This window comes from Rhodopseudomonas sp. RCAM05734, from assembly GCF_052658035.1.
On sequence record NZ_CP199742.1, the window covers coordinates 4757287 to 4987972 of the forward strand.

Consider the following 230686-nt stretch of genomic DNA (forward strand, 5'->3'; position numbering starts at 1 on the left):
CCGCGGGGGCTAACCGCGCGGACCGCGCGGTGGCAACAAGCCGGCGAAAATCGGCAGCAACGCGCGAAGGTTCCAGCCCCAGAGCCGCTGGTCTCCAATTGGCATATTAAATGCTTGGTAAGGACCGGCCGCTGGTGGTCGGTCCTGTTCCGGTCGCCAGCAAGCTCTCAGGGTTTCCACCCTTCGCATCGTCAACTCTCATGAGAGATCCGCATGACAAAGTATAAGCTCGAGTATATTTGGCTCGACGGTTACACGCCGGTTCCGAACCTGCGTGGCAAGACGCAGATCAAGGAATTCGAATCCTTCCCGACGCTGGAACAGCTGCCGCTCTGGGGCTTCGACGGATCGTCGACCATGCAGGCCGAAGGCCACAGCTCCGACTGCGTTCTGAAGCCGGTTGCGGTCTATCCGGACGGCGCCCGCGAGAACGGCGCTCTGGTCATGTGCGAAGTCATGATGCCCGATGGCGTCACCCCGCATTCCACCAACACCCGCGCCACCATTCTTGACGATGCCGGCGCCTGGTTCGGTTTCGAGCAGGAATACTTCTTCTACGAGAACGGCCGCCCGCTCGGCTTCCCCGCCGATGGCTATCCGGCGCCCCAGGGCCCCTACTACACCGGCGTCGGCTACAAGAACGTCGGTTCGGTTGCCCGCGAGATCGTCGAAGAGCACCTCGACCTCTGCCTCGAAGCCGGCATCAACCACGAAGGCATCAACGCCGAAGTGGCCAAGGGCCAGTGGGAATTCCAGATCTTCGGCAAGGGCTCCAAGAGGGCCGCTGACGAAATGTGGATCGCCCGCTACCTGATGCTGCGCCTCACCGAGAAATACGGCATCGACATCGAATTCCACTGCAAGCCGCTCGGCGACACCGACTGGAACGGTTCGGGCATGCACGCCAACTTCTCGACCGAATACATGCGTACGGTCGGCGGCAAGGAGTACTTCGAAGCTCTGATGGCGGCGTTCGGCAAGAACTGGGAAGCCCACATCGCCGTCTACGGTCCGGACAACCATCTGCGCCTGACCGGCAAGCACGAAACGGCACCGTGGAACAAGTTCAGCTACGGCATCGCCGATCGCGGCGCGTCGATCCGCGTCCCGCATTCCTTCATCAACAACGACTACAAGGGCTATCTGGAAGATCGCCGCCCGAACTCCCAGGGTGACCCCTACGCCATCGCTTCGCAGATCCTGAAGACGATTGCGGAAGTGCCCACCGTCAAGAAGTCGGCCGCGGCGTAAGCCAAAGCAACTGCTCAATGCGAAACGGCCCGGACGCAAGTCCGGGCCGTTTTGCTTTCTTAACCTCTCCCCGCTCTTTTGCGGGGAGAGGTCGACTGGCGAAGCGCAGCGAAGCCAGTCGGGTGAGGGGCGAGACAGACGGCATAAACACCCGCGCTCTCTCGAAGCCGGAGTTCGCAAAGCGAATGACGCTGAAGGCGGAGCGATCAGACTGCTCATACAGAGACTTGGCAGTGTGCCCTGCCCCTCACCCGGCGCTACGCGCCGACCTCTCCCCGCGCAAGATGCGGGGAGAGGTTAAGGCAGGCCCTCAGTCCAGCCCGAGCATCAGCCGCATGTTCTGCACGGCCGCGCCGGATGCGCCCTTGCCGAGATTGTCGAGCCGCGCCACCAGCACCGCCTGGCGGTGCTGGTCGCTGGCGAACACGTAGAGTTCGAGCCTGTTGGTCTCGTTCAGCGCCTCCGGCTCGATTTTTCCGGCTTTGAAAGCCACGTCATCCAAAGGCATCACCGAGACGTAGCTGCTCCCCACATATCGTTGAGCCAATGCCGCGTGCAGATCGGCAGCGGCGGGTTTGCCCGGCAGCGTGTCGAGGTGTAGCGGGATCGAGACCAGCATGCCTTGCCGATAGTTGCCGACCGACGGCACGAAAATCGGCCGCCGCGTCAGATGCGAATACGGCTGCGTCTCCGGCACGTGCTTGTGCTCGAATCCAAGACCGTAAAGCTGGAAGGCCGGCGCGGTGCCATCTTCGAAGTCCTTGATCATCGCATTGCCGCCGCCGGAATAGCCGCTGACAGCATTGATGGTGACGGGATAATCTGCGGGCAGCAGCCCGGCATCGACCAGCGGCCGCAGCAGCGCGATCGCCCCGGTCGGATAGCAGCCGGGATTCGAGACTTTCCGCGCGGCGCGGATCTTGTCGGCCTGGTCCGGCGCCAGTTCGGGGAAGCCATAGGCCCAGTCCGGCGCCACGCGATACGCTGTGGATGCATCGAGCACCTTCGGTCCCGCTGCGCCCATGCTGTCGATCAGTGCCACGGTCTCTTTGGCGGCGTCGTCGGGCAGGCAGAGGATCACGAGATCGACCTCCTCCATCAGCGCCCGCTTGGCAGCCGGATCCTTTCGCTTGTCGTCGGCGATGGTCTTCACCGCCACGTCGCTCTGTCCCGCCAGCCGCTCGCGAATGCCGAGCCCGGTGGTGCCCGACCCGCCGTCGACGAAGACCGATGGCGTCGTCGCGGCGCTGGCGCCGGAGGTTGCGTCCTTCAACATGGTGCTGCTCATCACATGATCCCTTCGGGCGTCGTCATATCATTCATCTGTGTCAGTTCATTCGCGAACAGTTGCGGCCGCAGCGAACGCATCTTGGCCGCCAGCCCCCTTGCTGCAGAATCCGGCTGCGCTGCCAGCGCGCCGGCCACCGCCGCGTAATCGACGTCGGTCTTGTGCTGGTTGAGCTTGAAGCTGCCTTCGACCTCGTCCACCGCCATCACCACGCCGACAATCGCCTTCTTCATGGCCTCGAACCGCCCGGCCGTCATCTTCGCCGACGTCCACGGTGGCTTCGGCAACAGCCAGTTCTCGAATTTGCCGCTGAGCGCGTCAAGGTGCGGGCCAAGTTCGTCGTCTGACATGACCCGCACCGGCCCCGTCAGATGCGCCGCCTGATACAGCCAGGTCGGCACCTGGTCCGGCGACGCATACCAGTCGGCGGAGACATAGGCATCGGCGCCGGTCACTGCCATCACCCAGGGCGACGCGCCGTCCGCCAGCTTCAGCAGCGGATTGTTCCGCGCCATGTGAAACGCCAGAAGCGGCGTGCCGTCCGCGGCGTAGTCGACGCAGAACGGCAGCGCTGAAGCCACCGGCTTGCGGCCGTCCCACGCACAGACGGTACCGAAGCCGCGCGCTTCCGCGAACGCCAGAGCGGCGGCGCGGTCGGGCTTGAATGGCGGTGGCGTGTACATTGCGAGCTCCTGCTGGGTAAGGGGCCGTCGGATCAGGTCGCGTTGTTTGGAAGCAAGCTGCCGCGGACCGGATCCGGCGGCAGTGGGACGATCTAAACGCGAACGCCTGCACCTGCCGCGGGAATGCGGCGGCGACGGGCGATGTTGCTGGTAGCAGCGTTGATCATGGGCGCGGTCATAAGGCCGCGCCCATATTTCGTCAAGGCGATCAGATCGCGGGGCTCCACGGCGCCGGCACCAGCCGGTAGCCGTTGCCGTCTTTCTCGACAAAGCCGTTGGCCGGGAACGGGTAATGGAAGCCCTGCACCCGCATGCGGTCGGCCACCAGCATGTCGTAGACCTTGCGCCGCGTGGTTTCCGCCTGCGCCGGATCCTGGTCGAACATCAGGTGCCAGCCCGGATTGGTGACAAACAGCGACGGATGGTTGGTGACGTCGGACTGGATGAACAGCTTGTCCGAGCCCGACGACAGCACATAGGAGGTGTGGCCCGGAGTGTGGCCGACCGACTCGACCGCCAGCAGGCCCGGCACGACGTCCTTGCCCCACTCATAGGGCGTGACCTTCTTCTTCAGCCCGTCGACGAACACCTTGCGGTTGCTGACGAACAGCCCCTTCATGCGCTCGCTGGCAGCCTTGCTCATCTCGCCGTCGTCCATCCAGTATTTCCATTCGGCTGCCGGCACGAGCACTTCCGCATTGGGGAAGGCCAGCGAGCCGTCGGCCGCGAGCAGGCCGTTCACATGGTCGCCGTGGAAATGCGAGATCACCACCATGTCGACGGCCTTGGGATCGATCCCCGCGGCGGCCATGTTGGTGGCGAACTGCCCGACCTTGCCCTTGCTGGCGGCGAAGGCGCCCGGCCCGTTGCCGGTGTCGATCACCACCAGCTTGCCGCCGGTATTGATCACCAGCGGGGCAAAATGGATGGTCATCTTGTCCTTGGGCATGAAGGCCTTCTCGAGCGCGGCGTTGACCTCGTCCTTCTTGGCGTTCAGCACCAGCGTGTCGGGCAGCGGAAACGTGTTGGCGCCGTCGGAGATGGCATTCACCTGGGCGTCGCCGACATTGTAGCGGTAGAAGCTGGGCGCCTGCTTGTCGGCGAGCGGTGCGGCGGCGCGTGCGGTCTTGGCGGCGAACAGCGGCGCTGCAGCGAAAGCGGCGGCTCCGGCGAGGGCCTGGCGGCGTGACAGATTCATCGTGCAGTCTCCATCTGGTCTTGGATATCGCCCCGCGCATTGCGGGTCGTCTTGGTGACGTTCGGTATCTCGCGGGCACACGAGCAGTTGCTCCGTCCGCCGGTCAACCCCCGCCTCCCCAGTTTATTCCGGATCAAAAGGTCGCAGGCCTCAGACCGTTCGCCAGATCCATTGCGCGATCAGCGAAATCACGTCGCCGAACAGCAACAGCACGGCCGACCACACAAGCGCCGAGACGAAATTCGCGATCTGGAACCGCCAGTACGGCATCTCGAAAATGCCGGCGGCCAGCGGCACCGAGGCACGCAGCGGGCCGAAGAACCGGCCGATGAAAATGCTCGGCACGCCCCAGTTCTGCACGAAGGCTTCGCCGCGCAACAGGATGTCGGGATAGCGCGACAGCGGCCATATCCGGGCGACCTGATGCTTGTATTTGAAGCCGAACCAATACGACAGCCAGTCGCCCAACGCCGCGCCAACGCCGCCGGCAATCCACACCGGCCAGAAGCTGATACCGCTGACCCCGATCAGTGCGCCGATTGCTACCAGCGCCCCCCAGGCCGGGATCAGCAGCGAAATGAACGCCAGCGACTCGCCGAACGCCAGCACCAGCACCAGCGGCGCAGCCCAGGCTTGATGCAGGCGCACGAATTCGATCAGACCGTGCACCATGCCGTCCATGCCGTGATGTTCCTTCCGCGGCGCCGAAATTTCGGCGGTACCGCTGAACCTATTTGCCCCGCCTGCGTCTCAGGACAGGTAGACCGGCTGCCCCGATCACAGCAAGTCACAACACGAATAGCGATCGGGCGCTGACCTTCATCTCTCCAGAAGCGAACAAGAGGAAAGTGATGATCGGATCGCTGATGATGCGCGTGAGCGCGGTGCTGTTGCTGGTCGGCATGCTGGCCGGCATCGTGATGGGAATCCAGCAGAATTTCCTGCTCGGCCCGGCCCATGCGCATCTCAACCTGGTCGGCGGCGTGCTGCTGTTCCTGGTCGGCCTGTATTACCGGCTATTCCCGGCGGTCGGTCAGACCACCCTCGCCCGGGTCCAGGGCTGGCTGCACATCATCGGCGGCATCCTGTTCCCCGCCGGCATTGCCCTGGCCATCGGCGCCAGCCACGCCTGGGAGCCGGTGGCGATCGTCGGCGCCCTGATCGTACTCACCGCCATGGCGCTGTTTGCCGTGGTGGTGTTCCGGGCCGAACGTAAGCGGGTCATGGAAGTCACCGGCCGGACCGCCAGGGTCAGCGCGGCATAACCCAAATCGACCCGGCAAAACTCACGGGACGACAGCCTCTTGGATCGCTCGGCTGAAGCGGAGGGAAGAGTTTATGAAACCCAGCTTTCGGTAGAAGACATGCGCCTCTGTTCTGGTCACGGCGGTGGTCAGTTCCAGAACGCTGCAACCCGCCTGCCGTGCGAGGAAATCGCCGGCATCGATCAATGCCCGACCGATTCCGCCTCCCCGTCCCCCATCACGCACCACCAGCGCGGTTATCCGTGCCACGGGTTCGCGGAGGTGGAGCATGGCGGAGAATTGCAAAGCGATCAGTCCGACAACCTCGTCGTGCCGGGTCGCGACAAGAACCGGATCCGTGCCTGAGGCGGCAAGCAGATTCAGGCGGGCCTGCACATCCTCGGCGCTGAAGTCGTAGCCGAGTTGACCGAGCAGTTCCTGCACCGCCAGCCGGTCTTCTGACGTTACGAGACGGGTGCGGATCATGAGGGCCATGCCGGTCTGAGGTATTATGGGGAAGCGATAACCAGGCCGCCATCGATTGTCCATGCGATCGCTGCAGGCCGGCGCGGCGGCGGGCGGTGGCGTTGACCGCCCTGGTCATGCTACGGGCACGACACCCGCCATCTCTCGAGGGCCCCGATCACATTGCCAACGTAACCGTGGCATAGTCAGGGAAACCGATTCGCCGCCGCTGCGCGCAACACATAAAGACCCATGACGAAGCCATTGAAATCAAACGCTAAAGACGATCTGTTTCAGGGCGCCGCGCCGAAGGCAGCCACCGCTTCGAAGGCGCCCTCCCGCGCTGCAACCGCCGAGGATGGCTACACCGCTGCCGACATCGAGGTGCTGGAAGGCCTGGAACCGGTGCGGCGCCGGCCTGGCATGTATATCGGCGGCACCGACGAGAAGGCGCTGCACCATCTGTTCGCCGAGGTGATCGACAACTCCATGGACGAGGCGCTGGCCGGGCACGCCTCCTTCATCGAGGTCTCGCTGAGCGCGGACGGCTTTCTTACGGTGATGGACAACGGCCGCGGCATCCCGGTCGACCCGCATCCCAAGTTCCCGAAGAAGTCGGCGCTCGAAGTCATCATGTGCACGCTGCATGCCGGCGGCAAGTTCGACTCCAAGGTCTACGAGACCTCCGGCGGCCTGCACGGCGTCGGCGTGTCCGTGGTCAACGCGCTGTCCTCCCTGCTCGAGGTCGAGGTCGCCCGTAACCAGCAGCTCTACAAGATGACCTTTGCCCGCGGCATTCCGCAGGGCAAGCTCGAGGACCTCGGCAAGGTCCACAACCGCCGCGGCACCACCATCCGTTTCAAGCCGGATACCGACATCTTCGGCGCCAAGGCGGCATTCAAGCCGCAGCGTCTGTTCAAGATGGCGCGCTCGAAAGCCTACCTGTTCGGCGGCGTGAAGATCCGGTGGAAATGTGATCCCGAACTGCTGAAGGGCATCGAGGGCGTGCCGTCCGAGGACGAGTTCCACTTCCCCGGCGGCCTCAAGGACTATCTGGCAGCCGCTATCCATGCCGACACCCTGGTGCATCCGGAGATATTCTCCGGCAAGTCCGGCCGCAACGGTGCCCACGGCGCCTGCGAATGGGCGGTGGCCTGGACCGCCGACGCCGACGGCTTCATGTCGTCCTACACCAACACCGTGCCGACCCCCGACGGCGGCACCCATGAGGCCGGCATGCGCAGCGCCATGCTGCGCGGCCTCAAGGACCACGCCGAACGTGCCGGCCAGAGCAAGCGCGCCGCCACCATCACCTCGGAAGACGTCATGGTCGGCGCCGCCGTGATGCTGTCGGTGTTCGTGCGCGAGCCGGAATTCCAGGGCCAGACCAAGGACCGCCTCGCAACCGCCGAGGCCCAGAAAATCGTCGAACAAGCCATCAAAGACCCGTTCGATCACTGGCTGTCCGGCAATCCCGTCCAGGCCAACAAGCTGCTGGAATTCGTGCTCGAGCGCGCCGACGAGCGGCTGCGCCGCCGCGCCGAAAAGGAAACCTCGCGCAAGACTGCGGTGAAGAAGCTGCGGCTGCCGGGCAAGCTGTCCGACTGCACCAACACCGCCACTGAAGGCTCGGAACTGTTCCTGGTCGAGGGCGACTCGGCCGGCGGCAGCGCCAAGCAGGCGCGCGACCGCAAGACCCAGGCCATCCTGCCGTTGCGTGGAAAAATCCTCAACGTGGCCTCGGCCACCAAGGACAAGATCACCGCCAACGCGCAGATCTCCGACCTCCTGCAGGCGATCGGCTGCGGCACAGGCGTCAATTATCGTGAAGAGGATCTGCGCTATTCCCGCGTGATCATCATGACCGACGCCGACGTCGACGGCGCACATATCGCCTCATTGCTGATCACCTTCTTCTATCGGCAGACGCCGAAGCTGATCGACGAGGGCCATCTGTACCTCGCTGTGCCCCCGCTCTACCGCATGACTCACGGCAGCAAGACCGTGTACGCCCGCGACGAGGCGCATCGCGACGCGCTGCTGAAGAGCGAGTTCAACGCCAACGCCAAGGTCGATATCGGCCGCTTCAAAGGCCTTGGCGAGATGATGCCGGCGCAGCTCAAGGAGACCACCATGGATCCCGCGAAGCGCACCCTGCTCCGCGTCAACCTGGCGGACATCGACCGCGAAGACACCGCCGACTCCGTGGAGCGCCTGATGGGCACCAAGGCCGACGCCCGCTTCGCCTTCATCTCCGACAAGGCGGAATTCGCGGACGAGGATCTGCTGGACGTTTAGCGGAGCGCAGCCTCTCAGTGGGTAGGTAAAGCGCCTTGCGCCGCACCCACCTTCACGCGTTCACGCTGCCGTGCCTGTCTTTCCGACCTTTCGCGCCCGCTCCTGACCAGCCCTTTGCGCGACTGGCCGCCTGGCGGGCGAACCGGCGACCAACACCTGTTGGCGCCTTTGCGGCGCAAGGCGCCTCAAGCGTCCCTATTTCCAACATCCGGAAGCCCCCCGCAGATCCCTGGTCGCACCGCAAAATTTGAGGTGCGCGCCTCATTACGATGGACAGCAGATGCAAACCCGATAAGCTGCACGTCGAAGTGGCCGCAAGCAGCTACTCAATCGTCAAAAAACGGCAAGGGAGAGCGAGACATGAACCGGATCTTACTGGCTGGTACGGCTGCGATTTTCGCCCTGGCAAGTGTCAGCGGAGCACAGGCCGCGGACAAGAAGACGCTGGCCTTCGTGGTCAACGGCGCCTCTGATTTCTGGAAAGCCGCGGAAGCTGGCGTCAAGAAGGCCCAGGGCGAACTGCCGAATTACACCCTGACATTCAAATATCCCGAACAGGCCTCGGCGGCGATCCAGATCAGGCTGATGGACGATCTGGTCGCGGCCGGTGTGGCCGGCATCATGGTCAGTTCGGCCGACCCCAAGACCTCGAGCGAAGCCCTCAACCGCATTGGCGGCCAGGTTGCCCTCTTCACCACCGACAGCGACGCGCCGGAGACCAAGCGTGTCGCCTATATCGGCTCCAGCAACACCGACGCCGGCAAGCAGGCCGGTCGGCTGGTGCTGAAGGCGCTGCCGAACGGCGGCAAGTGCATGGGCTTTGTCGGCCTGCTCGGCGCCGACAACGCCAAGGAGCGCATCCAGGGCGTCAAGGACACCATCAAGGGATCCAAGGTGACGCTGGTCGACGTGCGCGGCGATGACATCGACCAGACCCGCGCCAAACGCAACGTCGAAGACACCCTGACCGCCAATCCCGACATCAACTGCATGATCGGCTTCTATTCGTACAACACGCCGCGGATCTACGAGGCGCTCAAGGATGCCGGCAAGCTCAAGCAGGTCACCATCATTGGCTTCGACGAAGATCCGATCACCCTGGGCGGCGTCAAGGAAGGCACCATCGCCGGCACCGTGGTGCAGCAGCCCTATGAGTGGGGCTATCAGGGCATGAAGGACATGGCCAAATATCTCGAAGGCGACAAATCCTTCATCCCGGCCAACAAGCTGATCATCATCCCAACCAAGATCATCGAAGCGTCGAACGTCGATGCCTTCTGGGCCGAGCTCAAGCAGCGTCAGGGCAAATAGCGCGATGCGGCGGCCGCGGGTCTGCCGGCGGTCGCCGTTCGCCATCCCTTCTTCGCAACTTCCTATCCACGATGCGGATACGGCGCGGCCACGCGCAGGCAATGAGGCATGCAGCAACCCATCCTCGAACTGATCGGCATCAGCAAATCCTATCCCGGCGTGAAGGCGCTCGCCGAGGTCAGCCTGTCTGTGGCGGCGGGCGAGGTGGTCGGGCTAATCGGGGAGAACGGCGCCGGCAAGAGCACGCTGATGCGGATCCTGGGGGGCGTCACCGAGCCCAGCGCGGGACAGATCAAGCTGCGCGGCCAGCCCTACGACCGGCTCACCGTGCGCGAGGCGATCGACAATGGCATCGCCTTCGTCCACCAGGAACTCAACCTGTTCGATAATCTCGATGTCGCTGCCAACGTGTTCTTCGGCCGCGAGCCGCTGTCGTTCGGGCCGCTACAGCTGGTCGATACCAAGACGATGGTGGCGCGCACAAAACCCCTGCTCGACCGGCTCGGCGCGGATTTCAGGCCCGACACGCCGGTTTCGGAGCTTTCGCTCGCACAGCGCCGGCTGGTCGAAATCGCCAAGGCGCTCTCGCTGGGTGCGCAGGTCGTCATCATGGACGAACCGACGTCCAGCCTGACCCTGACCGAAACAAACCGCCTGCTGGCGATCGTCGGCGAACTGAAGACCGCAGGCGTCAGCGTCATTTTCATCACCCATCGCCTGCACGAGATCGAGCAATGCGCCGACCGCGTCGTCGCGCTGCGCGACGGCAAAGTGGTGGGGACGCTGCAGAAGACGGAGATCGACCACGACCGCATGATCCGTCTGATGATCGGCCGCGACCTCAGGGCGCTATACACGCCGCCGAAATCCGCCCGCGGCGACGAGATCCTTGTGGTCCAGAACATGCGCACCACCACCTGGCCCGGCTGCGCCGTCAATTTTTCGCTGCGCCGTGGCGAGATCGTCGGCTTGGCGGGACTGGTCGGCTCCGGCCGCACCGAACTTGCGCGCACCATCTTCGGCATCGACCGGCCGCTCGGCGGGACGATCGAAATCTCCGGCCGGCCATTGAACGTCGCATCGCCGCGCGATGCCATCGCGCATGGCATCTACCTCGTCCCCGAGGATCGCAAGCAGGCCGGCCTGATCCTGGAGGACGATATCACCGGCAATATCTCGTTGCCGAACCTGAACCATTTCGCGAAGGCCTGTCTGCTCAATCGCCATCGCGAGCAGGACACCGCGAAGCAACAGGCGAAGGCGCTCAACATCAGGGCGCCCTCGGTCGCCAGCGTGGTCGGCACCCTCTCAGGCGGCAACCAGCAGAAGGTGGTGCTCGCAAAATGGCTGGCCATGTCGCCGAGCGTGGTGCTGTTCGACGAACCGACGCGGGGGATCGACGTCGGCGCCAAGAGCGAGATCTACACCTTGATCCGCGCGCTCGCCGATGCCGGCATCGCGGTGCTGATGATTTCCAGCGACATGGAGGAAGTGATCGGCGTCAGCGACCGCATCCTGGTCATGCATGAGGGCGCCATCAGCGGCGAACTCGATCGCCCTCAATTCTGTGAACACAATTTGATGCAGCTTGCCGTGGGCAAGTCCATGAGTTCGGAAGCGACATGCTGAAAAAAGATCTAGGGCTCCTGGTCCTCATTCTGGTGGTCGGCACCATCGTCGCGATCATCAACCCGCGTTTTCTGTCGCCGATCAACCTGGCCAATACCGCCAACCTGATCGGCCTGTTCGGACTGTTCTCGCTCGGCGAGGGCCTGGTGATCATCACCGCCGGCATCGACCTCTCCATCGGATCCGTGTTCGCCCTGCTCGGCGTGATCTTCGTCGACCTGCTGGTGACCTACGACCTGCCCTGGCCGGTGGCGGTCCTGGTCATGCTGGTGGCCGGGACATTGATCGGGCTGATCAACGGCTTTCTGATCACGCGGATGCGCCTGCAGCCCTTCGTGGTGACATTGTGCGGGTTGTTGCTGTATCGCGGCATCGCCCGCTACTACACCAATGACGGCACCGCCGGATTTGCCTTCGGGCAGAGCTTTCCGACATTGGAGTGGCTCACCACCGGGCGCAGCTACGGCGTGCCGCACACCTTCATCGCCTTCGTCGTCATCGCGCTGGCGATGGCCGTGCTGCTGCATCGCTCGGTGTTCGGCCGCTATCTGTTCGCGGTGGGCCGCAACGAGGAGGCGGCGCGCTATTCCGGTATCCGCACCGGCCGCGTGGTGCTCGCGGCCTACGTCATCTGCGGCCTGCTCGCCGGCCTCGCCTCGATTTTTCTCACGATGTACACCCGCTCGATCTCGCCGGCGTCGCACGGCAATTTCTACGAGCTGTACGGCATCGCTGCGGCGGTGCTCGGCGGCTGCTCGCTGCGCGGCGGCGAAGGCTCGATCATGGGCATCGTGCTCGGCGCCATCCTGCTGCAGATCCTGCAGAACCTCGTCAACCTGCTGGGCATCCCCAGTTCGCTGAATTTCGCTGTGATGGGCGCGGTGATCCTGATCGGCGTGCTGGCCGACCAGCAGTTCAAGGATTATCGCCAGCGACGGAGCGTTGGCCGCGAGAAATCGTAGGGTGGGCAAAGGCGCCCTTGCGCCGCCGATCATGCGGCTCGCACGATGTTTAACGCTTGAAACCATTCCCGCCCTCCTCTCGTATCTCCCTCATGCGCATCCCCTTCCTGACCCTCGGACTACTCGCTTTGCTCATTGGCCTCCTATGGATCGGCCAGGGCACCGGTTACGTGAACTGGCCGCAGTCCAGCTTCATGATCCAGCAGACCCAGTGGGCCTGGTACGGCGCCGCGCTGGCCGCGGTCGGGCTCGGCCTGATGGCGCTCAGCCGTCGGTAGGCGGCCTCTTCCTTCCGGTCGCCGAGACCGTCATGATCGCACCAACCGGATTCGCAGGACGAAATCCGGACGATCAATCGGCCGGGGGCGACACGCATGACCAATCCACTGTTCGATCTCACCGGTCGCGTGGCCATCGTCACCGGCGGCAATGCGGGCATCGGCCTCGCCATGGCGCGCGGACTGGCCGAAGCCGGCGCATCGGTGGTTATCGCCGACCTCAACAGTGCGAATTCGGAACAGGCGAAGGCCGCGCTGGAAATCTCCGGTCGGCCGGTGCTGGCGCTCACGACTGACGTCACGGTGCCCACATCGGTCGCGAACATGGTCGCGGCGACCGTGAAGGAATTCGGCCGTGTCGACATCCTCGTCAACAATGCCGGCATCAGCATCGCCGCCCCGGCGGAGACCATGACGCTGGCGGAATGGCAGAAGGTCATCGACGTCAACATGACCGCGCCGTTCCTGTGCGCGCAGGCGGTGTATCCGGCGATGAAGGACGCGGGCGGCGGCAAGATCATCAACATCGCCTCGGTGCTGGCGATGCTTGGCGCCGGCGGCGCCGCGAATTACGCCGCCAGCAAGGGCGGCATCCTGCAGCCGACGCGCTCGCTGGCCGCTGCCTGGGCCATCGACAACATCCAGGTCAATGCCATCCTGCCCGGCTGGATCGACACCGAACTCACGCTACGCGCCCGCGAGCGGCGGCCCGAGCTGCACGACCGGATCCTGGCGCGCACCCCGGCGAGCCGCTGGGGCCGACCGCAGGACCTTGCCGGCGCCGCGGTTTTCCTGGCTAGTGCAGCCGCGGATTTCGTCAACGGCGCAGCGCTGACCGTCGATGGCGGCTATTCGATCATGGGCTGACGGCAACGGAGACAACGCGATGACTCAAGGACCCTTCGACCTCACCGGCCGCGTCGCCATTGTCACCGGCGGAAATGGTGGCATCGGTCTCGGCATGGCCCGCGGCCTTTCCGACGCCGGCGCGACGCTGGTTATCGTCGGGCGCAATCAGGCGAAGTCGGATGAGGCCGTCGCCACGCTTACTACCCACGGCGGCAAGGCGATCGCCGTCGCCGCCGATGTGACCGATGCCGCCGCAGTGGCCGCCATGATCGCGCGCGTCCAGGATGCCTATGGCCGCATCGACATCCTCATCAACAATGCCGGCATGAGCATCCGCAAACCGCCGGATGTCCTCAACCTCGCGGAGTGGGAAACGGTGATGAAGACCAATCTCACCAGCGCCTTCCTGTGTTCGCAGGCGGTGCACCCGGCGATGAAGGCCAACGGTGGCGGCAAGATCATCAATATCGGTTCGATGATGTCGATTTTCGGCGCGGCCTATGCGCCGGTCTATGCCGCCAGCAAGGGCGGCATCGTGCAGTTCACGCGCTCCTGCGCCTGCGCCTGGGCGGCCGACAACATCCAGGCCAATGCGGTGCTGCCCGGCTGGATCGACACCGAACTGACGCAGAACGCCCGCAAACAGGTCGATGGCCTCAACGACCGCGTGCTGGCGCGAACGCCGGCGGGGCGCTGGGGCGCCGCCGGGGACATGGCGGGGATCGCGGTGTTCCTGAGCTCCGCGGCATCGGACTTCGTCACCGGTGCGGCGATCCCGGTGGACGGCGGCTACTCGGTGATGGGCTGACGCGGCTGGCCACCATCCGCTATCGAATTGAGACATGTCAAATCGGCGATGGCTCGACCAGGCTAGGCATGGACGATCGAATGTCGTGAGAGCGTGGTCCCCGGAGTGAGCTACTCAACTCTCGCTTGGTTGTTCGTGGCGGCAGTTGCAGTTCACAACGCCGAAGAGGCGATCTGGCTACCGGCATGGTCGCAAACGGCCGGGAAATGGCACCCCGCAGTAGGAAGTAGCGAGCTTCGGTTTGCGTTGGCAGTGTTGACGGTCCTTGCTGCGGTCGCGGCCGTTCTCGCTCATTTGCAGGGCAAGCAGAGTGTTGGAGCCTACTTGTTGTGTGGCTACGCATTGGCAATGCTGCTGAATGTTGCTTTCCCGCACGTCCTGGCGACAATGGTTATGCGCCGTTATGCTCCGGGGACTGCAACTGCTGTGCTCATCAATTTGCCAGTCACCACAATGCTGCTGCGAGCGGCATTGGCGGAGGGCTACATTGACAGCAGCACGTTCGTTTGGGCCGGGCCGCTGGTCGCGATCGCCATCGTTGCCCTCATCCCCGTTCTTTTCAGCGTTGGGCGAGCGATGAACCTGCCGCGATAACTCTAGTTGCGCACCAGCACGGCCGGCGGCAGCCAGTTGAAGTGATAGTTGACGCCGCCTTTCACCAGGTCGAGAGAACGGCCGCTCAGCTCGATATTCTCCAAGAACACGCCGCCCGGACTGCGCGCCGCCACGGTCGTGCTGTCGAACCTGATATGATTGTATTCGAGCTTGGCGGCCCAGTTCGGCGCGAACATGTATTCGATGCCGGCGCCCAGCACGTAGCCGACACGGTCGACCTTTGCGGTGCGTTCGACAACGGCGCCGGTTGCCGACGTTGCCCAGGCGCGATCCCCGCCCCAGGCAAAGCCGCCTTTGCCATAGACCAGAAAGTTGCTCCAGGCATAGCCGATCTGGCCGGTGCCGGTCGCAAGTCCTTCAAGCTTGGTGCTGCAGCTGAAGATCGCGAGCGGGCAAGGCGTGGTGCCCTTGATGTCGGTCCAGTCCAGGCTGCCCTCGATGCCGAACACCCAATTGCTGACCGGCAGCTGGAAGTGATAGCCGATCACCGCGCCGGCCAACCCGCCCGATGTGTCAAAGCGGCTGGTTCTGCTGAGCGGCCCCGGGAAGAACAGTTGATCGGTGCCCCAGCCTTGGCCACCCTCGGCGCCGATGAACAGGCCGCTCCAGTTGGTGTTGACGGGGAGCGATGCCGCCTTCAGCGCCGGCACCGGAAACGACAGGTCCGCGGCGCAGACGCCGCCGGCGGCGCCGAGGCCGATTGATAGTGCGGACATGAAGACGAGACTGACACGTCGGGGCATACGCAACTCCTGCCATCGAACGGCTGACCAGCTTCGCCCAAAATGACTCCGTCGCTGAAGTTGCGATAAAAAATACTTGCAACCTAAGCGAATTTGTCGGTGACGGTTGCAGGATTGCCACAGGAGCCCAGGCGCTGACGATTTTCAGCGGCGAAAACTCTTGATCTCCGACACGCTGCCGTCGCGGAAGGTCAGCTCGACCGACACCGATTTGGTCGTGCCCGGCAGCTTCATGTAGGTCTGCGCCTGGGAGGGGATCGACATGGGATCCTTCATGTCGCAGGGCGGCAGCTTCAGCAGCTTGTCCGGCACCGCGCTGTCGATGCCGATCCGTGCCTCGCGGATCGCGCAGCGGAATGACAGCAACTGACTATAGTACACCAGCAGGCCGTTATAGTCGCGGAACGACAGCCAGCTTGAGGCGGTCATGTCCAGGATCTTGCGCTGGTCGCGGATCAACGCGGCTTCCGGATCGAAGCGGATCGGAAACGGGCCCTGCAACTCGCCGGACGCGTCCACATAGCGCAGCCGAATGGTGGCGGCCGGCGCGTCGGCATCGAGCTGGATCGACGGATTGGGCATCCGTTTTCGCGTCCGCGGATCCAGCGTGTCGAGAAAGCCGGTCTCCTTGAACTCGGCCGTATCGTTCATCCGCCAGGAAATCCCCAGCGTCGGATCGGCGATGGAGAAGGTGACGCTCCAGCCGCCATTGTGGCGCGAGAAGTTGGCGATCGGCGCGTTGACGGCCTCGTTGGTCGGCGCGGTGCGCGGCGCCACGGGCGGCAGTGCTGCCAGCTTCTGCACGGGTTCCGGTTTTGCATCGGCTTGCGCGGCGGCGCCATTGAGGAACACGTCGTCGACCATCTGGTCGAAATACACCGGCACCTGCTTGTGGCGCACGGTCTCGGCCATCTCGCTGACCAGGCGGCGGGTGCGCTGCGCCACCTGCACCAGGTTGGCGCCGGGCGTCTCGAGCTGCTTGACGAAGGTGCGGGTGAATACCGAATTTGGATTGGCGTCCTGGTCGGACAGCCGGTCGAGGGCGGTCTGCCGCGGTCCGGCCGAGAAGATCGAGAACACGCCCTCGGGCAGCGTGGTCATCGGCGCCAGCCCGCCGCCTCCGGCCACGGCGCGGGTGCCGGCGCGCTCGAACGGATTGTTGCGGCAGGCGTCGAACACCAGGATGGATGTCCGCGCGCCCTTGTTCTGCAGCCGTTCGACGATGCGGTCCGCCAGCATGGAGGCGTCGCGTACCAGTTCTTCCTGACCCTCGCTGGCCGCCGGCACGTCGGTGGGCAGCAGATAGTTCTGTCCGCGGATCTCGAAGCCATGACCGGCGAAGAAGAAGAACGCGGTGTCGCCCTTCTCCACCGATGCGTCGAATGCCTGCAGGGTCTGGCTGAAACCCTGCCGTGTCTGGTTCTCCGCCACCATCACCTGGAAGCCGAGCCCCCGCAGCGCATCGCCCATGGTGCGGGCGTCGTTGACGGCTTTCTGCAGCTTCGGGACGTTGCGGTAGTCGTTGTTGCCGATCACCAGCGCGACGCGCTTGTCGGCGAATGCCGGTGCGGCGAAGATCGTGAGCGCGAAGGCCAGGCCGGCCGATGCCAGGAACCTGATCGACAAATTGGGCATCGTGATATCCTCGTCCGCAGCGGATATCCTCATCCGCAGCCTGTCCCGCAGTCCTGCCTTCGTCGGCCCCCAAATGCAAACGGTTCACAGCGCATAGGCCTGCCGCGCGGCCGGCTGAACTTCGTTTTGACGATACGACCATCACAAAATGCGCGTAAATGCCGCATCATATGACGCTCACTCGATCTGCGGAGATTCGCCTTGAAATTCATGCTGTTTGCAGCGGCGCTGCTGCTTTCCACCGTGGCTCTGGCCCAGGCTCCGGCGCAGGACGCCGCTCAGGCCCAGGACGCCGCGCCCGCTCCCGCCGCCCGGAAGCCTGCTGCGCGGGCCGCAAAGCCGGTGCCCCGCCCCGCAGCGACCGCCGCGCAACCCGCCGAAGATCTCTCGAAGCTCAATGTCATGCAGATCGATGCGCTCAGGCAGATCGATCCGGCGACCTACGAGATCGACCTGCGGTTGGCCGACGGCAAGGCCGTCAATCTGCGGATGAATGCGTTCGTGATGCAGGATCTGTCGCGGCGGCTTGGCAATTACGGCCGATAGCCGGCCGACCGACCACGCGAACGGCGTGCCGGGTGGCGACGACATGCTGAAGCCGGCATAGGGTCAGTGCTCCGGCAGGCCGGCCGCAACGAACGCCCGCCCCAGCGCATCGCCCGCCGCAAGAAAGGCCGCGCTGGCGTTCTTGCTCGGCAGCGTGACATTGGCGAGGTTCGAACCGGGACGCAGTTCGATCGCCTTGTCCATCGCTGTCTTTGCTTCGGCAGCACGTCCCAATTGCAGGTAGGCCGCGGCCAGCACCATGTAAGGGCGCCCCGACGCGGGGGTGATGGCGATCGAGCTTTGCAGCCACGGCAAGGCGTCTTCGCCGCGCTGCGTGAGCACATAGATCATCCCGATCCCCAGCCGCCAGGTCCACCGCGACACCTGCGGCGTATCGAAACGATCGGCCTGCTGGAACGACGCCAGCGCATCGTCGAAGCGCCCGAGTTGCATCTGGGCCAGACCGATATGGTAGAGTCCCACACCGTTCCACGGATCGAAGTTCAGCGTCCTGGCGCAGGCTACCAGGCTCTCGACAAACTCGTTGGTGGCGTTGAGAAAGCGGCAATAGGCTTCGAGCACCGGAATGGAGTTCGGCTTGTTGCGCAAGGCGCGCTCCAGGACTTCCCGCGCTCTGTGCTCTGCAGCGGCGCGCTCCTCCGGATTGTACCAAACCATCTGGACGCCGCGCATCTGCAGCGCGGCCAGCGCAACGGCAAGGTCGGAATTGTCGGGATCGCCGGCGAGCGCCTTTTCCAGCATGGTCTGCGCTGTCTCGAAGCGCTCGCGCGAGGTCTGCACGATCGACGCCGTGGCCTGCTCGATCACCACCCTGGCACTCCCGGGTGGCGAACCGCCATCGCTTGTGGCGACCGGCGGAGCGGGATCGAGCAACACACCGAGACGCAACGCCAGCGGATGTCCGATGCCGGCGGCGAGTCGCGATTGCTGTTGCGACAATTCGGTCTCGTCGGCGGACACCGACACCGGGGCGGTCCACACGACTTCGCGGGTCGCGGCCCGGGTCATGCGCGCCCGCACCTCCCACGAACGTTCGGTCTTGCGCAATTCGGCATTGACGATGAAGTCCGCCCCTTGGCCGGAGCCGGCCTGCGACCCACTTTGCGGCACGGCCACCCGGATGTTCTCGATCTTGGCCAGGCCATCGGCAAGACGCGTCGTGACGTTGGCGGCCATCGCGCCGCTGTCGTCATCGGCCGCGGCGATCGGCATCACCGCGATGACCGGTGCTCCGCGGGCGGGGACGAGGTCCGGCGTCAGCCTTATCGCCAATATGGCGAGCGCCGCAATGGCGCCGAGACCCGCGACCGCGAAGGCCGCATGGCGCCAGTTGGATTTTCGCGCAACGCGCGGGATGGCAGACGGCTCCGCCGGCCGGCCTTGATCGGCCGGCGGGACCTCCGGCAGGATCGTTGGCAAGACCGCTGCGGGTTCGGCGGCGGCCGGCTCTGGCGTTGCCGGCTCGCCCGCAAGCACATCGGCCTCGAACACATAGCCACGGCCGGACACCAGCCGGATCATCTGACGCCGGTCGTCGCCGATCGCCGTCCGGATCTCCTTGATGCATTGGAACAGGCTGTCGTCGCCGACATGAACGTTCGGCCACACCGCCTCGATCAGATCCTGCTTGCTCAGCACCTGCCCGGCATTGGCTGCGAACAGCGACAGCATCGCACAGGTCTTCGGACGAAGCTTGATGGCAACGCCATCGGGCCCCCGCAATTCGGCGCGTTCACGATCCAGTTCAAAACCCGAAAAACACAAAACCATCGATGGTGAGTCCCGACATTCGAGGTTCGGGCAGTAGCAGAAATGTGCCTTTGAAGCCTGAATATCGCGAAATATCAGAAAAATTTCAGAATGTAGCCGCCTCCCCATCAGGACCGCCCCTGCGGGTGACGATACCGTTCGGGCATCAATTGCCGCAACCAACGGCTCTCGATTCCACGGCGGATGGCGGGCAATGCCCCCTCCCCGCAACGGCAGGTCAGGCGGTTTCGGTGCAGATCATTTCAGTTCGGGCAGTTTCGGATCGCGGCTCACGACGTCGTCTGACTGCGACTCTACTGACCGGCACGGCGCTGGTCGGTGTCGCGACCGCCCTGCTCGCCGGCACCCCGGCTCTGGCTTCGGGCCAGGGCGGCCAGGGCGGCGCCGGCGACCAGTCGGTCGTTGCCGCGGGGAGCGGGGGCAGCGGCGGCACCAATGGCAACGGCCAGGACGGCGCCCCCGGCAGCGGCGTCTCGACGGGCGGCGCCGGCGGCACCTCGCCCGGCGCAGACGGCCTCGGGGGTACCCCGGACGCCGGCGGAGGCGGCGGCGGAGGCGGTGGCGCCAGCGGTGCCGACCTCTCCTTCGGCATACTGAACAATACCGGCACGCTGACCGCCGGCACCGGCGGCGCGGGCGGCAGCGGCGCGAGTCTCGGAGCCGGCGGTGGCGGCGGTGGCGGCGGCGGTGACATCGTCGTCACCGGGACCGGAGCGATGAGCAACAGCGGCTCCCTGACCGGCGGCCAGGGCGGTGATGGCGGCTCCAGCGATACCAGCGGCGGCACCGCGGGACAGAAAGGCTATGGCGGCAATGGCGGCGCCGGCCTGCTCTTCACCATGGGCGGCGTCACCTTCACCAACACGGCCGCGGGCACCATTGCCGGCGGCGTGCAGGGCGATGGCAACTTTGGCGCCGGAAATCACGGCGGCGCCGGCGTGGTCAGCAATGCCACCATGACGATCGTCAATGCGGGCGCGATCAACGGCGGCGCCGGGCCGGCAAGCAATGGCTACGGCATCGATTCGGTGTCCGGCACCCTCACCCTGACCAATTCCGGCACCATCACCGGCTTGGCGGGCGTCCGTGGCGCGGGAGATGCCCTGACGCTGACCAATTCCGGCGCCATCACCGGCATCGGCAACGGATCCAACGGTGTTTTCAGTACCGGCGTGGTCGACATCACCAATGCCGGATTGATCTCCAGCGACATGTCCACCGGCAACGCCGGCATCCAGGCCGCCGGCGGCAAGGTCACCAACCTTGCCAGCAGCAGCCCGACGACCGGCACCATCCAGGGCTTTCAGTTCGGCATCTATTCCAATGGACCGATCACTGTCAGCAACGCCGGCACCATCACCGGCGTCGGTGTTGGTGCTCTCACAACCGGTGACAGCACCATCGTCAATGCGGCCACCGGCTTGATCAGGGGCAACGGCTTCGCCGCGATCTCCAACGCTTCCGGGCTCCAGACCATCGTCAACTCCGGCGCGCTTCTGTCGTCCTCAGGCGTCGCGGTCGCGGGCGGCTTCGTGTCCAGCCTGGTCCTCACCAACAATGCCGGCGACGGCGTCAACACCGGCATCATTCAGGGCACCAGCGGCGTCAATTATGACGGCGCGGTCACCATCACCAATTCCGGCGCCATCGTCGGCACCAGCGATAGCGGCATCGCGGCCGGCGGCGGATCCATCACCAACGCTGCCACCGGATTGATCGAGGGCAGCGTGTCTGCGATCGCCAACCTGAGCGGGCTGCTGACCATCACCAATTCCGGCGCAATCAAGTCGGGCGACACGGCGATCGATGGCAGGTTCGGCAGCGGCAGCCTCCTGGTCACCAACAATGCCGGCGACGGCGTCACCAGCGGCCTCATCAGCGGCGGCCAGTACGGCATCAAGACTTTGGTTCCGACGACCGTCATCAATTCGGGCGCCATCATCGGCAGCGGCCCCTCCGGCATTGGCATTTTGGCCGACACCACCCTCTCGGTCGTCAACTATGCGGGCAACGGCAGCACCACCGGCCTCATCAGCGGCGCTACGGGCATCTCCATCACAAGCAACGGCGTCGCGACCATCACCAATGCCGGCACCATCCAGGGCAGCCACCAGTACGGCATTTTCAGTAACGGCCTCACTTCGGTGTTCAACGACGGCACCATCACCGGCAACGTCGCCGCCATCCGGTTCGGTGCAGCGGGCAGTACGCTAACGCTGGGGGCGAACTCGGTGATATCAGGCGCTGTCGTCGGCACCGGCGGCGACACCTTCCAGCTCGGCGGCACCGGCAGCGCCACATTCGATGCTGGCAGCATCGGCAGCACCGCGCAGTATCAGGGCTTCAGCACCTTCAACAAGGTCGGCGACTCCATCTGGACGCTGACCGGCACGCCGGGCCAGGCGACAAGCTGGAACATCAACAGCGGTACGCTGTCGGTGTCGTCTGACGGCAATCTCGGCAGCGCCAACGAGGCCCTGTCCATCAACGGCGGCATCCTGCAGGTCACCGGCACGGCGTTCACCGCGACGACCCGCAATATCAACCTGGGCGTCAATGGCGGCGGCTTCGATATCGCCGACGCCGGCAACACCTTCGACGTGTCGTCGGCGCTGTCCGGCCCCGGCGGCCTGACCAAGCTGGGCGCGGGCACGCTGCGGCTCTCCGGCATCACCGACTATTCCGGTGCCACCAATGTCATGGCCGGCACGTTGCAGGCGTCGTCGGCATCCGGCATGCTGAGCCAGAACAGCGATTTCACCATCGCCGCCGGCGCGACCCTCGACCTCAACAACTCGTTCCAGTTCATCGGCTCGCTGAGCGGCGCCGGCACCGTGACCAACTCCGCGGCCGGTGCGGCGACGCTGAGCGTCGGCGGCAACAGCGTCAGCACCACCTTCTCCGGCACCATCGCCGACGGACCGGGCGGCCCCGTCGCGTTGTGGGTCGGCGGCTTCGGCAGCAGCGGCACCTTCACGCTGACCGGCAACAATGCGTATAGCGGCGGCACCTTGATCTGTTCGTGCTGGGCGCTGCAACTCGGCAACGGCGGCACCACCGGTTCGATCACCGGTGACGTCACCAATGGCGGCACGCTGATCTTCAATCGCTCCAATGCGTATACGTTCGGCGGCGTGATCTCCGACGACAACAGCGATCCCGGCAAGGTCGTGCAGGCCGGCTCCGGCATCACCACGCTCACAGGCCTGAACACCTATTCCGGCGGCACCTTCGTCAATGCCGGCACGCTGCGGATCGGCGGCGCCGGCACCCTCGGCGACAGCGGCGCTGCAACGACCGTGGCCGGCGGCACCCTCGATCTCGGCAGCACGACCCAGACACAGAACGGCGGCGTGACATTGACGTCGGGCGCCATCATCAACGGCACGCTGGTGTCATCGGCGCTGTTCGAGTTGCGGGACGGGACCATCGGGGCCACTCTGGCCGGCACTGGCGGCGTGACCAAGGTCGGCACCGGGCGCGCCAACATCACCGGCACCGAGGCCTATACGGGTGCCACGACCGTCAACGGCGGCACGCTGTCGGTGAATGGCGACATCACCTCGTCCTCCAGCGTCACGGTGAATGCCGGAGGTACGCTCGGCGGCAACGGCTTCGTCGGCAACACCACCATCAACGGCGGCACGCTGGCGCCGGGCAATTCGATCGGCCTGCTCACGGTGGCCGGCAATCTCGTGCTCACCTCCGCCGCAAGCTACGTGGTCGAGGTGTCGCCGACATCCGCCGACCGCGTCAACGTCACGGGTACGGCGACACTCGGTGGCGCGACGGTGAACACCAGCTTCACCGGCAGCTATCTGCCGAAGCAATACGCCATTCTCAATGCCACCGGCGGCATCAGCGGCACGTTCAGTTCGCTGGTGAATTCGAACCTGCCGTCGACGGTGTCGTCGAGCCTCAGCTACGACGCCAACAACGTCTATCTCGATCTCAAGCTGAATTTCGGCATCCCGTCCGGACTCAACATCAACCAGCAGAACGTCGGCAGCGCGCTCACGGGCTATTTCAACCGCAACGGCGGCATTCCGCTTGCCTTCGCGGCACTGTCCCCCGCCGGCCTCACCCAGGTCTCCGGCGAACTGGCCACCGGCACCCAGCAAGCCACCTTCGACGCCATGAACCTGTTTCTTGGCCTGCTGACGGATCCCACCGTAGCCGGCAGAGGTTTTGGTGCGGCCACGCCCGGCGTGGCGTCGTTCGCCGATCAGGCACTAGCCTATGCGGGCCAGAAGCGCGCCGTCGCCGAGCGCGATGCCTTTGCCATGATCACCAAGGCGGTGCCGCGCGCGCCGACCTTCGAGGCGCGCTGGAACGTGTGGGCGGCCGGCTTCGGCGGATCGCGCAACACCGGCGGCAACGCCGCGCTCGGCTCCAATGATGCCACCGCCAGCGTCGGCGGCGTCGCGGTTGGTGCTGACTATCTGTTGTCGCCGAACACCGTCGCCGGCTTTGCACTATCTGGCGGCGCGACGAACTTCAGCGTTGCCAATGCCGGCTCCGGGCGCTCCGACCTGTTCCAGGCCGGCGCCTACGTCCGCCACACCGCGGCATCGGCCTATATCACCGCCGCCCTGGCCTATGGCTGGCAGGACGTCACCACGGACCGCAGCGTCACGGTCGCCGGCATCGACCGGCTGCATGCCAACTTCAAGGCCAACAGCTATTCGGCCCGCATCGAAGGCGGCAACCGCTATGTGTTGCCGTGGATGAACGGCGGTATCGGGATCACCCCCTACGCCGTAGCGCAGATCACCGCGCTCGACCTGCCCGCTTATGCCGAAACCATCAACGGCGGCGCCAACACCTTCGCGCTGAACTACAGTTCGAAGACCGTGACCTCGCCGCGCACCGAACTCGGCCTGCGCAGCGACAAGTCCTTCGCGGTCGCCGATGCGGTCCTCACCCTGCGCGGCCGTGCCGCATGGGCGCATGATTTCCACACCGACCGCAGCGTCGCCGCTGTCTTCCAGACGCTGCCCGGCGCGGCTTTCGTGGTCAACGGCGCCGCCGCCTCCCCCGACTCCGCGCTGACCACGGCCGCGGCGGAAATGCGATTCGCCTGCGGCATCTCACTGGCCGCAACCTTCGAGGGAGAATTCTCCGGCGGCTCCCGCAGCTACGCCGGCAAGAGCGTGGCGCGCTACGGCTGGTAAGGTGCCCGGTTAACGGGCATTCGGGTGTCATTTCCTCAAAACCTTCGGCTTTTCAGCCCATTTGGCCGCTGGCGGATTGACTTCCGCCAATTCCGCCCTATGTTCCGGCCTGACGCGGCCCGGCATCGAAACGCGATGCCTCGACTAAGCCGCCTGTCTGCGCACTGAGATCCCCGTGCAATTTAGCGTGCCGCTCCGGGGTTGAGCGCGACAGTGTTTCCCGTGAATCCAAGCGGCGGTTTCTTCCAGAGGCATGGTCCCGAAAAGTGGTCTTCCGGTTTTCGGCAGAGATCATGCCCCCATAACAGAGGCTCAATGTCCTTTAACAATCTCGGCCTGTCCGACAAGGTGCTCGCCGCCGTCGCGGCCACCGGTTACACCACCCCGACCCCCATTCAGGAACAGGCGATTCCTCATGTGCTGGCGCGCCGCGACGTGCTCGGCATCGCCCAGACCGGCACCGGCAAGACCGCTGCCTTCGTTCTCCCGATGATGACCATGCTGGAAAAGGGCCGCGCCCGCGCCCGCATGCCACGCACCCTCATTCTCGAACCGACCCGTGAACTCGCCGCCCAGGTGAAAGAGCAGTTCGACAAATACGGCGTCGGCCAGAAGCTCAACGTGGCACTGCTGATCGGCGGCGTCTCGTTCGGCGACCAGGATACCAAGCTGACCCGTGGCGTTGACGTGCTGATCGCCACGCCGGGCCGCCTGCTCGACCACACCGAACGCGGCGGCCTGCTGCTCACCGGTGTGGAATTGCTGGTCATCGACGAAGCCGACCGCATGCTCGACATGGGCTTCATTCCCGACATCGAACGGATCTGCAAGCTGGTGCCGTTCACGCGCCAGACCCTGTTCTTCACGGCGACGATGCCGACCGAAATCCGCCGCATCACCGAGACCTTCCTGCACAACCCGGTGAAGATCGAAGTTTCCAAGCCGGCCTCCACCGCGGTCACCGTGACCCAGTCCCAGGTCAGCGTCGGCCGCGAGCCGCATGAGAAGCGCGAAGCCTTGCGCGCCCTGATGCGCGGCGCCACCGACCTCAACAACGCGATCATCTTCTGCAACCGCAAGCGCGAAGTGGCGCTGCTGGCCAAGTCGCTCGAAAAGCATGGCTTCAGCGTCGGCGCCCTGCACGGCGACATGGAGCAGTCGGCCCGCACCGCGGCGCTCGACCAGTTCCGCAAGGGTGAGCTGCCGATCCTGGTGGCCTCCGACGTTGCCGCCCGCGGCCTCGACATTCCCGCCGTCAGCCACGTCTTCAATTTCGACGTCCCGCACCATCCCGACGATTACGTGCATCGGATCGGCCGCACCGGCCGCGCCGGCCGCACCGGCACCGCGATTTCGCTGGTGGCGCCGTCCGACGTCAAATCCATGGCCGCCATCGAGAAGCTGATCGGCCAAGCCATTCCCCACGCCGAGAGCGGCGTCACCGCCAGCGAACCCGGCGAGGCCTCGGCTGCCCCCGCCGACGGCGAGCGCGCCCCCGAGGGCCGCCGCAGGCGCAACGGCAATCGCGAAGCCAATTTCGGCGGCGGCGAAGGCGGTCGTGGCCGTGACGGCGGCGGCGAGTCCCGCAAGCCGCGCCGCGAGCGCGAACCGCGCGCAGACCGCGCGCCACGAGTTGAGCGCGAACCTCGCGCCGAACGTGAACCGCGTGCCGACCAGGCCCCCCGCGCCGCGGCCGACCGCGAGCCCCGTCGGTCCGGCAGCGGCGGTCGCGGCCGCAACCCGCAGCCCGCATCGCAGGATCCGGTCGCAGCCTTCACCCCGCCGACCGCTCCGCCGCCGTCGCGCACGCCCTCCATCGGCCGCGCCGAAGCGCCGCAGTCCCGCGAGCAGGCATCCGAGCCCGCCGATCACTCGCATTTGCCGGCATTCCTGCTGCGCCCGGTGCGCGCCCGCGTCGGTTCAACCTGAGGTCGTTTACCCGGGATTCATGATCTGGGCCTAACTTGAAGGTAGATATTTTCAGCGGTTTATTTCTGGTTTAACGACGGTGCATCCTGGCCCGTCGGCGGGGGCACAGTAAGTGACCGGTATCTTTGACGAACAGCAGCGTACCCTGGCGTTTGCCGAGGTCGCTCTAGGACAGATCAAGTCGCTGCGTCAGACCGCGATTCCGCGGAACTACGAGATTTGGTACGTTTACGCGACCGGCTATAATTCATCGCTCAACCGGGTGATCAACGAGACGCTGGCGCTCAACGGCAAGCTGACCGAAGCCGATCTCGACCTGATCTACGAGACCTACCTGTCGCAAATCCGCGTCACCGACCGCATCGACAAGGTCGGTGCCCGCGTCATCGGCGAGATCGACGACGTGATGTCGCTGATCTCAGACGCGATGGGCATGACCGAGAGCTTCGGCCAGATTTTGGGCGGCGCCAGCAAGCGGCTGACGCTTGCCAAGGACCGCGACCAGGTCAAGGCGGTGATCGAGTCGCTGGTCGCGACCACTCGCGAGGCCCATGAAACCAATCTGGCGCTGGAAGCCCGTCTCAACGCGTCGAAGAGCGAGATCAGCAACCTGCAGCAGAGTCTCGAGGCGATCCGCGCCGAGAGCCTGACCGATCCCCTTACCGGCCTCGGCAACCGCAAGTTCTTCGACTGCGCGCTGGTCGCAGCCATGGAGCAGGCACTCAATCTCGGAGAGCCGCTGTCGCTGCTGATGCTCGACATCGATCACTTCAAGTCGTTCAACGACAATTACGGCCACCTCACCGGCGACCAGGTGCTGCGCCTTGTCGGCATCTCCATGAGGCAGACCATCAAGGGCCAGGACATCACCGCTCGCTACGGCGGCGAGGAGTTCGCCGTGGTGCTGCCCAATACGCCGCTGCGCCAGGCGCTCACCGTGGCCGATCACATCCGCCGCGCGGTCATGGCCAAGGAACTGAAGAAGAAATCCACCGGCGAGATCCTCGGCCGCGTCACCCTGTCGGTGGGCGTTTCCACGCTGCAGCCCGGCGACGACATGGACGCGCTGATCGGCCGTGCCGACGCCTGCCTCTACGCCGCCAAGCGCAACGGCCGCAACCGCGTCGTCTGCGAGGTCGATGCGGAATATTCCGCCGAAGTTCATATCCAGGTGGCGTAACTTACCGACACCTCCTGGTGAGGAGCCCGGTCTTCGCGCATCTCGAACCATGAGGCTGCAGGCGCACCGCCTCCTCCCCATCCTTCGAGACGCCGCGCAAGTGCGCGGCTCCTCAAGATGAGGTCTTCGTTTTCTTTGCAGTTTTCTTTGCAGTCTTCTTTCCTGGCGCCTTCGCTTTCGCGGCCTTCTTCACCACCTTCTTCTTCACACGCGTCTTGCTCCGCTTCGCCAGCGCGGAGCGCTCGGCCGCGGCATGCGCCGCGCGCGCCCACTCCGTCACCTCGTCCGGCTCGTCGTACAGCCGTTCCGGCGGCTGCCAGTACGAGCCGATGGTGCGCGTCTTGCCCTTGGCCTCGTAGGAAAACGGCTTCGAGCCTTCGCTCTCATAGCGCGGAATGGTGGTCGCATCGGCGCGCAGATAGATCGCGCCGCGCAGCACCAGCGCGAAGTTGGTGCCGTCAGCCGAAATGCCGTAGCCGCTGAACATGCGGCGGATGGTCACCGGCCCGAAGCCGGCAAACAGCTCGGTGAGAAAATCGCGATCCATGGGGGAAGTGTAGGATGGGATTGGCTTCCGTCAAAGCGCCAAGCTCTCGGCCGTCATCCTGAGGTGCGAGCCTCTTGGCGAGCCTCGAAGGATGCGGCGACAGGAGCCGGCGCTCGCGGCCCATCCTTCGAGGCCGTCGCTGCGCGACGGCACCTCAGGATGACGGGAGCGTCTGTGGAGGTTGAAGAAGCCTCAATCCAGCTTCGCCGCCGTCAGCTGCACCGACTCGCCGCAGCCGCAGGCGCCGGTCTGGTTGGGATTGTTGAAGATGAACTGGGCCTGCATCTTGTCGGCCTTGTAGTCCATCTCGGTGCCGAGCAGGAACAGCACGGCCTTCGGCTCGACCAGGATCTTGACGCCCTTGTCCTCGACCACTTCGTCGGTCGGGCGGACATCGTGGGCGTATTCGACGGTGTAGGACTGGCCGGCGCAGCCGCCGTTCTTGATGCCGACCCGCAGGCCGACGATCTCGGAATCGGCGCGGGAGGTCAGCTCGCGCACGCGTGCCGCGGCGGCGTCGGTGAGCCGCATCACCTGGGGACGCGGGCGGGCCTTGGGCTTGGCGGCGAGAAGGCTGGATGCTGGGGTCATATCGGTCATTTGTTCAGTCCTCGCGGCCATTCAAGGCCGCTGTCGTCGTCTCAACAAATCGAACGCACGCCGTCACCACATGTTCAGGACGAGGCGCGCCTCATCGGTCATCCGGTCCGGCGTCCATGCCGGCTCCCAGACGATCGCCACATTGACCACGCCGACACCCGGCACGCTGGCCACGGCGTTCTCCACCATCTGCGGCATCTCGGCCGCGGCCGGGCAGTTCGGCGTCGTCAGCGTCATCTCGACGTCGACGGTGCGGTCGTCCTTGATGTCGACCTTGTAGATCAGGCCGAGCTCGTAGATATCCGCCGGAATCTCCGGATCGAACACCGTCTTCAGCGCGGCGACGATTTCGGTGCCGAGCCGTTCGGTCTCCTCGGGCGCCAGCGCCGAAACGGTCTGCATCTGGCTCGCCTTGACGTCCGCATTGGCAACGGCCGCGGTGTTGTTCGCTTCGATGGTGTCGGTCATGAAAACATATCCCGTGCCTTGATCAGCGCCTGCGCCAAATGGTCAACTTCCTCGCGGGTATTATACATCCCGAACGACGCCCGGCACGTTGCCGTGACATTGAATCGTTCCAGAAGCGGCATGGCGCAATGGGTCCCTGCCCGCACCGCGATGCCCTGGCGGTCAATCACCGTGGCCACATCATGCGGATGCGCGCCGGTCATCTCGAATGAGATCACCGGTCCCTTGCCGCGGGCATTGCCGATCAGCCGCACCGCGTTGATCTCGCGCAATTTGCCTTCGGCATAGGTCAGCAGATCGTGCTCATGGGCGGCGATGCGCTCCCGGCCGATCGAATTGACGTAATCGATGGCGGCGCCGAGGCCGATCGCCTCGACGATCATCGGCGTGCCCGCCTCGAAACGGTGCGGCGGGTCGCCATAGGTGACCCAGTCCTGCGCCACTTCGCGGATCATCTCGCCGCCGCCGGAATACGGACGCATGGTCGCCAGCGTGTCGTACTTGCCGTACAGCACGCCGATGCCGGTGGGCCCATACAGCTTGTGCCCGGTGAAGACGTAGAAGTCGCAGTCCAGATCCTGCACGTCGATCACCGAATGCACCGCGGCCTGGCTGCCGTCGACCAGCACCGCAATGCCGCGCGCGTGCGCAATCCTGACCACGTCCTTTACCGGCACGACCGTGCCGAGCACGTTCGACATCTGGGTGATCGCCACAATCTTTGTGCGGTCGGTCAGCAGCTTCTCGAATTCGTCGAGCAGAAAATTGCCCTCGTCATCGACCGGCGCCCACTTGATGACGGCGCCATGGCGCTCCCGCAAAAAGTGCCAGGGCACGATGTTCGAGTGATGTTCCATGATGGAGAGCACGATCTCGTCGCCCTCCTTGATGTTGACGCCGCCCCACGACGCCGCCACCAGGTTCAGCGCCTCGGTGGCGTTGCGGGTGAAGATGATCTCTTCGGGGCGCTTCGCGTTGAGGAAGTGCTGCACCTTGGTGCGACCGCCCTCATAGGCTTCGGTCGCCGCATTGGCGAGGTAATGCAGCCCGCGATGCACGTTGGCGTATTCGGTCTTGTAGGCCAGCATCATGCGGTCGAGCACCGCATTCGGCTTCTGCGCCGAGGCGGCGTTGTCGAGATAGACCAGCGGCTTGCCATAGATCTGCATGGCCAGCGCCGGGAAATCCTTGCGGACCTCGTCGACGTCGTAGGTGCCGTTGGAGACCGCCGGATGCACCGTCATGCCCGCGCCTCCAGCCAGCGCGCGGCTGCGCCGATCGCCAGCTCGCGCAGGTCGTCATTGACGATGGATTCGATGGCCTCGCCGACGAAAGCCTGGATCAGCAGCGCCTGCGCCGCCTTCTCCGACAGGCCGCGGGCGCGCAGGTAGAACAGCAGGCTCTCGTCCAGCGCACCGGTGGTGGCGCCATGGCCGCAGGCGACGTCGTCGGCGAAGATTTCCAGCTCCGGCTTGTTCGAGGCTTCCGCCTCGTCGGACAGCAGCAGCGCGCGCGTCATCATCTTGGCGTCGGTCTTCTGGGCGATCTGCCGCACATTGATGCGGCCCTGGAACACCGAATGGCTGCGATCGTCAAGCACCGCGCGAAACACTTCGCGGCTGACGCAGTCCGGTGCCGAGTGGTTCATCACCAGCGTTGTGTCGCCATGCTGGCGGCCGTTGAGCAGGTTGACGCCGTTGGTTTCCACATGGGAATGCGTGCCGGCGATCTCGATCACCGCCTGGTAACGGCTCACGAGCGAACCGGTGTTCATGCCGAAGGTGTTGACGTGGGCCTTGTGGCCGACCGTGATCAGCGACGAGGCAATGTTGAAGGCTTCGCGACTGTCCTCGATCAGGCGGACATGATCGAGCCGCGCGCCGTCGCCGACATTGATGACGGTCGCGTCGTGGGCCTGATAGACCTCGATACCATCGGCGGCGATGAAGCTTTCCACCAGCGTAGCGCGAGCGTCCTTGCCGAGATCCAGCAGCGAACGCGTGAACATCGCCGTTGAGGCTGCCGTGGCGACATGGACAATGTGCAACGGCTGCGCCGGCGCCGCGCCGTCAGCAACCGTGACCACCAGACCGTCGGTCATCATCGCGCCGTTTAGCGCCTGCATGGGATTGGCGTTGTCGAGCGCGAACAGCCGTGCATGCAAGGCTGGCTCGTTGGCGTCCAGCACCTCGCGCAAAGTGCGGATGGCGAGGCTCTTGTCGAGCTTGCCGAGGTCGGAGAGTTTCGGCGCAAACACGCCATCGACCAGCACCAGCCTGCGCACGCCATCGATCGTATGCGGCTGCAGCGCTTCGGCCGCACGCGACAGCGCGGCGGCATCGGGCGCCGCGGCCAGCGGCAGCACCGCGCGCATCAGTACGCGCAGGTCGGTGTATTTCCAGTCCTCGATCCGCCGATGCGGCAGGCCGGTCGATTCGTAGGCGGCATAGGCCTGCTCGCGCAGGGCGACGACCTTGCCGGTGCCGGGCAGCCGCGCGCGTGCGCCGACGAAGGCGTCGCTGAGCGCGTGTCCGGTTTCTACTTTTGCCAATGCAACATTCATCACAACATCCGTTTCGGCGCCGTCAGGCTGCCAGGTCGTTAAGCCGCCACATCTTCGTACTGAGCGTAACCGGTCGCCTCGAGCTCGAGCGCCAGTTCCTTGCCGCCCGATTTCACCACGCGGCCCTTCGACATCACGTGGACGACGTCCGGCACGATGTAGTTGAGCAGACGCTGATAGTGCGTGATGACGACCATCGCACGGTCGGGCGAGCGCAGCGCATTGACGCCGTCGGCGGCAACCCTGAGCGCGTCGATGTCGAGACCGGAGTCCATTTCGTCGAGGATGCACAGGCTGGGCTGGAACAGCGCCATCTGCAGCACCTCGTTGCGCTTCTTCTCGCCGCCGGAGAACCCGACGTTGACGCCGCGCTTCAGCATTTCCATCGGAATATTCAGCGAGGCCGCGACATCGCGCACCTTCTTGAGAAACTCCGGCACCAGGAATTCGCTCTCGCCCCGCGCCTTGCGCTGCGCGTTCAGCGCGGTGCGCAGGAAGTTCATGGTGGTGACGCCGGGAATTTCCACCGGATACTGGAACGCCAGGAAGACGCCTGCGGCGGCGCGGGAATCGGGGCTCATCTCCAGCAGGTCCTCGCCCTTGAACAGGATCTGACCACCGGTCACCTCATAGCCCGGCTTGCCGGCGATGACATGGCTCAGCGTCGACTTGCCGGAGCCGTTCGGCCCCATGATGGCATGGACCTCGCCGGCATTCACCGTCAGGTTCAGGCCATGGAGGATCTCGCGTTCCTCGACACGCACCTGCAGGTTTTTGACTTCGATCAATGCCATTGGTCTTCTATCCTCTTATCCATATCATCCCGAGTTGCGCGTCCGGTTTGGCGCGCCTCGAAGGATGAACCTTCATTTCTGTCGCCGATGCTTAGAGAGAACTGCTGCGCAGCCCTCACCAGCGAGATCGCTATCCAACCGAGCCTTCGAGCGAGATCGAAATCAGCTTCTGCGCTTCCACAGCGAATTCCATCGGCAGCTGCTGCAGCACGTCCTTCACGAAGCCGTTGACCACCAGGCCGACCGCTTCTTCTTGGCTAAGCCCGCGCTGGACGCAGTAGAACAGCACGTCCTCGGAAATCTTCGACGTGGTGGCCTCGTGTTCGAACAGCGCCGAGGAGTTCTTGGCCTCGATATAGGGCACGGTGTGCGCGCCGCATTTGTCGCCGATCAGCAACGAGTCGCACGCCGTGAAGTTGCGGGCGTTGGTTGCCTTGCGATGCGCAGTGACGAGGCCGCGATAGGTGTTCTGCGAGACGCCGGCGGCGATGCCCTTGGAGATGATCCGGCTGGTCGTGTTCTTGCCTAGATGGATCATCTTGGTGCCGGAATCGACCTGCTGGTGACCGTTCGAGATCGCGATCGAGTAGAACTCGCCGCGCGAATTGTCGCCGCGCAGGATGCAGCTCGGATATTTCCAGGTGATGGCCGAACCGGTCTCGACCTGGGTCCAGGAAATCTTCGAGTTGTTGCCGCGGCAGTCGCCACGCTTGGTGACGAAGTTGTAGATGCCGCCCTTGCCCTCGGAGTTGCCGGGGTACCAGTTCTGCACCGTCGAATACTTGATTTCGGCATCGTCGAGCGTGACCAGTTCGACGACAGCGGCATGCGGCTGGTTCTCGTCGCGCTGCGGCGCGGTGCAGCCTTCGAGATAGCTGACATAGGCGCCCTTGTCGGCGATGATCAGAGTGCGCTCGAACTGGCCGGTGTTGCGCTCATTGATGCGGAAATAGGTCGACAGCTCCATCGGGCAGCGCACGCCTGGCGGCACATAGACGAACGAGCCGTCCGAGAACACCGCGGAATTCAGCGTCGCATAGAAGTTGTCGGAGGTCGGCACCACCGTGCCGAGATATTTCTGCACCAGTTCGGGATGTTCGCGGATGGCTTCCGAGATCGGCATGAAGATCACGCCGGCCTTTTTCAACTCAGCTTGGAAGGTGGTCGCCACCGACACCGAATCGAACACCGCATCCACCGCGATTCGCCGCTCGCCCTCGGGACGCACGACGCCTTCCAGCGCCTCGACCTCGCGCAGGGGAATGCCGAGCTTCTTGTAGGTCTCGAGAATTTCCGGATCGATCTCGTCGAGCGAGCCGATCGCCTTCTTCGGCTTCGGCGCCGAATAGTAATAGAGATCCTGGAAGTCGATCTTCGGATAGTGAACCCGCGCCCAGGTGGGCTCCTCCATGGTCAGCCAGCGCCGATAGGCTTCCAGGCGCCATTCCAGCATCCAGGCCGGTTCGTTCTTCTTGGCGGAGATGAAGCGGACGGTGTCTTCCGACAGCCCCTTGGGCGCCTTGTCGGACTCGATGTCCGTGACGAATCCATAGCGATATTGATCGACGTCGATCTGGCGAACCCGATCGACGGTCTCTTGTACGGCAGCCATTCTATCCTCCGCTCGCGGTTTCAAGGACCGCGGTGGATCAAATTCAATCTTGAAAGGGTTCTTTACGATGTTCCGCGGATGAAATCACCTGCCTTAGAACCGTTCAAGCTGTGTTTCGTCGCTCAGCTTAAGTAATGTACCCGAGAGCTTTCGCCAAGCCTCCAGGCAACGATCAACCTCCGCAACGCTGGTTGACCAGCCAAGACTGAGACGCAGGCCAGACTTGGCGAGTTCCGGACCGAATCCCATCGCTTCCAGCACATGGGAGGGCTGCACCTTGCCGGAGGAACAGGCGGATCCCGACGATACCGCGATTCCTTCGAGGTCGAACCCGATCACCGCGGTCTCCGCCTTCAGGCCAGGGACCGCAAAAAGTGTGGTATTGGGCAAACGCGGCACATTCTGGGAGAACACAAAAACGCCCCTGGTTTGCCGCAAGCCCTCCTCAAGGCGATCGCGCAGCTGTTCCATCCGGGCAGCATCCTCGTCGAGCCCGGCCATCACCGCCCGCACCGCCGCGCCGAAGCCGGCAATGCCCGGCACATTCTCGGTCCCTGCGCGCCGCCCCAGCTCCTGCCCGCCCCCGCGCAGCAGCGCATCGAGCCCGGCCACGCCCTCGGCCAACACCAACGCGCCGACTCCCTTGGGACCGCCGATTTTATGCGCAGAAATCGATAGAAGATCAGCTTTCAGAGCACTGATATCAATCAGTATTTTGCCAAACGCCTGCACCGCATCGACGTGCAGCAAGCCCCCGGCCTGATGAACCAGTTCCGCGATCTCGGTGACCGGCTGCAGGGCCCCGGTCTCGTTGTTGGCCAGCATTACCGAGACCAACGCCGGGGGACCATCGAGCAGCACGCGCAGGTGGTCGAGATCGACGAGCCCGGAATCGGTGACACGCACCATCGCCGTGTCCCCGGCGGCAAACCGGCCACCGGACAGCACGGACGCATGCTCAATGGAGGAAATCACCAATTTTTCAATAGCTTGCCCACCTCCACGGCGCAGCCCGGGACCCAGCGCCAGCGCATTGGCCTCGGTACCGCCCGAGGTGAACACGACGTTGCGTGGATCGGCACCCACGGCCGCGGCGATGGCCGCCCGGGCGTCTTCGACCAACCGTCGCGCCTGGCGGCCCTCGGCATGCACCGACGACGGATTACCGGCGAGATCCCAGGCCGCAGTCATCGCCGCTCGGGCCTCGGGGCGCAGCGGCGTGGTGGCGTTCCAGTCGAGATAGACGCGGTCACGGGCCAATGAATTCAATGCCTTCGCGTGGATTGATGAAATGGCGGGCGGATGTTCGCAAGCTTCACCAACTTGTAGGTCCGGTTATGGGCGAACAGATGTCGATCCACTTTAGCGCGGCGGAATAAGAAACCGGACACTAAACCGCTGCCGCCCTGCTTTCCGCGTTGACGCAGTGCAGCATCGCCCCTAACAGTCCGCCCTCTCATAAAGCTAAGCCCGACCAGGCGCAGCCTTGCTCAGCGCTGGAGGCGCCGCGTGACCATGACCATGACTTTCGCCGATCTCGCTCTGGCGCCATTGTTGCTGCAGGCACTGGCCGAGGAAGACTATTCCCGCCCGACCCCGATCCAGGCCCAATCCATTCCGATGCTGCTGCTGGGCCGTGACGTGCTTGGCATGGCGCAGACAGGCACCGGCAAGACCGCCGCCTTCGCGCTGCCGCTGCTGCATCGCCTGGCCCAAAATCCCCGCCCGGCGCCCAAAGGCGGTGCCCGCGTCCTGGTCCTCGCGCCGACGCGCGAACTGGTGTCCCAGATTGCGGCCGGTTTCGAGACGTTCGGCCGCCATCTGCAGCCTCGCGTCACAACCATCTTCGGTGGCGTCAGTCAGTTCCATCAGGTCAATGCGCTCAAGGAAGGCGTCGACATCATCGTGGCCGCGCCCGGCCGCCTGCTGGATCTGATCGACCAGGGCCTGTGCGACCTGTCCGGGCTTGAAGCGCTGGTGCTGGACGAGGCCGACCAGATGCTCGACATGGGCTTCGCCAAGCCGATCGAGCGCATTGTCGCAACGCTGCCGAAGGATCGGCAGACCCTGCTGTTTTCGGCAACGATGCCCAAATCCATTGCCGCGCTGGCCGAGAGCCTGCTGCGCGATCCCGCGAAGGTCGAGATCGCCCCGCCATCGACCACCGTCGACCGGATCGAACAGTCCGTGATGTTCATGGACGCAGCCCACAAGAAGGCGGCGCTGCTGGCGCTGCTGCAGACGCCGGAGATCGGACAGGCCGTCGTCTTCACCCTGCAGAAGAACATTGCCAACGAAGTCTGCGCCTTCATCACCGAGGCCGGGATCACCGCCGAGGCGCTGCACGGCAACAAGTCGCAGGGTCAGCGCGAGCGTGCGCTGGACGCTTTTCGCGCCGGGACGGTGCAGGTTCTGGTGGCGACCGATATCGCGGCGCGCGGCATCGATGTCGACACCGTGACGCATGTGTTCAATCACGACCTGCCGAGCCTGCCGGAAAGCTATGTTCACCGCATCGGCCGCACCGGTCGCGCCGGCCGCAGCGGCTTCGCCATCACCCTGTGCGACGCCGAGCAGCGCGCCTGGCTGCATGATGTGGAGCGGGAAATCGGTCGGACCTTGACCGTTCACGACGACCACCAGTGGCATTGCGAAGTGGCGCGCCACTCGACCGCGCGCGCGCCGGTGCTGGGCGGCGGGCCGGCCAAGCAGGTCAAGCCGGCGAAACCGCCGCGCGAACGCAAAATCTGGACCGAGGAAGAGAAACTTGCCGCGCGCATGGCGGCCAAGGTCGCTTAATCGTACTGCAGCGAAGCTGGGTCGTTGAACGTACCTTCGCCTGGCTCCGGCAAGCCCGGAGCGTCTTAGAGCCTGTCTCGCCAAGGCTGCGACCCGCGGCGGCAGGATATCGATCAACATGGCGCGCCCCGACGAAAGCGAGGCGCTCAGGATGATGCGCAGCGACGGTAACGTGCGCAAAATAGCGGGCTGCCCGCCGTCGCTCCCGTTCACTTTATGATCGGACCTCCGTTGATATCTCCACCGCTTCCATCCCGTTCATCCAAGATATGGCGCTGGATCAAGCACATCGTCCTGGGTCTGCTTCTGCTCATGGCGCTGCTTGTTGCCACCGGCGCCGCATATGAGGCGCTTTCGCGGTATCACGCCGTGGCGAAATATCCCCCACCGGGCAAGCTGGTAGATATTGGCGGGCGCAAGACGCATCTGGACTGCCGCGGGAACGGATTCCCGACAGTGATTTTCGAGGCTGGGCTGGATCTTTCCGGTTCGCTGTCCTGGACGAAGGTGCATGACGCCGTTGCTGGCGTTACGCGCGCTTGTGCCTATGACCGCGCCGGGATCATGTGGAGCGATCCAAAGGCCACACCACAACATGCCGATTCCGTCGCGGACGATCTCAATGCGACCCTGATGGCGGCTGGAGAGAAGGGGCCGTTTGTTCTGGTCGCGCATTCCATCGGCGGGCCCTACGCCTTGTCCTATACCAGAAAATTTGGTGATCAGGTCGTCGGGCTAGTGTTCGTCGATACCTCCCATCCCGATCAGGATGCCAGGCTGGCCGAGGAGGTGAAGCCGAAAGCGGATCATAGCGCTGAAGCCATGAAGAGTGTGATGAACTTGTCATGGACGGGGATCATCCGCCTGACAATGCCGTCAGAAGGGCCGCCAAATGTCCCTGCAAGCGTCACCCAGATGACAAACGCCTATTCCAGTACATCATTTGCAGGAGCGCTCTCGGAGATGGAGGGCCTTGATCGGACCAAAGCCGAAGGGCGTATTTCACGCGCACTGGGCGACCGCCCTCTAATTGTCCTTACGGCGATGGCACCGCTCACTGCGGCGACGCTGAAGAGTCAAAACATGACGAAGCAGGAAGATGTCCTGCAACGAGGCGTTTGGCAAAAACTGCAGCAGGACGAAGCCTCGTGGTCGACACGCGGTCGACAAGTGCTGGTGCCCGACGCCAGCCATTATATCCAGTTCGACCGGCCCGATATCGTGATCGATGCGATCCGTGATGTCGTGGACACCGTGCGCTCGGACGCAAAAAGTCGATGATCGCAGCGCAAGACTATTGGGGCTACCCCAACGCGCAGCTTGGTGATGATGTTCGCCTTGATGGCTTTGCCAGCAACAATCGCTTCTTCGGCACCAGGCAAAGGCCAAACGGTTTCGGGAAGCCGGCGTTACCGGGCGCTGATGGCATCGATCGAAGCTGTCCGTTGCACCGGTCCCGCATCGTTTTTATTTGAATTTCAGGCGGTTACGTCCGGCGACCCGGGGCTGCGCCGGGCCTAGACAGCGACAAAAGCCTTGCTTTTTGCCCCTGCGCTCATGGTAGAACGCGGCCTCAGCTTCACCCGGCGCCGTCCAACGTTGCGCCCGATCCGCCACTTGAGACGCAGAGCTCCCCGAGCCCGGGCTTTTCAAGCCCACCCGCCGAACACTGCGCGAAGTCGGTTGATTGCCCAAGAGATCATCTAAGGATCATTCATGCCCGAAGTCATTTTCACCGGCCCTGCCGGCCGCATCGAAGGCCGCTATCATCCTGCCAAGCAGAAGAACGCGCCGATCGCCATGGTGCTGCACCCGCATCCGCAGTTCGCCGGCACCATGAACCACCAGATCATCTACCAGTGCTATTACGCCTTCGTGCATCGCGGCTTCTCGGTGCTGCGCTTCAATTTCCGCGGCGTCGGCCGCAGCCAGGGTTCGTTCGACCACGGCACCGGCGAATTGTCGGATGCGGCGGCGGCGCTCGACTGGGCACAGACAATCAATCCCGAAGCCCGCGCCTGCTGGGTCGCCGGTTTCTCGTTCGGCGCCTGGATCGGCATGCAGCTTCTGATGCGCCGCCCCGAGGTCGAAGGCTTCATCTCGATCGCGCCGCCGGCCAACCTCTATGACTTCTCGTTCCTGGCGCCCTGCCCGTCCTCGGGCCTGATCGTCCATGGCGAGAAGGACGCGGTGGTGCCGCCCAAGGACGTCAACACCCTGGTCGAGAAGTTGAAGACCCAAAAGGGCATCGTCATCGACCAGCACATCATCCCCGGCGCCAACCACTTCTTCGACGGCAAACTGCAGCCGCTGATGGAATCGGTCACCGGCTATCTCGACATGCGGCTCGCCAACGTCCGCTGATCGTTGGACGTCGGCCGGTCCGGTGCGCTCTACGCCGCCAGCTTCAGCAGATGGGCGTCGTAGCGTAGCAGGAAGGCGTACAGCAATTCGGGATACTCCGCCGGCACCGCAGCCTTGACACTCGGACGCAGCGCAAGCTGCGTTCGCCAGGCGCGCAATTTCGGAGTGTCGGAAAAGATCCGCAGATCGCTGAGACGATCAAACACCTCGAAATAACGAAAGATTGGCGCGAACACTGCATCGACGAGGCTGAAGGCAGCGCCGGCAAAATAAGGCCCCGTTCCAAGCGCGGCCTCGACGCGCGCGAATTTTGCGGCAACCGCCAGCCGCTTGGTTTCGAACACCGCCGCGTCGGCCGTGGTTTCCAGACCCCAGACATCGCCCAGGATCGACGATCCGAACTCCATCCAAGCGCGATGCTGCGCGCGTTCCAGTGCATCCTGCGGATGCAGCTTCGGCCCGCTGAACGCCTCATCGATATATTCGCAGATCACGTTGCTCTCAAATAGCACAGCGTCGCCCGTCCCGCTCGATACCTGAAGCACGGGCACCTTGCCGAGCGGCGACATTGCCAGAAACCAGTCCGGCTTGGCGGCGAGATCGATATCGATCCGCTCGAAAGCCACGCCTTTTTCGCCAAGCGCGATCGCGGCGCGCTGCACGTAGGGACACAGTTTGTGGCTGATCAGTTTGAGCTGCTGCGTCATGACTTTTCCCCGGGGTGATCCAGAGCGCCCATGTACATGCAGTTGCATTAATCCGTCAAGATAAATGCACTTGCATGAATTATCTGTGGTCGGGGATCCGGGTCAGGCAGCCGACACCAACACCCCGCCCCTCATCGGGATCGGCACCCCGGTGGTGGCGGGATAGCTGAGCGGCAGGCCTTTCAGGCCGCGCGCCGCGAGGAAGCCGAACGCCTGCGCCTCCATGGCATCGGCGGACCACCCCAGCGCCCCGGCGGCCTCGACGGTTGCTGGCGCCAGTTTCTCGCGCAACATGCGGAGCATCGTCAGGTTCCGCGCCCCGCCGCCGGTGACGATCCAGCTTGCCGGCGGCCGAGGCAGCAGCGGCACAATGCTGGCGATGGCTGCGGCGGTGAAGGCCGTCAGCGTGGCAGCCCCGTCAGCCGGTATCATGTTGCTCAGCGCAAGCGCGGCAAAATCGTTGCGATCGAGCGATTTTGGCGGCGGCGCGGAAAAGAACGGCAGTTGTAGCCCGCGTGCCACCCATGCGTCGTCGACCTGGCCTTGCGCGGCCAGCTTGCCTTCGCCATCAAACGGCTGACCGCTGGTGCGCAGCATGAAGTCGTCGATCAGCGCATTTCCCGGACCGGTATCACAGGCGATCAGCAGGTCGTCGCCGTCGATATAAGTGATGTTGGAGACGCCACCGATATTGACCACCACGATGGGTCCTTCGCGTCCCAGGGCCTGCGCCAGCGCCCGGTGATACACCGGCACGAACGGGGCGCCCTGCCCGCCGGCGGCGACATCGGCGGCGCGAAAATCATGCATCACGGGAATATGGATCGCCCGCGCCAAGGCCGCGCCGTCGCCGATCTGCACCGTCAGCCGCTCGGCCGGGCGGTGCAGCACGGTCTGGCCGTGAAATCCGACGATATCGACATTTTCACGGGCGATGCCGTTGTCCGCCAGAAACCCGGCCATGGCCTCGGCATGCGCCGCCGTCACCACCTGTTCGGCCTCGGCCAGAATGCCCGGCCGCGCGTGGCGGTCCGACAGTTGCACCGCTTCCGCCAGCGCCTGGCGCAGCACGGCCCGTTCGGCATCGGAATATGCCCGGTAGCCGGAGGGGCCGAACGCGCCAACGCGATGACCATCGGTCTCGATCAAGGCAATATCGACCCCGTCCAGCGAGGTCCCGCTCATCAGCCCGATGGTGGTCAGCATGGTCGGCACGGCCAAGGTCCTCTGCGGTCAAACTTGTATCGTATGGCCCGATCTTATAATGCCACACGGCGCCTCCCGGTCGGGCGGACGCCGATCCCGGCGCACCGCCAATCTGTCGAGTCAGCGTAAAAATATCATGATCAGAGTCTTCAGCCGATGACCGCATTTAAATCAGACTTCCTGAACGTGCTGCAGAGCCGCGGCTTCATCCACCAGATCTCCGATCCGCAGGCGCTCGACGCCGCCTGCGCCAAGGGTCCGGTCACGGCCTATGTCGGCTATGACGCCACGGCGACCTCGCTGCACATCGGCAATCTGATTTCGGTGACCATGCTGCATTGGTTCCAGGAGACCGGAAACCGACCGATCACCCTGATGGGCGGTGGCACCTCAATGGTTGGCGACCCCTCGTTCCGCGACGACCAGCGGTCGCTGCTCACGGTCGAAAAGATCGCGGAGAACATCGAAGGCATCAAAAAAATATTCGGCAAGATGCTGCGCTACGGCGACGGCCCGACCGACGCATTGATGGTCAACAATGCCGACTGGCTGCTGAAGCTGAACTACGTCGAATTCCTGCGCGACGTCGGTCGGCACTTCTCGGTCAACCGCATGCTCGCCTTCGACAGCGTCAAGCTGCGGCTCGACCGCGACCAGTCGCTGTCCTTCCTCGAATTCAACTACATGATCATGCAGGGCTACGACTTCACCGAGCTCAACCGGCGCTACGGCTGCACGCTGCAGATGGGCGGCTCCGACCAGTGGGGCAACATCATCAACGGCGTCGATCTCAGCCATCGCATGGGCGGCCCGCAGCTCTACGCGCTGACTACGCCGCTGCTCACCAAATCCTCCGGCGAGAAGATGGGCAAGTCGGCCACCGGTGCGGTATGGCTCAATGGCGACCTCTTCAGCCCCTATGATTTCTGGCAGTACTTCCGCAACACCGAAGACGACGACGTGGGCCGGTTCCTGAAGATCTTCACCCGCCTGCCGCTCGACGAGATTGCCCGGCTGGAAAAGCTCGGCGGCGCCGAGATCAACGAAGCCAAGAAGATCCTGGCGACCGAGGCCACGGCCATCGTGCACGGCCGCGAGGCGGCCGACGCGGCCAACGAGACGGCGCGGAAAACCTTCGAGGAAGGTTCGATTTCCGCGAGCCTGCCGACCATTGATATTCCGCAGGACGAACTTGCCGCCGGCATCGGCGTCCTCGCCGTTTTCGTCACTGCGGGGTTCGTCGCTTCCAACGGCGAGGCGCGGCGCCAGATCAAGGGCGGCGGGCTGCGCGTCAACGACGTGCCGGTCACCGACGAGAAGATGCTGCTGACACCGGCGCTGCTGACGCCGGAAGGCGTGATCAAGCTTTCGCTCGGCAAGAAAAAACACATCCTGCTCAAGCCTGCATAGGCCCATTCGCCTGGCGCACTGTTCACGGCTGTCGAAACGCGCTCCACCTGTGGGGCCATTCGCAAACGCCGTGAAGAGTCGCCCGATGGACCCGAAAGCCTCCCAGCGCACTGCGCTTGCCGTCCTCGGCGTCTGCTTCACGCTGTCGGTGCTCGGCCGCGGGCTGCAGGAGAGCTTCACGGTCTTCCTGCTGCCGATCTCGCAGGCTTTCAGCTGGGACCGCGGCGACGTGGTCTCGATCTATTCGCTGACCGCGCTTTGCGCCGGCCTTGCCTCGCCCCTGGTGGGACGGCTGTTCGATCGCTCCGGCCCGCGCGCAGTGTTCGCCACCGGCCTGGTGCTGATCGCCGGCGCCTTTCTGTCGGCCGCCTTTGCGCAACAGCTCTGGCAATTCCAGCTCAGCATCGGCGTGGCGCTCGGGTTCGGCGTGGCCTGCATCAGCAACGTGCCGAACTCGATCCTGCTCGGCCGCTGGTTCGGCAAACGGCTGCCGACCGCGATGGCAGTCGTGTACTCGGCAACCGGCGCCGGGGTTCTGATCATGCTACCGTTCGCCCAGATCCTGATCGACCGGTTCGGCTGGCGCGGCGCCTATCAGAGCTTCGGCTGGCTGGTGCTCGCGTTGCTGGTGCCGCTGCTGCTTCTGCCGTGGCGAACTTACGCGGGCGGCTCCGCACACCTGGAAAGGCCGGAGAGCCACGACCTGCCGGACGAAGGCTGGACGCTGCCGCGTGCGTTGCGCCATCACGCCTTCTGGGCGCTGTTTGCCACTTTCTTCTTTACCGCCATCGGGATGTACGCCATCTCGCCGCAGGTCGTCGCCTATCTGATCGATGCGGGCTTTCCGCCGCTGATATCGGCGACGGCCTGGGGCTTCAGCGGCGTGGTGCTGCTGTTCGGCATGCTCGGCATCGGCTGGCTCGACGGCATCATCGGCCGACGGCCCTCGGTGCTGTGCAGCTATGCCCTGTCGATCGTCGGCATCGTCATGCTGTGGCTGTTGCAGCGGTACCCGAATTACTGGCTGCTGACCGGCTTCGTCGTCTGCTTCGGCAGCATGATCGGCTCGCGCGGCCCGCTGCTTACCGCGACCGCCATGAAGATCTTTCGCGGCGAGCGGGTCGGCACGATCTACGGTGCCATCACCATCGGCAGCGGCCTCGGCTCGGCTTTCGGCTCCTGGAGCGGGGGCCTCATTCACGACTGGACTCAGAGCTACGATCTGCTCATCGCCTTCGCGCTGGTCAGCGTTGTGCTGGGCATGATTCCCTTCCTCGTCGTGCCGGCGCTGCGGCGCTGAGGCTGCATGGCTCCCGCGCGCCTTGCCCTGCCTCGCTCATCCTCTGGTCGCGAAGCTCCACCTTCACCATTAGTAAGGAGATTGCCGGTACTATCGGTTAGCAACTCTCTCGATCCGAGGTCTCTATGAATCTGCTCAGCCGTTTCAAGATCCGCACAAAGCTTGCTGGCATGGTCGCCGTTTCCGCGGTCGCGGTATGCGCCGTCATCGCTGTGGCCGCTTCGCTCAGCCAGAAGCGCATGATCGAAGATCGCATGGCGCAGCTTCATACGGCCGTCGACATGCTGGTCGGCATGGCCGAGACGCTTCAGGACGAGGTGACCGCCGGCAAAATGACGTTGGCCGATGCGCAGATGCAGTACCGCGCCCGCGGCAAGGGCATGTTCTTTGGCAACAAGCAGGGCTATCCCGTCGTCTATCGCGCGGATCAAACGATCCTGGTGAACTCCGCCAACCAAAAGTTGCAGGACAAGATCACGGGCGCCACGGACTCAAACGGCGTCCTTATCGCCAAGGCGATCATGGATGCGGGGCGGCAGAGCGCGGAGGGCGGCACCGCCTACTATCTCTATCCCCGTCCGGGCCAGACGGAGCCGACCCGGAAGATGGTATTCGCGCGCTACTACGCGCCGTGGGATGTCACGGTCAGTGTCGGCCTCTATGTCGACGACCTCGATGCCGATGTTAACGCCCTGCTGATCAAGCTTGGCGCAATCGGTGCGGGCGTCATGGCCTTGATGGCGCTGATGTCATGGCTGATCGCCCGCGATGTTCTGGGCGCGCTGATGCGGCTGCAGCGACGCATGCAGAGCATCGCCACCGGCTCGCTCGAAACTGCCGTAGAGGAGACCGATCGCGGCGACGAGATCGGGCGGATGGCCGAGACGCTGGAGATGCTGCGCCAGACGGCGATGACCGCGCGCACGCTGGAGGCCGAGCAGAGCAAGCTGAAGCAACTGAGCGAGACCGAGAAGCGCGACGCGCTAATTGCGCTGGCCAACCGCTTCGACGCCTCGGTCGGTCAGTTGGTCGGGCTGATGGCTTCCGGCTCCACCGAACTGGAAGCCACCGCACAATCCATGACCAGCACCGCCGACCGCACCAATCAGCAGGCCAATGTCGTCAGCACCGCAGCGAACGAGGCCAGCAGCCGCGTCCAGACCGTCGCGTCCGCAGCGGAGGAACTATCGTCGTCGATCACCGAGATCAGCCGTCAGGTCGCGCAGTCCGCCAAGATCACCAGCCACGCCGTCGACAGTGCGCGTCGCACCGACACCATCGTGCGCGCTCTTGCCGACGGCGCGCAACAGATCGAACACGTGGTCGAACTGATCTCCAGCATCGCCGGCCAGACCAACCTGCTGGCGCTGAATGCCACCATCGAGGCGGCGCGCGCCGGCGAGGCTGGTCGCGGCTTTGCCGTCGTTGCATCCGAGGTGAAAAGCCTCGCCAGCCAGACTGCGGAAGCGACGAAGGAAATCAGCACCCGCATCGCCCAGATCCAGAGCGCCACCAAGGAAGCCGTCGATGCCATCCAGGGCATTACCGCGACCATCGAGGAGGTCAGCGCCATCGCCACGTCGATCGGCTCGGCGATCGAGGAACAAGGCTCCGCGACGGCAGAGATCGCCCGCAACGTGACACAGACCGCGCAGGCCACCCAGGAGGTCACCACCAACATCGGCGGCGTCAGCACCGCCGCCCACGAGACCGGGAGTGCCGCCGGCATGGTGTTGAGTGCCGCGACCGGCCTGTCGCGCCAGGCCGAGCAACTGTCCGGTGAGGTGAACACGTTCCTGGCCGGCGTGCGCGCCGCCTGACGCAACCCGCAGCAGCAGATCCGATAGCCGGCGCGGCCCTCAAGAACCGCGCCGGCTATCGTTACGTTCAATGGTCAGTTGTTGCCGGGTGAATTCGGGAATTCTACCGGATTGTTCTGCTTGCCGGTGCCGAACTCAAATATCTTGCGCAGCACGCCGGGCGCCATGGCAGAGATCGGATTGACGCGCAGCACCGGCTGGCCGGGCGTCCCGACCACTTCATAGGTCACGCCGATCAGCCCTTCATTGCTGCCGCCGCCGAGGAACAGGCCGACGATCGGGATCTGGCCGAACATGTTGTTCAGCCCGTACATCGGCACAAAGGTCCCGCTCATGCGAACCTGGTTGGCGGGATAGTCGATGCTGCCTTCGATGGTGGCGCCGATCGACGGGCCCTTGACGACGCCTTCCCGGATCGTGAGCTGTCCGTTCTGGCGGGTGAACTCGGCGCGCAGACGCGAGAAGCTGATGCCACCCTGCGAGGCCCCGGGCCCGCCGGCCGCGACGCGATCAAGCGACGCCTCGCCCTTGATGCTGAAGTCACGGACGTTGATCAGGCCCTCCTTGGGCCGGGAATCCGCAGCGGGCGGATCCATCGCCAGCGCCAGCTGTCCGCCGGTCATCTTGGCGTAGATGTCGTTAAAGCGGAAGAATGCGCCGGCGTCGTTGGTCTCGATATAGATGACGTCGCGGCCCTGCCCCTGGCCCCTGCCGCGCATGTCGCCGTTGAGCGGCGTATCGCGTCCCAGCTTGCCCGACAGTGTGAAACTCCGGATCGTTCCATTGCGGCGCGAGACCTTGGTATCGAGGCTGCGCACCGCCTCGCCGAAGAAGCCGGCAACGGCGCCGAGCTTCACATCGATGTCGAAATCGATGCTTTTGGTCTTGCTCTTGGGATCAGTCTCCTTGCCGGAAATTGCCGACTTCAGAAAGCCGCGGCCGTCGAACACGTCGCCGCGCATGGTCACCCGCAGCACGCCGTCGGGGCCGCGCTCGGCCTTCAGCGAAGTCTTGTCGCCTTCCGACGGCGCGTAGGTTGGAAAGTTCGCGCTGACCAGATCGCCGTTCTGGTCGATTTCGACCGCGCCCTTGATCTGCGCGCCACTGCCGTCGATCACGATATCCTCGAGCCGGGTCGACTGCTGTTTCTGCACGACGTTGAACACGGCGCGGCCGGCCTTGCCGGGCTGCTTGGCCCAGCCCGGCAGCATGTTGTCGAGCTTGAGGCCGGTGAGGTCGGCTTCGATGCCGAACTTGCTCTCGCGGTCGCCGCTGCCGATCTTGCCAATCAACTTGATCGGAATCGCGCCGCTGACGGCGGGGCCGAGATCGTAGCCGAGCCGAGCACGGCCGGCATCGTCCAGCGTCGCCAGCAGGCGGACGTCGGCATCGCCATCGTTCGATTTGCGATAGTCGAGCGACGCGGCCTGGCCATTGATCTTGACGTCACCCTTGACCTGATAGCCCTGATTGTTGGCCATGACCTTCAGCGTCGCGGCCTCGAGCTTTTGGTTCATCACCATTTTTTCGCCGGAAAACGCCGTGAGGTCGGCATTGATGCCGTAGGTGGTGTCGGTCTTGGTCAGCTCGCGCTTGATCGGCATGCCCAGCGTCACCTGCGCGGACACGTTCCCCTTGGTGGTGTTGGGATCGAGCAGGTTGCCCGTGAATTCATTGAGCCGGTCGGAGGCGAGGATTTCGGCCACCGCGGGGACAGGCCCGTCGATCTTGAACCGCACCTTGGCGGGCGAAGGCTTGGGGGCCATGTCAGGCACTTCGAAAACGATATCGCTCAGATTGAGCTTGCGGCCGGCGGGTGTGTCGATCCCCGCCTGCCCGATCGTCACGGTCGCGGTGCGGCCGGTGACGCGCGCCCTCAGGTCGGCGTCGCGAATCAACGGGAGGTCGTCGACCGGGCGCAGCGTCACGCCATTGGCCGTGATGGTCACCGAAAGACCGTCGTCCGGAATCGGCGGCCCCCTACGCGACAGATTGCGCACCGGCGAATTCACTCCGACCTCGATGCGCTGAAGCGCCCCCCGCTCGACACGTTCGATCACCCATTCGCGCACCTCAGGCACGATCAGGATCGGCCACATGCGCTTAAGCGCCGACGCCGACATGGGTGTGCCGGCAAAGCCGAGCGTCAGCCGCGGCTCGCCGGCATAGTCGATACTGCCGGTGCCGGCGACGCCGATCTCGCCATTGCTGATGTCCGCCTGGGTCAGCAACACCCGCTTGTTATCAGTGTCGAAACGCAGGCCGATGGAGATGCGGTTGAAAATCAGGGGCTGTTCGCCCTCGGCGCCCGCGAGCACGATGGTGCCGCCGCTGAAGCCGAGCTGCCAGTTGGGAATGCTGTCGTTCGGCGGCTCCACATGCGCGAGCAGCGTGACGCGATTGGCGCCGGAAATGATCTTGAACGGCGCCAGCAGAACGCGACGGTTGGAATCCCATTCGACGTTGAACTCCCCCTGATCGATCTGCATCGGATAGTCGGGAGTATCGTTGTCAATGATTGTACCGGCGCCCGCGGTGATCTTGCCCCGGAAATAGGTCGGCATGCCGTCGCGAGCGAGTTCGCCCTTGAGGTCTCCGGTCAATGGAAGGTCAGCACTGTAGGTCAGGTCCTTCAGCCGCAACGCCAGCAGGATGTTCCTGGCCGGCACGTTGTCAGCGTGAATGGCGACCGACCGCACGCCGTTCGATGGCGAGCCGACCACGACGCCGAGCTTCCACGGATGAGCGCCGGCCTCTCCCACGCTCATGGCGACACCGCCATCGTGCGGCCGTCGCAGGCTGAGCGAGATGTTATCGAAGTTCCATTTATTGCCGCGCTGCTGGTCGTCGACCACCAGGTTGCCGTTCTTCAAACCGATTTCATTGAGGTTCTGACCGTCGAGGCCGGTCAGGCTGAGGCTGTCGAGCCAGTCGAGGCCCGCGAGCAAACCGCTCACCGATTCCTTGCGGTCAGCGGGCGCGGTGCCGGGTGCGGATTTGATATCGGGCGCGCCTGCCGTCGGTGCGACCTCCTCCGGCGCTTGCCCCGGAGCAGCGGTGGGCGTATCGAGCCGGCGCGCCGAAGCCACGCCGGTCGCGATCGGACGCGCGTTGTCGCCGGTGGATACCGTGACCTGCCCATCCGGTGTGATTCGGACCGCCAGAACCGCATCGACCAGACTGAGGCTCTCGGCACGCAACTGCCCGACCAGCATGGCGCTCAGGGAAAGACGAACTTCCGCCTTCGGCGCGCTGGCGACAATGGCGTGGTCGCGATCCCTGACGACAATGTCGCGGATCCGCACGGCGACTCGGACGCGTCCTGCGCGCTCGATCTGGGTGCCGCCGACCTCGACGGTGTTGCCCTGACCGATATTGTCCTGGATGGCGTCGGCGAGCCAGGGCGTCGCCATGTCGAAATTGATGGGGCCAGCTCCGAGCCGCCACCACAGGGCGCCGAAACAGATCGCGATCAGCAAGATCAGGATGCCAACGACGCCCGCGAGCCGCTTCATCCACCGCGTTCCGGAGAACCAGCGATGAGATGCAGACAAGCCATCGCTTACACCGTGAATACGTGTGTTCGGTCCGGACAGCAGCCGACGCGCACGATGTCCGGCGGCCTCGTCATGGTCATGATCCCAGGAGGCATCATCCCATTGCGAGTGCGGATCATCGGCGCGCGGACTGAACGCTTGGGGCGGCTTATTCCTGGCCATTGCCTCTCGGTGCTGGCGCTGACGGTGAGATCGGTTGCCTCCGGATTCGCGCTGATCGAACACCGACAGACACGCACCGGCATCGCTGCCAATCGGTTTGAGTTATCACTTGTCGTCGGATCGCTGCCGCATGTTCAGCACACGGAACGGGTGTTGCGTCGAATCCTTTGTAACCATACTCCGGGAGCAACAGATTTGCACCGCAGCGTCGGCTTGCTCCGAACGCTTGGCGCGTCTCTCAATATCATTCAACAATGACCCGCTGAAAGCGACGAAAGGAAGGCGTATGTCCACGAAATCGCGCAAGAATTCCTCCAAAGCCCCGACTGGCAAGGCGCCCCGCGCCGGAGCGAAAGCCGTCACCCGGAAGGCTGCGCCCGCTGCCAGCAAGGCTGCGGCAAAAAAGACCATGAAGAAAGCAGCCAAGCCTGCAGCAAAGGCCGCGCCGAAAGGTGCCGCGAAAAAATCAAAGGCGCCGGCGGCGAAATCCGCTCCAACCCCTGCGCGTTCCAAGACTGCGGCAACCAAGGCTACGGCAGCCAAGGTTGCGCCCAAACGCGCACCCGCGCCCAAGCCCGCCCAAGCTCCCGGTCGGGCGCCGGCCGCCACAGCTCCGGCTGTCGCCATCGAAGGCGCGCTTGCTCCGGCCTTCACCCTGCCGCGCGACGGTGGGGCGAGCGTGGCGCTGAGCGACTATACCGGCAGGAAGCTGGTGATCTTCTTTTACCCGCGCGCGAGTACGCCGGGATGTACGCGGGAGGCCATCGACTTCACCCGGCTGACCCCTGAGTTCAGTGCCGTCCAGACCGCCATCCTTGGCGTATCGGCCGACCCGTTGAAGGCTCAGGAATCCTTCCGCGACAAGCACGACCTGACAGTTCCGCTGTTGTCCGACGAAACCCACGCGATGCTCGAATCCTATGGCGCATGGGGCGAAAAATCCATGTACGGCAAGAGCTTCCAGGGCGTATTTCGCACCACGGTGCTGATCGGCAAGGACGGCAAGGTGGCGCGGATCTGGCGCAATGTGAAGGTCGACGGCCATGCCGAGGAGGTGCTCGAGGCGGCCCGCCAGATCTGAGCTTTTGAACGTTCTCATTCTCCAAAAATTAACCATGAGCGGTTCAAATCGCCCCCGTAATTGAGCCACCGGACTGTCTGTCCGGCTGGCGCGGGAGTGCTGATGTCGAACCGTTCCAGTCAATATGCCGAGTATCCGCAGCACCGCGCCCATGACCACGGACGACAGCCCGCCCGTCGGCCGGCGCCTGCCAAGGCGGCCACCATGCCGGCTCCGCAGGACGGATATACCATCGCCCATGCGGGCAAGCAGGTCCGGATCGGACCGGTGCTGTTCTGGATTGTCGTCGGCACGGTGATCGTGCTGGGTGCCTGGTCGGCAGCGACGGCGACCTATTTTGCATTTCGCGACGACGTCCTGACCCGGCTGATCGCCCGTCAGGCCGAGATGCAATACGCCTACGAAGACCGCATCGCTGAACTGCGCGCGAAGGTCGATCGCACCACCAGCCGACAGTTGCTGGACCAGGAGCAGTTCGACCAGAAGCTCGATCAGGTGATGAAGCGCCAGACCACGCTGGAATCCCGCGCTACGGCGCTGGGCGCTATTCCCGATGTACTGGTCACCGGCTCGATCAAGCCGCAGGCGCGCGGCATCAGCGAGAGCAGTCCATCCGGCGTGCCAAAACCCTCCCCGATCAGTGACACCGTGACCTTCGTGGCGCCTCCGGATCGCGAGGCCCGGCTGGAATCCCGCACCCCGGCGATCGCCAGCCCGCAGCCCAACAAGTTCGCCAAGATCCAGGGCATCGACAATGTCATCGTACGGATGCAGGCCTCGCTCGATCAGGTGGAGGCGCGTCAGCCTGGCTGCGCTCAGCGCCGTCGAAGAGACCATGGATTCCAAGGTCCGCCGCATGCGCGGCGCCATCTCGGATCTCGGCCTCAACATGGCGCAACTGGAAGCCGCCGTGCCCCGAGTCGCCATGGGCGGCCCGTATGTGCCGGTGAAGCTGGCAGCCGATGCCGGTCCGTTCGAGCGCCAGATCTACCGGGTCGCCACGACCCGCGCCCAGGTCGAGAAGCTGAACCGCACGCTGGCCCTGGTGCCCTATCGCAAGCCGGTGGTCGGCGAAGTCGAATTCACCTCCGGATTCGGCATCCGCAGCGATCCTTTCCTCGGCCGCCCGGCGATGCATACCGGCCTCGATTTTCGCGCCGCCACGGGCGACCCGATCCGGGCTACGGCCAACGGCCGCGTAACCTCCGCCGCCTATGCCGGCGGTTACGGCAAGATGGTCGAGATCGACCACGGCAACGGCCTCGCGACCCGCTACGGCCACATGTCTGAAATCCATGTCAAGGTTGGCGACACCATCAAGATTGGCCAGGTGATAGGCCTCGTCGGATCGACCGGCCGTTCCACCGGCTCGCATCTGCATTACGAGACCCGCATCGACGGCGAGGCAGTCGATCCGCAGAAATTCCTGCGCGCCGGCGTGCGGCTCGGCACCGGCTAGCCGCCGGCGCATGGCCATTGTTGCCCCGCCCCGATTGTGATTGAAGCGGCCCCAGCATTCCGAGAGGCCGCCTTGAAACTTCCACGACGCATCGGTCCCCGTTTTCCCCGCCTCGGTCGGTTTTGCTTCCGCGCGTCCAGGCGCGTGACCACATGGCTGATGACGCTGGCCGGGTTTCACGCCAACGATTCCAGTTTTACCGCGCGCCGCATCTCGGCAATCCGCGCCAAGCTGGCGCGCGGCGAAACGGTCTATCTAGCCGGTCTCGGGCTCCCAGGCACGCATAATTCAGGCGTGGCCCTCGTCGAAGTGACGCAGGCCCACGGCCCGCGTCTAATCGTCAACAACGAGGAAGAGCGGTTCTCCGGCGACAAGCACACGACCCAATATCCGCGCGCCGCACTGGACGCGTTGCGTGGCACCCTGCAGGAGATGGGCCGCGACATCGCGGACATCGATGCGTGGTTGACGAGCTGGGATTATCCCGACCTGCTCGGCACCCTGGTGCGCAGCGTTGTCGAGGAATTTCCGGAAAGCCTCAAACTGCTGCGCACCAGAAATTCCGTCAGCTTCGATGCGCGACGCCTTGAGCAGATGACACGGTCGCCCAAGCTGCTGCGCAAGCAATTCGGCCTCGCATCGCGCGTGCCGCTGCTGATGATGCCCCATCACGACAATCATGCGTGGTTTTCATTTGCGGCATCGCCCTTCCCCGACGACGAGCCGGTGGCGATTGCCGTCCTCGACGGCACCGGAGACCTCGGCTCCGTCTCGACCTACGTCGCGCAGCGCGGCACGATGCAAAAGCTGTTCTGCAATGACAGCGTGTTCGATTCACTCGGCGCCTTCTACAGCGTGATCTCTTCCACCCAGGGCGGCTGGACCTGGCTGTCCAGCGAAGGCCGCTACATGGGCGCCGCCGCCTGGGGCGACATGGATCGCGCGACCAATCCGTACTATGCCCGCCTGAAGGCGGTGCTCGACTTCGGCGCCGACGGCGCGATCCGGCTCAACCGCGCCATGGGCAACTGGTACTGCGACCCGTTCGACCATCCCTACAAGCAGCCGCTGATCGACATCCTCGGCGAGCCGCTGCGACCGGATCAGTTGTGGAATCCCGACGCCGTGCTGCGAGTCGAGGACATCCAGCACCGCCCGGATACCCAGGACCGGCTCGACAAGGCAGCGGCAACGCAACTGGTGTTCGAGGACGCCATGATCCATGTCGTCGATCACCTGCTGCGCGCGACCGGCGCGCGTCGTCTGGTGCTGACCGGCGGCGGCGCCTTGAACGCACTTGGCAACATGCGCCTGCTCGAACATTTCAACGCAGCCTGGTTCGCAAAAGCGCAGAAACGCGACGCCACGTTGCATCTGTGGGTGCCGCCGACACCGGGCGATCCCGGCGTCACGGTCGGCGCGGCCTGGATGTTCGCCCATCTGCTTGGCGCGCCGCGCGGCGCCCCCATGAGCCACGCCTTCTATTGCGGCGCGGCACCGGCACACAACGACGTCACGGCCGCCCTGGAAGCCGACGACATCGCTTCAATGCCGGTGGGCGACATCTCCACGCCGGACGGACTTCGCGATGTCGCCGACCTGATGGCTTTCATGGTGGCGCAGAGCGGCATCATTGCATTGTATCAGGGCGCGGCGGAAACCGGTCCGCGCGCGCTCGGCCATCGCTCGATCCTCGCCAATCCCTGCGATCCGCTGACCCGCGAACGCCTGAACGAACGCGTCAAATACCGCGAGGCGATCCGCCCGCTGGCGCCGATGGCGACGCTGGAAGCAGCGCTGGAATATTTCGAACTGCAGGACGGCGCGTCTGACGCCAACTACAACGCATATAACTACATGGTGCTGACGGCCCATGCGAAGGCCCACGCTCGGAAAACGATCCCCGCAGTAATCCATGCCGACGGAACCGGCCGCATCCAGATCGTTTGCGAAGAAGACGATCCCCTCACCCACGCTTATCTGAAAGCGCTGGGCCGCCACATCGGCGTGGAGCTCTCGGTCAACACCTCGTTCAATGTCGCCGGTCCGATCGCGCAGACGCCGGCACAAGCGGTGGACACATTACGCCGCTCTAAGGGACTGGACGTGGTGATATTAGTCGCCGACGACGGAACGGCGTTCGCCGCCTGGCATGGCGGCGAACGCGACAGTGGACGGTTTACGTCCTGGCTCGAAGAGTGGAAGCGCGCGCGCCCCTAGCGCGCCCTTGGCTCACTTCTTCAGGCAAAGTCCGACGGTGGGCGATGTCGCACACTTCATGCCATCAGGCGCGCCGCCGGCCGGGCAATAGACGGATGCCAGCGTCTCGTTGCTTTCGCATCCGACAGCCCCATCGGCCTGAACGACGCGAAGCGCAGTGTCGCCCTTCTCGCCTTTGTCACCCTTCTCGCCCTTCTCGCCCTTCTCACCGGGAGCGCCGGGCATGCCTTGGGCACCTTGCGGGCCCTGCGCGCCGGCCTGGCCCTGCACGCCCGGAATGCCCTGCAGACCTTGCGCGCCCTGCGGACCGGCTGGGCCCTGCGCACCCGCGTCGCCCTTGGGACCGGCAGGTCCGGGATCGCGCCCGCAGCCAACCAGCAACAGCGAAAGACCGATGGCGAGTATTGGAAAAACTCTCATGACGCCCCCGTGATGATTGAATCTTGTCGTCGCACCATGCGACGCCAGTACAAGCCAGCGGCCCGCTGCGGGTTCCGGCCTGTCCATCATACCGGCGATGAGGTGGAAGAAAAGGCGGCGAAACAAGGTATTGCTGTCGCAACGCCGTCACACTGTCGCTGCGCTATTTCGACGTCTCGCTTTTGCGGCGCGATACGAGCTCAATCATCTTGCCTTCGTCTTCATCCGGCGCAAAAGCCTTGGCCTTGTCATAGGCTTGCACCGCAGCACGCCCCATCGGCGCATCCGGCAGCAGCGCCTCGGCCAGCGCAACCGCGTAGGCCGCATCCTTGTGGCGAAGCGCCGCGGTAAAGGTCGCGTCGGAAAAATTGCGCGCCACCATACGCGGCGCGTGACGCAAGACCTGCGGGCTCGCCGTGACGCCCTGGGCAATGCAGTCCAGCACCAGTGTCATGTCGAGCCCGGCCTGCTCGGCAATGGCGAGGCCTTCGGCCAGGCCAGCGATCTGGATGGCACCCATCAGGTTATTGATCAGCTTGTAGACGGTCCCCGCGCCGACTGGACCGAAATGCCGGATCGTCGAGCCGATCGGCGTCAGATATGGCCGCGCCAATGCCAGATCGGAGAGGTCCGCACCGACCAGCAAGGTCAGCGCTCCGCTGGCGGCGGCATCCGGCAGGCCGGTGACCGGGCTGTCGACGTAGACCAACCCGCGGGTGCGCAAATCGCGGCTGAGATCGAGCGCATGCTGATAGGACACGGTGGAGCACTCGATCGCCAGCGCACCCGGTCTTGCAGTGCGCGCTGCGCCATCGCTGCCGAGCCAAACCGTCTGTGACGCCTGATCGTCGGCCACCATGGTGACGATGGCGTCGGCCCCCTCGGCCGCATCCGCAGGCGAAGAGGCCCAGCGCGCACCGCGGGCAATCAGATCGCCTGCCTTGGCTTCGCTGCGATTCCAGATGGCAACATGGAAGCCGGCGTCGAGATAGCGGCCGGCCATGCCATGGCCCATGCGACCGAGACCAACGAACGCAACGCGCGCCACGACTAGTCCACGTCGTCGATGGCGCCGGCCCCCGGCGACGTGCCGAAGGCGCGCTGGGCCAGTGTCGCGGCCATGAACTCATCGAGATCGCCGTCCAGCACGCCGGACGTGTCCGAAGTCTGCACGCCGGTACGCAGGTCCTTCACCATCTGATAGGGCTGCAGCACGTACGAGCGGATCTGGTGGCCCCAGCCGATCTCGGTCTTGGCGGCCTGATCGGCGGCGGCCTGCGCCTCGCGCTTCTTCAGCTCGATCTCGTAGAGCCGCGCGCGCAGCATGTCCCAGGCCTGAGCCTTGTTCTTGTGCTGGGAGCGGCCGGCCTGACAGACCACGGCAACGCCCGACGGAATATGGGTGAGGCGCACCGCGGATTCGGTCTTGTTGACGTGCTGGCCGCCGGCCCCGCCCGACCGCATCGTATCGACGCGGACATCGGATTCGTTGATGTCGATCTTGATGGTGTTGTCGACCACCGGGAAGATCGCCACCGACGAGAACGAAGTGTGCCGCCGCGCATTGGAATCGAACGGCGAGATGCGCACCAGCCGATGAACGCCGGCCTCGGTCTTCAGCCAGCCATAGGCATTGTGGCCGGAGATCTGGATGGTCGCGGATTTGATACCGGCTTCTTCGCCCGCTGTCTCTTCGAGATATTCGACCTTGAAGCCGTGCTTCTCGGCCCAGCGCGTGTACATGCGCAGCAGGATATTGGCCCAGTCCTGGCTCTCGGTGCCGCCGGCTCCGGCGTGGACTTCGAGATAGGAGTCGAAGCGATCAGCCTCGCCGCCGAGCAGCGCTTCCAGCTCGCGTCGCGCGACTTCCTTCTTCAGGGCCCTCAGCGCGTTCTCGGCCTCGGTCACGACGCCTTCATCGCCCTCGGCCTCGCCGAGTTCGATCATCTCGACGTTGTCATCGAGCTCGCGCATGACGCGGCCGATGCCGGTGAGCGAGATCCTCCAACGAGGTCCGCTCCTGCATCAGCTTCTGGGCTTTCTGGGGATCGTTCCAGAGGTTGGGATCTTCAGCGAGCTTGTTCAGCTCTTCGAGGCGTGCCGTGGATGCATCGACGTCAAAGATGCCTCCTCAGCAGCCCGACTGACTGCTTGATCTCTTCAACGAGGCGTTCGAATTCTGGGCGCATCTTGTCTCACGTCTGCGGCAAACGCCGCGCTTCGTACGATGTCCGGGGGTGTAGCGGCGGGCGCTCGAAAGCGCAATCGCCTTCGGATCAATACAGCCCGCCCGTGCCCGAGCGCAGGATGGTACGGTCGGCATCGGGCGAAACCTGCAACGAGCGGCCGTCGGCATCGGCAACGCCGATCACCGAGTAATTGTCAGGCGGCGCGGTACCCGGCTTGAAGGCCTCGAGGATCGTGCGCCCCGTATCGCCCGGACCGGCGCGCATACCGGTCTTGGCATCGACGCGGATCAGCTTGATTCCGGCCGGCACGCGGAACGGCACCGCCGGCTTGTCGGCCAGCGCCAGCTTCATGAAGTCGCGCGCGATCGGCGCTGCAAGGCCGCCGCCGGTCGCCTTGGCGCCGAGGCTGCGCGGCTTGTCGTAACCGACATAAAGACCGATCACGACATCCGGAGAAAAGCCGATGAACCAAGCATCCTTGGCGTCGTTGGTGGTTCCGGTCTTGCCGGCGATCGGCTTGCCGACATCCCGCATCACAGTCGCGGTTCCGCCCTGCACAACACCTTCCATCATCGACGTGATCTGGTAGGCAGTCATGGCATCCAGCACCTGCTCGCGCCGGTCGACCAGTTGCGGCTCAGGCTGGTTCTTCCAGCCGTCAGGGGCGTCACAGCCGCGGCATTCGCGAGCGTCGTGCTTGAAGATGGTGTGGCCGTAACGATCCTGGATGCGGTCGATCAGCGTCGACTTCACCCGCTTGCCGCCATTGGCGAACATCGAATAGGCCGTCACCATCCGCATCACGGTGGTTTCACCGGCACCCAGCGCATAGGACAGGTAGTTCGGCAATTCGTCATAAACGCCAAACCGCTTGGCGTATTCGCCGATCAGCGGCATGCCGATGTCCTGCGCCAGCCGCACGGTCACCGTGTTGAGCGAGCGCATCAGCGCGTTGCGCAATGTGGTCGGGCCGAGATACTTGCCGCTCGAATAGTTGTCCGGACGCCAGACGCCGGCGCCCTGCCCCTGATCGATCTCGAGCGGCGCATCGACCACCACGGTCGACGGCGTGTAGCCATTATCCATAGCCGCTGAATAGACCAGCGGCTTGAACGAGGAGCCGGGCTGCCGATAGGCCTGCGTGGCACGGTTGAACTGGCTCTGGTCGAACGAGAAGCCGCCGACCATGGCCAGCACGCGACCGGTCCACGGATCCATCGCCACCATGGCGCCGGACACTTCCGGATACTGCCGCAAGCGATACTGGCCTTCTACGGGCGTGCCTTCCTTGGTCAGCAACGGATCGACGTAGATGATGTCGCCGGGGTTCAGCACCTGCGACACCGCGGTGGGCGTCTTGCCCCTCATCGGTCCCGCCGCCGGCCTGGCCCACCGGACACCTTCCAGCGTCAGGTTGCCGGTCTGGCGGTCCTTGAGCACGGCGCCGCCGAGCTCGCGCCCGGGCTGAAACCCGATCCGCGCCGACTGATCGCTGACGTCCAGCACGACCGCCAGCTTCCATGGCGCAATATCGTTCAGCGACTTGACCTCGGCGAGCTTCACGCCCCAGTCGCCGCTGATATCGAGCTTGTTGGAAGCGCCGCGCCAGCCATGGGCCTCGTCGTAAGCGATGAGACCGTTGGTCATGGTCTTGCGCGCCATCACCTGAAGCTTCGGGTCCAGCGTCGTCCGGACCGAGAGGCCACCTTCATAGAGTTTCTTTTCGCCGTAACGCTCGAAGATGTCGCGGCGGACTTCCTCGGCGAAATACTCGCCGGCGAAGATGTGCGCGGCATTGGTGCGGCTGGTGACGGTCAGCACATCCTTGCGCGCCTTCTCGGCATCGGCCTGCTTGATCCAGCCGTTCTCCAGCAGCCGGTCGATCACGTAGTTGCGGCGTTCGATGGCACGGTCGCGGTTCTTGATAGGATGCAGGGACGACGGCGCCTTGGGCAGCGCCGCCAGATAGGCCGCTTCCGAAACCGTCAGCTCGTTGACCGACTTGTCGAAGTAGACCAGCGACGCCGCAGCGATGCCGTAAGCGCCGAGGCCGAGATAGATCTCGTTGAGGTACAGTTCGAGGATCTTGTCCTTGGAATAGGTGCGCTCGATGCGCATCGCCAGCAGGGCTTCCTTGATCTTGCGGGTGAAGGAGACCTCGTTGGTCAGCAGGAAGTTTTTCGCGACCTGCTGGGTGATGGTGGAGGCGCCCTGCGGGCGGCGGTTGGAGCCGAAGTTCTGCGCATACAGCACCGCCGCGCGGGCCATGCCGGTGTAATCGATGCCGCCGTGCTCATAGAAATTCTTGTCCTCGGCGGCAAGGAAGGCGTTGATGACCAGCTTCGGCACCGCCTGGATCGGCAGATAGAGCCGCCGCTCCTTGGAGTACTCGCCCAGCAGCGCGCCGTCGGCGGCGTGCACCCGGGTCATCACCGGTGGCTCGTAATCCTGAAGCTGGGAATAATCCGGCAGGTCCTTCGAGTAATGCCAGATCATGCCGGCGGCGGCGGCCACGCCCACCAGGAACAAGACCGTTCCGGCGGCGAACAAGAAACCCAAAAACCGCACCAGCAGACGCATTATCGAAGATCCGTTTTAATCTCTGGGCCGCATTGTATCATACGGCGACTGTCTTAGGCGTGAGGTCGGCAGCCATATTCCGCCAGACCGCGCAACAGGCACGGCGCCCGCCGCGCTGGACCGATTCTGACGGCCGACATCGTTTTCTATAAAGCTGCCGCTGTGGCCAAACTAGGGCTTTCACCCTTGAAAGGCTTCCCTATTTCAGTTTGCCGGCACGGCCGAGACGACCCGGCGGGCAAAGAAGGCGTCGATCGCCTGCGCTACCGCCCCCACCGTCTTGGAACGCCAGCTTTCCGACACCGGCTGCTGCAGGTCGGCCTTGTTCGAGACATAGCCCAGCTCGATCAGCACCGACGGCACATCGGGCGCCTTGAGGACGCGGAAACCGGCCGACTTCAGCGGGTGCTTGTGCATCCGCGCGGTATTCTTCATCTCGCCAACCAGAAGGCGGGCAAAATGGTTGGAGAAGGTTCGCGTCTCACGCTGGGCCAGATCGATCAGGATGTCAGCGACGTCGGTCGGCTCTTCGGTCAGGTTGACGCCGCCGATGGCGTCGGCCTTGTTCTCGGAGTCCGCGAGCCGTTCAGCCTCGGCGTCGGATGCTCGATCGGACAGGGTATAGATCGTGGCGCCCTGGGCATCGCCCTCCCCGCGCGGCAATGCGTCGGCATGGATCGAGACGAACAGCGCCGCAGACTGGTTGCGTCCGATCTTCACCCGGTCGTTGAGCGGGATGAAGGTGTCGTCGGTGCGGGTCATCACGACCCGATACTTGCCGGCCTTTTCGATGCGATCGCGCAGCGCAAGCCCGAAGCTGAGCACCAGGCTCTTCTCGGTTTCCGTTCCGGCCTGGGTGCCGTTGTCGATGCCGCCATGACCGGGATCGATCACCACCACCGGCCGCGTATCCGGCGCTGAGTTGGGCGCCGCAGCGCGCGTGACTACCGCGGTCGTCTCGATCGCCGGCCGCAATTCCGAGCGGCCGTCTGCCGCCAACGCCTGATCGAATGTCGCGCGGTCCACCGATTCGAGTTCGACCACCAGCCGGGCCGGCTGGCCGTTGGCCGGATCGAGCGCATAGGCGCTCTTGATCTTCGCGGGACCGTTGAGGTCGAACACAATGCGTGATCCGCCAGGCATCACGAGGCCGTAGCGGAACGCCTTGATGAGCCCACGGGCGGCAGTTCCGGCGCCTGAATCGAGGCGGAAGGTCACTTGCGGCAGGTCGACCACCACGCGATAGGGATCGGCCAGCGCAAACGCCCGAATCGGGATTTTCTTGTCGAGATCGAGGATAAAACGGGTCTGCTTGTCGTCGCCGGCAATCCGGACGTCAGAGGCAACCGGAAACACCGGGCCGATGGCGGCCGTGGTTTCCTCCGCTGCGCGGGCGGTATTTGAATACCAACCAAAGAGTACAGCGGCGCTCACCAGCACCGCGCTGAACAATTGGGTGTGGTTTGTTAGGCTCGCCAACGAATCCCTGCCTCCGAGCAGCCCTCCTTACCGCAATAGGACGGCACGGTTAATTGAAGCTTAAGCCCAGCCCGCCGAATAAGCCTGACTGTTGCAGGCTTGTGACGCTTCTCTTGCATGCGGCAGGCGATCCTCGTATGTATGAGTGGCTGACGACTTAGACTCCCGGTTATGTCGCGTCCAGCCTCCCGGTGCAGCGTTTGGTCCTCGATTGAGGTCCATGCGTCCTCCCGATCCGCTCCACGGCCAGCGCAGCGCGCGGCTGATCAGGAGTGGCGGTTCTAGCCCGAGCGGCGTCCGTTCCCAGGTCACTTATTGCTCAGGGGCGGCTTTAGACACTTCATAACCGGTTATTCCGGCCTTTCGGGCGGAATATGCGATAGCCGGCGAGCGCCTTGGCGCCGCGCCGGTACCGTCAGCGCCAAAAGGCGGCGCCTTTGCCGCCCCCCTGTTCAGACGGGCCGACGCTTGATGCGCCAGACTGTGTTGCCGACCGAGACCCAAGTGAGGAATGCGCCGATGCGAGCCAATCGCCTCGCGCGTCGCCCTGCACTGGGTTCGCGTTCGGTACGGCGCCCCGGGTTGCGTTTCGGCCTTCCTTTCACCCCCGAATCAGGTGGACCGTTGCGTCACCCGGCTGCGCGCTCCGCGCTTGCCGCCACGCGCGCCCTCCGCCGTCAAGAGTCCCCAAATGCCAAACAAAATGTTGATCGATGCTACCCACCCGGAAGAGACCCGGGTTGTCGTGGTTCGCGGCAATCGCGTCGAAGAGTTTGATTTCGAAACCGCCCAGCGCAAGCAGCTTCGCGGCAACATCTATCTCGCCAAGGTCACCCGGGTCGAACCGTCCCTGCAGGCCGCCTTCATCGAATACGGCGGCAATCGCCATGGCTTCCTGGCCTTCAGCGAAATCCACCCCGACTATTACCAGATCCCGGTCGCCGACCGTCAGGCGCTGATCGAGGCCGACGAACGCGCCCATCGCGAAGCCGAGGAAGAGACTGAGAACCGCTCCAACCGCAAGCGCCCGCGGCACCGCAATTCGCGCCGTCGCGGCAGCAGCGATCGTGTGCAGAGCGACGTCGTCGCCGGTGCCAGCCTGGATCCGTCGCAGGCCGAACAGCCGCGCGATCCCGCATTCGTGTCGCATGACGGCGAACATGACCATGCCCACGACGCCGGCCATCACGTCGCCGACGGCGAGCATCATGATCATGACGACCATGAGCACAGCCACGCGCACGACCATGTCGAAGGCGAGCAGGCCCCGGGCCACGCCGTTGGCGACCATGACCATGAGGCTCACGCGCAGGTCGCGCCGGAGGCTGCTGTCTCCGAGGCGTCGGCCGTCGAGACGCCCTCCTCCGAGATTCATCCGGACCAGCCGGTATCGGCCGGCATCGCGCCGGACGCCGTTGCCGAACCGCAGCCGGTGGCTGCTGTCGCTCACGACGATCACGCGCACGGCCATGCGCATGACGATCACGGCCATGACGAGCATCACAGCGACGCGCATGCGGCCGAGAACGCTGCTTATGCCGAAGACGTCCCCCATCACGACGATCACGCCGGAGAGCACGCGGCTGCTTCGGAAGCCGACGATCACGATGACGACGAAGAGGACGGCGAGGAAGCCGAAGAGGATATCGTCGAATCCGTCGGCGGCGACGACGTTATGGAAGAAGTGCCGGAACGCGCATTCCGTCCGCGCCGCCAGTACAAGATCCAGGAAGTCATCAAGCGTCGCCAGGTGATGCTGGTCCAGGTTGTCAAGGAAGAACGCGGCAACAAGGGCGCGGCGCTGACCACCTATCTGTCGCTGGCCGGCCGTTACGCCGTGCTGATGCCCAACACCGCACGCGGCGGCGGCATCAGCCGCAAGATCACCTCGGCGCAGGATCGCTCCCGCCTCAAGGAAGTGGTCTCAGATCTCGACGTGCCGGAAGGCATGGGGATCATCCTGCGCACCGCAGGCGCTTCGCGCACCAAGCCGGAAATCAAGCGCGACTTCGAATACCTGATCCGCATGTGGGAAACCGTGCGCGACATGACGCTGAAGTCGCAGGCCCCCACCCTCGTCTACGAGGAAGGCTCGCTGATCAAGCGCTCGCTGCGCGACCTCTACAACAAGGAAATCGACGAGATCCAGGTCGCCGGCGAAGCCGGCTATCAGGAGGCCCGCGACTTCATGCACATGCTGATGCCGAGCAACGTCCGCGCGGTGAAGCAGTATCGCGACGGTCAGCCGCTGTTTTCGCGGATGGGTGTCGAGAGCCAGCTCGACGCGATGTTCTCACCTACCGTGCAGTTGAAGTCCGGCGGCTACATCGTTCTCAACCAGACCGAAGCGCTGGTCTCCATCGACGTCAACTCGGGACGCTCCACCAAGGAGCACCACATCGAGGATACCGCGCTCAAGACCAACCTTGAAGCCGCCGAGGAAGTTGCCCGTCAGCTCCGCCTGCGCGATCTCGCCGGGCTGATCGTCATCGACTTCATCGACATGGACGAGAAGCGCAACAACCGCGCGGTCGAGCGCAAGCTCAGCGACTGCCTGCGGCAGGATCGCGCCCGCATCCAGGTCGGACGCATCTCGCATTTCGGCCTGCTCGAAATGTCGCGCCAGCGCATCCGCGCCAGCGTGCTGGAGAGTTCCACAGAGGTCTGCCCGCATTGCGGCGGCTCCGGCCACGTTCGCTCGGTGTCCTCGGTCGCGCTGCAATTGCTGCGCGGTCTCGAAGAGATCCTGATGAAGGGCGCGACGCATAACCTGATCGTGCGCACCCGCACAGACGTCGCGCTGTATGTGCTCAACCACAAGCGCGCCCATCTGCGGGATCTGGAAAGCAGCTTCAAGGTCACCCTCGCTGTCATCGCCGACCCGACCGTCGCCGGTCAGCAGTCCTTCGTGATCGATCGCGGCGAACAGGTGCACACGCTGGAGGCCGCGAAGGCGGTGCTGGCGGCGCAGGTCGCCGCATTCCCGGTGCAGGTCGAAGAACCCTATGAGGATGATGAATCCTTCGAGACCGAAGCCGAGATCGAGACCGAGGAAACCGAAGGCCTGACGGACGACGAAGGCTCCTCGGAGAGCGTTGCTGGCGAAACCGATGCCGACGGGCGCAAGCGCAAGCGGCGCCGGCGCCGGCGCGGTCGCTCGGGCGAGGCCCGCGAAGGCGGACCGGCACCGCGCGAAGGCGGCGAATTTCCCGCCGCCGCATCAACCAACGCTGACGGCCTCGAAGCCGTGGGCGACGACAGCGAAGGCGACGAAGACGAGTCGGATGATCAGTCCGGCGAAGCCCGTGCCGATGCACCCGTTGACGGCGAACGGCGCCCGCGCCGCCGCGGTCGCCGCGGTGGACGGCGTCGGCGTGGCGGACCGGAAGAGGGTCTGGTCGGCTCGATTTCCGATGAACTCGGCCCGATCCCGGCGTCGGAAGCAATCGAGGCTGTCGCCGATTTCGACGGCGTCACACCGCCCCCGCGGCCATTGGAAGCCCCGGCGGATAGCGTGACGTCACCTGTCGAGCAGCAACAGAGCCGTCACGACGCCGTTCCGATGTTCGCTCCGTCTGCTCCCGAGCCGGCGCCAGTTGCGCCTGTCGCGGAGCCGGCGCCCGCTGCGCCTGTCGTGACTGCGCCGGAACCGGTCTCGCAGGACGATGAGAAGGCCGCCGCACGTCGCCGTTCCACGGTGCGCGAGAAGGTCAGCTTCGCTTCGGCCGAACCGCAGTCTGCCCCGACCCCGGTCGCGGCTGCGCCGCAGTTCGCCCCGGCGCCGGCTGCTGCTTCCGCGCCCGCCGCCCCCGAAGCGGCGCCCAGCCCACAGCCGCGCAAGGCAGGCTGGTGGTCACGCGCCTTCGGCAACGGCGAGTAAGCTCACTCCCTGAACAGTAAAAAGCCGCCCGGCAAACCGGGCGGCTTTTTTGTGGCCCATAGTGTCGTTTCGGGATGCGGCAGACGCGAAGCCGGCTAACGCAGACCCGGAACCTCGGGATTTTCTGAACATCTCCAGATCCCCCGTTACTCCAATTGGAGTGGCTAAGGTTCGCTCGCGGCCAACGCCGCTCACGCCCCGGGATGACGGGTTCCGCACTGCCTGCGACACCGACAGCAAAAAGCCGCCCGGTGATCCGGGCGGCTTTTGTCCGAAGCAATCTGAGATCAGCCGGTGGTGACGGCAACCTCGACATCCGACGGATCGATCGTCTTGTTGAGGTTGGCGTGCATCACCTCGTGGTCGAGCTCGCCTTCCCACCACGATACAAACACCGCGGCGACGCCGTTGCCGGTGATGTTGGTGAGGGCGCGGACCTCGCTCATGAACTTGTCGATCGAGAACACGATCGCCATGCCCGGTACCAGCCGCGGATCCACCACGCTCAGGGTCGCGGCCAGCGTTATGAAACCGGCGCCGGTGACGCCGCTGGCGCCCTTCGAGGTCAGCATCGCCACCAACAAAATAGTGATCTGCTGGCCGAACGTCAGGTCCACGCCCAGAGCCTGGGCGATGAACAATGTCGCCAGCGTCATGTAGATGTTGGTGCCGTCGAGGTTGAACGAATAGCCGGTAGGAACCACAAGGCCGACCACCGACTTCGAACAGCCGAGCCGCTCCAGCTTGGCCATCGGCTGCGGCAAGGCGCTTTCCGACGAGCTGGTCCCGAGCACGATCAGCAGCTCATCCTTGATGTAAGCGATGAACTTGAAGATGCTGAAGCCGACCACCCGCGCGATCAGCCCGAGCACAACGATAACGAACAGCGCCGCGGTGCCGTAGAACAGCGCGATCAGGCTGATCAGATTGGTCAGCGCCGCCGGGCCGAATTTTCCGATCGTGTAGGCCATCGCGCCGAACGCGCCGATCGGTGCCGCTTTCATGACGATGGCGATGACTCCGAAGATCGCATGCGAGACGTCATCGATCGTGTCACGCAGGGTGTGGCCGCGCTCGCCCAGCGCCATTAGCGCGAAGCCGAACAGGATCGCGAACAGCAGCACCTGCAGTATGTCGCCCTTGGCGAAGGCGCCGACCACGCTGTCCGGAATGATGTTGAGCACGAAGTCGACCGACTTCTGCGCTTCCGCCTGCTTGACGTAGCCGGCGACGGCCGCGTTGTTGGCATCGACCTTGGTGACCAGGCCGTGGCCGACCTGGAACACGTTGCCCATGATCATGCCGAGGATCAGCGCAAAGGACGACACGATCTCGAAGTAGACAAGCGCCTTGACGCCGACGCGGCCGACCTTGCGGGCATCCTGGATGTGCGCGATGCCCGACACCACGGTGCAGAAGATGATCGGCGCGATCACCATTTTGATCAGCTTGATGAAGCCGTCGCCGAGTGCCTTGATCCAGTCGTTGGTGGCGAAGGCCGGAAAGAACGAGCCGACGATCACGCCGAGCACGATGGCGATCAGCACCTGGAGATAGAGCACCTTGTACCAAGGTTTGGCCGCGGAGGCTGGGCCCCCCGTCGTCGCGATCGCCGCCATGACATTTACTCCCGTCAATCTTTAGAACTGCGGGTCAATAGCACACAATGCCGCACCTCCGGCAATCCGCCGGAGGTGCATTAGATGGATATCACCGGAAATCCGCGTGTGGTCGGCAGTTACCTACGGCGGTCCACCAGGCGGCGAACCGCGGGCACCAACGCCGCGCCGAGCGCGTTCTTGACCAGCGCCGCCGCCACGAACGGCAGCAGACCGACCAGCCATGCCTTCTCGACGCCGAGATGCATGCCGAACGCCAGCCAGCCGAACCCCATCGCCAGAATCGCGATATGGCCGATCCCCATGGCCACGAACAGCCGCGGCACCGAACGATCCCAGCCGCGCTCGCTGAGCCAGCCAGTCACGAAGGCTGCGACGATGAAGCCGAACAGATAGCCCGCGGTCGGCCCGAGCAGCGGCGCGAGGCCGCCGACCGGCCCCGCGAACACCGGCAGGCCCATGGCTCCCTCGGCGAGATAGGCGATCACGGTGGCCGTGCCGAGCCGCCAGCCATAGGCGGCGCCGATCATCAGCACCACCAGCGTCTGCAGCGTCATCGGCACGAACGGCAGCGGCAGGTTGATCTTTGCCGAAATCGCCAGCAGCGCCGTGCCGAGCGCCGCCAGAACGACGGCGCGAAAAATGCCCGCGGCGCCATCGGCGCGGCTCGGCCACAGCACGGCGGCAATCGGTTGATGCGGTGCGGGACGGGACGGGACGATCGACAAAGGCTTTCCTCCTGCCAGGCGAGCGTGATGGCGCCCGCTATCGTGTCTAACTCGGCCGCGCGGCAACCCGGCCTCGCGCGGGTCAGCCGCGCGGACCGCCCTGCCTGAGCCACTTGCTGATCCGCGCCACCGCCTCGTGCATGTCGTCGCTCGACTGCGCATAGGAGAAGCGCACGTAGGAGCGGCCATGGATCGGATCGAAGTCGCTGCCGGGAGTCGCGGCGACATGGGCCTGCTCCAGCATCTGCCTGGCGAAATCGAAACTGTCGGCCGTGAATTTCGACACATCGGCATAGAGATAAAAGGCGCCGTCGGCGGGCAGGAAATCGTTGAGACCGGCTTGCGGCAAACCTGCGATCAAAATGCGGCGGTTCTCCTGGTAGCCGTGCTTGACCAGTTCCATCTCGGCGCGGCCCTCGAACGCCGCCTCGGCGGCGATCTGCGACAGGGTTGGCACCGAAATCGACAGGTTCTGCTGCAGCCGTTCCATCGGCCGCACCAGCGGCTCGGGCACCACCATCCAGCCGACCCGCCAGCCGGTCATGCAGAAATATTTCGAGAACGAGTTGATCACCAGGGCATCTGGCGACAGTTCGGCGGCCGTCACCGCCGGGAAGGCGTAATCGAGACCGTGATAGATTTCGTCGGAGATGAAGCGGATGCCGGCGCTGTCGGCGGCGGCCATCAGGCCGGTGAGCGCCTCGCGGGACATCATGGTGCCCGTTGGATTGGCCGGACTGGCCACCAGCACGCCCTTGAGCGGCGTCTTGCGGTGCGCCGCGAGCAGTGCCTCCCCGGTCAGCGCGTGGCGGGTGTCGGCATGGGTCTCGATCAGCACCGGCTCGCAGCCCAGCGCCTTCAGGATGTGGCGGTACGGCGGATAGCCGGGCACGGTCACCGCGACGCGGTCGCCGGGCTCGAACATCGCCAGGAAGGCCAGGATGAAGCCGCCTGACGACCCGGTGGTGACCATGATGCGCGCCGGGTCGACATCGCAGCCATAGGCATCGCGGTAATGCCGGGCAATTCGCGCGCGCAGCGAGGGCATGCCGAGCGCCGAGGTGTAATCAATCCGGCCGCCCTGCAGCGCCGCCTGCGCGGCGGCGATCGCCACTTTTGGCGCGGCAGCGGCGGGCTGGCCGACTTCCATGTGAATCACGTGACCGCCGGCAGCCTCGATGCGCGCGGCTGCGGCCATCACGTCCATCACCATGAAGGGGGGAACGTCGCTGCGTGCGGACGGCGTCAGCAGGGCCTGGATTCGCTGGCGGTGAGTGGTTTCAAGCATGGGGCATTCTTTGCGGAATTGGCGGCAGCGGCTTCAGAAGATGTGGCGGATTTCGAAGCCGCGGTCCAGCCCGCGCGCCGCACCGGCATCACGCGTGCCGCGGAGAACTCGAATCCAACTAGGCGATTTCCTGTTCCAGCGCCCGCAGCCTGATCAGGTTGGATGCGGCGTCTGCAATCGTGGTAAGCGCTTCGCGCTCATTCTCGCTTAGCGTCCTGGGCACCACGTCGATGACGCATGTCGAACCCAGAGCAAACCCGAGCGGGTCGCGAACGGGAGCGCCGGCGTAAAAGCGAAAGCCATAAGGCTGAGCTATCGTCGGACTCTGTGAAAAGCTCGCAGACTTCGAAAGATCTTCAATCACAGTAAGCTCATTGGCGATCAGCGTCTCGTTGCAGAATGCCCAATCCCGAGGTGTGGTGGCGCCCTCGAAACCGGTCCGCGACTTGAACCACTGTTCGTCCTCGGTGATGAGCGTAAACATCGCAATAGGCGCCCGAAGGGCGTATGCGGCCAGCCGGACGAGCCTGTCGAAGCCCGGATCGGGAGCCGATCCGACCAGCCCGGATTGCCTCACTGCGGCCAACCGCGCGCGTTCGTTCCAGGGCTTGGGGAATGTGGAGGGCTCAACCTCGTCGCGCCCGGTCTGCATCAGGTGCTCGACGACGGCTGCGCTCGTTGCGGAGACATCGGGCGACATTCCAATCTGGACACGCTGCGGTCCCAGCAGGACAGGTTGATCGGACTGCGTGGCGGTCAGACTGACGATCGTCGTCTGGCTGAGACGAACGTCGTTGTACAGCGCGGCCACAAGCCTTTTACGCTCAGCTACGTCGGCGCCTTCAATCACGATCAGCATCGGCGGGGTCAGCGCCAGCCACTCGCGAACAGTCTGCACGTCTTCCGAGATATGAAGGAGCAGGCCCAATCCGCGAAGCCCGGCATGACGCCACCCGGCCCCGCGCCCTTCCGCCGCAAATATGATCGCGTGGGCGCGTACGCCAAAATGCTGCTGGACCGGACGGTCCTTCACATTGAGCACCGCCTGGCGCGGTATTCGCCTGTGTCCGCCCGGCGTTTTCCAAGACGACAGACTGCCCGGTTTCCACCCATAGCTGAGCCGTACGGGTCGAAATGCCCAGCATCTGGGCGGCCTCGGCGGTCGTCAGGACATCTTTCACGTCATCATCCACTGCTGTGGATCGAACATAGTTAGAAAACGAAAATTCGCAAGAAATGTGAATTCTGCCAACCGCTTCTGACACTCAGTCGCAACCTTCCGTTGAGAGCAAGCCCGCCCGGGCCGGCGTCGAGTGGCAAATCGGACGGGGGCTGGCGATCGACGGAATATCGTGGCCGTCCGCACTCCCTCCCCCGTCCCGTGGACCAATGATCAGATCGGACCCTTCAGGAGACCATATGACCGCTGGTAAAGTTTTGCTCCACCGAAGCGCAAGAGCGCATTCCGTAGTCGACGGGGAAACCGGCGCATCGTGTCACGCGAAGAACATTGACGGTGGACCCAGTCGACACGTCTTTTCCGACGCGCTTCATAGCGCATGAGCGCAGTATCGACGCATAGAGTGTCCGCGAGTTCATTGGCGAGAACGATCGCGTCTTCCACCGCCATGCTGGCACCCTGAGCCATGCTGGGCGGCGATGCATGCGCTGCGTCGCCGACAAGCGCTACGCGATTTCGGCACCAGCTATCCAGCCGCAGGCGAACCAACTCCCCGAAGTGGACCTTCGTTTGCGTTGACAACTCCAGGCTGGAATAGAGCGGACCCGCGATATCCTGGAACAATGGCTTCAGCGGCGTCGATGACGAGTAGACCGTGCGATGCGCGCCGTCGGCAGATAGATCGGCGTAAACGTACAACTCCGAAGATGATACCGGTTTGCCGAGCAGGCTCATCCTGGTCCCCAGCATTACGGTCCAGTCCCTGATCCCGCTGACGTTCGGTACAATGAAGCGCCAACAGACATTTCCTGCATATTCAGGAGACGGCGCCTCGGGGAACACCGACTCTCGCACAGTCGAATTGACCCCGTCAGCGCCGATAATCAAATCGTATTCCTCCATGCCACCATCCTGAAAAGTGACGCGACTGGTGTACTTGTTTTGCGCAATGTCGAGGATGCGGCGATACTGGATGACACCGTCGCCCACTCCCTCGCTCAGCAACTCCCAAAGCGCGGAGCGCTTCATGGTTCGGCATGGTGCGACCTGCGCCCAGAATTCATCCGCGTTGATCTCATTCAAGAGACGGCCGGTCTCGTCGAAGAACCGCTGATACGCGATCGGATGCGAGATCTTCAGGAGCGGCTCAAGCAACCCCAACTCCCCGATTGCTCTCACCCCGTTGCCGGGAAGAAAGAGCGCTGTCCCGCCGACGCCGGCAAAGCTATTCCGCTCGACGATGCTGGATTGGAAGCCACGTTGCGACAAGGCTCGGTGCATCGCCAACCCAGCTATTCCGGCTCCCACAATAAGTATTCGCATTTGATGTGTCCGATTTTCCGATGAATCAAGCCCCGCGCCGCGACGCCTTCGATGGGCTTCGCGCGCGTCGCTTCACTGGCATTTTCTTTGCGTGGATGCTGACCGAGTTAGGTCTTCCGCCTGCCCGTCAGCTCTTTCAGAAAATCCGAAAGCAGAAGATTGACAACATGCGGAACCTCCCAAAAAGCGGAATGTGTCGCTTTCGAAATGCGAAAACACTTCCCTCGCCAAAGGTTCGCGTAAGGAACGCTGTCGACGTAATCGAGGTTGATGATCTGATCATTCTCGCCGTTCACGATCGCCGTCGACGTGTTTGTCAAACTCAGCATTTCGCGTTGATTGACGCCCGCCCCTTGTTTTGCAGCAGCAAAGAGCTTGCTTCTAAACTGCCGGTCGGTTCGTTCGATCGCAATTTGCATGAACGGCTCAAAGTCGTTTCCAAAGACAGCCCTGGCGAATTGCTGCGCCTCCTCCGAAGTGAGCTCGCCTCTCGAAGCCAGGCCGTTCAACGGCTTTCCGCGGAACCCTTCCGCAAAATTTTCTCCTACGGCTGGCGTCCCTATCAGGAACTGTCCTTGAGAAATGCCGGAGCGGGCGAGCATCTCGATCGCTATATGCCCACCCAGCGAAGCGCCGACGATCGCGGCGCGCTTGATGTCCATTTTTCCGAGCAGCTCCACCACCAGATCAGCCAAACCAGGACGAGAGTAAGTCCGATCGCTATCCGGCGCGTCGTCCGATGCGCCATGGCCCGGAAGGTCAAAGCTGATCAAATGGTATCCATCAAGCAGTGGTGACGAGATCTGCTTCCGGAAAACTTCCCGGCACGCCGAATTTCCGTGGATGAACACGACGGGGAAGCCTTCGCCTCTCGTCTCCACCGCAATCCGGCCATGAGACGTCTGAATTTTGTGTTGTGTTGTGACTTGCATATCGATTCCCGATGGCTCCCTGATCCTCACGAGAGGTGGAACGAGAGCTGCGTGTTGATAAGGAAGGTCGTGGCGTATGCGGGATGCGCGCCACGACCCGCGCCGCTTCGAGAGCGGCCTGGTTGAATCAAACTTGCTGAAGGCGGCCGACGCCTTGCGGCTGGGACAGTCCGTGCCGCGCGCCAATCATGTCCGCAGCCCGTTCTCCGATCACCACGCACGGCGCCATCGTGTTTCCGGTGGTGATGCGCGGCATGATCGAGGCGTCAGCGATACGGAGCCCCTCTATGCCGTACACCCTGAGTTGGTGATCAACGACCGACATGCGATCGCGTCCCATCTTCGCCGTGCAGGACTGGTGCCAATAGGTGACTGCGGACCTGCGCAAAAAGTCGACCATTCTCGATCGGTAGCCTTTTCCCGGAGCAGTTTCGCAGCGAACCAGCGGAGTGAACGCCGCGCTGTTTCCGATCTCGCGGCACAATTTCACGGCCGCAAGCCCGGCAGCCATATCCTCGGGCTCGCTCAAGGAGTTTGGCTCGATGAGGACGGGATCGAGAGGATTTGGTCCGGACAGGCGCAGGCGACCGCGGCTTTTTGGTTGCGCAAGCCCGGCGAACATCGTCCAGCCATGTTCGGGCGTCGCGACGCCCGCCTCCGCCGGCGACGGCACCGGGAACTCGAGCTGGCACTGAAGGATATCCGGTTGGCGAAGGCGGGAATCGCTCTTCCAATACAGCTTCGCTTCGCAGCCGCTTCCGCCGACGTCTTCGGGTTTGCGGTAAGCCCAGGTGCAGCCGAACGCGAGGTGATCCTGATGGTTGCGGCCGACACCGGGAAGATCCTGGACGACGGGGATGCCGTGGGCATGCAATTCATCCTGCGGACCGATACCCGACTGCATGAGAACCTTAGGCGTATGGACGGCTCCCAGCGACAGCACCGTTTCGCATCGTGCACGAAACTGACGACGCTCGCCGTGGACCGAGGCTTCGACGCCGACGACCTTCTTGCCCTCGAACAGCAGCCGCGTGACGAGAGCGTCGGTCAAAACGGTGAGGTTCGGTCTCGTCATCATCGGGTAAACATAGGAGCGGAACACCGATTCCCGCTTGCCACCGCGAATCCGCAGTTCCGCAATCGATGCGCCGCCGGCGCTTTCCATCATCTCGCCGTTGGGATTGTCGAAGACCGGAATGCCGATGAGGCCCGCCGCATCGACCAAGGCCTGCGCGATCGGCTGAGGCGCATCTGGCTGAGCCACATAGACCGGGCCGCCGACGCCCCTGCGCAAGCTGTCCGGGGATCCGCGCCAGTCTTCGATGCGCCGGTAGTAACCAAGCACGGAGGCGTAGCCCCACGCGTCATCGCCGGCTTCGGCAGCGAAGTGGTCCCAGTCTTCCTTATGGCCGCGCGCCCACACCATCACGTTGATGCTCGAGCCTCCGCCAAGTCCTTTGCCCATGCTGAGGGGAAGCCGTCGGCCATCGAGCCCGGGTGCAGGCTCACCGACAAAACCCCAATCCCGCTCACTGCCGAGATTGCTAGGCCACTGCGACGGCTCCGAAACCGACTCGGAGTTGTCGTCTCCTCCGGCCTCGAGAAGCAGGACGCGCGCATTGCCGTCCTCGGCAAGTCTCGCCGCCACGACCGAGCCGCTGGAACCTGCCCCGCACACGATGAAGTCGAAGTGGGTGCGGTTATCCTTGGCCGGGATATTCGCATTAGGTTCGTCGGCCTTGCCGTCTGCCAAGGCCTGCATTGTGGAATTCATCAGATTGACCTCCGTCATGAATGCGAATGAAGGAGGCGCTGAATAATCTAAGAATATTTCATATTCAACAGTTTTATCATTTCTATCATTTCTAAAAATTGGGGCGTTTTAAACCCTCGCCTTCCGCAACTGCGATCAAAGCCTTGATCCGAAAAAGCATTTTGTAACCGCGCACGCATCGGTGCGGATGATCGATGGGCAACTCCGATTCCTAACTTTGTCGTGATCAGCGCGTCATCGACGCGCAGCACATGGCATCAACCCGGCGCGGCGGCCATCATATGATCTGCATCGTGGCGATGGTTCTCAGTGGCCCCACGTCGCAGGAGCCAGGCGCCGGACAACTTTCAATGATCAAAGCTCTTGCTGAAGCAGCACTGAAGGGCGAGCCGGAATCCGGATTGCCCAATCACGTTACTTCGACAGTGTTTTCGCGGCTTTTTCGATCACGTCGGCCACGGCTTTGTGCTGGCTCATGAAAAGCGCGTGACTGGCTGAAACCTTCGTGATCTGTGCACCGATGCGCTCGGCCATGTGAATCAGCATTTTCTGATCAAAAGCCTTGTCTTCAGTCGCGATCACCGCCCAGCTGGGCTTGGACCGCCACGCTGCATTCTTAAGCTTCACGCCGAACGCCGACATGTTGATCGGGACCTGCGCATCCCGCAAAAACGCAGCGTCTGAATCGTTCAAGTCATGGGCAAAGCCAGCCTTGAATTTTTCCAGGCTAACGAAGCCAAAACCATCGTCTGTCGTGTCGATGACAAACTGGGACGCGGGCGCAAAGCCTGCATACTGCTGAGCAGTGGTTTCTCCGGCGTCTGGCGAAAGAGCGGAGACATAGACAAGCCCTGCCACCTTCGCATCAACGCCTGCTTCGGTGATGACCGTGCCGCCCCAGGAGTGTTCGACAAGGATGGTCGGGCCATTCTGTCGATCCAGCGCACGCTTGGTGGCAGCGACATCGTCTTCGAGGGAGGTGAGAGGATTTTGAACGATAGTCACGCGAAAGCCGCGATGTTTCAACTCTTCGTAGACCCCGCGCCATCCCGAACCATCGGCGAATGCACCGTGCACAAGCACGACATTTCGAACGGCCTTGCTGTTCGGAGTGGCATCTGCTGCACGTGCCGGCGTCATGGCAAACAGATTTGCCGCGGCAACCGTTGCAACCAGGATTCGTCCGATCTCAAAGCTCATTGGCATATCTCCAGGGTATCTGTCATTGCTATGGGATAGTTATGTTCAAGGGTGAGCAGGCGGATGACTGCCGTCATCCTTCGGGGTGAGAAACCAGCCATCAGCCAATTTCCAGGTTGATGATCTTTCCCTGCTTCACCGTGAATGCGTAATTGAGCGTTGCGGGACTGTTGGGAAATCGCCCTGTCACAGTCGCCCTGACAAGGATCTCCTCGCCCGCAATCACCGTCTCCGTTGGTATGGCGACGTGATGATACTTTGCCTTTGCCGCTGTCCACCATCCACGGATTGCGGCGGCGCCCTCGTGGCGCGTGCCTTCGTCCATCACTGAGGCATTGTCGGAAAAAACCGCCAGCATGGCGTTGAGGTCATTGTGCCTGTCTGCCTCAAAGTACGCCTCCGCCACGGTTGGCAGATCCATTATCTCTTCTCCTCTCGAACATTCGGAGCGACCTTTAACAATTGGCCATTCGATAAAATAGTTGGACAAACTGGGACAAGAGGTCGCACGAATCTCGACACGCTCGCGGCTCCGGATTGCCGTGTCACGAAGCGTATCAGCGGTCGACGAAGCCGGCCCGATGGCTCCAAGCGCGGTGAGCAACGCTCGGGCGCGGGACGTTAACTTGAGACCATGCATCAAACTGGCCGTTCGCATGGCGCGCGAAAAGGCAGCGAAGCGCCACGCCTGCTTCGCTGCGATAGGTCGCACAGGACGACGGTGCGAGATCAACTCACCGCCACTCCCTTAACGGATCATTAAGAGTCGCAGAGGCACGTTATTACCGTAGAGATAGTAGAACTTTCGCACACACCTTAGGCGACCAAGTCCGCCAGCGAGGATGTTCGGTGCTCACTGCGTCCAACAGCGCATATCAGAAGTCCGCCGACGATGCCGCGGTCGCGCTGCTGCGCGGTGCGGCGGCGAAATCCAGTGCGGCTTCGGCCAAGACCAACGCCGACGCGGGCGACGTCAATTCCGCCAACCGCGGCCCTGCGGTCCAGAAGAATTTGTCGGCTTCCGCGCAGGCCATGTCGCTGCTGCAGAATTCGCTGAACGCCCTGCGGCCGGCGCTGGACGGCGATGTCGCGACCGCGCTCTCCGATCAGTTGGAGAAGACCCGCGATGCGCTGACCAAGCTCGACGACGCCAGGCAGGGCATGATCGGCGATCGCAAGGCGGCGGCCGAACAGAAGCTGGAACTGGCGCGCCAGAAACTGGCATTGCTGCGCATGATGGGCGGCGATCCCAAGGCAATCATGCGTCAGGCCAAGGCCATCGCCCAGGAGATCAAGGGCGCCGCCAACGAATATAGCGAGGCGCTGAAAGCCCAGGGCGGCGAAGGTGCGTCGAACGCCGCGGTGCCAAGCGATGCCGTCACCGGCTCCGCCGACCCGGCCGCAACAGCGAGCGATGCGACGTCAACGACAGGCGAGGCTCCGGCGGTGGCCTCCCCAGCCGATGCGACCGCAAAGACGGCCGCGCCTGAAGTCGCCGCGCAGCCGCAGAGCCCGGCCGACAAGGCCACGGCGGAAGCGAAAGACAACCAGCATGAGCACGACGTGCTGGAAGCCTTCAAGGACGCTGCCCGCGCGGTCAAGCACTTGATGGAAGAAGCCGCGCGAAAGCTCAAGGCTCAGCATCCGGCCGACCCCGAAGCCGACGGCGCGGCGCAGACCGGCGCAGCCGTGGACAAGGCCGTCGGCGAACTGGCGGAAAACATCCAGATCAGCCAGTCCGGCGGCGCCGATGCCGCACTCGCGACGGTGATGGTCGCGGCGACGCCGACCATCGACGTGCAGGCCTGACGCTCCGGCCTCGGCTTTCGGGATATCGCCGACGCATCGCCAGTGTCATTGCTGCAGGAGGCGGCGCCGGACGCCGGTGCTGATCCCCATTCGTATTTTCCAGTATAACCTGCTATCTGCACGGCCCCGACGCGTTGCGGTCCGTTGCTGTGCCGCGCTCCTGCCGCAATATCGGGCTTGTTAGGCCCATCCCTGTCCGACCCCGGCCGAAGATGAAAGACCTGCGACCGCAGCCCCGGGCCACGCCCCGGGCCCCCTCCAGATGGATCGCGCTGCTGACCGCGGCGGCGCTGCTGATCGCGCAGCTGCCGGCGCGCGCCCAGGAAAACCGCGGCCCCAGGCTGCTGCGCGATGCCGAGATCGAGCAGCCGCTGCGCGACTACACGCGGCCGATCCTGCGCGCCGCCGGGCTCGAGAAACAGAATATCCAGGTCGTCATCATCAACGATCCCACCTTCAACGCCTTCGTCGCCGACGGCCGCCGCATCTTCGTCAATTACGGCGCGCTGATGCAGTCGCAGACCCCGAACCAGCTGATCGGCGTGCTGGCCCACGAAACCGGCCATCTCGCCGGCGGCCATCTGTCGAAGCTCCGCTCGCGGCTGGCGGAAGCGCAGACCCAGATGATCGTTGCCATGCTGCTCGGCGTCGGCGCCATGGTGGCCGGCGCGCGCAGCGGCAATTCCAACAACGGCGCCGGCAATATCGGCGCTGCCGCGGTGAGCGCGCCGAGCGCGATCCTGCAGAGCACCATGCTGTCCTACCAGCGCCAGCAGGAGGAAAACGCCGACCGCGCCGGGGTCAAGTTCCTCACCGCCACCGGCCAGTCGCCGAAGGGCATGTACGAGACCTTCAAGCGGTTCTCCGGCGACAGCCTGTTCGCGGCGCGTGGCGCCGACCCCTACCAGCAGTCGCATCCGATGCCGCGCGAGCGCGTTGCCGCGCTCGAAGAGCTGGCGAAATCGAGCCCGTACTGGGACAAGAAGGACGACCCTGCTTTGCAGCTGCGCCACGACCTGATGCGCGCCAAGACCTCCGGCTTCATGGAGCAGCGCGATACGGTCTATCGGCGCTATCCGCCGTCCGACGTCTCGCTGCCGGCGCGCTATGCGCGCGCCATCGCCACCTATCGCCATGGCGACCTGCGCGACGCCGCGGCGCAGATCGACGCGCTGATCGCGGTGCAGCCCAACAACCCCTATTTCCATGAATTGAAGGGCCAGGCGCTGCTCGAAGGCGGCCGGCCGGCAGAGGCCGTGGCGCCGCTGCGCAAGGCGGTGCAACTGTCGAACAACGCAGCCCTGATCGAGATGCTGCTGGGGCAGGCGCTGGTGGCCTCCGACAACAAGGCGACCACCGACGAAGCGATCCGGATCCTGCGCGCCGCCGTCGCCCGCGAAAGCGAAGCGCCGATCGGCTACTCCCAGCTGGCCATGGCCTATGGCCGCAAGGGCGACTATGCGGAGGCCGATCTCGCCTCGGCACAGGCTGCATTCTTGCGCGGCGACAACAAGACCGCGCGCGAACTGGCCTCGCGCGCCAAGGCCCGCTTCGCCATCGGCACCCCCGGCTGGGTCAAGGCCGACGACATCATCGCGGCCAAGGGGCCGGGATCGAAGGATTGAGCGTTACCGGTCGTTCGCATCCGCGAAGCCGACCAGCACGACTTCCTCGCGCTTGCGGCGGAGATGCGCAGAAACAACGGCAGCGCTGAGACCTATCGCACTCCGGTGAGCGAGTGTACTTCGCTCACCGGAGGCTTGTCATGTCGCCCTGCCCGCTGCGGTCAGGACGGCTGCTTCAGCGCCGAGGGCGCCAGATCCTCGCTCTTCAGCTCTTCAAGCCGGCGATGGCGGGTTTCGATGCCCAGCGCCGCGACGGTGATGATCTGGATCACCAGCAGCCCGATCATCAGCGACATCACGCCGGCAACGCCGCGGGCCTCGAACAGCATCACCACCAGGAACGGCGTCACGATGGTGGCGCCGCGGCCCAGGGTGTTGACGATGCCCGACGCCCGCAGCCGCACCTCGGTGGGGAACAGTTCGGGGATGTAGATGCCGAACAGCAGCGCCACCAGCACGTAGATCGGGATGGTCAGCAGGAAGCCCACCGCCGGCAGCAGGATCGGGTCGGAGATCATCGGATAGATGATGCCCAGCGCCACCGTGATCAGCGACGAACCGATGATGGTCGGCTTGCGGCCCCAGCGATCCGCTGTCAGCGCGCCGATGGCCGAGCCGATCGGGGCGCCCAGTGCCATCAGCAGTGCGTAGCCGAACGAGGTGGCGATGCTCAGCCCCTGCTTGATGAAGAAGACCGGCAGCCAGGTGACGAAGCCGTACAGCAGCGTGTTGATGGTGATCAGGCAAACCGAACCCACGATCATGCGGCTCAGCAGCGGCTGCGTGAACAGCGTCGCCAGATCGCCGGACGGCGCCACCGCGGGCGCCAGCGCCGGAGCCGGCAGCGGTTGGCCCTGGGCGGCTTCGCGCTCGATGCTCTGCATCAGCGCTTCCGCCTCCTCCTTGCGGCCGACGGCTTCGAGCCAGCGCGGCGATTCCGGCAGGTTCTTGCGCAGATACCAGACCACCAGCGCACCGATGCCGCCGAGGATGAACATGGCGCGCCAGCCGAATGCCGGTACGATGATCGACGCGACCAGCAACGCGGCCGGCAGGCCGGTGACCACGCACACCGCCATCAGCCCGAGCCACTTGCCGCGCGACTTGGCGGGCACGAACTCGGTCATGGTGGAATAGCCAACCACGTTCTCGGCGCCCAGCCCGACGCCCATGAAGAAGCGGCAGACGATCAGGATGGTCATGTTGGGCGCGAAAGCGGCGGCGAGCGAAGCAAGGCCGAACAGAAGCAGGTTGAACTGGTAGCTGAAGCGGCGGCCGAAACGATCGCCGAGGAAGCCGGTGCCGAACGATCCCACCATCATGCCGACGAAGGTCGCCGAAATGAAGATTGCATTCTGGCCGAGTGTTGAGAATCCGGTCTTCAACGTCACGCCGAGCACGGTGCCGGCAAGATAGATGTCGAAACCGTCGAAGAACATGCCAATGCCGATCAGTGTCATGATGCGGTAGTGGAATGGTCCGATCGGAAGCCGATCGAGGCGGCCTCCGGCGTTGACTGAAGCTGACATTGGCGTTTCTCCCGTTGTGTTGATGGTGCGGACGGCTGCGTCTCTTTGGACTTTTGGCAGCCGCCCGATTCGATCTGTTAGTTGAGGCGCTTCTGGCCCGCCGTGTCGCGGTACCAGTCAAAATCCTTCTCAGCGGTGGCCACCATGACGCTCTTGGTGTTGAAGTGCGTCTCGAAGCTCTCGGTGCCGAATTCGCTGCCGATGCCGCTGTCGTCGACGCCGCCCCACGGCGACGCCGGATCGAGCCGGTGATGGTCGTTGACCCAGACGATGCCGGCGCGAACGCCGGCGGCGACGCGGTGGGCGCGGCCGACATTGCTGGTACGGATCGCGGCAGCCAGGCCGAACGGCGAGTCGTTGGCAAGCCGCAGGGCGTCGGCCTCGTCCTTGAACGGCGTCACCGAGGTGAACGGTCCGAAGACTTCTTCCTGGAAGATGCGCATGTCGGCGCGGACGTCGGCGAACACCGTCGGCTTGACGAAGTAGCCGCCCTGATGACCGGGCACATCGGCGGCGACGCCGCCGGTGACCAGCCGCGCGCCGTCCTCGTTGCCGAAACGCGAATACATCAGCACGCGATCGCGCTGTTTGGCGGAAATCACCGGTCCGAGCTGGGTCGCCGGATCAAACGGGTCGCCGATGCGGATCGACTCCGTCTTGCGCTGCAGCTTCTCGACGAATTCGTCATATATCGTGTCCTGCACGATATGCCGGGAGGCGCAGACACAGGTCTGGCCGGCGCCGATGAAGGCGCCGAACGCGGCGTAGTTGACGGCCTGATCAATATTGAAATCGTCGAACACCATGACCGGCGTCTTGCCGCCGAGTTCCATGGTCTGGTGCGCGAACACTTTTGCGGCAGCGCTGCCAGCGATGCGGCCGGCTTCGGTGCCGCCGGTCAGCACCAGCTTGTTGATGTCGGGATGCTCGGCCAGCATCTTTCCGGCGCTCTGGCCGAGGCCGAGCACGACGTTGAATACGCCTTTCGGCAGGCCCGCGTCGGTGAAGATCTGCGCCAGCTTCAGCGTTGTCAGCGGGGTGTATTCCGACGGCTTCACCACGGTGGTACAGCCCGACGCAAGCACCGCGGCCAGCGACTTGCACATGATCATCAAGGGATGGTTGAACGGCGTGCAGTTGGCGACCACGCCGATCGGCGTGCGCAAGGTGTAGTTCAGGTAATCGCCCTCGACCGGAATGACCGAGTCGCGCCGCGACAGCGCTAGTCCGGCGAAGTACCGGAAAAAGTCAGGCAGGCGTCCGAGCTGGGCGCGGGTCTCGTTGAGCGGGCGACCGTTGTTCAGGGTCTCCAGGCGATACAGCGTGTCGAGATTGGCCTCGAAGGCATCAGCCAGCCGGTTCACCAGGCGGGCGCGGCTGCGGATATCCATCCCGCCCCATTCGCGGCCTTCGAACGCCGCACGAGCGCTCTTCATGGCGCGGTCGATGTCGGCGGAAGTCGAGTTGGGAATCCGCGCGATGATCTCGCCAGTCGCCGGGTTGCGCACATCGAGCAAAACGCCGTCGCCAGCCTCGATCTGCTTGCCGTCGACAAAATTGCCGTGGGTTTCGACGTCTGAGACTGTCGGTGTTGCGGGGCTGTTCATGGCTAATCTCCGTCAGATGATCACCGCGTTGCGGGCAAGCGCCGGCAGCACGCGTTTTTCGGTTTTCTGAATGTGGGCCCGGATGATGCGGGCGGCGGCGCGGCCATCGCGGCGCTGCATCGCGTCGATCAGGTCAGCGTGTTCGGCGACGAGCTGCGCGGGGTCGTGCCCCTTGACGTTGGCCAGGCTGACGCGAACGAGGCGGTCCGCCTGCCCGATCAGGTCGCAGGCGGCGACCGCCATGCGGCGGTTGCCGGAGGCGTAGGCCAGCGCGGTATGGAACGCGCGGTTGTAGGTGATGAACTCCTCGCGGTTGCCGACGAAGGTCCGGAACTCGTCCAACGCCGTCAGCACTTCGGCGGGCGCATGTTCGATCGCCTCGGCGACGCAAGCCGGCTCCAGCGCCAGCCGGAAACGCAGCAGGTCGCGCGCATCGCCCAGCGAGATCGGGTTGACCCGGTAGCCCTGGCGCGGCTGCACCGTCACCAGATGCTCGCGCTCGAGCCGCAGCAAGGCCTCGCGGACCGGCTGGCGGCTGACCGCATAACGCTCCGCGAGATCCTGCTCGCGCATATCATCACCCGGCGCAAACCGACAGGTCAGGATATCATCACGCAGCAAATCGTAGATATTGTCGCGCAAAAGCATCGTTAGAATCCAATTCTCAGCCAATTTATCTCACGCGTGAAATATCACGTCAACCGGGAAATGGCTTGAACTTGCCGCAAATCCCCGTATCACTGGATCGTGCGATCGAACCACCGAGGACTTCCGATGAACCAGTTATTCGCCGACGGCACTGTCAACGCTGAGGTTTTGGGCGAAGGCCCGCCGCTGGTGCTGTTCCATTCGCTGCTCTCGGACCGCGCCAGCTTCGACCGCATCGCGCCGTCCCTCGCCCGGCGCTTTCGCGTCATCGTTCCGGAGCTGCCGGGCTTCGGCGCGTCACACTCCGTCGAAGGCGGGCTGCCCGCGGTGGCTGATCGCATGGCCGCGTTCGTGCGCGAGGCCACGGCTGGCGAGGACGCCATCGTGCTCGGCAACGGCTATGGCGGCTTCGTCGCGCTGCAGATGGCCATTCGCCATCCGGGGATCGCCAGCCGCCTGGTGCTGGCGGATTGCGGCGCGGCGTTCTCCGAGCCCGGCCGCGAGGCGTTCCGCAACATGGCGGCCGCGGCGCGGGCCAAGGGATTGGCCGCGATCACGCCGGTCGCGATGCGGCGGCTGTTCGCCCCCGACTATCAGGAGGCACATCCCGAGCTGATGCGCGAGCGCGAGGCGGCGTTTCTGCGCACCGACATCGAGGTGTTTCACGCCGCCTGCACGTCGCTGGCCGGGCTCGACCTGCGGCCGGAGCTAGCGAAGGTGACGGTGCCCGTGCTGGTGATGGTCGGCGATCAGGACGAAGCCACGCCGCCGCCGATGTCGGAGGAGTTGAGCGTGCTGTTGCCCGATGCCCGCCTGCATGTGCTGCAAGGCTGCGCCCACGTACCGCCCTTGCAGGCTCCCGAGGCGTTCCTCGAAGCCATCGCGCCATTCCTGACTCACGGCGCAGAGATCCGCGCCGCCTGACGGTGCGCGACCGTTGAAGCGCGCCGTCCGCCTGATGCGATCTCAACCGAAGTTGCCACCACCCAGCGCCACGCCATCGAGGCCGTCTTGCGGCAGGCCGAGATGGTGCAAGGCGGTGGGCGCGAGGTCGATGATGCGGCTTTCCGTCGTCACCACCTGCCCCGCGGCAAAGCCGTTGCCGACGATCATCAGCGTGGGATTGGTCTCGTAGCGGCCGAGCCCGCCATGCATGCCGCAGTCGCGGCGCACGGCGTCCTCGTCCTCGGAGAAGCGCACCGCCATGACGGTGAGGCCGGGAATGCCGTTGCAATTGCTGCCCGGCGATTTTGCCATGTCGACGGCGAGCACGTCGGCGGCCGGGATCTGGCCGAGCGCGGCAAGGTCTTCGCCGCGGATGATGCGCCCTGCCCAGGATTGCTGGCCGAGCCAGTCGGCGACCTCGTCCCGCCGGTTGAGGGCGTCGTCGCCGAAGTGAATGAAGGCCGAGGATCCCTGGCAGGCCACGACGAGGTCCGGACTCTCCAGTTCGGTCTTGAAACCCGCCTCGAACAGGCGCCGTTCCACCGGCACGACCTCGGTGACGGATTCATGGCCATGGTCGGAGCCGACCATCAGCAGCACGTCATGGCCGCGATCCCTGAGCCGCGCGACGGCTTCGGCGACAGCACCGACGTGGTTGTCGACCGCGCGCAACGCCGCGAGGTGCTGCGGCGAGCCGAGCGGAAAGGCGTGCATGGTCTTGTCGGGTTCGGACAGCCACAGCGTCGCCACCGAGGGCGGACGCTCCAGCAGAATCGAGATGAATTTTTCTGTGAGAACGGCGTCGCCGACAGCACCTGCGGGTGCGTCGATCGGCGGCAGCAGCGGCACCCTGCCCGGGCGATAGCTCAGCTCGCGGTGATACAATTCGGCGTGGGCATCGGCGTCGTGAAACCAGGCCGCGCCCGGCGAGACGTTGGAGCACAGCAACGCGCCGTGCAGCTCCGCCACCCGCGCCGACAGCGACGGGCGCAGCAGCAGCCGGCCAAAATGATTGCGATAGGTGTCGAAGAATTCTGGTCTGCCGGCGTCGTGCAGCTCATGACCGCCGGCGACGGGCAATCCCACCATGTTGCCCCGCAGCCCATGCGAGACCGGCCAGCAGCCGGTGGCAATGGAGGCTGACGACGCCCGCGTCGCCGACGGAAAGATGCCGCGATGGTCAGCGAACCAGGTACCGGCCTTGCGCAGCCGCGCCATGTGCGGCGTCGTTTCTTCCGACACGAAGTCCGGCCGGTTTCCGTCACAGATGACGGTGACGACGATGGGGTGTGACATGGCTGCTTCCGTTCCGAGCTTAGTCGTCGAGGGTGGGATCGAGGCGGTCGCGCAGCCAGTCGCCGATCAGCGACACCGCCAGCGTGGTCAGCGTGATCGTCACCGCCGGCGCCAGCATGATCCACGGCGCGCTGCCGACATAGTCGCGGCCGTAGCCGACCATGTTGCCGAGGCTGGTCATCGGCGGCTGCACGCCGAGGCCGAGGAACGACAGGCCGGATTCCAGCAGGATGACTTCAGGAAACACCAGGGTCATGGAGACGATCAGCGTCGAGACGATGTTGGGCAGGATATGGCGCAGATAGATCCGCGACGGCGTGGCGCCGAGCTGCCGGACCGCGGCGGCATAGCCCTGCTTGTTCGCCGAGATCGCCAGCCCGCGGGCGATGCGCGCGTAACGTTCCCAGCCGTAGCAGCCCATCAGCCCGATCAGCAGCGGCAGCGAGGTGCCGAAGAACGCCAGCACCGCCAGCGCCAGAATCAGAAACGGCATGCTGGCCTGAAAGTCGGCCAGCATCAGCACCGCCTGCTCCACGAACCCGCGAAAATGCGCGGCGAGGAATCCCAGCAGCGTGCCGACCACCGCGGAGATGGCCGTCGCACCGAAGGCGATCAGCAGGGAGATGCGGATCGAAAACATCAGGCGCGACAGCACATCGCGGCCAAGTTCGTCGGTGCCCAGCCAATGCAGCGCATGGCCGGGCGGCGCCAGACGGTTGCGCAGGTCCATCTTGGTCATGCCATAGGGCGCCAGCGTATCGGCCAGCAGCCCGATGGTCAGCATGGCGACCAGCCAGACAATGGCGATCACGACGGCAGCCGGGATTTTCGGCCATGTCAACGTTGGCTTTGCGGTGCGTTCCTCGGGAAGTGACAGATCCGCCATCTCAATGCGCTCCGGCCGCCTGCGGGCTGCGCAGGCGTGGATCGAGGAAGCCGTAGAGGAAATCCACGATCATGTTGGACGTCACCATGGTGGCGGCGACCAGCAGCAGGATGCATTGCACGACCGCGAGATCGCGGTTGGCCACCGCGACGACGAGCAGCCGCCCTACCCCGGGCCATGAAAACACGCTCTCGACGACGACGGCGCCGGCGATCAGGCTGCCGACCATGAAGCCGACAATTGTCACCGTCGGAATCGCGGCGTTGGGCAGCGCATGCGACAACACGACGGTCCGCCACGACAGGCCCTTGGCCGACGCGGTGCGGATATAGGAATGGCCGAGCACTTCGAGCATGGCGCTGCGGGTGAAGCGCGCCAGCACCGCCGCGCCGCCGATGCCGAGCGTCGCGATCGGCAGAATGGCGTGGCGCCAGCTCTCCTGCCCGCCCGACGGCAGCCAGCCGAGCTGGACGGCAAAGATCAGCACCAGCACCAGGCCGAGCACGAAGCTCGGCACGGTAAAGCCGACTACGGCACCGATCATCACCACGCGATCGATCCAGCTGCCGCGATTGAGCGCCGCGAAAATTCCCGCGGGAATGCCGATCGCGAGCTTGATCAGCAATGCCGGGATCGTCAGCGCCAGCGTGGCCGGAATCCGTTCCAGCACCAGTTCGATCGCCGAACGGCCGTCGCGCATCGAGCGGCCCAACTCGCCCTTGGCGATGGCGCCGAAGTAGTTGACGTATTGAATCCAGATCGGATCGTCCAATCCCCACGCCTTGCGGAACGCGGCGATCACTTCGGGCGGCGCCTCCGGGCCGAGGATGATCAGCGCCGGGTCACCGGACATCCGCAGCACGACGAACACGAAGGTGACGACGAGCACGATGGTGATCAGGGCCCGCAACAAGCGGATCGCGAAATAGCGTGCCATCAGTGCAACGCTCCGGCGCGCGCGGAAGAACCCGATCCGACCTGATGGCAGGCCACGCTGCGGCCAGGCGCGACTTCGGCGAGGTCAGGCGCCTCGACGCGACAGCGCGCGAACGCGATGGGGCATCGCGGATGGAAGCCACAGCCCGCAGGTTTCGCCGCGGGATTCGGCGGCTCGCCGGTCAGCACGATGCGCTCGGCCTTGCGCCGGCCTGGTGTCGGCGAGGCCGACACCAGCGCGCGCGTGTACGGGTGCTGCGGCGAGGCGAACAGATCGTCGGCGTCGCCGAGTTCGACCACGCGCCCGAGATACATCACCGCGACGCGTTCGCTGATCTGACGCACCACCCGCAAATCGTGGCTGATGAACAGCATGGTCAAATTCAACTCGGCCTGCAGATCGGTCAGCAGATTGACCACCTGGGCCTGAATCGAGACGTCGAGCGCGCTGACCGGCTCATCGCAGACCAGGAAATCCGGCTTGGTCGTCAGCGCCCGCGCCAGCACCGCACGCTGGCGCTGACCACCCGACAGTTCATGCGGATAGCGCTGTCCGATGTCTCGCGACAGCCCCACCCTGCGCATCAGATCCGCCACCCGCGCGGCGCGCGATGCCGCGTCGCCGATGCGGTGGATGTCCAGCGGCTCGCGCAATTGGGTGGCAATCGGCAGCAATCGGTCGAGGGCACCGAGCGGATTCTGGAAGATCATCTGCATGCGCGCACGCGACGCCCGCCAGGCCGTGCTGTCCAAGGCCGCCAGCGGCGCGCCGTCAAAACCGACCGCTCCCGCATCGGGGTTTTCCAGACCGAGCACCAGCCGGCCGGTGGTCGATTTGCCCGAACCGGATTCACCGACCAGGCCGAGGGTCTTGCCGCGGGGAATCGCAAAGCTCACCCCGTCGACCGCACGAACCTCACGCGCATGTCCGAACATGCCGGCTTTCATCCGATAGCTGCGCACCAGCCCGTCAACGCTCAGCAGCGGCGTGGTCATTCCGCCGCCTGGACGTAACGATGCGCCGGGGCCGCACGGTCGATGACGCAGGCGATCCGCCGGTTGTCGGCGATGGCGCGCAGTCGCGGCGGGATCTGGCATGGCCCGCCCGCGAAGTCGCAACGCGGCGCAAAGGCGCAGCCGGTCGGCATGGCTTTCGGGTCCGGCACGGTGCCGGCGATGGCCGTCAGCCGGCGCCGCGGGCCGTCCATGGTCGGTAGCGATCCGACCAGTCCGGCGGCATATGGATGGCGGGGATCGTCGAACAGCTCCGCCGCCGGCGCTTCCTCGACAATGCGGCCGGCATACATCACCGCGACGCGGTCGCAGTTTTCCGCGACCACGCCGAGATCGTGGCTGATCAGCACGATGGCCATGCCGGTCTCGCGGCGCACGCGCCAGATCAGTTCGAGAATCTGCGCCTGGATCGTCGCGTCGAGCGCTGTGGTCGGCTCGTCGGCGATCAGCAGGTCGGGATTCCCTGCCAGCGCCATGGCGATCATGATGCGCTGGCTCTGGCCGCCGGAGAATTCGTGCGGATAGGCCGACAGCCGGCGCTCGGCGTCGGGGATGCCCACCAGATCGAGCAGGCGTTTCGCTTCGGCGTGGATCGCAGTTCCCGACAACCCGCCATGCAAAGCGAGGCTTTCGCTGATCTGCCGGCGGATGTTGAGCACCGGGTTCAGCGCGCTGGCTGGATCCTGAAAGATCATGGCGACCTTGCCGCCGCGGATCTTGTCCAGGGCGCCCGGCGATGCGCCGAGCAGTTCGGCGCCTTCCAGTTTGACGCTGCCGCTCACGGTGGCAGTGTTCGGCAGCAGGCCGAGCGCCGCCAGCCAGGTCACCGACTTGCCGGAGCCGGACTCGCCGACGAGGCCAATGGCCTCGCCGCGACGCACTTCAAGGCTGACGCCGTCCAGCACCTTCACGCCCTTGAAGGCGACGGTCAGCGCGTCGATCGCGATCAGCGGCTGCATTGCTCAGCTCCCGAAATTGCCGGGACGGAAATCCATCGCAAAGGCCGGAGAGGCTTTCCATTTGATGGATTTCGGCTTTGCGGTGAACGTCGCGTTCTGGTGCAGCACCGTATAGGCGGGGTCCTCGCGTTCGAGGATTTCGAGCATGCGGCGGAAGGCAAGGCGGCGCTTCGGACGATCCGTCGAGGTCTCCAGCACTTCGCACAGCGCATTGGCTTCGACGTTGGCGTATTCGCCGATCTGCTGCTGCTGTCCGTTCGGACCATGCTGGGCCACGATCGACGACACCGGATCGTTGAACGGCGCCGAATTCGACCAGTCGCGCACGGCGCGGGTCGGCGTCCGCTCCATGATCTGGGTCCAGTTTTCCTTGGTCTCGATCTGGACGTTGAGGCCGACCGCCTTCCACATCTCCACCAGCACCTGCGAGGTCGGCACCTGGTTGGTGTAGTAGTTGTTGAGCAGCCGGTACGGGATCGGATCGCCCTTGTAGTTGGCCTGCTTCAGCAGATCCTGCGCCAGCTTCGGGTTGTATTCCGGCACGGTCCAGTCGGCATGGAACATGTCGCCGTAGAATTCCCACTGCAGCCCGTGCGGCACCCTGGTGCGGCCGGCCCACAGGCTGTCGACGATGGCCTGGCGGTCGATGGCATGGGTGAAGGCGCGGCGTATCAGCGGGTTGGCCAGCTGCGCATGGTTCTTGTCGAACACCGTGAGGCGGTGATTGGCGATGGTGCCGCCCTGCACTTCGAAGCCGGCGTTCTTTTCGATGCCGGCAATCTGGTCCGGCGGGATATCGCAGGCGAACTGGTACTGGCCGGACACCAGGCCGTTGACCCGGCTCGACACTTCCGGCACCTCGACGAAGCGGATCTGCTTGATCGGCGGGCGACCGCCCCAATATTCGTCATGCGCCACCAGCGTCAGCGATACGTCGGGTCTGTACTCCGCCACCATGTACGGCCCGGTGGTGATCGGCTTGCGCGCCCAGTCGAGATAGCTCGCGGCCTCTTCCCAGCCACGACGGCTCATGATGTCGGATCCGGACCGCGACAGCCGGCCTTCCAGCGTGACGTCGGGCGTGGCGTTGACGAAGCGCACGGTGTATTTGTCCACCGCCTCGACGCGCACCAGGTCGGGCCAGATGCGGCGCGCCACTGCCGGAAGATCGCCCGGCAGTTCCTTGCCCGGGCGCGGCGTCGGGATCTGCTCGGTGGCGCGGATGGTGCTGCGGTTCTTGGCTTCGGTGTTGGCGAACATGCGCTCGCGGCTGAACGAGAACACCACGTCCTCGGCGGTCATCTCGTCGCCGTTGTGGAACTTGACGCCCTGGCGCAGTTTCAACTCGACGGTCTGATCGTCGACCCGGCGCCATTCGGTGGCAAGGCCCGGCGTCATGCGCAGATCGCTTCGCCAATCCTTGCCGATCAGGGCTTCCCACAGCGAGGAGTAGAACACCCGCTCGCCGACATTGGACTGCTCGCGCAACACGTCGAGTGTGTTGGAGTTTGCCACCTTCTGCACCGCGATGGTGATCGACGGGCGGTTATCGGCCTGCGCAATCGAAATCCGCGGCAGAATGAACGCACCGGCGGCGCCGGCGCCAAGGCTGAGAATCGAACGGCGATTGGGACGAAGCATGACGCGTTCCTTTGGCATCGGATAACAACAGGCAGCAGACGCGGACGACGACGGGATCGCGCTAGCCGGCGATACCGAGCGCCTCGAGATGCGCGGCGCCGCGGCGAATATTGAGCTGGTCCTTGACCTCGATCAGCAGCCGCGGCCGCTGCGACAGGCGGCCCAGCGCCCGGAACACTGCCATCCAGTTCACGGTGCCGTCGCCGGGCAACCAGTGACGATCCGAGTAGCCGTCGGCATCCTGGATGTGCACATGGGCGAGATCCGCACCGGCGGCATCAACATAGTAATCGACCGGCGGCGCGCCGGTGGACACATGCGCGTAGTGCGCGTGCCCGGTGTCGATCGACACGCGAACCGCGACACTGTTGAAACTCCGGGCGAGGAGCACGCGCGCCATCGGGTCGATGTCTTCGATGTTCTCGATGACGAGCTCGCAGCCGATGCCCTCGGCGCGTTGCACCACGTCCCTGAGCGTCTGATGCACGCGTTCGGCCAGCGCCTCGCGGGAACCGGGATTGATATCCAGGTTATTGTAATCCCAGGTGGTGAACGGCGAATGGATCACCATCTGCGTCGCCCCGATCGCCTCGCAGGCATCGAGCCCCTGCAACAGCCGCTTGGTGACGACGGCGCGAATGAGCGGATCCTGGCTGTCGATCTTGAAGCCCCAGAACGGACCGTGCATGCCGAGCCGGCCGGTGTAGCCGTCGAGCAGGCGGCGAACGTCATCGGCCACCGCGCGCCAATCGCCGTCGAGCGTCTCGCTGCTGAAAAAATCCTGAATTTCCAGATCGCGCTGCTTCTCGAGAATCCAGTCGCGATGAATGGCAAGCGTCTTTGTCGTCAATGCTGCGCCGACGACGGGCAGTTCCATTGTGGCTATCATGAATGTCCTCGGAGCCGAACTGCGTTCTATCGACGCAGTAGCTAGTCGAACGACGTGACGGCCTCATGAAAGCGCAGTGTCTATCCCAAGCATCCGGATTGCCGCGGCATGTCCCGCCGGGAACCGCAGCCGATCAAGACGTTGTGGACGTGGCCCCGATCGCTTTTCGCGATCTTGCGCCGGTGCTGGCTCGCACCGACACATATGCAATTGCGCATCCCGGGCTTGCACGTCAGGCGACCGGGCCGTCTGACGTGCATGCCGGAACAGCAATGGCCGGGGTTGCCTCAGGCATCCCCGCATGCGCTACAGCGCGATTTCCATCAGATCCTTCGCCACCACGATCGGGCCGCTATAGTGCTTGCGCGCACCTTCCATCCACATCTCGTCCGTGATCGAGTCGATATCGCCGGGCACCAGATGCGTCATCACCAGCTTCTTGACACCCGCGGCCTGGGCGATGCGGCCGACATCCTCGGTGGAGGTGTGCGATGCCAGCAGGTGCTCTTTCAGGGTCGCGGCATTCTTGATCCGCCCCGCCAGGGCATCGACGCCCGGCAGGTATAGCGCTTCATGGATCAACAAGTCGGCACCCTTGGCAAAATCCGCCAGCGCCGGATTGTAGGCGGTGTCGCAGGCATAGACGATCGCGCCGTCCGGGGTGTCGAAGCGAAAGGCGTAGTTGTTCTCCAGAATCGGCGGATGCGGGGTGCGGAGCGCGGTCACCTTGACCTTGTCGTTGCTCATGATCGGGCCCGACTGGGTGATCTCCTTGACCACCAGAAGCTTGCGCGGATCGGGCTTGCCCTCGTCAGGCATGCGGATTTCAATGTCGGCGCGGTTGCTTTCCCAATAGGCCTTGGTCAACGCGTCCAGTCCGACCGGACCGAACGCCTCGATCGGGTGATTGAGCCCCACCGACCAGGCGCCGTCGACCATGTTGCCGAATTCCAGCACGTGATCTGAATGCATGTGCGTGACAAACACATAGCGGATGTCCGGCAGCGCGACCTTTGCCTCGGCGAGCCGTTTGGCGACGCCATAGCCGCAATCCACCACATAGGGGACATTGTCCACGAGCAGTACGTTGGCCGGATTGGAACGCCCGGTGGTGATACGCGGGCCGCCCTTGGTGCCGAGAAACACCCAGCGGGTTCGCTTGGCCTCGGGGGCAGCCTGCGCAGTCGCGACTGGCAGTGCAAAATGGCTGGCCGCCGCGCCCATCATGGAGAGTTTCAGAAGTGTACGTCTGTCGATAGTCATCAAGTCGTCCTCGGGATTGAAATTGTCGAACGGGGCGATGGCGCTTTCGGTGTCAGCGTCATCGGGGGGGGTCTTGGTCGCCTGCTGCCCACAAATTATGATGGGAGCAGCGAGGCGCTTCGTTGACGCACGTAGCCTGCATGCAAGCCTGGCTCGGCGCCCCGGCGCGCCTGCTGCGGCCTCACGCCGCCCGCACGCCGCTCAGGAAGCTGGAGATCCGTGCCGTCAGATCGCTGCTGCGCACCGACAGATCGTCGGCCTTGGCGATCATGCGTAAAGCCGCCGCTTCGGCTTCGGACATCGCCGAACTGACCTCCCCCACATTGGCGGAAACGTCGCGCGTGCCGCTCGCGGCCTGCTGGGCATTGGCGGCGATTTCGCCGGTGGCCTGCCGCTGCTGGATGACCGATGCGGAAATGTCGGCGGTGACAGCATCAACGCGCCCGATGGTCAAGGCAATGCTCTTGATAGCCTGAACCACTGCAGCCGTCTCGCTCTCGATGCTGGCGATCTGTGAGGTGATCTCATCGGTGGCCTTGGCGGTCTGGGTCGCCAGCGCCTTGACCTCGCCCGCCACCACCGCAAAGCCGCGACCGGCGTCACCGGCCCGCGCGGCCTCGATGGTCGCATTCAACGCCAGCAGGTTAGTCTGGCTGGCGATATCCCTGATGAACTTGATGATGTTGCCAATTTGCTCCACAGCTTGGTCGAGACCAACGATACGTCGGTCAGCATCGCTAACCTCGCGTACCGCGTCGGCGGCAATCCCTGCGCAGGTTTCGAGTCGCTCCGCTATCCCGGCCACAGCGACGCTCATTTCCTCAGCAGCGCTGGCGATGGTGCTGACGTTGACAGAAGCCTGCTCCGCCCCAGCAGCGACATTAATCGCGCGCGACGAGGTATGGGTGGCCAGCCGCGAGCTAACTTCTGCATCGGCCCGCATGGCGTCGCCGGCGGCATCGACGCCCTGAATGGCCTCGGCGCTGGCGCTGTCGAAGGCCAGTGTCAGCTCCGCGATGCGCGCCGCACGCGCTTCACGGCCCTGCTGCTCGCTGCGATGCTCGGCCTCCAGGCGCGCCGCCTCGATGGCATTGAGGCGCAGGGTTTCCAGAGCGCCGGCCATCTCGCCGATCTCGTCGCGGCGCCCGCGTGCCGGCACGTCGACATCGCGATCGCCCTGCGCCAGCCGGGTGATCGCCGCGGTGATCCCCACCACCGACTTGACCACGCGGCGGTCAAACAACACGGTGACCCCGACCACCAGCACGACCACCAGCAACAAGCCGCCACCGAGCAGCATCAGGCTGGTGAGCGCCTCGCTGCGCGCGGCTTCGGCTACGGCAATCGCCTGCTCCATGGCCGCATCGCGAACAGCGGTCGTGGGCTGGGCGGGACCGACCAGCCGCTTCAGCACCTCCTGAAACGAGACGCCGTAATCGGTACCGGCCGTCCCCTTGGCCGTCAGTTCGGCAATGAAGCGGTCGGCGTCACCGAAGAATTTGGTTTCGATGTCCTTGACCGCAGCGGTCAGCCGCGGACTGTCAGAAAACGCCGAGGCCGCAGCCTGCAGACGCATCCAGGCGTGGCTGATTTCGCCGGTCGGCCCACTGGCGCCCTGGATATCCGCAAGCGTCAGCATCTTGCTGTTGCCGGCCGCCCTGGTGAAAACGCTGGCGCGGCGTCCGGCGGCATCGCGCATGTCCCAGGACAATCGCGCCACTTCGATCAGGCTGCCAACGCTCTCATGGGCCTTGGCGGCATAGCGTTCGATTCCATCCGCGATACCGTTCAGCCGGGCATTCAGCTCAAGCATCTGCGGCACATAGCCCTTGACCAGCGCCGGGTCGCGCTGCGCCCGCGGCAGCCGATAGGCCGCATCGAGCCTGCCGTAGATTCCAGCGAGATCGCGACCGAGCGCGTCGAGATCGGCGGCCGCACGATCGCGTCCCGGATACACCGCTGCAAGGGCGGCGCTCCGCGCTTTGGCCAGTTCGCCGGCCAACTGGCTGCGCGCGGTCGATACGGCCGCCAGGGCCGCGGGCGCCGCCGCGTCATCGGCGATCAGGGCGGCATTCTGCGGCCCGCGGCCAACCGCAAGCTGTTCGGTGGCGCGCAGCACCGCGCCCATGGCCGCAGCCAACTGCGCCGCCTCGTTGGCCTTGCGGTAACCGTGCCATTGCTCCGCAACGAACAATGCCGCTGCCACAGCAATGATGGCTGCCATGGCGGACACGCACAGCAAGAACAGAATTCGGACGCGCATCGATCTTCCCCAGTTACGGGGCACCTATGCCAAGGTGGTATTAAGTTATGGCTAAGGAGGTCATTGCAATCTGCAAGATACCACCCTGAATCGTCACGACGGGCTGCGATCTCCTCGCCAGAACCAACGCGGGGCTTCAACGACGTCCCGCGCGACACTCGACATCGGCGCGCGAACGCGCCGCCTTCGCGAAGCCGCTCGACGTGTCGTTGCGTCGCCTACCACCAGCCGCGCTGCATCGGGCGATAGGGTTGACCGCCGCGCCGCGGATCCACGGGCTGGACCGGCTGACCGCCCCAGTTGCGGGGCGAGAAGAAACCGAAGCCGTCGTCGTCCTCCTGGACATCGCGGGTCGCAATCGCCGTCGGCTGGCGGGTGATGAAGCCGCCTTGTGGCTGGTTGGCCAGCACCGCCACGAACTCGGTGCGATAGTTGGTCTCCTTGCTCAGCGGTTCGTCGGAGATGACGATCGAAGAGCGCGGCATGGCCGTGGGCGCGATGCGGTCGATCACCTCCTGCGGAATGGTGATGCGATCCAGCGCGTTCCTGGCGTCGTCACCGTTGTCGATGCTGACCGCGGTCCAGCGCAGGCCCGCCCCCTCACGCGCCACCGCCGTGAACACATGGGTGCCGATCGGCTGGTCGGGATTGCGGATGGTGACGGGCGCCTCGATGCTCGAATCGAACACTTCGCCACCGCCGTCCGGCGCCTGCTTGTGGGTGTTGCGTCGGACGTAAAGTTTCTGCGTCTCGCGGCTGATGTAGATCGAGACCGGCTCCAGCGCGAGCTTCGCGTCGCTGGCCGCCTTGGCGGCGTCAGCCTTGCGCGCCTGGGCTGCCTTGGCGGCCTCCTTCGTAGCGGCAACGGTGGGTTTCGACGCCGCGGCGGACGTGGCGGTTTCCAGCTGGCTGGCCAGTTCGGCGGCGCTGACGGCGGCCTTCTGTTTCACTTCCTCGGCTCGCGCTCTGGCGTCGTCCGTCTTTGCAGCGGCCAGCTTCTTGTCGGCCGACGCCAGTACAGCGTCGGCGCGAGCCTTGAGCTTTTGCAGCTTGCGCAGCGACGCGGTGAGCGCAGCCGTTTCGCGCGCTACTGTGGCGGCGGCCTGCTTGGCCTCGTCGGCGGCCTTCGCGGCGTCGGCGGCCTCGCGGGCGAGAGTCTCGGCCCGCGCCGGCGCCGCCGCGATGGCGTCCGGGTTCGGGACCAGCAGCGACGGGTGGGAGAATGCGACCGGGGCCGTGTCGTTCGGCGAGATGATCACCCGCATGCCGATCCGTGTCTTGTCGAACAGCTTTTCCGCGAAGCCGAACGGCATCCGCACGCAACCGTGGGACGCGGCGTAGCCCGGCAGCGGCCCGCCATGCAGCGCGACGCCATTCCATGTGATGCGCTGCATGTGCGGCATCCAGGCATCGTCGTACATGGTCGAACGGTGGTCCTTGTCCTTTTCGAGCAATGCGAACACGCCGGCCGGCGTCTCGCGGCCCGTGGTGCCGGTTGACACCGGCGCGCGAAAGATCCAGCCATCGGCGTCGTAGAGTGTGACCTGCTGGGACTTGATCGAGACGATCGCCATGATCGGCTCGCCGGCCTCGCGCGGCGCCGTCGCCTCGACAGCCGCCGCGGGGCGTTTCGGTTTTGCCGCGGCCGGGGCGGAGAGCGCCGTCACGGCGGCCATCACCGCGAGTGCCATCGTCACGCTGGATTGCGCCGTCGAGAATCGAAGAACCATGCCCTGCCCCGGTTGAAAGACCTGCCCGCGCCTGCGGCTACCGAATGGCGTTTCCCGCACGAAGGGAAACGCCGTCACCGTCCGCACCGGTTCGCTGCTGGGACGATCCGGTACGTTCCGGCGACATCGCTCTCTTATACGACAGCCTGGGCAGGAGGAAGGCGGCGCGCGACCGATGCGTGCACTTATCCAGCCTCCGAGCCGGATCGACTATCGTATGGCGCAGTCGCCACCATCGGGACCCTGCACGCACGATCGAAACCGTGGTTCCGCATATCGGACAGATCGGCGCAGCGGTCGCCTTCGCCGCTGCGCCCCGTTGCGGGATCAGTTCATCTTGATGTTGGCCGTTTCGATCACGGTCTTCCAGCGCTTTGTCTCGCTCGCTATGGTGCGGGAGAATTCCTCCGGCTCGACCGCAACCGCGACCGCGCCGAGCTCGGCCATCTTCTTGGCGGTCGCCGGCAACTGCATGAATGCCCGGATCTCGGCCGACAGCTTGTCGATGATCGGCTTGGGCGTGTTGGCCGGCGCAATGAAACCGTGCCAGGCCACCGCCTCGAAACCGGGCAGATATTCGGCAACCGCCGGCAGCTTCGGATCGAAATCGGCGCGCTTCGGCGTCGCCACCGCCAGCAGGGCTAGCGTGCCGCTCGCGGCGTGGGGCAGCAACAGGGGGATGTTATCGAACGCCAGGTCGATCTGGCCGCTCAGCAGGTCGGTGACCATCTGGCTCGAGCCCTTGTAGGGCACGTGAACCATGGTGGTGCCGGTCATCTGCTGGAACAGTTCACCGGCCAGATGCTGGGAGGTGCCGGCACCGGCCGAGCCGAATGTGACCTTGCCCGGATTGGCCTTCATATAGGCGATCAGATCGGGCACCGTGCGCGCGGCGATGCGCGAGGGATTGACCACCAGTGCGTTGGGCACCACGCTGATCTGGGCGATCGGGACCAGATCCTTGTCAGGCTGATAGGTCAACTTGTCACCGTACAGCGTTGGATTGATCGACAGTGCCGACGTGCTCGCCAGCCCGATGGTGTAGCCGTCCGGCGCCGCACGGGCGACGCGGGTGACGCCGATGATGCTGCCGGCGCCGCCGACATTCTCGATCAGGAACGGCTGTCCCAGTTTCTTCTGCAGATGCTCGCCGACCATGCGGGCGAAAATATCGGCGGTGCCGCCGGCGGAGAACGGCACGACGATGGTGACCGCCCGTGTCGGGTAGGCGTCCTGGGCCTGGGCCCCGGCGAACGGCGCAAGCAGCACACAAGCGGCCGCGAGCAGTGTCGATGTCAGTTTCATAGCATTTCCTCGTTTTGTTTTTTTCGATTGTCGCGGTTGGTGTCGCAAGCGCTAGCCGGCCGGCAACGCCAGGACCTTTCCCGGATTCATGATGTCGTGCGGGTCGAGCAGCTGCTTGACGTTGCGCAGCAACGCCATCTCGACCGGCGAGGTGACGCGCGCCAGCCGGTCGCGGTTGGCGATGCCGATGCCGTGTTCGGCGCTGATGCTGCCGCCGAGCGCGCTGGTTTCCTCATCGACGATGGCGTTGACGGCGCGCACCGTGTCCTGCAGCGCGTCTCGCTGGTCAGGTGCGACGCCGGGGATGATCGCCAGAATGTGGATGTTGCCGTCGCCGACATGGCCGTGCATCACCACCCGCGCGTCGGGCCGCAACGCGGCGATGCGCTGCTCCACCCGGGTGACGAACGTAGCCTGATGCTCGAGCGGCACCGCGCTGTCGTGGGAGATGACGTAGCCGGCGCGCTTGCTGCCCTCGGAGACGCTGTGCCGGATCTTCCAGAACGTGGCGGCCTGGGTCTCGCTGGCCGCGATCAGCGCGTCGCTGAGCAGGTCGTCGTCGAAGGCCGCCGCGAGCAGTTGCTCCAGCGCGGCATTGAGGTCGTTGCTGGCCAGCGTGTCGACGATCTCGACCAGGACATACCACGGCGCGTCGAGCGCAAACGGGATGGCCACGTCGGGCAGGTTCTCGGCGATCACCTCGATCTGGCCGCGCGACATCAGTTCGAATGCGTTGATGCGGTCGCCGAGCGCGGCGCGCGCCCTGGCCAGCAGATCCAGCACGCTCTCGATCGAGCCGGCCTTGGCAAATGCCACCGCGCGCTGGCGCGGCCTTGGAAACAGCTTCAGTACGGCGCCGGTGATGATGCCCAAGGTCCCCTCGGCGCCAATGAACAGCTGCTTGGTATCGAAGCTGGTGGAGTCCTTGCGCAGGCTGGTCATCACATCGAGGATGTCGCCGTTCGGCAGCACCACTTCCAGACCCAAGGTCAGTTCGCGCGTGGTGCCGTAACGCAGCACCGCGGTGCCGCCGGCGTTGGTCGAGAGGTTGCCGCCGATCTGGCACGAGCCTTCGGCCCCGAGGCTGAGGGGAAACAACCGGTCGACACCTTCTGCCGCCGCCTGCACCTGCGCCAGGATGCAGCCGGCATCCACCGCGATGGCGTCGCCGAGCCGGCTGACGGCGCGAATGCGGTTGAGGCGGTCGAGCCGCAGCACGATCATCGGACCGTCGCCGACGGGCGTCGCAGCGCCGCACATGCCGGTGTTGCCGCCCTGCGGCACGATCGCCACGCGGCGCGCCACGCAGGCCTTGACCACCGCCGCGACCTCGGCGGTGTTGCCGGGCTTGACCACGGCGAGCGCCGTACCGCGATAGCGGCCGCGCCAGTCGACCACATAGGGATCGAGATCGCCGTCCGCGCCGATGACATGTTTGGCGCCGACGATTGCCGCCAGCTCACGCAACAATTCGGGCGCGTCGATGCTGCGCGGCAGACTGTTCGACATGGCCTCGCCTGCCGCCGTCATCGGAACGACAGATCCAGCAGGCGGCCTTCGAACAGACGATCGCGCGAGCTTTCCAGATGATGGCGCATGGCCGCGCGCGCCGCGTCGGCGTCGCGGTCGCGGATCGCCTGATAGATGCTGCGGTGCTCGTCGTAGACCTGTTCCAGTCCGGACGGCGCGCCGACCAGCGACAGCCCGTGCAGCTTCATGCCGACCGCCACGTGCTCCTTGAGAGCATTCAGGGAGGTCGAGAAATAGTGGTTGTTCGCTGCTTCGGCGACGGCAAGATGAAAGGAAAAATCCGCGTCCTCGCGGTGGCGCAGCTTGCGCGTCGCCTCGTTCAGCAAAGCCAGCGCCGCCACCATCTTCTCCAGACCGGCCTCGTTGCGGCGCATGGCGGCAAAATGCGCCGCGTCGGATTCCATGGTGATGCGGAATTCGAAGCAGCGCTGGATGTCGGCGATGGTCTCGACCCGCGCAAACCCCAGCGGCCGGTGTTCGGCGCGGGCATGCACGAAGCTTCCCGAGCCCTGGCGGGAATAGATCAGCCCCTCTTCGCGCAGCCGGCTGAGCGCATCGCGGACCACGGGACGCGACACGTTGAGCAGGCTGGCAAGATCGTGCTCGCCCGGCAGCTTCTGGTCGGGCGGATACTCGCCGCTGGCGATGCGCTGGACCAGACTGGCCATAGACCTTGTCGACGAGCGACCCTGCAGCGCGCGCTGCGGGCGGTGTCGGGACGCCGGACGGATCTGCTGATTTGTCGATCATGACCGAAGGATTGTGAGGCGCGGCTGAACTTGTCAACATGTTATTTTGGCTAGTGCGCGGACTGACACACTCAAGTATTTGATAAAACACCAATTATGCATAGGATTTTTCATCACCGGCAGTTTTCGGCAGCAATGTTGACAACTTGTCACGCGGTGTAGATCGTAGCGCCAGGTGCAAGCTGGTTTGCGCCACGGGGAGGCGCGACGGGTGAGCGGACTGAACGGCAAGGCGATCGTCATTATTGGTGCAAGTTCGGGAATCGGCGCGGCGGTGGCGCGGCGTTTCGGGGCGTTGGGTGCCCGCCTCATCGTGCACTACAACGGCAATGCCGACGGCGCCGAGGAAGTCGCAGCCGACGTGCGCGCCGCCGGCGGCAGCGCCGACCTGCTGCGCGGCGATGTGTCCGACCGCCGCGAGTGCGAGCGCGTGATCGACGAGGCGCACGCCAGGCTGGGACGGATCGACGTCCTCATCAACAATGCCGGCGCCATGTTCGGCCGCACGGCCATCGCCGACGCGACCGACGCGCAGTATGACGACGTCGTCAATCTGAATATCGGATCGGTGTTCTTTGCCTCGCGCAAAGCCGCCAGGATCCTCACCGAACAGGGCTCCGGCTGCATCATCAACACCACCTCGGTGGCCGCCCGCAACGGCGGCGGCGGCGGCGCCGGACTGTACGGATCGGCGAAGGGCTTCGTCAGCACCATGACGCGCGTCCTGGCCAAGGAACTGGCGCCATTCGGCGCGCGCGCCAATGCAGTGGCGCCCGGCGTGATCATGACGCCGTTCCATCAGCGCTATTCGACCGCCGAACAGCTCGAAGGCGCGCGCCAGGGCATTCCGCTCGGCCGCATCGGCACGCCCGAGGATTGCGTCGGCGCCTATGAGTTCCTCGCCGACGAAACCATGAGCAGCTACATCACCGGACAGGTCATCGAGGTCAACGGCGGACAGATCATGCCGTGACGACTGCCTTGCCCTGACTGCCCGCAGCCACACCGCTGCATCCTGAAACATTCCTGCCAAGGTTCGAGCATCATGACAGCCCCCTTTCCGACCGGCGTGTTCTGCGCCGCGCTGACGCCCTTCAACGCCGACCTATCGCCGGACCACGCATTGTTCGCGGCGCACTGCAAGCGCCTGCTGGACGATGGCTGCACCGGGATTGCCATGCTCGGCACCACCGGTGAGGCGAACTCGCTGTCGTCGCGCGAACGCATGGACCTGCTCGAGGCGGTGCTGAAATCCGGCGTCGCCCCGTCGCAACTGCTGCCGGGCACCGGCGTGGCCTCCTTCATGGAAACCGTGGAGTTGACCAAGCACGCGCTGGCGCAGGGCGTGCAGACCGTGGTGATGCTGCCGCCGTTCTACTACAAGGGCGTGTCCGATGACGGCATCGTGGCGGCCTACTCGGAAATCATCGAGCGTATCGACGATCCCCGCCTGCGCGTGGTGCTGTATCACATCCCGCAAATGTCGAGCGTGCCGCTATCGCTCGACGTCATCGCCCGACTGCGCGAAAAATTTCCGCAGACCGTGGTCGGCATCAAGGATTCGTCCGGCGACTTCGCCAACATGAGCGCCATCGTCGAACGTTTCCCCGGCTTCTCGGTGCTGGTGGGCGCCGATCCGCTGATGCTGTCGCTGCTGCCGAAGGGCGGCGCCGGCTGCATCACGGCCACCTCCAACCTAGTGGCGTCGGATCTTGCCACCGTGTTCGCCGGCTACGCCGACGAAGCCCGCCAGCCGCAGGTCGCCGCCGCGCAGGAACGGATCGTCGCGGCGCGCAACACCGTGTCGCGCTTCGCTCAGATGGCGTCGCTGAAAACCCTGCTGGCCAAACGATACGGCCACGACAGCTGGACGCGGCAGCGACCGCCGCTGACCCCGCTGACGGCAGAGGAAGCGGCAACGGTCAACGCGTCATTCGACGCATCCTGACGTCGAACGCCGCTACCTGACGCGATTTGCAATCGCGTCAGGATGGCGCGTGCAGCCGCTGTTCCATCCGAGTCGTCGACGGAGCACATCGTGTTCCGCGCGATGGAACCGTGTCGTCGCGGAACGACGCATCGCGCCGTATGCTCTCAACGACGCAGCCACACATCTCGATTCACATTTGCTTATCGATCCAGTGTTAGTTCGGTCCGAGGACCGCAGCGCGCGAAGCCGTCGCTGCGGCGCATCGCCGCTGTTGGCGAGCGATCCAGCACTGGAGTTACTGACCGATGAAGCGTCGCGATTTCCTGCTCTCCGCCACCGCATTCGGATTTGCCGCGCCGACCCTTTTCAAGGCAGCCGTATTGCCGCTGCAGGCGCAGGAGCCGGCGCCCGCCGGAGCGCGCATCGTGCGTGCCGCAGTGTTTCCGGCGATCGGATTTTCGCGCGTCGGCAACGGCGACCAGTGGTTTCTCGCTCCCGAAGTTCCGGGGTTGATGACCGAGCCCGAGGGCGGATTCAAGCAGGGACCGAACCGGGTCAAGAAACAAGTACAGCGCTTCCGCGTCTACGGTTACGACGATCAGGGCCGCGTGGTGCGCGAACTCGGCGCAGCCGACGGCCTGCGCTGGAGCGTTCACGTCGCCAACAGCAAGGCGGCCTGGTACGGCTACTCCAACGCGATGGACGGCGGCACGGATGCGCCCGGCATTCCCAACGCGCTACGCAATGCCGATATCGAGCCCGCTCTGCGCGAAGAGATGCTGGTCATCAATCCGGGCGAGGTCCGGATCGATGGCGCCTCGAAGAACGCCGACGGTCGCGACCAAGCCTATCGCATTGCCGGCCGGTTCTGGAAGACGATTCCCGTCACGCTCGGTCATCTGCGCACCGACGATGCCGGTCGCCTGCTGGTGTTTCCCGGCGACGGCGTATCCAACACCGCTCTGCCGCAAAATCCGGTCCGCGATTTCACCAACAATGACGGATGGCACGACGACTGGTGCGACGGCTGGGTCAAGGCCAGCGTCAATATCGGCGGCGCCGACATCGACTGCGAGTCGGCGTGGGTGGTCTGCTGCGGTCCGAAATTCGCACCCCAGATCGAGCCGATCGTCAGCCTGTACGACGCCGCACGCGAAGCGATGATCGCATCGGGGCACATCAAGCCGGCAAGCGGTCCGGTGTCGTTCCGCCAGGACGTGCTTCCAGTGCTGCGCCGCGCCGGCCTGATGCAGTGGATCGCGCAGGCGTCCTATCTCAGCAAGGCCTGGAGCGATCTCGACGACCTCACCGATCCTTCGGTGGTGAAGACGCTCGCCGATCCCTCCGAACAGATGCGCCCGACCCGCGAGAAGGTCCTGGCGGCATTCCGCAAGCCCGGCGGCAGCGACCAGCGCGCCAACGCATTGCCGCCCATGCTCGGCGACGGCGTCAACTTCCCGGGAAGTCCGGTCGGCTGGCTCACGCTCACCGCAACCCAATATGCGATGCTGGCGCGCTGGGCGAAGGGCGAGTTCACCAACGACTTCAACGATGCCGCGGCCGATGCCATCGGCAAGCTCGACGACCTGCCGCTGTCGCAGCGGCCGGAAGCTCTTACCCGCGCGGCGCTGGACGCCTGTTCGGGCGGCGCATTCCATCCGGGCGTCGAGATCACATGGCCAATCCGCCATGCCGGGCTCTATCGTTCCACCACTGAAACGCCGTTGCCGTTCCGCATCGCGCTGTCGAAGCGCAAGACCCTGGTCCAGGATGTCGGCTTCCAGCTCAACCCGCATAACGTCTTCGCCGGGCACCCAACCAAACGCGACGACGGCGCGCCGGTGGGACCGCAGGCGCCGGGCGACCTTACGCGCTGGATGGGCGTGCCGTGGCAGGGCGACGCCTTCAGCTGTCAGTCGGTGCAGACGGCGGAAGGCTTTCCGACCCCCGTGTGGTGGCCTGCCTTGCTGCCGGTGGACGTGCTGCCGGAGGGCTTCTACGCGCAGATGCTGCGCAAGGACCTGTCGCCGGAAGACCGGATGCGCTTCTACCACGCCCGCGTGGCGTGGTCGCGCGGCGCTGCCGGCACCGGCCTGCATGTGGAGGCCGGCTACACCGACGGCCTGCGACGCATGATCGAATTGTGGACACAGATGGGCGTCGTGGTGCGCCGCTCCGGACCGGGCGATCTGCCGGGCGTGCCGAAGGACATCTATGTCGAGGTGCAGCGCGGCAAGATGTCGCTCGCAACCGACAGGAAGCCGACCTAACGGAATGCCGGACGTCGTTATCCTCGGCGCGGGCATGGCGGGCATGGCCTGTGCCCGCACGCTGCTCCAGCGCGGACTTCGTCCGCTGCTGGTCGCGCCGGAGCCGGATGTCGCCAGCCGCGGCGAGACGCTGTCGTTTCGCGCCTCGCCATATCTCGAACGCCTCGGCTGGCTGGATCTGCTCGACGCAGAGACGGCCACGCAGTGTCAAGGACGCTACTCCCTATGGGGCAGCGCGGCGCTGCGGCGCGACACCTCGCATCAGGACGAGCAACCGGGCTGGCACATCGACCGCCGGCGCCTGGAAGCCCGCATGGCCGATACGCTCGACACCGCCGGCATCGCGCGCCGCCGCACCGAAGCGCGGCAACTGTCGCAAGGACCTTCCCAGGTGACGATCGCGCTGGCCGACGGCGCGTCGATCGACGCCGCCCATGTCATCGATTGCACCGGCCGGGCGGCTGTGACCGCCGGACCCGACACCCCGCTCCGCCGTCTCGACAGGCTGGTTGGCTGCTACTGCGTGCTCACGCTCGATGACGACGTGGATGCCGTGGCGGCGACGCTGGTCGAGGCCGTCGCCGACGGCTGGTGGTACATGACCGTGATGCCTGGCGGCCGCAGCCTGCTGTGCTACTTCACCGACTCCGATCTGCTGCCGCCGGGACTGCGCAAGGATCCCGCATTGCTCCGTCAGTTGCTGTCGCAGACCCAAGCGATCGCGGCACGGCTCGACAGTCTCGGCCTCGATCCGACGGCATCAGGCGCATTGAGTTTCGCGCCCGCCAGCACCGCAACCCAGGTGAGGCTGATCGAACACCGCATCATCCGTGCCGGCGATGCCGCCAGCGCACTCGATCCGCTGGGCGCCAACGGCCTCGCCACGGCGCTGTGGAGCGGCATCCAGGCCGCGGAAAGCGCGATCGGCCTTCTTGCCGGCAACGACAGCCAAGCCAAGGATTATGAGCGACGCTTTCTCGAAGGCATCGCGTCCTTCCTGACCACGCAGCGCGCGATGTATGCGTCGGAACGACGCTTCAGCGACGCATCGTTCTGGCGGCGGCGAAGCCACGCCGCGCCCGCGATGGCCTGACCCCCATGGCCATCGCCCTCACCCGTCGATCCACGTCCACCGGGCTCGACCCAACATCGAGCGTCATTCCCGCCAAAGAGGTTGTCATGCTGTCCTGCCTGCGTATCGCTGCCGTTCTCTCCTCCACGCTGCTGGTCTCCGTCGCCGGACCGGCGCAGGCCGAGGCCGTCAAGATCATTCCGCCGGTCAAGGGCGGCATCACGCCGAGCGGATCGTGGAGCGTCGGCGCCCGGGCCGGCGACTTCATTTTCGTCGGCGGCATGCGCGGCGTCGATCCCGCGACCAGCAAGCTGGTCGAGGGCGACGAAGCGCGCATCCGCCAGATGTTCATCAACATGAAGCAGGTCGCCGAAGCCGAGGGCGCCACCCTGCAGGACGCGGTGCGCCTGACCATCTACGTGTCCGACGTCGTGCGCTATCGGCCGCTCGTCAACAAGGTGCAGGAAGACCTGTGGGGCAAGGGTCCCTATCCGCCGCGCACCGTGCTGGAAGTCCGCAAGCTCGATCAGGACGACATCGCCGAAGTCGACGCCACCTTCTACGCGCCGGCCAAAAAGAACTGACGGCACGAATCGACCTTTTCATCGGCGCGTGCGGATGACGCCGGTCCGCACGCCGCAAAGGCCGGGAACTGGAGTGCGCCTGCCGCCAGGCCGGCCAAGCCGGCGGTATAGGGGATCGTCGCGGGGGCCATTTCGCCGATCACGGCGAGTTGCGGCCGCTGGCCGGCTGCGGCCTCCACAAATAACGCGTAATTCACCGTGAAAATGCTATGCAGCTTCCCGGATCTACCTGTTTTCCGCCCAGCCTTTCCTAAAGGATCATTTGCCCATGCCGTCGTTTCGTTTTCTTCGCTCCGCTACGGTGGCCCTCGCGCTTTGCGGCCTCCCCGCGGTCGCCTCGGCGCAGAGCTTCAACGACGCCCAGCGCGGCGAGATCCAGAAGATCATCAAGGATTACCTGATCAGCCACCCCGAAGTGCTCGAGGAAGTCTCGGCCGAACTGACCAAGCGCCAGGCCACCGCCGAGGCCGAGAAGCATCAGGCGGCGATCGCCTCCAATGCCAATATCATCTTCAACTCGCCGCGCGGCGTCACCGTCGGCAACAAGGACGGCGACGTCACCTTCGTCGAGTTCTTCGACTATAATTGCGGCTACTGCAAACGCGCGATGACCGACATGATCGACCTCATGAAGGCCGATCCGAAGCTCAAGGTGGTCCTGAAGGAATTCCCGGTGCTCGGGCCCGGTTCGGTGGAAGCCGCACAGGTCGCCGTCGCCGTGCGCATGCAGGATCCCACCGGCAAGAAGTACCTCGACTTCCACCAGAAGCTGCTCGGCGGTCGCGGCCAGGCCGACAAGGCCCGCGCCATGGCGGCGGCCAAGGAGGCCGGCCTCGACATGACGAAACTGGAGAAGGATCTCACCAGCCCCGAGGTGCGCGCCACCATCGAGGAAAACTTCAAGCTCGCCGAAGCCATGGGCATGAACGGCACGCCGAGCTACGTGATCGGCAAGCAGGTCGTCATCGGCGCGGTCGGCGCCGAGGCCCTGAAGGAAAAGATCGGCATCGCCCGCTGCGGCAAGGCGACCTGCTGACCAGCACCACCATCGCTGTGAATGACGGAAGCCGGCTGCACTGCAGCCGGCTTTTTGTTGCGGGAACATTGCGTGAAGGGGTTAGTCAGGGCGCATCCCATTCCGTTCGCGGCAGGTGCCGCCGAACCTCGCTCACCCGTTTATAGGGATTCTAAGCTGCGACTGATTTGCAGCAAGTTTTCAGGCCGGATTTGGCCTATGTATGGGGTGCATACTGCCCGTCGACGACGCTGACTGAATCGATACGTAACCGATGACCGAGCCAACCTGCCTGGGACACGCCAAACGCGGATTCGTCGGGCGAATCCATGCAATCAGTGCTGCGGACTGCAACTCCATCCTGGCCCCGGCCGAGCTGGAAAGCCGGCTGATCGAGATGGGTTTTGTCGAAGGCGCCAGCGTCGAGATTCTGCACGAAGGCATGATCGGCAAGGACCCGATCGCCGTCCGTGTCGACAACGCGACCGTCGCCATTCGTCGCCGCGAGGCGATGGCCATCATGGTCGCCTGAGCGATGCATGCGCCGTTGGCTTCCACTCTGAACTCGCCGTTGAACCTCGCTTTGGTCGGCACGCCGAACAGCGGCAAGACCTCGCTGTTCAATGCGCTGACCGGCAGCCGCCAGCGCGCGGCCAATTACCCCGGCGTCACCGTCGAGCGGAAATCCGGCGTCTTCCAGACCCCTGCCGGCCGTGCCGTCACCGTGCTCGACCTGCCCGGCACCTATTCGCTGCGCGGACGCAGCCCCGACGAGCAGATCACCCGCGACGTGGTACTCGGCGGCATGCGTGGCGAGGCTCTGCCCGACTGCATCGTCTGCGTCGCCGACGCCACCAACCTGCGGCTCAGCTTTCGCCTGGTGCTGGAGCTGAAGCAGGTCGGACGGCCGATGCTGCTCGTGCTCAACATGATCGACCTGGCGCGCCACCGGGGCATCGTCATCGATCTCGAGCGGCTGTCGTCAGAGCTGGGTATTCCGGTGGTCACCGCCACCGCCGTGCGCAAGGGCGGCATCGCCGAGTTGCTGAGCCGCATCGATGCCCTGCCGGCGAGCCGCGCCGCCGATCCCGCCGCCAACAGCCGGCAGGCGATGCCGCCCGGCGCGTTGCGCGCCATGCAGCGCGAGGCCGACCGCATCATCGCCGCCGCGGTGACACCGCCGACCCGGCCGGAGACCATGACGACGCGGATCGACGCCTTGGTGCTGCATCCCGTGTTCGGAATGCTGATCCTGCTGACGGTGCTGTTCATCATGTTTCAGGCCGTGTTCGGCTGGGCGCAGCCGACCATGGAGCTGCTGTCCGACAGTTTTGCGGCGCTCGGGGCGTTCGTCCACGCCCACCTGCCCCAGGGACTGCTGCAGAGCTTCCTGGAGAACGGCGTGATCTCGGGCGTCGGCAGCGTGCTGGTGTTCCTGCCGCAGATCCTGATCCTGTTCCTGTTCATCCTGCTGCTGGAAGATTTCGGCTACATGGCGCGCGCCGCGTTCCTGATGGACCGCATCATGGGCGGCGCCGGGCTGCACGGCCGCGCCTTCATCCCGCTGCTGTCGAGCTTCGCCTGCGCGATCCCCGGCATCATGGCGACCCGGGTGATCGACAACAAACGCGACCGCCTGACCACCATCCTGATCGCGCCGCTGATGACCTGTTCAGCGCGGATCCCGGTCTACACGCTGATCATCTCGGCGTTCATTCCGCAGCGCGACGTGCTCGGGATCTTCAACCTGCAGGGGCTGGTGATGTTCGGCCTCTACGGCGTCGGCATCGGCAGCGCGCTTGGCGTGTCCTATGTGGCGAAACTGATGATGGGGCGCGACTACGAGCCGTCGCCGTTCATGATGGAGCTGCCGGACTACAAGGCACCGCGGCTGAAGAGCATCGCACTCGGCCTCTACATGCGCGCCAAGATGTTCCTGCACCGCGCCGGCACCACGATCTTCTCGATGATGGTGCTGATCTGGTTCCTGGCCTCGTTCCCGCAGCCGCCGGCCGGCGCCGAGGGCCCCGCCATCAACTACAGCCTGGCGGCGATGATCGGCCGCTTCATCGAGCCGGCGCTGGCGCCGCTCGGCTTCAACTGGCAGATCGCGGTGGCGCTGATCCCCGGCATGGCCGCGCGCGAAGTCGCGGTGGCAGCACTCGGTACCGTCTACGCCATCGAGGGTGGCAAGGAAGCCGCCGACCAGATCGGCCAGGTGCTGGCGCAAAACTGGAGCCTAGCTACCGCGCTGTCACTGCTGGTGTGGTACATCTTCGCGCCGCAATGCGCGTCGACGCTGGCTGTGATCCGCCGCGAAACCGGCAGCTGGAAGTGGATGGCGTTCACCTTCGGCTACATGCTGGCGCTCGCCTACATTGCCTCGCTGATCACCTACAACGTCGCCGCGGCACTCGGCGCCGGCTGAGTCGGCCGCGCCTGCCAGGGCTTGCCACGGACCGCGCCCAAAACCGCTGGCACCCGTACCATTTTCCCGATTTTCGACACTGGTCCGCAAAACTACGGACTCGCGAGTTAACGATCCAGAATGTCATGGAACCTACACTGCAGGCCGCTAGACAGCGCCGACAGAGGATCGGCTTACCAGCGGTAACGTAGACCATGGACGAGAAGAGAAGCGCGACTCGCCATCGTGTGTTGAAGGCCGCGATCATGACGTTCGGCGGCGGCGGCATCAGTTGTGTGGTGCGCAATGTGTCCGATGCCGGCGCCGCGCTCGATGTGGCAAGTCCGCTGGGCATCCCCGACGAATTCGACCTGCTGGTCGAAGCGGATGGCTCCAGGCGTCACTGCCGCGTGGTGTGGCGAACCGAGCGGCGCATTGGCGTGTCATTTTCCCCCGTCGCATAGTGCGATCAATACCGTCCCGGTGACCGAGCGAATCCGGCAGAAGCGGATTTATCTCGGAACCTCCCTCCTCGCCTCCCGTTGTCGGACGGGCAATGTAAAAGCGGAGGAGAACAAGATGAACAACCGTTTATTGATGAGCGTCGCAGCAGCCGCGCTGATCGCCGGAACCGGTCTGGCAACCGCACAAAACCCTGGCGCGAGTCGCGAAGCGCCCGCCGCGGGCGCGACCAAGTCCGCACCGTCGGCACCATCGGCTGATCGCGCGGCACCGATTGAACGCGCCGCGCCCACCAACAAGGACGAGGCCACCGATACCATGAAGCGATCGGACACCGGATCCGACATCAAGGCCGCGCCTTCCGACGACAAGATGAAACGCGACAACGGCGCTCAGCGGGCGACCGATTCCAGCCGCGATGGTGCAGTGCCTAAGTCCGTCACGACCGCTACCGACAAGAGCGATCCGTCGAAAGCCGGCAAGGACATGAAGGCCGAGGGTCAAAGCGCGACCGGCTCCAAGGCCGCGGACACCAAGTCCACGTCGACCGAGACCAAGTCCACAACGACAACGGGCCAGGCCGGCGCCGCCGGCAAGCTGTCTACCGAGCAGCGCACCAAGATCACCACCGTGATCAAGGAGCAGAAGGTGCAGCCGGTGACCAACGTCAACTTCTCGATTTCGGTCGGCACGCGCGTGCCGCGTGAAGTGCACTTCCATCCGCTCCCGACGGAAATCGTCACGGTCTATCCGGACTGGCGCGGCTACGAGTTTTTCCTGGTCCGCGACGAAATCATCGTGGTGAATCCCCGGACGCTTGAGATCGTTGCGGTTCTCGAAGCGTAATCGGCGCCTTCGCACGCGCGGCGATGGGCGGGCCGAAAGGCTCGCCCCCTTGCCGTCTGCAGGACCGACGCAGTCCGATGGAACCCGGACCGACACCTCCGCGCGGTCGCCACCGTCTCTGCCCCAAGGTTTAACCGTGGTTAACGAGCGGTTTACGCCTGTTCCGGGTGGCTTTTTGCGAATGGGATGAGGTATTTGGCTGGGGGAACCCGGGCCCAGGAGGCTTCCCCTCGGCGTTGAGGCTGCCTATAACCCCCGGGCACCCGCGCCCCGCGCCCAAATGCGGACATTGCCAGGATCTCCCGATGGCCACGGCGGCTGCCAAGACCGTCTACGTGCTCAACGGCCCCAACCTCAACCTGCTGGGGATCCGCGAGCCCGAGACCTATGGCCACGCCACGCTGGCTGACGTCGAGAAGCTGTGCGTGGAGGCCGCCGCGCGTTTCGGCCTGACGGCCGATTGCCGGCAGTCCAACCACGAGGGTGAGCTGATCGATTTCATTCACGAGGCGCGCGAAAAGGGCGTGGTCGGGATCGTCATCAATGCCGGCGGCTATTCGCACACCTCGATCGCCCTCCATGACGCGCTTGTCGGCGTCAAGATTCCGACGGTGGAAGTCCACGTCAGCAACGTCTATCAGCGCGAGAGTTTTCGCCACCATTCCTTTACCGCCAAGGCCGCGTTCGCATCGTTGTGCGGCTTCGGTATCGAAGGATACCGTCTTGCTATCAGCGGCCTTGCCGCGAAAATCGGCGCGACCGCAGTCTGACGGTTCGCCTTCACTCCTGAAACAGCCGGATTGCACCCATGGCCGCCAAGCCTGAAACCAAGAAGCCTGAAGCACCCCAGACCGCGACAGCGAAGTCCAACGAGGACGGCGCGCTGATCCGCGAACTGGCGTTGCTGCTCGACGAAACCAACCTCACCGAGATCGAGGTCGAGCGCGCCGGTCTGCGCGTCCGCGTCGCTCGCAACATATCCATTGCCGCCGCGATGCCATCCGCCGGCTACATGCAGGCGCCGGCCGCTGCGGCGCCGGTCGCGGTCGCAGCCCCGGCGGTGGACGCGGCGAAACATCCGGGCGCCGTACCCTCGCCCATGGTCGGCACCGTGTATTGGGCCTCGGAGCCCGGCGCGCGCCCCTTCGTGGAGGTCGGCACCAAAGTGGCCGTCGGACAGACCCTGGTGATCATCGAAGCCATGAAGACCATGAACCAGATCCCGGCGCCGCGTGCCGGCACCGTGACGCAGATCCTCGTTGAAGACGGCGCGCCGGTGGAATACGGCGAGCCGCTGGTTATCATTGAGTAACAAAACGCGACCGTCATCCTGAGGCGCTCGCCCGCCAGGGCGAGCCTCGAAGGATGAGGGCCCAGTGCTCAGAGCGTGCGGCCATCCTTCGAGGCGCGCGCAAGAGCGCACGCTCCTCCAGCCGAAACGCAATTGCGTTTCGGCGTGGATGACGAGGTGCGCGCGGATGCTACGGAAAGCAGACAACGATGTTCGAGAAAATCCTGATAGCCAACCGCGGCGAGATCGCGCTGCGCATCCTGCGGGCCTGCAAGGAGCTGGGCATCGCCACGGTGGCGGTGCACTCCACGGCCGACGCCGACGCCATGCATGTGCGCCTTGCCGACGAGAGCGTGTGCATCGGGCCGCCGTCCTCGAAGGACAGCTATCTCAACATTCCCTCATTGCTGGCGGCCTGCGAGATCACCGGCGCCGACGCGGTGCACCCCGGCTACGGATTCCTGTCGGAGAATGCGCGCTTCGCCGAGATTCTCGCCGACCACAACCTGCATTTCATCGGCCCGAAGGCCGAGCATATCCGCCTGATGGGCGACAAGATCGAAGCCAAGAAGACCGCCAAGCGGCTCGGCATCCCCGTGGTGCCCGGCTCCGACGGCGGCGTCGGCCCCGAGGACGACGCCATGGCCATCGCCAAGGCGATCGGCTTCCCGGTGCTGGTGAAAGCCGCCTCCGGCGGCGGCGGTCGCGGCATGAAGGTGGCGGAGACCGAAGCCGACCTGATGATGGCGCTGTCGACCGCCGGTAACGAGGCCAAGGCAGCGTTCGGCGACGCCTCGGTCTATCTGGAAAAATACCTGCAGAAACCGCGCCATATCGAAATCCAGGTGCTCGGCGACGGTCGCGGCGGCGCCATCCATCTCGGCGAGCGCGATTGCTCGCTGCAGCGCCGCCACCAGAAGATCTGGGAAGAAGGCCCCTCGCCCATCCTGACCGCCGCTGCCCGCGCCAAGATCGGCGCAACCTGCGCCAAGGCAATGCAGGAAATGCAGTATCTCGGCGTCGGCACTATCGAATTCCTCTATGAGGACGGCGAGTTCTACTTCATCGAAATGAACACCCGAATCCAGGTCGAGCATCCCGTCACCGAGATGATCACGGACATCGATCTGGTGCTGGAGCAGATCCGCATCGCCGCCGGCGGCGACCTGCCCTGCACCCAGGAAGAGGTCATCATCAACGGCCACTCGATCGAGTGCCGCATCAATGCGGAGAATCCCGAGACCTTCCGCCCGTCCCCCGGCAAGATTACCCAGTATCACCCGCCCGGCGGCCTTGGCGTCCGGATCGATTCGGCGGTCTACCAAGGCTACGTCATCCCGCCCTATTACGATTCGCTGGTCGGCAAGCTGATCGTGCACGGCAAGAACCGGCCGGAATGCCTGATGCGGCTTCGCCGGGCTCTGGACGAGATCGTCGTCGAGGGCATCGAGACCACGCTGCCGCTGTTCCGGGCACTGGCCCGCGAACCCGGCATTATCGACGGCGATTACCACATCCACTGGCTGGAACAGTATCTCGCCGGCAAGGCACCCAGCTGACGACGAGACCCGGAATATTCTTCGACGCCCGGGAACCGAAGCCTGGATTCGGAGTTAGTATTGCGTTCGGGAACTACCCGGACGGGGGATGTGTTTGAACCTTTTGCTAGCCAAGCGAGTTCGTTGTGACGTCTGACGCGGCGCGGAAGAAGCGAGCGATCGGACAAATCCTGCTGCTTGCAGCGGGATTTCTTGTGCTGGTCGCGATCAGCACCTCGTCGGTCGTGCTGGTCAACCAGGCCCGCAAGGACTCCGGCATGGTGGTTCACACCGTCGAGGTGGAAAACCAGCTATCGACCTTGCTCCTCGAGATCCGCCTGGCCGAGAGCGCGGCACGCGCCTATCTGCTCAATTCCCAGCAGACATTCCTGGACGAGCACGACGCCGCGGTGGCGTTCATCGTTCCCGGCTTCGACAAGCTCGCCGCGATCACCCGCGACAATCCCGTTCAGATCGCCAATGTCGAGCGACTGCGGCCCGCCATCCAAACCCGGCTCGGCGAATTTGCCAAGGCCGTCGATTTCGTGAAGCAGAACAATACGCCGGCCGCGATCGCCATGCTGCCGCAGACCGGGTCCGGCCCGGCGGTCCAGCAGATCGATCAGATCTCGCGGGACATCCGCACCGAGGAAGAGCGGCTGTTTTTCGAGCGCACACGCACCGCTGACCGCACCCAGGAACTCGCGTCCATCGTCACCGTGGCCGGATCGGGGTTGGTGATCGCCTTGGCCGGCCTGTCGGTGTTCCTGGTGCGGCGCTCCGCCCGCGCGCGCGACGAAGCCGAGGCACGGCTGCGTGAGAACGCCCTCAATCTGGAATTCACCGTGGAGGAGCGCACCGCCGACCTGCGCGAGGCCAATGACGAAATCCAGCGCTTCGCCTATATCGTCAGCCATGATCTGCGTTCGCCGCTGGTCAACATCATGGGCTTCACCAGCGAACTTGAGGAATTACGCGGCGACATTTTCCGCCGCATCGCCACCCTCGGCAATCCCGAACCGGTGGTCGCCAACGCCAACGGCGAACTGCCCGAGCCGGCGCTGGCCGAGCAGGACAAGCAACTCTCGCAGGACTTCACCGAGGCCCTGGGCTTCATCAAGTCGTCGATTGCCAAGATGGACCGGCTGATCAGCGCCATCCTCAACCTCACCCGTGAAGGTCGCCGCGAGTTCAAGCCGGTCCAGATCGACGTCCGCGACCTGATCGAGAACATCGCTTCCACGGTGGCGCACCAGGCCGCTGAGACCGAGACCACGATCCGCATCGAGCCGCTGCCCGACATTGTCAGCGACCGCCTGGCAATCGAACAGATTTTCTCAAATTTGATCGATAATGCGCTGAAGTATCTCAGGAACGGCGTGCCCGGCGACATCCTCGTCAAAGGCCGCACAAAACTCGGCTTTGCGATCTATGAGGTCGTCGACAACGGACGTGGCATCGACCCGAAGGACCACCAGCGGATCTTTGATCTTTTCCGGCGTGCAGGTACACAGGACAAACCGGGCCAGGGCATCGGGCTGGCGCATGTGCGCGCCCTGGTGCGGCGGCTGGGCGGCACCATGACGGTGGCGTCGGAACTGGGTCAAGGCAGCACTTTCACGATTACCCTGCCGGCAAGATGGACGGGGACCAAACGGGACAAGCAAGCATGAGCACACCTGTGAAAATCATCATGATCGAGGATGACGAGGGCCACGCCCGGCTGATCGAACGCAATATTCGCCGCTCCGGGGTCAATAACGAGATCCTGCCGTTCACCAACGGTACAGCTGCGGTCAATTACCTGTTCGGCGCCGATGGATCAGGTCTCGACCACAAGGACCAGGCGCTGCTGATCCTGCTCGACCTCAACCTGCCCGACATGACCGGGATCGACATCCTGCGTCGGGTCAAGGAAAACGATCACCTGAAGTGCGCGCCGGTCGTGGTCCTCACCACAACCGACGACGCCCACGAAATCAAGCGTTGCTACGAACTCGGTTGCAACGTCTATATTACCAAGCCGGTCAACTACGAGAGCTTCGCCAACGCGATCCGCCAACTCGGTCTGTTCTTCTCCGTCATCCAGGTTCCGCAAGCCACCGCATGAATTCAACCGCGCCATCCACCTTGCTGTATATCGACGACGACGCCGCTTTGGCGCGGCTGGTGGAGCGCGGCCTGAAACGGCAGGGCTATGCGGTCGAGCATTGCGACAACGGCGAAGCCGGCGTCGCCCGCATCCGGCAGGGCGGTATCGACGTGGTTGCGCTCGACCAGTACATGCCCGGGCTCGACGGACTTGAGACGCTGGAGTTGATCCAGGCGATTCCCGGCGCGCCGCCGGTGGTGTTCGTCACGGCGTCGCAGGACTCCAAGATCGCAGTGACGGCTCTGAAGGCCGGCGCCGCGGACTATCTGGTGAAGGACACCCAAGGCGACTTCGTCCCCCTGCTCCACGTCGCCGCCGACGGCGCGGTGAAGCAGGCCCGCATCCGCAAGGCGCGCGACGACGCCGAGGCCGAGGTCCACGCATCGCGCGACCGCTACGCGGCGCTGGCCGCCGAGCGCGAGGTGCTGCTGCGCGAGGTCAACCATCGCGTCGGCAACTCGCTGCAGATCATCGCCTCGCTGCTGCATCTGCAGGCCAACTCGTCCAGCGACGATGACGTCAAGGTGGCACTGACCAACGCCATGGGCCGCGTCGCCGCGGTGGCGCAGGTGCATCGCCGGCTCTACACCTCCCATGACCTCAAGAGCGTGCTGTTGAACCAGTATCTCGAGGCGCTGCTGGAAGACCTGCGGCGCTCCGCCGAGGGCAACCGGATGTCGCGGCTGACGCTGAAGGCCGAGCAGATGGAGATCGATCCCGACCGTGCGGTGGCGATCGGCATCATCGTCAACGAACTCGTCATGAACGCGGTCAAGTACGCCTATCCCGATGGCGCCGGCCCGATCCACGTGGTGCTGTCGGCGGACGGCGACGACATCATGCTGTCGATCACCGACGACGGCGTCGGCCTCAACGTCAAGCTCGATCCGCGCTCCACCGGCATGGGCCAGCGCATCGTCAACGCCATGGCCAACAAGCTCGAGGCCACCGTCGAGCGCGACCCCACGCATTCCGGCACCCGCATCGTGCTGCGCTTTCACGCGCGCACAGCCGCCGAAGTGGCCGCCGCCAAGGCGCCGCTCAGCGCGGCGAGCTGACCCGCCGATGGGTTAGTGGCGGACGGCTGATCTCAGGGACAGAGGTGCGCGATCACCTCAGCCCGCAGCGTCTGCACTTTCGGGCGTGAGCCGGGACGGCCAGCCAATGCGAACCAGCAATCCGTCCGGCCCGGAAATACCCACTTCGTAGAGACCCCATTCGCGGTGACGCAGGATGCCTCCGGGGCGGATGATCAGATCGTCAACACGCGCGGCGATGGCATCCACATGCGGCGTGCGGATGAAAACACCGAACGGGTTGTTCTGCTCGGACACCCGCCATGGCCCCTCCCCGGCCTGCGTCAGATGCAGCTCGCAGTCCCAACCGGTCATGATGATGTACTGTCCCTCGCCGCCGGTGCGCGCAAATCCGAGGCGCTCCCAGAACGGCACTGCGGCCGCTAGGTCATTGCTCGGGATGATGGCGAAGGCGCCGACGGTGGGGATGGTCATCGATCTGCTCCATAGGGTCTGGCCGCCATTTTACGGGCGGGCGGTATGCCGTGCCCGCCCGGACTTATACTGACGTCTGCGGCCGTTGCGCGCGCCCGATTCTCCGCTTCCCGACGTGCACATGCTTTCGTGATCTTGCTGCCTGTTGCAATCATTCGCGAGTTGGGTATTATTCGTTGCTTCCTTGGCAACCGGGCCCGTCTTTTTAGGCGGGCCGTTGCCATTTTAGGGGGCCTTTGCGATGACGCGCTCGAACCGTCTCGATCATATCCGGCTGACCTCGCATCCTGCGCCAGGCGCCAAACATGACTTTCCGATCCACTGGGGTGCTGCAACCGCGCGCGACCGCGGGCCGGTCATCGGCACCGTATCGCGGCCCGCGGACCGCAATGTCATCGGCACCCACGGCGGCTCCTATTCGGTGTATCGCGCTCTCGCCGTCTCTTCCGGCGCGCTCGACCCGATCCGCCGGCCCGACCTCACCAACACCCACCCCGCCGCCACCGTCGGCCCGTTCGAGCAGTGGATCGATCCGCAGAAGATCGTGTCGCTCGATCCCTGGGGCCATCTGGTCGGCGAGAATTTCGCCAAGGAAATCGCCGAAGGTATCGATATTCGCCCGAGCATCGCCATCACCCGTGCCCGGCTCGACCTGATCGAACTGCAGGGCGCCATCGCCGCCGGCCGGCTGAAGCAGGATGGCGAGGTCGTGCACAAGAACGGCAGCGTCTCCGTGGTCAAGATCGCCATCGATCCGGTCTGGCACCTGCCGGGCCTCGCCGCGCGCTTCGGCACCACCGAGAACAACCTGCGCCGCCAGCTGTTCGAACAGACCGCGGGCATGTTCCCCGAACTGGTGACGCGCCCCGACCTGCAGGTGTTCCTGCCGCCGATCGGCGGCATCACCGCCTACCTGTTCGGCGACGTCACCAAGCTGCCGGACCACACCACGTCGATCACCTGCCGCGTCCATGACGAGTGCAACGGCTCCGACGTATTCGGCTCCGACATCTGCACCTGCCGGCCTTATCTGATCCACGGCATCGAGGAATGCGCCAAGGCCGGCCAGAACGGCGGCCTCGGCATCATCATCTACAACCGCAAGGAAGGCCGCGCGCTCGGCGAGGTCACCAAGTTTCTGGTCTACAATGCGCGCAAGCGCCAGGAAGGCGGCGATGCCGCAGCTCAATACTTCGAGCGCACCGAATGCGTCGCTGGCGTGCAGGATGCCCGCTTCCAGCAGTTGATGCCGGATGTGATCCACTGGCTCGGCCTCAAGCGCATCGATCGCTTCATCTCCATGAGCGACATGAAGCACGACGCGCTGACCAGCCAGGGCGTGGAAATCGTCGAGCGCGTCTCGATTCCGGACGACATGATCCCGGCTGACGCCCATGTGGAAATGACCGCCAAGAAGGCCGCCGGCTACTATTCGCCGGAGCCGGTGACGCCGCAGGATCTCTCGGATTCGGTCGGCCGTTCGCTCGAGAAGTATTGAGAGCGCAACGGTGAACTCATTGAATCCCGATACCTCGGCCGCCTTGTCACTGCTGTCGGCCCGCGCCGTCCGTGAACGCGCCCATCGCCTGCTGGCGATCGGGCTCGACGACGGACTGCAACACTTCCGCATCGATCTCGGCCGCATGGACGCGGCCGTCGATCTCGTGCTGGACACCACCCGCGCCGCCTATCCGTCGCTCAACGTGCCCTTCCATTCGCGCTGGCGACACTTCGTCAACAACGGCGACAACCGCTGGGCGACGCTGGCTGACGCTACCGTCTGGAAAGACAGCGCCGCCCGCGCGCGCGCCGAGTTCGACCTCGCCATCGTCAGCGTGTTTCTCGACGCCGGCGCCGGACCGGCGTGGCGCTACACCGACCCGAAGACCGGCGAAAAGATCGCCCGCTCCGAAGGACTCGGCCTGGCCAGCCTCGCAATGTTCTGCGACGGCGCATTTTCGGCCGATCCGCAGCAACCGTTGCGCGTCGACGCCGCCGTGCTGGCAAAACTCGACGTCGCCGATCTCGCGCGCGGCATGCAGGTCTCGGACGCCAATCCGCTGGTCGGCCTCGATGGCCGCGCCGACCTGCTGCGCCGGCTCGGCACGCTGGTAGCATCGAAGCCTGATGTGTTCGGCATGCATGACACGCCCCGGCCCGGCGGGCTGTTCGACCAGCTCGTGATGTTCTCGCATCAGGGCAAGCTGCCGGCGCCGACCATCCTCTCGGTGCTGCTGCAGCGGCTCGGCCCGATCTGGCCGTCGCGGCTGACACTCGGCGGCATCGCGCTCGGCGACTGCTGGAGACATCCGGCGCTGAAATCGGACGACGCCACCAGCGAATTGATGCCGCTGCACAAGCTGTCGCAATGGCTGTCCTATTCGCTCATCGAGCCGCTGCAGACCGCAGGCGTCGACGTCACCAACATCGATGGCCTCACCGGCCTCGCCGAGTACCGCAACGGCGGCCTTTTCGTCGATATCGGCGTCCTCAACTTTCGCGACCCGAGTGACGAAGCGCGCGAGCACGACGTGTCGTCGACACTGGTCGTTGAATGGCGCGCGCTCACCGTGGCGCTGCTCGACCAGCTCGCGGAAGGCGTGCGGGAGAAGCTGCAGCTGGACTCGACCTCGCTTCCGCTGGCGAAGATACTGGAAGGCGGCAGCTGGGCCGCCGGACGCGTGCTGGCGCGCCAGCGTCGCGCGGATTCCTCGCCGCCGATCAAGGTGATCAGCGACGGCACCGTATTCTGAAACAGAAAGACCAATGATGGACGGCGTCAATATCGTTACCCACCCGCTGGTGCAGCACAAGCTGACGCTGATCCGCGACAAGACCCGCTCGACCAAGGGGTTTCGCGAGCTGCTGAACGAGATCGGCATGCTGCTGTGCTACGAGGTGACGCGCGACCTGCCGCTCACCGACGTAGAAATCGAGACTCCGATCACAAAGATGATCGGCAAGGAAATCGCCGGCAAGAAACTGGTGTTCGCGCCGATCCTGCGCGCCGGCCTGTCCTTCGTCGAAGGCATGATCGACCTCGTGCCGTCGGCGCGCATCGCCCATATCGGCCTGTACCGCGATCCCGAGACCTTTGTGGCAGTGGAGTATTTCTTCAAGGCGCCCGGCAATCTCGACGAGCGGCTGGTGATCGTGATCGATCCCATGCTGGCCACCGCCAACACCGCCGTTGCGGCGATTGACCGCATCAAGGAGCGCGGCGCCAAGGATATCCGCTTCGTCTGCCTGCTGGCCTCGCCCGAGGGCATCGAGCGGCTGCGCGGCGCGCATCCCGACGTGCCGATCTGGACCGCTGCGGTGGACGATCACCTCAACGAGCACGCTTACATCGTTCCCGGCCTCGGCGACGCCGGCGACCGCTCGTATGGAACGAAATAGGCGATTGGTCTCGTTCCCCGGATGCTGCGCAACGCGCCCCTCTGGGGGCGTGGTGCGCTGCTGATCCGGGGTCCCGGTTGGCGCGAAAAGAAACCGGGGATACCGGATCTGCGGAGCGGCACAAGACAGCGATGCTTCGCATCACAAGGCCGCACCGCGTCCGGGAAACGTGACAGTGTTGTCCTTGCTTTCCATCGCCTCGCGCGCGCCACCCTGCTAACGTCCCGCGATGACGTCCCGCGATTCCGCTTCGTCCGAAATCACCCCCGAAGTGCTGCTGCGCGCCTATGCCTGCGGCATCTTCCCGATGGCCGAAAGCGTCGACGATCCCACGCTGTTCTGGGTCGAGCCCGAGCAGCGCGGCCTGATCCCGCTCGACGGCTTTCGCATCAGTTCGCGGCTCGCCCGCACGGTGCGCTCGGACGCCTTCACGGTCACCGTCGATACCGCCTTCACCCGGGTGATCGACGGCTGTGCCGCGCCCTCGCCCGGCCGCGACGACACCTGGATCAACAAGCGGATCCGCGAACTTTACACCGGGCTGTACGAGATGGGGCACGCCCACAGCGTCGAGGTCTGGCAGGACGGCGATCTCGCCGGCGGGCTGTACGGCGTCAGTCTCGGCCGCGCGTTCTTCGGCGAAAGCATGTTCCACCGCGCCCGCGACGCGTCGAAGGTAGGGTTGGTGCATCTGGTAGCGCGGCTGATCGCCGGCAATTTCGCGCTGCTCGACACCCAATACGTGACGGATCACCTGCGCAGCTTCGGCGCCATCGAAGTCCCGCGGCGGCGCTATCGCACGCTGCTCGACGCCGCGCTGGTCGCCGGCGCCGACTTCGCCGTGCTGCCGATGGATCATCCGGTCACCGGCGCCAAGGCGCTGGAGATCATCGCCGCGCGCGAGAGTAGACCAACCCCGGCCTGAGACAGCCTGCTACCGGAAGCCCGGGAGCGGGGCCGGCTGGATCGGCTGCACCTGCTGCGCCGCCGAGGGCGGACGGGGCGGCTGCTTGGGCGCGACGCGCTTCTGCGGCGCGGGCGGCTTCGGCGCCTCGGGCGCCGCGGTGGCGACGGTGGCCTCCGGGCCTTTGCAGTCGGTCAGCCAGATGTCGTAGATCGGATGCTCGACGCCGTGCAGGCCGGGACTGGCGGCGAACATCCAGCCTGAGAAGATCCGCTTCACCTCGCCCTGCAAAGTGATTTCATCGACTTCGACGAAGGCGTCGGTGTTGGCGGCCTCGGTGGCCGGGCGGGTGTAGCAGGCGTCGGTCTTCACCCGCAGCGCACCGAACTGCACGGTCTCGCCGATGTCGGCGTCGAAATTGATGATGCGGCCGGTGATCTTGTCGAGGCCGGAGAAGCTCGCCTTCTTGTTGACGATCTTCTGCGCCGGCGGCTCCGCGACCACCTCGTCGCCGGGCTGCAGGGTGGCCGCCGTCGGCGGTGCCACCTTCGGCGGCTGGCGCTGGCCCGGGGGCACTGGAGTCGGCGGCGCGACAGCAATGCTCGGCGGTGCAGCGCCACCGGGCGGGTTCTGCGGAATCACGGTGGTGGCCGGCGGCGGCGCCAGCGGCTGCGTCTGCACCGCGCCGGGCGGCGGCACGCCCTGCCCCGGCCCCGGCCGGGTCGGCAGCAAACGGCCCTGCGGCAATTCGGGCACTTCTTCCTCGTCGTCGAACTGCGGCGGCGGATTGCCCCGCGGCACGTTGCCGGGCGGGCGTGGCGCGGGATCGCCGAACAGCGTGCCGAACTGCGCCCGCGCCGGCGGCACGAACGACAGGATGGAGGCGGCCATCAGGGCCGCAAAACCGGCGAGGGTCAGGGTTCGGAACATCTGTGCGGCTTCAATCGACGAATCAGGGGCGCGACATTGTAACTGCTGCGTACTGCTGCGGCCGCTCGCAATAGCTCCGGTTAACACGCCGATTGCGGCGGCGAAAGGGCATGGCGCCGGCCGGCCGCGGCGCCTGCGCGCCGGCGACTGGCCACGCCGCCGCCGCCATGGAATAGTCCGTCGCAGGTACCGGCTCGCAGCCATGCGACGCCGCGCCGTCGATCCGGAGCAACCGGACGCGCAGGGAGAACCAGGACATGGTCGACAGCATTCGTCTGGACGGCAGGATCGCGGTGGTCACCGGCGCCGCAGGCGTCATCGGAACCGAAACCATCCGGCTGCTGGCGCGCCGCGGCGCCTGCATCGTCGCCGTCGACCGCGACGCGGACAAGCTCAAGCATGCGGTCCAGGGCCTTCCCGCCCATGCCGAGACCCTGGCCATCGTCGCCGACGTCAGCCGCGAGGAGGACGTCGCCGGCTATGTCAAACACGCCATGGCCAAGTTCAGCCGCATCGACGTGTTCTTCAACAATGCCGGCATCGAGGGCGAGATCGGACCGATCGTCGACGCCTCGGTGGAGAATTTCCGCCGCGTGCTGGAGGTCAACGTGGTCGGCGTGTTCCTCGGCATGAAGCATGTGCTGCCGGTGATGCTGAAACAGAACTCCGGCTCGATCATCAACACCGCGTCGATCGCCGGCCTCATGGGTTCGCCCGACATCATCGCCTACACCGCCAGCAAGCATGCGGTGATCGGCATGACCAAGAACGCGGCGCTGGAATGCAGCGGCACCAAGGTGCGCGTCAACTGCGTATGCCCCGGCCTGATCGACAGCCGCATGCTCAGCGCCATCATCGACGGCCGCAGCGGCGGCACGCCGGTGCCGGTGGAGCGCGTGGTCGACCGCACTCCGGCGCGGCGGCTCGGCCTTGCCGCCGAAGTGGCACCGGTCGTTGCCTTCCTGGCCTCCGATGACGCAAGCTATGTCACCGGCGCCGCCTACACCGTCGATGGCGGCCGCACCGCCTCGTAACAAACCAACAACAGGTCAGTCCATGCCCGTCGTTCTCGATCCCGATGCCGCCGCCGTGCTCGCCGCCCTTCGCGCGGCCGGCCGGCCGCCCTACGAAACGCTGACGCCGGCCGAGGCGCGGGAGTGGTACCTCAAGGCCCGCGAGGTCGCCAATCCCGTGCCGCCGCCGCTCGCCTCCGTACATGCCATGACCGTGCCCGGCCCCGCCGGCGCCATTCCGGTGCGCATCTACACACCGCTCACCCTGCGCAAGGCCGATGGCATGGCACCGTGCCTGGTGTTCTTTCATGGCGGCGGCTGGGTGATCGGCGATCTCGACTCCCATGACGTGGTCTGCCGCACCCTGGCCGCGGAAGGCGAGATGATCGTGATCTCGGTGGACTATCGCCTCGCTCCCGAACACAAGTTTCCCGCCGCTATCGACGACGCCCTCGCCGCCACGCGCTGGATCGCCGACAACGCGGTGGCGCTGAACATCGACGCCAACAGGATCGTGGTCGGAGGCGACAGCGCCGGCGGCAATCTCGCCGCCATCGTCGCCATCGACGCGCGCGAACATGGGCCGAAGCTCGCCGGTCAGGTGCTGATCTATCCGGCCACCGACTTCCGCATGACGCATCCATCGCACAGCGAGCCGGAGACCGACTGCCTGCTGACGCATAATGTGATCCGCTGGTTCCGCGACCACTATCTGAACGGCGCCGACGACGTCGACAACTGGCGGGCGTCGCCGGCCCGCGTCGACGATCTCGCCGGCTTGCCGCCGGCCTATGTGATCACCGCCGGCGCCGATCCGTTACGCGACGAAGGCGACGAATATGCCGACCGTCTCCGGGACGCCGGCGTCGCCGTCAGCAACAAGACCTATCCCGGCCAGTTTCACGGCTTCATCACCATGGGCAAGATCCTGCCGCGGGCCAACGACGCGCTGCACGATATCGGTGCATGGCTGAAGGCGCTCGGCTAGGCTACGGAACCAGGGATTCGAGGAAAACCATGCCGGCGCCCGATGATCTGTTCGAAATGCGACGGCTGGAGGCGCTGAGCAACACTATTTTCGGCGTCGCCATGACGCTGCTCGCCTACAACCTGCCGAAGGCGTCCGGGCTCAGCGCCGCCCCGGACTGGACCGAGCTTGCCCGCACCTACGCGCCGCACGTCGTGCCGCTGATGCTCAGCTTCATCATCGCCGGCGTGTTCTGGTTCAGCCACCAGCGCCGCCTCGCCATGGCGCCGCAAGCCGGCCGCGGCGTGGTGTTTCTCAACCTGCTGTTCCTGCTGTCGATCATCGTGCTGCCGGCCACCAACGGACTGTACGGCAATCTGCGCGACAGCACCGTGGTCGCCGTGCTCTACGGACTGCATCTCACCGTGATCGCGGCCCTCAATGCGGTGTTGTGGCTGCTGGCGCTGGGCGGGCAGCGCCACTTCGACACCCTGGCGGGGGCATTCTTGCCGGTCGTGGTCTTTCTGCTCGGCACCGCCACCGCCGTCGTTGCCCCGGCATGGGCGCCCTACTTCTGGTCCTTGGCGTTTGCCGCACCGCTGCTCGGCTATTTCAGCCGGCGTCGGCGCGAGGCCTGAACGGCGGCGCTCAACACTACCTTCCGTGAGACGCCGGCGACCACGCACGTTACCCGCCCCCCGCGCCTCAGTTGATCCGTGCCGCCCGCCGCAGCGCCTGCGGCGGCTGGCCGAAGCTGCGGATGAAGGCCCGGCGCATCCGTTCGGGGTCGCCGAAGCCGGTGGCCCTCGCCACCCCTTCGATCGCCTCGCTGGACGACTGCACGCGCTCACGCGCCACCTCGATGCGCAGCCGCTCCACCGCCTTGGCCGGCGTGGTGCCGGTCTCGGCGATGAAGGCGCGGGAAAAATGCCGCGCGCTCATGCCGGCCTGCTCCGCCAGCCGCTCGACCGTGAGCGGCTGCGGCAGATGCTCGCGCGCCCAGGCCAGCAACGGGGCGAAGCGGCCGGACGGCGTCTTCAACTCGAGCAGCGCCGAGAACTGCGACTGACCGCCGCTGCGGCGCTGATACAATACCGGCTGCTGCGCCGTCGCCTGCGCCACCGCCTCGCCGTTGTCCTCCGCAATCATCGCCAGCGCCAGGTCGATGCCGGCACTGATGCCGGCCGACGTCCACGTCTCGCCGTCACGGGTGTAGATCTGGTCGGGCTCCAATCGCACCTCGGGATAGGTCGCGCAAAAATGCGCGGTGTGCCGCCAGTGCGTGGTGGCGCGGCGGCCATCGAGCAGGCCCGCTTCCGCCAGGACATAGGCGCCCGAACAGACGCTGGCGATGCGGACGCCGCGGCGGGCCGCGGCGCGGATGAAGCCCTGCAAGCGTCGAGATGCGGCGGCGGTGCGAACGCCGGCGCCCCCGACCACGAGCAGCGTGCGCAGCGCCGCGGTCGAGCGGAGGCTCCGCGCCATCAGGGCGACGCCCGACGAACTGCGCACCTCGCCCGGCGTCTCCGCCAGCACCCTGATCGTCGCCGGCGCGCCGCTGATGCGGCCGGCAATCTCGAACGCCGAGATCGGGCCTGCGGCATCGAGCAGCTGGAACTCGGGAAACACCAAAATGCCGATCATCGTATGTCCGTTAACGAGGGAAGTTAGACATTTCGGACAGGTGGTGATCATGCCACGCTGGCGCCGTCAACAACCGTTCGGAGCCTCACCATGTCCACCCTTCACATCGGCCTGCTGGTGTTTCCACAGGTGACCCAGCTCGATCTCACCGGCCCGCTGCAGGTGTTCACCCGGCTGCCCGGCGCCACGGTGCACCTGATCTGGAAGCGCATCGAACCGGTCCCGAGCGACACGGTGCTGGCGCTGCTACCGACAGTGACCTTTGATGACTGTCCCCAGCTCGACGTGATCTGCGTGCCCGGCGGGGCCGGCAGCGACGACATGGCCAATGACGCGGAGACGCTGGCCTTCCTGCGCCGCCAGGCGGCGGGCGCGCGCTACATCACCTCGGTGTGCACTGGCGCGCTGGTGCTTGGCGCGGCCGGCCTGCTGCAGGACTACCGGTCCACCACGCACTGGTCGGCGCTGGAGTTTCTGGCGGCATTCGGCGCCATTCCCACGGCGACGCGGGTCTGCGTCGACCGCAACCGCATCAGCGGCGGCGGGGTCACGGCGGGCATCGATTTCGCGCTGACTCTGGTTTCGATTCTGGCCGACCGCACCACCGCCGAGGCAATCCAGTTGGCGCTGGAATACAACCCGGCGCCGCCGTTCAGCGCGGGATCGCCGGACATCGCGCCCCCAGAGGTGCTGGCACTGGTGACCGGCCGCATGGCCGGCGCCAAGCAACGCCGCAGCGAGGCCGTGCAGCGCGCCGCGGCGCGGCTCGGTTCACAGGCGGCGTAAGGCTTACTGGCCGGGGGTCCAGGGCTGGTAGTCGCCGGTGGCCTTGGGGCGGCGGCCGCTGGCCAGCGTCGAGCCGGACGGCCGGTAGGCGGCGGGCGTGCCGGTCAGGTTGGGCTGATGCGGCTTCTGCCATTCGCGCGGCGTGTAGCTCTCTTCGGTGGGCGCCACGTCGACGGTGTGGTGCAGCCAGCCGTGCCATGACGGCGGCACCTTGGAGGCCTCGGCATAGCCGTTATAGACCACCCAGCGCCGCTCAAAGCCTAGCGTCGGGTCGATCTTGCCGCCTTTGGTGCGGTAATAGGTGTTGCCGGTCTCGTCGGTGCCAACCAGCTCGCCGAAGCGCCAGGTCCACAATTGCGTGCCGAAGGTCTGGCCGCTCCACCAGGTGAAAAATTTCAGCCAAAACAGTTTCATAGGCCGCGCCGGTTCGAGAATGCTGGGCTGTTGATGCCATCGGCGGCGGCAATTGTCCAGTTTTGCGACCGCTGGCGGCCAGTTTTGCGCTCGCAACTCGGCGTGACCGGCCTCGCAACGGCGGCACTCCGGCCATAGCTGTTTGGCGACATCCTGTCGCGGAGCGGTGGCGAGCCGTTCATCCCGCATACATTTGGCACCTGTCAGCCTGCGAAACGCGAACAGGATGCTTTCTTGGGAACCCGCCCGCCGCAAGACGGTTAGATGATGGGGACGTCCCGCAGATGGAGCCGACGACGATGAATTTGAAACTGTTGAGTGCAGTAGCCGTCATGGCGCTTGCCATTCCCGCCCTGACCCCGACCGCGAGCTTCGCGCAGGTCGATAAAGGCGGCGCCGTTGCTGGCGGTGGCGGTCCGCGCGTCGGAGGTGGCGGCGGTGGTCCGCGCATGGGCGGCGGTGGCGGCGGCCCCCAGTTCCATGGCGGAGGCGGTGGCCCGCGCTTTAACGGCGGCGGCGGGCCGCGATACGGTGGCGGCTATGGCGGCGGTGGCTGGCATCATCGCGGCGGCGGAGGTGGCTTTGTGCCGGGCCTGATCGCTGGTGGCATTATCGGCGGGGCGCTGGCCGCTCCCGGTGGCTATTACGGCAACAGCTACGGCTATTACGGCAACAGCTACTCCAACGGGCCGTATTATGGCGGCCCCTATGACGATGGTGGCGAAGTGGTTGAGGTCGCGCCGAGCGGTGGCGACGATGTCGCCTACTGCATGCAGACCTACAAGTCCTACAACCCGCGCACCGGGACCTATCTCGGTTATGACGGTTTGCGGCACGCCTGCCCGTAACCGGTCGTCTACCCGATTGGAAAGGACGGCGCTTGGCGCCGTCCTTTCTACGTTTCTACGCGCGCGTTGCCAGCGCGACGCCGGCCAGTGTGAACAGCAGCGCGGCAATCTTTCCGATGCTCAGCGGCTCATGCAGTGCAATGGCCGAGCCGACCACGCCGATCACCGGCACCGCCATGGTGCCAATGGCCGCCACCGATGCCGGCAACATCTTCACCGCCGCGAACCAGCAGACATAGGCGGCACACAACGGCACCGCCACGACATAGGCAAGCAGCGCCCAGATGCCCCATGACAGGGTGTCGAAATGCGCGGTCTCCAACGTCATGCCGAGCAGCGACACCGGCAGGCAGCCGATGCCGATCTGCCACGCCGACGAGCTCAGCAGCGGCAATGCGAGTTTGAAGCGCTTCGCCAGCACGGTGCCGAGCGCAAAGCCGAACGCGCCGAGCAGCGCCAGTGCCACACCTGGAAGCTTCTGCAGGCTGGCCGAGATGCCGACGCCGCCCATCAGCGCGACGATACCCGCAAAGGCCATCAGCATCGCCAGCATCCGCCGCAGCGACATCCGCTCGCCCAGGATCCACCAGGCCAGCAGCGACGCCAGCACGGGCATGGTGCAAGCAAGCACGGCCGCCTCGCCGCCCGACAGCCACAACAGCGATACGCCGATCAGCGCCGACCAGCCGGAGACATTGAGCAACGCCAGTACGACAAGCGGCGCCCATACCTGCCGCGGGACGCGCAAACTATCGCCGCGCGCCACGGCCAGCCCTGCCAGTAACATCGCGCCGACCACACCGGTGAAGCCCCGCGTTGTCAGCGGCGGCAGTTCGCCCAGCAGGAATTTCATCACCGGCCAGTTCAGGCCCCAGGCGATCGAGGTAATGGCGAGGAACAGCAGGCCGATGGGCGCAATGCGCGTACGCGCGGCGGACGGAGTTGAGACTGTCATGGGGACCGGTTGGACGGGGGCGGCGGCGACGTCGCGAGGACCTCTACATATCACCTGCCGATGACCAATGTCCCGCACGACACGCCGACAACGCCCGTCATGAACGTCTGCCCGCGCTACTCCGCCGCCATCTGCATGCGAGCGGCGCTGACGTCGCGCAGCGGCGACTGGCCGTACAGCCGGCTGTATTCACGGCTGAACTGCGACGGGCTCTGGTAGCCGACGCTGTAGCCCGCTGTTCCCACATCCATCTGCTCGACGAACATCAGCCGGCGCGCCTCGTGCAGCCGCAGTTGCTTCTGGAACTGGATCGGCGTCATCGCGGTGACCGCCTTGAAATGGTGATGCAGCGAGGAAACGCTCATGCCGACCTGGTCGGCGAGGTCTTCGACGCGCAGCGGCCGCATGAAATTGCCGCGCAGCCAGGCGATGGCCTGGGCGATGCGGTTGCTCGGCGTCTCCGCGGTGGCGATCTGCAGCAGGCGCGGACCGAACGGACCGGTCAACAGGCGATAAAGAATTTCCTGTTCGAGCAGCGGTGCCATGGCCGGGATATCTTGCGGCCGGTCGAGCAGCCGGAGCAGCCGCAGCGCGGCATCGAGCAGTTCGGGCGGCGCGAGGTTTACGGCGACGCCGCGCATGGCATCCGGCGCCACGGTCGCCGGCGACAGTCGGACGCGGGCCAGCACCTGCTTCGGCTGCGCGGGATCGATCGCCATGCCGAGCCCGAGGAATGGCTCATCGCAACTGGCCTCGATCACCTTGGATGTCACCGGCAGGTCCAGCGAGACCACCAGGTATTCGCCGACGCCGTAGCGATAGCGCTCGGCACCGAGTTCGAGGGTCTTGGCGCCCTGCACCACCAGCCCGAAGCATGGCCATTGCGCGGCGTGGTGATATGGCGTCGGCGCCGTGCAGCGGCTCAGAGACAGGCTGCCGATCCCGGTGACGTGGGATCCCTCGCCGGTTGCCCTGCGGGCAATGATATCAGCCAGTTCGCTATAGGGATCGAGAGCCATCGTCCGTGCAGAACCTTTATTTGCATATCGTCACGCAGCGCCACCCTACCCGATCCCGGCCGATGGCACAGCGGCGCCGGCGGCGATTTGCAGGATCGTGCATGAATCTCGCAGGATCGCGCTAACGCTTCGGGGGCGCCCGCGCGCATAACCCCGCGCCCGGGAGCGCGCTCCCGCAGCGCCAAGGCGGCTCCCCATGACGAACCCGACATCATCCAGCAAGGTCATCCTGATCAGCGGTGCCAGCAGCGGCATCGGCGAAGCCACTGCGCGCCATCTGGCTGCAGCCGGCCACCGCGTCGTGCTCGGTGCCCGCCGCCTCGAACGCATCGCCGCCATTGCCGGCGAGATCCGGCAGGCCGGCGGCGAGGCGCTGCATCACGAACTCGACGTCGCCCGCCTCGGCAGCTTCAGGGCCTTCGTGCTGCTCGCCAAGGCGCATTATGGGCGGATCGACGTGCTGGTGAACAATGCGGGCGTGGCACCACTGGCAATGATGGACGAACTGCGGGTCTGCGACTGGAACCATATGATCGACGTCAACCTGCGCGGCGTGCTGCATGGCATCGCCGCGGTGCTGCCAGTCATGAAGGAGCAAGGCGCCGGCCACATCGTCAATGTCGCCTCCACCTCCGCGCACCGCATCGTGCCCACCATGGCGGTCTACTCCGCCACCAAGGTCGCGGTGCGGGCACTGTCGGAAGGGCTGCGGCAGGAGAGCAAGGATCTGCGCGTGACTGTGGTCAGCCCCGGCATGACCCGGACCGAGCTGGCCGGCACCATCAGCGATCCCAAGGCCAAGGCGACAATTTCCGCGATGATGGATGAGCAGGGTATCCCCGCCTCGGCCATTGCCGAGGCGATCGCCTATGCCATCGGCCAGCCCGGCAATGTCGATGTCGGCGAGGTCATCGTCCGCCCGACGGCGCAGGGGTAAGCGCCGCCGATTCGTGCCGCCGAGGGGGCGTCCGGCCGGCAATCATGCCGGGAAATCGGCTTCGACCGCGACCTACGGCTGCACTTCCCCGTAGGGGCACGGGTGTTCCCTTTTGCTCATCACGCGCGCCCGCTTGAGTCTCGTCAAAGCAAGCCCTCGGCGGCAAAATAAAGTTGCCCTGTGAACAGCGGGCAGAGCTGCCCCGATCCGAACAATTTGAAATATTTTCGGCTTCCGATTCCGTGAGGACTCACTGATACTTGGCAGCAATCGAGGTGCGGCTTGTCCCCTTGGTTATCCCCTGCCTCCACCATATTTAGTGATTGATTCAGGAACTCGTACTAGTCCTTGACGCGCGCGATCCAGTTGGCCTAGTTTTGGATGGTCCGGTGCGGGTGGTTATTTGTCCCGCCGGGCGATCCCCAGAAGGGTTCCAGACTGACCGCTCCGCCAGCCCGCAGGGGTCGCGGTGCATGGGCAGTTCTGTCCCGAAAACGGGCGACCTTCTGGACGTCAATGCGAGCCGGACCAATGGCCCGGGATGCGGTGTGAGGCGTTGATCGGCAGCAGGCCGGCGGTGGAATTCCATCGCCCTCCCATGGCCACAGAGAAACAAGGACCGGGTCCACCCGGCCAAGCTGCGAACCCGCAAGGGTCCGCTAAACTGAAATCCGCCGGCGCTGCCCAATCGGGGCGCCAGGCACAGACGGGGCACGACGATGCAGATTCAACGGCGCTACACCACAGACGGTCTGTCACCCTATGCCGGGATCGATTTCAGATTTACGACGTCGGAGATTCGCAATCCCGACGGCTCGGTGGTGTTCAAGCTGGAGAACGTCGAAGTCCCCGACACCTGGTCGCAGGTCGCCTCCGACGTGCTGGCGCAGAAGTATTTCCGCAAGGCCGGCGTCGCCGCCCGCCTGAAGAAGGTCGAGGAAGAGACCGTGCCGTCGTGGCTGTGGCGCTCCGAGCCCGACACCCTGGCGCTGGCCACCCTGCCCGAGAAGGAGCGCTACGTCTCCGAACTGTCGTCCAAGCAGGTGTTCGACCGCCTCGCCGGCTGCTGGACCTATTGGGGCTGGAAGGGCGGCTACTTCACCACGGAAGAGGACGCGCACGCGTTCCACGACGAGCTGCGCTACATGCTGGCCAAGCAGATGGTCGCGCCGAATTCCCCGCAGTGGTTCAACACCGGCCTGCACTGGGCCTATGGCATCGATGGCCCCGGCCAGGGCCACTATTACGTCGACTTCAAGACCGGCAAGCTGACCAAGTCGAAGTCGTCCTACGAGCATCCGCAGCCTCATGCCTGCTTCATCCAGGGCGTGCAGGACGATCTGGTCAACGACGGCGGCATCATGGACCTCTGGGTCCGCGAGGCCCGTCTGTTCAAGTACGGCTCGGGCACCGGCTCCAACTTCTCGCGCCTACGCGGCGAAGGTGAAAAGCTGTCCGGCGGCGGACGCTCGTCGGGCCTGATGAGTTTCCTGAAGATCGGCGATCGCGCCGCCGGCGCCATCAAGTCGGGCGGCACCACGCGCCGCGCCGCCAAGATGGTGGTGGTCGACGCCGACCATCCGGATATCGAGAGCTACATCGACTGGAAGGTGAAGGAGGAGCAGAAGGTTGCGGCCATCGTCACCGGCTCCAAGATCAACCAGAAGCACCTCAAGGCGATCCTCAAGGCCTGCGTCAACTGCGAAGGCTCCAACGACGACTGCTTCGATCCCGAGAAGAACCCGGCTTTGCGCCGCGAGATCAAGCTCGCCCGCCGTGCGCTGGTGCAGGACAACGTCATCAAGCGCGTCATCCAGTACGCCAAGCAGGGCTACAAGGACATCGACTTCCCGGTCTACGACACCGACTGGGACAGCGAGGCCTACCTCACCGTCTCCGGCCAGAATTCCAACAACTCCGTCTCGCTGAAGGACGACTTTTTGCGCGCGGTGGAAACGGATGGGACCTGGGACCTGATCGCCCGCAAGGACGGCAAGGTCATGAAGACCCTGAAGGCGCGCGACCTCTGGGAGAAGATCGGCTACGCCGCCTGGGCCTCGGCCGATCCCGGCCTGCACTTCAACACCACCATGAACGACTGGCACACCTGCAAGGCGTCGGGCGACATCCGCGCCAGCAATCCGTGCTCGGAATACATGTTCCTCGACGACACCGCCTGCAACCTGGCCTCGGCCAACCTGTTGACCTTCCACAACGTCGAGACCAACCGCTTCGACGTCGATGCCTACGAGCATCTGTGCCGGCTGTGGACCGTGGTGCTGGAAATCTCGGTGACCATGGCGCAGTTCCCGTCCAAGGAGATCGCCCAGCTGTCGTTCGAATACCGCACCCTCGGCCTCGGCTATGCCAACATCGGCGGCCTGCTGATGAGCATGGGCCTGTCCTACGACTCCAAGGAAGGCCGCGCGCTGTGCGGCGCCCTCACCGCCGTCATGACCGGCGTCAGCTACGCCACCTCGGCGGAGATGGCGAAAGAACTCGGCCCGTTCCCCGGCTACAAGAAGAACGCCGCGCACATGCTGCGGGTGATCCGCAACCATCGCCGCGCCGCGCATGCGGAGTCCCGCGGCTATGAGGGCCTCGCCGTCAACCCGGTGCCGCTCGATGGCGAATCCTGCCCGCAGGCCGACATCGTCGCCCACGCCCGCGCTGCCTGGGACCTCGCCCTCGAACTCGGCGAAATCCATGGCTACCGCAACGCCCAGACCACCGTGGTCGCCCCCACCGGCACCATCGGCCTGGTCATGGATTGCGACACCACCGGCATCGAGCCCGATTTTGCCCTCGTGAAATTCAAGAAGCTCGCCGGCGGCGGCTACTGGAAGATCATCAACCGCGCCGTCCCCGCAGCACTCCGCGTGCTCGGCTATCGCGAGAGCGAGATCGCCGAGATCGAGGCCTATGCGGTCGGCCACGGCTCGCTCTCGAACTCGCCGGGCATCAACTCGTCGACCCTCAAGGCCAAAGGCTTCACCGACGAGGCACTGGCCAAGGTTGAAGCGGCTCTTCCGACCGCGTTCGACATCAAGTTCGCCTTCAACAAGTGGACCTTTGGCGAGGACTTTTTGCGCGATACCTTGAAGATCGCGCCGGAAGCCATCGCCGCCCCCGGCTTCGACCTGCTCGCCGCCGTCGGCTTCTCCAAGCGCGAGATCGAGGCCGCCAACGTCCACATCTGCGGCGCCATGACCGTGGAAGGCGCGCCGCACCTCAAGGCCGAGCACTACGCCGTGTTCGACTGCGCCAATCCCTGCGGCAAAGTGGGAAAACGCTACCTCTCGGTGGAGAGCCACATCCGCATGATGGCGGCGTCGCAGCCGTTCATCTCCGGCGCCATCTCCAAGACCATCAACATGCCCAACGATGCCACGGTGGACGACTGCAAGTCGGCTTACCTGTTGTCGTGGAAGCTGGCGCTGAAGGCCAACGCGCTGTACCGCGACGGCTCGAAACTGTCGCAGCCGCTGAACTCGCAGCTCATCAGCGACGACGACGAGGACGAGGACGGCATCGACGCCTACCTCGACAAGCCGATGGCGGCGCGCACCGCGCAGATCTCCGAAAAGGTGGTGGAGCGTCTGGTCGAGCGCATCGTAGTGATGCGCGAACGCGAGAAGATGCCGGATCGCCGCAAGGGCTATACCCAGAAGGCAGTGGTCGGCGGTCACAAGGTCTACCTGCGCACCGGCGAATATGACGACGGCCGCATCGGCGAGATTTTTATCGACATGCACAAGGAAGGCGCGGCGCTGCGCTCCTTCATCAACAACTTCGCCATCGCGGTGTCGCTCGGCCTGCAATACGGCGTGCCGCTGGAAGAATATGTCGACGCCTTCACCTTCACCCGCTTCGAACCCGCGGGCCCGGTGCAGGGCAACGACAGCATCAAGTACGCCACCTCGATCCTCGACTATGTGTTCCGCGAACTCGCGGTGTCCTACATGTCGCGCTTCGACCTCGCCCATGTCGATCCCACCGAGAGCCAGTTCGACGCGCTCGGCAAGGGTGTCGCCGAGGGCAAGGACCCCGAGCAGCCCAGCAACCGCTACGTCTCCAAGGGCCTGACCCGCTCGCGCACCGACAATCTCGTGGTCATGCGCGCGCCCGACGCCACGGCACCCACCGCCGCCGGCGGCAGCAACGTCACCGCTTTGGCTTCCGGCCACGCGGCGACCGCCCAGGGCGCGTCCGGCACCGCTACGGCGCTGAAGACCGCCGAGCCGGAACGCGCGCTGTCGCCCACCGAGAAGCTGGAAGTGCAAAACTGGAGCAAGGCCGGCACGGCCAACGCGCAGCCCTCGAAAGCCGAGCGTCGCGAGGAAGCGAAAGCCAAGGGCTACGAAGGCGAAATGTGCGGCGAATGCGGACATTTCTCGCTGGTGCGCAACGGCACGTGCATGAAGTGCGATACGTGCGGCTCTACAACCGGGTGCAGTTAGCCGTTCGCAGTTAGAGAGCCCATCGGCAAACGGCTTTCCCGACTATCTTTAAAAACAGTTCCGAGTTGCACTGGAACAGCAAAAAGCAAAACCCGCCTCTTGGCGGGTTTTTCATTTGAATAAGGAAATTGCGTTGCTCAGATCTGAGGAGCCAGGCCGCTCGCGACGCGCGCTCCCCATAGCGCCGTAGCGAGCGAGCGGCCGGTTAACTATTTCGAACTTTGCTCACCAGGCTGTCGTTCAAGAACGTGACGCTCTGCTTTCGGAGCTCGAAAAGGTGAAAGCAACTTCTGTAGCAGACGAAAAGGCCAAGTCCGCGATTTCCGAAGTGACCAAGGAGCACTACTCACTGAGTCTCTTTGGCGGTTGGACTGCAGCAGGCCTCTCGACCTCAATTCTATTGTTGGACAAGCCACTAGGTGGCTTGATCGAAGAGATTTTCAGGGAAAACACTCAATATGCCCAGATCGCGAAAATTGGCCTTGGATTCGTGATCATCTTTGGCACCGCGCTATCCCTGTGGTCGAAGCACCAAGAAAGTCAGCGTTCAAGACGTTTTTCGTCCATTCTCACGGACGTGGGTACACAGCAAATACTTCACTCATATAGCTACTTGATATTTGAGAATGGTCCAACCGATGCCACCCAAGATTTTTCACTCGCCTCGTTAGCTTCGGCAATTCGCGAATACTCTCGCATTCCTGATCGCACGTCTTGCGAAGCAACAGCCGAAGCAATCATAAAAAAACTGGAGGCTCGTAATCTTATTCCCAAAACTACTACAGTTAGTTTTTCTCCAAAATACTCCATCAGTAAAGAGACACTGGAGAGCAGCGACTGGCACGACTTCTATAGATTTGAACGGTCGGATACCGTTCATGCGAGATTAAAGAGGTATGTGCAACGCAAACTGACAAAACTTCGCTCAAAAAAGAAGGTTGACTAGCCCGCAGGGCGGATTAGCGAAGCGTAATCCGCCGCTTTTACAGCTGGTCAGCTCAATACGCTTCTTTGTTACGCCCCTCGCGTCACGATTCTTTCAACTGACCGTGCCCGCATGGGTTAATGGAGATTTTAATGGCTGATAGCGCATATTCTTGGGAAGACTCTAAGCTACGCGCTGCCGATCTATCTGACGAGGCACAAGGGTCAAAGCTTCTCTTTAGAGGACATGCATCATCGAATTGGGACCTAAAGACGACGTTAGAACGAAGCCCGCACACAGTCGATATTGAAACTTATTACAGCACTATTTTAAAGATCCGAACGGAGGTCCAGACCTATACTAACCAAAGCTGGCCTGAAGATCCGGCTTTTGACAAGATTCAGAGTGAACTGCGTAGTGGTTACGACTCTTTTTCTAGATTTGTTACGTTTGGAAACTTTCCGCACTATCCGTATTTGGCCTATCTTCGTCATCACGGCTTTCCGTCGCCGCTGCTCGATTGGAGCGCCTCACCCTTCGTTGCTGCTTATTTTGCATTTCGTACTTCTAGTGACGAAGACGTTGCAATTTTTGCTTTTCGCGAGCGCGGACCTAGCGGCATGAAGGTGGGTGGAAGCGATGAGCCAACAATCACATTGTTAGGCCCCTATGTAGCAGGCCCGAGGCGACACTTTGCTCAGCAATCAAGATACACCGTATGCACGAAGTGGGAGAAAGATTGGCCCTATTTTTCCGATCATTCTGACGTTTGTCGAGCGTTCGACCCCAATGCGGAGTTTCAGCAAGACGTTGTTTTTAAATTTATTCTGCCAGGCAGTGAGCGGCGAAAAGTCCTCACGGAATTGCAGATGTATAATCTCAATGCCTTCACGCTCTTTGGGTCCGAAGAAAGTCTAATGGAATGTCTTTCGATTCGAGAGGAATAGGCAGCCCGTATGGCGGGTTAGCGTAACGTAACCCGCCGCCCCGCGGCCGGGCTGCACAATACGCTTTGCACTTGCGCCCTGCTAGCTGGACGAAACCCGCTGAGGCCGGTCGGCGCAAGGGCCAGTCCGATCAATCGTTTTCGTCAATACTCGTCAATTTCCAGCCGCCATCATCCTTGCCGAAACTGTAGATGAGGTGGCCGCAGAAAGCAGAATAGCTGACCTTGCCCTCGTGGGTGTCCATGACGGGCTTCTGCTTGGCAAGACACGTCCGCTGCGCCGGTTTGAAAGCACCCTTCCAGATCACAGGGAAATCGGCCGCTTGCCGTTGATCGATGTAAAAAACCGGATATTTGACCATCTGCGATACGGCCGTCTGGTCGCTCCTGCCGACGGCAGCGTTGAATTGCGTCCAGAACGCCGCAAAACCGTCATCGCTCCCCGCCGCCAGCATTGGTCCCGCCGAGATCAGCAAACCAGCCACAAGCAGTCCCCTGCCGATCACCGATCCAATCGAATTCATGTTCGCATCTCCACGCAGCAATCAAGCATTGTTCGATATGTCGTGGATGGCCTGGGATGGTTCAGAACCGAAACAGGATGTACGGCCCCGGATATCGCTCCGCTCATCCGGGCTACCGGTGCCGATGGCTGCCAGTCGCGTCGCCGGAAGCCAAAACCGCGCGTCCCACCCTCGCCGCTGAACCATTTGATCGGCGCCCCCGACCAACGGACAAATCAGCGTCCGGAAATGGCGGTCGGTTATCCCCGGCTGCTCCGGCCATAAGCGGAGTCCCCCGGCGATGCCAATGTACTTGTCAAAACGCCGGCTGTTCGCAGGCATGGCCGTGGTGGTTCTCGCCGGGTTGCCGGGCGTGGTCGCCGCGGACGAGTGGGAGTCCTGCGTCAAGCTGTCGGATGACCTTGCAGTCGCCGGCTGCTCGGGCGCCATCGACTCCCACGAATACACGGGTCGACGCCTCGCCCGTATCCATACGCGTCGTGCCAGCGCGTTCGCGGCGCAGGGCGACCTCACCCGTGCCATGGCGGATTTCAGCGAGTCGATGCGGATCGATCCGACCTATGCGTCTGCCTACAACAACCGCGGCAATGCCTGGTTTCACAGGGGCGATTTCGACCGCGCCCTCGCGGACTTTAACCAGGCGATCCAGCTCGATCCGAAAAATGGCAGCACCTACGCCAATCGCGGCAGCGCCTGGGGCTCCAAAGGCGACTTCGACCGCGCCATCGCCGATTTCGACCGGGCGATCCGGCTCGATCCGAAAGATGCCGTCGCGTATTACAGCCGCGGCAGGGCCTGGTTCGGCAAGGGCAACCTCGACCGCGCCATCGCCGACTACAACCAGTCGATCCAGCTCGATCCGAAGGATGTGAGCGCTTACGTCAATCGCGGCAGCGCCTGGGGCAACAAAGGCAACCTCGACCGCGCCATCGCGGACTACAACCAGGCGATCCGGCTCGATCCGAAAGAACCCAAAGCCTATTACTACCGCGGCTTGGCGTGGGAGATGAAGCGCAGTCTGCCAGCGGCATTGGCCGACTTCAGGATGCATACCCAAATCGCGCCCGCCGATCCGGACGGCCTCGAGGCCTTGAAGCGCGTCTCGAAAGAACTGAGCGCCATATGATGGGCGGCGCTGACACGGGACGGGCACACGGTTGCCCCTGCTCCGTGCAGCAAGCGTAGCCCGCACGAGCGAAGCGACATGCGGGTTGTCGATTGGCTGTCCCGGTCCCGCATATCGCTTCGCTCATGCGGGCCCTGACTCATCCCTACCCCACAAACGCCGCTTCAAGATCGGCGATGACGAGTTTTCGCATGCTCAGCATCGCCTGCATGGCGCGGTCGGCCTTCGCGCGGTCGGGGTGTCCCAGCATGGTGCCGAGCGCGGCGGGGATCACCTGCCAGGACAGGCCGAACCGGTCCTTGAGCCAGCCGCAGCGGCCCTCCTCGCCGCCATCCGCCGTCAGCCGGGTCCAGAAATAGTCCACCTGCGCCTGGGTCTCGACGCTGACGAAGAACGACACCGCCTCGGTGAATTTGTATTGCGGGCCGCCGTTGAGGGCGTGGAAGCGTTGCCCTTCCAGCTCGAACGTCGCCATGAAGTCGTTGACCACCTCCACCTGGGCGTTGGGAAACACCGAGGTGTAGAAGGCGACGGCGTCCGGAACTTTGTTGTCGAACCAGAGGAAGGGCGTGATGGACGTCATGGAGTGATCCCGGCTGAAAGACGATGCCGGACGCGCCCGATGCAGCGCCCAGTCGCACAAAGGACGATCCGGAGCATGGCGCGCCGACAACGGGCCGGGAATTGTTTTCCGGCCGCAGCGGCGCGCGGATGACCGCAAACGGCCGGCAAGCGTCGCCCGCTTGCCGCATTGTCTCCGCCCCCGGGACTATGCGACGCTGCCCGGCCGGTCGTCCCCGGCCATCCAGCGAGACCGCCCATGACAACAGCGCTTATCTTCGGATCGACCGGCTTCATCGGCTCGCATCTGCTTGATGACCTGCTCGACAGCCCGGACTACGCACGGGTGATCGCCGTGGCGCGCAAGCCGCTGCCGCTGAGCCATCCCCGGCTGACCGTGCTGATCGGCGATCTCGCCACCCTGCCCGCTTTGGCCCCCCAACTGGTGGCCGACGACATCTTCATCGCGCTTGGCACCACGCGCAAGCACACGCCCGATGAAGCCGAGTATTACAGGATCGATCACGATTATCCGGTGCTGGCGGCCAAGATCGCCAAAGCGAACGGCGCGCAGGCGGTGTTCGTGGTCACGGCCGTCGGCGCCAATGCCGCCTCCCGCCTGTTCTATGTGAGGACCAAGGGCGAGGTGGAACGCGACATCATCGCACTGGATTTCGCGCATACGCATATCTTCCGCCCGTCGATGATCATGGGCCAGCGCGTTGAAGACCGGCCGGGCGCGCGGCTGATCATCGCCGCATGGCACGTGCTCAATCCGCTGCTGCTGGGGCCAGCCGATCGCTACCGCGGCATCACCGGAGGCGAGATCGCGCGAGCGATGCTGCACGCGGCGCGCGGCGACGCGCCGAAGCTGCGCGTCTATCACTGGAAGGACATGGCCGCGCTGCAGCGGGAGCCGGATCGGCAAGCGTAGTCGAGGTCAACGGAGAGACATCCGGGATTCGGCAGGGTGAGCCCTGTCCCGCGCATCGCTTCGCTGAGCCGGACGACAGGCTGACATCGGTGCGACATCGTGATAAATTCCCCCCATGAAGACCAAGCCGCTGGCCGACATTCTGGAACGCGTCGAAACCTGGCCGCCCCATGTGCAGGACGAACTCGCCGCCTTTGCGCGCGAGCTCGACGCCGGCGTCAACGGCCATGACTATCAGCCGACGGCGGACGAACTGGCCGGCATCGACCGCGGCCTGCGCGATGCCGAGGCCGGCCACTTCGCCAGCGATGAACAGGTCGAGGCGGCGTTCGCCAAATTTCGCGGTCCATGAAGGTCGTCTATACGGACGAGGCGCTGAGGGATCTCGAGGCGATTGCCGAATGGCTGGCTGCACATTACCCGACGGTCGCCCCGGCCGTCGAAAAACGAATCCGCAGCGTCGTGTCGTACATTGCGCGGTTTCCGGAAAGCTCGCGCCGCTCCGCCGGCCGGTCCGGCGTTCGCGCGGCGCCGCTTGGGCGCTATCCCTATGTGATCTTCTATCGCGTCGCCGGCGACGCCATCGAGATCCTTTATATCCATCATACGGCGCGGCAACGCCGCGATGATGACGGTTCGCACAAAACGTAACCCGGTTGCCGCCGCTCCATTCGCAGCCTAAACCTCGCCGATGCCTTCGCCGCGCGACACCAGATCTCCCATCCGCAAACGGCGCAGGCGCACAGGGTGGAACCGGCTTCGCCGTCCGCTCGCCCGCAGCGCGCGATGGCTGCGGCGGACATGGGCATCGACGCCAACAGCGGTGCGGATCGTTGCCGTGGTGGCGGCGCTCGTGATCATGCTGCCGCTGGCCAACCTCGCCTGGCAGGTGGTGCGCAAGCCGACCGAGCTGTTGTTCTTCGCCGATCGCAAGCTCGACAAGCAGCCGGCCGACACCTGGCGGAACTACGGCGCATCGTTCCGCCAATTTTCCACCGACGCCATCTCGCCCGAACTGCTGGCGGCGCTGGCGCAGATCGAGAGCAGCGGCAATCCCGCGACGCGCACCTACTGGCGCTGGCGGTGGAGCTGGAATCCGGCCGCATGGTACAGACCGGCCTCGAGCGCCGTCGGGTTGTTGCAGATGACCGATCCGGCTTTTGCCGAAGCCTCGCGCTATTGCATCCGCGGCCACGCGGTCGTGGACGACTGCTGGTTCAAGAGCCTGTATTTCCGCCCGCTGCCCGGCCACGCCATCGAACTGGCGTCGATCTATCTCGATCGCCAGGTCGCCGGCGTGCTCGCCACAGCCGCGGGCACCGCGCCGACCCCGCAACAGAAGCAGGACCTCGCGGCCTTCATCCATCTGTGCGGCGCCCGCCCCGCCCGCGCCTTCATGCGCCGCGGCTTCCAGCCGATGGCCGGTGAGCGCTGCGGCGATCACCTCGTGGCGAGCTATCTCGGAAAGGTCAACGCCATGAAGCAGCAGTTTTTGCGGCTGGCCGCGAACGACAAGAGCGAGGCCGTGGCCCCATAATCCGTCGGCATCGAGGTCGTGACGTCATGCCTCGGGAACGGGAACGTCAAAGGTGTTCAACGTCACCGACACCATGCAATAGAGCCCGACGAGATAGGACAGTTCGGCCGCACCATGGGCGCCGAATTGCTCCACCGCCGCGCGATAGGTCAGTTCGGGCAGCACGCCGCCGTTCACCAGCGCATGCGCCATGTCGTAGGCCACCGCCTCCTGGCGGGTGAGGTCGGTCGGGCGCTGCCCCGCGACGATGGTCGCCAGCTTCTCGTCGGACAGGCCGCGGTTTTCGGCGACGATGACATGGGCATAGAGTTCGTAGGCGGATTTGAAATGCGCCCCGGTGACGAGGATGGCGACTTCGCGCACCGGCAGCGGCAGCGACGGCCCGGATGCGATCGCCTTGGTCAATTCCCAAACCGGCTTGCCAAATTTCGGCTCATGCAGCCACGGGTTCCAGGGCCCGAGCAGCGCGCCGTCGTCGCGGGTGTTGATGAAGCCCTGAAAGCTCTGCGCGATGCCCTGCTTCATGTCGGCATAGAGCGGGCGCTGTTCGTCGGTCAGATCGGCTGGCGCAATGATGGGGAGGCGCATGTGGGCTCCTTCGAGGCACGTTGAGCAGAGATGTTCGCTGCCACTGCCGGAACTTGCAATGGACTGTCTGTTGCTCGTCGTAACGGTTGCGTGTGACAGCCCGTTGCCGATCCGCAGGATCGAACAGCCGGTGGCCTGGTCGAGCGTGCCGAAGAAAGCCGGTTCGCCCTCGACCTGCGCGCCGGAGGGCTATACGGCCGAGGACGCCAAGGGCAATGTCCGGCAACTGGACGCCGGCGGGACCGCCAGCTTCGACTTCCGCCTCGCCCATCTCGACATCGCCGAAACCACGACGTAGAGCCGCATCTTCTGAAGCCGAACCGAGGAACGACCATGTCTCCGAAGATCGCCGTTGTCGGCTCCAACATGATGGATCTCGTCACCTATGTGACGCGGATGCCGCGGCCAGGCGAGACGCTGGAAGCGCTGAGCTTCGAGATGGGCCATGGCGGCAAGGGCGCCAACCAGGCGATCGCCGCCGCCCACCTCGGCTCCTCGGTCGCCATGGTTTCCAAGGTCGGCGACGACGATTTCGCCGACGCCACTCTGCGCAACTTCGCCGCTAACGGCATCGACGCCAGCCACGTCACCCGCGTGCCCGGTGTCTCCTCGGGCGTCGCGACGATCTGCGTCGATCCCTCCGGCGAGAACTCGATCCTGATCATCAAGGGCGCCAACAACCACCTGTTGCCGGCCGACGTCGATGCCGCTGCCGACGTGCTGCAGGGCTGCAGCCTGATCCTGCTGCAGATGGAAGTGCCGACCGCGACCGTCTACCACACCATCGCCTGGGCCAAGACCAACGGCATCGGCACGGTGCTGAACCCCGCCCCGGCGGCGGCCGACCTCGATATCGCAGGGATCGCCGATGTCAGCTTCCTGGTGCCGAACGAGACCGAGCTCGCCATCCTGTCCGGCCTGCCGGTGAGCAACGAGGATGAGGCCGAGACGGCGGCCCGCAGCCTGATCGCCCGGGGCATCGGCACGGTGATCGTCACCCTCGGCGGCCGCGGCGCGCTGCTGGTCGAGGCGACCGGCGTCCGCCGCATCGCGCCGGTCCCGGTCAAGCCGGTGGATACCACCGGCGCCGGCGATGCCTTCATCGCCGCCTTCGCGCATTTCCATGCCGCGGGCGAGCCGGTGTTCGAGGCACTCGGCATCGCCGCACGCTATGCCGCTCATTCGATCACGCGGCGCGGCGCCCAGAAATCCTACGCCACCGCCGAGGAATTCCGGGCCTGGGCGGAAGCGCAGTAGTTTTGCAGGGTCGGCTGCGGCCTACTGCAATGCCCCGCAGACCCGGCCGACGTACCGTCCCGAGCCAGGACGGGCTTCTTGTTATCCCAGTTCCTGCTCGACCAGCCCCGCCAGATAGCTCGCGCCGATCGGCAGCAGATCGTCGTTGAAATCGTAATTCGGGTTGTGAACCGGCACGCTTCCTTTGTCCGCCCCGCGCTGCCCGAAGATCAGATAGGCTCCGCGGCTCCGCTCCAGCATGAACGCGAAATCCTCGCCGGCCAGAACGGGATTTCCCTCGCGCAGCACGTGGGAGACGCCGGGCACCCCGGCCGCGCAAGCGGCGGCGCGCGCGGTTTCCTCCGGCGTGTTGATGGTCGCCGGATAGGCGCGCCGATAGTCGATCTCGGCGGTGCCGCCTTGCGCTTCCGCGGTCAGCGCCACCGTCCGGCGGAACAGCATCTCGACCCGGTCGCGCACCTCAGGTTTCAGCGTCCGCACCGAGCCGCGCAACTCGACCGTCTCCGGAATGACGATATCCGAGGTGCCGCCATGGATCTGGCCGATGCTGACGATGGCCGATTCCAGCGCATTGATCTGCCGCGAGGGCAGCGCGTTGAGCGCACCGATCACTTGGGCGGCGATCGCCACCGTATCGATGCCCTGGTGTGGATGTGCAGCATGTGCGGAGCGGCCGCGCAACACGACTGTAAAATAGTCGATCGCAGCCATCGTCGTGCCGGTCAGCGCCTTCACCGTTCCGAGCGGCAAGTCGGGACTGTTGTGAATGGCATAGACCGCGTCGCACGGAAAGCGCTCGAACAGTCCATCGTCCAGCATGGCCTTAGCGCCCGCCAGACCTTCTTCGGCCGGCTGAAAGATCAGATGCACGGTGCCCGCAAAATTGCGCGTCTCGGCCAGATATTTCGCGGCACCCAGCAGCATCGTGGTGTGGCCGTCGTGACCGCAGGCATGCATCCGTCCTTCGATCTGCGAGCGATGCGCGAAGCCGTTGTTTTCCTGCATCGGCAGCGCGTCCATGTCAGCGCGCAAGCCGATCGCCCGGTTGCTGCCGGCCGACTGGTGGCGGCCGCGGATCACCCCGACCACGCCGGTGCCGCCGAGATGGCGGTGAACCTCGACGCCCCACTGCTCCAGGCGCTCGGCGACGAGCTGACTGGTGCGCTCTTCTTCAAAGCCGATCTCCGGGTGGGCGTGGAAATCCTGACGCCAGGCAATCATGTCGGGATGGAGTTGATCAAGAAGCTCACGGGGACTCATTGCGTTCTCTTTCGGTGATGGGATTGTCGATAAATTCGTCGCCGCCGCGCCCGGATATCGGCGCGATGATAACGGGTCGGCGGCGCATCAATCGGCCTTTTCCACGTTCCAGAACACCGGCACGGCCGCTCCCGGAAGAAGTCCCCGGATAGACTTCCGCCACACCGATGGCACGTCGAAGCGGCCGAACGGAATGAAGGCGACCTGGTCGTATGCGCGTGTCTGGATCTCGCGGGCGATGCGCTTCTGCTCGTCAAGAGCAACGGCGCGGCTGTATTCGCCACGCAACTTCTCCATGCCCGGATCGTCGTACCAGCCAAACCATCCGTTGCTGCGACCGCGGCCGTTGATTGCGACATTGACGAGCGGGTCGAGCACATCGACACCAGCGAACACAGAGAAGAACATGCTCCATCCACCGTCTTTCGGAGGACGCTGGACAGCGCGGCGGCCAATGATCGTCTGCCAGTCCAGCGACTGGATTTCGACCTTGAAGCCGGCTGTCCGAAGCGATTGGGCGACCACGGTCGCCTGCGCCATCAGCACCGGAATATCGGATGCACCCATCAAGACGACAGGTGACCCATCATAGCCGCTTTCCGCGACAAGCTTCTTGGCCGCGGCCATGCCGTTGCCCTGGACAAGAGTTTCCGATCCACCGTCGAACGCCAGCGGCGTGCCGCAACCGAAAATCGCTCCGCATAGCTTGTAATACTTCGGATTGCCTATCACGGCGTCGAGGACATCCTTCTGGTTGATGGCCAGAAACGCCGCCCGGCGCAGCTTCGGGTTGTCGAACGGCGGATACAGGAAATTCATGCGGCCGTACGGGAGACTCCCGAATTCGTTCAGCGAACTCACCACGAGGTCACTATCCGCCTGCAGCACCGGAAGCAGATCCGCCAGCGGCGCTTCCAGCATATCGATTTCTCCGGACTGCAAGGCATTCACCGCGGTCTGTGTGTCCGGCATCGTGACCCATTCGACGCGATCGACTTTCACCACTTTGCCGCCAGCGGTCCAACTCGCAGACTCCTGCCGCGGAACGTATTGGAGGTTCTTCTCATAGACAGCCTTTACGCCGGGCTGGAATTCGCTGGTCACAAAGCGAAACGGCCCCGACCCGATCTGTTCCGGGACAGGCTTGTCCGCCGACGTCTCTGCGAGGCGTTTGGGCATCATGAACGGCACGTTTTGGGACGGCTTCGCAATCGACTCCAGCACCTGCGCATACGGTTCCTTCAAGCGCAGGGTGATCGTCTTGGCGTCGGTCGCCTCGATCGAAGCCGTGATGTCCATGAGCATCTGGCCCATGCTGTCGCGCTGACCCCACCGTTTCAGGGACGCAACGCAATCCTCGGCCGTGACCGGCGGACCGTCCTGCCATTTCATCCCGTCGCGAAGCGTGAACGTGTAGGTCAGACGATCGTCCGAAACCTTCCAGTCGGCCATCTGAGGCCGCACCTTCATGTTCGAGTCCATCGCAAGAAGGGTATCGTAGATCATGTAACCATGGTCGCGGGTGATCTGCGCCGTCGTGATGATCGGGTCCAGCAGGCGGAGACTTGAATGCATCACCACCGTCAATGTTTTTGCATCGGCGCCCGCGGCGCCGAACAGAAGCCCGACTGCAAATGCGAGCGAGAGCGGTCGACGCACGATGGGAAGGCAATGCAACTTTGAAATCAACTTGATCAGCCCTGCTCTTGAAGCGTGTTTCGAAATGAAGGTTAGATCACCGCGGCATCCTTAACGTGCAACTGCATGACGAGATTTTGCTCTGACCTTATGAACCTGTCGAGCCTGCCGGCCGCTGGACATATCCGTCATCGCATCCGTTGTCGTCGCTTATGCACCTACCTTTGGATTAGCAACAATTGTGCCACGCGATGCAGCCTTGAAGCGCAATACGTCATGACCACACTTCATTGAAATGCGTCTGCCGATTGCAAAAGGCCAACAGGCCTTTTGCTCCAGCATCGATGTTGCCGCCGGCAATCATGCCCCCCGGCTGACATGCCGCGCGGGCAGCCGGCCGCCGTTCCACTTGCCGTCGATGGCGCGCTCGATCTGTGCGGCCAGTTGCAGCAGCAGCCCGTCATTGGCCTGACGCGCCTGCGCCTGGATGCCGAGCGGCAGCCCGCTCTCCTGCTCGGCCAGCGGAAGCGAGATGCCGGGAATGCCGCACAGGTTGGCCAGCGGCGTATAGGCAAAATTCTGCCACAGGTTGGCGAACCAGTCGTGCACCGACGGATTGGTGCTGGTGGTGAGATATTCCGATGTGCCGACCGGCGGCGTCGGCCTGGCGGTGATCGGAGTCAGGATGATGTCCCAGTCCTCGAAGAAATTGCCGAAGGCGCGCGACGTGGTGTTGAACACCGCCTGCATTTTGGCGCGCTCGCTGTATGATGTGTGCAGGCCGGCCTCCCAGAGCCTGATATTGATCGGCTCCAGCAGATCGGCCGGCGGCTGCTCGAGCCCGAGCCGCGCCAGATGACCGGCGATGACCTGGGCAAAATTGCTGATGTAGCAGGTGGTCTGGGCTGCGAAGGCAGCACGGAAATCGACCGGCGGCAGCACCCATTCGACATGATGGCCGAGCCCTTCCAGCAGCCGGCCGACGCGCTCCAGCTCGGCCACGAAATGCGGCGGCGCGCGGAAGTCGCCCCACTCATGGGACAGTGCGATGCGCAGACGGCCGGGGTCGCGCGTGATGAGATCGCTGTAGGATTCCGCCGGCGACCAGAACGGCATGAATTCGCCCGGCGCGCCACCGCGGCAATGATCGACGAAGGCGGCGGTGTCGCGCACGGAGCGCGAGAGACAGCCCTGGATCGACACCAGCCCCGACAGGTCCGACAGGTTGGGCGCCAGCGAATAGACGCCGCGCGACACTTTCAGGCCGATGCTGCCGGTGGCGCCGGCGGGAATGCGGATCGAGCCGCCGCCGTCGGTGCCGTGCGAGATCGGCAGCACGCCGGCCGCCAGCATCGCGGCGGTGCCGGCGGACGAGCCGCAGGTGGTGTAGTCGAGGTCCCACGGATTGCGGGTGACATAGAGCGCGTTCTCAGCCGAGCTGCAGACGCCGAATTCCGGCGTGGTGCTGCGGCCGATGATGTTCAGCCCGGCATTGCGGATCTTGCCGGTCAGGAAGCTGTCCTGCGTCGGGCGGTTGCCCTGCATGATCATGGAGCCGAATTCCTGCAGCCGCCCCTTCAGCGTCGGACCGAGATCCTTGATCAGCAGCGGCACGCCGGCAAACACGCCGCCTGGATTCATGCCGTCCTTTGTGGGGTCGGCGATCACGTCGTCGAACACCTCAACGACAGCGTCGAGCGCGGGATTCATCATGGCAATGCCGGCGGCGGCCTGCGCCGCCAGTTCGGCCGGCGTCAGATCGCCCTTGCGGACGCGGTCAGCCAGCGCCACCGCGTCGTGTTTTGTCCATTCGTCCCAGCCCATCGCTAAAGTCATGTCGCCTATTTCCAGTTCGAGATTCGCAGGCCCCGAGCGTGACCCGGATGCCGCCGGTTGTGCAATCCGCGACTTTGCAATGCCGCGATCTGCCAGCGCGGGACGGGATTGAGTGTCGGCGCAGCTTCCGCGCGACATGCCGGCTATGCCCCGTTACACTAGGGGACGTCGCCAAGCCCCCAATGCCCCGAAGACCGGTCGTCGATGAAGCTGAGCAAAAAATCCGATGCCGTCTGGACTGCGCCGCAGGACGAAGACTTGCGGCGGCAACTCCTGGCCGGCCGCAGCGTCAACGAGATCGCTCTGCGCTTGAAGCGCTCGCCGCTCGCGGTGCGGACCCGCATGACCATGCTCGGCATTCGCGAGCCGAAAGTGGATTAGAGGAAAATCGTCAGCCGCAGGTCCAGACCGGCCCGATCGGGGTCTGGGTCCAGCACGGACCGAAGCTGCCACCATTGTATCGGCCGCGGTAGAAGCCGGGCCGGCCGAAATAATAGTGTTCGCCGTCCGACCACCGGTAATAGCCCGGCGTCCGGTCGATGTACCAGTGGCGCCGATCGCGGCGCGCGTTGCGCAGCACCGAGGCCTCCTGCTTGAACAACGGCGCGGCGTTGTTCAGCGGCTGACGATAGCCCGGAAGGAAGCCATAGCCCTTCCAGACCTTCGCCGGCCGCTTGTGGGCGGGCGCGGCCGATGCGGCGACGGACGACAGCGACAGGGAAATGGCAATGAACAGACACATGATGCGCGACATGAATCGACCCTAGCCGGTCGGCTGGCGTGCGGCCAGTCACATCCGGGCGAGCACCGGGCGCGCTGCCCCCGCGCGATGCGCCCTGCTCCGGTTAGCGCCAAATTCCACCCCACGGCAGCGGCCCGGCGACTATTCGCCTCCTTCCCCGCCGGCTGGCATCCGCGCTAGCCTGCGCGCGGGAATCGCACCTCCGGCCGCAGTGGCTGACGGTGCGCCAAAGGCAGTTCATACAATAACGAGTGCATCTCTCGAGGCTGGCGCTGCGGTGTCCCCGCCACCGCGACGAGGCACCGCCACCGAGGAAACGATCGCATGACATCCCTGCCCCGCGCGCTTGGCGCACTCGCCGTCCTCCTCGCCTGCGCCGGCAGCGCGCAGGCGCAGAGCTGGCCGAACCGGCCGATTCGCATGGTGGTGCCGTATACGCCGGGCGGCTACACCGACCTGATGGCTCGCCTTGTGTCCGAGAAGATGGCGGTGGCGCTGGGCCAGCCCATCGTGATCGAGAACAAACCCGGCGCCAACGCGGTGATCGGCACTGATTCCGTCGCCAAGGCGGCACCCGACGGCTACACCATCGGCACAGTGATCGCGGCCCACGCGGTGAATGCGACGCTCAATCCGAAGCTGCCCTACGACACGATGAAGGATCTCACTTACGTCTCGCTGATGTCGGTGGCGCCGCTGATCCTGATCGCGCATCCCTCATTGCCGGCGAACAACATGAAAGAGCTGATCGCGCTGGCGAAGAGCAAGCCGGGCCAGCTCAACTTCGCGTCGTCGGGCATCGGCTCGGCGGCGCACCTGACCATGGAAATGCTGAAGAGCCGCGAAGCCATCAACCTGCAGCATATTCCCTACAAGGGCACGTCCGGCGCACTGCAGGACACGGTCGGCGGCCAGATCAACGTCATGTTCGACGTGATCGGCCCGCTGATGTCCCAGGTGCGGGCCGGCAATGCCAAGGCCATCGCGGTGACCGCCAAGGAGCGCATTCCCGCGGCGGCCGACGTACCGACCATGGCCGAGCAAGGCGTGACGGATTTCGTCTCCGGCACCTGGGCCGGCATCGTCGCGCCCGCGGGCACGCCGAAGGAGATCGTCGACCGCATCTCGCTCGAGGCCAAGAAGGCTCTGGCCGATCCCGACCTGCGCAAGAAGCTCGACGACCAGGGCATCGTCGCCGTCGGCAGTTCCCCGGAGGAGTATCGCACCTTCGTCGGCGACGAGATCGTGCGCTGGCGCAAGGTGATCACCGACGCCAACATCAAGATCGAGTAGCGCGACCGCCGAAATCGGCGCAGCCCCGCGGTGAACCGCGGGGCTGCCTGAGTGACGACGGCGCCGGACCATGGTCCGACGCCTTGCGCATGTTGGGGACGCCCTCAGGCCGCCCGTACCGAGTTGAGGAACCGGCTCACTTCCGTCTTCAACCGGTTGCTTTCGCCGGACAGGGACTGTGCCGCCGACAGCACCTGCGAGGACGCCGAGCCGGTCTCGCCGGCGCCACGTTGCACGTCGCCGATATTGGCGCTGACCTGCATCGTGCCCTGTGCGGCCTGCTGGACATTGCGGGAGATTTCCTGCGTCGCCGCGCCCTGCTCCTCCACCGCCGAGGCGATGGTCGACGAGATTTCCGACATCCGGCCGATCGTGTCGCTGATCTCCTTGATCGCCACCACCGACGAATCGGTCGCAGCCTGAATTCCGGCGATCTGCAGTCCGATCTCGCCGGTCGCCTTGGCCGTCTGCTCGGCCAGCGCCTTGACCTCCGACGCCACCACGGCAAAGCCGCGGCCGGCTTCGCCCGCGCGCGCCGCCTCGATGGTGGCGTTCAGCGCCAGCAGATTGGTCTGGCCTGCGATGGTGTTGATCAGTTCGACTACGTCACCGATGCGTGCCGCGGCCCTGGACAATTCACCGACACGGTTATTGGTCTCCCGCGCCTGCGCCACCGCCTCATGGGCCATCTTGGCGGAATCCTGCACCTGCCGGCTGATCTCGTTCACCGAAGACGCCATCTCCTCGGTGGCCGACGCGACCGACTGCACATTGGTCGACGCCTCCTCGGATGCCGCGGCCACCACGATCGCCTGTTCCTGCGATCGCACAGCAGTCGCCGTCAACGTCGTCGCCGACGCTTCCAGTTCGGTGGACGCCGACGCCACGGTCTCGACGATCTCGCCGACCGAGGCTTCGAACTGGCCAGCCAGCTCGTTCATTATCCGCCGACGCTCTGAATCCGCGTGGGCCTGAGCCTCGGCCCGCTGCGCGATACTGCGCTTCAGGTCGTCCTGCATGGTGCGCAGAGCGCTGGCAAGCACGCCGACTTCGTCTTCCTGCTGGATCTCGAGGGTCTGGTTGAATTCACCCTTGGCAATTCCATTGGCAAATTCCGCGCAACGCCGTGTCGGCCGCGCGATGCTGCGCGCAAACATCGAGATGAAGAATACCGCGGCGGCAACGATCAGCAGGCCGAGCCCAAGCTGCCACAACAGGCTGGATCGCGCCTGATCGTTCACCTCCACATCGAGGCTGCGGGCGGATGCCAGCACCACATCGCGCGGCACCGAAATAAGCACCGACCACGGCGTCTCGGTCAGGCCGATCTTGATCGGCGAATAGACGTCCACGTTGGCCTGGTTCGGTTCATCCAATACCGTACCGACGCCACGACGGACCACGGCCAGGCTTTCGCTCCAGCGCGGATTGGCCTCTGCGGCGGCCTTGCCGATGACTCCGGGGTTGGCGCTGTTCGCAACGATCAGGCCGCTGTCATTGAGGATGGCAACCTGCCCCTTGCCACCGAACAGCGAGGCATTGATCTTTACCGCCAGCTTCTGCACGAACTCCAAATTGTAGTCCGCGCCGGCAACCCCGCGCACGCGTCCATCGACCACGATCGGTACCGACATGGTGGCGAGGAACACCGACTGGCCCTGCACAATGTAAGGCAGCGGACCAAGTACATTCTCTTTTCCGGTGGCGAGCGGATTGATGTACCACGCACCCTTCATCAGGCCGTTGGGATGCAAGGCGCTGCTGTCGTACTCGACCAGCGGCTGAATGGCGATCGAACCGCTGGCGCTTCGCGTCCAGTACGGCAAGAACCGGCCGGTAGTGTCGGAGCCAACCTGCTTCTGTCCCTTGAACGACATATCCTTGCCGTCCAGCGCGTCTGGCTCCCAGGCGGAATAGGTTCCGTTGAACATTGGATTCAACTGCAGCACGTTGCGCAGCACTGCATTGAGCTGCGCGCGGCGGGCTTCAATGGGAGTCCCATTGTTTTTATCGTCGGCCAGCACCGCGAAGGCTTGCGCCATCGCGCGCGCACTGTCGAAAGCCCTATCCAGTTCGCCGCGGATGGACTGCGCCTCACCGAAAGCCCGGTTCAGGAGACTCTCCTTGGTCTGGGTATCCACCAACCGCGTAACCGCCTCGGTAACATACTGGTGGGTCGACCGTGCAGAGTAGATACTGAAACCGATCAGCATGATGCCGGTCAGCGCCAGGCAAAGCCCCGCGATTAGGGCAATCTTCAACTGCACCGACTTGATCGCGGCGAACGAAAATAGACGCATCGAAATATCTCCTAGGTTGTCCGGCGAGCCGGAAATTCATTTCGCCTACAAAATCCCTGAGCGCCCCTCAACGGAACGCCTTATGCTGACCGGGCAACAGGCTCGCCGAAGCAAACTTACCCGATCCGGCAACTCCCTTCACGATCGTCGCAACGACGAATCCGGTGACGATGATTGCAGGGCGATGTTGGGCGCGAAGCCTTCGATGATTGCTAACGCCATTGGTTGACGCGCGTGCAGTGTCGCACGGCTGCTACACTTCAAACGACAATCGTCCATGCCGCGTCGTTGGATACCAACTGCGTCGCCTGCGCGTCGTCGGAACCATGTCGCGCACCGAGCGATCCCGTAGAAATACGGGATTCACTAACAGTTCCGGTTTCGTTTAAGTTTTGCGTCGAATCAATCAGCGGGCCTATCAACAGAATGGCGACAGCAGGAAGCGTGAACCGCCGCACTCCATTGAGACGAGTTCAATGACATTCCGTTCTTCGGTCGATCGTCATGCGGCTCACATTCGGGCAGCAATAGAGTCCAAAGGAGAAGCCCACTCTTCGCTGGTGGCTTCGTGGAAACGCTCGTTGAGCTACCACAAGCTCGATCCCGGCGATTCCAGATCGCCGCTGCGCATGGCCGACTTCGAAATAGCGCGCGTGCAACAGGCCCTCGAACTGCTGATCCGCGTCGCACAACCCGTTCTGGATCGAATATCCAACGCAGTTGCCGATGCCGGAGCGTGCATTGTGCTTTCAGACTCTCAAGGCTTCATCGTTGACCGACGCGGCAAGCCTCCTGACGACGAATTCTTCAAGGCCGTCGGGCTCTGGCCCGGATCGATATGGACCGAGGGCAGCGAAGGTACAAACGGGATCGGGACCTGCGTCATCGAGCAGCGCCCCGTGACGATCCTTAGGGATCAGCATTATCTGTCGCGCAACTCCTCGATGAGTTGCACCACCGCGCCGATCTTCGACCACGTGGGAAAACTGGTTGCGACCATCGATGCATCGTCCCATCGCTTGGGTCTCAAGGATCCTCTCATCGCCCTCCTTGGCGTTCTCGTCGCCGATGCGGCCAGACAGATCGAAGCCGAGCTGTTCAGGCTCGCGTTTCCGCGCTGCCGCATCATTGTCGCACCTGTGTTGCGTGCCAACGCATTGCTCGCGGTGAATTCGGACGATCTGCTGGCCGGCGCGACGCGCGCGGCCCGCGTGGCGCTCAAGATCACGCAGGCCACCCTCGACAGCCCGAAGCCGGTTGCGCTGCTGATCGATGCCGGCGGCGACGCCGGGCTGGACCTCGGGGCTGCGGAGCTCGGCGTGCTGCATCGCGCGCTGGCAAAAGCCGACGGCAATGTCTCATCCGCCGCCAGGGCACTCGGAATTAGCCGCGCCACACTTCACCGCAAGCTGAAACGAAACGCTCGCGCCACCGACACGCCGCCCGCTTGAATCCGGTTCCATGGGGCGCCACATGCCGGCGGCGTCGCCGGCAAATGCTCGTCGGATGCCGCTTGAGTTGCCAAATAGACCGCGGCGCTGCAGAAAGCGAACTAGCAAACACAACTCGCGGATACGCGAAGCGGAGCCACAGGGCCGAAGGCGATCGCGCCCCTCTTATCGCTTCGGGTAGGCTGTAAAGACGTAGTCCTTTGCCGACACCAGCGTATGGCAGGCGGTGCCGCAATCGCTGCCGCTGCCTTCGGGGGCGAATGCGTCGGAGGCGGCGTCGTAGTTGAACTGCGCATAGCCCCAACCGCCTTCAGGAAATCGCTTGCTGTCGCGAACCATGAAATCCACATCGTGCAGCGCGCCCGGCACCGTGGTCGGTGCCGGCGCCTCGGCGCTCTTTGTCAGCTTCCAGTGGATCTTGGCGATTTTTGCGCCGTCGGGAAACGGCTTGCCGTTGCCGGGAACGCCGCTGCGATATGCCTCGATCGTCGCGGGATTGGCCAGTATCGCGGCGAACGCTTCCTCGCTCTGGCTGACGGCGACCAGTTGCCAGTCCTCGTAGCCCCTGAACTCTGCGAAGGCGAGGCCGCCCGGCACCTGTACCGCGTACTTGTCCGGCGCCGACATCGCCTTGCCGCCCAGCGCCATCAGCCCTGCCGCCACCAGCGCGACGAACGCGCTGCCCGTCAGGCGGACTATCGACGTGTGTACCATCATCAACCTCCGTGCCTGGGGGCCGCGCGCCTGCCCGGTCCCGGGTGAGCCTCAACCGCCCGCACATCGCAGGCGGAGCAAACGACACAAATCTACAAGGCAGCGGCAGAGCGTCAACCGTAGGCTCGCGCCGGTGACGGCGATATCTCGCGTCGGGGGCAAGCGACATCCGGGCGAGGCGACCATGAAAAAGCGCGCCGCGTCGAACGCCCTCGCGATCACGCCCGCGTCATCGGCCCCTTGCACCATCTGGCAACCTCCGCCCGTATCGCCTAAGTGTGACGAGCGCCCGGCCTTCCGGGTCCCCGCCCAACCCGACTGCTCCCGGAGCCAGCCCGATGACCGACGCCCCCTATACGCCGCCCCACGTCTGGACCTGGAACAAGGAAAACGGCGGCAAGTTCGCCAGCACCAACCGTCCCATCGCCGGGCCGACCCATGAGAAGGAATTGCCCGTCGGCAAGCATCCGCTGCAACTTTATTCTCTGGCGACCCCCAACGGCCAGAAGATCACCATCATGCTGGAAGAGCTGCTGGCGCTCGGCCACAAGGGCGCGGAATACGACGCCTGGCTGATCAGGATCGACGGCAACCAGTTCGGTTCGGGCTTTGTTGCGGTCAATCCGAACTCCAAGATCCCGGCACTGATGGACCGCAGCGGGCCGAAGCCGATCCGGGTGTTCGAATCCGGCGCCATCCTGCTGCATCTGGCGGAAAAATTCGGCGCGTTGATCCCGGCCACGCCGGAAGGCCGCGCCGAATGCCTGTCTTGGCTGTTTTGGCAGATGGGCAGCGCCCCTTATCTCGGCGGCGGCTTCGGCCACTTCTACGCCTATGCGCCGACCAAGATCGAATATGCCATCGACCGCTTTGCCATGGAAACCAAACGGCAGATGGACGTCCTCGACCGCCGCCTCGCCGAGAGCGAGTATCTCGCGGGGCCCGATTACACCATCGCCGACATCGCGGTATTCCCTTGGTATGGCGGGCTGGCGCAGGGTCTGATCTATGGCGACGCCGGCACCTTCCTCGATGTGCAGAGCTACAAGAACCTGCAGCGCTGGACCGCTTCTATCGCTGCAAGGTCGGGAGTGAAGCGCGGCCGCATGGTCAACCGCGTCTCCGGCGATCCCGCCAGCCAGCTGCATGAGCGCCACGACGCCAGCGACTTCGATACCCGGACGCAGGACAAGCTGGTGCCGCAGGCGTAAGGGCGGCACCTTCGATCGCGAGGCTACCCTGCCCGCGCCAGCGGATCGATCCCGTGCTCGCCCGCGAAGGAGGCCCGGTTGCGGCCGGCGCTCTTTGCCGCATAGAGCGCCTTGTCCGCGGCCGTGGTGAGCGCGACCGTATCGTCGCCCTGCGGCCCGATGGCAATACCAATGCTGGCGCCAACGGACACGTCATGGCCGTCGAGCGCGAAGGGTTCGGACAGCATCCGGATGATGCGGCGGGCGAGCAGCATGGCCTCTTCGTGATTTCCGACCGCCGACTGCACCACCACGAATTCGTCGCCGCCCATGCGGACGGCGAAATCGCCCTCGCGCAGGATGCCGGTGATCCGTTCGGCCACGGCCCGCAACAGGGCATCGCCCATGTCATGGCCGTAGCGGTCGTTCACTTCCTTGAAGCGGTCAAGGTCGACGCTGTGGACGGCTATCAGGTCGCCCTTGGCGCGCGCATGCATGGCGGCGACGGCAAGCCGTTCGTGAAAGCCGAGCCGGTTGGACAGTCCAGTCAGCACGTCCTGCCGGGCCAGGATGGCAAATTCGTGCTTCAGCGAGATCTGCCCGACATTCTGCCGGTAGATGAAGCTGACTGTCTCGAAGCTTCCCAGCAGAAAGGCGACAAGAATGAACCCGTAGAAATGGAAATTGCTGTCGAGCCGCGAGATCGCCGCCGCAGCCGTCGGCAATGCGACCAGCATGAGCGCCGGCAGAGCGATCGCGGGACGAACCGAGATCCGGCAGACGATGCCGGCGGCATATCCGAACACAAGCGCGGTGGTCAGCAACTGGTGTGCAGGATTCGGCCCAAGGAACGATATCGCGCCGAGCAGGCCGATGACCCCGGCGAAACTGAAGCTGCTCCACGTATATAGCTGCTCCCAGCGAAGCGCCTCGGCGAGGCTCAGGGCGCAGCGTCGCTTCCGACGATGGTAGGCGACCTCGCTGAAAAGACGAAAGACGGTCAGGCCTGCGCCGGTCGCACTCAGCGCATACAGCACGCCACTATTGGCAGAGTGAGCTGCCATATGGAGCGAGATTCCGACCAGCAGGCATCCGGAAATCGCCAGGGGCACGCGCGTCTGGAACAGCATGTCGATGAGCTCGACACGCACGTAATCCGGGACACCGGCAAAGTTTATTTTCCAGAACTTTAACACTGCACCCTCTGTGTCCCCTCAGGTAGCCTGAAAGCCTGAAAATCCCGCGGGAACAATTGTTCACATTTTACGGATCGCCCATTGCGACCGTAACGCCCCTTCAGCCTCAGCGACGCGAATTCCGGATGACGTGGTTCACAAATCATCTAGGATCGCCCGGTCGCGCCGGGTTGCGCGACCCAAAAAAGAGAACGGTGAGGATCGCAAAATGAGGATAACGACAGGAAGGCTGACGGCTGCGCTGACGGTGCTGGCTTTTGTGGGAACCGCCTCGGCGCACGGTCCGACCCGTCAGAAAGTGCGGAAATCCATCGAGATCAATGCGCCGCCCGCCAAGGTGTGGGCCGTGATCGGAAATTTCCAGGACATGAGCTGGCTGCCGCCGGTGAGCAAGACCGAAGGCGAGAAAGGCAACGAGATCGGCGCCACCCGGCGGCTGACACTCACGCCGGGCGCAACCGTCGATGAGGAACTCTACAAGTTCGACGCCGACAAGCTGACCTATTCCTACCGGATCAACGCCGTCGACGTGAAGGTGCTGCCGGTGACCAACTATTCGTCGACCCTGACGGTGACGCCCGGCGCCGACGGCAAGGGCAGCGTGGTCGAATGGGGCGGCGCGTTCTATCGCGGTTATCCCAACAACGAACCGCCGCCGGAACTGAGCGACGAAGCCGCCATCAAGGCGGTGAGCGGGCTCTATCGCATGGGCCTCGAGGCGCTCAAGAAGAAGGTCGAGAGCGGAAGCTGAGGGTGCGGGTCGCTGCCCTCGTCGCCGCCCTGCTCGCGGGCTTCGGCGTCGCGCAGGCCGAGGAAGCCTTCGTCACCAACCAGCTCAGCGACGACCTCACGGTGGTCGACCTCGCGACCTCCCGGCCGCTGGCCACCATCGCCATCGGCGGCAAGCCGGCCGGCGTCGCCGTCAGCGTCGACGGCCGCTTCGCCTATGTGACAAGTCCTGACAGCAAGGCATTGACGGTGATCGACGCCGCCGCCCGGCAGGTGATCGGTCGCGTCACAGTCGGTGGCGGCCCGCTCGGGGTCGCCGCCGCTGCGGATGGCAGTGTGGTCTATGTCGCCGACTGGTATGCCGCCGCCATTCGCGTGGTCGATCCACGCGCGCAACGCATAGTCGCCAGCATTGCGGTCGGTGCGTCGCCGTCCGGACTCGCGCTGACGCCGGACGGACGCCTGCTGCTGTCGGCCGACCGCGACGACGACAGCGTGTCGATCATCAATACTGCGACGCGGGAACGACGCGCCGTCATCAAGGTCGGCACGCGCCCGTTCGGCGTCACCGTCGATGCGGACGGCCGGCGCGCCTACACCGCCAATGTCGGCTCGAACGACGTATCGGTGATCGATATTGCCGCGCAGCGCGAGATCGGCCGCGTCCGCGTCGGCCTGCGGCCCTATGCGGTTGCCCTGGCCCAGGGCCGCGGCTTCGTCACCGACCAGTATGACGGCACGGTGAGCGTGTTCGATCTCGCCTCGCTCGCCCCCATCAAGCGCATCACCGTGGGCGACTATCCGGAGGGGATAGCCGCAACCGCCGACGCGCAGCGCATCGTGGTGGCCAATTGGGAGAGCAACACGCTCAGCATCATCGATGCCGTGAAACTGGTCGTGGTCGATGAAATCAAGGTCGGAAATGGCCCACGCGCATTCGGCGCGTTCCTGCGCCGCTAGGAAATTCGCTCGACCGTATCGCCGAGGCGCACCTCGCCGCCTGCGATCACCCGCGCGGTGATGCCACCATGGCCGCGCACGGCGTTGTAACCGCCGGGGCCGAGCGCCTGCTCCATGCGGCTGCACGGCGCGCAATCACCGGAGGCTTCCAGCACGACGTCACCGATGCGGAAGCGCCGATCCTTCAGCGCCGTCAGGTTGATCCCGGAAGCGACCAGGTTCCGGCGCAGCAGTTCGGGCGCAATGGCGTCGCAGCCGAGAAACGCGGCGATCGCCGCCAAATCCTCGGCGGCGACCAGCGTGACCTGCCGCGGCCCGTCATGCGTGGTGGCGTAGTGGTCGCCAGCAATGCCCTGGCCGGCCACCAATGTTGCCGACTCCTGTGTCAACACCGCCGCGCGACGCGCTGGACGCAGGCCGATCCAGCCGAGCCGGCCCGGTCGCATCGGCGCGGCCAGCAGTTTGCCGAGCGGACTGTCGGGTGCGAATGCCATGACCGACCCTAGCACGGTCGCGCGCCGTACGCCGACCTGCGCCTCAGGCTGCACAGCCCCGACATGCCGGGGGTGCTGGCGAGCGATCGGGAGCGCTAAGTCCTCCAGATCATCGCCACGAGGACTTCATGACCGTCCCTTCCGTTTCGCCGCCTGCCGCAGCTCTCGACCCCGACTTTGTAACCCTGCTGACCTCGAGCTACGCGCGTGCGGTCGGCGCGCCACTGGTGTCCGCCAGACAGGATGCGGCGTGGCTCTACAACGACGCGCCATTCGCGCTGCTGGCGCACAACACCGACGCCGATCCGCGTTTCGTCTATGCCAACCGCACGGCGCAGGCCTGCTTCGAATATCCGTGGCACGACTTCATCACGCTGCCGTCGCGCCTGTCCGCCGAAGCGCCCAACCGCGACGAGCGACAACGCTTGCTCGACGCCGTTGCGCGCAACGGCTTCATCTCCGACTATCGCGGCCTGCGCATCGCAAAGTCCGGCCGGCGTTTCTGGATCGAGGGTGGCACGGTGTGGGAACTGATCGATGCCGCCGGCCAACGCCAAGGCCAGGCCGCGATCTTCACGTCATGGACCGACGCGGTGTGACGTGGAGCGCGGCCGGGCCCGCAGCCGATGCACGCCCTAGAAGCGCCGCATGAATTCCGTTATACAGTTCTATGACATTTTCACGACACGGACGCTCGATTGCCGCGCTGACCTCCTTTGCGGTGCTGCTGCTCGCGCCCGGTCTCGCCATCCATTTCGGCCTGCTGCCGTTCGCCTACCGGACCTACGCCTTGCTGGCGGTGTCCGTACTGTGCATCGCGCTGTGCCTGCTGTCGGGATTTTCGCTGGCCGAGCTCGGCCTCAGCCGCCCCTCATTCCGCGAACACTGGGTCGGCTGCCTGATGCTGACGCTGGGGCTTGCCGCGGTGATGCTGCTGCAGACCCATCTGTTCAGCTTCGACGCCGAGCCGCCGGTCTGGCTCAGCTTCGCGCCGTTCTACGTGCTGGTCTCCAGCCCGTGCCAGGAAGTGGTGTGCCGGTCGATTCCCAAGCTGATGACCGACCGGCTGCAGACGCGCGGCTGGGTCTATGTGCTGTATTCGTCGGCGGTGTTCTCGCTGATCCATATCGCCTATGGCGACCCGGCTTTGCTGCTCAACACCTTCGCCGTCGGCATCGTCTGGGGCATCGCTTATCTGCGCATGCTCAACATCTGGCCGCTGATCCTGTCACACGCCGCCATCGGCACGCTGGCCTTCGCGCTCGGACTGGCCTGAGCCGTCCTCTCAATACGGCGGTGCCCTCTTCTCCCGCTGCGCCTTCGCCGCCTCGATCCACCAGCCGAGGTCGTCGGCAAAGCGCGGGAAGCTGCGCGCCAGCGCCTTGCCGGCGTCGCCGGTCGGCTCGGCCTGCGCCGACAGCGTCTGTGCGATCGGTCCCACCGACAAAGTCGACGAAATCACCACCATGCCCATTTCCGACAGCGTGCCGTGCCATGCGGTCGCTGCGCGCACGCCGGACAGCCGGCCGGCCGAATAGCTTGCGATGGCGGCGGGGCGCCAGAACCATTCTTCGAGAAAATGATCGGTGAGGTTCTTCAGGCCGGGCTGGATGCCCCAGTTGTATTCGCCGGTGATGAAGACAAATCCGTCGGCGCTGCGGATCTGCCCGGCAAGCTGCTCCAGCGCAGCGGGCGCCTCTCCCTTGGGATATTCCTTGTACATGCGATCGAGCATCGGCAGTCCGACCGCTTTGGCGTCGATCAGCACGGCATCGTCGCCGCGTGCGCGCAAGCCGGCGACCACGAAATCCGCAAGCCGAATGCCCATGCGGTCGGAGCGATAGGAGCCGTAAAATACCAGAATGCGGTTGGCCATGGATCGTCTCGCGATTTGCGTGAGCTGAAGTATGCCACGTCGCGCCGCTTCCGACGAGGCGACTGATGGCCGCCGCCGGCGTGGTTGCATGCATCCGGGGCCTGTGGTTGGTGGCTCCCGTCATTCGCAAAGGCCTCGACGTGAACAGAACCCAGAAGATCCTTGTCGCCGCCGGTGTGGTGCTGCTCGGCAGCATCGCCGGCGCGCTGCTGCTGCGCAATCAATATGGCGCCATCGCCAAGAATGACATGCTCGGCGTGGTTCCCGGCATGACGCACGACCAGATCGAGAAATTGATTACCGCACGTCGCTGGGTGTGCGTCGCTGCCGCAGCGGGCGAGTCCCTCGATTGCAACACCACGGCCGGCCCGCTGACCGTCAGCTTCGCGCCGGGCGACGGCCGCACGCCGGTGCGCAGCGCGCGGGTCAGGCTCGCCAATCCGGAGAAACTGTCGTTCGACGCAACGGCGCAGGACATCTCGGCGCAATACGGTCGCAAGCCCGATCAGGTATCGGCAAAGCGGATGGGCTGGACTCTGGCCGGCGGTACGCCGCTGATTCTGACACAGGGGCCCGGCAACGAGTTGGCGCTCTCCCTGTCGGACAATCCGGCAGCGCCAGCGCCGACGCGCTGACCAGACGGCCTCAGCGGCGATCGTAACCGCCCGAAAATGAACTCTTGATCTGGTGCAGCAGGGTCAGAACCCAGCACAGCGCAAAGCCGCCCGACAGGCCGAGGCCGGTGCGGCGGTCGATCAGGGACAGCCCGGTCCACAGCCAGATGCGATACAGCCACAGCGCAGCCAGCGCCGTGGCGAGCAGGCAGACCAGCAGCTTGACGAAGCGGGCATTGGCAACGCCGACCGCGGCGAACAGGATGGTCAGCGGGATCAGGAACAGACTGGCAGGTGGAAATCAGGCTCTCGTTCACGAACGGCTCCGGCATCAGGTGGCCGGCACCCTACCCCGGCAATTTGAAACAAATGGTTGATCGTCGGCGCACGGCTGAACCCGCCGCCGCCGGACGCCGACCAACGCTCATGACAGTTCCCCGCAGCCCCGCCGGTGCCCCATGATGAAAGCGACGATCGCGGCACTGCTTGCCCTGCTTGCGATAGCGTCGCCGGTACTGGCTGGTGACTGCGCGCCGGAGGTGGCGGCGCGGCAGCGCCAGATCCACAACATCCTGTCGGATGTCGCCGACAACGGCCTGCATGGCGCCCATCATTATTCGATCACCTTCCTCACCACGGCCGAGGGTGTCACGCTGCCTGCGGCATTGCGCGCGAAATTTCCGCACGAGATGACCATCGTTCTGCAGTATCAGTTCGCCCGCCTGAAGGTCGCCGACAACCGCTTCGACGTGGTGCTGTGGTTCAAAGGCGTGAAGACCCGCGTCGGCGTGCCGTTCGATGCCATCACCCTCTTTATCGATCCGGCCATCGACTTCCGGCTGGAATTCGACATCAGGCCGCCGCAGCGGTGCAGCGGCAGCGGGCGATCGCGCGCAGCATGACCGTTGGCGACATTGTGTCGCAGGTTGATTTCGACATCCTGCTTGGGCCGCGCAGTGTCAACGCGCGCCAGCGCTGAGTGCTCCTGATAATCATTTGCCGCAGTGATCCCCGTCAGCGTAGCCGATGCAAAAAGCGATCGCCTTGCGCCAACTCAAAGGCCGACCAGTCCATGCCTGCTAGTCAGCAGCCATGAACATGATGAACAAGATCCGTCTTTATCACTGCACACTCGCATCGCTCGCGATCCTGGCCTATCTCACCGGCGAGATGGGCATCGTTCACGCCTGGCTTGGCTACGGCGTGGCGCTGGTCATTGCGCTGCGTTTGCTGTGGGCGCTGTTCGGGTCTCGACAGGTCGGGCTGATGCGCTTCTATCCATCGTTCGAGGGACTGCGCGCCGACAACATGTTCACGCATCCTGCGATCAGCAAGGTGCTGATGCTGGGCATCGCCGTCAGCCTCGTGGCGGTGGTCTCCACCGGTGTTGCCATGGACCGCGGCAAGGCGATCGGCATGGCCAATGTGTCGATCGTCACGACGTCATTCGCCGATGACGGGAAACGCGGCCACCGCGAAGGAAATCGCGAGGGCAAGGAAGAGGGCTTTCTGTCCGAGGCGCATGAATTCCTTGCCAACATGCTGCTGCTCTTTGTCGGCATGCATGTGACCTATCTGGTGCTCTTCAAGCGCCCGCTGGCAAAGTTCATGGTGTTCGTCCCCATGCAGACCCGCAAGGACTGACGCCGCTCTCCTGCCGGCCCAGCAGTTTCACGCGACGTGGCGCGGGGCATGCTATGTTTGTCCAAACACGGCGCCACGTGCGACGTTTTGGACATTCTGCAGGAGTGCCGGTGCGCCCGATTTTCACACGACGAAACTTTGCCAAGGCCGCGGCGACTCTGCCGCTCATGCTGTCCCCGGCCCCGGCCAGCGCGCAGACGGCCGCGGTGCCATCGCCTGCAGGCCAGCGGCGCTTTCCGGACGGGTTCGTCTGGGGCACCGCGACCTCAGCCTATCAGATCGAAGGTGCTGCGACCGAGGAAGGCCGCGGTGTATCGATCTGGGATACCTATTCCCATAGGCCCGGGAAGATCCACGGCAATCACAACGGCGACCGCGCCAGCGATCATTTCCATCGCTACAAGGACGACGTCCAGCCGATGAAGGCGCTCGGCGTGCGCGCCTATCGCTTCTCCATCGCCTGGCCGCGGGTGTTTCCCGACGGCCGCGGCGCAGCCAATCCCAGGGGACTGGACTTCTACAACCGTCTGATCGACGAATTGCTGGCCAACGGCATCGAACCCTTCGCGACCCTGTATCACTGGGACCTGCCGCAGGCGTTGCAGGACCGCGTCGGCGGCTGGCAGTCGCGCGAAACGGCGCAGGCGTTCGGCGACTATGCCGGGCATGTGGCCAAACACATCACCGACCGCGTGAAGCAGATCTTCACTATCAACGAGAGCGCCACCTTCATCGACTTCGGCTATGGCAGCGGCCCGGTGGAGCTGGCGCCCGGCCTCAAGCTGCCACAGGCCGAACTCAACCAGGTGCGCCATCACGTGCTGCTTGGCCACGGCCTCGCGGTGCAGGCGATCCGCGCCCAGGGACGGCCAGGCACGCGCGTGGGCCCGGCGGAAAACATCGTCGGTTGCGTGCCGGCCATCGAAACGCCCGCCAACATCCGCGCCTCGGAAATCGCCACCCGCGAAATGAACGGCGGCTACCTCACCGCGATGCTGGAGGGCAGTTACACCGACGGGTTCCTGACCTATGCCGGCAGCTACGCGCCGAAATTCACCGCCGAGGACATGAAGATCATCTCCTCAAAGATCGATTTCGTCGGCATCAACGTCTACATGCCGCAGCATTACGTCGTCGCTTCCGGCGCCCCTGCCGGCTTCGACCTGCTGCCTTTCCCCGCCTCGTTTCCGCACATGGAGTCCGACTGGCTGCGCATCGGACCGGAAGCCATGTACTGGGGGCCGCGCAATCTGGCGAAGGTGTGGAACGTGGAGACGATCTACATCACCGAGAACGGCACCTCGGGTGCGGACATCCCGACCGCCGATGGCCGTGTCTACGACCTCGACCGCATCATGTATCTGCGCAACTATCTGACCCGGCTGCAGCGCGCCACTGCCGAGGGCGTGCCGGTGAAGGGCTATTTTCTATGGAGCCTGCTGGACAACTTCGAATGGTCCGACGGCTACGACAAGCGCTTCGGCCTGTACCGCGTCGATTTCGAGACGCAGAAGCGCAGCGGCAAGCTGAGCGCGGATTTCTATCGTGCCGTCATCGCGGCCAACGCGCTGGTGTAATTTGCGTCCCGTCTAGAAACACAGGTTCGATACCACGTTGCCGCGCTTGTCCTTGAGGACATAGGGGCACTCGGCTCGCTTCAGCGCGGCTTTGGCATCATCGCTGCCAAGCGCCGCGGCCTTTTCGTAATAGGCCTTGGCCTGATCCTTGTCCGCCGGGCCACCGCGGCCACTTTGGGCGAAGGCGCCCATCCGTTCCAGCGCGGCGGCGTGGCCCTGCACGGCGGCCTTGTCGAACAGGGTGCGCGCGGCTGCATCGTCTTTCGCCCCGCCGATGCCTTCGGCCATCATCATGCCGAGCTGATACTGCGCTTCCGCATTGGTCTCGGCGGCCTTGGCCAACAGCGCGCGGGCGCGCACCGGATCTGACGGCGCGCCGCCCGACAAGGCCGCGAGATTGCTGACGCCGCGCGGATTGCCGGCTTCGGCGGAGCGTTCGAACAGCTTTCGCGCCTGGGCATCGTCCTTCGCAACGCCCGCGCCGGTGGCGTAGAGCACGCCGAGTTCCACCATGGCCGAGCTGCTGCCCTTGTCGGCGGCCTTGCGCCAGGCCGCGATGGCCTCGCCAGCCTGCCGATTGGCGGCATAGGCACGGCCAAGCTGATACAGCGCCCGGCGCGCCCCTCCCGCCGCGGTACGGCAGAACTTGATCGCGGTGGCCACGTCGGATGGAGCGATCTCCGCGGCACCTTTGACGTCGGCCGGCTTGTCGGGATCGGCCGGGTCGGCAGCGAGCCGGTCGCACAGCACGAGATCGGCGGACTGCGCGCGCGCCGGTGCCGGAACCGCACTGCCCAGCGCGAGCGGCGCAATGCCAAAGACCATTGCCATCAACCCGGCACGCAATCCTGTCGCCATCATTCCCGATTTCGTCATGTCGGCCGGTTTCCGGCCGTGGTATCCGCGGCAGGGATCGTAGGGCGGGACATGCTGCTCATCAAGCGCAGTATCGATTTCGGCTCATTCCAGCCCGCTTTCCCGGCACCGCAGCAGTTCCGTTCACGTTGATTGCAAATAGATCAAATCGATTAAGGCTATTTTGGCGGCTACCGCGATAACCACCGGCAGAGCCAGAGGCCCGATCAATGTCGCCAATGCCGCATCCCGTGAAGCGAAATTCAGCGCCGGAATATCCGTCGCTTCAGGATGCCATTCTGAGACGGCTGCCGTTCGGCATCTGCGCGGTCAACGCCGGCTTCGGCATCGACTTGTTCAACCAGGCATTTGCCGATCTGCTGCTCCCGGAGAATCCTGACGAAAAGCCGGCAACCCTGCACGCGCTGTTTCGATCGTCGACGGTCGGAGAACATGAAACCGCCGGGCTGGCGCACCAGTTCTTCGAGCTGGCGCTGGCGTGCCAGCTCACGCGCTCCGTCTCCGAAGCCAGGATCGTCCTGCCCGACGGCGATGCCCGCGCCGTGCGGTGCGAGCCGCTGCCCGACGCCGGCTACATGTTCGTTATTTCGGCTACGCTTTGCCCGGAGTTCTGCGACACCGGGCCCAGTGCCGAACACCTTAACGATGTGCTGCTCCATCTGCCTTACGGCCTGTCGATGTACAGCGCCGACGAACGGCTGATGATCTGCAACACCAAGTATATCCAGGACTATGCGCTCGATTCGGCGATCGTGAAGCCAGGCGCGCGCTACATCGATGTGCTCGCGCATTCCAATCTGCGCGGCAACCAGCCGGGCCTGTCGGTGCAGCAATATTACGCCAAGCGCATGCGCGAGAACCGTAACGCCCAGCAGGCCACGTCGCTCACCTTGCTGTGGGACGGCCGGACCATGCAGGTCATCAACCGCCCGCTCCCCGATGGCGGCTGGGTCGCCCTGCACGAGGACGTCACCGAGAAGCTGGAGGTCAGCCGGCAGATCGCCCATCTCGCCAATCACGATTCCCTGACCAGCCTGCCTAACCGCAACACCTTCCACAGCCGGATGTCGCAGGTCCTCGCCGACATCGACCACAGCGCAGGTTCGGCCGCCGTGCTGTTCATGGATCTCGACCGCTTCAAACAGGTCAACGACACCATGGGCCACATGGTCGGCGACCAGTTGCTGGTCGAGGTCGCCGTCCGTCTCAAGCGATCGCTGTGCGAGGGCGATCTGGTGGTCCGCCTCGGTGGCGACGAATTCGTCATCCTGCAGGACAATACGTCGCGGCGAGATGCCGAACGTCTCGCCCAGCGGCTGATCGGCGCCATGAGCGAGCCCTTCGTGATCGAGGGGATGATCGTCGATATCGGACTGAGTGTGGGCATCGCGCTGGCGCCCGGTGACGGGACAACCTCCGACACCCTGCTGCGGCACGCCGACCAGGCGCTGTATCGCTCGAAATCGCGCGGCGGCGGCGGCTATTGCTTCTATGACGCGGCGATCGAGTCGAAGGGTCTGTCCGCAATGGTAGGCGATGACGGGATCGAACCGCCGACCTGTCCCGTGTAAAGGGAATGCTCTACCGCTGAGCTAATCGCCCCCGCCGCCTGTTTAGCGCCATGGCCGCACCGCGGCAAGGCTGACGCGAACGATCGCCTCAGCCAAAAGGCGTCGGCGTACACCGCTTCGATCGCCTCTGGGGATATCCTCAACCCGCTCCCTGCCCGGCCACAAAAAAGCGGCGCCCCGAAGGACGCCGCTGATTTTGTCGCGAGGACCAGATCCTCAGTGTGCGGTGAGACCGCTGCCGGCTTCGTCGGCTCCGTCCGGCTTGACCGGCAGCTTGGTGTCCTCTTCCCATTCGATGGCAATGGGTTTGCGCACCAGGGCGTTGGCGATCACGTCGTCCATCCGTGCGACCGGGATGATGTTCATCCCGCCCTTGATGGCGTCGGAGATCTCGGTGAGGTCCTTGGCATTGTCCTCGGGGATCAGCACCGTCTTGATGCCGCCGCGGGCTGCCGCCAACAACTTCTCCTTCAATCCGCCGATCGGCAGGATCCTGCCGCGCAGCGTGATCTCGCCGGTCATGGCAACGTCGTGACGGATCGGGATGCCTGTCAGCACCGAGACGATCGTCGTCGCCATCGCCACACCTGCCGACGGACCATCCTTCGGCGTTGCGCCCTCGGGCACGTGGACGTGGATGTCGCGCCGCTCGAACAGCGGCGGTTCGATCCCGAAGGTGATCGCGCGCGAGCGGACGTAGGACGCCGCCGCCGAGATCGATTCCTTCATCACGTCACGCAGGTTGCCGGTGACGGTCATGCGGCCCTTGCCGGGCATCATGACGCCTTCGATGGTCAGCAGCTCGCCACCGACGTCCGTCCAGGCCAGTCCTGTCACGACGCCCACCTGGTCGTCGCTCTCGATCTCGCCGTAACGATACTTCGGAATACCGAGGAACTCCTCGAGATTCTTCTCGGTGACCTTCACCACCTTCTTCTTCGAGAGCATCAGCTCCTTCACGGCCTTGCGGGCCAGTGTGGAGAGCTCGCGCTCGAGGTTACGCACGCCCGCTTCGCGGGTGTAGCGGCGGATCATCAGCAGCAAGGCTTCGTCGTCCATCGACCATTCCTTGCCGTCCAGACCGTGCTTCGACAACGCAGTCGGGATCAAGTGCTTGCGGGCGATCTCGACCTTCTCGTTCTCGGTGTAGCCGGCGATCCGGATGATCTCCATGCGGTCCATCAGCGGCCCCGGGATATTCAGGGTATTCGCCGTGGTGATGAACATCACGTTGGACAGATCGTAGTCCACTTCGAGATAGTGGTCCGCGAAGGTGCCGTTCTGCTCGGGGTCGAGGACCTCAAGCAGCGCCGATGACGGATCGCCGCGGAAATCGGCGCCCATCTTGTCGATCTCGTCCAGCAGGAACAGCGGGTTCGAGGTCTTGGCCTTGCGCATCGACTGGATGATCTTGCCGGGCATCGAACCAATATAGGTCCGGCGATGACCGCGGATCTCCGCCTCGTCGCGCACGCCGCCGAGCGACACGCGCACGAACTCGCGTCCGGTCGCCTTGGCGATCGACTTGCCGAGCGAGGTCTTGCCGACGCCAGGAGGTCCGACGAGGCACAGGATCGGACCGGTCAACTTGTTCGCCCGCGTCTGTACTGCGAGGTACTCCACGATGCGATCCTTGACCTTCTCAAGACCATAGTGGTCGTCGTCCAGAACGGCCTGCGCCGCGGCGAGGTCCTTCTTGACCTTGGACTTCTTGTTCCATGGAATCGACAGCAGCCAGTCGAGGTAGTTGCGCACGACGGTCGCTTCCGCGGACATCGGGGACATCTGGCGCAGCTTCTTCAGCTCGTGCTGCGCCTTCTCCCGTGCTTCCTTGGAGAGCTTGGTCTTGTTGATCTTGTCTTCCAGATCGGCCAGCTCGTCGCGACCTTCGTCGTCGCCGAGTTCCTTCTGGATCGCCTTCATCTGCTCGTTGAGATAGTACTCGCGCTGGGTCTTCTCCATCTGGCGCTTGACGCGCGAGCGGATCCGCTTCTCGACCTGCAGCACCGAGATCTCGCTCTCCATCAGCCCGAGCACCTTCTCGAGGCGCGCGGTGACGGACAGCGTCTCCAAGATGCCCTGACGATCGGCGATCTTGACCGCGAGATGCGAGGCGACCTGATCGCCCAGCTTCGCATAGTCGGTGATGGCCTGGACCACGCCGACGACTTCCGCGGAGATCTTCTTGTTGAGCTTCACGTAGCTCTCGAAGTCGGACACCACGGAGCGCGCCAGCGCTTCCGCCTCGACCGACGTAGCGTCGGTGTCGGCGAGCGCCACGGCGGTGGCCTCGTAGTATTCGGTGCGGTCGGAGTACTTCTGGACCTTGGCCCGCTCAAGGCCTTCCACCAGCACCTTGACGGTGCCGTCAGGCAGCTTGAGCAGCTGCAGCACGCTGGCAAGCGTGCCGATCTCGTAGATCGCATCCGGGTTCGGATCGTCGTCCGACGCATTCTTCTGCGTGGCGAGCATGATCAGCGCGTCGTTCTTCATCACCTCTTCGAGCGCACGGATCGATTTCTCGCGGCCGACGAAGAGCGGCACGATCATGTGCGGGAAGACGACGATGTCACGGAGCGGCAGAACCGGATAAGAGTGGCTTTCGCCGTGAACGATGGTTGGCCGGGGTTTTGTGGCAGTCATGGCCCATTCCTTTTGCTGTGCCCCCTTGTTCCCAGCCCGCGAGTTTGCGCGGCTGCACAAGGTGCCGATTGTCCGTCTTGCTCGGCCGCCTCAGGCTCTACTTGTCCGGATCATTGGTGACGAATCTTTGGATCGAAATTCTGTTCGTCGACAGCATTAGGTGGCTATGGTCCGGGGGGTGTCAAGAGACGTAAAACGCCAGAAAACAAAGGCTAACTGCGGGTTCGTGTACCCTACAGCAAGACGGCCGCCGGAGTTACCGGCAGCCGTCTATTGGGGTCGTCAGGGCGCTCAATGTGCCGGCGTATCAGGCGCTGGCGCTGCTCTCGGTGTTGGCGCGGTCGGCGTAGATGTAGAGCGGACGCGCGGTGCCTTCCACGACTTCGCGGGAGATCACCACTTCCTCGACGCCTTCCAGACCCGGAAGATCGAACATGGTCTCAAGCAGGATGCTCTCCAGGATGGAGCGCAGGCCGCGTGCGCCGGTCTTGCGTTCGATCGCCTTGCGCGCCACAGCGCCCAGGGCTTCGTCGGCGAAGGTCAATTCAATGTTCTCCATCTCGAACAGACGCTGGTACTGCTTGACCAGCGCGTTCTTCGGATCGGTCAGGATCTTCTTCAGCGAGGCCTCGTCGAGATCCTCGAGCGTCGCCACGACCGGCAGACGGCCGACGAACTCAGGGATCAGGCCATACTTCAGGAGATCCTCGGGCTCGACGTGACGGAAGATTTCGCCGGTGCGGCGGTCTTCCGGCGCCAGAACCTGGGCGGCGAAGCCGATCGAGGTGGAGCGGCCGCGGGCCGAGATGATCTTTTCAAGGCCAGAGAACGCACCACCGCAGATGAACAAGATGTTGGTGGTGTCGACCTGCAGGAACTCCTGCTGCGGATGCTTGCGGCCGCCCTGCGGCGGAACCGAGGCAACCGTGCCTTCCATGATCTTCAGCAAGGCCTGCTGCACGCCCTCGCCCGACACGTCGCGGGTGATCGAGGGATTGTCGGACTTGCGCGAGATCTTGTCGATTTCGTCGATGTAGACGATGCCGCGCTGCGCCCGCTCGACATTGTAGTCGGCCGACTGCAGCAGCTTCAGGATGATGTTCTCGACATCCTCACCGACGTAACCGGCTTCGGTCAGCGTCGTCGCGTCAGCCATGGTGAACGGCACGTCCAGAATGCGGGCGAGCGTCTGCGCGAGCAGCGTCTTGCCCGAACCGGTCGGTCCGATCAGCAGGATGTTCGACTTCGCCAGCTCGACGTCGTTGTGCTTGGTCTGGTGGTTGAGGCGCTTGTAGTGGTTGTGCACCGCGACCGAGAGGACCTTCTTGGCATGGCTCTGACCGATGACATAGTCATCGAGAACCTTGCAGATTTCCTTCGGCGTCGGAATCCCGTCGCGCGACTTGACCAGCGAGGACTTGTTCTCCTCGCGGATGATGTCCATGCAGAGCTCGACGCACTCGTCGCATATGAACACGGTGGGACCCGCGATCAGTTTGCGAACCTCGTGCTGGCTCTTTCCGCAGAACGAACAATACAGCGTGTTCTTGGAGTCGCTCGTGCCGACCTTACTCATTCTAATCTCCGTCCGCCGTTCGGTCTTGGTCGTTCCGTTGCCCCATCCCGGCACCCATCCGTAGATAGAGCAAAATACGTACCAAAAAAGACCCTCGTTCCAGAATACCGCACGAATCACGGCCTAATCGAATCTTCCACGATACTAGCTGATCCGCTTCAGCGAACCATGGTGACTGCCGATGATCAAGAATTCGCTAATCGGCAAATCACCGGATGGCGTGACAATAGCGTGATTTCGGCTGGACCGGCGGGCAAAGCCCGCGAAATCAGCCCAACGTGACGAGAATATCACGCCAAACCGGCACGAAACCAGAACCGCGACCGTGGGATGCAGCACCGGATACCGGACAGGAGCAAACCTTGTGGCCAGCCGCGCGACGTACGCCGCCAGCCACAAAAAATTTGCGGGGTTCGCCCAGCCCCGAACTGCGTCGCCTCGGGTAGTTTACGGCGCCTTCGGCGTCGATTCTTCGGCGCGCTTGTCGATCACCTTGTCGACGATGCCGAAGTCGCGTGCCATGTCGGCGGTGAGGAACTTGTCGCGCTCCAGCGCATCCTCAATCGCCTTGAAGGTCTGGCCGGTGTGCTTGACGTAGATCTCGTTCAGCCGCTTTTTCAGGTTCAGGATTTCCTGGGCGTGCAGCATGATGTCGGTGGCCTGCCCCTGGAACCCGCCCGAGGGCTGGTGAACCATGATGCGCGAGTTCGGCAGCGAGAAGCGCATGTCCTTGTGGCCGGCGCAGAGCAACAGCGAGCCCATCGAGGCCGCCTGCCCGATGCACAGCGTCGACACCGGCGGGCGGATGAACTGCATGGTGTCGTAGATCGCCAGACCCGATGTCACCACGCCGCCGGGCGAGTTGATGTACATCGAGATTTCCTTCTTCGGATTCTCGGCTTCCAGGAACAGCAGCTGGGCGACGGTGAGCGTCGACATGCCGTCCTCGACCGGACCGGTAACGAAGATGATGCGCTCCTTCAGCAGGCGCGAGAAGATGTCATAGGCCCGTTCACCGCGGTTGGTCTGTTCGACCACCATCGGCACGAGGTTCATGTAGGTTTCCACCGGATCGCGCATTGATCACCCAAGGTTGGCGGAGACGTGCGCCCGGCGGCAGAATGGACCCGTTACGGCTTGCCGGAGGAGGACGAACGTCCCGTGATGCAGGACTTAAACAGAGCTCACAGATATGAGCCAATTGAGCGGCAACAAGACCGGCAGCCGTCGATGCCGACAACTGCCAGTTCAAGCCGATTCGCGCGGTCGCGGCAAAGCTAACCCGCGCGTCGGTGGCCGGTTTCGCCTGACATCCTTAATGCCGGCCGCTCTGCGGCCGGCATCGCAGAACGCCTCAGGCCGCGGTCTTCTCGGCCTCGTCGTCCTTGTATAGGTCTTCGCGGGTCACCTTCTTCTCGGTGACATTGGCGAGCTCGAGAATGAAATCGACGACCTTGTCCTCGTAGATTGGTGCACGAAGCTGAGCCAATGCATTGGCATTGCTGCGATAATAGTCCCAGACTTCCTTCTCGCGGCCCGGCATCGAGCGGGCACGCTCGACCACCGCGCGGCTGACTTCGTCGTCAGTCACGGTGATCTTGTTCTTCTCGCCGATTTCGGACAGCACCAGACCGAGCCGCACGCGGCGGTCCGCAATCTTGCGGTACTCTTCCATGGCGGCTTCCTCGGTGGTGCCCTCATCGGCAAAGCTCTTGCCCGAGGATTCCATCTCCGCCTTGATCGAGTTCCACATCAGCTTGAACTCTTCCTCGATCAGCGACGGCGGCGCATCGAAGCGATGGGTCTCGTCGAGACGGTCGAGCAGCAGACGCTTGACGCGCTGGCGGGTGGCACCGGCGAACTCCGTGTTCAGGCGGTCGCGCGCAGCTTCCTTCAGCTTGTCGAGGGATTCCAGGCCGAGCATCTTGGCGAACTCGTCATCGATCACGGTATCCTTCGGCGCCTCGACGGCAGTCGCGGTCGTCTCGAACTCGGCCGCCTTGCCGGCCAGATCGGCACTGGCGTAGTTCGTCGGAAAGGACGCTTTCAGGGTTCTGGTCTCGCCCACGGCGATGCCGATGAGCTGCTCTTCGAAGCCGGGAATGAAGGTGTTGGAACCGATCAGCACCTGGATGCCCTCGCCGGTGCCGCCGTCGAACGGCACGCCGTCGATGGTGCCCTTGAAGGAGACAGTGACGCGATCGCCGGACCCGGCCTTGGCACCCTCGGCCTTGGCTTCAAAGGCACGGTTCTGGTCGGCCACCCGCTTGATGGCCTCGTCGACGTCGGCGTCGGTGACCTCGGCAACCGGCTTTTCAACCGTGAAGCTCTTGAAATCGGCGAGCTGGATCGCCGGCACAACTTCGATGGCGACGGTATAATTGAGGTCGGACTTGCCGGCGAGGATGTCTTCGACTTCCTTCATCTCGGTCGGCATCGTCACCTTCGGCTCGGTGGCCAGGCGGAAACCGCGCTCGGTGAAGATCTGCGCATTGGTGTCGCGGATCAGTTCCTCGACGGTCTCGGCGGCAACCGAACGGCCATACAGCCGCTTCAGATGACCCATGGGGACCTTGCCGGGGCGGAAACCGTTCAGCTTGACCTTGTCCTTCATGTCGATCAGGCGCGCATCGACCTTGGCTTCGATGTCGGCGGCCGGGACATTGACCTGGAATTCGCGCTTCAGTCCGTCGGCGACGGTTTCATTCACCTGCATGGCGTCAATCTTCTTCTCGCTGGTCCGGCTCACGGCCGGACATTGTCAATCTGGTCGGCGCGCGGCCTTGCAGCCTGCGCCGGTGGTTCGGCGGACGCATCTTCGTAGGACTTGCCCCACGAAAATACACCCTCGAAATTCGTCAATTCAAACGCGGTCAGCGCTTGGTGCGGGCGGAGGGACTCGAACCCCCACAACTTGCGTCGGCGGCACCTAAAGCCGCTGCGTCTACCAATTCCGCCACGCCCGCGGGAAACGTCATGTCCGCGCGAAGCCGCGAGCGGCGGGCTTATAACATGGGTGTGAATGTTCGCAGCAAAAAAAGACGCCGCCCCGGACTTTCCGCCGCGCCCGCGATAACTGGACATTCAGCCCGAAAAATGGTCGGGATCCCCGGTATGACAGATCGCTTCCCGGTCAGCCGCCGCACCCTGCTCGCCGGGCTTGGCGGCGCGATTCTCGCTCCGATCGCGCCCGTTGCCGCGGTCGGCCAGACCCGGCCGGCGCTGGCACTGCAAGCCAGGGCCGGCACCATGGTACTCCGGCCGGGTGCCGAGACGCCGGCCTGGCTGCTGCAGACCGCCACCCGGGATGGCGCATTGCGCTTCAAGCGCGGCGACGAGATCGACGTGACGCTGGAGAATCGGCTGCCGGTTCCCGTTGTCCTGAACTGGCACGGCATCGACGGCGCCCCCGCCGCCGAGCCGCTGCTCGGGCGCCCACCACTGGCCGCGGGCGGCACCGATGCGTTCCGGCTGCCGTTGCGCCATGCAGGCACCTTCATGGTCGACCTCCGGCTGCTCGGCGACGGCCAGGCGAAACCGTCGCCCGCCCGTGCGCTGGTGGTATTGGAGACTGCCCCGCCCGTAGCCAACCGCGACGAAGTCCTGCTGATCGAGGAAGCGCGACTGCGCCCAGACAACATCGCCGTCGCGCCCGGAAGCGACCCGACGGACACCACCGCTGTCTTCACCGTCAACGGCAAGCCCAGCTTCGAACCCACCGTCCGGCTCCATGAACGGCTCAGGCTTCGCATTATAAATGGCTGCCAGCGCACTGCGATTGCTTTAAGAATCGAAGATTCAAATGTTCAGGTGATGGCTATCGACGGCCAACCGGTCGAGCCGTTTCCGGCCCGCAATGGCCAGCTTGTGCTGGCCCCGGGAACCCGGATCGACGCCTTTGTCGACGTCACCCGCCCGCCGGGATCAGCCGCAGCCATCCTGCTGCACGACGGCAAGGAAGTCCGCCCGATCGGCCGGCTGCTGACCTCAAGCGAGCCCCCAGTGCGCGACAGGCCGCTGCCCGCCGCTGCGGCGCTCCCGTCCAACGGACTGCCTGCACAGCTAGACCTCAAGAATGCGGTGCGGGTCGACGTTCCGCTGGGTTCCCCGGCTGCGCCGGTGCCGGACTGGCTGTCGTCCAGCGGCCTCGGCGTCGCGACGCCGCCCGCCTTCAAGGTCAAAGCCGGCCGCACCGTGGTGCTTGCCCTAACCAACCGGGGCACGATCCCGGTCGTGTTTCGCCTGCATGGCCAGCATGGTCGGCTGCTTGACCGGCTCGACGACGGCTGGAAGCCGTTCTGGCTGGACACAATCCTGGTCGAGGCCGGCCGGACCCAGCGCATCGCGTTCCTCGCCGAGACGGCCGGCCGCTGGCTGCTGGAGGCGACGGCCCTCGACTGGGCGGCGCCGCAGCCGGTCCGCTGGTACGCGGTGGAATAGGCCTCAGTATTCCACTTCCAGCCGGTCATAGAGCCGGCGCAGGACCGCAGGCAGCACTTCCGGGAGATCCTCGGCGATCAGCCCGGGGCCGGCCTCGGCACCGGCTTCGCCATGCATCCAGACCCCGATGCACGCCGCCTCGAAGGCCGGAACGCCTTGCGCCAGCAAGCCGCCGATGATGCCCGCCAGCACATCTCCGGAGCCGGCGGTGGCCAGCCAGGGCGGCGCGTTGGACGCGATGGCGGCGCGGCCATCGGGCGACGCCACCACGGTGTCCGCCCCCTTGAGCAGCACCACCGCACCGGCCGTTTGGGCCGCCATCCGCACCTGCTCAAGCTTTGAAAGAGAAGCAGCTTCATCTTCTATCACTTTGAATAAACGGGAAAACTCTCCAACGTGCGGCGTCAGAACAACGCTCGGCTCGGAGAGAGATTTGATGGCATCGAAAAGCTGCTGCGGCGCCTCGGCGAAGCTGGTCAGGGCGTCGGCGTCGAGCACCGCGCCACGTTTGGCCGCCAGCAGCGCCAGCACGAAGTCGCGGGTGCGGGCCCCGACCCCGGCGCCGGGCCCGATCACGCAGGCCCTGATCCTGGGGTCGGCGACGAGGTTGGCAAACTCGGCTGCCGTATCCACCGGGCGCACCATCACGGCGGTCAGTGCCGCGGCGTTGACCGCCAGCGCATCGCGCGGCGATGCCACCGTCACCAGCCCGGCCCCGGCGCGCAGCGCACCGCGGGCAGCAAGCCTGGCCGCGCCGGTCGCAGCAATGTCGCCGGACACCACGATGGCATGGCCACGGGCAAATTTATGGCCGTCCATCCTGGGCACCGGGAATGACATGGCCCAGAGTTCCGGCATGTTCTCCGAGGTCAGCGGACGGATCTCGTCGAGGACGCCAGCCTCGATGCCGATATCCACTACACGCAGCCGGCCGCAATGAACCCGCCCCGGCAGCAGCAGGTGACCGGTCTTGGGCCGGAAGAAGGTCACCGTCTCGGTCGCGCGCACCGCGATGCCCATCACCGCTCCGGTGGTGCCGTTGATGCCGCTCGGCAGATCCACCGCCAGCACCGGGACGCCGCTGGCGTTGATAGCCGCGATCATCTCGAACGGGTCCCCCTTGATCGGCCGGTCGAGGCCGGTGCCGAACAGCGCATCGACGATCAGCGCGGGGGCGCCGATCGCGGCGGGATCGCACGGCAAGACCTCGCCCTTATACTCGGCAGCCGCCAGCGCCGCATCGCCGGTCAGCGTCTCCTTCTGACACAGCAGGATCACCTGAACGTCGCGTCCGCGCGCCGCCAGCTCCGCCGCTGCGATAAATCCGTCGCCGCCATTGTTGCCGCGGCCGGCGATCACGAGGATCGCTCCCTCCTCGGCCATGTCGGCGGCGGCATCGGCGACGGCCCGCCCGGCATTACGCATCAGAGCAAAACCAGGGGTGCCATCGGCGATGGTCAATTGATCGGCACGCTGCATTTCGGCGGCGGTGAGAATTTCCATGAACAATTCCTGTGCGCCTCATCCGGAGGCAATGCGCCTATACGAAGCCTCTTCGCGACACGGCCGCCTACAAAATGCACTGATTGATTATTTTATAGACAGTCGAGCGATAGGTAGCGGGTGCAGAAGCTGCCATACGCATGTTAGTTAACTGATAATGCTCCAAAAACAGCCTCGCGACCAACTTGGCACGGACCCTGCTTTTGGGAGTTTAGCTTCGGATCCGTCGTGCTCACCGCCAAATTTAAAGGTGGCCGATCGTCCCGCTTCCGGCGACATTATATCCGGACGGCGTGACGATCGCGCACGAATGTCCGAAACAGGGTATCGAACAGCCTGCGCCAAGGGGCGCAATTCTTGAAGCAACGTGCAGCCTGAAATAGTGGAAGTGCCGGGGAGACGCTCAGTGAAGAAAATCGAAGCCATCATCAAGCCGTTCAAGCTCGACGAGGTGAAAGAGGCCCTCCAGGAAGTCGGTCTGCAAGGCATTACGGTAACCGAGGCCAAGGGATTCGGCCGCCAGAAGGGCCACGCGGAGCTCTATCGCGGCGCCGAATACATTGTCGATTTCCTGCCCAAGGTGAAGATCGAGATCGTGATTTCCGACGAACTGGTGGAAAAGGCCATCGATGCGATCAGGCGCGCCGCGCAGACCGGCCGGATTGGCGACGGCAAAATCTTCGTCTCCAACATCGAGGAAGCAATTCGCATCCGGACCGGCGAATCCGGGCTCGACGCCATCTAGGACGATGTTCTAAGACGGTAGCCGCAGCATAAGGCGTTATCCTGCGGCGTCCTCGCGCCGCAGCAAAAGACGTCTGCAGACACAAGAGGTATTCATGACGACCGCGAAAGAAGTCCTGCAGTCCATCAAGGACAATGACGTCAAGTACGTCGATCTGCGCTTCACCGATCCGCGCGGCAAGTGGCAGCACGTGACCTTCGACATCTCGATGATCGACGAAGACATCTTCGCCGAAGGCACCATGTTCGACGGTTCCTCGATCGCCGGCTGGAAGGCGATCAATGAATCCGACATGATGCTGATGCTCGACCCGGAAACCGCGACCATCGATCCGTTCTTCGCAGAGACCACCATGGTCATCACCTGCGACATTCTCGAGCCCTCCACCGGCGAGCCCTACAACCGCGATCCGCGCGGCATCGCCAAGAAGGCCGAGGCCATGGTCAAGTCCATGGGCATCGGCGACACCGTGATGGTCGGTCCGGAAGCCGAGTTCTTCGTGTTCGACGACGTGCGCTTCTCGTCGAGCCCGTACAACACCGGCTTCAAGCTGGATTCCTCGGAACTGCCGACCAATTCCGACACCGAATATGAGGGCGGCAACCTCGGTCACCGCATCCGCACCAAGGGCGGCTACTTCCCGGTTCCGCCGCAGGATTCGGTGCAGGACATGCGCTCCGAAATGCTCGGCGCCATGGCCAAGATGGGCGTCAAGGTCGAGAAGCACCACCACGAGGTCGCCTCGGCCCAGCACGAGCTCGGCATGAAGTTCGACACCCTGACCCACATGGCCGACCAGATGCAGATCTACAAGTACTGCATCCACCAGGTCGCCCACATCTACGGCAAGACCGCCACCTTCATGCCGAAGCCAATCTTCGGCGACAACGGCTCGGGCATGCACGTGCACCAGTCGATCTGGAAGGACGGCAAGCCGGTCTTCGCCGGCAACAAGTATGCCGACCTGTCGGAAACCTGCCTGCATTACATCGGCGGCATCATCAAGCACGCCAAGGCCATCAACGCCTTCACCAACCCGTCGACCAACTCCTACAAGCGTCTGGTCCCGGGCTATGAAGCCCCGGTGCTGCTGGCCTACTCCGCACGCAACCGCTCGGCCTCCTGCCGCATCCCGTACACGACTTCGCCGAAGGCGAAGCGCGTCGAGGTCCGGTTCCCCGATCCGATGGCCAATCCGTATCTCGCCTTCGCCGCGATGCTGATGGCCGGCCTCGACGGCATCAAGAACAAGATCGACCCGGGTCCGGCCATGGACAAGGATCTGTACGACCTGCCGAAGGAAGAGCTGAAGTCGATCCCGACGGTCTGCGGTTCGCTCCGCGAAGCGCTGGAAAACCTCGACAAGAACCGCGGCTTCCTCAAGAACGGCGGCGTGTTCGATGACGACTTCATCGACGCCTATATCGAGCTGAAGATGACCGAAGTGATGCGCTACGAAATGACCCCGCATCCGGTCGAATTCGACATGTACTACTCGCAGTAATGCCGTTGCGGGGAAGCCCGCGCGACATGGCGTGAACATCGAGGGCGCCCCGGCAACGGGGCGCCCTTTTCGTTGGAGGAACCGCACCGAGCGACGCGCGATCTTAGCTTGATCCCGGCCGGTTTTGCCGAAAGAGTACCGCTGAAATTCGTGCCGAGGATCGAACGTGGCCCCTGAAGACAATGTACAGAAGCGCAGCGATCTGGCCTGGGCGATCGCCGTCGGCGGCATCGCAACCGTGTCGTTCGCGGTGTTCGTGGTGTTCGCCTGGTATTTTTCCGCCACCCTGTTCCTGATCTTCGCCGGCATCCTGCTCGGCGTCGCGCTCAATGCGCTCACCGCCCTGTTCGGCCGCGTGATGGGCGGCCCCCACGCGCTGCGCCTGACGATGGTGTGCCTGCTGCTTGCCGCGCTGCTCGGCGGCATCGTCTTCCTCGGCGGCTCGACCATCGCCGAGCAAACCAAGGTGCTCGGCACCACGCTGAAATCGCAGATCGTCAACGTCAAATCGTTCCTCGAACGGCACGGCGTCGACACCAGCTATCTCGACTTTGGCGGGCTCGGCAACGAGGCCGACGCGACAGCCAAACCGGATGCCGGGACCAGACCCGCATCGCCTGCAGCCGCAGCGGAAACCAAGACTAACAACCTGCCGAGCGCCAGCGCCTTCGCCTCCAGCGGCGGCGCCATCGTCAGCCAGACCCTGAAGATCATCCTCGGCGCGGTCGGCGCGCTCGGCAATTTCTTCATTGTCCTGTTTCTCGGCCTCGCCTTCGCCACGCAACCCGGCGTCTACCGCAAGGGGCTGCTGCATCTCACGCCGAAGAAGCATCGCGCGCCCATGACCGAGATCGTCGACCGGATCGGCGAGACGCTGGAGCGCTGGCTGATCGCGCAGATGATCACCATGGTCGCGGTTGGCGGCGTGACCTGGATCGGGCTGATGCTGATCGGTGTGCCCAGCGCATTCATCCTGGGCGTCCAGGCTGGGCTGCTGGCGTTCATTCCCACCGTCGGCGCCCTGCTCGCAGGGCTCATCGTGGTGCTCGCCAGCCTCGCCTCCGGATGGGTGGCCGCAGCCAGCGCCTTCGTGCTGTTTCTCGGCGTCCACGCGATGGAGAGCTACGTCCTGACGCCGATCCTGCAGCGCCAGGCGCTCGACATCCCGCCGGCCACGCTGTTCGCGTTCCAGATCATGCTCGGCATCGTGTTCGGCGTCTGGGGCCTGGCGCTGGCACTCCCCGTACTGGCGATCGTCAAGGTGGTGATCGACCTCCTGCGCGAGGACGACGACGAAGCCGCGCCGGTCGCGAAAGCGGCCTGAGCCCGGGATTGGCAGCGCCCGCTTATTGTTTGGGTTCGTCGGTAATGATGCCTCCGTAGCGCTCCCAGCGCTCGCCGTCGAAACGCGCCATCTGAAACTGCTTGTTGACGCGATAGTCATTCGGCTTGGTTGTGACGCTAATCCCGGGCAGCAACACGTCGAGCGTGACGTTCGTGAGGTGCGAAGCCTGATACATCACGTTTGCACGCGTGAGATCGTCGCCACACTGTTTCAGCACATGAACCAAGAGCTGGGTGGTGATGTAGCCATAGACGTTCAAGTTGGAATTTTTGTCGCCTTCCGGATAATACTTCTCCATGAAGGCGAAATAGCGCTTCACTCCGGGATCGTTGCTCCAGTTGGTATCGGCCGGATCCTTGACGTAGCCGACGCTGATGATGCCCTTGGAGGCCTCCAGCCCAGCCGGTTTCATCACTGCACCCACCGAGGTCGCATTGATGTCGACGATATGCACAGGGTGCCAGCCGAGTTCGGCGATCTTCTTGATCGCCTGCGCCGCCTGCTTTGGCGTGGACGCGCTGAAGAACAGGTCGGCGCCGGAATCCTTGATCCTGAGAATCTGCGAGTCGATCGTCGGTTCCGACAGTTCGTAGGAGACCTCCGCGACCACCATCGTCGCCGCCTTGTCGCCGAGCCCGGCCTTGATGCCGTTGAGGTAGTCTTTGCCGAGGTCATCGTTCTGGTAGAGGATGCCGACCTTGGCGTTCGGATGCTCCTTCAGAATGTATTGGCCGTAGATCCGGCCCTCCACGAAGTAGCTGGGATTGAAACCCATCGTCCAAGGAAAGTTCTTCGGGTCGGTAAACCGGGAGGCACCAGTCGCAGCGAACGGCTGCGGCACCTTCTTGACGTTATGATATTTCTGAACAGCTGCATTCGGAGCTGTGCCGATGATCTGAAAGGTCAGCAACACCTCATCGCTCTCGACCAGCTTGCGTACCTGTTCGACGGTTTTCGGCGGGCTGTAGGCATCGTCATACTGGATCAGATTGACCTTGCGTCCGTTCACACCGCCTTCGTCGTTGATCATCTTGATGTAGGCGGCCTGGGTCTTGCCAACGGTGGCATAGGCCGACGCTGGCCCGCTCAGCGGCACCGTCTGTCCAACCTTGATTTCCGTGTCGGTGGCGCCGCTGTCGTACTTCTTCTGCGCGGACGCGGCCGAAACCGACAGCGCGGCGGCAAGCACGGACGCCAGCGCCAAGTTCACCATGTTGTTGCTCATCGCGTCTGACCTCTCCAATGGGGATTTCGAGATTTCGGAGCTGACCACGGCGGTCGCGGCAGCCGTGGCTATCGATGCCTTAGTTCCGGCCGGCGCCGTCCCCGCAGCGGGGGCACGACGAAGCAGGTCCAAACCGGATCGCTATTCTCCCTTGAGGCCCGCCTGCCGGATCAGCTCGCCCCACTTGCGCGTCTCGTCGTCGATAAATTTCTGGAACTCCGCGGCGGTACCACCGCGCGCTTCCAATCCCTGGATCAGCAGCTTCTGCTTCACCTCGGGATCGCCAAGCGCACGGACGATTTCGTCCTGAAACCGGTTGACGATCGCGCGAGGCGTGGCGGCCGGAGGCCATGAAGCCATACCACCCGGATGCCACCACGTTGGGCAGCCCCTGCTCCCGCTGCGTCGGGGCCTGCGGATAGATCGCACTGGGTTCGGCTGCGGCCACGCCGAGCACGCGAAACTTGCCGCTCTCGACATGCGGCAACGCTGTGCTGATCGCGGTGATGGTGGCATCGACCCGCCCGGCCAGCAGTTCGGTGTAAGCCATCGAGTTGCCCCTGAACGGGACATTCATCCCTTTGACCGCGGCATCCCTGAACAGCAGTTCGGCTGCGAGATGAGGTTGCGAGCCTGCGCCGGGCGACGCAAACGTCAATCCGTTGGGTTGCGACTTGCCGTAAGCGATCAATTCCGGAAGGGGCTTGAAAGGAGCATCCGCGCTGATGAGCAGAAAAATTGGAGCGGTTACGGCCATGGCGACCGGTTGCAACTCCTTGCGCTCGTAGTTCAGCTTTCCGTAAAGCGCTTCCGCCGTCGCATAGGGCGCTGCGACGTAGAGGAATGTGTATCCATCCGGCGAAGCATGGGCGACGGATTCGTTGGCAAGCCGGGTTCCAGCGCCCGGCCGGTTCTCCACGATGAATTGTTGGCCCAGCCGGTGGCCGATATACTCCGCCAGAATGCGCAACGAGATGTCATTCGCGCCTCCTGCCCCGTAAGGCGATATCAGCCTGACCAGGCGCGAGGGCCAATTGTCCTCGGCGCGCGCCGTGACACCGAGGCCTGCCGCAAACCCGGCGGCTGCAGTGGCGAGCAATGTTCTCCGGGTGACGGATTGGCTTGCTGGCATCGTCGCTCTCCTCCCTTGTGGATTTTTGACATCCGACGATCGTGCCGCCGGTTAAGTCGATTGGCGACTCGAACTAGATGATGTTCTTGGTTGCGAGCCGTTCGGTCTCCTGTTCCGACAGGCCGAGCCAGTCCCGGTAAACTTCGTGGTTGTCCTGACCCAGATCACCGGCGGCGTGGCGCGATTGCGCGGGATCGACGGTGAATCGGGGAACGACATTCGCCATTGCGACCGAGCCGAAATCGCGATCGGGAACACGGGTGATCATGCCGCGTGCCATCGCCTGCGGGTCCGTCGCGATCTGGTCGATCGAATAGATCGGCGCGACCGTCCCTTGCGCGGCAACGAACTCGGCGAGCACCTCGTCGAGGGTGTGATCGGCACACCATGCCGAGAAGATCCCGTTGAGTTCTGCTGCGTGCATTACCCGCAGATCGTTGCGCGAGAACCGCGCATCGGCGATCAGGTCGGGCCTTCCGATGGCCCGGCAATTCGCCGCATAGAGCGCGTTGGTCGACCCCGCCATGGTGACCCAGCGATCGTCGCTGCTGCGGAACACGGCTGCCGGTGCGGAATAGCCGTTGGCGTTGCCGATGCGGCGACGGACAAAGCCGAGCTGGTCGAATTCGATCGGAAGCACATCGAGCAGGCGAAATACGGCCTCGGTCAGCGACAGATCGATCTCTTCGCCGGGTGCCTCGGGATCGCGCGCGCTTCCAAAGGGCGGCGAGCACCCCGACCGCGCCGAACAGACCGCCGATCGAATCGCCGATCGGATAGCCGGGATGAGTGGGTTCGCCCTCGGCGTCGCCCGTCAGGTAAGTGAGCCCGCCCATCGCTTCGAAGATCCGCGCGAAGCCCGGTCTGCTGTTGTAAGGACCGTCCTGCCCGAACGCCGTGGCGCGCAGGATCACCAGCCGGGGCCGGATCGACCACAACACCTCCTTCGACAGCCCCCAGCGATCCAGCGTACCGGGACGGAAGTTCTCGATGAGCACGTCGAAGCGCGGAAGGATCCGCTTGAACAGCGCAAGTCCCTCAGGCGTGCGAAGATCGAGCGTGGCGAACTTCTTGTTGCGGTTCGCCGCCTTCCACCACAGCGGCTTGCCATCCTTGAGCGGCGGAAACGACCGCAGCCCGTCGCCCTGCCCGGGCATCTCGATCTTGAGCACCTCGGCCCCGTAGTCGGCCAGCAGCGTCGCCGCGAGCGGCGCCGCGATGATGGTCGCGATGTCGAGCACCTTCAATCCGTCCAGCGGCCCGCCCATTTCGTTTCCCCGTTCGTCGCGGCGTCCTTCTTTGGCGAAGGATCTTGCCGTCGTTCTGTCTTGCGCTAGCTGTGCGCGATCATCGGCCCAACCTCATTGACCAGCGCGCGGATGCTATCGGCGAGTGCCTTGATCCGCGGGCCGATTTCAGACTCCAGTTGCCCCGACTGCAATCGAAACGCAGGGATGCCGCAGTTGATCGCGAAGGATTGCTTCAGGGCCGGTACGTGAAACAACGGAGCAGCGACTGCATGAATGGACGCCATGTATTCGCCATAGCAGGTGCAGAATCCTCGCTCGGCACACTGCTCGACGCCAGCGTGATACTTGTCGCGATAGGCCGACCACAGGTCCGGGTTGTCAGCTTTCAGGCACTGTTCGAGGAGCGCAAATTCGACGGCCGGTAACGCCGCCGATGACGCCCGCCCCATGGCTGTCAGAATGACGGGAATTGGCATGCCGATATCGGGGACGTGCGTTCCAACGTCTCCAGATCTCGCCGTCTCGACATAGATCGCTGACGCGCCATCGAGTAAGCCGATTGAAACCGTGCCGCGAACGCTCTGGGCGAGATCCTGCATCAGCGGTCGCGCAGCCTGGCGAAACTCCATGCCGGCAAGAAGCGGATGAGCCATCCGGAGCGCCCGGGCGCCCAGCCGGTACTTGGAGAGCTTCCAGTCGTAGCGGAGGTAGCCAAGCTCGGCGAGCGTATGCGTCAACCTCGCAACCGTCGGCCGCGAAATCCCGGTTCGCGCGGCAAGGTCAGCGTTGCCGAGCAACGCGCCTCCGACATCGAACGCTTCGAGCACCACAAGACCTCTGCCCAGCGTCGTCGCGAATGCGGCGTCGCCAGCATGGTCTGCAAGCACTTTCTCTGCGGAGGGAGAACGGAGAAAGCCGGCATCTGGTCGTGCGATCGTGGTCATAACCAAAATATGATCCAACTTCGCCGTGACTGTCTACATAATAACCGAATATGCCAATTCTTGTCCATTATGTTGACAAAGGCTGATGCCTCGGGCGCCTTCTGCTCGTCGCTTCTCCTGCGCAGCCGGCCTGCGCTGCGTTCATCAGGGCTTGTTGGATTTCCGCGGGCCGAACCGCTGCACTGGGTGAAGCCCGGCTGCGGCAGAGACGGGAGCAGTCAGAGGGACATCAACCGATTGGTAAACGACCCGTTACCCGCACCGCCGGAATCCCGCTACCGGCATTGAAGCTTGCTTAGAACGCCGCGGCTTAAGTGATCGCCAGACCTTTTGTGCGGCGAGCCCTTGATGAGCAGCATCTCCACCATTGCCCAGTCGGGCATGAACGCGGCGACCCGCCGCCTCGAGGTCTCCGCCTCGAACGTCGCCAATGTCGCGAGCACCGGCGCCCTTCCCGATGCCATCGGCACGGTGCCGGCGGGAGCAGCACGCGCCTATGCGCCGCTGGTCGTAGTACAATCCGCCAGCGCCGGCGGCGGCACCGCCACGAGCGTCACGACGGCCAAGCCGTCCACGACTGCGGTCTCCGACCCGCAAGCCCCCTTCGCCAACGCAAGCGGCCTCGTGGCCGCGCCCAATGTTGACCTCTCCCAGGAGTTGGTCAGCCAGATGATCGCCAGCTACAGTTTTGCCGCCAACGCCAAGCTGATGAAGTCGGACGATCGCATGACCAAGGCGCTGCTCGACATCATGGCGTGAGGTCGCGCGCGGCGCGATCGGCGCCCGGCACAACACCCGCGAAACTGCAGCCAGCAGGCATTGGCGGTCATGGCGCCCGTGCCAACCAGAAAATACGGCCGCCGGTGGCGAAGTCGTTGACCGAATGCTCGATCAGCGTAAAGCCGACCTCGCTCAACAATGCTTCGTATTCTTCCGCGTCGAGACTTGCGTGGTACAGCGGATCGTTTCGATAGTCGCCCACGACCTCGCCGTGACCCGGACCGGCATTGAACATCAGCACGGCGGAGGGCGCCGCATGCGCGGCAAATATGCCAAACATCCTGCGCTGGTCCGCGTAGCGAAGGTGGAAGAAACTATCCCAGGCCAGTATGCCGTCGAATTTTCGTCCGAGGGACACAGACCGCATATCGTGCAGGATCCACGCGTGGTCCGGCATGCGGGTTCGGGCCAGCGAGATGAGCGTCGGCGAACTGTCCACGCCCGTGATGCGAAGGCCCTGCCCCGCCATGTGAAGCGCAACCGGCGAACCGCCGCCACAGCCGAGGTCCAGAATCATCGCCTGCGGCGGCAGGAAACCGAGGAAGCGCTCGATGAAAGGTCGATCGCTCCAGACCGCAAAACGCCGGTCGGCATCCCATGACAAGGCATGGCGCTCGTAGTGATCGACAATCTGGCTTGCGGCATCCTCCACGAGACATCCGATCAACGCTGGACCATCAAATGATGCAACCGCCAGGGAATCTCCGGGCGTCTGCCTGGGCCGTTCGTCTCAAACCGAAGACGCCTAGCCCGCCGACGTCAACACCGTCTCGGTGTGCTCGACCTCGGGCGCCGCGGCAAAATACGGACCGACCAGCGCGCGCCACTCGGCGAAGGCCGGCGAACCGCGGAAATCGACGGTGTGGTTCTCGAGGGTTTCCCACTTCGCCAGCAGCCGGTAGCGCGACGGCTTCTCGATCGACTTGTGCAGTTCGATGCCCTTGCCGCCCTTGGCGGCCAGGAACAGCGGCTGCGCTTTGGCGACGGCAGCTTCAAAATCCTGTTCGGAACCCGGCTTGACGTCGATCAGGGCGATTTCGGTGATCATGGCTGGCGCGATCCTTCGTTGCGGTCGCCGTCTTTAGCGCAATCCGCCGCCCTGGTGAAGCGCGGCCACGAGAACAGGGACGCCTGAGGCGCCGGGACGGAGGTCCAGCGCCGCCACCGTCAGGCCAGCAGCAGGACAACCCCGGCGATCGTTACGGCACAGCCGACGAATGCCAGCATCGGCCAGCGGCGCAGCGGCGGCGCACCATAGCGGCCCTGCGCGCGTCGCTCGCTGATCAATGCGCGCTCGTATTCCTCGGATGTGGAGAACATGCAGGCAAAGCCGCTGCGCGCGGAAACCACCGCGGCTTCAAGAGACGTCAGGGTGGAATTCTGGGAAGGGTCGCGCGCTGTGATCATAAGCAGACAATAAGATTCGAATGGTAAAGAGAATCTTATCCCGCACGCGATTCCTCTCAGGCGCGGCTCGCGCTGACGCTGACATGCGGCCCCACGACGGCCGCCGGCGCAGCGGTCGCGCGTCCGGCAATATTGCGCCGCCCCTGCTCCAACGACAGCGGCTGCTCCTCCGCGGCCTGGACCCGATTCCGGCCGGCGCGCTTGGCCTGGTACAGCGCGGTATCGGCGGCGGCCAGCAGCACGTCCAGCTCGGTGCCGCTCGGACCGCCGGCGACGCCGATGCTGACGGTGGTATCGACTGGCGCGTTGTCGACCGCGATGCCGGAGGTGGCAAAGGCCTCACGGACACGTTCGGCGGCCAGCAGCGCCTCTTCGAGCGAACATGGCAGCAATGCCGCGAATTCCTCGCCACCGATGCGGCCGGACAGGTCGCTGATGCGCAACGTATGGGTGACGACCGCCGCGAACAGCTTGAGGATTTCGTCGCCGGCGGGATGACCGAAGCGGTCGTTGATCGACTTGAAGTGGTCGATGTCGAAGATCATCGCGGTCACTGGACGCCCGGCCTTGGCTTCGCGCTCGATCATGCGCGAGGTGGCCTCGGCGAAGCCGCGGCGGTTGAACATGCCGGTCAGCGGATCGCAGGACGCCGCCGTCTTGTGCGCGCTCACCGCGCGCTCCGACACCAGCATGAAGATCACGAACACCGTGCCCACGGCATAGAGCACCAGTTCAACTGCGAAGGCGGTCGCCCAGATGCTGGACGTGAAGCTGCCGCTATCGTGATAAAGGAGATCGCCGAGCAAGATCGGCAGCATCAGCACGACGCCGTGAAGCAGCGGCACGATGATGGTCGGCCAGCGCTTCTGCAGCGATTTGCGCCGTTCCGACCACAATTCGCTCGCCGTCAGCATCGCGTAGACCGCGACGATACCGGCGCCGATGGTCATGCGCAGCGCGGCGGACTCAGGCGGCAGGCTGGCGATCACGGCCAGCCAGGCCATCGCGCCGAGAAACAGCCCGCCCAGGCTCGGCTGGCGGCCGTGGAACACCCGCGCTGCGTTCCACACCATGGCGCAGGCCACGAAGCCCACCGAAATGAACGCCAGCGAGACGAACTCGCCGAAAAGCACGCCTGCAACCGTCCACAGCGCGACCGAGATTGCGCCCAGCAAATAGGCGTGTCCCCACCAGTTCAGCGCCTTCATTTTCTCCTGCCGTCCGAAGAACAGCAGCATCGCACCCAGCATCGCGGCAACCATGGTTGCAACCAGATAGAGCGTGGATGGATCGAGCGACATGGCGGCCACCGGCAATTGTTTTAACATTCCGAGGAGTTAGAATCGGAAGGGCTCTCGCCACGGAGACGCTACGATGCCCGAATTGGCAATCCGTTTGCGCGCGAGCAAAACTTTTCACGAAAATCAGGATCAATTCGTCTGCAATTTGAATGCAAAAAGGGCGCCCCGAAAGGCGCCCTTTGAATTCGCAGACAGTTTGAACGAAGCCGTTAGCGCTTCGAGAACTGGAACGACTTGCGCGCCTTGGCACGGCCGTACTTCTTGCGTTCGACGACACGCGAGTCGCGGGTCAGGAAGCCGCCCTTCTTGAGCACGCCGCGCAGATCCGGCTCGAAGCAGGTCAGCGCCTTGGAGATGCCGTGACGCACAGCACCAGCCTGGCCCGACAGACCGCCACCGGCAACGGTGCAGATCACGTCGTACTGGCCGGCGCGGGCTGCGGCGACCAGCGGCTGCTGGATCAGCATGCGCAGCACAGGACGGGCGAAGTACACTTCGACTTCGCGGGCGTTGACCAGGATCTTGCCGGCGCCCGGCTTGATCCAGACACGGGCAACCGCGTCCTTGCGCTTGCCGGTTGCGTAGGCACGGCCCTGCTTATCGACCTTCTTGACGTAGGTCGGAGCATCCGGCGCTTGCACCTTCAGCGACGACAGCTGGTCGAGAGACTGCATGGTATCCGACATTATGCGGCCCTCTTGTTCTTGCGGTTCATCGCGCCGACGTCGAGCACTTCGGGCTGCTGGGCTTCGTGCGGGTGCTCTGCACCGGGATAGACGCGCAGGTTGCCGAACTGAACGCGACCGAGCGGGCCGCGCGGGATCATGCGCTCGACGGCCTTCTCGACAACGCGCTCCGGGAAACGACCTTCGAGGATCGACTTCGCGGTACGTTCCTTGATGCCACCGATGAACCCGGTGTGATGATAATAGACCTTCTGATCGCGCTTGCGGCCGGTGAGAACCACCTTGGCTGCATTGACGATGATGACATGGTCGCCGCAATCAACATGCGGGGTATAGATCGGGAGATGCTTGCCGCGCAGGCGCATCGCGACCAGCGTAGCGAGCCGGCCGACCACGAGACCAGTGGCGTCAATGACGATCCACTTCTTCGTGATCTCGGCGGGCTTTGCCGAAAACGTCTTCATGTGAAAATCCGTAAAATGGGGACATCGGCGCGATCCGCCGAACTGCTGCGGTTTCTAAATAGACAGGGCGCGCCCGTCAATGCCGAAATGCGCATTTTTATGCAGCAAAATCATAAGGTTATAAATACGGTTCTATATTACCTCTGAATTCAGCCAGCATTTGGAATGGAATAGGTCGAGGTGACGTGGGCGATCGGGTCGGGCGACGTGCCCGACAAGAGGGTCACTTCGCCCACCGCGAGGCGTTTGCCGAGCTTCAGCAACCTGGCCGCCGCCAGCACATCCTGGGCCGGCTGCCCCTTGCGCAGGAAATTGATGTTGAAGCTGGTGGTGACGGCAAGGCCCACCGGGCCGATCGCCGACAGCAGGACCACGTACATGGCGTAATCGGCCAGCGCCATCAGGGTTGGGCCGGATACCGTGCCGCCGGGCCGCAGCATCCGTTCGTTGTAGGTCTGGCGCAGCAGCGAGGTGGTGCCGTCGGCGCTCTCGATGGCGATGTCGCCGCTGCTGAACGCCTGCGGAAACTCCCGATGGAGAAACGCCTCCAGATCCGCCACGCTCATTTTAGCATTCGTCATGTTCCCGCCCTGCTCTCGCCTGTTGCGCCCTGTTACATTATGATGACGGTCCTGCCCAGCCGATGGAAAACCGACATGGTCCAGCCTCTTCGCGCGGTGACACCGCAACCGCCTCTGCTGCTGCGCGAGGCGCACGGCGCCATTGCCGTGCTCACGCTGAATCGACCGGCGGCGCGCAACAGCCTGTCGGAGGAATTGATCGGCGAGTTGCACGCCGCGCTCGATGACATCGCCGGCGACGCCACGGCCCGCGCCGTGGTCATCGCCGCCAACGGGAGCGTCTTCTCGGCCGGCCACGACCTCAAGCAGCTCACCGCGCATCGCACCGATGCCGACCGCGGCCGCGCCTATTTTGCGCACATGATGTCGATCTGCAGCGCAATGATGCAGGCCGTGGTGCGGCTGCCGAAGCCGGTGATCGCCGCCGTGCAGGGCGTGGCCACCGCCGCCGGCTGCCGGCTGGTGGCGAGCTGCGATCTCGCGGTGGCGTCCGAACAGGCGACCTTCGCCACCCCCGGCGTCGACATCGGCCTGTTCTGTTCGACGCCGATGGTGGCGCTGTCGCGCAACGTTCCGCGAAAACAGGCGATGGAGATGCTGCTCACCGGCGAGCCGATCGGTGCCGGGCGCGCCCGCGAGATCGGCCTGATCAACCGGGTGGTCGCAGCCGGCACCGAGCGCGACGCCGCGATTGCCCTGGCGCAGCAGGTCGCGCGCAAATCGGCGCATACCATCAAGCTCGGCAAGGAAGCCTTCTATCGCCAGGCCGAGATGGGGCTTGCCGACGCCTATCGCTTTGCCTCCGAGGTGATGACGGAAAACATGATGGCCGCCGACGCCGAGGAAGGCATCGGTGCCTTCATCGAAAAACGCCCGCCAACGTGGCAGGATAAGTAACGACGCTCCGGCGCCAACGAAAACGTGGATGGCCGGGAAAAGCCCGGCCATGACAGAACAATAAAAGCAGTGCCATGAACCACGATGCCTACAATGACGATTATATCCGTGAGATCCTCAACGGCGTGAAGACCATCGCCATGGTCGGGGCCTCGCCGCAAAATGTCCGGCCGAGCTATTTTGCGTTCAAGTATCTGGCCGAGCGCGGCTACGACATGATTCCGGTCAATCCCGGCCAGGTCGGCAAAAATCTGGTGGGGAAACCGTTCGTGGCCTCGTTGCGCGATATCGACCGCCCCATCGACATGGTCGATATCTTCCGCAACGCCGACCACGTGATGCCCGTGCTCGACGAAGTGCTGGCGCTCAGCCCGCTGCCCAATGTGCTGTGGCTGCAACTCGGCGTGCGCAATGACGCCGCCGCAGCGAAGGCCGAGGCCGCCGGCATGAAGGTGGTGATGAATCGCTGCCCGAAGATCGAATACGGCCGGCTGTCGTCGGAAATTTCCTGGATGGGTGTCAATTCGCGCACGCTGAGTTCGAAGCGCGCGCCGATTCCGACCCAGGGCATGCGGCTGTCGCTGAATCGCGGCAGCATCGGCGGTGGCGGCACCAATGCGGCCGACCGCGCCGCCAAAAACAAGAATGACATCGTCTGATCGCAGGATACGACAGTTCCGTTTTGCGGTTATGACGCTGTGCAGCACATGCATTGCGAAGTCGCGGCAAAATGCCTGATCGCCTTGACGCCGGGCGCCGGCGCCATCAGCATGCCGCCAACTATTCGAACCTTCACAGGGAGTGACTATGAACGATCGCATTCCGGGCTTCGCCACCCTCGCCGTCCACGCCGGCGCGCAGCCGGACCCGACCACCGGCGCGCGGGCCACGCCGATCTACCAGACCACGTCCTTCGTGTTCAACGACTCGGATCACGCCGCCTCGCTGTTCGGGCTGCAGGCGTTCGGCAACATCTATACCCGCATCACCAACCCGACCACGGCGGTGCTCGAAGAGCGCGTCGCGGCGCTGGAGGGCGGCACCGCCGCGCTGGCGACCGCATCGGGCCACGCCGCGCAGGTGGTGGTGTTTCAGCAGCCGCTGATGCCCGGCGACGAATTCATCGCATCGCGAAAACTCTATGGCGGCTCGATCAACCAGTTCAGCCATGCCTTCAAGAGCTTCGGCTGGAACGTGGTGTGGGCCGACAGCGACGACATCGCGTCGTTCGAGCGTGCGGTGACACCACAGACCAAGGCGATCTTCATCGAATCCATCGCCAATCCCGGCGGCAGCATCACCGACATCGAGGCGATCGCTGCGGTGGCGCGCAAGGCCGGCGTGCCGCTGATCGTCGACAACACCCTGGCGACGCCCTACCTGATCCGCCCGATCGACCATGGCGCCGACATCGTCGTGCATTCGCTGACCAAATTTCTCGGCGGCCACGGCAACTCGCTGGGCGGCATCATCGTCGACGCCGGCACCTTCGACTGGTCGAAGGACAACAAGTACCCGATGCTGAGCGAGCCGCGGCCGGAATATCACGGCATCAAGCTGCAGGAGACGTTCGGCAATTTCGCCTTCGCCATCGCCTGCCGGGTGCTCGGCCTGCGCGATCTCGGCCCGGCGCTGTCGCCGTTCAATGCGTTCATGATCCTGACCGGCATCGAGACCCTGCCGCTGCGCATGCAGCGCCATTGCGAGAATGCCAAGGCGGTCGCGGAATTCCTTGCGAGCCATCCGGCGGTGGCCGCAGTGAACTATTCCGGCCTGCCGAACAGCCCCTATTACAACCTCGCCCGCAAATACGCCCCCAAGGGTGCCGGCGCGGTGTTCACCTTCAGCCTCAAGGGCGGCTACGAGGCCGGCGTCAGCCTGGTATCGAACCTGAAACTGTTCTCGCATCTGGCCAATGTCGGCGACACCCGCTCACTGGTGATCCACCCGGCCTCGACCACCCACAGCCAGCTCGACGATGACGCCAAGACCCGCTCGGGCGCCGCGCCCGACGTGGTCCGGCTGTCGATCGGCATCGAGGACAAGGAAGATCTGATCGCGGATCTCGAACAGGCGCTTAGCGCCTAGATAGACACGCAACTTGTCGTCCCCCGCGAAAGCGGGGGACCCAGTAAACGCAGCCGCCCGCGATCATCACGGACGTCAGTGATGACTGGATCGCCCGGCCAGGCGCGCAATAGCGCGCCTGGCCGGGCGACGACAGCCGAGCCTGGGGAGCGCGATCACAGCTATTAATTCTGTTCCGCCAGCCGCAATCCCTGCGGCAGCCGCCGCGGCTGTGCCATCCGCGCCACCTGGAATACCGCCAGCGTCAGCACCACGATCGCCACTGCCTGATGCGACAGCGCCAGATCGATGGGCACCTGGTGCAGCAGCGTCAGGATACCGAGCACAGCCTGCACGGCGATCGCAGCCGCCAGCCACAGTGCGCCGTTGACGACGGCCGCGCCGGCCCGCGAGCGGATCGCGTCGACCGCGTGCAGCACGGCGACGGTCAGCAGCAGATAGGCAGTCATGCGGTGCTCGAACTGCACCGTCAGCGTGTTGTCGAACAGGTTGCGCCACCACGGCTGTTCGAAGAACAGACGTTGCGCCGAGGGTATCAACGCGCCGTCGATCTCCGGCCAGGTGTTGAACACCCGCCCTGCCCGTAGCCCCGCCACCAGCGCGCCGAAATAGAGCTGCAGGAATGTCAGCCCGAGCAGCACCACGCTCGTGGTTTTCAGCCGCGATATCACCTGAAGCGGCGCATGCGCGGTGAGCCGGCGCAATGTCCATACGATGGCGGCGAAGATCACCAGCGCCAGCACCAGATGGGTGGCGAGCCGATATTGCGAGACCTCGACGCGCTGCGTCAGGCCCGACGCCACCATCCACCAACCGACGCCGCCCTGCAGGGCGCCGAGACCGAAGATGATCCACAGCCGCTTCTTCAGCTCGGCGGTCAGCATGCCACGCCACAGAAACCACAGGAACGGCAGCAGATAGACCATCCCGATCACCCTGCCGAGCAGGCGATGGCTCCACTCCCACCAGAAGATGGTCTTGAATTCATCGAGGCTCATGCCGGCGTTGAGTTCGCGGTATTGCGGGATCTTCTGATAGGCCGCGAACGCCGCGTTCCAGGCCTCCGCGGTCAACGGCGGCAGCGCCCCGGTCACCGGCTTCCACTCGACGATGGACAGACCGGATTCGGTCAGCCGCGTGGCGCCGCCCACCAGCACCATCAGCGCGATCAGCGCAGCAACGGCAATCAGCCACCACCGCACCGGCCGCAGCCGCTTGTCGTCTTGCAGGGAGAGTCCGGTCATGGGCGCCAACGTTGAAAGCACATCTTGAATGGATTTGCGGGCACCTTATAGTCCGCGGCTTCAGGCCCGCCAAGGCGCGCGCTGCCATTGCCCAGTTCCGGACCGCACATTTTCGTCATGACCATCCGCACCCGCAAATTCTTCGGAACCATCTTCTTGCTCGTGCTGGTGGTGGTCTGGTCGCTGCTCGGTATGACGGTGGCGCAGACGCCGTGGCTGGCTGCCTCCGGCCTGTACCAGGCGATCTTCTACGTGGTGGCGGGATTGGGCTGGGTCTTGCCGGCGATGCCGATCATCAGCTGGATGTCGCGGCCGGACGCCTGATCCGCCTCACCGTTCGGCAGGCCAAGCCATTCCCGACAACATCACCCGCAGCGCGCGCAGCGAGCGGCGGCGACCGTCCCAGGCCAGTCGCGGCAATGCGTGCAGATCGGATCGGCCATCCGGCAGCACCACGCCGGGCACCGACGTCACCGCACTCGCGAAGCCAGCCTGCTGCACCATCTTCACGTCGCGCGGACCGAAGGACCTGCTGTCGCCGAACGGGAAAGCGACATGCACGGGATCGCGGCCCAGCGCCGCCTGCACCACCGCCCGGCCCATGGTGATCTCCCGCAACGCCGCCGCATCCGGCAGGCTGCGGAGGACGGGATAGTTGACGGTAGCGCTGCCGATCGTCACCAGCGGATCGGCGGCGAGTTTTGCCACATCGTCCCAGGTCATCGCCGCCTCGCGCGACAAAGCCGCCAGATCGACCGAATAGCGCGCACACAGATCGTGGATCGCGCCGGACAGATGCTGCGGCGCCAGCGTCCGCATCCAGGATTCAAGGAATGCGAAGAGCTGATACTTTTCGGAAATGGTCGGGACGCTGAAATGCTGCTCGCCGTCCCCCATCGTCAGGCTGATGCGATCGCGTCCGGCGACCACCGCCTCCAGCGCCAGCCACCACGCTTCGCCGACACCATCCGGAAACGCGGTGGGCAGATAGATCGTGAACGGCACCGCGTGGCGCGCCAGAACCGGATAAGCATGCGCGATGAGATCGCCATAGCCTCCGTCAAAGGTCAGGCAGACGAAACGGCGCGATGACCCAGGCTGCCCGGCGCGGCGGCACGCCTCGTCGGTTCCCACGATGTCGAATTTCCAGCGCCGCAGCTTGCACAGCATCGCATCGAGGAATTCCGGCGTGATCTCGCGGGATTTCAGCGGCTGAAACCGGTCACGCCGCGCGGGCCGCACGCGCTGCAGTTTGAGAATGATGCCGGCACCGCCACGACGGCGCGGCATCAGCAGCGGCAGGCCGCTGAAATACGCCATTTCGAGCTTCAGGCTCGCCAGCATTCCGCCATCGTGCAACACGTCGGGCCCCCGGATGCGAACGTCGCCTTCCCTTGGAAACGCATTGTCATTACGCTTTGTTGAGATTTCTTTGCGAAGGTCGCCGGAAATCGAAAAATGTAAATAATCTCTCAAGAACGGGCCATGCGATGACTTTGGCTGCTGCGATCGAAAGCCCATCGGCCGAGCGGGCTGGCACGAGACTCAGCAGCATTGCGCGCGTCGATGTGCTGCGCGATTTTCGCGAAGCCGAATCGGTGTGGCGCAGCCTCGAACAATCGGGCCATTTCACCCCCTATCAGCGTTTCGATATCCTGGCTGCATGGCAGAACCATATCGGTGCGGCGGAGGGGCAGCAGCCCTTCATCGTCATCGCCTATGATGCCCGCGATCAACCGCTGCTGCTGCTGCCGCTGGTGACGCGGCAACAGGACCGCATCCGCATCGCGCAATTTCCCGGCGGCAAGCACATCACCTTCAACATGCCGCTGTGGCAGCGCGATTTTGCGGCCGGTGCCGGCCGAGACGACATCGACGCGTTGCTGGCTGGCATCGGCCGGCATGCCGGCAAGGTCGACGTGCTGGCGTTGGCGCGCCAGCCGAGACAGTGGGCCGGCGTCGCCAATCCGATGACGCTGCTGCCGTATCAGGCCTCGATCAACGAATGCCCGGTGCTGGACATGGTTTCCGGCGCCCCGCCGACGGATCACGTCAGCGCCTCGTTCCGCAAGCGCCTGAGGAGCAAGGAGAAGAAGCTCCAGGCCCTGCCCGGCTATCGCTACGGCATCGCCACCACCGACGCCGACATCACCCGCGTGCTCGACGCATTCTTCGCCACCAAGCCGCTGCGAATGGCCGAACAGAACCTGCCCAACGTCTTCGCCGAGCCCGGCGTAGAGGATTTCATCCGCAGCGCCTGCCTCACTCCACTTGCGGGCGGCGGCCACGCCATCGAGATTCACGCGCTGGAATGCGACGACGAGGTGATCGCGATGTTCGCCGGCGTCGCCGATGCCGGCCGCTTCTCGATGATGTTCAACACCTACACGCTATCCGGCAATGCGAAGTACAGTCCCGGCCTGATCCTGATGCGCAACATCATCGACTTCCACGCCGCACGCGGCGTCACGTCGCTGGATCTCGGCATCGGATCGGACGACTACAAGCGGCTGTTCTGCAAGGACGACGAGCCGATCTTCGACAGCTTCATCCCGATTACCGCCCGCGGCCGGCTTGCGGCCATCGGTCTGTCGTCGCTGGCCCGGGCGAAGCGTCTGGTCAAGCAGACGCCGGTGCTGATGCAGATGGCGAAGAAGCTGCGCGGCTTGCTGGCGCGCTGATAGCCGTCATCGCCTGAAATACGGCGGCCCGTCAGGCCGCCGCCACCCGCGGACCGGGCACGATCGGGTCGGGCGACGCCGACGGCTTGCTCAGCATCGTTACGTCCGAAAAGCCGACCGCCTTGAGCTGCTCGCTCATCAGGGCCCGCGCTTCGTTGCCCATGGATGGGTCGGACACCACGACAGCGCGCGCCTGGGTGGTGAGCAGGCCGGCCGGCAAATCGACCGCGGTGCCCGCATCGAGCAATACGTGATCGTAGACCCGCAGCAAGGCGTCGAGCGCCATCGTCAACCGCGGCGACTGCAGCAGCGAACGATCGGCGCCGGCGCGTCCGGCGCTGACCATGTGGACCGCCGACAGCTTGTCCTTGGTGATCACCTGGCCGAACGACGCCTCGCCCAGCATCAGTTCCGCCAGCCCCGGCGCCGCCGGGTCGTTGGACACGGCTTCCAGCGTCGGCGAGGTCGCCGAAAGATCGACCAGCACGACCCTCGCATGGCGCGACAGCAGACGCGCCAGCGTCAGTGCGGTCAGCGTGATGGTATCGTTCGGACCGGTGCCGAGGAACGTGACCTTGTGGGCTGCCGGGCCCGAGGCGCGCAGATCGTCGGCGAGGCGTTCGATCTCGCTGACCCCCACGGCGAGCTCCGGATGGGTTTCACGCACGGCGGGCGGCAGATCTGCGCGCACCGGAGTCTGGGGTGGCAGCGCCGGCTTCGGAGCGGTCAACCGCAACAATTCGGCGGTGGCGATGCCGCCGCTGGTCAGCAGCAGCGTCGCCAACGTCGCGATCAGCACGATCGGCAGCTTCTTCGGATAGGCCGGGGTGTTCGACACGATGGCGCGGGAAATGATCCGGCCGTCGGTCGGCGCGGCATCGATGTTTTCGCGTGTCGTCGCTTCGCGATACTTTGCCAGATAGGATTCGAGCAGGTCGCGCTGCGCCTTGGCTTCACGTTCCAGCGCGCGCAGCCGCACATCCTGGCCGTTGGACGACGTCGCCTGACGCTTCGACTGCTCGAGGCTGCTGGTCAGCCCTTCCACACGGCCGGCGGCAATGCGCGCGTCGCTCTCCAGCGAGCGCGAAATCTTCGCCGCCTCTTCGCGCAGCTGCCGGTCGAGATCGGCCAGTCTGTGCCTTCAGCTCCCGAATCCGCGGATGCCGGTCGAGCAACGTCGAGGACTGCTCGGCAAGCTGCGCGCGGAGCGTCACGCGCTGTTCGGACAGCCGGCGGATCAGCTCGGAATTCAGCACCTCCGACGACTCGATCGGCCGGCCGCTGTTCAGCACCTCCTTGATCATCCGCGACTTCGACTCGGCATCGGACTTCAGCGCGCGGGCATTGTTGAGCTGGGTGTTGATCTCGCCCAGTTGCTGATTAGACAGCGAGGTATTGTTGGTGCCGATGAACAGGCTGGATTTGGAGCGGAATTCTTCGGCCCGCGCTTCCGCGTCTGCGACCTTCTTGCGCAGGCTGTCGATTTCACCGGACAGCCACTGCCCTGCGGACTTGGCCTGGTTTTGCCGCGCGCCCTGCTGCATGGCGAGGTAGCCGTCGGCGATCGAGTTGGCGACCCGGGCGGCGAGATCGGGATCGTAGGACTGGAATTCGATGACCATCACGCGCGACTTGTCGACCGCATAGGCAGTCAGCCGGTCGAAGTAAGCGTCGAGCACGCGTTCTTCGGGAGTGAGCGAGAACGGATCCCGTCCGATCCCGATCAGCGCCAGCATCGTCTTCAGCGGCGCGATGCCCTGCAACACCGGATCGAATTCCGGTCGTTCGGCAAGCTTGTTCTTCTTGATGATCTCGCGGGCCAGGTCGCGCGACAGCAGCAGCTGCACCTGGCTGGTCACCGCTTCGGCGTCGAGCGCAGTACGCTCCTCGTTACGTTCGCCATTCGGCCGCAGGAAAATGTTTTCGCGCCCGTCGATCAGGATGCGCGCTTCCGACTTGTAGCGTGGCGTAATCAGGTTGACCACGGCGATGGAGATAACGGCCGCCAGGACGGTGGGGACGATCACCCAGGCCTTCTTGCGTCGCAACGCCTGCCAGAGCACCCGCATATCGAGATCGCCTGATTGCGGCGGCGTCGCGGGAATACTCACTTGCGGAACCGGGGCCTGCCTTGCAACGGGCGACTCCACGGCCTTCGCGACAGCCCCCTTGCCTCCACGCCAGAATGGCAAACGCATCGCAGACCTCTACCGAACGCCATGTCACCTACTCGTAGGCCGATTAAATGCGATTAAGGTTGCCGGGCGGTTAATCCGCGACGGCTTCAGACGCGAACCTTACATACGCACCGCACTCACGCTTTGTTAACCATGAGGCCCCTTTAGTTGGCGGAAATATCTGACGTTGGATTCTCGCCATGCGACGCGCCCGCGCTTTCATGATCTCTGCGCTAGCCTTGCTGGCGCTGTCAGGCTGCATGGGCAGGTCCGGACCGGTGGCAATGGTCCAGCCACAGAGCGGTCTCGACGTCCTGGCCTACAGCGCGCCCGCGGTCTCCAGCTTTGACGCCAGCTACAAGCTCGACACCGGCGACCGGCTGCGTATCGTGGTCTACGGCCAGGAGGGTCTGACCAACACCTATGCCATCGACGCCAGCGGCGTCATCGCAATGCCGCTGATCGGTCCGGTCAAGGCACGCGGCAAGACCGCCGCCGGCCTCGCCACCGAGATCTCCGGCCGCTTGCGCAACGGCTTTATCCGCGAGCCGTCGGTGGCGGTGGAAATCGAGGCCTACCGGCCGTTCTTCATCCTCGGCGAGGTCGCGGCGCCCGGTCAGTATGCCTACGTGCCCAACATGACGGTGGAGAGCGCAGTGGCCATTGCTGGCGGCTTTTCGCCGCGCGCCAAGCGCGACGAGGTCACGCTCACCCACGCCACGATCGACGGTGCGCTGCGCAGCGTGGTGCCGCTCGGCACCCTACTCGATCCCGGCGATACCGTGCTGGTCGGCGAACGCTGGTTTTGATCATGCAGGACATGTCAAACAAGCAGCTTCGCATCCTGCACGCCGTCCGCGCGCCGGTCGGCGGCATCTTTCGCCATATCCTCGATGTCGCCAACGGACAGGCGGAACGTGGACACCAGGTCGGCATCGTTGCCGACAGCCTGACCGGCGGCGACCGGGCCGCGACCGCACTGGCCGAAATCGCGCCCCGCCTTTCACTCGGTGTCTACCGGATGCCGATGCAACGCGAACCACACTTCACCGATGCGATGGCCTGGACCCGGTTCATGCGCCTAGTCCAGCGCCTGCGGCCGGACGTGCTGCACGGCCACGGCGCCAAGGCAGGCGCGTTTGTCCGCATGAAACCGGCATCGAAAGATGCCATCCGCGTCTATACGCCGCACGGCGGGTCGCTGCACTACCCCTCGAACACGTTGAAGGGCCAAGTCTACAGCCGCCTCGAACGTGCATTGATGAACCGCACCGAACTGTTCCTGTTCGAGAGCGCGTTCGCACGCAACACCTATCAGCGACTGATCGGCGCCCCATCGGGCCTGGTCAAATGCGTCTTCAACGGCGTCACTGCCGATGAGTTCGATCCCATCGAGACCGCCGATGACGCCACCGGCCTGGTCTATGTCGGCGAGTTCCGGCACATCAAGGGCGCCGACCTGCTAATCGACGCGGTGGCGCAGCTGCGCGCCCATGGCAGACCGGTGACCCTGACTCTCGGCGGCGACGGCGAGGAAACCGCGGCGTTGAAGGCGCAGGTACAGCGGCTCGGTCTGACCGAGGCGGTGCGCTTCATCGGCCACATCAAACCACGCTACGGATTTTCCAAAGGCCGCCTGCTGGTGGTTCCGTCGCGCGGCGACTCCATGCCCTATGTGGTCATCGAGGCGGCCGCCGCTGCCATGCCCATCATCGCGGCCAATACCGGCGGCATCCCGGAAATATTCGATAGCCATACCGACGCGCTGTTCACCGCCGGCAACGTCAATGCGATGGCCGAGGCCATCCGAACTGCGATCGATGCCCCTGAAGCCGCACGCGCACGCGCCGACGCGCTTCGTGAACGGATCTCTCTGTATTTCTCCCAGAAGGCAATGGTGGAAGGCGTCATTACGGGCTACCGTGAAGCCTTCGCAAGACGTTAACCGGCATTTACCCGATAACCAATTCTTCCGAATTGTCCGGTACACTTTGCTGCATCCCATTCCGCCCGGCGCGCATTGACGCAAGCCGGTGAAAGCACGGATTTACGACGTGGAACCGATCAATGCACGCTCCATGCTCGATGCAGCGGCGACCGCAGGCGATGGCCGGCAGGTTGAACGCCGCCGCCGCCTGTCGCCGGCTGCCCTCGCCGTCGCCAACCAGAAAGTCCGCACGGCATATTCGCCGATCGTGATCGCCGGCGTGGTACGCATCGCGGATTTTGTTCTGCTCAGCGTTGTCGGCGTCGTGCTCTATCTGCTCTATGTCGCCCGCATCGACGGGTTCCGCTGGGACTATGTCAGCGCCATCCTCGTCATGAGCGTGGCCGCGGTGATCTGCTTTCAGGCCGCCGATATCTATCACATCCAGGTATTTCGCGGCCAGTTGCGGCAACTGACGCGCATGGCTTCGGCCTGGGCCTTCGTGTTCCTGCTGTTCATCGGCGTATCGTTCTTCGCGAAGCTCGGCGGCGCGGTGTCGCGGCTGTGGATGGCATCCTTTTTCATCATCGGACTGACGCTGCTCGTTGCACAGCGAGCCGCGCTCCGCGCATTGATCCGTCGCTGGGCCCAGCAGGGTCGCCTCGACCGCCGCACCATCATCGTCGGCGCCGACAATAGCGGCGAGACGCTGATCAGGGAACTCAACGCCCAGGAGGATTCCGACCTGCAGATCCTTGGCGTGTTCGACGACCGCAATGACAAGCGCTCGCTCGACACCATCGCCGGCAGCCCCAAGCTCGGCAAGGTCGACGACATCATTGAATTTGCCCGCCGCACCCGCATCGACCTCGTGCTGTTCGCGCTGCCGATCACCGCCGAGGGACGCATTCTGGAGATGCTGAAGAAGCTCTGGGTGCTGCCGGTGGATATCCGGCTGTCGGCACACACCAACAAGCTGCGCTTCCGCCCGCGCTCCTATTCCTATCTCGGCAAGGTACCGACGCTCGACGTCTTCGAGGCGCCCATCACCGACTGGGACCTGGTGATGAAGTGGTTGTTCGACCGCGTGGTCGGTGCACTCATTCTGCTGGCGGCGACTCCCGTGATGGCGCTGGTGGCACTAGCTATCAAGCTCGACAGCCCCGGCCCGGTGCTGTTCCGCCAGAAGCGGTTCGGCTTCAACAACGAGCGGATCGACGTCTTCAAGTTTCGCTCGCTGTACCACGACCAGGCCGATCCGCTGGCCACCAAGGTCGTGACCAGGAACGACACCCGGGTCACCCGCGTCGGACGCTTCATCCGCAAGACCAGCCTCGACGAGCTTCCGCAACTGTTCAACGTCGTCTTCAGCGGCAACCTGTCGCTGGTCGGTCCGCGCCCTCATGCCGTCCAGGGCAAGCTGCAGAGCCAGCTGTTCGACGAGGCGGTCGACGGCTACTTCGCGCGCCATCGCGTCAAGCCCGGCATTACCGGCTGGGCCCAGGTCAACGGCTGGCGCGGCGAAGTCGACAGCGAGGAGAAGATCCAGAAGCGCGTCGAGTTCGACCTTTATTACATCGAGAACTGGTCGGTGCTGTTCGATATCTACATCATGCTGAAGACGCCGGTGTCGCTGATGACCAAAAACGAAAACGCCTACTGAGGCGTCGTGACCGGGCCGGCAGCACCGCCCTGCCGCCGTGTCCCGCGCGACGATGGGAATGCTTCCGGCGTGACGAGATTCCGATGACCGATACCGCATCCGCCGACCTCGCCCCGCCGCACGCGATCGTGCCCGGCGTGATGACGCTGCAGAACTCGCTGCTGTGGCTGGTCGGCTTCGGCGGGGCCATCGTGTTCATCGAGCCCAGCCCCTACGAACTCGCCATGGTGGCCACCATGATCGTCAGCGTCGCGGCGGGGCTGCGGATGCAATATGCCTTCCTGCCGCTGCTGGTGCTGCTGTTTCTTGTCAACATCGGCTACACGATCTGCGCCGCCTACCTGCTCGACAAGCCACCGATCATCAACTGGATCCTGACCTCGTGGTACATGGCCGTGACGGCGATCTTCATGGCCATGGTGATCGCCGAGAACACCGCAGCGCGGATCGACCTGCTCCGCCGCGGCCTGATCGCCGGCGCCGTCGTCACGTCGCTGGCCGGCATCGCCGGTTATTTCAACCTGTTTCCCGGCGCGGGCAGCCTGTTCACCCTGTACGGCCGTGCCAGCGGCATGTTCAAGGATCCCAACGTGCTCGGCGCGTTTCTGGTGCTGCCCGGTCTGTTCGCGCTGCAGAGCGTTGTCAGCGACGGATTCGGACGCGCCCTGCGCAGTGCCATTGCGCTTGCCATCATTACCCTGGCGCTGCTGCTGGCATTCTCTCGCGCGGCATGGGGCCTGTTCGTCATCACCGCCGCCTTCATGCTGTTCACGATGATTCTGACCAGCCCGTCGAGCAAGCAGCGCTCGCGCATCATCATGATGGCACTCGCCGGCATCGTCGCGGTGGTGTTGCTGATCCTCGTGCTGCTGTCGTTCGACTCCATCGCCGACATGTTCAAGCAGCGCGCCAGTTTCGACCAGAAATATGATGAGGGTCGTTTTGGCCGCTTCGGCCGTCATCTGCTCGGCGCGCAGATGGCGCTCGATCTGCCGTTGGGCATCGGCCCGCTGCAGTTCACCAGGTTCTTCCCGGAAGACACCCACAATTCCTATCTGAACGCCTTCATGTCCGGCGGCTGGATCTCCGGCATCTGCTATCCCGCGTTGATCTTTACGACCGTGTTCCTCGGTTTCCGGCTGGTGTTCGTGCGGGTGCCCTGGCAACGCGCCTATCTGGCCGTGTTCTCGGCATTTCTCGGTACCGTCGGCGAAGCCTTCGTCATCGACACCGACCACTGGCGGCACTTCTGGATGATGCTCGGTCTCATGTGGGGCATGTTCGTCGCAGCCCGTCGGTACAGCCCGAGTCCTGCCGGCGGCGCGGCCACGGCCGATGGCTCGTCGGACCTGCGCCGCGTAGCGCCCTCCGGTCAAACGAAAACAGCCCCGCCTGGGGCGGGGCTGTTTCGCATCAAGCCTGAATTTACCGCTGGATGATCACGGTCCGACCGCGCGGGTGACGGTCCCAGCCACGATGATGGCCACGATCGCGACGGACGTATTCGGGGCGGCCGCGACGATAACCATCGCCACGATAGCCGTCGCGGTGGCCGCGATAACCGCCGCCGCCGTTACCGAGCTGAACGCTGATGCCCTGGGCCGCGACCGGCGCTGCGCTGGAGATCACGGCGGCGCTGGAGATCGCCGCAGCGACGGCAATAAAGGCAAACTTCTTAAACATAGGATTGTCCCTTCCTGAAAGTATCGCGGGTCAATGGATGCCCGCACGAATGGTTCCATCCCCTCGGCCATATCGGGACAACCCGCGATAATACGACCTTTTGCGGCAACAACTTGTTAACCTTGCGGGCGCAGTCTTGGCTCCAAGCGAGCGTGGACCGGATGTACGTCGGCGCGAGATCATGGCCCGGAGTGTCTCACTCCGGGCCATTTCCATTTGCGGCACGCGCGACCGCCGCGCCCCCGCAGCGGTCGATCCTGCCAAGCATCGGCCATCCCGGCCGCAGTGTCAGCTCACGCCGCCATCGGCGACAATCGTTCGGCCGGTAACCCAATTGGCGTCGGGCGACGCCAGGAACAACGCGATGCCGGCGATATCGTCGGTCTGGCCGATACGGCCGAGCGGCGTCATTGCCAGGATGCTCGCGCTGCGCTCGGCCAGAATGCCGGCCGTCATTTCGGTCTCGATGACCCCTGGCGCGATCGCATTGACGGTGATGCCGCGCGGTCCGAATTCTTTTGCCAGCGCGTGCGACAATGCGGAGACCGCGGCCTTGGACGCGGCGTAGATCGAGGCACCCGGGATAGGCCTTGTGGCCAGCGCCGACGAGAAATTGATGATGCGACCGCCCGGCGCTGGCATGTGCGGCAGCGCCGCCTGGATCATCGCGACGGTGCCATAGACATTGGTGTCGAAGGTCGCGTGAAACAAAGCCGGATCGGTGGCCTCGAAAGGCCGGTACTCGGCGATGCCGGCACAGTTCACCAGCACATCGATGGTACCGAACCGCGCCACGACCTCCGCCACCATCGCCTTGGCATCTTCAGGCTTCGCCACGTCGCCGATAACAACGATGCCCTGCCCTCCTGCTGCGGTGATCTCGCCGAGAACCTTGTCCGCCGCTTCCCTGCCGCTGCGACAGGCAATCGCCACGCGAAACCCCTCGGCAGCGAAGCGCCTGGCAATGCCGGCGCCGATGCCGCGCGAACCGCCGGTCACGAGCACCACCTTGTTGCGCACCTTGTTAGCGTCGCTCATGCTGCGTCCTTCCTGGCTCCGGCAATCTCGAGCACGCGCGCGCGCCATTGCTGCAAATAGGCTTCGCGGCCGGCGGCATCGATGCGCGGCGCGGCGTAGGCCACGAACGGCGGACAAGATTTCATGCCGAGATATTCCACCATCAGATGCTGCGTTGGATACAGCACCTGATCGATGGGCCCGTAGACATTGCCCGCCGAGAACCGCTCCCCCGTGCCGCCCGTGGTCAGGCACAGCAGGCCAATCTTGTCCTTGAAGTAGCCGCTGTCGAAACGCTTGCCGTCGGCATAGGCGAAGCCGAACGCCATGACGCGATCGAACCAGCCCTTCAGGATCGCCGGCACGCCGCCCCACCAGATCGGAAATATCCAGACAATCATGTCGGCCTTGAGCACGCGCTGCTGCTCGCGCACCAGATCGGGCGCAAAGCCGCCGTTGGCATAAGCGTGGCCCTGCTCGTTCTGATAGTGAAAGCGGCCGGCATCGTGGACCGTGGTGAAGTCATGACGTCCGGCGACCGGGTTGAAGCCTTCATCGTAGAGGTCGGAGACCTCGACATGGTGGCCCGCGACGGTCAGAGCGTCCTGCGCGGCATCTTTCAGTGCGCAGGTAAACGACGTCGGCTCCGGATGGACATAGACCAGCAAGACATTCATGAATCGGTTCCTGCTCAGGCTTTCTTGGCAAAGCCGCCGAACAGGCCGTTCGGAAAGAACAGCAGCACGATCAGCAACAGCGTCAGCGAGATGATGTTCTTGAAGCCGGCGCCGAAGAACACGATGGCCTCGGACTGGACGACGCCGAGGAAGATGCCGCCGACCAGCGCCGCCGGCGGGCTGCCGAAGCCACCGATGATCGCCGCGATGAATCCGTTGATGCCGAACGGACCGCCGACCATGTAGGCAGTGTACTGCGTCGGCGTGATGAGAATGCCGGCGGCGGCGCCGAGCGCCGAGCTGAGTGCGAAGGCGACGATGAGCATGCGCTCGACGGGAATGCCCAGCAATGCTGCGGCTTCGCGGTTCTGGGCGCAGGCGCGCAGCGCCCGGCCCATGCGCGTGCGGTTGAAGAACTGCTGCAGCGCGGACACCATCACGGCGCCGCAGCCAAGCACCCAGAACAACTGGTAGCCGATGGCGATCGGGCCGATCTTGAGCGGGCCGCCGGAGGTGAATTCCGGATAGGTGCGCGGCTGGTCGCCCAGCGTGAGGATCACCACCTGCTCGATCAGCAGCCGCACGGCAAGCGTGGCCAGAATGATCGCGAACAGCGGCGCGTTACGCCGCCACATCGGATTGATGACAAAAATCTGCACGAGCACGCCGACGCCGGCGACCAAGACGATGGCGAGGATCGCCGACAGCCACATCGGCAGGCCGTAACGCGTCAGGATGGTGTGCGCGAACATGCCGCCGAGCATGACGAACACGCCCTGCGCAAAGTTGACGATGCCGCTGGCATTGTAGATGACGCAGAAGCCGATGGCTATCAGGCCGTAGATCAGGCCGATGCCGAGGCCATTGACCAGGCTCTGGATCAGTTCGACGACGCTAGGCATTCTCTTCCTCCACGCCGAGATAGGCGGCAATGACCTCGGGATGGGCCTTGATTTCGTCCGGCGTGCCTTCGGCAATCTTTTTGCCGAAATCCAGCACCGCGATGCGATGCGCGATGCGCGTAACGAGGCCGACGTCGTGTTCGATCAGCAGCACGGTGGTGCCCTGGGCATTGATCTTCTGGATGATGTCGGCGAGGCCCGCAGTCTCCTGGGTATTGAGACCGGCGGCGGGCTCGTCGAGCAGCAGCAGCTTCGGCTTCGAGGCCAGCGCGCGCGCCACTTCCAGCAGCCGCTGTTGGCCATAAGGCAGAATCTCGGCGTCCTGCTCCGCCTGGGCGCCGAGACCGACGAAGTCGAGCAGCTCGTGGGCGCGCTCGCGCACCTCGATTTCCTGCCTGCGGAACCAGGCCGGGCGCAGCAGCGAGGCGGCGACGCCGCCGCGGGTGGCGAGATGGCAGCCGACCTCGACGTTCTCGATCACCGACATGCCCTTGAACAGCCGCACCAGCCGGAAGGTGCGCACCAGGCCCATGGCCGCGATCAGATCCTGACGCATATGGGTGGTGTCGCGGCCGTCGAACGCGATGCTGCCAGACGTCGAGGCGAGAAAGCCCGAGATCATGCTGAAGAACGTGGTCTTGCCGGCGCCGTTGGGGCCGATGACCGCAAACAAGCTGCCCTCGGGGACTTCGAGATCGATCTCGTTATTGGCCGCCAGGCCGCCGAAGCGTTTGGTCAGGCCTTTGACCTTGAGAAGCGCCATGACTACGCCTCCTCCCTTTTGCGCGGCCGGAACAGCTTGCCGAGCGACGACAGGCCCTTCGGCGCGTAGATCAGCATGCCCAGCAGAACGACCGCATAGGCGATGTCCTGAAACTTGCCGACGCTGCGGAAGATCTCCGGCAGCAGCGACGCCACGATGGCGCCGACGATCGGGCCGATCATGGTGCCGACACCTCCGACATAGAGCATGGTGAAGGTGATGATGCTCATCTGCGGACCGAACACTTCGGGGCTGATGAAACCGACCGTGTGAGCGAACAACGAGCCGGCAGCGGACGCATACAGCGCGGCGATGACGAAGGCGATCAGCTTGAAGCGCGGCACGCGGATCCCGAGCGCCGCGGCGCCGTTCTCGCTACCGGAAATGGCACGCAGTCCGCGGCCGAACCGCGAGTCGCGCATGCGCTGCGAAATCCAGAACGCGAAGCCGAGCAGCACCACCAGCGCCACCAGCTTCCAGCGTTCGTTCTCGATCTCGAAGCCGGCGATGCCGAGCGGCGGAATACCGGAATAGCCCATGTAGCCCTGGGTCAGGCTGGTCCAGTGGATCGAGATATCGTAGGTGATGAGCCCGAGCGAGAACGTCGCCATGGCGAGATAGTGCCCGCGCAGCCGCAGCGTGGGATAGCCGATCAGCAAGGCGGCGACGCCTGCCACGACCATGGAGACGATCATCGCCAGCGCCGGCTCCCAGCCATACTGGACGCAAAGGATGGCACTGCCGTAACCGCCGATGCAGGCGAACGCGTTCTGACCGAACGACGCCTGACCGGTATAGCCCATGAAGAAGTTCAGGCCGATGCAGAACACGCCGTAGATCATGGCGAGCTGAAAAACGGTCAGCAGATAGCCGCCATAGATCAGCGCGCCGACGGTGAGCAGCCCGCAGAGGACCAGCAGGCCGATCTGGAACCGGTCGAGACTGACGCGCGCGGTGCGCGCGGCGGGCTCAGGTGAAGTAGTACTGGGCGAGGTCATGATGCGACTTGATCTCGTGCGTCGGCAATTCGGCGCGCACGCGGCCGGAGGAAAGGATGTAGACGCGCTGGGCAAGCTTGAGCGCCAGCGGCGCCTTCTGTTCGACCAGCAGGATGCCGAGGCCCTCTTTGTTGAGCGCACCCAGCGTCGAGAGAATTTCCGTGGCGACGCGCGGCGCAAGACCGAGCGACGGCTCGTCGAGAATCAGCAGTTTCGGATCGGCCATCAATGCGCGGCCGACCGCTAGCATCTGCTGCTCGCCACCCGACATCGACGACGCGGTCTGCGACACCCGCTCCTTAAGGCGCGGAAACAGCGAGAACACTTTTTCCAGCTGGCGGTCGCGGTCGGCCTGCGAACCGGTCAGCTTGTAGGCGCCGATCTGCAGATTTTCCCGGACGCTCATGTCGCCGAACAGGCCACGGCCCTCCTGCACCATGATAATACCGAGATCGGCCAATTGATGGGTTTTCAGGCCGGTCACGTCCCGGCCCTTGAACGCTACCTGACCGGTACTGGCGATCAGTCGGGTGATGGCGCGGAGCAAGGTGGTCTTGCCCGCGCCATTGGGCCCCAGGATGGTAACGAACTCACCCGGCGCCACGTGGAGACTGGTCGGACGAAGCGCCTCGATGTGGCCGTAGCGAGCTGCCAGATCGTGGACAGCAATAAGATGCGTAGTGTCGGCGTTCACCGTCATTTCTTCAGGACCAGCTTGCCGTCTTTCACCGAGGCGATCACGTAAGGATTTTGCGTAATGCCGATGTGTTGCTGGGCCGTGAAATCGTAGGACGCACCCGCGCCGTCGTAGTGGCCGAGTTGCTCGAATGCGTTGCGTACCGCTTCGCCTTCGGTGGTGCCGGCCTTCTTCATGGCCGCTGCAAGCATCAGCAGCGAATCCCACGCGCGCGACGCCTGCGCATTGTCCGTCCGGCCGTATTTGTCTTTCATCGCCTTGACGAACGGCTCGGCCGCGGCGCGGGCCTTGGGATCGGTGATGACGCTGATGTCATCGGACGCAATCTGGATCAGCGGCGACGGGACCAGGTACTGTTCGCCCAGCACCTTGCCGGCGGCCTGTAGGATGTCGAGCTCGTTGATGCTGCCCAGCATCAGCATCTTGGTCAGACCGAGACTGCGGATGTTGTTGGCCACGGTGACCACGGCGTTGCCCTGGCCCAGCATGATCAGGGCTTCGGCGCCGGCGGCATTGATACGACCGATCTGCACGCTAAAGTCGGAGTCGTCCTGCTGGTAGGTCTCGCTGGCGACGACCTTGAGGCCGAACTCCTCTGCGCCCTTCTCGGCCAGGCCCTTCATCAGCAGGCTGTACGGACTCGGATCGGACAGGATGCCGATCTTGCGGATCTCCGTCTTCTCCTTGAGATAGGCGTAGCGGGTATCGACCTCATATTTCGGCGGCGGCAGGAACTGGAATGCCCATTTGATCTCTTCCGGCTGGCGCGGCAGGATCGAGCACAGGAACATCGGCAGCTTCGCCTTCGAGACGAAGCTGGCGGCAGCGAAGTTGCCGGCCGAGATGCAGCCGCTGTCGAAGGCGACGACCTTGTCCTCGGACATCATCTTGCGATAGACGACGACCGCCTGCTGCGGCGTCGACTTGTTGTCCTCGGTGACCAGTTCGAGTTTCTTGCCGAGAACGCCGCCCTGCTTGTTGACCTCCTCGATGGCGACGGCCAGGCCGTCACGCCAGTGGCCATCGGTGGCGGAGCCGTAACCCGTCAGGCCGAGCGAGGAGCCGATCTTGATCGTCTCCTGTGCCACAGCCGGCAGTGCCGTCGCCATCGTCAGCAGCATGGCGACAACAAGCGCGTTGCGCGATCTCATGTGTCCCTCCCGGTGTTTTATTTTGTTTGGCTTGTTATTGGCAGCTTCAGTAAACGCGGCGGCTCCGTCAGGACGGGCCGCCCACCTTGCCGCGAACATCCTTCAGGTTGGATGTCGCCGCCTGGCGTAGAAAACCCTGGTCCGAATTGAGCACGAACACGGTGGCGCCGCGCGAATTCAGCCACTCGGCCTCGGTGGCGTTGCCGACATAGACGCTGATCGGCTTGCCGGCCTTGCGGCCGGCTTCCGAAATGAGCTCGACCGCACGCAGTACCGCCGGCGGGTCCTTGGTCTCGTCGCCAAACGCCGCGGTGAGATCGCCGCGTCCGATGAACAGCGAGTCGACGCCCTCGACGGCAGCGATGGCGTCGATCTCGTCAAGCGCCACCGGGTCCTCGATCTGGGCGACGAACACCATCTGCGCGTCGGCGGCCGCGATGTGCGTCCACATCGGCACACCGCTGTAGTTGCCGGCGCGGGTGCTGGTCGCGAAGCCGCGGCTGCCGTTGCGATAGCGGAACAGCGCCGCGATCTCGCGGGCAGCCGCCGCGGTCTTCACATGCGGCACCAGCACGCCGGTCGCGCCGCAGTCGAGCACGGAGAGGATCGAATCCGGACCGGGCACGCGCACCAGCGCCGGAATGTCGTGGGCCCGCGCCGCCAGCAGGGCGATGTCGCTGGTGGTGCGGTCGAACGGGCCGTGCTCCTGGTCGATCACCACGAAATCGTAGCCGATGTTGCCGAGGATCTCGGTGGCGTGGCTGGTCGGGGTCTTCAGGAAGGTGCCGACAAGTTTATCGCCGGCCAGCATGTGCTGCCGGAAGGTGGAAGCATTGGTCATATCATCAAGCCTTTGCCGCTGTGGTCTGGGTCGTCGTCGGCGGCATCGGATATTCGTCAGCGTTCAGGATCCAGCCCGGCTTTTGCGAGAAGTCGAGGCGAGGTGGGCAGAAGATGTCGACCAACTGGTTGAACTCCTTGCCGCAGGCTTCGGTGGTGTGGATCGACGGCGGCGGAATGAAAGCGAGCGACGGCGTCTTGCACAGCTCGTGATCGTCCTCGCGCCAGTTCGCCTTGTTGACCGTCCACGGCCAGCGCAGGTGATGGACGAACTCGCCTTCGACGGCGAGCGAGCACTGCTCGAAATCGTCATGATGATGCGGCGACAGTTTTGCAGCGTCGCGCGGGCCCTGATAGCCGTCGAGATAGTTCACCATGATGGTGGTGCAGCGCCAGATGCGGCCGAAGCGGCCGGGCTCCGGCGCCACGTCGAGGCTGTAGACGCGCAGACGAAAGCCGTCCTTGGGCGCCGGCCAGTCTTCCAGCAGCGCCACATACGGCTTCGCATGGGCGTAGGACGCGGCGTTGGCGCATTTGGCGGCGAGATCGGTCGAGCGCGTGGTAAAGATGCGCTGGATACGGCCGGGTTCGATGATCTTGATGCTCGACGCGCCGGGCGGCACGAAGGCCAGCGAGCGGCCGTTGACGCGCTGGGTGCCGTCGGCGGTGGTGATCTCGACAACCACCTTGGGGTCGGACAACAGCACGGCGTATTCGTCGGGCTGATCGGTGCGGGCGAGAACGCCGCCGGCCTTGCCCTCGGTATAGGCGACCAGGAAATTCTGGCCGCGGCCGGACCAGCTCTTACCTTCCGGACCGTCGTCCTGCGGCGGCTGCTCGTAGAACTTCAGGTATTCGGCCTGCCCGAACGGGCCCGGCGGCACAGGCTTGGCGGCAGCAGCGGCAGGCGCGAGCTTGGCGCGCGGATCAGTAGCGTCATACATGAGCGATCTCCCTTCAACTTTTGGTTCGGTCGCCTAGTCTAGGCGACCGGCAGCGCGCGGCGCACCGGCCATTTCGTGCGTTCCATTGTGCGGAACGTCAGTTGGCCCGTGCCGCGGCGACGTCCGCCTCGATGCCCATCGCGCGCGCGGTGTTGGTCGAGATCATCTTGCGGATCTGCTCGTCGTCGTAGCCGAGGTCCATGCACAGCCGGATGCCGCGGCGGAAGCCGTCGAGCGGACTGAAGGTGCCGGTCTGGCCGAGATCCGAGCACAGCATGGTCTGCTCCACTCCTGCGGCCTCGATCTGGTTGCGCAGATCCTCCGGCTCACGGCTCTTGAACTTGCAGCCTTCGAGGAACATGCACAGCGAGTGCTCGACAAAAGCCCCCATCGCCGCGATGCCTTTGACATCGTTCAGCGAGGCATCGACAATGTCTTCCGGATGGGTGAACACTAGGCGCTTGACGCCACGGCGCTGCGCTTCTTCGAACACCACCCAGGTCTCGCTGACATGGAGATGGCCGCTGGCCAGCACCATATCGTTGCTGGCGACGATATCGAGTACTTCCTTGACGTCGTCGCGCACCGTCTTGTCGCCGTTCAGCACCGGGATCGCGGTGACGGGCCGCATCTTCTCGGTCGATGCCGGATGCACCCATTTCGCCGACTCCTGCCAGCGCAGGTGGTTCTCCGCGGCAAGCGTCGGCATCCAGACGATCTTGCCGCCCATGGCGGCGGTGTGCTCGACCGCATAGGGGTTGAAGCCGCCCACCACGTTGTTGAGCACGATGCTCGAATAGATCTTCGTCTTCAGCTCGGGATGGTGCTTCCTGATCAGCGCCGCGGTCATCACGCCGCTGTAGTCGTGATCCTTGGTCACCACGGCCGCGAAGCCGGCCTCCGAGGCCTGCTGCAGCAGCTCGAGATGATCGATGCCGCGCAACGCGATCGAGGGGCCGCTGTGCACATGCGGATCGATCGCGCCTTTCAACAAGGCATCAATGCGCTGCTCGACGTCGGAATTTGCCGGTCCTGTCATTTCCTCACCGCCTTCTTGGTTCTAGCGCTGCCCGGTGATCTCGCATAAATTGTTCGCCAGAGCGGAACGCTGTTTCATTTTAAGTTAATGCAGTGTCGAACGGCCTGTCAACAGCCAAGCGGAATCTCGGCTCGATGAGCGCCAGCGTTGCAACATCGATTGCACTTGCGCGACTTTGCGTTACGTTGTTCCGCGCTCGTGAACTGCTGCGGAGATCCGATGAACGAACTGAAACCGGGCGGGGTCCACTCCGTCCAACTTGCCATCGATGTGCTGGAGGCGGTCGCCTTCGCTGACGACGAGTTGGGCGTGACGCAGATCGCCGAACGCCTGAACATGACCAAGGGATCGGTGCACCGGCATCTGCAGACGCTGGTCGAACGCGGCTATCTGGCGCAGAACGCGACGACGTCGCGCTACGCCATCGGCCCGCGGAGCCGCCTGCTCGCCCGGCATGCGCCGGAGACGGATCTCGTGCACCTCGCCGACGGGCCGATGCGGCAATTGCGCGATGCGCTTGGGCATCCGGTGGTGCTGTCCGAAATGACGCCGCGCGGCGCGCTGGTTCTGAGCAAGCTGTCCGGCAGGTCTCCGATCGAAATCGGCGTGCGGCCGGGCAGCGAGCTGGCTTTTCATGCCTCGGCCCAGGGCAAGGTGATGCTGGCGTTTGCGCCGCTGCCGCTGCGTGCCCGACTGCTCGGCCAGCCGCTTCAGCGCTTCACCGACAGGACCATCGTGTCGGCACGCAAGATCGAGCAGGAATTGCAGGAAGTTGTCCGGCTGGGTTTTGCCACGGCGCCGGAACAGGCCATGCTCGGCCTGAACGCGGTGGCGGCGCCGATCTTCGATGCTCAGGATGCCTGCATTGCCTGTGTCGCACTGGTCGGCTCGATCCAGTTTCTGCCCGAGAAGCCGCGGCCGTCCGATGTGGCGCAGCCGATCGAGACGGCCCGGCAGATCTCGCGCAAGCTCGGCCAAGGCCACGGCGCGGACCAGCCCGCCGCTGCAAAGCGCGGCGGCCGAACGCCGCGCCGCGCCCCCGTGTGATGCCAGGTTATCGACGACGCCTTGTCAAAAGGTGATGTTGGCGTCCTTGATGATCGGGCTCCACTTGTCGATCTCGGACTGCGTGAAGGCCGCCAGATCGGCCGGACTTCCGCCTGCCGGCTCGGAACCGAAGCTGACCAGCGATTCCTGGGTCTTCGGATCTTTCAGCCACACATTGGTGGCTGCATTCAGTCTGTCCACGATGTCGGAAGGCACCTTGGCCGGCACCAGCATGGCGTACCAGACACTGGCCTCGAAACCTGGAAGGCCGGACTCCGCGACCGTCGGCACATCCGGCAGCACCGACCACCGTTTGGACGATGCAATGGCCAGCGCCTTGATCTTGCCTTCGCGGACGTTGGACACGTAAGGCGCCATCGAGTCCATGCCGATATCGATGTGACCTCCGAGAAGATCGGCGAGGATGGCGGCCGCACCGCGGTACTGCGTCTTGCCGAATTCGATGCCGGCCTTGCTTGCCAGCAGTTCCCCGGTGATGTGGCCCAGCGTGCCGTTGCCGGGAAAGCCGCCGGTGACCTTGTTCGGATTAGCTTTCGCATAGGTGATGAATTCGGCCAGCGAGTTATACGGCGCATCGGGCCGAGCCGTGACGATCACCGGCGCCTTGCCGACCAGCACGACCGGCGCGAAATCGCGCTGCGGATCGTATTCCATGTGCTTGTACATCAGCTTGTTGGTGGCGGCTTGCGACGTCGTCGCAAACAGGATCGTGTAGCCATCAGGTGCAGCGCGCGCAACGCTGGCCGCGCCGATATTGCCGCCGGCGCCGCCCTTGTTTTCAACGATGAAGGGCTGACCGAACTTCGCGCTCAATTCCTGGGCGAGGCTACGGGCGATCACATCCGAGGTGGTGCCGGCCGTGAACGGCACAACGATCGTGACAGCATGCGTCGGCCAGGTCTGGCTGTGACCTGGTGCAGCATGCGCAAGGCAGAATGTCGCCGCAAGCAGCCCCAGTGCGGTCGCCCGCCGGTTCATTGATCGCATATCGTCAATCCTTTCGAATGCTCGCTTCGCCGTCGGCAACATATTTTTTCCAGTCGTCGGTCCGCAATGGCATATCGGAAAACGCCTTGCGCTGATCCGCGGCAACGCCGACAAGCTCGGCGGCCGTGAGCCCCTTGCGCTGCAGGTAAGCATCAAGCTCCTGCAAGGCGTCTGACAGCACCGACGATCCGCGCAGCATCACCTCCGAGGCCATCTCCACGGCGCTGGCACCGGCCAGCATCGCCCGGACGATATCGAGTCCGTTGCGCACGCCATTGGTGGCAATCAACGGCTTGTCTGGACCGTTCTGCTGTCGCGACACGGCCAGCCAGTAACAGGTGAGCGGCAGATTCCAAAACCCGCCGACCCCCAGGGCGGTGCCCAGAAGCGGCTGCAATGTCTCGACGTCGGGGACGAATCCAAGCAGGCGTCCTGCCATGATGACCGCGTCGCCGCCGCCGCGATACGCCGCAGCAGCGAGATCGGGCACGCGCTCGCTCTGCCCGGTGAGCTTGACCCACAATGGAATGCCGATCGCCTGCCGCACCGTGGAGACGATCATCGCCACCCGCTCGGGATCGAGCTCGGTCGACACCACGCCTCTGGCCTGGCTCGCATAGGGCGTGCCGATGTTGAGTTCGAGGATGCGCACACCGGCCTGCTCGACCTGCCTGGCCATCGCCACGGTGTTCGCGAGATCCGCGACGATCAGGCTGGCAATGGCATAAGAATCCATCGCCTTGGCCTCGCGATCGAGCTGCACCGTCTGCTCGAGCCAGGCCGCGAAGTCCTGCGGGGTCAGCCCGGAGCGGGTGGCGATGAACGCCGTGGCCGGCGCCTCCGGCGTCCACGGGATTTCGCGCCACTGCTCGTCCAGCAGCATGTACTGCGCGCGCTGCAGCCGGTCGCGGCCGCGCTCCGACTCGTTGATGGACTTGACCACCACCGCGCCGGCGCCGGTGCGCAAGGCGCGCCGAACGCCATCCGCCGCGATGTGGTGCTCGGCCGATCCGGCGATCAGCGGATTCTTCAGCGGTGTGCCGCCGACGGTGACATTCATGCGGGTCATTGCGCGCTCGCCCGGTAGCCGAGGATCGCCTTGACCTCGAGATATTCCTCAAATCCGAACACCCCGAACTCGCGGCCATTGCCCGACTGCTTGTAGCCGCCGAACGGCAGGCTGCGATCGAAGCGCGCGCCGTTGAGATAGACCCGCCCTGCCCGGATGCGGTTGGCGATTTTTCGCGCGCGGTCGAGGTCTTTCGACTGCACGAAGCCCGCCAGGCCGAATGGCGTGTCGTTGGCGATGTCGACCGCTTCGTCCTCGGTGTCGTAGCTCATGATGGACATCACGGGCCCGAAGATCTCCTCGCGGGCGATCCGCATCTGCGGCGTCACGTCGCCGAACACCGTCGGGCGAACGTAATAACCGCGATTGACTTCCGCCGGCCGTCCCATGCCGCCGGCGATTAGCGTCGCGCCTTCGTCGATGCCGGACTGGATCAGATCCTGAATCTTGTCGAATTGTCCCTGGTTCACCATCGGCCCCATGGTCGAAGCCGGATCGAGCGGGTCGCCGAGGCGTATGCTGTCGACGGCCTCGCGCGCCGCCGCGAAGGCCGCGTCGCGCGAGGCGCGCGGGATCAGCATGCGCGTCGGCGACTGGCAGTTCTGGCCGCCGTTGGTATAGCAGGCGTGTACGCCTTCGATCACCGCAGTCTTCAGGTCTGCGTCGCCCAGGATGATATTGGCGGACTTGCCGCCCAGCTCCTGGGCCACGCGCTTCACCGTGTCCGCGGCCAGCTTGGCCACCCGGATGCCGGCGGATGTCGATCCTGTGAACGACACCATGTCGATGGCGGGATGGGCGGCGATCGCCTCGCCCACCACAGGTCCGTCGCCGTTGACGAGATTGAAGACACCGGCCGGGATCCCGGCATCGTGAATGATCTCGGCGAGCAGCATGGCACTGAGCGGCGCGATCTCACTGGGCTTCAGCACCACGGTGCACCCGGTCGCCAGCGCCGGTGCGACCTTGGAGGCCACCTGGTTGAGGGGCCAGTTCCACGGCGTGATGAGTCCGCAGACGCCAATCGGTTCACGCCGGACGATTTCGGTCCCCATCCGCTCCTCGAACCGGTACTCCGCCAGCACGCGCGCGGCCTCTTCGAAGTGAAACAGCGCGACGGTCGCCTGGCGTTCGGTCGCAAAGGTGATCGGTGCGCCCATTTCGAGCGTCATCATCCGCGCCAGGTCGGGCAGCCGCGCCCTGAAGCCCTCGATGACCTTCCGCAGGTAGGTGAGGCGGGCCTCGACGCTGACGTCGCACCAGGTCGCGAAAGCGCGGCGGGCCGCTCTGGCGGCACGATCGACATCCTGCCGCGAGCCCAGGCTGATTTGCGCAAAGGTCTCCTCGGTGGCGGGATTGACGATGCCCAACGTCGACGGCGTGGCCGGATCGACCCAGGCGCCGTCGATGTAGAACTTCAACTTGTTCATTGTGCTTTCTCCATGTCGCGGGCGTCAGACCTAACAGTCTGCTGAAAAACCCTAGATTTGAGAGTTTTCTTGTCTCTCTGCGGTCGTTATCGAAGTGGGGAGCGGTGAGGGAGCGCGCTTATCGGCGGGGTGCCGGGGTTGTCCCCGAAGCCGGTGGCCTATGCTGCGAGCAGTTTGGGGATGCGGATCAGATTGTAGGCGATCAGGTTAAGGAGAAAGTCGGCGGCGACGCGACCGATGCCGCGATGCTTGGTCTTGCGCATGGTGCCGTGTTGTTTGCCCCAGCCGAAGATGCACTCGATCATCGCTCGGCGTGATTGCGACATGCCATAGCCGGGATGTCGTGTGGTGCGATCGTCGATGGCGCTGGTGCGGGTCTTGCCGGCTTTGGTGACGGCGTTGTTTTGCGTCACATGCGGCGTCACGTCGATGGCGCGAAGCTTGGCCACATGATCGGCGGTGTCGTAGGCCTTGTCCTCACCGGCCGTGATGCGGCGGCGGGCCGTCTTGCGCCGAGCCTTCAACATCGTCTCCGAAGCGCGGCGCTCGGCCGTGCCATTGGCGTGCGTAACCATGCCGGCGACTGCCAGGCCATGCCGGTTCTCCATGGTCGCGTGGCCCATATAGCAAAGCCTGGCCTCGCGCCCGGCCGCCTTGCGGTAGAGCCTGCTGTCGGGATCGCTGGTGCTGGCATGGGTGTCGTTCTTGCGCTTCTGGCCATGGAAATTGGCGCCGTTGTCATCGTCGCCACTGCCGTCCTTGGGACGAAAGCTCTTCTGCGAAGCCCAGGCTTCGATCAGCGTCCCGTCCACCGAAAAATGCTCGTTCGACAATAGCGGCCTGACCTGGGAATGGTTCAGGAGCCTGGCCATGAACTTCGCAAACACCTCGCCGTTCTGCAGCCTGTCGCGGTTCTTGGTGAAGGTGGTCGGGTCCCAGACCGGATCGTCCGGTGAAAGCCCTACGAACCAGCGATATAAAAGATTATAGTTCAGCCGCTCCATCAGCCGGCGTTCCGAGCGGATGCCGTAGAACACCTGCAGCAACAGCGCGCTCAGTAATTGTTCGGGAGGAATCGAAGGACGTCCCTCGCTGGCGTAAAGCTTCGCCAGGCTACGGCTCAACTCACCCAGCACATCCCGGACAAGCTCGCGGATCTTCCTCAGAGGGTGGTTCGTCGGCACCCGCTTGTCTGGTGAAATGTACGAAAACAACCCGCCCTGATCCACAAAATTGCCGCGCATGCTCGTCTCCACCGATTCGAGATGACAAAGTGAATCATCAAGAAAACCGCTTGGCGAGCTGGTTTTTCAGCAGACTGCTAAAGGTGGCGGCCCTCGTCCACCGGCACCACAATTCCCGTCGAACTGGTGAGGTGGACGATGCACGCCACGACGGCCCTTGCGACGTCGTCGGGCGTGGTGATGTGGGCGAGCGGCATCCGGTCGGCGACCTTCTGCAGCTGTCCACGCGTTCGCCCGGCGACGAAATCGGTGTCCACGCCGGCCGGCGAGATCGAGAACACGCGGATCTGCGGCCCGAGGATTTTGGCGAGCGCGACCGTCAGCGCGTCGACGCCGGCCTTCGCCGCCAGATAGGCCAGGCTGCTGCCCATCCCCGTGCGCGCCGCGATCGACGAGATGTTGACGATGGTCGCGCTGCTGCCCTTTTCCAGCAACGGACGGAAAGCCCGGACCATGGCGAATGGTCCGCGCAGATTGATCGTCACGGTGCGATCGAAGATCGCGTCGGTCAGCCCGTCAAGATCGTTGGCCGGCACGGGCGTAGTCGCGCCTCCGCAATTGACCAGTGCATCGAGGCGCCCGTATTTTTCCGTCACAGCCGCCGCGGCTGCCGTGATGGATTGCGGATCGTCGATGGCGATGCGCATGGCGAGGTGCCCGGTGCCCTGCAGGCCGGCGACCACCTCTTCGGCCTGTTCCCGCCGGCTGTTGTAGCCGACCACGACAGCGCCCCCCAGCGCGGCAAGCCGCACCGCGATGGCCTTGCCGATGCCGCTGCTGCCGCCTGTGACGAGCGCGACTTTCGGGATCGGTAACGCAGGAACTTGGATGGCGGACATCTCAGGTGCTTTCAATTGAATCGACAGAGATCTGCGATCAGGCCTCGTGTCCCGGACGCGGTGCGGCATTCTTATGCCGCTCCGCAGAGCCGGGACCGTGCCGAGCTCGGAGTTTTTGGCGGTCCCGGCTCTGCAGTGCATGTCGCCTCCTGACGGAGGCGCATTGCACTGCGTCCGGGACAAGAGCCCTCTTTCTTACATCGTGATCTTGGCGGCCTCGATCACCGGCTTCCACTTGGCGAGCTCGCTGGCGATGAATGCCTTGAGATCCTCCGGCGTGCCACCGACCGGCTGCAGCGCATTCTGCGCGAGCAGCGCCTTGCCCTTCTCGCTCTTCAGGAAGGCGTTCACCAATTCGTTCAAGGTGCTGACGATCTCCTTCGGCGTGCCTGTCGGCGCGACCATCGCGTACCATGCGGAGGCCTCAAAACCCTTGAAGCCGGATTCCTGCACCGTTGGAACGTTGGGCAATTGTGCCGCGCGATCGCTGGTGGTCACGGCGAGCGCCTTGATCTTGCCCGTCTCGACCAGCTGCACATAGGTCGGCATGAAATCCATCACGACATCGACAACGCCACCGAGCAGGTCGGTGGTCAGCGGCGCCGTTCCGCGATACGGCACGTTGGTCATCTTCACGCCGGTGAACTGCTGGATCAGTTCCGAGGTGATGTGCCCGAGCGTGCCGTTGCCGGGATGGCCGACATTGACCTTGTCCGGGTTCGCCTTGGCGTAAGCGATCAGTTCCGCGAAGGTTTTCGCCGGGAAATCGAGCTTGGTCGCGACGATCAGCGGCGACTTGGCAACGAGGATCACCGGCATGAAATCCCGCTCCGGATCGTAAGCGAGGCTCTTGTACATCAGCTTGTTGAGCGCGATCGGCGCAGGCGTCCCGAACAGCAGCGTGTAGCCGTCAGGGCTCGCCTTTGCGACGGCGGCGCCACCGATGCCGCCGCCCGCCCCTGCGCGGTTGTCGACGATGAACTGCTTGCCGAGGTTTTCGCCGAGATTGTTGGCGACCGCACGCGCGAGCGTATCGACGGCGGACCCTGCCGGAAACGGCACGATCAGGGTGACCGGATGATCCGGCCATTTTTGCGCCGCGGCCTCGTGACAGGGCGCGAAAGCGAGGACCAGGCCGACAAGGCCGAGAGACAAGAGACGCATGGCTTCCTCCGATTGTGCTGCAGGTTTGCCCTGCGTTGTTTGGTGTCAGTCAAGTCAGTCAAGTCAGCGAATTATCGTCACATGGGCAGCGCCAGCATCTCGCGGGCCTCCCGCGCCGTCGCTATCTGTCCGCCAAGGGATTCGACGATGCCGCGCGCCTTCTCGACCATGGCGGCGTTGGTCTCGGCGAGAACGCCCTTGCTGAGATAGATGCCATCCTCGAGCCCGACACGGACATGGCCGCCTGCGAGATAGGATTGCACCACCATCGGAAAGGCGCTGCGTCCGGTGCCGAAGGCAGTCCACACCGTGCCGGGCGGAAGCTGGCTGCGTGCATACAGCACCGTCTCCGGCGATGGCTGGAAACCGTACTTCACGCCCATCACGATCGAGCTGAGGATCGGGCCCTGCAGCGTGCCGTCGGCGATGAGATCGCGGCAGAGGGCGATGTCGCCGGAGTCGAACAGTTCGATCTCCGGCTTCACGCCGGCCTGGCGGATCACCGCCGCCATGCGGCGAACATTTGCCGGCGTGTTGATCACCACCTGCCCGCCGGAATTCATGGTGTTGAGGTCGAGCGTGCAGATGTCCGGCTTGAGCAGTGCAACATGCGCCACCCGATCTTCCGGCCGCATCAGCGTGGTGCCGGGACCGGCAACCTTCGGATCCTCCGCATCGGGAACGAAACGGCCGCCCGGCCCGGTGGTCAGGTTGAGGATAACCTCCTTGTTCCCGGCGCGGATGCGATCCACCACGTCACGGTAGTAGTCGATCTCCATGGAGGGACGGCCGGTCTCGGGATCGCGAACATGGATATGCACGATGGCCGCACCTGCCGCAGCCGCGCCGAGACAGGCTTCGGCGATCTGCGCCGGCGTGATCGGCAGATGCGGAGTCATCTCCGGCGTGGTCTGGTTACCCGTCACGGCACAAGTGATGACGACACGTGATTGCATGGGCTGGCTCAATCCTCGGCGTTTCCTGTTGCCGTCTTCGACGGCTTGTTCGAAGTACTACAATGCAAGCCGGCACGGTGGCTTGTGGAATGTCCCGCCATTCCGCACAATGGAACGTCGCACGGTTCAGCGTGCAGTGCGGTCAGGCGGCAGAGCTAGCCAAGTCGCGCCACTCCGCCGATCTCATCGGCCAGGCGGTTCAAGCCATCGGCCAAAGCCTTGGGAATCTGGATCGTCTGGTTACCGCTATGACGTCGGGTCCAGCTGCGCTCGCCCGGCGTGCGCAAGGCCCCGTTCCGCGCTTTCGAGCCGCGCACCCGCGCCAGCTCCGCCGACGCCGCATCGCGAAACGCCTGCTCCGGCCGGAAGTGACCGATATCGATAGCGAGGAACAGCAGCGAACACAGGAACGGCCTGGACAGGTCGCCGTACAGCGGCGCGACGTCGTCGCCGCCCGGCCCCTGCGCCAGCAGGCTGGTCATCAGATTGATCGCCATCGCAAGGCCGAAGCCCTTGGCGCCGCCGGAGGGCAGCAGCATGCCGTCGATGGCAGCCTTTGCATCCGTGGTGGGGTCGCCGTCGCGGTCCACCGCCCAGGTCGGTGGAAGTGGCTTCCCTTCCCGCTCATAGACGCGGATCTTGCCGAGCGCCGCCTCGCTCATGGCCATGTCGAGCACGAAATCCGGTCCGTCGGAAACCGGCAACGCGATCGACAACGGATTGTTGCCGACCAGCTTCTCGAGGCCGTCCGGCGCCGGCATCATCGGCTTGGTATTGCACATGGCCATGCCGACGCAGTTGCTGTCGCTGGCCTGTTGCGTATAGCGGGCTGCCGCGCCGAAATGGAAACTATTGCGGACCGCCACCACGCCGACGCCGAACGTCTTGCTGCGCTCGATAGCGATCTTCATGGCCCGGTCGCCAGCGAGATGGCCGAACATGCCGCGCGCGTCGAGCACCGCGGTCGCCTCGCGGCTCTCGACCACAACAGGCTCGACCTCAGCCGACACGCTGCCGAGCAGCAGCCGCCGGATATACATCTCCGCCTGCGACAGTCCGTGCGACGGCAGACCGGCGACATCGGCATCGACCAGCGCGCGCCCCATCTCCACCGATGCGGCCGGCGGTAGCCCCGCGCGCTCGAACAGGCCGGCCAGGAACGCCTCAGCCCGCGTCACCGGAATGGAGATCTGGTCAGTCATGGCGCCCTCTGCGGTTGGCTACGCGGCCTGCGATGGAGGCACCAGATGGGCCAGTTGCGGATCGACGATCAGCACGACCTTGCCGATCTGCTCATTGGCGTCCAGCAGGGCATGCGACTGTGCCACCTCCGCCAGCGAGAATGTCGCGAATACATCCAGCCGCATCCGGCCGCTCTCCAGCAATGGCCAGACCTGCTGCACCAACGCCTCGGCGATGCGCGCTTTATATTCGGGCGGACGCGGACGGATGGTGGATCCGGTGAGCGTCAGCCTGCGCCGCACGATCTGGCGCACGTTGATATCGGCGCGCTCGCCGAGATGGCTGGCGATCAGGACAAGGCGGCCATCGAAGGCCAGCAGTTGCAACTCGCGATCCGTATAGGGGCCGGCCTGGGCATCGAGAATGACATCGACGCCGTTGTTTCCGGTCGCTTCCAGCAGCGGCTTGACCCAGTCTTCGCGATAATCGAGCGCGATGTCGGCGCCGAGGTCGCGGCAGATCTGGCGCTTCTGCTCGGACCCTGCGGTGGCGAACACCCGCGCCCGGCGCAGCAACCGGGCGATCTGGATGGTCGCCATACCGACGCCGCTGGTGCCGCCCTGCACCAGAATGCTTTCACCCTCTGCCAGCCGCCCGAGCAGGATGATATTGTTCCAGCCGGTAAACAGCACTTCGGGAAGCGCCGCCGCCTTGACGAAATCGTAGCCCCTGGGCAACGGCATGCATTGCACCGCCGGCACGTTGCAGTATTGCGCGTAGCCGCCGCCGGTGACCAGCGCGCACACGGCGTCGCCGACGCGCGGCCAGGTCACGCCCTCGGCCACAGCGACGACCACGCCGGCGATGTCGAGGCCGGGAATCTCCGAGGCGCCAGGCGGCGCCGGATAGAGGCCGCGGCGTTGCTGGATATCCGGCCGGTTGACGCCGGCCGCGACGACACGGACCAGCACTTCGCCGGCCCGCACCTCGGGCAGCGGCTCATGAGCAAATACTAGAACTTCGGGGCCGCCAGGTTGCGTGATCCTGACGGCCTGCATCAGAGAAGGCAATTCGGGCATATCAGGCCGCGTTCTGCCCGGCCGCCTGGGCCGGCGGCAGGTTCAGGAACGCCGCGGCGTTGCCGCCGATCAGTTGCCGGATGGTCGCTTCCGGCATCTGCAGGTCGAGCAGCATCTGGGTGATGGCGCGGAAGCCGTCCACCGGCCGCATCGACGCCAGCAGGCCGAGGTCGGACGACAGGATGGTCTTGTCGACTCCGGCCACTTCGATGAGATGCGCGAGATCGTCGGCGCTGAACTTCTTCGACTTGCCGTCGATGAACATGCAGATCGAATGTTCCATGGTGACGCCGATGCCGGTCAACTGCTGGATGTCGGAGTCGGCGAAGCCGACCACATAGGTGGGATGGTTGACCAGCATCTTCTTGACGCCGCGGCGGACCGCCTCTTCGAACAGCACGTGCTGTTCGCTGACATGCAGGTGACCGCCGGCGAGAATGATGTCGGCCTCGGCGATCAGATCGATCACCTTCTTGGTGTCGTCGGTCAGCTTGCCGTTGGCATCCAGCGCCGTCAGCGGGATGGGATCGAGCGATTTCTTCGACGTCTTGGGAAAATTCTTGGCGGCGCCGCTGTTCTGCACGTTGATATGGTTGGCGGCCGACAGCGTCGGCATCCAGACGATCTTGCCGCCCAGGTTGATGGCATGGTTGACGGCGTGCGGGTTGATGCCGCCCGACGCATTGTTCAGCGCCACGCCGGAAAACAGCCTCACGCCGAGTTCGGGGAACAGCTTTTCCAGAATGATGGCGTGGGCCATGCCGGGATAGAAGTGGTCCTTGTAGAGCACAGCGCGAAACCGCGCTTCGGCGGCGTCGAGCAGTTCTTCATGGTGATCGAGGATGCGCGGCATCGCCGCCGGGCCGCTGTGGCAATGCAGGTCGATGGCGCCGACCAGGAGATCGGCGACCTCCTGCGGCCGCGACAGTGGCGGCAGCGGCACAGTGTCGGGATAGGAAACGGAACTGTCAGCCATGATGGCGGCCTCCCAAGGTTGATTGCGCAGCCGCATTGTCAGCAACAAACGTGGCGCTCTTTGACGGAAACATTGCAGCCGCTCCGTCTTTGGGCCATAGCTATTCCCTCATGTTCCGCACAGTGGAATGCCGATGACGCCCCCTCGCCCGCTGAAGGTTGAAGCCGCCGCCCGCACCCTGGTGCTGCTCGAGGAATTGAACCGGCATCGCGTGGCGTCGATCCTGTTGCTGCACCGCGCCACCGGCCTGCCGAAATCGACCATCGTGCGGCTGATGAAATCGCTGTGTGCCATGGGGTATGCGGTCAATGACCGACGCCAGGGCGGCTATGCTGTGGCCTCGCGCGTCAAGTCGCTCAGCAACGGCTTTCACGGCGATCCGCTGGTGGTGGAGGCGGCGCGGCCGTGGGCGCTGGCCTTCACGGCGCAATATCACTGGCCCCTGGCGATCGGCGTGCTCGACGTCACCTCGGTGATGGTACGTTTCAGCACCATCCCCGACAGCCCGGTGTCGCCGTTCCACGGCACCATCAACATGCATCTCAGCCTGCTGCGCCGCGCCCTGGGCCGCGCCTATCTGGCGTTCTGCCCTGCGGAAGAGCGCTCCATGCTGCTCGACCTGCTGGCGCGCTCGAAGGAGCCGGAAGACGGCCTGATCGTCGACCGCAAGCGAACCCTGTCCTTGCTCTCCTCGATCCGCAAACAGGGCTTTGCCGAACGCGATCCCACGGTGGAGCCGCGCTCGTCGGGCACCATCGCCGTGCCAATCCTCGGCAATGGAAAAGTGCTGGCGACGGTGGGCATGAGCTACTTCATCTCGGCGATCGACCGCCAGGACCTGATCAAGCGCTACGTGCCGTTGCTGCAGAATCTTGCGGATAATGTTGCTGCGAGTGCGGAAGCGTTGAGGTAGCGCGGCGGGGCGGAGATGAAGTCGTGCGGGTATATCCAAAAACCCACCCGGCATGGTCGATGAACGTCATCTTCATCGCGCGGCGCCTTGGTTGCGATGCGTCTCTCCGTCGACCCAGCCGCTAAAATGTAGAAATTGAGATAACCATCGCCAGCGAGCGCGCCTTGCGGTAACTATCTCTGGATGTTTCAGCGCCTTTCCCTCGTCAGACGGCTTGCCCGCAGAGCTGTGAGCCCTTTTTCCGGCGCCCCATTCACGCGAGCGGATTTGATCTCCCTCATTTCGCTGAACGAGTCTGCTCTGGAGATAGGGCCATTCACCAACCCTATGCTTGTCGGGCCAAACGTGAGCTATTTCGACGTCCTCGATAAAGCTCATCTTATCGAGAGGGCGAAGAGCGTAGGATATCCTGTCGTATCTCCGGTTGAGATCGATTTCGTTTCACCCATCGGCGATCTTTCAGCGGTGACCGGAACATTCGATGTGATAGCCAGCAGCCATTGCATCGAGCATCAACCAGATCTCGTTTCTCACCTTCAGAAGGTGGAGCAGCTATTGAATCCCGGTGGGCGATATCTGCTCACCATTCCTGACAAACGATATTGTTTCGATCATTTCTTGCAGGAATCGTCGGCGAGCCAAGCGCTCGCCGCGTTCCACGAACGACGCAAGGTTCACACCCTCGAAAACGTCATCGAGCACCGGGCGATGACGACGCACAACGACGCTCTTCGTCATTGGCGCGGAGACCACGGCGAGCAGCGCATTGATCCTCATAATCTCGCCATCGCTCTGAGCGAGTTCGACGCATCGAACGGTGAATATATTGACGTTCATGCGTGGCAGTTCACGCCAGGAAGCTTCGGGAAGCTGATCTCCGATCTAAACGGCCTCGGCGTATGCGGATTGCGTGTCGAGGCGGTGCACGAAACTCCATTCGGCTCTCTCGAATTTTGCGCGGCCCTGACAAAATTCAGCCGACACGCGCGCGTTCATTCAGCACTTGCCAAGGCCAGCGCCACCACGCCAGCGATAGCCGAGGCGATGACAGGGATCGTAGACAAGCCGCAAAAGACGATTGATTCCTATATGGCGCGGCACGGCACACAGGCCGCCCATGCCTAGGCGACTAGTAGGAACGGCCGGATAAGGAAGATTGTGAACCGTCTGAAAACAGTCGATTCTTGAAAACCAGCCAATATTAAGGCGTTGGATTTACTTCTAAAAATGGTCGGAGCGAGAGGATTTGAACCTCCGACCCCTAGTCTCCCAGACTAGTGCGCTAACCGGGCTGCGCTACGCTCCGACGATGGCATCGTGTAGCTTCGATCTGGCCCGCGCGCAAGAAGGGCGGCGGAGATTGCCGGAATTGTTCGACCCGGACCGGTCGTGGCGGTCAGCCGACCTTGAGGGCCTGATCGAGGATCTCGCGGCAGGCCTGGAGATCGCGCAGCGCCGCCTCCAGCCGGGCGCGATCGCGCCTGCGGGCCTCGATGGCGGCGGGTGACGGCCGTGCCACCACCGGGGCGGCCACCGGCGCTGCCGGCTGCGGCTCCCGGCGCGGTGGCGGGGCGGCGATCACCGGCTCCCGGCGCGCCGCCACGGGGGCCTCGACCGCCTCCTCGACCTCCTCCTCCTCTTCGTCGTCAACGTCTTCAGCCTCGACCTCCATCGCGGAGTCGGCGACATCGTCCTCGTCGTCATCCCGGCCGCGGTCGGCAAGGCGCGGCTTGGCGTCGCCGCCGGGCGCGGCAAAGCCCGGCGCCGGAGCGCCGTCGACCAGGCCCTGCACCGCCTTGATGCCGTTCTCCTTGAGGATGCGCTGCACGCCGCGGATGGTGTAGCCCTCGCCGTACAGCAGACGGCGGATACCGCGCAGCAGATCGACGTCGTCCGGGCGATAATAGCGCCGGCCGCCGGATCGTTTCATCGGCTTGATTTGGGTAAACCGCGTTTCCCAGAACCGCAGCACATGTTGCGGAATATCGAGGTCGTCGGCGACCTCGCTGATGGTTCGGAACGCATCCGGCGCCTTGTCCAAATGCTAAATCCCCGTTCCAGACCGTGGTGATGGCGAAATCAGCCGCCGTGCTCGTCTTTGCCGTTACTTGCGGCGGTGTCGCCGTTGATGCGCTGCTTGAGGATCGCCGATGGCTTGAACACCATCACACGCCGCGGCGAGATCGGCACCTCGGTGCCGGTCTTCGGATTGCGTCCGATTCGCTGGCCCTTCTTGCGCACCATGAAGGAGCCGAACGACGACAGCTTCACCGTCTCGCCCTTCTCCAGGCAATCGGTGATCTCTTTCAACACCAGTTCCACGAACGCGGACGACTCCGTGCGCGACAGGCCCACCTTTTGGTAGACCGCCTCGCACAAATCGACGCGTGTGACTGTTTTACCCGTTCCCGTCATCGCCTGCCCCACCCCCGGCGAGAAAATTCAATGGTGAAATTATGAGGTTACCGCTCAGCGGTCAACACTGCTGATCCAAGCAATAGCATGGAAGTTCATGGCAATGCAGGCATTTTTCTTAAAATACCGGACTCACCAGCGCAGAAGCGCCGATCCCCAGGTGAAGCCGCCGCCCATGGCTTCCAGCAGCACCAGATCGCCCTTCTTGATGCGCCCGTCATGCACTGCAACGGACAGCGCCAGCGGAATCGATGCCGCCGACGTATTGCCGTGCAGGTCCACCGTGAGCACCACCTTCTCCGGCGCGATGTGCAGCTTGTGCGCGGAGGCATCGATGATGCGCTTGTTGGCCTGGTGCGGCACGAACCAGTCGATGCTCTCGGCGCTCTCGCCGGTCGCCTTGAACGCATCGTAGATCACGTCGGTGATCATGCCGACCGCGTGCTTGAAGACTTCGCGGCCTTCCATGCGCAGATGGCCGACGGTCTGGGTCGAGGACGGCCCGCCGTCGACGAACAGTTTCGACTTGTGCCGGCCGTCGGAGCGCAGATGCGTGGTCAGGACGCCGCGGTCGCTCGGCAGGCCGGGCTGCTGCTGCGCTTCCAGGATGATGGCGCCGGCGCCGTCGCCGAACAGCACGCAGGTGCCGCGGTCGGTCCAGTCGAGAATCCGCGAAAAGGTTTCCGCGCCGATCACCAGCGCGCGCTTGAAGGCGCCGGTGCGCAGGAAATTGTCCGCCGTGGCCAGCGCGAACACGAAGCCGGAGCACACGGCCTGCAGGTCGAACGCGGCGCCGTGGTTGATGCCGAGCGCGTGCTGCACCTCCACCGCGGTGGCCGGAAAGGTATGGTCGGGCGTCGACGTCGCCAGCACGATCAGGTCGATCGACTGCGCATCGATCCCGGCATGGGCGAGCGCCGCCTTGGCGGCCTTGATCGCCAGATGCGAGGTGAATTCGCCCTCGGCGGCAATGTG

General features: G+C 64.5%; 202 protein-coding genes, 3 tRNA genes and 6 pseudogenes (1 of these 211 cut by a window edge). 94 read left to right on the forward strand and 117 right to left on the reverse strand.

The window, feature by feature from the left end:
• Window positions 1-213 precede the first annotated feature (213 nt).
• Window positions 214-1251 (forward strand): glutamine synthetase beta-grasp domain-containing protein, encoded by a 1038-nt coding sequence (locus tag ACUXVA_RS22460; RefSeq protein ID WP_265078307.1) that lies wholly within the window; start codon window positions 214-216, stop codon window positions 1249-1251.
• A gap of 310 nt (window positions 1252-1561) precedes the next feature.
• Here the strand turns inward: ACUXVA_RS22460 and argC are convergent, their stop codons facing one another.
• The 4 genes from argC to ACUXVA_RS22480 form a co-directional block, all read right to left on the reverse strand.
• Window positions 1562-2539, reverse strand: a complete 978-nt coding sequence (argC, locus tag ACUXVA_RS22465) for an N-acetyl-gamma-glutamyl-phosphate reductase (protein ID WP_445488184.1) — start codon at window positions 2537-2539, stop codon at window positions 1562-1564.
• On the reverse strand, window positions 2539-3222 hold the full coding sequence (locus ACUXVA_RS22470) for an FMN-binding negative transcriptional regulator (protein ID WP_265078305.1): 684 nt from the start codon (window positions 3220-3222) through the stop codon (window positions 2539-2541). The genes argC and ACUXVA_RS22470 overlap by 1 nt, the downstream gene beginning before the upstream one ends.
• Window positions 3223-3430: 208 nt before the next feature.
• Window positions 3431-4420 (reverse strand): MBL fold metallo-hydrolase, encoded by a 990-nt coding sequence (locus ACUXVA_RS22475; protein WP_445488187.1) that lies wholly within the window; start codon window positions 4418-4420, stop codon window positions 3431-3433.
• Between the two features lie 150 nt (window positions 4421-4570).
• Window positions 4571-5101, reverse strand: coding sequence for a DedA family protein (locus tag ACUXVA_RS22480; RefSeq protein WP_445488189.1), 531 nt, complete (start codon window positions 5099-5101; stop codon window positions 4571-4573).
• Window positions 5102-5271: 170 nt separating this feature from the next.
• On the opposite strand from ACUXVA_RS22480, the gene ACUXVA_RS22485 reads away from it, so the two are divergent.
• A complete protein-coding gene (locus ACUXVA_RS22485; RefSeq protein WP_265078303.1) occupies window positions 5272-5685 on the forward strand; it encodes a hypothetical protein in 414 nt (137 codons plus the stop codon).
• A gap of 21 nt (window positions 5686-5706) precedes the next feature.
• On the opposite strand, the gene ACUXVA_RS22490 is transcribed toward ACUXVA_RS22485, so the two are convergent.
• A complete protein-coding gene (locus tag ACUXVA_RS22490; protein WP_265078302.1) occupies window positions 5707-6159 on the reverse strand; it encodes a GNAT family N-acetyltransferase in 453 nt (150 codons plus the stop codon).
• A gap of 222 nt (window positions 6160-6381) precedes the next feature.
• Here ACUXVA_RS22490 and parE point away from each other — a divergent pair, with 222 nt between their 5' ends.
• The 8 genes from parE (at window position 6382) to ACUXVA_RS22530 (ending at window position 14858) form a co-directional block, all read left to right on the forward strand.
• Window positions 6382-8427: a DNA topoisomerase IV subunit B gene (gene parE, locus ACUXVA_RS22495; RefSeq protein WP_445488192.1), complete on the forward strand. Its 2046-nt coding sequence runs from the start codon at window positions 6382-6384 to the stop codon at window positions 8425-8427.
• A 360-nt stretch (window positions 8428-8787) separates the two neighbouring features.
• The gene (locus ACUXVA_RS22500) at window positions 8788-9738 is read left to right on the forward strand and encodes a sugar-binding protein (RefSeq protein WP_445488194.1); all 951 of its coding nucleotides are present in this window, start codon (window positions 8788-8790) and stop codon (window positions 9736-9738) included.
• Between the two features lie 108 nt (window positions 9739-9846).
• Complete coding sequence (locus tag ACUXVA_RS22505) at window positions 9847-11367, forward strand: sugar ABC transporter ATP-binding protein (RefSeq protein WP_445488196.1); 1521 nt, start codon at window positions 9847-9849, stop codon at window positions 11365-11367.
• The gene (locus ACUXVA_RS22510) at window positions 11361-12329 is read left to right on the forward strand and encodes an ABC transporter permease (RefSeq protein ID WP_445488198.1); all 969 of its coding nucleotides are present in this window, start codon (window positions 11361-11363) and stop codon (window positions 12327-12329) included. The genes ACUXVA_RS22505 and ACUXVA_RS22510 overlap by 7 nt, the downstream gene beginning before the upstream one ends.
• Window positions 12330-12421: 92 nt before the next feature.
• Window positions 12422-12607, forward strand: coding sequence for a hypothetical protein (locus ACUXVA_RS22515; protein ID WP_265078299.1), 186 nt, complete (start codon window positions 12422-12424; stop codon window positions 12605-12607).
• Window positions 12608-12703: 96 nt separating this feature from the next.
• Window positions 12704-13474 (forward strand): glucose 1-dehydrogenase, encoded by a 771-nt coding sequence (locus ACUXVA_RS22520; protein ID WP_445488200.1) that lies wholly within the window; start codon window positions 12704-12706, stop codon window positions 13472-13474.
• Window positions 13475-13493: 19 nt separating this feature from the next.
• A complete protein-coding gene (locus tag ACUXVA_RS22525) occupies window positions 13494-14264 on the forward strand; it encodes an SDR family NAD(P)-dependent oxidoreductase (protein WP_265078297.1) in 771 nt (256 codons plus the stop codon).
• 105 nt (window positions 14265-14369) lie between these two features.
• Window positions 14370-14858, forward strand: a complete 489-nt coding sequence (locus ACUXVA_RS22530) for an HXXEE domain-containing protein (RefSeq protein WP_265078296.1) — start codon at window positions 14370-14372, stop codon at window positions 14856-14858.
• A gap of 2 nt (window positions 14859-14860) precedes the next feature.
• On the opposite strand, the gene ACUXVA_RS22535 is transcribed toward ACUXVA_RS22530, so the two are convergent.
• Complete coding sequence (locus ACUXVA_RS22535; protein ID WP_265078295.1) at window positions 14861-15622, reverse strand: outer membrane protein; 762 nt, start codon at window positions 15620-15622, stop codon at window positions 14861-14863.
• Window positions 15623-15766: 144 nt separating this feature from the next.
• Complete coding sequence (locus ACUXVA_RS22540) at window positions 15767-17257, reverse strand: caspase family protein (RefSeq protein WP_445488203.1); 1491 nt, start codon at window positions 17255-17257, stop codon at window positions 15767-15769.
• A 210-nt stretch (window positions 17258-17467) separates the two neighbouring features.
• On the opposite strand from ACUXVA_RS22540, the gene ACUXVA_RS22545 reads away from it, so the two are divergent.
• Window positions 17468-17803 (forward strand): hypothetical protein, encoded by a 336-nt coding sequence (locus ACUXVA_RS22545; protein ID WP_265078293.1) that lies wholly within the window; start codon window positions 17468-17470, stop codon window positions 17801-17803.
• 63 nt (window positions 17804-17866) lie between these two features.
• Here the strand turns inward: ACUXVA_RS22545 and ACUXVA_RS22550 are convergent, their stop codons facing one another.
• Entirely contained in the window at window positions 17867-19594 is a 1728-nt protein-coding gene (locus tag ACUXVA_RS22550) for a winged helix-turn-helix domain-containing protein (RefSeq protein ID WP_445488206.1), read from the reverse strand.
• Window positions 19595-19824: 230 nt separating this feature from the next.
• On the opposite strand from ACUXVA_RS22550, the gene ACUXVA_RS22555 reads away from it, so the two are divergent.
• From ACUXVA_RS22555 to ACUXVA_RS22565, 3 genes are all read left to right on the forward strand, one after another.
• Window positions 19825-24768: a beta strand repeat-containing protein gene (locus ACUXVA_RS22555; protein WP_445488208.1), complete on the forward strand. Its 4944-nt coding sequence runs from the start codon at window positions 19825-19827 to the stop codon at window positions 24766-24768.
• A 315-nt stretch (window positions 24769-25083) separates the two neighbouring features.
• Complete coding sequence (locus ACUXVA_RS22560) at window positions 25084-26697, forward strand: DEAD/DEAH box helicase (protein WP_445488210.1); 1614 nt, start codon at window positions 25084-25086, stop codon at window positions 26695-26697.
• 112 nt (window positions 26698-26809) lie between these two features.
• The gene (locus ACUXVA_RS22565) at window positions 26810-27877 is read left to right on the forward strand and encodes a GGDEF domain-containing protein (protein ID WP_265078289.1); all 1068 of its coding nucleotides are present in this window, start codon (window positions 26810-26812) and stop codon (window positions 27875-27877) included.
• A gap of 112 nt (window positions 27878-27989) precedes the next feature.
• On the opposite strand, the gene ACUXVA_RS22570 is transcribed toward ACUXVA_RS22565, so the two are convergent.
• The 8 genes from ACUXVA_RS22570 to ACUXVA_RS22605 form a co-directional block, all read right to left on the reverse strand.
• A complete protein-coding gene (locus ACUXVA_RS22570; RefSeq protein ID WP_445488212.1) occupies window positions 27990-28424 on the reverse strand; it encodes a TfoX/Sxy family protein in 435 nt (144 codons plus the stop codon).
• Window positions 28425-28616: 192 nt separating this feature from the next.
• Window positions 28617-29024: a HesB/IscA family protein gene (locus ACUXVA_RS22575; RefSeq protein ID WP_265078287.1), complete on the reverse strand. Its 408-nt coding sequence runs from the start codon at window positions 29022-29024 to the stop codon at window positions 28617-28619.
• A 63-nt stretch (window positions 29025-29087) separates the two neighbouring features.
• Window positions 29088-29492: an SUF system Fe-S cluster assembly protein gene (locus ACUXVA_RS22580; protein WP_413776357.1), complete on the reverse strand. Its 405-nt coding sequence runs from the start codon at window positions 29490-29492 to the stop codon at window positions 29088-29090.
• Window positions 29489-30736, reverse strand: coding sequence for a cysteine desulfurase (locus ACUXVA_RS22585; RefSeq protein WP_445488215.1), 1248 nt, complete (start codon window positions 30734-30736; stop codon window positions 29489-29491). The genes ACUXVA_RS22580 and ACUXVA_RS22585 overlap by 4 nt, the downstream gene beginning before the upstream one ends.
• Window positions 30733-32055, reverse strand: a complete 1323-nt coding sequence (gene sufD / locus ACUXVA_RS22590) for a Fe-S cluster assembly protein SufD (protein ID WP_445488217.1) — start codon at window positions 32053-32055, stop codon at window positions 30733-30735. Before sufD ends, ACUXVA_RS22585 begins: the two co-directional genes overlap by 4 nt.
• Window positions 32056-32093: 38 nt before the next feature.
• Window positions 32094-32849 carry a Fe-S cluster assembly ATPase SufC gene (gene sufC, locus ACUXVA_RS22595; RefSeq protein WP_265078285.1) on the reverse strand — a complete coding sequence of 252 codons (756 nt, stop codon included), beginning with the start codon at window positions 32847-32849 and terminating at the stop codon, window positions 32094-32096.
• Window positions 32850-32979: 130 nt separating this feature from the next.
• The gene (sufB, locus tag ACUXVA_RS22600) at window positions 32980-34461 is read right to left on the reverse strand and encodes a Fe-S cluster assembly protein SufB (protein WP_445488219.1); all 1482 of its coding nucleotides are present in this window, start codon (window positions 34459-34461) and stop codon (window positions 32980-32982) included.
• A 93-nt stretch (window positions 34462-34554) separates the two neighbouring features.
• On the reverse strand, window positions 34555-35721 hold the full coding sequence (locus ACUXVA_RS22605; RefSeq protein WP_445493334.1) for a cysteine desulfurase family protein: 1167 nt from the start codon (window positions 35719-35721) through the stop codon (window positions 34555-34557).
• 255 nt (window positions 35722-35976) lie between these two features.
• Here ACUXVA_RS22605 and ACUXVA_RS22610 point away from each other — a divergent pair, with 255 nt between their 5' ends.
• The 4 genes from ACUXVA_RS22610 to ACUXVA_RS22625 all read left to right on the forward strand — a co-directional run bounded on the left by ACUXVA_RS22610 (window position 35977) and on the right by ACUXVA_RS22625 (window position 39624).
• On the forward strand, window positions 35977-37260 hold the full coding sequence (locus ACUXVA_RS22610) for a DEAD/DEAH box helicase (RefSeq protein WP_445493335.1): 1284 nt from the start codon (window positions 35977-35979) through the stop codon (window positions 37258-37260).
• Window positions 37261-37572: 312 nt separating this feature from the next.
• Window positions 37573-38541: an alpha/beta fold hydrolase gene (locus tag ACUXVA_RS22615; RefSeq protein WP_445488221.1), complete on the forward strand. Its 969-nt coding sequence runs from the start codon at window positions 37573-37575 to the stop codon at window positions 38539-38541.
• A complete protein-coding gene (locus ACUXVA_RS22620; protein WP_445488223.1) occupies window positions 38538-38735 on the forward strand; it encodes a hypothetical protein in 198 nt (65 codons plus the stop codon). Before ACUXVA_RS22615 ends, ACUXVA_RS22620 begins: the two co-directional genes overlap by 4 nt.
• A 241-nt stretch (window positions 38736-38976) precedes the next feature.
• Entirely contained in the window at window positions 38977-39624 is a 648-nt protein-coding gene (locus tag ACUXVA_RS22625) for an alpha/beta hydrolase (protein ID WP_265078282.1), read from the forward strand.
• Between the two features lie 29 nt (window positions 39625-39653).
• Here ACUXVA_RS22625 and ACUXVA_RS22630 read toward each other — a convergent pair whose 3' ends face one another.
• Both ACUXVA_RS22630 and ACUXVA_RS22635 read right to left on the reverse strand, forming a co-directional pair.
• Window positions 39654-40331, reverse strand: coding sequence for a glutathione S-transferase family protein (locus ACUXVA_RS22630; RefSeq protein ID WP_265078281.1), 678 nt, complete (start codon window positions 40329-40331; stop codon window positions 39654-39656).
• Between the two features lie 102 nt (window positions 40332-40433).
• Window positions 40434-41537, reverse strand: coding sequence for an anhydro-N-acetylmuramic acid kinase (locus ACUXVA_RS22635; RefSeq protein WP_445493336.1), 1104 nt, complete (start codon window positions 41535-41537; stop codon window positions 40434-40436).
• 156 nt (window positions 41538-41693) lie between these two features.
• Between ACUXVA_RS22635 and tyrS the strand changes: the two genes are divergently transcribed.
• The 3 genes from tyrS to ACUXVA_RS22650 all read left to right on the forward strand — a co-directional run bounded on the left by tyrS (window position 41694) and on the right by ACUXVA_RS22650 (window position 46067).
• Window positions 41694-42947, forward strand: coding sequence for a tyrosine--tRNA ligase (gene tyrS, locus ACUXVA_RS22640; protein WP_265078280.1), 1254 nt, complete (start codon window positions 41694-41696; stop codon window positions 42945-42947).
• An 85-nt stretch (window positions 42948-43032) separates the two neighbouring features.
• On the forward strand, window positions 43033-44247 hold the full coding sequence (locus ACUXVA_RS22645) for an MFS transporter (RefSeq protein ID WP_445488226.1): 1215 nt from the start codon (window positions 43033-43035) through the stop codon (window positions 44245-44247).
• A gap of 125 nt (window positions 44248-44372) precedes the next feature.
• The gene (locus tag ACUXVA_RS22650) at window positions 44373-46067 is read left to right on the forward strand and encodes a methyl-accepting chemotaxis protein (protein WP_265078278.1); all 1695 of its coding nucleotides are present in this window, start codon (window positions 44373-44375) and stop codon (window positions 46065-46067) included.
• A gap of 74 nt (window positions 46068-46141) precedes the next feature.
• On the opposite strand, the gene ACUXVA_RS22655 is transcribed toward ACUXVA_RS22650, so the two are convergent.
• A complete protein-coding gene (locus tag ACUXVA_RS22655) occupies window positions 46142-49855 on the reverse strand; it encodes a YhdP family protein (protein ID WP_445493337.1) in 3714 nt (1237 codons plus the stop codon).
• Window positions 49856-50072: 217 nt separating this feature from the next.
• On the opposite strand from ACUXVA_RS22655, the gene ACUXVA_RS22660 reads away from it, so the two are divergent.
• Complete coding sequence (locus ACUXVA_RS22660) at window positions 50073-50867, forward strand: peroxiredoxin (RefSeq protein WP_265083692.1); 795 nt, start codon at window positions 50073-50075, stop codon at window positions 50865-50867.
• A gap of 491 nt (window positions 50868-51358) precedes the next feature.
• On the opposite strand, the gene ACUXVA_RS22665 is transcribed toward ACUXVA_RS22660, so the two are convergent.
• On the reverse strand, window positions 51359-51616 hold the full coding sequence (locus tag ACUXVA_RS22665; protein WP_445488229.1) for a hypothetical protein: 258 nt from the start codon (window positions 51614-51616) through the stop codon (window positions 51359-51361).
• A gap of 335 nt (window positions 51617-51951) precedes the next feature.
• On the opposite strand from ACUXVA_RS22665, the pseudogene ACUXVA_RS22670 reads away from it, so the two are divergent.
• Both ACUXVA_RS22670 and ACUXVA_RS22675 read left to right on the forward strand, forming a co-directional pair.
• Window positions 51952-52326 (forward strand): annotated as a pseudogene (locus ACUXVA_RS22670) (M23 family metallopeptidase); the annotation flags it as partial.
• 144 nt (window positions 52327-52470) lie between these two features.
• Window positions 52471-54546, forward strand: coding sequence for a carbamoyltransferase C-terminal domain-containing protein (locus ACUXVA_RS22675; protein WP_445488231.1), 2076 nt, complete (start codon window positions 52471-52473; stop codon window positions 54544-54546).
• A 12-nt stretch (window positions 54547-54558) separates the two neighbouring features.
• Here the strand turns inward: ACUXVA_RS22675 and ACUXVA_RS22680 are convergent, their stop codons facing one another.
• The 5 genes and pseudogenes from ACUXVA_RS22680 to ACUXVA_RS22700 form a co-directional block, all read right to left on the reverse strand.
• Window positions 54559-54966: a hypothetical protein gene (locus ACUXVA_RS22680; RefSeq protein WP_445488233.1), complete on the reverse strand. Its 408-nt coding sequence runs from the start codon at window positions 54964-54966 to the stop codon at window positions 54559-54561.
• Between the two features lie 163 nt (window positions 54967-55129).
• Window positions 55130-56014 (reverse strand): NAD(P)-dependent oxidoreductase, encoded by an 885-nt coding sequence (locus tag ACUXVA_RS22685; RefSeq protein ID WP_265078274.1) that lies wholly within the window; start codon window positions 56012-56014, stop codon window positions 55130-55132.
• Window positions 56015-56016: 2 nt separating this feature from the next.
• Window positions 56017-57155, reverse strand: a pseudogene (gene prfB / locus ACUXVA_RS22690) (peptide chain release factor 2).
• 87 nt (window positions 57156-57242) lie between these two features.
• The gene (locus ACUXVA_RS22695; RefSeq protein WP_445488235.1) at window positions 57243-59735 is read right to left on the reverse strand and encodes a penicillin-binding protein 1A; all 2493 of its coding nucleotides are present in this window, start codon (window positions 59733-59735) and stop codon (window positions 57243-57245) included.
• 204 nt (window positions 59736-59939) lie between these two features.
• Window positions 59940-61214, reverse strand: a complete 1275-nt coding sequence (locus ACUXVA_RS22700; protein ID WP_445488237.1) for an N-acetylmuramoyl-L-alanine amidase — start codon at window positions 61212-61214, stop codon at window positions 59940-59942.
• Window positions 61215-61905: 691 nt separating this feature from the next.
• Between ACUXVA_RS22700 and ACUXVA_RS22705 the strand changes: the two genes are divergently transcribed.
• Complete coding sequence (locus tag ACUXVA_RS22705; protein WP_445488239.1) at window positions 61906-65094, forward strand: Rne/Rng family ribonuclease; 3189 nt, start codon at window positions 61906-61908, stop codon at window positions 65092-65094.
• A 287-nt stretch (window positions 65095-65381) separates the two neighbouring features.
• Here ACUXVA_RS22705 and ACUXVA_RS22710 read toward each other — a convergent pair whose 3' ends face one another.
• The 9 genes from ACUXVA_RS22710 to ACUXVA_RS22750 form a co-directional block, all read right to left on the reverse strand.
• Complete coding sequence (locus ACUXVA_RS22710; protein WP_445488241.1) at window positions 65382-66713, reverse strand: dicarboxylate/amino acid:cation symporter; 1332 nt, start codon at window positions 66711-66713, stop codon at window positions 65382-65384.
• A gap of 119 nt (window positions 66714-66832) precedes the next feature.
• Window positions 66833-67393 carry a biotin transporter BioY gene (locus ACUXVA_RS22715; RefSeq protein WP_445493338.1) on the reverse strand — a complete coding sequence of 187 codons (561 nt, stop codon included), beginning with the start codon at window positions 67391-67393 and terminating at the stop codon, window positions 66833-66835.
• A 130-nt stretch (window positions 67394-67523) separates the two neighbouring features.
• Window positions 67524-68729, reverse strand: a complete 1206-nt coding sequence (locus tag ACUXVA_RS22720) for a pyridoxal phosphate-dependent aminotransferase (RefSeq protein WP_445488243.1) — start codon at window positions 68727-68729, stop codon at window positions 67524-67526.
• 118 nt (window positions 68730-68847) lie between these two features.
• A complete protein-coding gene (locus tag ACUXVA_RS22725) occupies window positions 68848-69762 on the reverse strand; it encodes a GAF domain-containing protein (protein WP_445488245.1) in 915 nt (304 codons plus the stop codon).
• Window positions 69763-70122: 360 nt separating this feature from the next.
• Complete coding sequence (locus ACUXVA_RS22730; protein ID WP_265078268.1) at window positions 70123-71232, reverse strand: FAD-dependent monooxygenase; 1110 nt, start codon at window positions 71230-71232, stop codon at window positions 70123-70125.
• Window positions 71233-71339: 107 nt separating this feature from the next.
• The gene (locus ACUXVA_RS22735; RefSeq protein WP_445488247.1) at window positions 71340-72164 is read right to left on the reverse strand and encodes an alpha/beta fold hydrolase; all 825 of its coding nucleotides are present in this window, start codon (window positions 72162-72164) and stop codon (window positions 71340-71342) included.
• 127 nt (window positions 72165-72291) lie between these two features.
• Window positions 72292-73938, reverse strand: a complete 1647-nt coding sequence (locus tag ACUXVA_RS22740; protein WP_445488249.1) for a GMC family oxidoreductase — start codon at window positions 73936-73938, stop codon at window positions 72292-72294.
• A 414-nt stretch (window positions 73939-74352) separates the two neighbouring features.
• Complete coding sequence (locus ACUXVA_RS22745; RefSeq protein WP_445488251.1) at window positions 74353-75138, reverse strand: alpha/beta fold hydrolase; 786 nt, start codon at window positions 75136-75138, stop codon at window positions 74353-74355.
• A 100-nt stretch (window positions 75139-75238) separates the two neighbouring features.
• Window positions 75239-75559 carry a nuclear transport factor 2 family protein gene (locus tag ACUXVA_RS22750; RefSeq protein ID WP_265078265.1) on the reverse strand — a complete coding sequence of 107 codons (321 nt, stop codon included), beginning with the start codon at window positions 75557-75559 and terminating at the stop codon, window positions 75239-75241.
• Window positions 75560-75987: 428 nt separating this feature from the next.
• On the opposite strand from ACUXVA_RS22750, the gene ACUXVA_RS22755 reads away from it, so the two are divergent.
• Window positions 75988-76947 (forward strand): hypothetical protein, encoded by a 960-nt coding sequence (locus ACUXVA_RS22755; protein WP_445488254.1) that lies wholly within the window; start codon window positions 75988-75990, stop codon window positions 76945-76947.
• Window positions 76948-77159: 212 nt separating this feature from the next.
• Window positions 77160-78572: a M48 family metalloprotease gene (locus tag ACUXVA_RS22760; protein WP_445488256.1), complete on the forward strand. Its 1413-nt coding sequence runs from the start codon at window positions 77160-77162 to the stop codon at window positions 78570-78572.
• Window positions 78573-78733: 161 nt separating this feature from the next.
• On the opposite strand, the gene ACUXVA_RS22765 is transcribed toward ACUXVA_RS22760, so the two are convergent.
• The 3 genes from ACUXVA_RS22765 to ACUXVA_RS22775 all read right to left on the reverse strand — a co-directional run bounded on the left by ACUXVA_RS22765 (window position 78734) and on the right by ACUXVA_RS22775 (window position 82356).
• Window positions 78734-80101 (reverse strand): MFS transporter, encoded by a 1368-nt coding sequence (locus tag ACUXVA_RS22765; RefSeq protein ID WP_265078262.1) that lies wholly within the window; start codon window positions 80099-80101, stop codon window positions 78734-78736.
• Between the two features lie 77 nt (window positions 80102-80178).
• Window positions 80179-81708: an aldehyde dehydrogenase gene (locus tag ACUXVA_RS22770; protein WP_265078261.1), complete on the reverse strand. Its 1530-nt coding sequence runs from the start codon at window positions 81706-81708 to the stop codon at window positions 80179-80181.
• Window positions 81709-81720: 12 nt separating this feature from the next.
• Entirely contained in the window at window positions 81721-82356 is a 636-nt protein-coding gene (locus ACUXVA_RS22775) for a GntR family transcriptional regulator (RefSeq protein ID WP_265078260.1), read from the reverse strand.
• A gap of 126 nt (window positions 82357-82482) precedes the next feature.
• On the opposite strand from ACUXVA_RS22775, the gene ACUXVA_RS22780 reads away from it, so the two are divergent.
• Window positions 82483-83280 (forward strand): alpha/beta fold hydrolase, encoded by a 798-nt coding sequence (locus ACUXVA_RS22780; protein ID WP_445488259.1) that lies wholly within the window; start codon window positions 82483-82485, stop codon window positions 83278-83280.
• Window positions 83281-83322: 42 nt separating this feature from the next.
• Here the strand turns inward: ACUXVA_RS22780 and ACUXVA_RS22785 are convergent, their stop codons facing one another.
• The 13 genes and pseudogenes from ACUXVA_RS22785 to ACUXVA_RS22845 all read right to left on the reverse strand — a co-directional run bounded on the left by ACUXVA_RS22785 (window position 83323) and on the right by ACUXVA_RS22845 (window position 99763).
• The gene (locus ACUXVA_RS22785; protein ID WP_445488261.1) at window positions 83323-84597 is read right to left on the reverse strand and encodes an alkaline phosphatase family protein; all 1275 of its coding nucleotides are present in this window, start codon (window positions 84595-84597) and stop codon (window positions 83323-83325) included.
• Window positions 84598-84616: 19 nt separating this feature from the next.
• Window positions 84617-85483: an ABC transporter permease gene (locus tag ACUXVA_RS22790; protein WP_265078257.1), complete on the reverse strand. Its 867-nt coding sequence runs from the start codon at window positions 85481-85483 to the stop codon at window positions 84617-84619.
• 1 nt (window position 85484) lies between these two features.
• Window positions 85485-86420: an ABC transporter permease gene (locus ACUXVA_RS22795; RefSeq protein WP_445488263.1), complete on the reverse strand. Its 936-nt coding sequence runs from the start codon at window positions 86418-86420 to the stop codon at window positions 85485-85487.
• Window positions 86420-87415 (reverse strand): ABC transporter ATP-binding protein, encoded by a 996-nt coding sequence (locus ACUXVA_RS22800; protein WP_265078255.1) that lies wholly within the window; start codon window positions 87413-87415, stop codon window positions 86420-86422. The genes ACUXVA_RS22795 and ACUXVA_RS22800 overlap by 1 nt, the downstream gene beginning before the upstream one ends.
• Entirely contained in the window at window positions 87412-88392 is a 981-nt protein-coding gene (locus ACUXVA_RS22805; protein WP_265078254.1) for an ABC transporter ATP-binding protein, read from the reverse strand. The genes ACUXVA_RS22800 and ACUXVA_RS22805 overlap by 4 nt, the downstream gene beginning before the upstream one ends.
• A gap of 3 nt (window positions 88393-88395) precedes the next feature.
• Window positions 88396-90033, reverse strand: coding sequence for an ABC transporter substrate-binding protein (locus tag ACUXVA_RS22810; protein WP_445488266.1), 1638 nt, complete (start codon window positions 90031-90033; stop codon window positions 88396-88398).
• Between the two features lie 61 nt (window positions 90034-90094).
• Window positions 90095-90910: a sugar phosphate isomerase/epimerase family protein gene (locus ACUXVA_RS22815; RefSeq protein ID WP_445488268.1), complete on the reverse strand. Its 816-nt coding sequence runs from the start codon at window positions 90908-90910 to the stop codon at window positions 90095-90097.
• Between the two features lie 318 nt (window positions 90911-91228).
• Entirely contained in the window at window positions 91229-92185 is a 957-nt protein-coding gene (locus ACUXVA_RS22820) for an MBL fold metallo-hydrolase (RefSeq protein WP_265078251.1), read from the reverse strand.
• Between the two features lie 181 nt (window positions 92186-92366).
• Window positions 92367-94448, reverse strand: a complete 2082-nt coding sequence (locus tag ACUXVA_RS22825; RefSeq protein ID WP_445488270.1) for a methyl-accepting chemotaxis protein — start codon at window positions 94446-94448, stop codon at window positions 92367-92369.
• Window positions 94449-94666: 218 nt separating this feature from the next.
• Window positions 94667-96178, reverse strand: coding sequence for a L,D-transpeptidase (locus ACUXVA_RS22830; RefSeq protein WP_445488272.1), 1512 nt, complete (start codon window positions 96176-96178; stop codon window positions 94667-94669).
• Between the two features lie 327 nt (window positions 96179-96505).
• Window positions 96506-97483: a Bug family tripartite tricarboxylate transporter substrate binding protein gene (locus tag ACUXVA_RS22835; RefSeq protein ID WP_445488274.1), complete on the reverse strand. Its 978-nt coding sequence runs from the start codon at window positions 97481-97483 to the stop codon at window positions 96506-96508.
• Between the two features lie 51 nt (window positions 97484-97534).
• On the reverse strand, window positions 97535-98992 hold the full coding sequence (locus tag ACUXVA_RS22840) for an FAD-binding oxidoreductase (RefSeq protein WP_445488276.1): 1458 nt from the start codon (window positions 98990-98992) through the stop codon (window positions 97535-97537).
• Between the two features lie 17 nt (window positions 98993-99009).
• Window positions 99010-99763 (reverse strand): annotated as a pseudogene (locus ACUXVA_RS22845) (FadR/GntR family transcriptional regulator).
• 210 nt (window positions 99764-99973) lie between these two features.
• On the opposite strand from ACUXVA_RS22845, the gene ACUXVA_RS22850 reads away from it, so the two are divergent.
• The 5 genes from ACUXVA_RS22850 to ACUXVA_RS22870 all read left to right on the forward strand — a co-directional run bounded on the left by ACUXVA_RS22850 (window position 99974) and on the right by ACUXVA_RS22870 (window position 105618).
• Window positions 99974-100735, forward strand: coding sequence for an SDR family NAD(P)-dependent oxidoreductase (locus ACUXVA_RS22850; RefSeq protein ID WP_265078246.1), 762 nt, complete (start codon window positions 99974-99976; stop codon window positions 100733-100735).
• A 72-nt stretch (window positions 100736-100807) separates the two neighbouring features.
• On the forward strand, window positions 100808-101710 hold the full coding sequence (locus ACUXVA_RS22855; RefSeq protein ID WP_445488278.1) for a dihydrodipicolinate synthase family protein: 903 nt from the start codon (window positions 100808-100810) through the stop codon (window positions 101708-101710).
• Between the two features lie 287 nt (window positions 101711-101997).
• Window positions 101998-103962, forward strand: a complete 1965-nt coding sequence (goxA, locus tag ACUXVA_RS22860) for a CTQ-dependent glycine oxidase GoxA (RefSeq protein ID WP_445488280.1) — start codon at window positions 101998-102000, stop codon at window positions 103960-103962.
• 4 nt (window positions 103963-103966) lie between these two features.
• Entirely contained in the window at window positions 103967-105055 is a 1089-nt protein-coding gene (locus ACUXVA_RS22865; protein ID WP_445488282.1) for an NAD(P)/FAD-dependent oxidoreductase, read from the forward strand.
• Between the two features lie 5 nt (window positions 105056-105060).
• Entirely contained in the window at window positions 105061-105618 is a 558-nt protein-coding gene (locus ACUXVA_RS22870; protein WP_445488284.1) for a RidA family protein, read from the forward strand.
• Here ACUXVA_RS22870 and ACUXVA_RS22875 read toward each other — a convergent pair.
• Window positions 105594-105815 (reverse strand): hypothetical protein, encoded by a 222-nt coding sequence (locus ACUXVA_RS22875; protein WP_445488286.1) that lies wholly within the window; start codon window positions 105813-105815, stop codon window positions 105594-105596. The two genes, ACUXVA_RS22870 and ACUXVA_RS22875, sit on opposite strands and share 25 nt — an antisense overlap.
• 71 nt (window positions 105816-105886) lie before the next feature.
• Here ACUXVA_RS22875 and ACUXVA_RS22880 point away from each other — a divergent pair, with 71 nt between their 5' ends.
• From ACUXVA_RS22880 to ACUXVA_RS22930, 11 genes are all read left to right on the forward strand, one after another.
• Complete coding sequence (locus ACUXVA_RS22880) at window positions 105887-106654, forward strand: DsbA family protein (protein ID WP_445488288.1); 768 nt, start codon at window positions 105887-105889, stop codon at window positions 106652-106654.
• A 253-nt stretch (window positions 106655-106907) separates the two neighbouring features.
• On the forward strand, window positions 106908-107165 hold the full coding sequence (locus tag ACUXVA_RS22885; protein WP_265078240.1) for a FeoA family protein: 258 nt from the start codon (window positions 106908-106910) through the stop codon (window positions 107163-107165).
• 3 nt (window positions 107166-107168) lie between these two features.
• The gene (gene feoB, locus ACUXVA_RS22890) at window positions 107169-109061 is read left to right on the forward strand and encodes a ferrous iron transporter B (RefSeq protein WP_445488291.1); all 1893 of its coding nucleotides are present in this window, start codon (window positions 107169-107171) and stop codon (window positions 109059-109061) included.
• 194 nt (window positions 109062-109255) lie between these two features.
• On the forward strand, window positions 109256-109504 hold the full coding sequence (locus ACUXVA_RS22895) for a PilZ domain-containing protein (RefSeq protein WP_445488293.1): 249 nt from the start codon (window positions 109256-109258) through the stop codon (window positions 109502-109504).
• Window positions 109505-109523: 19 nt separating this feature from the next.
• Entirely contained in the window at window positions 109524-110348 is an 825-nt protein-coding gene (locus tag ACUXVA_RS22900; protein WP_445488295.1) for a DUF1236 domain-containing protein, read from the forward strand.
• A gap of 305 nt (window positions 110349-110653) precedes the next feature.
• Window positions 110654-111118, forward strand: a complete 465-nt coding sequence (gene aroQ, locus ACUXVA_RS22905) for a type II 3-dehydroquinate dehydratase (protein ID WP_445488297.1) — start codon at window positions 110654-110656, stop codon at window positions 111116-111118.
• A 38-nt stretch (window positions 111119-111156) separates the two neighbouring features.
• Window positions 111157-111660 carry an acetyl-CoA carboxylase biotin carboxyl carrier protein gene (gene accB / locus ACUXVA_RS22910; RefSeq protein ID WP_445488299.1) on the forward strand — a complete coding sequence of 168 codons (504 nt, stop codon included), beginning with the start codon at window positions 111157-111159 and terminating at the stop codon, window positions 111658-111660.
• 188 nt (window positions 111661-111848) lie between these two features.
• A complete protein-coding gene (gene accC, locus ACUXVA_RS22915; protein ID WP_265078237.1) occupies window positions 111849-113198 on the forward strand; it encodes an acetyl-CoA carboxylase biotin carboxylase subunit in 1350 nt (449 codons plus the stop codon).
• Between the two features lie 125 nt (window positions 113199-113323).
• A complete protein-coding gene (locus ACUXVA_RS22920) occupies window positions 113324-114850 on the forward strand; it encodes a sensor histidine kinase (protein ID WP_265078236.1) in 1527 nt (508 codons plus the stop codon).
• Entirely contained in the window at window positions 114847-115287 is a 441-nt protein-coding gene (locus ACUXVA_RS22925) for a response regulator (protein WP_445488301.1), read from the forward strand. The genes ACUXVA_RS22920 and ACUXVA_RS22925 overlap by 4 nt, the downstream gene beginning before the upstream one ends.
• Complete coding sequence (locus ACUXVA_RS22930) at window positions 115284-116387, forward strand: sensor histidine kinase (protein ID WP_445488303.1); 1104 nt, start codon at window positions 115284-115286, stop codon at window positions 116385-116387. The genes ACUXVA_RS22925 and ACUXVA_RS22930 overlap by 4 nt, the downstream gene beginning before the upstream one ends.
• Window positions 116388-116444: 57 nt before the next feature.
• Here ACUXVA_RS22930 and ACUXVA_RS22935 read toward each other — a convergent pair whose 3' ends face one another.
• Window positions 116445-116840, reverse strand: coding sequence for a glyoxalase (locus ACUXVA_RS22935; protein WP_445488305.1), 396 nt, complete (start codon window positions 116838-116840; stop codon window positions 116445-116447).
• A 241-nt stretch (window positions 116841-117081) separates the two neighbouring features.
• Between ACUXVA_RS22935 and ACUXVA_RS22940 the strand changes: the two genes are divergently transcribed.
• The 4 genes from ACUXVA_RS22940 (at window position 117082) to aat (ending at window position 121164) form a co-directional block, all read left to right on the forward strand.
• On the forward strand, window positions 117082-118338 hold the full coding sequence (locus ACUXVA_RS22940) for a GTP cyclohydrolase II (protein WP_445488307.1): 1257 nt from the start codon (window positions 117082-117084) through the stop codon (window positions 118336-118338).
• 19 nt (window positions 118339-118357) lie between these two features.
• Complete coding sequence (locus ACUXVA_RS22945) at window positions 118358-119593, forward strand: URC4/urg3 family protein (protein WP_445493339.1); 1236 nt, start codon at window positions 118358-118360, stop codon at window positions 119591-119593.
• Between the two features lie 16 nt (window positions 119594-119609).
• On the forward strand, window positions 119610-120239 hold the full coding sequence (upp, locus tag ACUXVA_RS22950) for a uracil phosphoribosyltransferase (RefSeq protein ID WP_265083687.1): 630 nt from the start codon (window positions 119610-119612) through the stop codon (window positions 120237-120239).
• Between the two features lie 229 nt (window positions 120240-120468).
• On the forward strand, window positions 120469-121164 hold the full coding sequence (aat, locus tag ACUXVA_RS22955) for a leucyl/phenylalanyl-tRNA--protein transferase (RefSeq protein WP_445488309.1): 696 nt from the start codon (window positions 120469-120471) through the stop codon (window positions 121162-121164).
• 9 nt (window positions 121165-121173) lie between these two features.
• Here the strand turns inward: aat and ACUXVA_RS22960 are convergent, their stop codons facing one another.
• Window positions 121174-122073 (reverse strand): DUF2155 domain-containing protein, encoded by a 900-nt coding sequence (locus tag ACUXVA_RS22960; protein ID WP_445488311.1) that lies wholly within the window; start codon window positions 122071-122073, stop codon window positions 121174-121176.
• Window positions 122074-122330: 257 nt separating this feature from the next.
• On the opposite strand from ACUXVA_RS22960, the gene ACUXVA_RS22965 reads away from it, so the two are divergent.
• Genes ACUXVA_RS22965 through ACUXVA_RS22975 form a run of 3 tightly spaced genes read left to right on the forward strand, consistent with a single transcriptional unit; the run spans window position 122331 to window position 124691 of the window.
• Window positions 122331-123107: an SDR family NAD(P)-dependent oxidoreductase gene (locus tag ACUXVA_RS22965; protein WP_445488313.1), complete on the forward strand. Its 777-nt coding sequence runs from the start codon at window positions 122331-122333 to the stop codon at window positions 123105-123107.
• Window positions 123108-123129: 22 nt separating this feature from the next.
• The gene (locus tag ACUXVA_RS22970) at window positions 123130-124074 is read left to right on the forward strand and encodes an alpha/beta hydrolase (RefSeq protein ID WP_445488315.1); all 945 of its coding nucleotides are present in this window, start codon (window positions 123130-123132) and stop codon (window positions 124072-124074) included.
• 29 nt (window positions 124075-124103) lie between these two features.
• Complete coding sequence (locus tag ACUXVA_RS22975; RefSeq protein WP_445488317.1) at window positions 124104-124691, forward strand: TMEM175 family protein; 588 nt, start codon at window positions 124104-124106, stop codon at window positions 124689-124691.
• Window positions 124692-124758: 67 nt separating this feature from the next.
• Here the strand turns inward: ACUXVA_RS22975 and ACUXVA_RS22980 are convergent, their stop codons facing one another.
• On the reverse strand, window positions 124759-125697 hold the full coding sequence (locus ACUXVA_RS22980; RefSeq protein ID WP_445488319.1) for a GlxA family transcriptional regulator: 939 nt from the start codon (window positions 125695-125697) through the stop codon (window positions 124759-124761).
• Between the two features lie 90 nt (window positions 125698-125787).
• On the opposite strand from ACUXVA_RS22980, the gene ACUXVA_RS22985 reads away from it, so the two are divergent.
• The gene (locus ACUXVA_RS22985) at window positions 125788-126483 is read left to right on the forward strand and encodes a DJ-1/PfpI family protein (protein WP_445488321.1); all 696 of its coding nucleotides are present in this window, start codon (window positions 125788-125790) and stop codon (window positions 126481-126483) included.
• A 3-nt stretch (window positions 126484-126486) separates the two neighbouring features.
• On the opposite strand, the gene ACUXVA_RS22990 is transcribed toward ACUXVA_RS22985, so the two are convergent.
• Window positions 126487-126897: an NADH:ubiquinone oxidoreductase subunit NDUFA12 gene (locus ACUXVA_RS22990; RefSeq protein WP_265078225.1), complete on the reverse strand. Its 411-nt coding sequence runs from the start codon at window positions 126895-126897 to the stop codon at window positions 126487-126489.
• Window positions 126898-127196: 299 nt separating this feature from the next.
• Here ACUXVA_RS22990 and ACUXVA_RS22995 point away from each other — a divergent pair, with 299 nt between their 5' ends.
• Window positions 127197-127745 carry a BA14K family protein gene (locus tag ACUXVA_RS22995; RefSeq protein WP_445488323.1) on the forward strand — a complete coding sequence of 183 codons (549 nt, stop codon included), beginning with the start codon at window positions 127197-127199 and terminating at the stop codon, window positions 127743-127745.
• 55 nt (window positions 127746-127800) lie between these two features.
• On the opposite strand, the gene ACUXVA_RS23000 is transcribed toward ACUXVA_RS22995, so the two are convergent.
• Both ACUXVA_RS23000 and ACUXVA_RS23005 read right to left on the reverse strand, forming a co-directional pair.
• Window positions 127801-128700 (reverse strand): DMT family transporter, encoded by a 900-nt coding sequence (locus ACUXVA_RS23000; RefSeq protein WP_445488325.1) that lies wholly within the window; start codon window positions 128698-128700, stop codon window positions 127801-127803.
• 116 nt (window positions 128701-128816) lie between these two features.
• On the reverse strand, window positions 128817-129719 hold the full coding sequence (locus ACUXVA_RS23005; protein WP_445488327.1) for an AraC family transcriptional regulator: 903 nt from the start codon (window positions 129717-129719) through the stop codon (window positions 128817-128819).
• 196 nt (window positions 129720-129915) lie between these two features.
• Here ACUXVA_RS23005 and ACUXVA_RS23010 point away from each other — a divergent pair, with 196 nt between their 5' ends.
• The 4 genes from ACUXVA_RS23010 to ACUXVA_RS23025 all read left to right on the forward strand — a co-directional run bounded on the left by ACUXVA_RS23010 (window position 129916) and on the right by ACUXVA_RS23025 (window position 136988).
• Window positions 129916-130656, forward strand: coding sequence for an SDR family oxidoreductase (locus tag ACUXVA_RS23010; protein WP_445488329.1), 741 nt, complete (start codon window positions 129916-129918; stop codon window positions 130654-130656).
• Between the two features lie 719 nt (window positions 130657-131375).
• Entirely contained in the window at window positions 131376-135116 is a 3741-nt protein-coding gene (locus ACUXVA_RS23015; protein WP_445488331.1) for a vitamin B12-dependent ribonucleotide reductase, read from the forward strand.
• Between the two features lie 277 nt (window positions 135117-135393).
• Window positions 135394-136062, forward strand: coding sequence for a hypothetical protein (locus ACUXVA_RS23020; RefSeq protein ID WP_445488333.1), 669 nt, complete (start codon window positions 135394-135396; stop codon window positions 136060-136062).
• A 131-nt stretch (window positions 136063-136193) separates the two neighbouring features.
• Window positions 136194-136988 carry an FRG domain-containing protein gene (locus ACUXVA_RS23025; RefSeq protein WP_445488335.1) on the forward strand — a complete coding sequence of 265 codons (795 nt, stop codon included), beginning with the start codon at window positions 136194-136196 and terminating at the stop codon, window positions 136986-136988.
• A 130-nt stretch (window positions 136989-137118) separates the two neighbouring features.
• Here the strand turns inward: ACUXVA_RS23025 and ACUXVA_RS23030 are convergent, their stop codons facing one another.
• A complete protein-coding gene (locus ACUXVA_RS23030) occupies window positions 137119-137511 on the reverse strand; it encodes a hypothetical protein (protein ID WP_445488337.1) in 393 nt (130 codons plus the stop codon).
• A gap of 286 nt (window positions 137512-137797) precedes the next feature.
• Between ACUXVA_RS23030 and ACUXVA_RS23035 the strand changes: the two genes are divergently transcribed.
• On the forward strand, window positions 137798-138637 hold the full coding sequence (locus ACUXVA_RS23035; RefSeq protein ID WP_265078216.1) for a tetratricopeptide repeat protein: 840 nt from the start codon (window positions 137798-137800) through the stop codon (window positions 138635-138637).
• Window positions 138638-138782: 145 nt separating this feature from the next.
• On the opposite strand, the gene ACUXVA_RS23040 is transcribed toward ACUXVA_RS23035, so the two are convergent.
• The gene (locus ACUXVA_RS23040; protein WP_265078215.1) at window positions 138783-139220 is read right to left on the reverse strand and encodes a VOC family protein; all 438 of its coding nucleotides are present in this window, start codon (window positions 139218-139220) and stop codon (window positions 138783-138785) included.
• Between the two features lie 237 nt (window positions 139221-139457).
• Between ACUXVA_RS23040 and ACUXVA_RS23045 the strand changes: the two genes are divergently transcribed.
• From ACUXVA_RS23045 to ACUXVA_RS23055, 3 genes are all read left to right on the forward strand, one after another.
• Window positions 139458-140132, forward strand: a complete 675-nt coding sequence (locus tag ACUXVA_RS23045; protein WP_445488339.1) for an NAD(P)H-binding protein — start codon at window positions 139458-139460, stop codon at window positions 140130-140132.
• Window positions 140133-140247: 115 nt separating this feature from the next.
• Window positions 140248-140484, forward strand: a complete 237-nt coding sequence (locus ACUXVA_RS23050; protein WP_265078213.1) for a hypothetical protein — start codon at window positions 140248-140250, stop codon at window positions 140482-140484.
• The gene (locus ACUXVA_RS23055) at window positions 140481-140783 is read left to right on the forward strand and encodes a type II toxin-antitoxin system RelE/ParE family toxin (RefSeq protein ID WP_265078212.1); all 303 of its coding nucleotides are present in this window, start codon (window positions 140481-140483) and stop codon (window positions 140781-140783) included. The genes ACUXVA_RS23050 and ACUXVA_RS23055 overlap by 4 nt, the downstream gene beginning before the upstream one ends.
• A 27-nt stretch (window positions 140784-140810) precedes the next feature.
• Here the strand turns inward: ACUXVA_RS23055 and ACUXVA_RS23060 are convergent, their stop codons facing one another.
• Window positions 140811-140993, reverse strand: a complete 183-nt coding sequence (locus ACUXVA_RS23060) for a hypothetical protein (protein WP_265078211.1) — start codon at window positions 140991-140993, stop codon at window positions 140811-140813.
• Between ACUXVA_RS23060 and ACUXVA_RS23065 the strand changes: the two genes are divergently transcribed.
• Window positions 140974-141669: a lytic transglycosylase domain-containing protein gene (locus ACUXVA_RS23065; protein WP_445493340.1), complete on the forward strand. Its 696-nt coding sequence runs from the start codon at window positions 140974-140976 to the stop codon at window positions 141667-141669. The genes ACUXVA_RS23060 and ACUXVA_RS23065 overlap by 20 nt on opposite strands.
• Before the next feature lie 24 nt (window positions 141670-141693).
• On the opposite strand, the gene ACUXVA_RS23070 is transcribed toward ACUXVA_RS23065, so the two are convergent.
• Window positions 141694-142257, reverse strand: a complete 564-nt coding sequence (locus ACUXVA_RS23070; RefSeq protein WP_265078210.1) for a carboxymuconolactone decarboxylase family protein — start codon at window positions 142255-142257, stop codon at window positions 141694-141696.
• A 58-nt stretch (window positions 142258-142315) separates the two neighbouring features.
• Between ACUXVA_RS23070 and ACUXVA_RS23075 the strand changes: the two genes are divergently transcribed.
• A complete protein-coding gene (locus ACUXVA_RS23075) occupies window positions 142316-142555 on the forward strand; it encodes a hypothetical protein (RefSeq protein ID WP_445488342.1) in 240 nt (79 codons plus the stop codon).
• Between the two features lie 35 nt (window positions 142556-142590).
• Window positions 142591-143514, forward strand: coding sequence for a ribokinase (rbsK, locus tag ACUXVA_RS23080; RefSeq protein ID WP_265078208.1), 924 nt, complete (start codon window positions 142591-142593; stop codon window positions 143512-143514).
• Window positions 143515-143595: 81 nt separating this feature from the next.
• On the opposite strand, the gene ACUXVA_RS23085 is transcribed toward rbsK, so the two are convergent.
• From ACUXVA_RS23085 to ACUXVA_RS23095, 3 genes are all read right to left on the reverse strand, one after another.
• A complete protein-coding gene (locus ACUXVA_RS23085; protein WP_445488345.1) occupies window positions 143596-144774 on the reverse strand; it encodes a M20 aminoacylase family protein in 1179 nt (392 codons plus the stop codon).
• Window positions 144775-144861: 87 nt separating this feature from the next.
• Window positions 144862-146349, reverse strand: coding sequence for an ABC transporter substrate-binding protein (locus tag ACUXVA_RS23090; RefSeq protein WP_445493341.1), 1488 nt, complete (start codon window positions 146347-146349; stop codon window positions 144862-144864).
• A 423-nt stretch (window positions 146350-146772) separates the two neighbouring features.
• A complete protein-coding gene (locus ACUXVA_RS23095) occupies window positions 146773-148248 on the reverse strand; it encodes an amidase (protein WP_445488347.1) in 1476 nt (491 codons plus the stop codon).
• 204 nt (window positions 148249-148452) lie between these two features.
• On the opposite strand from ACUXVA_RS23095, the gene ACUXVA_RS23100 reads away from it, so the two are divergent.
• A complete protein-coding gene (locus tag ACUXVA_RS23100) occupies window positions 148453-148629 on the forward strand; it encodes a hypothetical protein (protein WP_445488349.1) in 177 nt (58 codons plus the stop codon).
• 10 nt (window positions 148630-148639) lie between these two features.
• Here the strand turns inward: ACUXVA_RS23100 and ACUXVA_RS23105 are convergent, their stop codons facing one another.
• Complete coding sequence (locus ACUXVA_RS23105; protein WP_265078205.1) at window positions 148640-149002, reverse strand: hypothetical protein; 363 nt, start codon at window positions 149000-149002, stop codon at window positions 148640-148642.
• 312 nt (window positions 149003-149314) lie between these two features.
• Here ACUXVA_RS23105 and ACUXVA_RS23110 point away from each other — a divergent pair, with 312 nt between their 5' ends.
• Window positions 149315-150283, forward strand: a complete 969-nt coding sequence (locus tag ACUXVA_RS23110; protein WP_445488351.1) for a tripartite tricarboxylate transporter substrate binding protein — start codon at window positions 149315-149317, stop codon at window positions 150281-150283.
• Between the two features lie 104 nt (window positions 150284-150387).
• Here the strand turns inward: ACUXVA_RS23110 and ACUXVA_RS23115 are convergent, their stop codons facing one another.
• Window positions 150388-152583 (reverse strand): methyl-accepting chemotaxis protein, encoded by a 2196-nt coding sequence (locus ACUXVA_RS23115; protein WP_265078203.1) that lies wholly within the window; start codon window positions 152581-152583, stop codon window positions 150388-150390.
• A gap of 581 nt (window positions 152584-153164) precedes the next feature.
• Here ACUXVA_RS23115 and ACUXVA_RS23120 point away from each other — a divergent pair.
• A complete protein-coding gene (locus tag ACUXVA_RS23120; RefSeq protein WP_445488353.1) occupies window positions 153165-154034 on the forward strand; it encodes a GAF domain-containing protein in 870 nt (289 codons plus the stop codon).
• A gap of 165 nt (window positions 154035-154199) precedes the next feature.
• Here ACUXVA_RS23120 and ACUXVA_RS23125 read toward each other — a convergent pair whose 3' ends face one another.
• Window positions 154200-154748, reverse strand: a complete 549-nt coding sequence (locus ACUXVA_RS23125; RefSeq protein ID WP_265083684.1) for a cytochrome P460 family protein — start codon at window positions 154746-154748, stop codon at window positions 154200-154202.
• A gap of 338 nt (window positions 154749-155086) precedes the next feature.
• Here ACUXVA_RS23125 and yghU point away from each other — a divergent pair, with 338 nt between their 5' ends.
• Window positions 155087-155959 carry a glutathione-dependent disulfide-bond oxidoreductase gene (yghU, locus tag ACUXVA_RS23130; RefSeq protein ID WP_265078201.1) on the forward strand — a complete coding sequence of 291 codons (873 nt, stop codon included), beginning with the start codon at window positions 155087-155089 and terminating at the stop codon, window positions 155957-155959.
• Window positions 155960-155982: 23 nt separating this feature from the next.
• On the opposite strand, the gene ACUXVA_RS23135 is transcribed toward yghU, so the two are convergent.
• Window positions 155983-157089, reverse strand: coding sequence for a GGDEF domain-containing protein (locus ACUXVA_RS23135; RefSeq protein ID WP_265078200.1), 1107 nt, complete (start codon window positions 157087-157089; stop codon window positions 155983-155985).
• A 253-nt stretch (window positions 157090-157342) separates the two neighbouring features.
• On the opposite strand from ACUXVA_RS23135, the gene ACUXVA_RS23140 reads away from it, so the two are divergent.
• Together ACUXVA_RS23140 and ACUXVA_RS23145 are read left to right on the forward strand one after the other, a co-directional pair.
• The gene (locus tag ACUXVA_RS23140; RefSeq protein WP_445488356.1) at window positions 157343-157885 is read left to right on the forward strand and encodes an SRPBCC family protein; all 543 of its coding nucleotides are present in this window, start codon (window positions 157343-157345) and stop codon (window positions 157883-157885) included.
• The gene (locus tag ACUXVA_RS23145; RefSeq protein ID WP_445493342.1) at window positions 157882-158823 is read left to right on the forward strand and encodes a YVTN family beta-propeller repeat protein; all 942 of its coding nucleotides are present in this window, start codon (window positions 157882-157884) and stop codon (window positions 158821-158823) included. Before ACUXVA_RS23140 ends, ACUXVA_RS23145 begins: the two co-directional genes overlap by 4 nt.
• Here ACUXVA_RS23145 and ACUXVA_RS23150 read toward each other — a convergent pair.
• A complete protein-coding gene (locus ACUXVA_RS23150) occupies window positions 158820-159317 on the reverse strand; it encodes an MOSC domain-containing protein (RefSeq protein ID WP_445488358.1) in 498 nt (165 codons plus the stop codon). The genes ACUXVA_RS23145 and ACUXVA_RS23150 overlap by 4 nt on opposite strands.
• Window positions 159318-159445: 128 nt before the next feature.
• On the opposite strand from ACUXVA_RS23150, the gene ACUXVA_RS23155 reads away from it, so the two are divergent.
• Together ACUXVA_RS23155 and ACUXVA_RS23160 are read left to right on the forward strand one after the other, a co-directional pair.
• Window positions 159446-159916 (forward strand): MEKHLA domain-containing protein, encoded by a 471-nt coding sequence (locus ACUXVA_RS23155; RefSeq protein WP_445488360.1) that lies wholly within the window; start codon window positions 159446-159448, stop codon window positions 159914-159916.
• A 71-nt stretch (window positions 159917-159987) separates the two neighbouring features.
• Window positions 159988-160593 (forward strand): CPBP family intramembrane glutamic endopeptidase, encoded by a 606-nt coding sequence (locus ACUXVA_RS23160; RefSeq protein ID WP_445488362.1) that lies wholly within the window; start codon window positions 159988-159990, stop codon window positions 160591-160593.
• A gap of 9 nt (window positions 160594-160602) precedes the next feature.
• Here ACUXVA_RS23160 and ACUXVA_RS23165 read toward each other — a convergent pair whose 3' ends face one another.
• Complete coding sequence (locus ACUXVA_RS23165) at window positions 160603-161193, reverse strand: NADPH-dependent FMN reductase (protein WP_445488364.1); 591 nt, start codon at window positions 161191-161193, stop codon at window positions 160603-160605.
• A gap of 140 nt (window positions 161194-161333) precedes the next feature.
• Here ACUXVA_RS23165 and ACUXVA_RS23170 point away from each other — a divergent pair, with 140 nt between their 5' ends.
• The 4 genes from ACUXVA_RS23170 to ACUXVA_RS23185 all read left to right on the forward strand — a co-directional run bounded on the left by ACUXVA_RS23170 (window position 161334) and on the right by ACUXVA_RS23185 (window position 165028).
• Window positions 161334-161828 carry a hypothetical protein gene (locus ACUXVA_RS23170; protein ID WP_265078194.1) on the forward strand — a complete coding sequence of 165 codons (495 nt, stop codon included), beginning with the start codon at window positions 161334-161336 and terminating at the stop codon, window positions 161826-161828.
• Window positions 161829-162268: 440 nt separating this feature from the next.
• Complete coding sequence (locus tag ACUXVA_RS23175; RefSeq protein ID WP_445488366.1) at window positions 162269-162709, forward strand: ClpXP protease specificity-enhancing factor SspB; 441 nt, start codon at window positions 162269-162271, stop codon at window positions 162707-162709.
• Between the two features lie 196 nt (window positions 162710-162905).
• Window positions 162906-163451, forward strand: coding sequence for a cytochrome b/b6 domain-containing protein (locus ACUXVA_RS23180; protein ID WP_445488368.1), 546 nt, complete (start codon window positions 162906-162908; stop codon window positions 163449-163451).
• A gap of 167 nt (window positions 163452-163618) precedes the next feature.
• On the forward strand, window positions 163619-165028 hold the full coding sequence (locus ACUXVA_RS23185) for a GH1 family beta-glucosidase (RefSeq protein ID WP_445493343.1): 1410 nt from the start codon (window positions 163619-163621) through the stop codon (window positions 165026-165028).
• A 12-nt stretch (window positions 165029-165040) separates the two neighbouring features.
• Here ACUXVA_RS23185 and ACUXVA_RS23190 read toward each other — a convergent pair whose 3' ends face one another.
• Window positions 165041-165859, reverse strand: a complete 819-nt coding sequence (locus ACUXVA_RS23190) for a tetratricopeptide repeat protein (RefSeq protein WP_445493344.1) — start codon at window positions 165857-165859, stop codon at window positions 165041-165043.
• A gap of 746 nt (window positions 165860-166605) precedes the next feature.
• Between ACUXVA_RS23190 and ACUXVA_RS23195 the strand changes: the two genes are divergently transcribed.
• Window positions 166606-167475 (forward strand): diguanylate cyclase domain-containing protein, encoded by an 870-nt coding sequence (locus ACUXVA_RS23195; RefSeq protein ID WP_445493345.1) that lies wholly within the window; start codon window positions 166606-166608, stop codon window positions 167473-167475.
• Here the strand turns inward: ACUXVA_RS23195 and ACUXVA_RS23200 are convergent.
• From ACUXVA_RS23200 to ACUXVA_RS23225, 6 genes are all read right to left on the reverse strand, one after another.
• Window positions 167432-167506: transfer RNA gene (locus ACUXVA_RS23200), tRNA-Val, on the reverse strand. The genes ACUXVA_RS23195 and ACUXVA_RS23200 overlap by 44 nt on opposite strands.
• A gap of 185 nt (window positions 167507-167691) precedes the next feature.
• Complete coding sequence (gene lon / locus ACUXVA_RS23205) at window positions 167692-170118, reverse strand: endopeptidase La (RefSeq protein WP_265083491.1); 2427 nt, start codon at window positions 170116-170118, stop codon at window positions 167692-167694.
• 307 nt (window positions 170119-170425) lie between these two features.
• A complete protein-coding gene (clpX, locus tag ACUXVA_RS23210; protein WP_265083490.1) occupies window positions 170426-171694 on the reverse strand; it encodes an ATP-dependent Clp protease ATP-binding subunit ClpX in 1269 nt (422 codons plus the stop codon).
• A gap of 447 nt (window positions 171695-172141) precedes the next feature.
• Entirely contained in the window at window positions 172142-172774 is a 633-nt protein-coding gene (locus tag ACUXVA_RS23215; RefSeq protein ID WP_265083489.1) for an ATP-dependent Clp protease proteolytic subunit, read from the reverse strand.
• Window positions 172775-173048: 274 nt separating this feature from the next.
• Window positions 173049-174410, reverse strand: coding sequence for a trigger factor (tig, locus tag ACUXVA_RS23220; RefSeq protein ID WP_265083680.1), 1362 nt, complete (start codon window positions 174408-174410; stop codon window positions 173049-173051).
• 165 nt (window positions 174411-174575) lie between these two features.
• Window positions 174576-174660, reverse strand: a tRNA-Leu gene (locus ACUXVA_RS23225).
• A gap of 148 nt (window positions 174661-174808) precedes the next feature.
• Between ACUXVA_RS23225 and ACUXVA_RS23230 the strand changes: the two genes are divergently transcribed.
• Entirely contained in the window at window positions 174809-176134 is a 1326-nt protein-coding gene (locus tag ACUXVA_RS23230; RefSeq protein WP_445488372.1) for a multicopper oxidase family protein, read from the forward strand.
• A 3-nt stretch (window positions 176135-176137) separates the two neighbouring features.
• Here the strand turns inward: ACUXVA_RS23230 and ACUXVA_RS23235 are convergent, their stop codons facing one another.
• Window positions 176138-177637, reverse strand: a complete 1500-nt coding sequence (locus ACUXVA_RS23235; protein ID WP_445488374.1) for an NAD(P)H-hydrate dehydratase — start codon at window positions 177635-177637, stop codon at window positions 176138-176140.
• Window positions 177638-178043: 406 nt separating this feature from the next.
• Between ACUXVA_RS23235 and ACUXVA_RS23240 the strand changes: the two genes are divergently transcribed.
• The 3 genes from ACUXVA_RS23240 to ACUXVA_RS23250 all read left to right on the forward strand — a co-directional run bounded on the left by ACUXVA_RS23240 (window position 178044) and on the right by ACUXVA_RS23250 (window position 181210).
• The gene (locus ACUXVA_RS23240) at window positions 178044-178382 is read left to right on the forward strand and encodes a P-II family nitrogen regulator (protein WP_027537227.1); all 339 of its coding nucleotides are present in this window, start codon (window positions 178044-178046) and stop codon (window positions 178380-178382) included.
• A 94-nt stretch (window positions 178383-178476) separates the two neighbouring features.
• Window positions 178477-179886, forward strand: coding sequence for a type I glutamate--ammonia ligase (gene glnA / locus ACUXVA_RS23245; protein WP_265083486.1), 1410 nt, complete (start codon window positions 178477-178479; stop codon window positions 179884-179886).
• 166 nt (window positions 179887-180052) lie between these two features.
• On the forward strand, window positions 180053-181210 hold the full coding sequence (locus ACUXVA_RS23250) for an AI-2E family transporter (protein ID WP_445488378.1): 1158 nt from the start codon (window positions 180053-180055) through the stop codon (window positions 181208-181210).
• A 22-nt stretch (window positions 181211-181232) separates the two neighbouring features.
• Here the strand turns inward: ACUXVA_RS23250 and ACUXVA_RS23255 are convergent, their stop codons facing one another.
• From ACUXVA_RS23255 to ACUXVA_RS23270, 4 genes and pseudogenes are all read right to left on the reverse strand, one after another.
• The gene (locus tag ACUXVA_RS23255; protein ID WP_445488380.1) at window positions 181233-182456 is read right to left on the reverse strand and encodes an ABC transporter substrate-binding protein; all 1224 of its coding nucleotides are present in this window, start codon (window positions 182454-182456) and stop codon (window positions 181233-181235) included.
• 141 nt (window positions 182457-182597) lie between these two features.
• Window positions 182598-183588: pseudogene (locus tag ACUXVA_RS23260) on the reverse strand (Bug family tripartite tricarboxylate transporter substrate binding protein).
• A 73-nt stretch (window positions 183589-183661) separates the two neighbouring features.
• A pseudogene (locus tag ACUXVA_RS23265) lies at window positions 183662-184856 on the reverse strand (CaiB/BaiF CoA transferase family protein).
• Window positions 184857-184921: 65 nt separating this feature from the next.
• Window positions 184922-185782, reverse strand: a complete 861-nt coding sequence (locus tag ACUXVA_RS23270) for an IclR family transcriptional regulator (RefSeq protein ID WP_445488382.1) — start codon at window positions 185780-185782, stop codon at window positions 184922-184924.
• 348 nt (window positions 185783-186130) lie between these two features.
• Here ACUXVA_RS23270 and ACUXVA_RS23275 point away from each other — a divergent pair, with 348 nt between their 5' ends.
• Entirely contained in the window at window positions 186131-186541 is a 411-nt protein-coding gene (locus ACUXVA_RS23275) for a flagellar basal body rod protein FlgC (protein WP_445488384.1), read from the forward strand.
• Window positions 186542-186608: 67 nt separating this feature from the next.
• On the opposite strand, the gene ACUXVA_RS23280 is transcribed toward ACUXVA_RS23275, so the two are convergent.
• From ACUXVA_RS23280 to ACUXVA_RS23310, 7 genes are all read right to left on the reverse strand, one after another.
• Window positions 186609-187214: a class I SAM-dependent DNA methyltransferase gene (locus tag ACUXVA_RS23280; RefSeq protein WP_445488386.1), complete on the reverse strand. Its 606-nt coding sequence runs from the start codon at window positions 187212-187214 to the stop codon at window positions 186609-186611.
• Between the two features lie 93 nt (window positions 187215-187307).
• Window positions 187308-187610 carry an antibiotic biosynthesis monooxygenase family protein gene (locus tag ACUXVA_RS23285; protein ID WP_265083479.1) on the reverse strand — a complete coding sequence of 101 codons (303 nt, stop codon included), beginning with the start codon at window positions 187608-187610 and terminating at the stop codon, window positions 187308-187310.
• Between the two features lie 119 nt (window positions 187611-187729).
• Window positions 187730-187969 (reverse strand): hypothetical protein, encoded by a 240-nt coding sequence (locus tag ACUXVA_RS23290; RefSeq protein WP_445488389.1) that lies wholly within the window; start codon window positions 187967-187969, stop codon window positions 187730-187732.
• A gap of 56 nt (window positions 187970-188025) precedes the next feature.
• Window positions 188026-189270, reverse strand: coding sequence for a GGDEF domain-containing protein (locus tag ACUXVA_RS23295; protein WP_265083477.1), 1245 nt, complete (start codon window positions 189268-189270; stop codon window positions 188026-188028).
• Between the two features lie 209 nt (window positions 189271-189479).
• Window positions 189480-189956, reverse strand: a complete 477-nt coding sequence (gene rpsI, locus ACUXVA_RS23300; protein WP_265083476.1) for a 30S ribosomal protein S9 — start codon at window positions 189954-189956, stop codon at window positions 189480-189482.
• The gene (gene rplM, locus ACUXVA_RS23305) at window positions 189956-190420 is read right to left on the reverse strand and encodes a 50S ribosomal protein L13 (protein ID WP_265083475.1); all 465 of its coding nucleotides are present in this window, start codon (window positions 190418-190420) and stop codon (window positions 189956-189958) included. The genes rpsI and rplM overlap by 1 nt, the downstream gene beginning before the upstream one ends.
• A 149-nt stretch (window positions 190421-190569) precedes the next feature.
• A complete protein-coding gene (locus ACUXVA_RS23310) occupies window positions 190570-191001 on the reverse strand; it encodes a PaaI family thioesterase (protein ID WP_265083474.1) in 432 nt (143 codons plus the stop codon).
• A 75-nt stretch (window positions 191002-191076) separates the two neighbouring features.
• Between ACUXVA_RS23310 and ACUXVA_RS23315 the strand changes: the two genes are divergently transcribed.
• From ACUXVA_RS23315 to ACUXVA_RS23325, 3 genes are all read left to right on the forward strand, one after another.
• Window positions 191077-191898: an enoyl-CoA hydratase gene (locus ACUXVA_RS23315; protein WP_445488393.1), complete on the forward strand. Its 822-nt coding sequence runs from the start codon at window positions 191077-191079 to the stop codon at window positions 191896-191898.
• Window positions 191899-191972: 74 nt separating this feature from the next.
• Complete coding sequence (locus ACUXVA_RS23320; protein ID WP_265083472.1) at window positions 191973-192557, forward strand: CoA-binding protein; 585 nt, start codon at window positions 191973-191975, stop codon at window positions 192555-192557.
• A 148-nt stretch (window positions 192558-192705) separates the two neighbouring features.
• Window positions 192706-193986, forward strand: coding sequence for an O-acetylhomoserine aminocarboxypropyltransferase (locus ACUXVA_RS23325; RefSeq protein WP_445488395.1), 1281 nt, complete (start codon window positions 192706-192708; stop codon window positions 193984-193986).
• A gap of 164 nt (window positions 193987-194150) precedes the next feature.
• On the opposite strand, the gene ACUXVA_RS23330 is transcribed toward ACUXVA_RS23325, so the two are convergent.
• The gene (locus ACUXVA_RS23330) at window positions 194151-195230 is read right to left on the reverse strand and encodes a COX15/CtaA family protein (protein ID WP_265083470.1); all 1080 of its coding nucleotides are present in this window, start codon (window positions 195228-195230) and stop codon (window positions 194151-194153) included.
• Window positions 195231-195347: 117 nt separating this feature from the next.
• Here ACUXVA_RS23330 and ACUXVA_RS23335 point away from each other — a divergent pair, with 117 nt between their 5' ends.
• A complete protein-coding gene (locus ACUXVA_RS23335; RefSeq protein WP_265083469.1) occupies window positions 195348-195554 on the forward strand; it encodes a DUF2842 domain-containing protein in 207 nt (68 codons plus the stop codon).
• Window positions 195555-195560: 6 nt separating this feature from the next.
• On the opposite strand, the gene ACUXVA_RS23340 is transcribed toward ACUXVA_RS23335, so the two are convergent.
• On the reverse strand, window positions 195561-196592 hold the full coding sequence (locus ACUXVA_RS23340; protein ID WP_445488398.1) for a polysaccharide deacetylase family protein: 1032 nt from the start codon (window positions 196590-196592) through the stop codon (window positions 195561-195563).
• 128 nt (window positions 196593-196720) lie between these two features.
• On the opposite strand from ACUXVA_RS23340, the gene ACUXVA_RS23345 reads away from it, so the two are divergent.
• Window positions 196721-197911, forward strand: a complete 1191-nt coding sequence (locus tag ACUXVA_RS23345) for a GNAT family N-acetyltransferase (protein ID WP_265083467.1) — start codon at window positions 196721-196723, stop codon at window positions 197909-197911.
• Between the two features lie 31 nt (window positions 197912-197942).
• Here ACUXVA_RS23345 and ACUXVA_RS23350 read toward each other — a convergent pair.
• Window positions 197943-200109: pseudogene (locus ACUXVA_RS23350) on the reverse strand (GumC family protein).
• 179 nt (window positions 200110-200288) lie between these two features.
• On the opposite strand from ACUXVA_RS23350, the gene ACUXVA_RS23355 reads away from it, so the two are divergent.
• From ACUXVA_RS23355 to ACUXVA_RS23370, 4 genes are all read left to right on the forward strand, one after another.
• Window positions 200289-200897 (forward strand): polysaccharide biosynthesis/export family protein, encoded by a 609-nt coding sequence (locus tag ACUXVA_RS23355; RefSeq protein ID WP_445488401.1) that lies wholly within the window; start codon window positions 200289-200291, stop codon window positions 200895-200897.
• Window positions 200898-200899: 2 nt separating this feature from the next.
• On the forward strand, window positions 200900-202033 hold the full coding sequence (locus ACUXVA_RS23360; protein WP_445488403.1) for a glycosyltransferase family 4 protein: 1134 nt from the start codon (window positions 200900-200902) through the stop codon (window positions 202031-202033).
• A gap of 109 nt (window positions 202034-202142) precedes the next feature.
• Complete coding sequence (locus ACUXVA_RS23365) at window positions 202143-203678, forward strand: undecaprenyl-phosphate glucose phosphotransferase (protein ID WP_265083463.1); 1536 nt, start codon at window positions 202143-202145, stop codon at window positions 203676-203678.
• 83 nt (window positions 203679-203761) lie between these two features.
• Entirely contained in the window at window positions 203762-205117 is a 1356-nt protein-coding gene (locus ACUXVA_RS23370) for an O-antigen ligase family protein (protein ID WP_445488405.1), read from the forward strand.
• Here ACUXVA_RS23370 and ACUXVA_RS23375 read toward each other — a convergent pair.
• The 11 genes from ACUXVA_RS23375 to ACUXVA_RS23425 form a co-directional block, all read right to left on the reverse strand.
• On the reverse strand, window positions 205104-205361 hold the full coding sequence (locus ACUXVA_RS23375; protein ID WP_445488407.1) for a hypothetical protein: 258 nt from the start codon (window positions 205359-205361) through the stop codon (window positions 205104-205106). The two genes, ACUXVA_RS23370 and ACUXVA_RS23375, sit on opposite strands and share 14 nt — an antisense overlap.
• A 288-nt stretch (window positions 205362-205649) precedes the next feature.
• Window positions 205650-206399 carry an SDR family NAD(P)-dependent oxidoreductase gene (locus tag ACUXVA_RS23380; protein ID WP_445488409.1) on the reverse strand — a complete coding sequence of 250 codons (750 nt, stop codon included), beginning with the start codon at window positions 206397-206399 and terminating at the stop codon, window positions 205650-205652.
• Window positions 206396-207055 carry an NAD(P)H-dependent oxidoreductase gene (locus ACUXVA_RS23385; protein ID WP_445488411.1) on the reverse strand — a complete coding sequence of 220 codons (660 nt, stop codon included), beginning with the start codon at window positions 207053-207055 and terminating at the stop codon, window positions 206396-206398. The genes ACUXVA_RS23380 and ACUXVA_RS23385 overlap by 4 nt, the downstream gene beginning before the upstream one ends.
• A gap of 14 nt (window positions 207056-207069) precedes the next feature.
• Window positions 207070-207957, reverse strand: a complete 888-nt coding sequence (locus ACUXVA_RS23390) for a branched-chain amino acid ABC transporter permease (protein WP_445488413.1) — start codon at window positions 207955-207957, stop codon at window positions 207070-207072.
• Window positions 207950-208720 carry an ABC transporter ATP-binding protein gene (locus ACUXVA_RS23395; protein WP_445488415.1) on the reverse strand — a complete coding sequence of 257 codons (771 nt, stop codon included), beginning with the start codon at window positions 208718-208720 and terminating at the stop codon, window positions 207950-207952. The genes ACUXVA_RS23390 and ACUXVA_RS23395 overlap by 8 nt, the downstream gene beginning before the upstream one ends.
• A gap of 2 nt (window positions 208721-208722) precedes the next feature.
• Window positions 208723-209718, reverse strand: a complete 996-nt coding sequence (locus ACUXVA_RS23400) for a branched-chain amino acid ABC transporter permease (RefSeq protein WP_445488417.1) — start codon at window positions 209716-209718, stop codon at window positions 208723-208725.
• A complete protein-coding gene (locus ACUXVA_RS23405; RefSeq protein WP_445488419.1) occupies window positions 209690-210418 on the reverse strand; it encodes an ABC transporter ATP-binding protein in 729 nt (242 codons plus the stop codon). The genes ACUXVA_RS23400 and ACUXVA_RS23405 overlap by 29 nt, the downstream gene beginning before the upstream one ends.
• On the reverse strand, window positions 210415-211566 hold the full coding sequence (locus tag ACUXVA_RS23410; RefSeq protein ID WP_445488421.1) for an ABC transporter substrate-binding protein: 1152 nt from the start codon (window positions 211564-211566) through the stop codon (window positions 210415-210417). Before ACUXVA_RS23410 ends, ACUXVA_RS23405 begins: the two co-directional genes overlap by 4 nt.
• 67 nt (window positions 211567-211633) lie before the next feature.
• On the reverse strand, window positions 211634-212407 hold the full coding sequence (locus ACUXVA_RS23415) for an HpcH/HpaI aldolase family protein (protein ID WP_445488423.1): 774 nt from the start codon (window positions 212405-212407) through the stop codon (window positions 211634-211636).
• A 4-nt stretch (window positions 212408-212411) separates the two neighbouring features.
• Window positions 212412-213350: a hypothetical protein gene (locus tag ACUXVA_RS23420; RefSeq protein ID WP_445488425.1), complete on the reverse strand. Its 939-nt coding sequence runs from the start codon at window positions 213348-213350 to the stop codon at window positions 212412-212414.
• 97 nt (window positions 213351-213447) lie between these two features.
• Window positions 213448-214389: a DUF6282 family protein gene (locus ACUXVA_RS23425; protein ID WP_445488427.1), complete on the reverse strand. Its 942-nt coding sequence runs from the start codon at window positions 214387-214389 to the stop codon at window positions 213448-213450.
• Between the two features lie 219 nt (window positions 214390-214608).
• On the opposite strand from ACUXVA_RS23425, the gene ACUXVA_RS23430 reads away from it, so the two are divergent.
• Window positions 214609-215436 (forward strand): IclR family transcriptional regulator, encoded by an 828-nt coding sequence (locus ACUXVA_RS23430; protein WP_445488429.1) that lies wholly within the window; start codon window positions 214609-214611, stop codon window positions 215434-215436.
• Between the two features lie 24 nt (window positions 215437-215460).
• Here the strand turns inward: ACUXVA_RS23430 and ACUXVA_RS23435 are convergent, their stop codons facing one another.
• From ACUXVA_RS23435 to ACUXVA_RS23480, 10 genes are all read right to left on the reverse strand, one after another.
• Entirely contained in the window at window positions 215461-216444 is a 984-nt protein-coding gene (locus ACUXVA_RS23435) for a Bug family tripartite tricarboxylate transporter substrate binding protein (RefSeq protein WP_445488431.1), read from the reverse strand.
• Window positions 216445-216448: 4 nt separating this feature from the next.
• On the reverse strand, window positions 216449-217513 hold the full coding sequence (locus ACUXVA_RS23440) for a tRNA-dihydrouridine synthase (protein WP_445488433.1): 1065 nt from the start codon (window positions 217511-217513) through the stop codon (window positions 216449-216451).
• The gene (locus ACUXVA_RS23445) at window positions 217510-218943 is read right to left on the reverse strand and encodes an aldehyde dehydrogenase family protein (protein ID WP_445488435.1); all 1434 of its coding nucleotides are present in this window, start codon (window positions 218941-218943) and stop codon (window positions 217510-217512) included. Before ACUXVA_RS23445 ends, ACUXVA_RS23440 begins: the two co-directional genes overlap by 4 nt.
• Window positions 218944-219101: 158 nt before the next feature.
• A complete protein-coding gene (locus ACUXVA_RS23450) occupies window positions 219102-220187 on the reverse strand; it encodes an IS5 family transposase (RefSeq protein ID WP_445488437.1) in 1086 nt (361 codons plus the stop codon).
• A gap of 77 nt (window positions 220188-220264) precedes the next feature.
• Entirely contained in the window at window positions 220265-221026 is a 762-nt protein-coding gene (locus ACUXVA_RS23455; protein WP_445488439.1) for an SDR family NAD(P)-dependent oxidoreductase, read from the reverse strand.
• 195 nt (window positions 221027-221221) lie between these two features.
• Window positions 221222-222190, reverse strand: coding sequence for a Bug family tripartite tricarboxylate transporter substrate binding protein (locus ACUXVA_RS23460; protein ID WP_265083447.1), 969 nt, complete (start codon window positions 222188-222190; stop codon window positions 221222-221224).
• A gap of 77 nt (window positions 222191-222267) precedes the next feature.
• Window positions 222268-223146: a BKACE family enzyme gene (locus tag ACUXVA_RS23465; RefSeq protein WP_265083446.1), complete on the reverse strand. Its 879-nt coding sequence runs from the start codon at window positions 223144-223146 to the stop codon at window positions 222268-222270.
• A 155-nt stretch (window positions 223147-223301) separates the two neighbouring features.
• The gene (locus ACUXVA_RS23470; protein WP_265083445.1) at window positions 223302-224348 is read right to left on the reverse strand and encodes an Ldh family oxidoreductase; all 1047 of its coding nucleotides are present in this window, start codon (window positions 224346-224348) and stop codon (window positions 223302-223304) included.
• An 18-nt stretch (window positions 224349-224366) separates the two neighbouring features.
• Window positions 224367-225386, reverse strand: coding sequence for an NAD(P)H-quinone oxidoreductase (locus tag ACUXVA_RS23475; RefSeq protein WP_445488441.1), 1020 nt, complete (start codon window positions 225384-225386; stop codon window positions 224367-224369).
• Window positions 225387-225408: 22 nt separating this feature from the next.
• A complete protein-coding gene (locus ACUXVA_RS23480; RefSeq protein WP_265083443.1) occupies window positions 225409-226383 on the reverse strand; it encodes a DUF6282 family protein in 975 nt (324 codons plus the stop codon).
• A 133-nt stretch (window positions 226384-226516) separates the two neighbouring features.
• Between ACUXVA_RS23480 and ACUXVA_RS23485 the strand changes: the two genes are divergently transcribed.
• Together ACUXVA_RS23485 and ACUXVA_RS23490 are read left to right on the forward strand one after the other, a co-directional pair.
• Window positions 226517-227296 carry a DNA-binding transcriptional regulator gene (locus ACUXVA_RS23485; protein WP_445488444.1) on the forward strand — a complete coding sequence of 260 codons (780 nt, stop codon included), beginning with the start codon at window positions 226517-226519 and terminating at the stop codon, window positions 227294-227296.
• A gap of 345 nt (window positions 227297-227641) precedes the next feature.
• Entirely contained in the window at window positions 227642-228421 is a 780-nt protein-coding gene (locus ACUXVA_RS23490) for a class I SAM-dependent methyltransferase (protein ID WP_445488446.1), read from the forward strand.
• Window positions 228422-228524: 103 nt separating this feature from the next.
• Here ACUXVA_RS23490 and ACUXVA_RS23495 read toward each other — a convergent pair.
• The 4 genes from ACUXVA_RS23495 to ACUXVA_RS23510 form a co-directional block, all read right to left on the reverse strand.
• A tRNA-Pro gene (locus ACUXVA_RS23495) sits at window positions 228525-228602 on the reverse strand.
• Between the two features lie 90 nt (window positions 228603-228692).
• Window positions 228693-229337 carry a MerR family transcriptional regulator gene (locus ACUXVA_RS23500; protein WP_445488448.1) on the reverse strand — a complete coding sequence of 215 codons (645 nt, stop codon included), beginning with the start codon at window positions 229335-229337 and terminating at the stop codon, window positions 228693-228695.
• Between the two features lie 38 nt (window positions 229338-229375).
• On the reverse strand, window positions 229376-229711 hold the full coding sequence (locus ACUXVA_RS23505; protein ID WP_445493346.1) for an integration host factor subunit alpha: 336 nt from the start codon (window positions 229709-229711) through the stop codon (window positions 229376-229378).
• A gap of 132 nt (window positions 229712-229843) precedes the next feature.
• Window positions 229844-230686 carry the 3' portion of a beta-ketoacyl-ACP synthase III gene (locus ACUXVA_RS23510; protein ID WP_265083378.1) on the reverse strand. Its footprint extends 135 nt past the window's final position, so the window shows 843 of its 978 coding nt (coding positions 136-978); its start codon lies beyond the right edge, outside the window; it ends in the stop codon at window positions 229844-229846.

Bases quoted from the DNA above. Each gene is read 5' to 3' on its own strand.
- sufD (WP_445488217.1), bottom strand. From the start codon at position 32,055: ATGAATGTTGCATTGGCAAAAGTAGAAACCGGACACGCGCTCAGCGAC.
- ACUXVA_RS23095 (WP_445488347.1), bottom strand. From the start codon at position 148,248: ATGACTTTAGCGATGGGCTGGGACGAATGGACAAAACACGACGCGGTG.
- ACUXVA_RS23160 (WP_445488362.1), top strand. From the start codon at position 159,988: ATGACATTTTCACGACACGGACGCTCGATTGCCGCGCTGACCTCCTTT.
- rplM (WP_265083475.1), bottom strand. From the start codon at position 190,420: ATGAAGACGTTTTCGGCAAAGCCCGCCGAGATCACGAAGAAGTGGATC.
- ACUXVA_RS22795 (WP_445488263.1), bottom strand. From the start codon at position 86,420: ATGGCACGCTATTTCGCGATCCGCTTGTTGCGGGCCCTGATCACCATC.
- ACUXVA_RS22925 (WP_445488301.1), top strand. From the start codon at position 114,847: ATGAGCACACCTGTGAAAATCATCATGATCGAGGATGACGAGGGCCAC.
- ACUXVA_RS22475 (WP_445488187.1), bottom strand. From the start codon at position 4,420: ATGAATCTGTCACGCCGCCAGGCCCTCGCCGGAGCCGCCGCTTTCGCT.
- upp (WP_265083687.1), top strand. From the start codon at position 119,610: ATGGACGGCGTCAATATCGTTACCCACCCGCTGGTGCAGCACAAGCTG.
- ACUXVA_RS22985 (WP_445488321.1), top strand. From the start codon at position 125,788: ATGTCCACCCTTCACATCGGCCTGCTGGTGTTTCCACAGGTGACCCAG.
- ACUXVA_RS22990 (WP_265078225.1), bottom strand. From the start codon at position 126,897: ATGAAACTGTTTTGGCTGAAATTTTTCACCTGGTGGAGCGGCCAGACC.
- ACUXVA_RS23410 (WP_445488421.1), bottom strand. From the start codon at position 211,566: ATGAGATCGCGCAACGCGCTTGTTGTCGCCATGCTGCTGACGATGGCG.
- ACUXVA_RS23115 (WP_265078203.1), bottom strand. From the start codon at position 152,583: ATGCGTCTATTTTCGTTCGCCGCGATCAAGTCGGTGCAGTTGAAGATT.
- ACUXVA_RS23425 (WP_445488427.1), bottom strand. From the start codon at position 214,389: ATGACAGGACCGGCAAATTCCGACGTCGAGCAGCGCATTGATGCCTTG.
- ACUXVA_RS23195 (WP_445493345.1), top strand. From the start codon at position 166,606: ATGATCTGCAACACCAAGTATATCCAGGACTATGCGCTCGATTCGGCG.
- ACUXVA_RS22615 (WP_445488221.1), top strand. From the start codon at position 37,573: ATGGCGCTGCTTGTTGCCACCGGCGCCGCATATGAGGCGCTTTCGCGG.
- ACUXVA_RS23415 (WP_445488423.1), bottom strand. From the start codon at position 212,407: ATGACCAATGCTTCCACCTTCCGGCAGCACATGCTGGCCGGCGATAAA.
- ACUXVA_RS23380 (WP_445488409.1), bottom strand. From the start codon at position 206,399: ATGAGCGACGCTAACAAGGTGCGCAACAAGGTGGTGCTCGTGACCGGC.
- aat (WP_445488309.1), top strand. From the start codon at position 120,469: ATGACGTCCCGCGATTCCGCTTCGTCCGAAATCACCCCCGAAGTGCTG.
- feoB (WP_445488291.1), top strand. From the start codon at position 107,169: ATGCATGCGCCGTTGGCTTCCACTCTGAACTCGCCGTTGAACCTCGCT.
- ACUXVA_RS22665 (WP_445488229.1), bottom strand. From the start codon at position 51,616: ATGCCCTGGATCTTGGCGAACTTGTTGGGCTGCGGGCTGGCGATCGCC.
- ACUXVA_RS23420 (WP_445488425.1), bottom strand. From the start codon at position 213,350: ATGTATGACGCTACTGATCCGCGCGCCAAGCTCGCGCCTGCCGCTGCT.
- ACUXVA_RS22660 (WP_265083692.1), top strand. From the start codon at position 50,073: ATGTCCACGAAATCGCGCAAGAATTCCTCCAAAGCCCCGACTGGCAAG.
- ACUXVA_RS23270 (WP_445488382.1), bottom strand. From the start codon at position 185,782: ATGACCACGATCGCACGACCAGATGCCGGCTTTCTCCGTTCTCCCTCC.
- ACUXVA_RS22965 (WP_445488313.1), top strand. From the start codon at position 122,331: ATGGTCGACAGCATTCGTCTGGACGGCAGGATCGCGGTGGTCACCGGC.
- ACUXVA_RS22635 (WP_445493336.1), bottom strand. From the start codon at position 41,537: ATGCTGACCACCATCGGGCTGATGAGCGGGACCTCGCTGGACGGGGTC.
- ACUXVA_RS23505 (WP_445493346.1), bottom strand. From the start codon at position 229,711: ATGACGGGAACGGGTAAAACAGTCACACGCGTCGATTTGTGCGAGGCG.
- ACUXVA_RS22980 (WP_445488319.1), bottom strand. From the start codon at position 125,697: ATGATCGGCATTTTGGTGTTTCCCGAGTTCCAGCTGCTCGATGCCGCA.
- ACUXVA_RS22995 (WP_445488323.1), top strand. From the start codon at position 127,197: ATGAATTTGAAACTGTTGAGTGCAGTAGCCGTCATGGCGCTTGCCATT.
- ACUXVA_RS23025 (WP_445488335.1), top strand. From the start codon at position 136,194: ATGGCTGATAGCGCATATTCTTGGGAAGACTCTAAGCTACGCGCTGCC.
- ACUXVA_RS22620 (WP_445488223.1), top strand. From the start codon at position 38,538: ATGATCGCAGCGCAAGACTATTGGGGCTACCCCAACGCGCAGCTTGGT.
- ACUXVA_RS22570 (WP_445488212.1), bottom strand. From the start codon at position 28,424: ATGGATCGCGATTTTCTCACCGAGCTGTTTGCCGGCTTCGGGCCGGTG.
- yghU (WP_265078201.1), top strand. From the start codon at position 155,087: ATGACCGACGCCCCCTATACGCCGCCCCACGTCTGGACCTGGAACAAG.
- glnA (WP_265083486.1), top strand. From the start codon at position 178,477: ATGACGACCGCGAAAGAAGTCCTGCAGTCCATCAAGGACAATGACGTC.
- accB (WP_445488299.1), top strand. From the start codon at position 111,157: ATGGCCGCCAAGCCTGAAACCAAGAAGCCTGAAGCACCCCAGACCGCG.
- clpX (WP_265083490.1), bottom strand. From the start codon at position 171,694: ATGAGTAAGGTCGGCACGAGCGACTCCAAGAACACGCTGTATTGTTCG.
- lon (WP_265083491.1), bottom strand. From the start codon at position 170,118: ATGACTGCCACAAAACCCCGGCCAACCATCGTTCACGGCGAAAGCCAC.
- ACUXVA_RS22840 (WP_445488276.1), bottom strand. From the start codon at position 98,992: ATGTCGAACAGTCTGCCGCGCAGCATCGACGCGCCCGAATTGTTGCGT.
- ACUXVA_RS23400 (WP_445488417.1), bottom strand. From the start codon at position 209,718: ATGACCTCGCCCAGTACTACTTCACCTGAGCCCGCCGCGCGCACCGCG.
- ACUXVA_RS22740 (WP_445488249.1), bottom strand. From the start codon at position 73,938: ATGAATTCCACAATGCAGGCCTTGGCAGACGGCAAGGCCGACGAACCT.
- ACUXVA_RS23070 (WP_265078210.1), bottom strand. From the start codon at position 142,257: ATGCGCCTCCCCATCATTGCGCCAGCCGATCTGACCGACGAACAGCGC.
- ACUXVA_RS22880 (WP_445488288.1), top strand. From the start codon at position 105,887: ATGCCGTCGTTTCGTTTTCTTCGCTCCGCTACGGTGGCCCTCGCGCTT.
- ACUXVA_RS22505 (WP_445488196.1), top strand. From the start codon at position 9,847: ATGCAGCAACCCATCCTCGAACTGATCGGCATCAGCAAATCCTATCCC.
- goxA (WP_445488280.1), top strand. From the start codon at position 101,998: ATGAAGCGTCGCGATTTCCTGCTCTCCGCCACCGCATTCGGATTTGCC.
- ACUXVA_RS22470 (WP_265078305.1), bottom strand. From the start codon at position 3,222: ATGTACACGCCACCGCCATTCAAGCCCGACCGCGCCGCCGCTCTGGCG.
- ACUXVA_RS23430 (WP_445488429.1), top strand. From the start codon at position 214,609: ATGAACGAACTGAAACCGGGCGGGGTCCACTCCGTCCAACTTGCCATC.
- ACUXVA_RS23455 (WP_445488439.1), bottom strand. From the start codon at position 221,026: ATGTCCGCCATCCAAGTTCCTGCGTTACCGATCCCGAAAGTCGCGCTC.
- ACUXVA_RS23055 (WP_265078212.1), top strand. From the start codon at position 140,481: ATGAAGGTCGTCTATACGGACGAGGCGCTGAGGGATCTCGAGGCGATT.
- ACUXVA_RS23060 (WP_265078211.1), bottom strand. From the start codon at position 140,993: ATGATCACGAGCGCCGCCACCACGGCAACGATCCGCACCGCTGTTGGC.
- ACUXVA_RS23175 (WP_445488366.1), top strand. From the start codon at position 162,269: ATGAAAGCGACGATCGCGGCACTGCTTGCCCTGCTTGCGATAGCGTCG.
- ACUXVA_RS22815 (WP_445488268.1), bottom strand. From the start codon at position 90,910: ATGGAACTGCCCGTCGTCGGCGCAGCATTGACGACAAAGACGCTTGCC.
- ACUXVA_RS23440 (WP_445488433.1), bottom strand. From the start codon at position 217,513: ATGACCCGCATGAATGTCACCGTCGGCGGCACACCGCTGAAGAATCCG.
- ACUXVA_RS23150 (WP_445488358.1), bottom strand. From the start codon at position 159,317: ATGGCATTCGCACCCGACAGTCCGCTCGGCAAACTGCTGGCCGCGCCG.
- ACUXVA_RS23155 (WP_445488360.1), top strand. From the start codon at position 159,446: ATGACCGTCCCTTCCGTTTCGCCGCCTGCCGCAGCTCTCGACCCCGAC.
- ACUXVA_RS23370 (WP_445488405.1), top strand. From the start codon at position 203,762: ATGACCGATACCGCATCCGCCGACCTCGCCCCGCCGCACGCGATCGTG.
- ACUXVA_RS22970 (WP_445488315.1), top strand. From the start codon at position 123,130: ATGCCCGTCGTTCTCGATCCCGATGCCGCCGCCGTGCTCGCCGCCCTT.
- ACUXVA_RS22575 (WP_265078287.1), bottom strand. From the start codon at position 29,024: ATGACCGATATGACCCCAGCATCCAGCCTTCTCGCCGCCAAGCCCAAG.
- ACUXVA_RS22960 (WP_445488311.1), bottom strand. From the start codon at position 122,073: ATGTTCCGAACCCTGACCCTCGCCGGTTTTGCGGCCCTGATGGCCGCC.
- ACUXVA_RS23335 (WP_265083469.1), top strand. From the start codon at position 195,348: ATGACCATCCGCACCCGCAAATTCTTCGGAACCATCTTCTTGCTCGTG.
- ACUXVA_RS23005 (WP_445488327.1), bottom strand. From the start codon at position 129,719: ATGGCTCTCGATCCCTATAGCGAACTGGCTGATATCATTGCCCGCAGG.
- ACUXVA_RS22520 (WP_445488200.1), top strand. From the start codon at position 12,704: ATGACCAATCCACTGTTCGATCTCACCGGTCGCGTGGCCATCGTCACC.
- parE (WP_445488192.1), top strand. From the start codon at position 6,382: ATGACGAAGCCATTGAAATCAAACGCTAAAGACGATCTGTTTCAGGGC.
- ACUXVA_RS22750 (WP_265078265.1), bottom strand. From the start codon at position 75,559: ATGGATCTGCCAACCGTGGCGGAGGCGTACTTTGAGGCAGACAGGCAC.
- ACUXVA_RS22510 (WP_445488198.1), top strand. From the start codon at position 11,361: ATGCTGAAAAAAGATCTAGGGCTCCTGGTCCTCATTCTGGTGGTCGGC.
- ACUXVA_RS23090 (WP_445493341.1), bottom strand. From the start codon at position 146,349: ATGCATTCAAGTCTCCGCCTGCTGGACCCGATCATCACGACGGCGCAG.
- ACUXVA_RS22975 (WP_445488317.1), top strand. From the start codon at position 124,104: ATGCCGGCGCCCGATGATCTGTTCGAAATGCGACGGCTGGAGGCGCTG.
- ACUXVA_RS23045 (WP_445488339.1), top strand. From the start codon at position 139,458: ATGACAACAGCGCTTATCTTCGGATCGACCGGCTTCATCGGCTCGCAT.
- ACUXVA_RS22645 (WP_445488226.1), top strand. From the start codon at position 43,033: ATGGACCCGAAAGCCTCCCAGCGCACTGCGCTTGCCGTCCTCGGCGTC.
- ACUXVA_RS23125 (WP_265083684.1), bottom strand. From the start codon at position 154,748: ATGGTACACACGTCGATAGTCCGCCTGACGGGCAGCGCGTTCGTCGCG.
- ACUXVA_RS23435 (WP_445488431.1), bottom strand. From the start codon at position 216,444: ATGCGATCAATGAACCGGCGGGCGACCGCACTGGGGCTGCTTGCGGCG.
- ACUXVA_RS23190 (WP_445493344.1), bottom strand. From the start codon at position 165,859: ATGGCAATGGTCTTTGGCATTGCGCCGCTCGCGCTGGGCAGTGCGGTT.
- ACUXVA_RS23105 (WP_265078205.1), bottom strand. From the start codon at position 149,002: ATGTCGCGCATCATGTGTCTGTTCATTGCCATTTCCCTGTCGCTGTCG.
- ACUXVA_RS22895 (WP_445488293.1), top strand. From the start codon at position 109,256: ATGGACGAGAAGAGAAGCGCGACTCGCCATCGTGTGTTGAAGGCCGCG.
- ACUXVA_RS23475 (WP_445488441.1), bottom strand. From the start codon at position 225,386: ATGCAGGCCGTCAGGATCACGCAACCTGGCGGCCCCGAAGTTCTAGTA.
- ACUXVA_RS22525 (WP_265078297.1), top strand. From the start codon at position 13,494: ATGACTCAAGGACCCTTCGACCTCACCGGCCGCGTCGCCATTGTCACC.
- ACUXVA_RS22630 (WP_265078281.1), bottom strand. From the start codon at position 40,331: ATGACGCAGCAGCTCAAACTGATCAGCCACAAACTGTGTCCCTACGTG.
- ACUXVA_RS22770 (WP_265078261.1), bottom strand. From the start codon at position 81,708: ATGAACAGCCCCGCAACACCGACAGTCTCAGACGTCGAAACCCACGGC.
- ACUXVA_RS23395 (WP_445488415.1), bottom strand. From the start codon at position 208,720: ATGGCGCTTCTCAAGGTCAAAGGCCTGACCAAACGCTTCGGCGGCCTG.
- rpsI (WP_265083476.1), bottom strand. From the start codon at position 189,956: ATGTCGGATACCATGCAGTCTCTCGACCAGCTGTCGTCGCTGAAGGTG.
- ACUXVA_RS23015 (WP_445488331.1), top strand. From the start codon at position 131,376: ATGCAGATTCAACGGCGCTACACCACAGACGGTCTGTCACCCTATGCC.
- argC (WP_445488184.1), bottom strand. From the start codon at position 2,539: ATGAGCAGCACCATGTTGAAGGACGCAACCTCCGGCGCCAGCGCCGCG.
- ACUXVA_RS23485 (WP_445488444.1), top strand. From the start codon at position 226,517: ATGACGCCCCCTCGCCCGCTGAAGGTTGAAGCCGCCGCCCGCACCCTG.
- ACUXVA_RS23355 (WP_445488401.1), top strand. From the start codon at position 200,289: ATGCGACGCGCCCGCGCTTTCATGATCTCTGCGCTAGCCTTGCTGGCG.
- ACUXVA_RS23040 (WP_265078215.1), bottom strand. From the start codon at position 139,220: ATGACGTCCATCACGCCCTTCCTCTGGTTCGACAACAAAGTTCCGGAC.
- ACUXVA_RS22695 (WP_445488235.1), bottom strand. From the start codon at position 59,735: ATGCGTCTGCTGGTGCGGTTTTTGGGTTTCTTGTTCGCCGCCGGAACG.
- ACUXVA_RS22775 (WP_265078260.1), bottom strand. From the start codon at position 82,356: ATGCTTTTGCGCGACAATATCTACGATTTGCTGCGTGATGATATCCTG.
- ACUXVA_RS23465 (WP_265083446.1), bottom strand. From the start codon at position 223,146: ATGCAATCACGTGTCGTCATCACTTGTGCCGTGACGGGTAACCAGACC.
- ACUXVA_RS22935 (WP_445488305.1), bottom strand. From the start codon at position 116,840: ATGACCATCCCCACCGTCGGCGCCTTCGCCATCATCCCGAGCAATGAC.
- ACUXVA_RS22820 (WP_265078251.1), bottom strand. From the start codon at position 92,185: ATGACTATCGACAGACGTACACTTCTGAAACTCTCCATGATGGGCGCG.
- ACUXVA_RS22760 (WP_445488256.1), top strand. From the start codon at position 77,160: ATGAAAGACCTGCGACCGCAGCCCCGGGCCACGCCCCGGGCCCCCTCC.
- ACUXVA_RS22545 (WP_265078293.1), top strand. From the start codon at position 17,468: ATGCTGTTTGCAGCGGCGCTGCTGCTTTCCACCGTGGCTCTGGCCCAG.
- ACUXVA_RS22805 (WP_265078254.1), bottom strand. From the start codon at position 88,392: ATGCAGCCGCTGATCGCGATCGACGCGCTGACCGTCGCCTTCAAGGGC.
- ACUXVA_RS22485 (WP_265078303.1), top strand. From the start codon at position 5,272: ATGATCGGATCGCTGATGATGCGCGTGAGCGCGGTGCTGTTGCTGGTC.
- ACUXVA_RS22580 (WP_413776357.1), bottom strand. From the start codon at position 29,492: ATGACCGACACCATCGAAGCGAACAACACCGCGGCCGTTGCCAATGCG.
- ACUXVA_RS22540 (WP_445488203.1), bottom strand. From the start codon at position 17,257: ATGCCCAATTTGTCGATCAGGTTCCTGGCATCGGCCGGCCTGGCCTTC.
- ACUXVA_RS22780 (WP_445488259.1), top strand. From the start codon at position 82,483: ATGAACCAGTTATTCGCCGACGGCACTGTCAACGCTGAGGTTTTGGGC.
- ACUXVA_RS23360 (WP_445488403.1), top strand. From the start codon at position 200,900: ATGCAGGACATGTCAAACAAGCAGCTTCGCATCCTGCACGCCGTCCGC.
- ACUXVA_RS22800 (WP_265078255.1), bottom strand. From the start codon at position 87,415: ATGACCACGCCGCTGCTGAGCGTTGACGGGCTGGTGCGCAGCTATCGG.
- ACUXVA_RS22625 (WP_265078282.1), top strand. From the start codon at position 38,977: ATGCCCGAAGTCATTTTCACCGGCCCTGCCGGCCGCATCGAAGGCCGC.
- ACUXVA_RS23460 (WP_265083447.1), bottom strand. From the start codon at position 222,190: ATGCGTCTCTTGTCTCTCGGCCTTGTCGGCCTGGTCCTCGCTTTCGCG.
- ACUXVA_RS23325 (WP_445488395.1), top strand. From the start codon at position 192,706: ATGAACGATCGCATTCCGGGCTTCGCCACCCTCGCCGTCCACGCCGGC.
- ACUXVA_RS23470 (WP_265083445.1), bottom strand. From the start codon at position 224,348: ATGACTGACCAGATCTCCATTCCGGTGACGCGGGCTGAGGCGTTCCTG.
- ACUXVA_RS23185 (WP_445493343.1), top strand. From the start codon at position 163,619: ATGCTGTCCCCGGCCCCGGCCAGCGCGCAGACGGCCGCGGTGCCATCG.
- accC (WP_265078237.1), top strand. From the start codon at position 111,849: ATGTTCGAGAAAATCCTGATAGCCAACCGCGGCGAGATCGCGCTGCGC.
- ACUXVA_RS22735 (WP_445488247.1), bottom strand. From the start codon at position 72,164: ATGCAAGTCACAACACAACACAAAATTCAGACGTCTCATGGCCGGATT.
- ACUXVA_RS22810 (WP_445488266.1), bottom strand. From the start codon at position 90,033: ATGCTTCGTCCCAATCGCCGTTCGATTCTCAGCCTTGGCGCCGGCGCC.
- ACUXVA_RS23285 (WP_265083479.1), bottom strand. From the start codon at position 187,610: ATGATCACCGAAATCGCCCTGATCGACGTCAAGCCGGGTTCCGAACAG.
- ACUXVA_RS22480 (WP_445488189.1), bottom strand. From the start codon at position 5,101: ATGGACGGCATGGTGCACGGTCTGATCGAATTCGTGCGCCTGCATCAA.
- ACUXVA_RS23405 (WP_445488419.1), bottom strand. From the start codon at position 210,418: ATGACGGTGAACGCCGACACTACGCATCTTATTGCTGTCCACGATCTG.
- ACUXVA_RS23100 (WP_445488349.1), top strand. From the start codon at position 148,453: ATGAAGCTGAGCAAAAAATCCGATGCCGTCTGGACTGCGCCGCAGGAC.
- ACUXVA_RS23235 (WP_445488374.1), bottom strand. From the start codon at position 177,637: ATGGAAATTCTCACCGCCGCCGAAATGCAGCGTGCCGATCAATTGACC.
- ACUXVA_RS22680 (WP_445488233.1), bottom strand. From the start codon at position 54,966: ATGAGAGTTTTTCCAATACTCGCCATCGGTCTTTCGCTGTTGCTGGTT.
- ACUXVA_RS22515 (WP_265078299.1), top strand. From the start codon at position 12,422: ATGCGCATCCCCTTCCTGACCCTCGGACTACTCGCTTTGCTCATTGGC.
- ACUXVA_RS23140 (WP_445488356.1), top strand. From the start codon at position 157,343: ATGAGGATAACGACAGGAAGGCTGACGGCTGCGCTGACGGTGCTGGCT.
- ACUXVA_RS22650 (WP_265078278.1), top strand. From the start codon at position 44,373: ATGAATCTGCTCAGCCGTTTCAAGATCCGCACAAAGCTTGCTGGCATG.
- ACUXVA_RS23215 (WP_265083489.1), bottom strand. From the start codon at position 172,774: ATGCGCGATCCGGTGGAAACCTACATGAACCTCGTGCCGATGGTGGTC.
- ACUXVA_RS23450 (WP_445488437.1), bottom strand. From the start codon at position 220,187: ATGCGCGGCAATTTTGTGGATCAGGGCGGGTTGTTTTCGTACATTTCA.
- ACUXVA_RS23320 (WP_265083472.1), top strand. From the start codon at position 191,973: ATGAACCACGATGCCTACAATGACGATTATATCCGTGAGATCCTCAAC.
- ACUXVA_RS22835 (WP_445488274.1), bottom strand. From the start codon at position 97,483: ATGAAACTGACATCGACACTGCTCGCGGCCGCTTGTGTGCTGCTTGCG.
- ACUXVA_RS23310 (WP_265083474.1), bottom strand. From the start codon at position 191,001: ATGACGAATGCTAAAATGAGCGTGGCGGATCTGGAGGCGTTTCTCCAT.
- ACUXVA_RS22550 (WP_445488206.1), bottom strand. From the start codon at position 19,594: ATGGTTTTGTGTTTTTCGGGTTTTGAACTGGATCGTGAACGCGCCGAA.
- ACUXVA_RS22865 (WP_445488282.1), top strand. From the start codon at position 103,967: ATGCCGGACGTCGTTATCCTCGGCGCGGGCATGGCGGGCATGGCCTGT.
- ACUXVA_RS22710 (WP_445488241.1), bottom strand. From the start codon at position 66,713: ATGGCGGCGATCGCGACGACGGGGGGCCCAGCCTCCGCGGCCAAACCT.
- ACUXVA_RS23275 (WP_445488384.1), top strand. From the start codon at position 186,131: ATGAGCAGCATCTCCACCATTGCCCAGTCGGGCATGAACGCGGCGACC.
- ACUXVA_RS23110 (WP_445488351.1), top strand. From the start codon at position 149,315: ATGACATCCCTGCCCCGCGCGCTTGGCGCACTCGCCGTCCTCCTCGCC.
- ACUXVA_RS22885 (WP_265078240.1), top strand. From the start codon at position 106,908: ATGACCGAGCCAACCTGCCTGGGACACGCCAAACGCGGATTCGTCGGG.
- ACUXVA_RS23050 (WP_265078213.1), top strand. From the start codon at position 140,248: ATGAAGACCAAGCCGCTGGCCGACATTCTGGAACGCGTCGAAACCTGG.
- ACUXVA_RS23030 (WP_445488337.1), bottom strand. From the start codon at position 137,511: ATGAATTCGATTGGATCGGTGATCGGCAGGGGACTGCTTGTGGCTGGT.
- ACUXVA_RS23165 (WP_445488364.1), bottom strand. From the start codon at position 161,193: ATGGCCAACCGCATTCTGGTATTTTACGGCTCCTATCGCTCCGACCGC.
- tig (WP_265083680.1), bottom strand. From the start codon at position 174,410: ATGCAGGTGAATGAAACCGTCGCCGACGGACTGAAGCGCGAATTCCAG.
- ACUXVA_RS22460 (WP_265078307.1), top strand. From the start codon at position 214: ATGACAAAGTATAAGCTCGAGTATATTTGGCTCGACGGTTACACGCCG.
- rbsK (WP_265078208.1), top strand. From the start codon at position 142,591: ATGTCTCCGAAGATCGCCGTTGTCGGCTCCAACATGATGGATCTCGTC.
- ACUXVA_RS22730 (WP_265078268.1), bottom strand. From the start codon at position 71,232: ATGCGAATACTTATTGTGGGAGCCGGAATAGCTGGGTTGGCGATGCAC.
- ACUXVA_RS23290 (WP_445488389.1), bottom strand. From the start codon at position 187,969: ATGATCACAGCGCGCGACCCTTCCCAGAATTCCACCCTGACGTCTCTT.
- ACUXVA_RS22610 (WP_445493335.1), top strand. From the start codon at position 35,977: ATGACCATGACTTTCGCCGATCTCGCTCTGGCGCCATTGTTGCTGCAG.
- ACUXVA_RS23345 (WP_265083467.1), top strand. From the start codon at position 196,721: ATGACTTTGGCTGCTGCGATCGAAAGCCCATCGGCCGAGCGGGCTGGC.
- ACUXVA_RS22855 (WP_445488278.1), top strand. From the start codon at position 100,808: ATGACAGCCCCCTTTCCGACCGGCGTGTTCTGCGCCGCGCTGACGCCC.
- ACUXVA_RS23230 (WP_445488372.1), top strand. From the start codon at position 174,809: ATGACAGATCGCTTCCCGGTCAGCCGCCGCACCCTGCTCGCCGGGCTT.
- ACUXVA_RS23385 (WP_445488411.1), bottom strand. From the start codon at position 207,055: ATGAATGTCTTGCTGGTCTATGTCCATCCGGAGCCGACGTCGTTTACC.
- ACUXVA_RS22830 (WP_445488272.1), bottom strand. From the start codon at position 96,178: ATGGTTCTTCGATTCTCGACGGCGCAATCCAGCGTGACGATGGCACTC.
- ACUXVA_RS23390 (WP_445488413.1), bottom strand. From the start codon at position 207,957: ATGCCTAGCGTCGTCGAACTGATCCAGAGCCTGGTCAATGGCCTCGGC.
- sufC (WP_265078285.1), bottom strand. From the start codon at position 32,849: ATGGCATTGATCGAAGTCAAAAACCTGCAGGTGCGTGTCGAGGAACGC.
- ACUXVA_RS23255 (WP_445488380.1), bottom strand. From the start codon at position 182,456: ATGAGCAACAACATGGTGAACTTGGCGCTGGCGTCCGTGCTTGCCGCC.
- ACUXVA_RS23035 (WP_265078216.1), top strand. From the start codon at position 137,798: ATGTACTTGTCAAAACGCCGGCTGTTCGCAGGCATGGCCGTGGTGGTT.
- ACUXVA_RS22490 (WP_265078302.1), bottom strand. From the start codon at position 6,159: ATGGCCCTCATGATCCGCACCCGTCTCGTAACGTCAGAAGACCGGCTG.
- aroQ (WP_445488297.1), top strand. From the start codon at position 110,654: ATGGCCACGGCGGCTGCCAAGACCGTCTACGTGCTCAACGGCCCCAAC.
- ACUXVA_RS23445 (WP_445488435.1), bottom strand. From the start codon at position 218,943: ATGAACAAGTTGAAGTTCTACATCGACGGCGCCTGGGTCGATCCGGCC.
- ACUXVA_RS23330 (WP_265083470.1), bottom strand. From the start codon at position 195,230: ATGACCGGACTCTCCCTGCAAGACGACAAGCGGCTGCGGCCGGTGCGG.
- ACUXVA_RS22940 (WP_445488307.1), top strand. From the start codon at position 117,082: ATGACGCGCTCGAACCGTCTCGATCATATCCGGCTGACCTCGCATCCT.
- ACUXVA_RS23000 (WP_445488325.1), bottom strand. From the start codon at position 128,700: ATGACAGTCTCAACTCCGTCCGCCGCGCGTACGCGCATTGCGCCCATC.
- sufB (WP_445488219.1), bottom strand. From the start codon at position 34,461: ATGGCTGCCGTACAAGAGACCGTCGATCGGGTTCGCCAGATCGACGTC.
- ACUXVA_RS23480 (WP_265083443.1), bottom strand. From the start codon at position 226,383: ATGGCTGACAGTTCCGTTTCCTATCCCGACACTGTGCCGCTGCCGCCA.
- ACUXVA_RS22825 (WP_445488270.1), bottom strand. From the start codon at position 94,448: ATGCGCGTCCGAATTCTGTTCTTGCTGTGCGTGTCCGCCATGGCAGCC.
- ACUXVA_RS23085 (WP_445488345.1), bottom strand. From the start codon at position 144,774: ATGAGTCCCCGTGAGCTTCTTGATCAACTCCATCCCGACATGATTGCC.
- ACUXVA_RS22930 (WP_445488303.1), top strand. From the start codon at position 115,284: ATGAATTCAACCGCGCCATCCACCTTGCTGTATATCGACGACGACGCC.
- ACUXVA_RS22785 (WP_445488261.1), bottom strand. From the start codon at position 84,597: ATGTCACACCCCATCGTCGTCACCGTCATCTGTGACGGAAACCGGCCG.
- ACUXVA_RS23010 (WP_445488329.1), top strand. From the start codon at position 129,916: ATGACGAACCCGACATCATCCAGCAAGGTCATCCTGATCAGCGGTGCC.
- ACUXVA_RS22870 (WP_445488284.1), top strand. From the start codon at position 105,061: ATGGCCATCGCCCTCACCCGTCGATCCACGTCCACCGGGCTCGACCCA.
- ACUXVA_RS22535 (WP_265078295.1), bottom strand. From the start codon at position 15,622: ATGCCCCGACGTGTCAGTCTCGTCTTCATGTCCGCACTATCAATCGGC.
- ACUXVA_RS22560 (WP_445488210.1), top strand. From the start codon at position 25,084: ATGTCCTTTAACAATCTCGGCCTGTCCGACAAGGTGCTCGCCGCCGTC.
- ACUXVA_RS23315 (WP_445488393.1), top strand. From the start codon at position 191,077: ATGGTCCAGCCTCTTCGCGCGGTGACACCGCAACCGCCTCTGCTGCTG.
- ACUXVA_RS22720 (WP_445488243.1), bottom strand. From the start codon at position 68,729: ATGCTTGAAACCACTCACCGCCAGCGAATCCAGGCCCTGCTGACGCCG.
- tyrS (WP_265078280.1), top strand. From the start codon at position 41,694: ATGACCGCATTTAAATCAGACTTCCTGAACGTGCTGCAGAGCCGCGGC.
- ACUXVA_RS23295 (WP_265083477.1), bottom strand. From the start codon at position 189,270: ATGTCGCTCGATCCATCCACGCTCTATCTGGTTGCAACCATGGTTGCC.
- ACUXVA_RS22585 (WP_445488215.1), bottom strand. From the start codon at position 30,736: ATGACGGTGCATCCGGCGGTCTCCAACGGCACCTACGACGTCGACGAG.
- ACUXVA_RS23180 (WP_445488368.1), top strand. From the start codon at position 162,906: ATGATGAACAAGATCCGTCTTTATCACTGCACACTCGCATCGCTCGCG.
- ACUXVA_RS22705 (WP_445488239.1), top strand. From the start codon at position 61,906: ATGCCAAACAAAATGTTGATCGATGCTACCCACCCGGAAGAGACCCGG.
- ACUXVA_RS23075 (WP_445488342.1), top strand. From the start codon at position 142,316: ATGGACTGTCTGTTGCTCGTCGTAACGGTTGCGTGTGACAGCCCGTTG.
- ACUXVA_RS23375 (WP_445488407.1), bottom strand. From the start codon at position 205,361: ATGTTTAAGAAGTTTGCCTTTATTGCCGTCGCTGCGGCGATCTCCAGC.
- ACUXVA_RS22790 (WP_265078257.1), bottom strand. From the start codon at position 85,483: ATGGCGGATCTGTCACTTCCCGAGGAACGCACCGCAAAGCCAACGTTG.
- ACUXVA_RS22765 (WP_265078262.1), bottom strand. From the start codon at position 80,101: ATGTCAGCTTCAGTCAACGCCGGAGGCCGCCTCGATCGGCTTCCGATC.
- ACUXVA_RS22500 (WP_445488194.1), top strand. From the start codon at position 8,788: ATGAACCGGATCTTACTGGCTGGTACGGCTGCGATTTTCGCCCTGGCA.
- ACUXVA_RS22745 (WP_445488251.1), bottom strand. From the start codon at position 75,138: ATGAGCTTTGAGATCGGACGAATCCTGGTTGCAACGGTTGCCGCGGCA.